Origin of the sequence: Geobacter sp. OR-1, from assembly GCF_000813145.1 — a bacterium.
GTDB lineage: Bacteria > Desulfobacterota > Desulfuromonadia > Geobacterales > DSM-12255 > Geoanaerobacter.
This window is the reverse complement of the sequence record NZ_BAZF01000004.1, coordinates 57,672-288,357: the sequence shown is the minus strand read 5'-3', so window position 1 is coordinate 288,357 and position 230,686 is coordinate 57,672. Positions and strand designations below refer to the sequence as shown.

Below are 230,686 nucleotides of genomic sequence, written 5' to 3'. Positions count from 1 at the left end.
TACCCATGCAACGCTGTCAAGCTTTGTCCAGCCACGGTCCGAAGCCGAAATCTACGGTCTCAGGGTCGGCTGGTCCTTCAAATGACAAAGGGGGCAGCCGATACGCACCCCCTTTCCGTCTCCGTGACCGGTCCGGTCATCCCCCCTGCAGTATCTTTTCAGCGCGTTGCTTGTCGCTGGGGGACAGATCGGGCGGCACGCGAGTTTCTCCCAGTTTCTCGAAGATTATGAAGCGGGCGCACTGCTCGAATTTCCCTCGGCAGTAGCTGTTCTGAACCATCGAAGCCGTGTTGGGGCTGTTTTTAAGGTTTTCCACGAAATAGCTGCATTTGTTGTAGTTTACGCATTCTGCCATATCGGTTACCTCCGTTCTTCAGACTTCACCTTTTGTTTATTATCTCCAGGGCTTTTTCCGCCTGGTTCGGGAATAGGTCCGGCGGCACGTTCCCCCTCCCCAGCGCTTTTACGATGATCATCCGGGCGCAGTTGTTGAATTCCCCCTTGCAATAGAGGTTCTTGAAGATCTCCGCTGTGGACGGCATATCGGCCATCTTGTCGTTAAAGAAGATACAGGTCTTGATCAGTTCGCACTCGGACATAAGCACCTCCATTGTCATGTTTGTTAGATGGTTATCGGAATATTTCCGTACAACTTGAAGTAAAATCGACGCGGCATTGCCGTGTGCTGCATTGCGCGGCTTTCCCTGTCTGATATACTTCCGCCATCAGGACGCGACTACAGGAGAATCTCATGTCTTTCAAGGATGCCCTCGATCCTGCCTGGATCGAAGCGCGTTACCAACAGTGGCGCAATAGCCCGGAATCGCTTTCGTCCGACTGGCGGGCGTTTTTCGAGGGGTTTGACCTGGCGGACCGGAAGACCGGCCCTCCCGGCCCGATTCCGGGGAAGATCTCCTGCGCCGACTGTTCCCTCAAACAGGCCGGAGTCCTGGCGCTCATCTACAGCTATCGGGAGATCGGCCACCTGATGGCATGCACCGACCCGCTGGCCGCGGCCTGCCCCGCCACGCACCCGCTGCTGGAGCTCTCACGCTTCGGCCTCGACGCCGCCGACCTTGAGACCGAATTCGCCCCCGGCCCGTTTGCCGATACCCCTGCTCCGCTGGTCGATATCCTGGCTGCCCTTCGCGAGACATACTGCCGGTCCATCGGCGTCGAATTCATGCATATCCGGGAACCAGAGGAACGGCAATGGCTGATCGACCGGATGGAGCCGGCCCGGAACCGGAGCGAATTCAGCCGTGAAGAGCGGATCTCGGTATTGAAGACCCTTGCCGGCGCTTCCCTGTTCGAGTCGTTCCTGCACCGCCGGTTCCCCGGCCAGAAGCGGTTCTCGCTCGAAGGGGGTGAGTCGCTGATCGTGCTGCTCGATGCGGCTGTGACGGCTGCGGCAGATTCCGGAGCCGGCGAGATCGTGCTCGGCATGCCGCACCGCGGCCGGCTCAACGTCCTTGCCCATATCCTGGGGAAACCGCTCGCCAACATCTTCAGTGAATTCAGTGACAACCGGGATCTGGCCTTTGTCGGCGAGGGGGATGTCAAGTATCACAAGGGGTTCTCCAACGACCGGCAGTTGCCTGACGGCCGCACGATACACCTCAGCCTGGCGTTCAATCCGTCGCACCTGGAGGCGGTTGACCCGGTGGTGGAGGGAAAGGTCAGGGCGCTGCAGGACCCATTGGGGCACGACGCCAGGCAGAGCGTGATTCCGCTGCTGATCCATGGCGATGCCGCATTTGCCGGACAGGGGATCGTTGCCGAGACCCTCAATATGTCCCAGTTGGAAGGATACGCCACCGGCGGAACCGTCCATGTCGTGCTGAACAACCAGATCGGGTTCACCACCCTTCCCAGGGATGCCCGTTCCACCTGGTACGCGACCGATGTCGCCCGGATGCTCGCTGTTCCGGTGTTCCATGTGCACGGCGACGACCCGGAATCGGTTGCCCGGGTGGGGCGGCTGGCGCTGGAGTACCGGCAGCGGTTCAACCGCGACGTGGTGGTGGAGATCATCTGTTACCGGCTGCACGGCCATAACGAGGGTGATGAGCCGGCCTTTACCCAGCCGCTGATGTACGAGCTGATCAGGCAGCGCCCCCGGGCGTACGAGATATTTGCCGGACAGCTGACCGGCGAAGGGGTGGAGTTCGACGGGGTGGAGGCGATCGAACAGGAGTATTCCGACCGCCTGGAGAGCGCCCTGGCCGAAGAGCCGGACCCGTCGCTGGATCTGGGCTTTGCTGCCGATTGGCAGGGGATCAGCCGTGAATACGGGCCGGTCTCCGTAGGGACCGGGGTGGCAGCAGATACGCTGGTCGAGTTGTCGAACCGGATGACCACCCTGCCGTCCGGGTTTAATCCCCACCCCAAGGTGGCAGCGATCTACCGGCAGCGCAGCGAGGCGGTCCGGAATGGTCAAGGGATCGACTGGGGGAATGCCGAGGCGCTGGCCTTTGCGTCGCTGCTGGCCGAAGGGGTCTGCGTCAGGTTGTCGGGCCAGGACTCGCGGCGGGGGACATTCAATCACCGCCATTCAGTGCTCCATGACATCGCTACCGGCACGACGCATACGCCGCTGGCAGGTATCGGAGCCGGTAACGCCCGGTTTGCCGCTTACGACAGCCTGTTGTCCGAGTCCGGCGTTCTCGGCTTCGAATATGGCTATTCGGTCGCAACGCCGGGATCGCTGGTGATCTGGGAGGCCCAGTTCGGCGATTTTGCCAACGGTGCCCAGGTAATCATCGATCAGTTCATTGCCTCCGGCGAGAGCAAGTGGGACCGCTCCTCAGGCCTGGTGCTGCTTCTCCCGCACGGCTATGAGGGGAACGGCGCCGAACATTCGAGTGCCAGGATCGAGCGGTTTCTGCAGCTCTGCGCCGAAGAGAACCTGTTCGTCTGCTATCCGTCTACGCCGGCCCAGTTCTTCCATCTGCTGCGGCGCCAGGTCAAACTGCCGTTCCGCAAGCCTCTGGTCGCATTTACGCCGAAAAGCATGCTCAGGCACCCGGTAGCCGCTTCCCGCCTCGACGAGCTGTCTTCCGGCGGTTTCCGCGAATTCCTTCCGGACCCGGATACGCCCGATCAGGTCAGTACCGTGATCCTCTGCAGCGGCAAGATCTATTTCGAGCTGCAGGAGCGGCGGCAGGAGGCAGTGAGGGGTGATGTCGCCCTGGTCCGGGTGGAGCAGTTTTACCCGTTCCGGGCCGGGGTGTTGCTGGATGCCGTGGCGCCGCTCCTCTCAGTGCACGATTGGCGCTGGGTGCAGGAGGAGCCGGCCAATATGGGGGGATGGTCTTATATCCGGCCGCTGCTGGAGGCAGCGCTCGGCAGGGAGTTGCGCTACATCGGCCGGCCGCCGTCCGCAGCCCCGGCCACCGGATCGCACCGGATGCACGGAGTCGAGCAGGCCAGGCTCCTTGAAGACGCCTTTAAGAAAGGGTAAGAGATGGAGATCAAGGTACCGGAAGTCGGAGAATCGGTTCACGACGCGCTGGTGGCACGCTGGCTGAAGGAAGACGGCGCTGCAGTGGCAAAGGATGAAGCGGTCTGCGAGATCGAGACCGACAAGATAACCCTGGAGCTGAATGCCGACATTGCGGGGATTCTGACCATCATAGCACCTGCGGGTGAGACGGTGAAGATCGGCACGGTCATCGGCCGCATTGCCGCTGCACCGGTTGCCGCAGGGCCGGCAGGGGCTGAGCCGGCCAAGCCGCCCGTCTCCCCTTCGGCCAGAAAGCTGGCGGCGGAAAAAAGTGTCGATCTCGCCGCAATCCCCGGCTCCGGGCGCGGCGGTCGGGTAACTGCCGAGGATGTGGTCAAGGCCGGCAGCCAACCGGTTGAAACGCCGCTGCCTCAGGCCGTTCGCTCCGAGGAGCCTATCCCCTATGCCGCGCATCTCGAACCGCCAACTTTAAACCGCGAACCAGCACCCGATAACCGTGAACCTCGCACCCGCCGGGTAGTGATGACGCCCATCAGACGCAGGATCGCCGAGAGGTTGATGACTACCCGCCGGGAGACCGCCATGCTGACGACGTTCAACGAGGCGGACCTCTCCCGGATCATCGAACTGCGGAAAAAGCACAACGAGCATTTTCTCCAGAGGCACGGGGTGAAACTCGGCTTCATGTCGTTCTTTGTCAAGGCCTGTTGCGAGGCGCTGCAAGCGTTTCCGGCCGTCAACGCCTTTATCGACGGGAACGACATTGTCTATCACGATTACTGCAATATCGGGATTGCCATCGGTGCGGAAAAAGGGCTGGTGGTGCCGGTGCTCCGGGATGCCGAACGGCTGCATTTCTTTGAAATCGAGCAGCAGATCGAGGCGTTCGCGGTCAAGATCAGGGAAAACCGGCTGGCCATTGCCGACCTGGAAGGCGGAACCTTCTCGATCTCCAACGGCGGGGTCTATGGTTCGCTCCTGTCCACGCCGATCCTGAACCCACCGCAGAGCGGGGTGCTCGGGATGCATGCGGTGCAGGACCGGCCGGTGGCCAGGGACGGGCAGGTGGTGATTCGCCCCATGATGTACCTAGCGCTTTCCTACGATCATCGGATTGTGGATGGCCGCGAGGCGGTCGGGTTCCTCAAGCGGGTCAAGGAGTGCGTCGAAGAGCCGGAAGAGCTGTTTCTGGAGGGGTAGTTTTTGCTTGAATAAAGGGATATGCTATGTAAAATATGATTATCATATTTTATGGAGATTGCCATGCGAGCATCAATCAGTTCAACCGAGGCAGTCAGAAATTTTTCGGAGCTGCTGAACAACATTAAATACCGTGGAGATCGGTATACCGTGATTCGTGGCGGAAAACCGGCCGCATCCCTGGTTCCTGTAGAACCGGCCGGCATTTGCGCGACCCTGGCCGACCTGCGTAAGATTGTGCAAAACCTGCCCCGTCTTGACAGCAGTGATACAGCTTTTGAGGCCGATGTCCTGGCAGCGGCAAGTTCGCAGCCTTCAATGCCCACGGCTCTGTCATGGGAGTGATCCTTGACTCCAGCGAGATCATCGCGCTTGAGAGAAGCCGAGGGTTAGTCGAGAGTCTGGTGGCTGGCCGCGAAGATGAACCGTTCGGTATCAGCGTGGTAACCGTGGCCGAACTTCTCCATGGCGTCGAGCGGGCCGATACGGAAACCCGGAGGATCAGGCGTCAGGCCTTTGTGGAAAAGATAATAGAGATGATTCCCGTGATCCCTTTTGATATCGGCGTTGCCCGCATCTACGCCAGAATATGGGCGTCTCTGATGCAGCGAGGTTTTACGGTAGGAGCTCATGATCTCATCATTGCATCGACGGCTATTTCCCTGGATTACACGGTGATTACCGCTAACCGGCGTGATTTTGAGAAGATTGAGGGATTACGACTGGAAGTGCGAGAGGGATAATTTATCCACCAACGCTCAGAACCACACGGTTAATTGGGGACACTCCCTGTATTACCCCAGTGAATCCGCGGCGGCCTAGCGAAAAATCGAGGAGTGTCCCTAGTTTTTCATGGGTAGATCTCCGGTTCACGCGCGCGCCTGAACCGGTCAATAACTAGTTAGACCGTCAGAAAAATAAATGCCGTGAACCCAAGAGTGCTATTCATAGGATTGTTCTTGCTTGTTTCATGCAGCCCAATCAGAGGTTGCGTTGAATCATCTTTTGTACTTACATCAGACTCCAGATTGCCGAGGTGGTTTACCCTGCCAACAGGTTACACGAGAAATGATGTGAAGGTTAATTTGTCATACTATTCATCTCCGCTCCCGGTCGATAACACAGTTATTGAGTTGCTGAGCAAAGATGGCAAACAATTGTTCACAATAACTGGACAGCATTTTTGGCATCCAGAAACTGATAAGAAACGAAACAAATACGGCGGTTTTGATCCTGGGAGTGAACCGCATTTTGTCATTATCCGCGCCAAAGGGATTACTGAGGTCATCGAACATAAAGGCGGACCGACATTTAATGTTACCGATGATCCGAAATTGATGAAACAAGCAATTGAGATTGGCCGAAAATAAAGGTCTAACAAGGAAGATACACTTGACCAAAAAGCCGTCAGGTGATCTCCCACCCCGTTACAATCTAAACGCATATCTGAGGAGATAAAACGGCATGAACTCAGACATAACATACGATCTCATTGTCATCGGAGCCGGGCCTGGCGGGTATGTGGCGGCGATTCGCGCCAGCCAGTTGGGGATGACGGTCTGCGTGGTGGAAAAGAGCGAAACCTTGGGCGGCGTCTGCCTTAACGAGGGGTGCATCCCGAGCAAGGCGCTGCTTGATTCTTCGGAGCATTTCGCCTTTGCCCGCGACCGGTTTGCGGCGCACGGGATCGTCATCGACCCGCCCCGGCTCGATCTGGCACGGATGCAGGCTCGCAAGGACGATGTCGTCAGGAAGCTCACCGACGGCGTTGCCTTCCTGTTCAAGAAGAACAATGTCGAGCGGCTGCAGGGGACTGCCAGTATCGGCGATGTTGACGGTGAGCTGCGCACGGTCCATCTGTCCGGACCGGCAGGCGCGGCAACGGTCAAGGGACGCAGGCTGCTGCTGGCGACCGGTAGCCGTGCGGCCGAGATTCCGGGAATCCCCTTTGACAATGAATTTGTAGTGGATGCCCGCGGGGCGCTCATTTTTGACAAGGTGCCCGAGCATCTGGTCGTGATCGGAGCCGGTTACATCGGGCTTGAGCTGGGATCGGTCTGGCGCCGGCTCGGCAGCCAGGTTACAGTGGTGGAGACCCTTGCCAAACCGCTCCCGGCAACCGACGGCCAGGTGGCCGATACCCTGGTGCGCTCCCTGAAAAAGCAGGGAATGAAGTTTCATCTGGAAACAAGGGTGACTGTGGTCGAAAAGCGGGACGGAAAGCTGTTCCTAACCCTGGAAGGTCCGGCCGGATCGATGGCCGTCGAGTGCGACCGGGTTCTGGTGGCTGCCGGACGTGTCCCGAACAGCGACATTCCTGGTGCCGGCGAGGCCGGTGTCAAGGTCGATACCCATGGCCGGATCGTGGTGGATGAGGAGTACCAGACCTCTGTGCCCGGCATCTACGCCATCGGCGACCTGATTAGCGGGCCGATGCTGGCGCACAAGGCTTCGGAAGAGGGTGTGGTCTGCGTCGAGCGGATGCACGGCGAAAAATCGGTGGTCGATTACGACTATCTGCCGGGGATTGTCTATACCTGGCCCGAGGCTGCAGGGGTGGGAAAGACCGAAGAACAGCTGAAGGGTGAAGGGAGCCCGTACACGGCCGGCAGGTTCAGTTTCATGGCCAACGGCCGGGCGAAGTGCATGGACGAGACCGACGGTTTCGTTAAGGTGCTGGCCCATCAGCAGACCGGACGGGTGCTCGGGGTTCATATCATCGGCCCCCGGGCATCGGACATGATTGCAGAAGCGGTAACCGCCATGACTTACGGCGCCACGGCCGAGGATATCGCCATGACGTTCCATGCCCATCCGACCCTCTCCGAGGCGTTGAAAGAGGCTGCCCTTGATGCCTGCAAACGGGCGATCCATTCCTGATTTGTAAGGTGAATGTTTGTTCATTTTGATGGCTCTAACTTTTGAATACAGACGGGAAAGGAAGATGAAATGACCGCAGACAAATTCAAGATTGCCCCGGACAAGCTCCGCTGGGAATGTGACGAGAGTGGGTTCGATTTCGAGACCACAGAAGAACTGCCGGAGCTGGAAGGTACGATCGGCCAGGAGCGGGCCTTGAAGAGCCTGGAGTTCGGGTTCGGGATCACGGAATGCGGCTACAACCTGTTCCTGGCTGGTGAGGCCGGCACCGGCCGGTCGTCCACGATCCGCAACATGCTCAAGAAGCTGGCCAAGGAGCAGCCGACCCCGACCGACTGGTGCTATGTCTACAACTTCAAGGATGCCGATCTGCCGCTCTCCCTTGCCCTGCCCGCGGGTAAAGGGGTGGAACTCGAAAAGGACATGAAAGAGCTGCTGGAGGGGGTCAAGTCGGATATCCCGAAGGCGCTTGACAGCAAGGACTATGAGAACCACAAGGCAGCAGTTATTGATGAGTACCAGGGGAAGAACGGCGAGCTGTTCGCTGCTCTGGAAAAGGAGGCGGAGGAAAGGGGATTTTCGCTGCAGCGAACGGTTTCCGGCCTGGTGATGGTGCCGCAGAAGGACGATCGGAATTACACCCAGGAGGAATACGAGGCGCTGGGGGATGAAGAGCGGCAGAAGCTTGAGGATACCGGCAAAGAGCTGACCGAGAAACTGAACGACCTGCTCCGGATGATCCGCGAAAACGAAAAGGAGACCAAGGAGACTCTGGGGAAGCTTGACCGCGAGCTGGGGCTTTCTGCCGTGGGGCGCCATATCGAACCGCTGAAGGAGAAATATGGCGACCTGGAAAAGGTCGTGAAATACCTGGACTCGGTCCAGGAGGATATCCTGAACAACCTGGAAGATTTCAAGCCCCAGCAGCAGCCGCCGCAGATCCCGGGCATCAGGATGCCGCGGCAGGAGCCGTCGTTCGAGCGTTACGGGGTGAACGTGTTTGTGGACAACCGGGAAACCACCGGGGCGCCGGTGGTGTTCGAGCAAAACCCCACCTACAACAACCTGTTCGGCCGGATTGAAAACGTCATTCAGATGGGCGGGGTTGCTACCACCAATTTCACCCTGATCAAGCCGGGGGCTTTGCACAAGGCCAACGGCGGGTATCTGATCATCGATGCCCGTGAGGTGCTGATCAATCCCTTTGCCTGGGATGCCCTCAAAAGGTGCGTGAGAAGCGGCGAGATCAAGATCGAGGATGCGCTCGAGCAGTACCGCTTCATGACCTTTGTCTCGCTGAAGCCCGAGCCGATCCCGCTCCGGGCCAAGATCGTCATGATCGGATCACCCTGGATCTACTACCTGCTGTTTCATCTTGAGCCCGATTACCGTAAGTTTTTCAAGGTCAAGGCCGACTTTGACAGCCGTGTGGGCCGGACCCCTGAAATCATGCGGGATTACGCCCTGTTCGTCGCCACGCACTGCAAGAACGAAAAGCTTGTACCTTTTGACCGGAGCGGCGTGGCCGGGCTGCTGGAGCATTCAGCGCGCATCGTCGAAGATCAGGGGAAGCTCTCGTCCCAGTTCATGGAGATTGCGGACCTGATCCGCGAAGCCAGCTATTGGGCCAACAAGGAAGGGCGGGGGACCGTAACCCGGGAGATCGTCAAGAAGACGATCTTCGAGAAGATCTACCGCAGCAACAGGGTTGAAGAGCGGCTCCAGGAGCTGTTCGAGGATGGAACCATCCTCTGCGACACCGAGGGGAGCGAGGTCGGGCAGATAAACGGCCTCTCGGTGATGACCATTGCCGACTACATGTTCGGCAGGCCTTCCCGCGTCACGGCCAGGGTTTACCTGGGGCGCGGCGGTATGGTCAACATCGAGCGCGAGGTCAAACTCTCCGGGCCGATTCACGACAAGGGGGTGCTGATACTCACCGGCTATCTCGGCGGGAAATTCGCCTTCGACAAGCCGCTCTCGTTCTCGGCATCGATCTGCTTCGAGCAGAATTACGAGGGTGTTGAAGGGGACAGCGCCTCCTCCACCGAGCTTTACGCCTTGCTGTCATCGCTATCCGGGGTGCCGATCAAGCAGGGGATCGCCGTGACCGGCAGCGTGAACCAGCTCGGCAAGATCCAGCCGATCGGCGGGGTGAATTACAAGATCGAGGGATTCTATGCCGTTTGCAAGGCCAAGGGGTTGACCGGCGAGCAGGGGGTGATAATTCCGAAGAGCAATGAAAAGCACTTGATGCTGAACGACGAAGTAACTGCAGCGGTGCGCGAGGGCAGGTTCCACATCTGGAGCGTTGAGACCATCGATCAGGGGATCGAGATCCTGACCGGTGTCCCGGGCGGTGTGCAACAGCCGGACCTGAGCTTCCCTGAAGGGAGCATCAATTTCCTCGCCAACAAACGGTTGCAAGAGATGCTGGAACAGATGAAAAAGTTCACCGCTCCCACAGAAGGTCAGAAAGGGGCGAAGAAGGTAAAGGGGAAAACCGACGACTAGGCGCTCGCCCTATGGCCCGGCGCTTTCTCCGGCCAACGTTATTTCGGGATTTTCAAGCCGATCTTGCTGAGAGTTTCCCGCAGTTTTTGCGGCTCGACCGGTTTGACCAGATATGCCGACGATTGCGAGGACATCATGGATTCCATCACGTCGTTCGGTGAGTTCAGGGCCGTCAGCATGACGATTTTAGTCCTCTCGCCGACCGGGATGTTTCGGTCCTTTTCCCTCTTCCGCAAGGCCTTGCCGGTTTCGTGACCGTTCAGCTCAGGCATCACTATGTCCAGGAACACCAGATCAAACCGGTTTCCGTCATCGAGCGACTTTTCAAATTTGGCAACGGCTTCATTCCCGTCTTTTGCCATCTCGCATTCGACGCCGGTGAGCAGGAGTGATAACGTCTCGCGTGCCAATTCTTCGTCATCCACGATAAGGCATTTATGCAGGTCCATGTAGAGCTCCTTTCCTGAGAAAAATACCATCAAAGCCGAAAAAATCAAATCTGCGCATGCTGAACGCAGTATGCGTATTGACCGGCAAGAAGTGAAAATGCTAATTACATGCATCAAATCTATTGGGAGGGACTGAGAGTGTTATTGAAAAAGTTCAGGAGTATGGTCGTAGTGTCAGGAGCTGTGGTTGCACTTACCGCAGCAGTTGCATTCGCTTCGGGGGCGCTGGTGATGTCTGCCGATGAGGCACTGACCGGGTTGATGGATGGGAATAAACGGTATGTGGCGAATCAGATGTCCGGTCAGAAGCTGTGCGATCTTCCTACCCGAGAAGCGCTGGCGAAAGGTCAAAAACCGTATGCGATTATTCTTTCCTGCTCAGATTCGCGGGTTCCGCCCGAAATCATTTTCGACAAGGGACTCGGCGAGATTTTTGTAGTGCGTGTGGCCGGGAATATCCCCGATCCGGTCATACTCGGCAGTATCGAATATGCCGCCGAGCACCTCGGTTCGCCGCTGATCATGGTACTCGGGCACGAGCGCTGCGGAGCAGTAACCGCCGCAGTTGACGCCAAGGGAAAACCGGAAGGTAACATCGGTGCCATCATCCGCACGATCACTCCGGCGGTCAAGCAGGCCAGGAAGGAAGCCGCCGGCAAATCCAAGCCCGAGCTGGTGGAGGTCGCCATCGACGACAACGTCAAGCTAGTTGCCGCGGCATTGACCAGGCAGTCCAAGGTAATCAAGCATCTCGTTGCCGAAGGGAAGGTCAAGATCGTCAGTGCCAAATACGACCTTGATGACGGCACGGTAACGCTGCTGAAATAGATTTCGATAGTTTATTCCCCCAAGGCCCGTCTGTACGGGCGGGCCTTGTTCTCCATTTATCCACACACAAGTTCTTACACCTTTCATGAAATCTCTTGACAACCAGAAGTGTCCGCGCTAATTGTTGAATGAACATTCATTCAGGAGAGGAATACTTTGATGTCCGGATCAGAAAAGCGGGACGATATCGTCCGTGCCGCCCTTGAAATTATCGCCGAGCACGGTTTTCATGGCGCTCCTATGGCCATGATCGCCGAGCGCGCCGGAGTGGCAGCCGGAACCATCTACCGCTATTTCGAAAACAAGGATGTCCTGATCAGCGAACTTTATGGCGAGCTGGAAAAGAAAATGTATCCATTCATTCTTGACGGGTATTCGAGCGAGGCACCGTTCCGGGCTCGTTTCATCCACCTCGCCTCGGCGCTGCTCCGTTATTTTATCGGGTTCCCCCTGCATTTCCGCTATCTGGAGCAGTACCACAATTCGCCCTATGGTGTGGCCTTTCGCCGGGATAAACTCATGGGGAAGGCGGGCGGGTGCGACGTTTTCCGGGAGATGTTCGAGCAGGGGACCAAGCAGCAGGTACTCAAGGATTTTCCACTGGTCATCCTCTTCGGCTTGTCCTTCGGGCCTTTGGTGGCCCTGGCGCGGGACCATATTCTCGGTTTTGTCCAGCTGGATGAAGAGATGATCGGCCGAATCACGGAAGCGTGCTGGGATGCGGTCAAGCGATAGATGTGTACTCCGGTGGCAAAGCCGGTATAGTGAATGAACATTCATTCTAATAACGAGTAGAGGTGTATATGCAAACCAAATCCAGGTCATCAATGTTGGTCATCGCAGGATTTCTTGTCTGTGGTCTTACCGTGTCCGGGTGCGGCAAGAAAACTGCTGCGAACAAACCGCCGGCAGGACCGCCGGAGGTTGGCGTGATAACTGTCCAGACCCAGAAGGCGGCTATTACCACGGAACTCCCTGGCCGCACCTCTGCATCTCTGGTTGCCGAAGTCAGGCCCCAGGTGAGCGGGATCATTCAGAAGCGGGTTTTCACCGAAGGAAGCGATGTCAAGGCTGGCCAACTACTCTACCAGATCGACCCTGCTACCTATCAGGCTGCTTTTGCCAGCGCCAGGGCGGCCGAGGCGAGGGCCGAGGCGAATCTGATTCCGTCCCGGCTCAAGGAAGAGCGGTACCGGGATCTGGTCAAGATCAAGGCGGTGAGCCAGCAGGACTATGAAAATGCCTATGCCGCCTTCAAGCAGGCCGAGGCCGAGGTCGCGGCAGCCAAAGCGGCGGTGGATACTGCGCGGATCAATCTGGCGTATACCAAGGTGACAGCCCCCATCTCGGGCCGGATCGGCCGCTCTACCGTGACCGACGGGGCACTGGTGACTGCCAACCAGGCAGCGGCTCTTGCCACCATCCAGCAACTCGGCTCGATGTATGTGGACATCACCCAATCCAGCTCCGACCTGCTTCGTCTGCAGCAGACCCTGTCCAGCGGGCTGTTGAAGAAGGGGGGCGCTGCCCAGACACGGGTGAAGCTGCTGCTGGAAAACGGCACGCCGTATCCGCTGGAGGGAACCATGAAGTTTTCCGACGTTACCGTTGACCAGAGTACCGGCTCGGTGACGCTACGATCGATCTTCCCCAACCCCAAACAGATATTGCTGCCGGGGCTGTTCGTCCGGGCCGTAGTCCAGGAGGGGATCAACGAACAGGCAATCCTGGTGCCGCAGCGTGGCGTGACCCGCAACCCGGCAGGCAACGCAATGGTGATGGTTGTCGGCGCTGAAGAGAAGGTGGAGCCGAGGGTAATAAAGGTTGAGCGTACCGTCGGCGACAGCTGGCTGGTAAGTGATGGCTTGAAGCCTGGAGACCGGGTCATTCTCGAAGGTATCCAGAAGGCACGCCCCGGAACGCAGGTCAAGGCAGTGCCGTTCGGCAGCAAGCCGGCCGAAGGCGTTCCCGCTGCGGCAGGACAGCCTGCCGCTGCACCGGCAGCAAAAAAATAGTCCGACTTGTCTGACTTGTCCGACAGGTCGGACTACGATCAAGGAGCTTTTCCATGCCCCGTTTTTTCATAAATCGTCCTATCTTCGCCTGGGTCATCGCCATCATGGTCATGCTGGCCGGTCTGCTGGCGATCAAGAAACTGCCGGTATCACAGTATCCGCCGATCGCGCCGCCGCAGATTGCCATCAATGCCATGTATCCGGGAGCTTCGGCCCAGACCGTACAGGATACGGTTACCCAGGTTATCGAGCAGAAGCTGAACGGCATCGACAACCTGATCTATATGGCCTCTACCAGTGACTCGGCCGGGGCGGTATCCATTACCCTGACCTTCAAAGCCGGCACCGATCCCAATATTGCCCAGGTGCAGGTGCAGAACAAGCTGCAACTGGCCGTGCCGCTTCTCCCCCAGATTGTCCAGCGCTCGGGAATTCAGGTGGTCAAGTCTACCAGGAACTTCCTGCTGATCGTCGGCCTGGTATCGGAAGACGGTTCCCTGGACCGCAACGCATTGACCGATTACATGGTTTCCAACCTCCAGGACATCGTCAGCCGCCTGGAAGGGGTCGGCGAACTGATGATTTTCGGCACCCAGAACGCCATGCGGATCTGGCTGAACCCCGCTAAGCTTAACAACTACCGCATGACCACCAACGATGTGATCTCGGCGCTGCAGGCCCAGAACGTCCAGGTGTCGGCCGGTCAGTTCGGAGGCTCCCCTGCCCCCCAGGGACAGCAGCTCAATGCAACCATCAATGCCCGGGCTTTGCTCCAGACGCCGGAACAGTTCGATGCCATTGTCCTGCGCACCAATATCGACGGCTCAACGGTGAAACTCAGGGATGTGGCCGAAAGCAAGATCGGCACCGAGAATTACGAGATCCAGTCGTATTACAACGGCAAACCGTTGGGGGGGATGGCGATTCGCCTGGCAGCAGGGGCCAATGCCCTGGAGACCGGCAATCGGGTCAAGGCCAAGATGGAGGAGTTGTCGAAATATTTTCCTCCGGGCATGAAGGTGGTCTATCCCTATGACACCACGCCGTTCGTCAAGATCTCCATCGAAGAGGTGGTCCAGACCCTGATCGAAGCGGTCTTCCTCGTCTTTATCATCATGTTCCTCTTCCTGCAGAACATCCGCGCCACCCTGATCCCCACCATCGCGGTGCCGGTGGTTCTCCTCGGCACTATGGGGGTACTGGCAGCCAGCGGCTTCTCAATCAATACCCTGACCATGTTTGCCCTGGTCATTGTTATCGGCTTGCTGGTGGACGATGCCATCGTTGTTGTGGAGAACGTCGAACGTATCATGTCCGAGGAAGGGCTGCCGCCCAAGGAAGCCACCATCAAGTCCATGGGGCAGATCACCAGCGCCCTGTGGGGCATTGCCACCGTCCTGACGGCGGTCTTTCTCCCCATGGCCTTCTTTCCCGGTTCCACCGGCGTCATCTACCGCCAGTTTTCCATCACCATCATCTCCGCCATGATCCTCTCGGTAATGGTGGCCATGATCCTGACCCCGGCACTTTGCGCCACCATCCTCAAGCCGGTGCCCAAGGGGCATGAGGCGTGTGAAAGCGGCTGGTTCTGCCCGTTCTTCCGCTGGTTCAATAAGGTGTTTGACTTCTGCCGGAGAAATTACGAAGGGATCGTCGGCCGCTCCTTTGGCAAGCCGGTGCGCTATCTGGTTGTGTACGGCGGCATTGTTGGTGTTATGGCCTTTTTCTTCCTGCATCTTCCCACCTCGTTCCTGCCGGACGAGGATCAGGGCTTCATCATCTGCCAGGTCCAGTTGCCGGCCGGCGCCACCCAGGAACGTACCATCAAGGTCATACGGCAACTGGAACAGCACTTCCTCGAGAACGAGAAAAAAGCGGTGGAAGGGGTCATTACCGTGGCCGGGTTCAGCTTTGCCGGTCGTGGTCAGAACATGGGGCTGGCCTTTGTAAGGCTCAAACACTGGGACCTTCGTAAAAGTAAGGATATGAAGGCTCCGGCCATTGCCGGCCGGGCCATGGGTGCATTTTCCAAGTTCAGGGACGGCCTTGCCTTCGCCTTTTCACCGCCGGCGGTACTCGAACTTGGTGTGGCGAACGGCTTTGACCTCCAGCTTCAGGATCGTGGCGGGCTGGGGCATGATAAACTGATGGAGGCGCGTAACCAACTTCTGGGCATGGCCATGAAAAACCCCAAGCTGATCGCGGTACGCCCCAACGGCCAGGATGATTCGCCCCAGTTCAAGCTCGACATCGATGATGTGCGGGCCGGTAGCCTGGGGGTATCCCAGGCTGACATAAACAATGTCCTGTCCACGGCCTGGGGGAGTACCTACGTCAACGACTTCATCCAGAACGGCCGGGTCAAGAAGGTCTATCTCCAGTCCGACGCCAAATACCGGATGCTGCCGGAGGACATCAACCACTGGTATGTCAGCAATAAACAGGGTGAGATGGTGCCGTTTTCCGCCTTTGCCACCGCCCGCTGGCAGTACGGTTCCCCCCGGCTGGAGCGTTACAACGGCATTCCGGCCGTAGAGGTGCTGGGACAGGCTGCACCCGGGATAAGTACCGGCGAAGCGATGGCCGAGATGGAAAAGATGGTGGCTCAGTTGCCGCCGGGGATCGGCTTTGAGTGGACCGGTCTTTCCTACGAGGAAAAGAACGCCGGCGCCCAGGCACCGGCACTCTACGCCATTTCGCTCCTGGTGGTGTTCCTCTCCGTGGCAGCGCTCTACGAGAGCTGGACCATCCCGTTTGTTAACCTGCTGATGCTGCCGCTGGGGTTGGTGGGGGCGGTGACGGCGGTAAAGCTGCGGGTATTTCCCAATGACATTTATTTACAGATCGGCCTCTTGACCACTGTGGGGCTTTCCACCAAGAACGCCATTCTGATCATCCAGTTCATCAAGGATCAGCTGCATCAGGGGCATGAGCTGGTTGATGCCACCCTGGCTGCGGTGAGGATCAGGCTGCGGCCGGTCATTATGACATCTCTTGCCTTCTTCTTCGGCACCCTGCCGCTGGCGTTGACCAAGGGGGCCGGCGCCTCGGCACAGAACGCCATCGGCACCGCCGTTACCGGCGGGCTGCTTTCGGCCACCTTCATCGACCTGATCTTCATACCGTTCTTCTTTGTGTTGGTGTCGCGAATGTTCGGCCGGAAAAAATATAAACAACATGCTGAAGAACACGCTGTTGTAAACGCCACGGAGGGGCAATGATATGAACCGAGCAATTTTACCTCTCTTTGCCCTGGCGATCGCTCTTGGCGGCTGCGCATCCATGGCCCCGAAATACGAGCAGCCGGCTCCACCGGTGCCCGGCGCCTGGCCCGAGGGGGCGGCGTATAAAGCAGTGACCGCCGCACCGGCTCAGAAACCGCTGGCCGAGATCCCCTGGAAAGAGTTTTACAGTGACGCCAAGCTGAACAAGGTGATTGCCCTGGCCCTGGATAACAACCGGGATCTCAAGGTCGCCACCCTGAACATCGAACGGTTCCGCGCCCTGTACCAGATCCGGCGCGCCGACCTTTTGCCGCAGGTTGACGCCAATGCCGGTGTCAGTGTCCAGCGTGTGCCCGCCGACCTTTCCTCCAACGGCAACGCCAAGACCTCAGAGCAATATAGTGTCGGCCTCGGCGTTGCCTCGTACGAACTCGATCTGTTCGGCCGGGTGCGGAGCCTCAAGGACCAGGCATTGGAGCAGTTCCTCGCCACCGAGCAGGCCCAGCGGAGCGTCCAGATCAGTCTGGTCTCGCAGGTGGCGACCGGCTGGCTCGCCCTGGCAGCGGACCGGGAGCGGCTGCAACTGGCCAAAGAGACCCTGACGAACCAGCAGGAATCGTTCAAGCTGACCAAAAACCGCTTCGACGTCGGCGTCGCCTCTGCTCTTGATCTCAATCAGGCCCAGACCAGCGTCGATACTGCGCGGGTCGACATCTTCCGCTTCACGGCCCTGGTGGCCCAGGACGAGAACGCCCTGAATCTTGTGGTAGGTTCCAGGGTGCCGGCTGACCTGCTTCCCCAGGCCCTTTCCGAATCATTGACATCACTCAGGGACGTTGCACCCGGCCTAGCGTCGGATGTGCTCCTCAAGCGCCCCGACATCCTGCAGGCAGAAGGGGAGCTGAAAGGGGCCAACGCCAACATCGGCGCAGCCAGGGCCGCCTTCTTTCCCCGCATTACCCTGGTTTCGAGTATCGGTTTCGGCAGCGACGAGCTGGCCGGCCTGTTCAAGGGCGATTCCTTTACCTGGAGTTTTGCCCCGCGGCTTTCGGTACCGATCTTCGACGCCGGCGCCAACAAGGCTAACCTAACAGTGGCGGAGGTGGACCGCGATATTGCCGTGGCCCGGTACGAAAAAGCGATCCAGACCGCCTTCAGCGAGGTGGCCGATGCCCTGGCCCAACGGGGGACCATTGACGAACAGCTGGCCGCCCAACAGTCGCTCACCGATGCCACGGCCGAAAGCCACAAACTCTCCCTGGCCCGCTACGAAAAAGGGGTGGATAGCTACCTGCAGGTTCTGGATGCCCAGCGCACCCTCTACGCTGCCCAGCAGAACCTGATCGGGGTCCGGCTGACCCGGCTGGCCAATCTGGTGACCCTCTACAGGGTGCTCGGCGGGGGGACAAGGTAAAAGGACGTCCACTGCTGGTATATGTTGACAGGAAAGGCCCGCCGGAATACTCCGGCGGGCCTTTCCTGTTCCGTCCCCGATGCTGCCATCCGGTTTGTCAGTTCTGTCAAGCGTCCGCGGAATTCTGCCGGATAACCTCAAGGAAGGCGGCGCCGTAGCGTCCGAGCTTCTGGATGCCTACGCCGCTTACCCGCAGCATGGCATCGCTGTCAGCTGGGCGTTCTGCTGCCATTGCCGCCAGGGTGGCGTCGCTGAAGATGACATACGGCGGCACCCCCTGACTGTCGGCCAACCGCTTGCGCAGCGCCCGCAGGGCCTGAAAAAGATCCTCATCGTATTCGCCGACTGCCGGGGACCCTGCTTTGCGGCGTGGCTCCTTCTTGACCGGAGCAATCTTCACCCTCGGTTTTGCGAGAATGAGCTGTTCCTCGCCCCGCAGCAACGGCAGGGCCGCCTGGGTCAGCTTCAGCACCGAAAAGTTGGCCAGATCCTGCTCCAGATACCCCCGGTGGATCAACTGGCGGATGATGCTTCCCCAGGTCTCGGTGGCCAGGTGGCTGCCGATGCCGTAGGTGGAGAGCCGGTCGTGTCCCAGCTGCCGGATCCTCTCGGTTTTCGCCCCCCGCAATACCTCGATGACGTGGCCTGTGCCGAAACGCTGGCCGACGCGGTAGACGCAGGACAAGGCCTTGCGGGCCTCTTCGGTAGCGTCGAAGCTGTCGGGCGGGTCCAGGCAGAGATCGCAGTTGGCGCATGGTTCTTCCAGACGCTGGCCGAAATAGCCGAGCAATGCCTCCCGGCGGCAGCTCCCGGCCTCGGCAAAGCCGATCATGGCGCTCAGTTTGTGCAGCTCGATCCGTACCTGTTCCGGGTTGGTCCCGGATTCGATCAGGGAGCGGCTGATCGCGATGTCTCCATATCCGAAGAGGAGCAGCGCCTCGGCTGCCAGGCCGTCGCGACCGGCCCGTCCCGTTTCCTGGTAGTAACTTTCGATGTTTTTGGGCAGGTCGTAATGGACGACGAAGCGGACGTTGGGCTTATCGATCCCCATGCCGAAGGCGACAGTGGCAACCACCACGCGGATGTCGTCGCGCAGGAACGCCTCCTGCACCCGGCTCCGCTCCCGATCCGCCAGCCCGGCGTGATAGGCTGCCGCCTCCACCCCAATCTCCCTGAGTTTGGCTGCCACCTCTTCCACCCGCTTGCGGGAAAGGGCGTAGACGATCCCTGCCTCTTTGGGCCTCGTACCCAGGAACTCCTGCAGCTGCTGAAACGGTTTGCGCTTTTCAACCACGGTGTATCGGATGTTGGGACGGTCGAAGCCGGTGATGTACAGCTGGGCATCACGAAGTCCCAACCGCTCCATGATATCGTTGCGGGTCTGCAGGTCGGCAGTGGCGGTAAGGGCTATCAGAGGTATTCCAGGGAATAAGCCCCGCAGACGACCCAGTGCCACGTACTCGGGGCGGAAGTCATGGCCCCACTGCGAGACGCAGTGGGCCTCGTCGATGGCAAAGAGGGCAATAGGTATCTCCCGCAGCCGCTCCAGGAAGCTTTCTGACATGAGCCGTTCCGGAGCCACATACAGAAGGTCCAGCTCTCCGGCGTGGAGACGGGCCAGGACCTGCCGCGCCTCCGCTTCACCCATAGAGGAGTTGTAGGCGGCTGCGGCAACGCCGTTCTCCTTGAGCGAGTCCACCTGATCCTTCATCAGCGAGATGAGTGGCGAGACAACAATAGCGACTCCGGGCCGGTGCAGGGCCGGAATCTGAAAGCAGAGCGATTTGCCGCCTCCGGTGGGCATGAGGACAAAGGAGTCGCCGCCGTTTATGACCCGGGTAACGATCTCCTCCTGAAAAGGACGGAAGTCGTGGTAGCCGAAGACGGTCTGCAGGGTGTGGCGCGGATGCCCCTGCACGGATCGTTCTGAGGTTGTTGCGTTTGTAGTCTGGGGCATGGGCGCATCCTAGCAGAAAGATGGCTGCAGCGCCACCAGCTAGATGCTCAATGGCGGTTATGAATGCACACGAGAGCGGCGGCGGATATAGTTGAACCAGGCCCAGGTAAGGACGGTTGCCAGAAGATTAAATCCTTTGTTGTCCAGCAGGGGGGCTATATGCCGGTCAAAGCCGTCGAGAACCGGTGTCGGTCCGTTGCCGGGCGCAATCCCTTTTTTGAAGTTCCTGCGGACATCCAGAAAAAATGCCAGTTGCCAGGCATTGCCGCGCACGTAACTGCCGGTGCGTTCCCAGAAACTGCGCCGCTCTTTCCTTGGGAGTGCCACGATCAGTCTCTTGACCCGGTCAAGGATCGGAAAGAGCTGCAATTCGCCTGTGGCGGACTGGTCCCGGTAAAGATCTGCTATTGCCCGGAACGGTTCGTCCCATTTCTGGCCCGCGCAGTTCATCAGGATCGCGTTAATTGTCTGCCTACGCTGCAGCCCTTCGGCTTCGAACCGCCGTGCCGAGGTGAGCAGCTCTGCCGGGATGAGCAGCAGCCGCCCCTGGGCGCGAACCTTATCGGCAAGCCTGGTTTCCGCGAGCATCGGGGGGAATGTATCAAATGGTCCCAAATGATCGAAGCTGCTCCTGGTGATCAGCAACCCCTGATCGCCATGACTGCATTCCGGACGCAGCAGTCTCGCCTTCGATTCGTAGAAGTAATAGCCGAGTGATTGTGGCGCGGCTATGTCGCCAAACCGGAGGGCAAATTTGGCGGCAACCGTCGTATCGCCGTATTCCGCAAGGATGTCGGCCCCTTTTCGGAGCGCGCTGCTCTCTGCAAACCGGGAGTCGGCATGAAGGAACAGGAGGTGCTTTCCCCTGCTTGCCGCAACTGCGGCATTCATCTGCGCGCCCCGTCCGCTTGCGCCGGTGACCAGTTGCATCCGGATGCCGCAGCGGGCTGCGAGCGATTCTGCCCGTCTGCAGGTGTCGTCAGTCGATCCGCCGTCGCTGATCACCACCTCTAAGCTGATGCCGGTCTGGGTGGCCAGGCTTGCGAACAGATCCGCTATCGCGATCTCCTCATTAAGCGTGGGAATAATAACGGATAATTCGGGCTGTAGGGCGTTCATGAGCAGGTTCCCGGAGATATTTCTAAACTTTTTCCCGGCCGGGCCGATATGAAAAAACTGGCTGTCAGCAGCAATTCCGGCCCAGCGCTTATGGAGGAAAGCAACATGTCCATCCCCACGGTTCTCCTCGTTGACGACGTCAAGCTGCTCCTCGAACTGGAAAAAAATTTTCTGAAACATTCAGCGGTCCGGTTACTGACCGCTTCAAACGGCGAAGAAGCATTGGATGTTGCCAGGAGAGAACATCCCAACCTTATTTACATGGACCTGAACATGCCGAAGATGGATGGCAAAAGCTGCTGTGCCGCCATCAAGGCGGATCCGGAACTTTGCTCCATACCGGTTATCATGGTTACTACCGCAGGGAGCCAGATCGACGAAATTCGCTGTCGCGAAGCCGGTTGCGACGATTATCTGACCAAGCCGATCGACCGACGCCTTTTTCTTGAGAAAGGACGCCGTTTCGTCCCTGCCATTGACCGTCGCGAGCCGCGGGTTTCCTGCATGGCCGAGGTTGCCCTGGTAAACGGAGAGGTCATCGGCAGCGCCAACTGTGCGGACATAAGCGTCGGAGGGCTGTACATTACTGCTGACAAAAAGCCTCAAACAGATGAAGATCTGAAAATATCCTTTACCCTGCCTGGCAGCAACGTCAAGATAAAGGCCAAAGGGCGCGTGGCCTGGGACAACAGTGGGAACCCGCGCAGCAAACCCCGGCTTCCGGCCGGATTCGGCGTCGAGTTCACCGAAATCGAAACCGAAGTATTGAAAGAGATCCGCAATTTTATCGAAAGTCAACGCGCTAAGGGTGGTTGACCGGTTTTACCCCTGATATTCACCTTGTTGTCGTAAAATGTGCTTCCCCTCCCCATGTCCGTCAGGCGCTGGGATGTCAGAGCGTTGACGGTTCTGTTCCCCGGGGCATGTTCGATCCACCATGCCCCTTCTGTTACGGCTATACCGCAGGGAACATTTTCGCTCACTCCCAATATGAAATCAACCTCGCCGCGGGAATTCCACACCGTAACGACGCTATCCGCATCAAGGGCCCGGTCGGCTGCATCCTGAGGATTGATGGTTATTCTCATCCCTGCCAGTTTGTTGCGAAGGTCGGGCCGTTCGTAAAACGAGGAGTTAAGAGCGTAAAAGGCCGGAGCGGTCATCAGCCAGAACGGGTATGGATCTGTTGATGCGTGAGGAGGGATGAATCGTGGCAGTGGCTGGTCAAGCCTCGGGTTAAGCAGCTCGATTTTCCCGGATGGCGTTAAAAACCGTTGTCCCGGGTCTGCGGGGAGTTTGAGCCGAACCGCATTGCCGCTGTTGATGTCTGTTGCGTTGATCCCCATTCTCCAAGGCGAATCCCCGGCGACGAGGGTGTCGATCAATTCGTCGGCGGTCTGACTGAAGAACGGTTGCTCAAACCCGAGCTCTTTTGCGAGCAGGGAAAAGACCTCCCAGTTGGACTTGCTTGCTCCGACCGGGGGGATAGCGGGCGCTGCCCGCTGGATGCAATAACTGCCATAAGATCTGTAGATATCGCTCTGTTCCATGGAAGAGGTCGCGGGGAGCACCAGATCGGCATGCAGCGCGGTGTCGGTCATGAACCGTTCATGGACCACGGTGAACAGATCTTCGCGGCAAAGCCCCTTGATTACCTCGTTTTGATCCGGGGCAACTGCTGCCGGGTTGGAGTGATAGACGTACAGCGACATTACCGGCGGGTCCGACAGGCTGTTCAACGCCTCACCCAGCCGGTTCATGTTGATGATCCGGGTCGGGCTGGTCATGAACTCTTCCCTGGTGACCTCTTTCATGGCAAAGGCTCCGGAGGTGGAAGTGCCGCAGAAACATCCCCCACCGGGCTTTGCGTATCCCCCGGTAAGTGCCGGCAGGCTCACGATGGCCCTTACTGTCATGGCGCCGTTGCCGTAACGGGAAAGTCCGCTGCCAAGCCTGATAAACGGGGATGCGGCCGCACCGTATTCAGCTGCCAGTTCTTCTATCTCCAGCTCTGGCAGGCCGGTGATCTTACTGACCGCCTCGGGGGAGTAATCGGGCAGGATCCGGGCCGCCAGTTCCGGAAAACCGTGGACGTTGTCCCGGATAAAATCGTGATCGACCAGATTGTCCCTGACAAGGATGTGCATTATTCCGAGTGCCAGAGCCCCGTCGCTGCCGGGCCGGACCAGTAGGCTCCTGTCGGCTGCCGCCGCAGTCCTGGTCCGGTAGGTATCGATCATGACGACTTTGGCCCCGCGCCGCCTGGCTTCCGCCACCCGGTGCAGGAAATGGACGCTGGTGGCAGCCGCATCTATCCCCCACAGGATGACCAGATCGCTTGCGATTACGCTGTCGGGGTCAGTGGCCGGGGTATCCCCCATGACCGCCTGCCATCCGGCATCTTTGGCCGGGGAGCAGATGGTCCGTTCCAGTCTGCTCGCCCCGAGGCGGTGGAAAAAACGGGTGCCCGCTGTTCCTCTGGACCAAGCCCATGGTGCCGGCATACGAGTAGGGTAGAATCGCTTCCGCACCATAGGCGGCAATGATCGTTCGCCACTGATCGCAAATCCTGGCAATCGCCTCATCCCAGGAAACAGGGTGAAATGTCCCGCTCCCTTTGGGGCCGGATCGAGCCAGAGGAACGGTTAACCGGTCCGGAGAATGCACCGTTTTTTCGTAGTTGGCCATTTTTACGCACAGGGTCCCCTTGCTGTACGGGTGGTCAGGGTCGCCTGAAACCGATACGACCCGGCCGTTTTCGACTGTGGCAAGGATGCCGCAGGTGTCGGGACAGTCGTAGGGGCAAACGGATTTCACCAGTGTTCGGGACATGGCGATTTCTCCTCTGTTCGTGCAATGGTTTGCGACCGATAGGCCGGTCGCATCGGCACTGTTAGTCTGATAAATTACATGCATCAACTGCCGTGTCAATATATTGCAATTTCCCGCTTGGGACACCGTGAGAAAGCGTCATGTTCTCAGCGTGTATATCAAAAATATACACGAAAAGCTAAATTAAAACAGTATGTTGAGGAAAGGAGCGGTTATTGCATTAAGTGCGATTAATATGAGTTGGTTTTAATCGTGCGACTCTCTTTGGTGCCCTATGAACAATGCTAGCAAATTCCGGGAAAAATACCCTGCTGTCTTTGGCGTTGTCAACATCATCGCGGCATTGTGCCTGACCCTGTTGCTCCCTTTCAATGCCCGGGCGGAAACTCCCCCGGATATTGCTGCCGGCAAGTATCACTCGGCAGCGTTAAAAAGTGACGGTACAGTATGGAGTTGGGGGGATAATGTCAATGGGCAGCTGGGGGACGGGACATACCTTGACAAGAGTGCCCCGGTTCATGTCAGCCAACTGTCTGGAGTTACCGGCATTGTTTCCGGCGGCTTCCATACGGTTGCCATAAAATCAAACGGGACCGTATGGGCATCGGGGGAATAACGGCAGTGGCAGACTCGGTAATGGCTCCACCACCCAGAGGAATACCCCTGTACAGGTAGTAGGTTTCACCGGAGCTATCTCGGCCGGCGCCGGTTACGCGCATACAGTGGCGCTCAAGAATGACGGCACGGTCTGGGCATGGGGGCGAAACCTTGAAGGTGAACTTGGGACCGGATCATTTACGGAGATGAACACAACCGCGGTGAAAGTGAACGGTCTTAGCGGTGTCGTTGCCATCGCTTCCGGTGACATGCATTGTCTTGCCCTGAAATCCGATGGCACGGTATGGGCATGGGGAGCAAACGGTTACGGCCAGCTGGGGAATGGCGGTTCCGTGAACAGCAGCTGCCCGGTGCAGGTCAGCGGGCTCACACAGATAGTGGCAATAACTGCCGGCAGTTATCATTCGGCGGCTCTCAGAAGCGACGGAACGGTTTTGACTTGGGGTTACAATGCCAACGGTCAGCTGGGTGACGGGACAACTGAAAGCAGAAATACCCCGGTGGTTGTCACCGGAATCGGCGCTGCAACCAGGATATCAGCAGGTTCCAATCATATGTTGGCCATTATGGCGGACGGCACGGTCCGGTCCTGGGGATGGAACACCTATGGCCAGCTCGGGGACGGCAGCACCCAGGACCGGCGAACCCCGGCGCAGGTATATGGTCTTTCAGGGGTGAGAACTATTGCCGCTGGATACGGTCATTCCCTGGCAGTGAAAAGCAGCGGTCAGGTGGTTGCCTGGGGCAATAACGGTTACGGGAGGCTGGGCGACGGCACGTCCGGCCAGCAGACCTATCCGGCGCAGGTCATCGGATTCGGCACTCCGGCGGCGCTGTCGGTCGGCCATTACCATTCAGCAGTGGTGACCGGTGACGGTTCTGTCTGGACCTGGGGGCGGAACTCGGAAGGTCAGCTGGGCGACGGCACGACTCTGATGAAAAGTGTTCCGGCGCCGCTTGCCGGGTTGTCCGGATTCAGCTCGGTCGCTTCCGGCGGGTATCATACCGTGGCCTTGAAAGGGGACGGCACTATTGTCTCCTGGGGAAACAACAGCAATGGTCAGGTCGGAGACGGCACCCTGATTTCACGGCTTTCTCCGGTCCTGGTCACCGGATTGTCCGGAGTTATAGCGGTCGCGGCCGGCAGCTACCACTCGGTTGCCCTGAAAAGTGACGGTACGGTCTGGACCTGGGGTGGGAACTATTATGGCCAGCTTGGCAACGGGGACACGTTTGACCGGAGTTCCCCGGTCCAGGTGCTCGGCCTGGAGGGAGTGATCGCCATCGCTGCCGGCAGTTCCCACACGGTTGCGCTCAAGAGCGACGGCACGGTCTGGACGTGGGGATACAACAGCTCCGGCCAGCTCGGAGACGGGACCAATATTTCCAGATATGCGCCGGTCCAGGTTTACGGCCTTGCGGGAGTAATCGCGATCGCCGCGGGGTGTTACCACACGTTGGCAATACAGGGCGGGGGAGTCCTCAATGCCTGGGGAGACAATACCTACGGCCAGCTTGGCGATGGGACGCAGACGGCACGGTATTCCCCTGTGGTCGTTAGTGGGGTCCCCAGTCTGTCGGCAGTTAGCGGCGGGGGATATCATACCGTCGCCTTGAGCGCGGACGGGACGTTATGGCTGTGGGGTGAAAATGCGGAAGGCCAGCTCGGGAACGGCACTACGAACGGCAGTTTGCTGCCGTTGCAGTTGAGCTCTCCTGGCGGCGTGGCAACAATATCGGCCGGGTATTTCAATACTGCCGCCGTATTGGGGAACGGTACGGTCTGGGGGTGGGGTGACAATCTCTACGGACAGGTCGGGGACGGCAACGGCAGCATGCTCCCGCACAACTCCTTGATAAGCCTGGACAATGTCGCGCCAGTTACTACTGCGACCCCTGGTGGCGGCTCGTTCCAGGAGAGCGTTTCGGTTGCGCTAAACTGCAGCGATGCCGGAACCGGGTGCGGCGCAATCTATTATACCCTGGACGGCACCACCCCGACCTTCCCGGTCTCCGGCAGCACTGAGACCTACAGCAGTGCGCTTAATCTCAGCATCAGCGGAACCATTTCGTTCCTCGCGATAGACCTGGCCGGCAATATCAGTGCTGTGCAGAGCCAGGCTTACGCGGTCCTGCACTACTTCCCGCTTACAATCCAGTTTGGCGGGACAGGCGGGGGAGCGGTAACCGTCCTGCCGGCGCCGCCCGGTATCGGTTGCTCGACAAACTGCAGCCAGTCCTTTGTCGAGGGGACGATGGTCTCGGTTACTCCTGTCCCGGATCAAAACTCTGCTTTCAGTTCATGGACCGGCTGCGATTCTCTTTCCGGAGAAACCTGCCAGGTCACGGTGAACTCCGCGAGATTCGTAACAGCGGACTTTGTGGTGGCGCCAACGGCAACGATATCCGCTACCCCAAACAACCCGGTTAATCTGGCCTCCGCCGAATTCGCGTTTTATTCCAACGATCAGTCAGCAACCTTTGAGTGCCGTCTCGATAATGCCGAATGGGCAGTCTGCGCCACTCCCAAGAGCTACAGCGCTCTTGCGGAAGGAGTGCACACTTTTTCGGTCAGGGGAGTAAACGCGGCCGGAATCAGAACCGCTAACCCTCCGGTCTGGAGCTGGACCGTGGATACCACCCCTCCTGAGACCTCCTTCAGCAGCACTCCGGCAGCCCAGTCCAATGCGACCGGCGGCACTTTTGCCTTTGCCTCCACCGAGACCGGCGCAACATTCGAGTGCAAACTGGACAGCGGCAACTGGAGCGGTTGCAGCACCCCACACTCCTACAGCAGTCTGGCGGGCGGCAATCATAGTTTCAGCGTGCGGTCAAGGGACCTAGCCGGAAATACGGACCCGACACCCGCAGCCTATTCCTGGACCATCGACATTGTAGCGCCGGTTACCTACATTACCGCCAAACCCAGCGGTGTGACAAAACTGAGTTCGGGCAGCGTCAGCTTTACTGCGAACGAAGCGGGTTCGACCTATCAGTGCAAACTGGACTCGGCCCAGTACTCAGCATGCTCGTCACCGTACAGCTTCAGCGGTCTTGCGGATGGATCGCACGTATTCATGGTACGTGCAATCGATCCGGCCGGGAATGTCGATAACAGCCTGCTCGGCTGTTCATGGGTAATCGACACCACTGCGCCGAATACCACCATAGTCACTCAGCCTTCCAACCCCTCCAACAAGGTGTCGGGAGGAATCGGGTTTTCCTCCAGCGAGACCGGTTCCACCTATGAATGCTCACTGAATAATGCCGAGTTTGCAACCTGCACCTCCCCTTATTATTTCAGCGGGTTGAGCAACGGCGCCCATCAGTTTCTGGTCAGGGCAAAGGACCCGGCCGGTAATGTTGACCAGAGCCCGGCCACCGTAAACTGGGTCATTGACACGGTTTGGCCCGACACCAGTATTGTCTCCGGACCGCCTCAGGTCAGCGCGGTCAATTCCGGAAGCTTCGCCTTCTCCGCCACCGAGTCCGGGGTCAGTTACGAATGCAGCGTCGACAGCTCATCTTTTGTTGCCTGCAGCAATCCGTACAGCTTCAGCGGCCTGGCCAACGGTCCCCATGTCCTGCAGGTCAGGGCCAAAGACGCAGCAACCAATCTCGATCTTACTCCCGCCAGTTACAGCTGGACAATCGATGTCCCGCCCTTGCCGTGCAACGCCATGGTCGGCAGCAGCTGCTATCCGGATATCTCGAGCGCCTACGCTGCGATCCAGGCGCCGGGAAGCGGGATAATTATGGTCAAAGGGGTTGTTATTACGGAAAACACCCTTGCCGGGAAAGAGCTCGCCGTTACCTTGCAGGGCGGATACGACGACACCTTCTCCTCCCGGCTGGAGGGGAACCTCACGGCGATTACCGGCAGTTTGACCGTAAGCCTCGGCAGCGTGGCGATCGACTCCCTGGTAATTCGCTGATACTCCCCCATCTTTGCCGTTCTGACCCGGAAAGTTATTTCCCGGGACATAACGGCTTTTTACTTGCCGCTCAAACTCCTTCCTGATATAAAATCTCCGCAGATTCATAGATAGTTTCCATCCGGAAACTCCGGATGAGAAACTATTGGTTTACGGATCGGAAAGGAGGGATTTTTCGTCCAGGCAAGGAAATCAAGGGATTGCGCGGAGGCGTACTACTGTACGTCGCACAAGCGATCCTGCAGATTGACACCGCCAGGGCGAAAATGAACCCTTTCCGGACGGAAACTAGATAAACCCGATCACGAGGCAACAATGGAACTTGATCGCGAACTGGCCGCGCAGCTCAAAAGGGTTCTCACGTCACTGGAACAGCTTTTGCCGAACCCGGTCGATAAAATAGACTGGAAGGCCACCTATGCCGCCAACTGGCACCGGCACTCGTTTGCCGGGTTCCTGGAGCCGCTGGAGGAGATCGAAGGGATAACGCTGGATGATCTTCTCGGGATCGACAGCCAGAAGCGGGCGGTGGAAGAGAATACCAGGCAGTTCCTGGCCGGGTATCCGGCCAACAATACCCTGCTCTGGGGCACCAGGGGCACCGGTAAATCATCGCTGGTCAGGGCGATCCTGAACCGTTACGCCGTTGAAGGGCTAAGGGTAGTGCAGGTTGACAAGGACGATCTGGTCCACCTGCCGGATATTGTCGCCGCGATCAAGGACCAGCCGTACAAATTCATCATCTTTTCAGACGACCTCTCGTTCGAGACCGGCGAATCCAGCTACAAGATGCTCAAAAGCGCCCTGGACGGTTCGGTCTACGCTCCTCCACCCAATGTCCTCATCTATGTCACCTCCAACCGCCGGCACCTGCTGCCGGAATACGAGAGCGACAATCGTGGTTCCATGATGGTGAACAATGAAGTTCATCACGGCGAGGCGGTCGAGGAGAAGATATCGCTTTCCGGCCGTTTCGGACTCTGGGTCGGGTTTCATCCGTTCAGCCAGGCCCAGTATCTTGAGGTGGTGCGGCAATGGGTGGAAAAACTGTGCGCCAGGCATCGGGTGGAACTCCCCTGGAGCGACGAACCGCGTCTGGCTGCCATAGAGTGGTCGCACAAGAAGGGGGACGCAAGCGGGAGGATCGCATACCAGTTTGCCAGCGATTGGGTCGGCAGAAAGCTGTTGGGAAAGAGGTAGTCTACTACTGGAGAATAGATTATGTCCGCAGACAAGCTCTTTCAGAAGGCATTTGACAAGCACCGTCAGATGCAGTTTAGAGAAGCCGCTGATCTTTACCGAAAGTTCCTTAAGCATAATCCCAATCATCTTGATGCCAACTATCTGCTCGGGACACTGTACGCCCAGTCCGATAACCTTTCGGAAGCGGAACGATTCCTTAGCCGTGCCGAGGCAATTAACCCGGCATCAGCACTGGTGAAAGTTAATCTCGGTAATCTGTACAAGGCTCAGGGGAAATATGACAAAGCAGTCGAATGCTTTACCCGCGCAATACAGTTAAAACCAGATCTTCCCCAGGCCTACTTTGGCCTCGGTTCTGCCCTCGAACTCCGCGGAGATAACGAACAACAGACCAATGACTGTTATTTTAAGGCGCTTTCCCTCGACCCGAGCATTCCGGAGGTCCACCAAGCCGTTGGGCGGCGTTATTTCAAGGCAAGGAAACCTGAGGCATTGGATCACTTTGAAACTGCAAAACGTCTTAACTCGGAACTGCCGGAGATTGATAGGGATCTCGGTTTGGCCTACCTGCGGTACGAGAGAAGTCCGGAAGCTGCAGAATGTCTTAAAATTGCGGTGACCAAATGTCCTGATGATGCCACAGCCAGATTTTTTTTGGCGGTGGCACAGGGGGAAGAACCGGATCCGGAGCTTAAGAAAAAGTATTACCAGGAGGAGTTTGACCGTTTTGCCCCGACTTTTGACGGGCTGTTAGTCGATAAACTCGGTTACCGGGGGCCGTCGCAACTTGTCGATCTAACCAAGGAACACTGCGGCAATGAAATAAAGTTCAATAATGCGATCGATCTCGGCTGCGGAACGGGGTTGAGCGGTGTCGCTTTCAGGGATCATGCGAGAACCCTCAGCGGCATAGATATCTCGGAAAAAATGCTGGAAGCTGCGGCTGGAAAAAATTGCTACGACCGGTTGTTGCGGGGGAATATCCTCGAAGTGCTTATAACTTGCGAGGAAAAGTTTGATCTGTTCATTGCGGCTGACGTTTTTATCTATATTGGCGACCTTGCGCCTTTATTCCAGGAGGTAAAAGCACGGGCAGACAGAAACGCAATGCTTGTATTTACCACTGAAAGTTGTGATGGTGAGGGTTTTGTCCTGAAAGCATCCGGCAGATACGCTCATAGCCCTGCCTATATCCATTCCGTAGCTGATCATTATGGGTTTAAGGTTATGGGTGAAAAAGAGGTGCAACTTCGGACTGAAGGTGCCGATTGGATCATGGGTAATTGCTATCTATTAACGCTCAGATAGTAAATTTTAAATCGTTGAGGAGGTTAAGTATGAAAGCAGTGCTGATGGACGGTTTCGGCGGAGTTGAGGTGATGAAGATCGGCGAGGTCGAGAGGCCGGTTCCGGGCGAGGGACAGGTGCTGGTAAAGGTTCATGCCACATCGATCAACAGACCGGACCTGGTGCAGCGGGTCGGCAACTATCCCCCTCCTCCGGGCGATTCCGAGATCCTCGGGCTTGAGGTCAGCGGAACGATCGAGGAACTTGGCTCCGGAGTGACCGGCTGGCAGAAGGGTGAGCGGGTCATGACCCTGGTCGGCGGCGGCGCCTATGCCGAGTATGCCGTTGCCTATGCAAGCCACCTGATGCGGATACCCGAATCGATGAGCTTCGAGGAAGCTGCCTGCGTCTGCGAATCGTACATCACGGCTTTTCTCAACCTGTTCATGGTCGGCGGGCTCAAAGACCGGAACACCGTCATCATCCATGGCGGCGGCGGCGGGGTGAACACTGCCGGGGTCCAGCTCTGCAAGGCGCTCGTGCCCGAGACCCGGATCATCGTCACCGCAAGCCCGGCAAAGATGGCGCGGGTCAAGGAGATCGGCGCCGACCTCGTTATCGATTTCACCACCACCCCGGACTTTACCGACGCGGTCAAAGAGTTCACCAGCAAGAAGGGGGTGGACGTCATCCTCGACCATGTCGGCGCCAAGTACCTGGCACCGAACATGAATTCGCTCGGCTATGCGGGGCGGCTGGTGATCATCGGCGTGATCAGCGGCATCAAGGCCGAGCTGAACCTGGCGCTGATGATGGTCAAGCGCCAGCAGATCATCGGCAGCGTGCTCCGGTCCCGGCCGGTCAAGGACAAGGGGGATATCGTGGCCGAATTCACCAGGACTGCGCTCCCCAAATTCGCCGACCGGACCATTGTTCCGATCATCGAGAGGGTATTCCCGCTCGACCAGGTGGTGGAGGCGCACCGGATGATGGAAGAAGACAAGCATTTCGGCAAGATTGTTCTCAAAATAGCCGATTAAGGAGTTGTGAACTGATGATAACCCATATTGTGTTGTTCAAACTGAAGGAGCCGACTGCCTCGAATATTGCGGCTGCACGGGAGAAGCTGGAGAGCATGGCCGGCAAGATACCGATGCTCAGGCATCTTGAGGTCGGGGTGGATTTAGTGCGGACGGAGCGTTCCTACGACGTGGCTCTGTACACGAAATTCGATTCCTTGGCAGATATGCAGGCGTACCAGGTTTACCCGTATCATGGTGAGGATGTGGCGCCGTACATGAGGTCGATCAGTTCGGCGGTTGCGTCGGCGGATTACGAGTCCTGACGGCTATGCCTCGATAAGGGCGAGATTAATTATAATCCGCCCTTATCCAACCCTTCCCGCCTTGATCGCCAATGGCCATTTGACGGTGCGACGGACATGGGGGTCGCCCCAGGCCGTTTCGAGCTCCCCGGCGATCAGTTCAAGCGGATCGGCGCCGTTGGCGGCAATGTACCGCCGCACTGCTGACCATGTCCCGAGGTATCCGACCAGCCTCTTGAGGGTCCAGTGCTCTTTCATCGTCAGACTGGGCGGCTGCAATTCCTCGAAAGGGAAATCGAGATCCGCATAGCCGCTGTCGACGTACTTTCGCTCCGGAGGCCAGAACGGACCGACTATTTCACTGTGCAGCCTTCTGATCTGTCGGTCTACCCCCGGAGACACCTCAAGCAGCCCGTAACTTACCGCCGCCACCATCCCCCCAGGTTTGGAAACCCGGCGGACCTCGGCATAGAACTCGTCCAGCCTGAACCAGTGCAGGGCCTGGGCCGCAACGACCAGGTCAATGCAGCCATCGGCCAACGGTGCCTGTTCTGACAGTGCTGCCACATAGGAAATCTTCGGGTTGTTGGGCGCCTGCCAAAGCTGCTGGAAACTGAGGTCAGTCGCCACCACCCGGTCGAACCATCCCGCCAGCCCTGCCGAGAATTGGCCGCTGCCGCAGCCGCAGTCCCAGGCAAGCGAACGTCCCGGGGAGCGCGAGGCGAGGAAGCCGATCAGCGCCGGGGGGTAGACAGGCCTGAACTCATGGTATGCTGCGGCCTGCTCGGAAAAATGATCTATAGTATGAATTGGGGTCATTAATTAGTCGCTGTGAGGTAAGGGGCTCCGGATAAGTCGCGGAGCCCCGGGATGTCACCTGTTGTAGGTTGCGGGTGAGTGGCAGGTCATCTTGCAGCTCCCTCCGGAGGCGGAAAATGTCATGTTCAGCAAGATCTCTACGCCGTTCTTGTTCTTGCTCGCATTGCTGAGCAGCTTCTGCTGCGGTGCGGCGTGGACATTGTGGCAGGCCTTGCAGGTAAGCGCCGCCCCCTTGACGTGAAGCGCGTGCAGGTTGGTCTTGCCGTCGCGAAACCCGGTTGCCGAACCGGTCTCGTCATCGGTAAAGGCCTTCGGTTCGTGGCAGGAAAGGCAGAGCGAGTATCCGTCTTCACTGAAAGCTGCTTCAGAAGCTGCCGGGTAATTCCCTTTCAGAAACCTTGCCCGCGATCCGCCATGGGGGTCGTGGCAGCTGACGCAGTCGTTATCGCTGACCGGCGCATGCACCGACTTCCCCTTTGCCATTTCGGCATCGTGACAATCATAGCAGATGGAGGCTCCTTGCTTCTTTACCCCGTAAAGTCCCTTCTGAAGCTGGTGATTGCCGCCTTCAGACTTGTGACAGGCCTTGCAGTCCTTTTCCGCTACCGGCGGATGCGGCACTTTCTTTGTCAACTTGCTGGGGTGGCAGGCGTAACACGGTTTCTCATTTGCTGATGCCGCAGCCGCGGGAAATTGGTTGCAGATCATCATGAATGCGGAACATAGTGAAATTTTAAGTAATTTGAAAAATATGTTCATTCCGGGAACCTTTCCGTTTATTATGAAGATCAATTATATAGCATCGACCGACTATTTCTACTCCCTGATGCTATTTTTCGGATATCGGCATAATGCCGACCTAGTATCAAAATCACGATTTCCGGGGGATGTGCAATGGTGAATGATGAAAAAGAGATGCCGGTAGAAGGGGAAGAGGATTTTGCTACGCTGCTGGCAGCCAGCGACAGTTCTTTTGCCCGGTTCACACCAGGGCAGAAGATCGAAGCGAAAGTCATCAAGATTACTGCTGAATGGGTGTTTATCGATACCGGCGCCAAGGGTGAAGGGGTGCTGGACAGGAAAGAGTTCCTGAACGAAGACGGAACGCTGACCGTTACGGAAGGAGCCAAGGTTTCCGCCTGGTTTGTGGCCAGCCGCCATGGCGAGATGCGCTTCACTACGCGCATGGACGGTTCCGCCGGCGGGAGCAGTCAGCTTGAGGATGCCTTCAATGGGGGGATCCCGGTCCAAGGATTGGTTGAAAAAGAGGTCAAGGGTGGCTACGAGGTGAAGGTTGGCGGAAGCCGGGCTTTCTGTCCCTTTTCCCAGACCGGGCTGAGACGCGATGAAGGTGCTGAACAGTTTATCGGCAAGCATTTCCAGTTCCGGATCACGGAATACCGCGAGAATGGGCGGAGCATTGTCGTCTCCCGACGCGTCCTGCTGGACGAGGAGCGCCAGGCAAAGCGTGCGGCTGCCTGGGAAACGGTCACGGAAGGTGAGATAGTGTCCGGCACAGTTGCATCGCTCAGGGAGTTCGGGGCGTTTGTCGATATCGGCGGGATCGAAGGGTTGATCCCGATGTCCGAGCTCGGCTGGAAGCGGGTGAAAGACGCCTCCGAAGTGCTTTCAGTGGGCCAGCAGGTCAAGGTGCTGGTCAAGAGGGTCGACCGCGAAGGGGGGAAGATCTCGCTCAGTCTGCGTGATACCCTTGCCGATCCTTGGGAGAGCCTGGCAGGGAATTTTCCTGAAGGGTCATATGTCAGCGGCACGGTCTCCAGACTGGCGAATTTCGGGGCATTCGTGACCCTGGCCGATGGAATTGACGGCCTGATTCCGATATCCAGGCTGGGGGGCGGCAAGCGGATCAACCATCCGCGCGAGGTGCTGAAGGAAGGGGAGCGGATCGAAGTCAAGGTGGAGAGCCTCGATACGGCTGCCCGTAAGATCTCCCTTTCGCTCGGCGCTGCCAGTCGCGCGGTCGAAGAAGAGGAGAGCGAGCTGGCGGCATTCCGGCAGCAGGCTGCGGAGGGTTCGACCAAGTCTCTCGGCTCTCTGGGCGAACTGCTCAAGTCAAAGATGAAAAAATGAACCGTTTTGGCTTCATCCGGATGATTGCGCTAACCGTTGCGGTCATCTGCGCCTGCAGCGCCATTGATCAGGCGCTTGCGGGGAGGGTGGTGAAACTCAGGATAAACACCTCCCATGGGCTGTCGAATGCCAGGGGCGCGGTGGAAGACGCGGGACTGAGCCTGAAGGACGAGGTTGTGGTAACACCCTCCTCGCTGGAAGATGGCCGTCCGTTCCTGCCACCGGATAAGTTCATCAGTGATGCGCTCAGCAACGGCGCATCACTGATGTCATCCAGCTTCGCCGGCTGGGACAGCCGGTTTGATTCCGCTCTTTATCAGAATATGGTCGCGAATTCGCTCTGTCACGTATATGCCTATGAGCCGAAACAGCCGCAGTCCCCGAATGCCCCTCCTCCGGCAACGTTTGCCACGGTGAACAAGGTTGGCGGAAAGACCGGCGGGGGGATCGAATTCGGTTTGCCGACTACCTACATGAACGGCAAGGGGAAGAGCACCTATCCTTCAGGGGTCACGGCGCAACTTGCCGGGCTTATGGCAGCCATCAAATACCGTCATCCCGACTGGAACTGGTTTGATGTGAAGGCTGCCCTCCGTTCAACTGCAGCCAATTACGCCACCGGTTATGACCCGGCGCGATACGGGTATGGCCTGATCGACTATTATGCCGCAAATGCGCTTCAGGATGCTGCGGCCCTGCCTCTTTTCGCCCCAGCCGCTGTCATCGCCCGGGTTCAGGGTCTAAGTGCCGATTTTGCGGTCAACTCCTTCAGACAGTCGCGACGGTCGGCTGATGCGGTTTTCAAGTTCAACTCCCGTCCAGTAACTAGCGGTAAAGAGCTCACTTTCTCAGAGATAACCGCCCTTGGTGGCGAACTGCTGTTTTCAGGGGAAATCCCGCTCCGGACGAATCGCTACCGTTATCGCGCGCCAGGGGAGGAGTTCGTATTCTTCGTCTGGTTCACGAGAGATGTGCGTGGGTTCTATTCCAGGATCGAGCCTTGTTCCATCATCGGGCCGGTTTCTCTCAAGCAGGGCGCTGCCCGGTCCGGTGCCGCGACTGCTGCCGGAGTGCCCTGACCGCCACCAATCAGGGCATCAGGTGGAGTTCCTGCCGCTGTGATAGGCAATGACGCGCTCAAGGAAATTCCGCCGCAGTTCCGGGTCAGCCATCCGTTCCTCTTCTTCCAGCGGCAGCAGGGGGAGCGCCTTGGTCACAGCGGCGGCAAAAAGCCCTCTTCCAGACATTGCCGGTTCCCCTGAAGCAGTGACCGGTACCCCGAAGACACCGCAGCTGGGGGAGCGCGCCTTCAGGATAAAGCCGCAGATATTGCAGGTGCGGAGTTCCCCGACCTTTCTCGTGCAGTATTCGGCCATCTTTAGCGTCAACTCCTCTCCGGAGCTTATGACCACCAGCCGCGGAGCGGCCGGATCACCTTCCAGGCGCATCGGCTCACGGGGGACCGGCAGGCCGCATTCCACTTCCGGACAGACCGCTACCAGGTCGAACAGTTCGCCGATAGTCCCGGTGATGTACCGGTCGTGCTTGTGTCCGCCGTCGTACCGCGTCCGTTCGCCCAGAAGACAGGCGCTGACGCCGATCCTGATTCTATCTGCCATTCATTGAGCTCCTTTGTTTGACAACTTCTCGCCACTGCTTTATAACTGGAACGTTATCCGATTCTATCCATGCGTCAAGGAGATTCATATGAACCGCGTTCTTTCGGCAGTTGTACTTGCTCTGATCCTAGCGCCGGCTGCATCCTTCGGTTTCGGCAACATGGCTGAGCCCCAGTGGAACCCCGCCAACCCGTCGGCTTCTGCGCCACAGCAACAAAGCGCACCGCAGCCGGTTAAGCCCAGCCCGGATATTACCGGCAGGGTGGTGCAGACCATCAACAGCGGCGGCTACAGTTACGTGCTGATGAAGCAGAAGGATGGCAAGAAGATCTGGGTCGCGGCCCCGGAACTGAAGGTGAATGTGGGTGAACAGCTCACTTTCGAGGGGGGGATGGAGATGGTCAATTTCCAGAGCTCCACTTTGAAGCGGACCTTTGACAAGGTGATATTCTCCAACGGCCTGGCCAAGGGTAAGGAAGGCAAGGGGAAGGACGCGAAAAAGGAATCTCGTTCGCCGGGGAGCATGGGAGCCGCGGTGGCGGTCACAGACGAGAAGGTGAAGGTGAAGAAGGCCACCGGAAAGAACGCCTACACAATTACCGAGGTCTTCAAGAAAAAGGACAAGCTGAAGAACAAGCAGGTGGTGATCAACGCCAAGGTGGTGAAGGTGTCGTCGGGCATCATGAACAAGAACTGGATCCACCTGCAGGACGGCACCGGAAGCCATATGACCGCCGACAATGACCTTGTCGTCACTTCCGATGCCATACCGATCGTGGGCGACCTGGTTACGGTCAAAGGGAAACTGGAAACCAACAAGGACTTCGGTGGCGGCTACAAGTACAACGTCATCATCGAGAAGGCGAACATAACCATCCAGTAAAAGTTTTCTATATTGGCGTAGCAAGAAGAGCCCCTGGCCTGAGCCTGGGGCTCTTTTTCGTTTCATCAGCAGATTGATCGTGTACGGGAATTACCTGATTTGACATAGGTCCATCAGAATGTAACCTTATGTAGGAATTTGGATGCAAATCCTTACAGCCGGAGGCCGAACCATGATGAGTAATTTGAAGATCTCGACCCGTTTAATCCTCAGCTTCAGTGTTCTTCTGCTCTTTCTGGCAGTGGTCGGCGGCACCGGGTATTGGGGGCTGCAGAAGTCAGAATTTTACATAAACGACATTGCCGGGACTGACGCCAAGCTGGTTGAGTATGCCCAGCGCACCCGCGCCAACATGAACATCTTCCGGCGCTACGAAAAAGACCTGTTCCTGAACGTCGGCGACACGGCAAAAGTAGAAGAATACAAAAAGAAGTACGATGATAACAAGGTCCGTTTTAGTGAGCGGATGGACGCCATGGCCAAGCTGGTTGACAACTCCAAGGACAAGGAGACCATCGCCGCCATCAGGAAACTGACCGAAGAGTATAATGCCGGCTTTGACAAGGTGTATGAGCAGGTCAAGGGAGGGACGATCACGACTCCCCAAGATGGCAACAAGGCGATGGGGCCGTACAAGGAGGCAGCAGACAAGGCCCAGGAGATGATAATCGATTTCGCCAAGGGGCAGGACACACGGATGGCGGCGATGATCAAGGAGGCCGGAGCCGGAAGCAACAGAATCCAGGTACTCATGCTGGGCATGGTGCTGGTTGCCTTTGTCCTGGCCATCGTCATGGCGCTCATTATCATCCGCTCCATAAAGAAACCGTTAACTGCCGTGCATGACATGGTTCTGGACATTTCCCAGGGAGACGGCGACCTTACCAAGCGGCTTGAGTACCGCTCGCAGGACGAACTCGGCGATATCTGCACCGCCTTCAATTCGTTCATGGATAAGCTCCACGGTATCATCTCCAGCGTGGCAGCTAACTCGAACCAGGTAGCCTCCGCAGCTACGCAGCTAATGGCTAGCGCGGAGCAGATCGCCACCGGCGCGGAAGAGGTGGCGGCCCAGACCGTCACCGTGGCCACTGCCGGTGAAGAGATGTCGGCCACCTCAGGCGACATCGCCCAGAACTGCCAGATGGCGGCCGAGGGGAGCAACCAGGCCAGCCGGGCCGCAAGCAGCGGCTCGGAAGTGGTCAACAATACCGTCCAGGTAATGAACCGGATCGCCAGCCGGGTCCAGGAGACCGCCAAGACCGTCGAGAGCCTGGGGGCGAGAAGCGACCAGATCGGCGCCATTGTCGCCACCATCCAGGACATCGCCGACCAGACCAACCTGCTGGCCCTGAACGCGGCCATCGAGGCGGCTCGGGCCGGCGAGCAGGGGCGAGGCTTTGCCGTGGTCGCCGACGAGGTCAGGGCCCTGGCCGAGCGGACCACCAAGGCGACCCGCGAGATCAGCGAGATGATCAAGGCGATCCAGAACGAGACCAAAGGAGCGGTGGCAGCCATGGAGGCCGGGGTGCAGGAGGTCGAGCAGGGGACCAGCGAGGCGGCCAGGAGCGGCCAGGCCCTGCAGGAGATCCTGGAGCAGATCAACGCCGTCACCATGCAGGTAAACCAGGTGGCCACGGCCGCGGAAGAGCAGACCGCCACCACCGGCGAGATCAGCAACAACATCCACCAGATCACCGAGGTGGTTCAGGATACGGCCAAGGGAGCCCAGGAGTCGGCCACTGCCGCCAACCAGCTGGCCAGGACCGCCGAGGAGCTGCAGCGGATCGTCGGGCAGTTTCGGCTGTGACCGGCTGGCTGGACTTGGGTGCATGAGGAGATTAAACCCCCTGATTACAGGGGGTTTTTTTATGGTGCCGAATGCTTAGGGGCACGAAAATTGCTTTAATTACAACGGGTTAAATTTTGTTTACTGCAGATTCGTGAAAGAGCGCTTTTATGGGGCATCTCAGGGTGATACGCATGTTACGATTACAGCCGGTTCAGTTATTTGCCTGCCTGATTACGGTCTTATTTCTATGGCCGGCTCTCCCGGCGGTGGCAATCGAGTGTTACGAGTGCCATGGCGGGAAGGCCCCGCCGGATTACCGGCCGGTTGATGCTGCTTACCGGAATATCAGCACCGGTGGCTTTCAGGGAAATCACCGAACCCATATGGATCCGGTCGTCATTCCCGGGGCATGTTCCCGTTGTCATCCGGACACGGCCGAATACGGCCCAGGTCATGCCAATAGACTGATAGAGATCAAGCCGAACATCAATAACTCGCCTGTGACCGCAGTCTATAGAAACGGCAGCAGTGCCTTCCCCCAACGAGCCGTTCCCAGGCTGGGCAGCTGCAGTAATGTGAACTGCCATTTCGAGCGGGAGACCAAAGCCTGGGGCTCTGCTCCCCTGGTCCAGCCCGAAGGGTGCGCTGAGTGCCACGGAGCACCACCGAGCGGTGGAGATAGCGGCGCAGCCGGGAGCCATACCAGCCACGATCTCTATTATCCCGGGACCGGCGGTTGCGGGAAGTGTCATACCGATCACCGCAACGAGGTTTCCCCTTTCCGCCATGCAACCAGTGTTGGCAGGGATCTGGTTCTGGCCATCCAGAACCCGCTTACCTCGGTTCGCAGCCTCTATTCCGGCAATCTGGGCGATTATCTGCCCAAGAGCGGCAGCAACCAGTTCGGCAGTTGCAGCAATATTTATTGCCACAGCAAAGGAGACAGTTCAGGCAATTACCAGCCTAATGTCGTTCCGGTATGGGGAACTCCGCTTCCCGGCGACTGCTCCGGCTGTCACGGCAATGGCCATGGCACCGGTGCCGAAATCACCAGCGGCTCGCATACCATTCATGTCGGGAAAGACTTTTACGGCCAGTATGTCTATCAATGCTCTGTTTGCCACAACTACACAGCATCAGGCAGCACGGGGATCGCCAATCGTGCCAACCATCTCAACCGGCAGGTTGACGTTAATCTGGCACCCGCCTTCGGCGGAACATACAGTGCTGACGGCCATAGCCCTGGAGCAACGGTCGGCAGTTGCCAGAACGTTTACTGCCACTCCAATGTCCAGCCCGATGGCGGGATTGGCGGGCCGACTGCCTACAATACGCCGGAATGGGGTGATGCCGATTCCATACAGTGCGGTGACTGCCATGCCGGTGATGGCGGCCATGGCCACGGCGGAGCCAAGATTGCCACAGGCAGCCATGCGAAACATCTAACCTATGGCTTTACTGCTACCAGTAACACCGTTAGGTGCATGATCTGCCACAAATACACGGACCAACCTTTTGTCCCGACCTGTTTCGGCAACCCATACGGCAACACTGTCTGCCACTGGGGCACCGGAGCAAAGCACGCCAACGGCAAGATCGATGTCCGACTGGACCCGGTCTTCGGCAACATGAGCGCCTATCAGGGAGGACCGGAACCGGGCAACGGCTACGCCAACTGCACCAATACCTACTGCCACAGCAATGGCACATCAGTTGCCAGCGGTGCCGTCACGGCAAGCGCCACTACCAACTGGGGGAGCGGTACGATCGGCTGTTCGGCCTGCCATGCCTATCCGCCCAACTATCCGAACGGAACGCCCAAGGCCAACAGCCACGCGCATCATTCCGTCTGCAATCTCTGCCACAACAGCACATCATCTGACGGTGTCACGATCACAAATACGGCAACGCATGTCAACAAGGCCTATGACCTGGTCCCAGGGCCAGGGGTATCTTTCAGTTACACCTATGCGGCAACCGGTGGGATGTGCGGCAGCATCAGCTGCCATGGCGGCGCCGGCGCCACCTGGGGGGCAACCGTGCAGTGCGGTGGTTGCCATGAAGTCCCTCCGGCTACGCCAGCCCACCTGAAACATTTTTCCGGTTCCCTGGAGCAGGCGGCCTATGGCGATGTGCGGATCGCCCAGGACTTCTCGGCCAATGCTGCCGGCTACATAATCAACTGCGGCAACTGTCACCCGCTTGACCGCGCCAAACATGGTAACGGTTCCGTAGATGTGGAGCTGCACAACCCGCTTGCTCCGCCAGATTCGCTCAAGGCCAGGAATCCGGCATCAGCCGCGTATCTGAACGGCACCTCCATTCACACCGACAGCAAGGGATTCCGTTATACTAACGGCACCTGCAGCAGCGTCTATTGCCACAGTTATAACGAATGGACCACTCCGGGGGGAGTGGCAAACTTCACCAATTATTCGACCTATCTGCCGCCGAATCTGGTCGTGACCAGAAATTACCGGTCTGTTACCTGGAACGGATCGGCTCTCACCTGCTCAGGCTGCCATGCCAATCCACCGCGCACAAGATATCCGGATAACGATCTTGGGGCAGGTGACAGTCACTCCTGGATCAATGCCGGTGGCGACTACAATGCTCCGTATGTGAACGGGGTGGAAGAGCGGCATAACGCAAATATGGGGTATGGCCCAATGCCGTGCCGGACCTGTCATTATGAGACTCTCCGGGTTGCCAATGCCTGGACCCTCTATACCAGCAACAGTCAATATATGTGGAATGCCGGCGATGTCCCGATCAACAACTTCTCAAAGCATGTCAATGGCAGCGGGAGTGTTGATTTCGACCGCGACAACCCGGTAGTTTACGACACCTACTGGTCAGGTACCGTCACCATGAGCCTAAACACTGCCCAGTACGACGCCTCGAGTAAGACCTGTTCGAATGTTGCCTGCCATCAGGACCAGACAAAGATCAAATGGGGCGTGCCTTATGACAGCTGGACCAATCAATGCTATGTCTGCCACAGTTATTGACGCTGAATTAACCGTCTGATTATTCTTGGCCCGGAAATGAAAATCCCCCGAATGACTGCTTCGGGGGATTTTTCGTGGGGCTGGGAAATTGTCTTCTGCGTCCTGCCGTCCTGTTACCGTATCGGCCACCCCTTTTCGTAGTTTTCAGGATAAAATTTCTCTTTTGTTCGGTTGAAGTAACCGAACTGGACCCGCGGATGCTCCTTCTTGATGGTCTCCAGCATCCGGTACATCCCGATCCCTTTCCCTTTTACCCCCATCCGCTTGTTGTAGAAATCCGGGTCAATGGAGAGGTTGCGCATCTGGATCATATCAACCTTGGTCCGGCCGATGAAAGCCAGGAGTTTCTCGACTTCGGCCGGGTGATCCGAGACCCCCGGAGATACCAGGTAGTTGATCATGGTGAAGCGACCGGCATCCTTGGCGACCCGCAGCGATTCCTCCACAGCAGTGAAGCTGTAGCCGGCCGGGCGGTAATAGGCGTTGTACAGCTCCTCGCGCACCGAATTCAGGGAGAACCGGAATGAATCCATTCCGGCATCGCACAGCATCCTGATCCGGTCCGGGAATGAACCGTTGGAGTTGAAGTTTATCGTACCGCGATTGGTGGCGCTCTTCATCCGCCGGGTAGCTTCTGCTATCGTATCGGCCTGCATGATTGGATCGCCTTCGCACCCCTGGCCGTAGGAGACGATCGGCTCAGCCGCCTCGTTCAGGTGCGGCAGCATCAGTTCACAGATCTCTTCAGGCGTGGGGACGAACGGAATCCGTTCGTGGTTGGAGGGGCAGCAGTCGGACGGCTGGAGGCTGATACACCCCAGGCAGCGGGAGTTGCAGGCCGGTGAGGTGGGTATCGGGGCCTCCCATCTTCTGTAGAACAGGTTCTTGGCGGCAAAACAGTGATAATCCACGGCGCAGCGGGCAAGCTGCGTCAGCAGTCGATTCCCCGGGAACTCTCGTACCCGCTTTTTTACCAGCGGGTCGAGTTGCCGGTCGTCGTAATTGCGCGGCAGCCAGTTTTCATTGGTGTCCACGCGGCTTGCCGCAACCACGAACCGTTCGTTCTCTTCGTCCCATCCGACCGCTGTGTAAGACCAGAGCGGGAGATGGACCTTCTTTTTACTGTAGTCGCACGCGGGCAGCAGTGTCCTGACAAAGCCGGGCGCCATGAAGGCGGATACCGCCTGGATGCGGATATCACGCTTCCCTTCGCGGACCGTCTCCATTGTAACGTATTTTTTCTGTTTGTTGTCCCAGGCAATGGGCGGGGTGTTCGGGATGGTAAACAACCTGCTGTCTTCAGGCAGGGGAATCAATTCCACATCTTCGGGGAGGACCGCTGAGTCCCCGTTCATCCCTGCCATGCATAAATATGGATGGTCGTAGATGTTTCCCCTGGAATCGGCGTAAAGCAGTTTTGGCAGCCGTGACGTTTTCATTCGGCTAATATGCAGTATGAACGGCTGATGGTCAAGAGCGTAAAAAAAGCCCCGGAGGTCCGGGGCTTTGATTGCGGCTCAGTTGATTGATGAACGTTTCAGGCTTTTTCGATTTTCACGCTAGCGAGATTGTTGTTACGCTTGAGCAGTGAAGCGGCGTTCAGGTCACGGAAGTGGAAAGGTGCAAACAGCAATCCTGGCTGGAGTTTTCCGCTGACCTTGGCCGGACCGGTTACTGCAGCGGTTGGGGAGCTGACCTTGACCGAGGCGCCATCGGTGACGCCAAGTTTCTGCGCATCCTCTTCGGAGATCTCGAAATACCCCTGGGATGAAACCGAGAGGTTGTTCTCGGAACGGGTGGACATCGTGCCGTTGTGGAAGCCGATTGCGCCAACGGAAAGGAGGAGAGGCAGCTGGCTGTCAGCTGCGCTGCTTGCGCCGATGACGATCCCGTTAAAGTTGAATGTTGCCGGTGTGGCATCCAGTTGTTTGACAAGACCGGCACAGCGGCCGTCCACAACCTGGCAACTTCCGGTGTAAAACGCAACTTCGGTTTTGATCTCTGCAGTTACTTCAGAGATCTTTCTGGCGTGCGGTTCAGCAGTGAGCCTGTTGTAGAGCTCCGCAATGATGTCCCAATCCTCGCGCGCTTCGCCCGGAGGGGATACGGCGCGGGTCAGGCACTGGACGCGGTTGTCCGGAGTCGTGAATGTCCCGTTCTTTTCTGCAGCCGCTGCTCCTGGGAAAACGACGTGCGCCATCTCGGTCAGTTCGCTGGAAGCGATATCCTGCACAATCAGCAGTTCGAGTTTAGCGAGTGCTGCCTTGATCCTGCCGCTCTCCGGGAATGATGCCAGCGGGTCGGCGCCGAGTATATACAGCCCCTTGATTGAACCCTGCTCAATGGCGTCCATGATCTGCCAGAGGTCTTTGCCCGGCTTGTCGCTCTGCCTGTATCCCGGGAGGAAGTTGGGGGAAACCCCCATGTCCAGCATCCCCTGGATATTGTTCTTCTGCTCGATCGCGATGACGCCGCCGTTTTCTGCTGCAGGAGCACCGAGCAGCAGGGCCAGATCGACAATGGCATTGACCGCATCAGTGGCAGAGCTGCTACGGATTACGTCGGCGCCGAAAAGGATCATGACATTCTTTTTCCCTTTCAGGTAGGCGGCGGCTTCTTTGAGATCCGCCTCGGAGACTCCGGCGGTTGCGGCAAGCGCGGCCAACTGCTGACCAGCCAGGGAAGACTTAAGGGTGTCGATCCCTGACGTCCTGGCAGTGACGAATTCGGTGTTTTCCCAGTTGTTATCGATGACTGCTTTCAGAAGCCCGGCTATCAGAGCGGTCTCAGCGCCCGGCTTGTACTTGAGGTGGGTGTTGGCAAACTTCTTCATCTTGACGTCGCGGCTATGCGCAAGTAATACCCTGGCGTCGTTCTTGGTGGCGGCCTTGATGGCGCGGTACTCTACGCCGGTCGATTCGGCGTTGAGGTCGCTGCCGATGATGATGATGGCATCCGCATGGTCGATTTTGTCGATGGTCGGGCCTGCGCCTGCGCCGCCCAGGCGCTTCCAGAGGAGTTCCTTGGTCTGGGCAAAGCCGAAGCGGGCTTCGGAATCGATGTTGTTCGTCCCGATCCCTCTTCTGAGCAACTTTTGGAACAGGAAGCTCTCTTCGTTGGTGACGCGCGGCGAACCGATCCCGGCAAAGGCATCGCCGCCGATCGCGTTGATCTTCTGGACTGCAAAGGCCATAGCCTTGTTCCAGTCGGATTTCTCCCCATTTACCAGCGGGAGTGTGAGGCGATCGGGAGAGTTGAGATAGGCATAACCGAACCTGCCGTTGATGCAGAGGTTACCGCTGTTGTAGGTGGAATCGTCGCTGGTGACCCGTTCGACGCGGTTGTTGCGCGAATGGTATTCGATCTGGCAACCGGTGGAGCAGAACCCGCAGACGCTTTTTGTGACACTGAACGTCCATGGCCGGCCACGGAACTTGAACGGTTTGGAGATGAGGGTGCCGGTTGGGCAGGCGCCGACGCAGTTGCCGCAGAACTCGCAGTTGAGCGGTTTAGCGTCGATCGTGTCGATGATCGTGTTGTCGCCGTGGTTGACGACATGAATGGCATCGCAACCGACGATTTCGTGATCGACCTTGACGCATTTTTCACACAGGATGCAGCGGTTGGGATCGCTCTCGATCAGCGGCCAGTCGTAGCGGATCTGGTGCCGTTCCAGGTTGGCGGTATACCCGGGTCTGTTCGCTTCCAGTCCATAGGTGCAGTTCTGCAGGTCGCACTCACCGGCTGCATCGCAGACCGGGCAGTCCAACGGGTGGTTCACCAGCATCAGCTCCATGACCTTGCGGCGGATTTCAGTCAGCTTCTCTGACTGGGTGGTAACCTTGATCCCCTCCTTGACCGGGGTGTTGCAGGCGGTCATGGTGCGGTCAACCCCTTCAATCTCGACAGCGCATATCCGGCAGGCACCGGTCGGAGAGACTTTTTCCAGCCAGCAGAGGGTTGGGATGGTTATCCCGATCTGACGAGCGGCCTCCAGGATGGTGGAACCTTTCGCTACGGTTACGTCCCTGCCGTCGATTGTCAATGTGACCATATGCATTAACTCCCTGAAAGAGAAAAATATTTGTTAGACGGCGATCATTGCCATTCTATAGCAGCGCAGGCATCTTTCCGCTTCTTTGACCGCCTGAGTATCCTTGAAGCCGAGTTCCACTTCGCAGTAGTTATCCTTGCTGGCGCGTTCCTTGCCGTGGACTTCGGCCTGGTGGGCCCGGCTGCTGGAATCGAGCCACGGTACCTGCTCGTTCTTGTCGTAGACCGGCAGGTAGTTCAGAATATCTTCCATCAGGTCGTCATCCGAAAGGTATGCCTTGCCTTCTTCGAGCCACCGCTGGATTACCCTGGCGGCGCGATGGGCGTTGCCGATGCAGGCCACGACGGTCAGCGGGCCGATCTCGGCGTCGCCGCCGGCAAAGACGCCGTCCATGTCAGTAATGAGGAGACGGGAGAGTGCGTTACCCATGCCATCAAGCAGGGCCTTGCCGTCAGCCCCTTTCAGCGGGACATTCTTGGTGACGACCGTGTTCCACTTGGTGATGTCGATCCCGAGATCGGGCGGTATGAACGACAGATCCGGGTCCTGGCCGATAGCCGGGATAACGGTGTCGCATTCGACGATGAATTCGCTGCCGGCGACCGGTTCCGGGCGACGGCGGCCGGATGCATCCGGCTCGCCCATGGCCATACGAACGCATTCGACGCCGGTTACCTGATCGTTGGCATCGACGATGATCTTGGTGGGGAGTACCTGGAACTCGAACCGTACCCCTTCCTCATCGGCGCCGTCAACTTCCCAGACATCGGCCGGCATCTCCTTTCGGGAGCGGCGGTAGAGGAGGGTGGACTCTTCGGCCCCTTCACGGAGCGCGACCCTGACGCAGTCGATGGCAGTGTTACCGCCGCCGACCACGCAGACCTTTTTCCCCATTCCGGTCGGCTGCTTCATGTAGGCCTCGCGGAGGAAATCAATTCCGCCCCTGAGGAACCCTTTGTAACCCTTGTCTTCCCCTTCGACCCCCATCGGCTTGGAACGGTGCGCCCCCGGAGCGATGAACACGGCATCGTGCTTCTGCTTCAGTTCGGTGAGTGAAATATCCTTGCCGACCCTGACCCCGTACTTGATCTCGGAACCCATGGAGCAGATGATGTCGATATCGCGCTGCAGCAGATGACGCGGCATCCGGTAAGGTGGGATGCCGACCGCGATCATGCCGCCCGCGAACCCTTCGGGAAGCGCCTCGTAAATGGTGCTGGTGTAACCTTCCAGGGCGAGATAATAGGCTGCTGCCACGCCGGCAGGTCCGGCGCCGATGATCCCGACGGTCTTGGACTTTTTCGGCTTGGCGACCATGGGGGGCTTGGCCTGATGCTGCCATTCGTAATCGGACGCGGTTCTTTTCAGAACCATAATGCTGATCGGTTCATCCACCTGCTTGCGGCGGCAGGCGGTCTCGCACGGATGCGGGCAGACCCGGCCGCAGACGGATGGGAGCGGCATGTTGTCGCGGATTATCTCCAGGGATTCATCGTAGCGATACTCTTTTATCGCTTCAATGTAGGCCGGAATATCGATATGGGCCGGGCACTTGTCCTGGCAGGGGGCGGTATAGCGATGGATGAGACGGTGCTTGGCCTGCGGGGTCTTCGTGCCGTTGATATAGGCGAGGAAGTCGTCGCGGAAATGCTTGACCGCGTCGAACACCGGCACCGTCGAGGTCGGGCAGAGGGTGCATTTGCAGTTCTTGAGCAGCTCGGCGAGATCTTCCATGACTGCCAGGTCAGACTCCTTGCCTTTGCCGTCAATAATGGCCGCAAGTGCGTCCATCATTACCTTGGTCCCTTTTTTGCCGGGGGTGCATTTGCCGCAGACATACATGGTCTGAAGCCTGCGCATGTACTCGGCGACCATTGCCGGGACGTCCACACCGCGGTCGTAAAGGATTATTCCATCCCAGCCCATGAAGGCGCCAAGGGACTTTTCTCCGTCAAAGGTCGTAGGTAAGCGGAATGTCGCCTCTTTTGCCTCGCCCCCTGCGCGGTTATCAACTATGTTTCTCCCCCAACTGGAAAAGACCACCTGTGCCACGTGCGCCTCCAAATAACCGTGCGGCAGTGCCCGGAAATGTAGTAACTATTTGCTTTTGTTTGGGAAATTGCCTTGTTGCATTTGTATACAGTATGCAACTATTAGCACAACAGGCTGTGTCTAATCAAGTTAAAAATATATTTACCATTGGTTTTGGTTCATTTGATTGCGATGCGGAGAGATCGTTTTCATCCTCTCCTCTTCGACCACGGCCCGCTTTATTCCCGTTGACAATTAAGGTATTTGAATTATCTATTATCCAAGGAAATAGTTGTTTTTATCGCTTGCTCATTTCTTCTGAAATACTCTGACCGGAGTGCCTGGATCGGAAAAGGGTTAAGACCAAATGACTGCTAAATCCGGAGAAAGATATATCCCATCCCGGCCGGCATTGAGGATCGTATGCATATATGCGGTTGTCGCCGGTCTTTGGATCCTTTTGTCGGACCGGTTGCTCACGCTTATGGTAAAGGACCAGGAGCTGATAACCCTGATTGCCACTATCAAGGGGTGGCTCTTCGTCATTGTTACGGCAACTCTCCTGTATGGGCTGATCTCGCGCCTGGCGGTTCGGATCGGGGTGGTTCGCGAGCTGAAGACGATCCTGGACACAACCCGCGACGGGTTTTATGTTACCGATATGTCAGGGCGGTTTATCGAGGTCAATAACGCGTACTGCTCGTTGTCCGGTTACAGCCGCGAAGAGCTTCTGGCCATGAGAATTGCCGATGTCGAGGCAAGCGAGTCCGATGCGGAGGTTTCCGGGCATCTCCGGAAAATAATTTCCCTGGGGTATGACTGTTTCGAGACGAGTCATCGCAGATGCGACGGATCGCTGCTGGATATTGAGGCCAGTGTCACATACAATTCGGACCGGGGCGGGGTGTTTTACAGCTTCATCCGTGACATCTCCGGGCGCAAACAGGCAGAGGCCGAATTACGCGAGAAAGATGAACAGCTGCAGATGTCGAACTTCTCCATTGACCGGATGCTCGATCCGATCTACTGGGTCGACAAGACGGGGCGGATCCGCAGGGTAAACAATGCCGCCTGCCTGATGCTTGGGTATTCGGCGGCAGAGTTTATGGAAATGTCGGTCAAGGATATCGATCCAACGTTTCCCGCTGAAAAATGGCCGGCTCATTGGCAGGAACTTGCCGAGGAGGGGAGCCTCAGACTTGAGACCATTCATTGGGCCAAGGACGGGAGGCTCATCGACGTGGAGGTGGTGGCCAATTTTCTGAATTTCCAGGGGAGTGAATACAACTGCGCCGTTGTCAGGGACGTGAGCGAGCATAAGCGAGCTCTCAGGGAACTGGCGGCCAGCGAAAGCAAGTTCCGGTCTCTCTTTAAGAATATGCTGGAAGGGGTGGCGCTGCACAGGGTTGTAAAGGACGCAGAAGGGACTATCATCAATTACCGGATAGTGGAGGTGAACCCGTCCTACGAAACGATCCTGGGATTATCGAAAGAGTCTGTGGTCGGAAGGCTGGCAACGGATGTTTATGGCACCGGCGAGCCTCCTTATCTGACCGAGTACAGCAATGCCCTCGCAACAGGCGCACAATTGAATTTCGAGACGTATTTCGCTCCGTTGGAGCGGTATTTCTCCATCTCGGTCATAAAGTGGGAAGATGACGGGTTTGCCACCATCTTCTCCGACGTGACGCTTAAGAAAAAGGCCGAGGAGGATCGGCGCTTGCTGGAAGAGAGGATGCAGCATGCCCAGAAACTGGAGAGTCTGGGGATTCTTGCCGGTGGGATTGCCCATGATTTCAACAACATCCTTACCGCGGTCGTGGGGAACGCGGATATCGCCCTGATGCAGGTAAGCCCGGAGTCGCCCGTGGTCGAAAACCTGCGCCGTATCGAAAAGGCGGCGGCCCGCGCCACTGATCTGGCGCGCCAGATGCTCGCTTATTCGGGCAAAGGGAAATTCGTAATCGAGGCGCTTGACATGAACAGGATGGTCGAGGAGATGGGGCATATACTTGAGGTGTCGATCTCCAAGAAGGCGCTGCTCAAGTTCAACCTGACTCGTCCCCTTCCGCTTGTCGAAGCCGACGCTACCCAGCTTCGGCAGGTGCTCATGAATCTGGTGATAAATGCTTCCGAGGCGATCGGAGAGAGGAGCGGGGTGATTGCCATCAACACCGGCAGCATGGAGTGTGACAGTTCTTACCTTAGAGGTGTCTGGCTGGAGAACAACCTGGCCGAAGGGACATATGTTTATGTTGAAGTTTCGGATAATGGCTGCGGCATGGACAGGGAGACCGCAAAGAAGATATTCGATCCGTTCTTTACCACCAAGTTCACCGGCCGGGGGCTCGGCATGGCTGCCGTTCTCGGGATAATCAGGGGGCACCGGGGGGCGATCAAGGTCAGCAGCGAGCCCGGGAAGGGGAGTACGTTCCGGATCCTTCTGCCTGCCAGCAGCATGCCGGAAGAGCCGGTGAGCGATACGCAGGAGGAAAGGGATGGCTGGCAAGGAAGCGGCCTGGTGCTTTTTGTTGATGATGAAGAGACGGTATGTGCAATCGGCGGTGAAATGCTGCGGATGCTCGGGTTTGATGTTGTGATCGCCCTCGACGGCAGAGAGGCCATTGAGATATTCAAGGGCCATCCGGATATTTCGCTGGTAATCATAGATCTTACCATGCCGCATCTTGACGGTGAACAGACCTTTACCGAACTGAGGAAGATCAGGCCCGACTTGAAGGTAATCATGAGCAGCGGTTACAATGAACAGGAAGTAACGCAACGGTTTATGGGGAAGGGGCTGGCCGGATTCGTTCAAAAACCTTACCGGCTTTCAGACCTGGAGTCGGTGGTGAAAAGGGTGTACCTAGCGCAGGAAGCGACTGACTGAGAAAAATATGAGCCGGGAGGCAGGGCTAAATGCAGAATGCCGAATTTCTTGAATCATTTGCATCTTTATTTACGATCAATATGGGAGTTACGCCAGGGGAGAAGATTGTCGTCTTCAGTGACCTGATCCGTGATGATGAATCGATCGAACCGCAGGAGGCCGATCGCCGCAGAAGGCTGTATCAGGTTGCAGAGGCGGCCGCGGCCTTTGCTGCCGATCGATACGGGAATGCATTTTTCGTCGGGTTCCCCGCTACTGCCGGCTCCGGCGTGGAACCGCCGCCAACGCTCTGGCATGCAGTTATGGGTGAACGGATCATGACCCGCCTGGAGAAGGAGGGGTTGCTGGAAAAGCTGATCGCAAAGACCGCCGGGAATGCCGAGCTTGATGCGGCGCGGGAGATTGTCCTTGCCGGATGCGAGGCGGTGGCCGACGTTGTGGTGGCCCTATCCAATAACTCAACGAGTCACACCAGGTTCCGCGCCTTGGCAAACGCTGCCGGTTGCCGCTTTGCAAGTTTGCCCCATTTCGATCCGGATATGTTCTTCGGCGCAATGCTGGCCGATTGGGACGTCCTGAAGGCGCGCACCGACCGGCTGGCTGCTGCGCTTGCAGGGGCAGCGGAGATAAGGCTTGCCACTCCGAACGGCACGCGTATGACCTTTGGCTGTATCGGCAGGACGGCTGCCGGCGATGATGGCATCCTCACGGCGCCGGGGAGCTTTGGCAACCTGCCGGCCGGAGAGGTCTATCTTGCCCCTGTGGAAGGGACCAGCAGCGGGGAGATGGTGCTGGAATACACCCCGTCCCGAAAGCTGGACTCTCCGGTGCGGCTGTTGGTCCGGGATGGCGTTGCCGTGAGCGTGGAGGGGGACGATCCCTTTACTGCGGAGTTGCGGGAGGCGTTTGCCGCCAACCCGCTGGTCCGAAACATTGCCGAGCTCGGCATCGGCACCAATGATCGGGCAACCAGGCCGGACAATATCCTTGAAGCCGAAAAGATCCTTGGCACCGTTCATATTGCGCTCGGAGACAATTCCGGATTCGGCGGCAAGGTCCAGGTGCCTTTCCACGAAGATTACGTCTTTTTCCAGCCGACCCTGGTTGCCGTATTTCCCGATGGCAGGGAAGTCGCGTTGCTTCGGGACGGGGAACTGATAATATGATGAATATGCGCTAAAGATGGCCGTCCAGGGGTCGATATTTTAATTATAAGGCTTCTGGACTGTATCCCTTTGATCATTTCAAACCGGAGCCGGGCAAACAGGGGGGTGAGCGGGATATGGGAGAGGAAAATCTGCAGGGGCGCGGCTTAAGGTTTCACCTGAGCGAGGATCACAATCGGCTTCAGGCTGAATATCTTCCTGAAGGACCGACAATCCCGATCGACTTTGCCTGGTTGAAGCATGCCCTCGACGCCCAGCGCGCCGAAACCGGCTTTTTCATCTTCGAACACGCTTCCGGGGATCTCAAGAAACGTTACAATGCCGCAACCGGACCGTTTGTCCTGGATATAGGCGAGAGAAGAGACGGTGATTTCTCTGTTTCGCTTTCTCCTGACCGGATGTTCGCTACTCTGAAGCTTTCTCCTGCTTACGGCGGCACGCCGGTTCCCATCGAAACAATCCTTGATACCTTGACTGCCATGCATATCGTCAGTGGCGTTAAACTGGACCGGATCGAAACGGCAATTTCTTCTGGCCGGGAAACGGACAATCTTGTCATTGCCGAGGGCCGCCCCCCGGTCAACGGCGAAAACGCCCAGTTGCTGAGTCTGATTCCCGAGGCGGGTGAAAGGGGTTCAGAAGAATCAGACGACGAGACGGTTGATTACCGCAACATCAGCGAGATCATCAGCGTCAAGGCAGGCACTCCGGTGATGCGCCGGATCCCACTGACTTGCGGGGTTCCGGGCGAGGATGTCACCGGAGAGCCGCTTATCGCTGAAGACGGGCTTGATCTGGTCTTTGCAACCGATCTTTCCGGGGTTAACTCCGACCCGGCCGACCCTGACCTTCTGATCGCCGCAATCGGGGGCATGCCGGTGCTTGTCAAAGACGGCGTAATGATTGAACCGGTAATCAAGGTCAAGAATGTCGATCTTTCCACCGGAAACCTTCGTTTTGACGGATCGGTGGAGGTTGCGGGCGATGTCAAGGAGGGGATGGAATTAAATGTTGCCGGTGATGTCGTCGTCAAGGGTGTGGTGGAGGCCGCAACCATCAAATGCGAGGGGAATGTCACAGTCCAGGGCGGGGTGATCGGGCATGGTTTTGAGGTGACGAGCTCCGAACATCCGGCAGAACATGCAATAATTAGGGCTCATGGGAATGTCTCGGCCCTGTTTGTCGAAAATGCGATTGTGGAGTCCAGCGCAGATATCGAGATCAAGGAATTGGCCATGAAGAGCGAACTCATCGCATCCGGCCAGATCTCACTCGGCGAAAAAGGGTCGAACAAGGGACACCTGATCGGCGGGAGCTGCCGGGCGGGGAAAAAGGTGCAGGCGATTGTTGCCGGGTCGCGGGCAAGTGTTGCGACCCGGATCGAGGCCGGAATCGAGCCGCTGGTAAGCGAACGGCTCAGCGAGGTGCAGCACCTGATAGACGCCAAGGAAAAAGAGCTGGAAGAGACGGAAAAAGACCTGGGTTACTGCCGGGAGCATCCGGAGCGGTTCAATGCCGAACGGAGCCGGCAACTGGAGCAGGACTACCAGGAGTTGCAGTCAGGCCTGGCGGAACTGTTCGGCCAGAAAAAGCGTCTGCAGAAAAAGCTTACCCCTGATCCGGATGCGAGCATCGATGTGGAACGAAATATATTCTATGGCGTGACCGTCAAGATTGGCGACCGGCAATTGATCGTCGAGGATGACCAGTTTGGTGGTTCTTTCCGGATTGTGGACGAGGAGCTGGTGTTCATCTCTGCCACATGACAAAAGGCTTTGCCCCATTCCATCCTTAGCTGTTCAGATAACCACAGTGCTTTATTTCGGGCGTCTTGCCTTGGCCCGGTACCCTCCTTAGCCTCAGCTGCCAGATTGCTTTTCGTAAACCGGAGTCCGGAAATATTTGACCTGTTTGGCTGTTGAGGCAACTGCATCCGGTTGACACGGGCCGTGTGGTGTGGAAATATCTCATCGGGGGATGCATGAGGATTATTGGTCTCACAGGTGGTATTGCGTCGGGAAAGAGCAGCGTGGCCGGGCTGCTTGAAGCCCTGGGCGCGCCGGTCGTAGATGCGGACCAGTTGTCACGGGAAGCCGTAAAACCCGGCACTGCCGCTTATGCCGCCATTCTGGATCTGTTCGGCCCCGATCTGATCTCTGCCGACGGTTCGCTTGATCGGGAACGGCTCGGGAACATCGTTTTCAGCGATCCCGAGGCGCGGAAGCGTCTTGAGTCAATCGTGCATCCGGCCATAAAGCTGCTTGCGGAAGAACGCCTGGCAGAGCTTCGCCACGGGGAGGGCAAGGTGGCCTTCTATATGGCCCCTCTGTTGATTGAGGCCGGCGCTGTTGATCGGGTGGATGAGGTCTGGGTAGTATATCTGGACGCAGAGACCCAGTTGAAAAGGCTGATGCAGAGAGACCGGCTCTCCAGGGAAGATGCGTTGCGCCGTATCGAGAGTCAGATGCCGATGGTGGTGAAAAAGAGTTACGCTAAAGTGGTTATCGACAATAGCGGCCCATGGGAAGAAACCGCGCAACAGGTAAGGTCGGTCTGGGAACGGGAGATCGTTAAACCGGAGGGGCGCGGATAGGACTGGTTTCCGGTGTCGTTTCCATACGCCGAAAACCAATCCTCTGTTTTATTCTATTTGTGGTATCCGAGTTTGGTCGAGATCTCTTCTCCGGCTTTTCTGACCAACGGGATAAGCTCTTTTTCGATCCTCTCGTCAGTGAAACGCATGGAGGGACCCGAGATGCTGACCGCGCCGATGATGCGGCGGGTATAGTCACGGATCGGGGCGCCCACACAGCGGACTCCGATATCGAGCTCTTCGTTGTCAACCGCATACCCCTGGTCGGCAACCATGGCAAGATGCTTTTTGAACTCTTCCCGGTCTATGATGGTGTTCGGGGTGTATCGCTTGAGCTCTTTACCGGGGATGTAGTTGTCGAGCTCCTCGTCGGTCATGTAGGCCAGCTGAACCTTGCCCGCGGCGGTGCAGTAAGCCGGCAGGCGCGAACCGACCCGGGGAACCACCCTTACGGTAAGGTCGGTCTCGACGGTATCCAGGTAGACTATGTGGAAATCCTTGAGAATGGCGACATAGGTGGTTTCGTTACATTCCTTTACCAACGCCTCAAGCACGGGCCTGGATTGACGGAGCAGCCCCATCTGTTTGATAAAGGTCTGGCCGAGTTCCAAGGTCTTGAGTCCGAGACGGTAGTTCTCGGTGACCCTGTTCTGCTCGATGTAATTTCTGGATTCGAGGGTGGCCAGCAAACGGAAAACATTGTTCTTGTGGAGCTTGAGCCGCTTGCTGAGTTCGGTCACTCCCAGCTCGTCAATGTCGTCGTGAAACTGCTCAAGAAGGTCGAGCGCATGGTCGACGGCCTGGATAATATATTCGGATTTTTCTTTCTTAGCCATATTTTCACCTGTGGACGGATTCAAAAACCTTTAATTTATAAGCGGATGGTTCCCGGATGTCAAGACAAATTCGGGTGGATTGTTGGTCCCGGATTGTTTTATTAAGTGCCGGGTTAGCCTGATCGGCTGCAAAATTATAACACGACTGTTGTACGGAACCCCTCATTTTATTGATAGTAAATCTTACTTGAAAATGTAGAATAATGTTTTATAATTGTCAAGAGCAAATGCCTTTCTTTTTTTGCACACGACTGCCGAGTTATATAAGTTGCTCAGACTGACTGGAGTTATGGATGCTTAATCTGCCAAAAAAAATTCTTGTTGCGATCGATGGGACGCCAATCTCGGACAAGGCTGCTGAAGAGGCGGTGAGAATGGCTGCCTCGAATCAAGGCCCTTACAGGAGCAGCATAATTGCGCTGCTGGTCTTGCCGAATGCGCCGCGAAACACCTTTACCGACTTTGTCCCTGCGCCCCCGGTAACTCAGACGGATCAGTGGGAGGATCTCCGCAACCGCATATTCTATGTAATCCAGAAAAATGCCGGAGAGGCTGGGGTTCCTCTGGATATCCGGGTTGCTTACGGAGAGCCGGCTGATGAAATGCTCGCCATTGCCGATCATGAGAAGGTCGATGTAATTGTGATCGGAAGTTCCGGCAAGGGGTTCATCAAGCGGAAGGTGTTGGGGAGCGTCTCCAACCGGGTGGTGCAGAACGCAAAGTGCTCGGTATATGTCGTACGGGGATGAAATGCCGTTGCGCCGGTATTCCTGGCGCGAAACCGGGCGCGAAGATCAAGGGGCGAATTTTTCCGTTTCGCTGCGTAGATAGAGGAGGATTTCCCGCAGGCTCGCGATGATTATCGCTTCGTCCTGGGGGAATTCGTGGGGAGAGAGCTCCAGGGTCAGGGTATAGTCGTACTCGGTGTTGCGGAGGTGGTTCAGGAATCGGGTCAGAGGGAGTACGCCGTGCCCCGGGATGAGATGTTCCCTGCCATGGCCGTAATCGGAAAAGTGAATGTTCTTTATCCGGCCGGTATTGTAACACTGGTAGAAATCGTTGATGAAATTGGTCTTGCCCGACCCCATGTGCGTACAGTCGAAGGTAAGGTCCAGGTTCCGCTCCTGAAGGAACTCAATCATCGCCCCGGTATTTGACAGGATGTACGGATTGATCTTGAACCGGCCGACCCACGGCATATTTTCGATAGTAACCGTGACCCCCGTGCTCCCCACCTCCTGCTGGTAGTCCCTGATCCGGTACATCCATTTCCAGAACCCCGCTTCAAACCCCATCCACGAGGCCGGATGGAAATTAACCAGCGGCACTCCGCAGTCCGCGGCGATCTCGACGCACAATCTGATGGCGTTCACCGGACCGCCCCAGCCGTCCAGCGGCATGAACGGCGCATGGATGGAGTGGATCGGCAGAATGGCCGCCAGATCGGAGACCACCTTCCGGCAGTTTACCTTTTGGAAATCCTGATTGATAATCAACTCCACGCCGTCAAAACCGATTTCTGCAGCAATTTCAAAAATCCGTCTGAGGGGAACGTAAACAGGGTTCCGGAGGAGATGGATATAAGCATTTACCAATATTCTCCCGGCTGGCGAATAATCATGCCTCGACGTTCTGGTATACGATCCGCTGGAGATTGAAAAGGGCATCAAGCCCCTGTTTCAGGCAGATCTCGTCTTCGTGGGGAATCTCCTCCCTTTCGAGGAAAAAGCCGTCCCGTTCGCTTCCCTTGCCTGCTGCTTCAGCAGCCAGTTTGATCCTGAAGAAGTCGTGATATGCCTGCAAAAGCTTGGCGGCAAGGTCGACGCCGAGTACGCCGGCCTGCTGGAGTTTCCTGATCCGGTCCGGAGTGGCGGTTTCCATGAGATTGTTCTGGATTGCCAGCATCCGTACGGTAACCACCATCGGCATCAGCGCAAACTGCATCAGGTTGAATTCGCCTCGATGGCTGCCGCTCTTCTCCACTTTCAGCTTGCCGAAGAAGTTAAAGCCGACCGGCAGGATGGCTGCGCTCCGCAAAGCCGACAGCAGTGTCAGCGGGTCGTTGTTGAGCGATTGCCGGGCAAGCGAGCGTAGCGCCACTGCCAGTTCATTGTTCCCGAAAACAGGCCGGAGATCGCAGAGAGCAACCGTCTCGCTGGCCGGGTCCGGGGTGCCGGCCTGGGAGGCGATGCGGCTCTTCCACAGGTCCAGATCGCCGCGCCATTCCGGGTCATCAACTCTCATGAAACCGGCATAGAGATCCAACTGGTTCAGAACTGCCGAGAGTTCCGCGGCAAACCTGGTGAACCAGGTTTCACCCGCCGGATCGGTATTGCCATAGATCATCAGCAGATCGCACGGAGAGGTAAAGGTCGCTTCTTCCCGGCCATAATTCCCCAGGCCGCAGATGGCATATGGAGCCGGACTCGCTCCGATGGCTGCTGTTATGGAACCGGCGGCCCAGCGGATGATCGTATCGCGGCTGCGGCAACAGAATTCGTGCATGGAAAGCACCGATGACCGGCGATTGAAATAAGATCGCGCCTGATCGAGAAAAAAGATGTAGCCCTGTTTCAGGGCGGAGATGCCAACGCTGCTTTCCAGGCCGGACAGGGTTTCGTTGAGCTTCAGGGCGGCCTGCTCTTCCCAGTCCCGCTCATCCAGGAGGTTTTGGGAAATCCCGTTAATCAGGGAACGGTGCTGGTCCGGCATCAGGTAGGCGGCCTGTTCCGCAACGATCCGGTCGAGTTCGGCTACCAGTTCCTGCATTATCTTGCTGTTGACTATATCCCCATCCCTGCTGCCAAGAATCAATGCCATGCGATTACTCCGTAGCCCTTAAGCGGCGCAAACTGCCGAGTCCATCAATTATTCCTCCAGGTGCCCGTGCACCTCTCTGGCCAGGAACTGACGCATCGCCTCCGGGGGCGGGGGGGTGAGAACGGAAACGATGATAATAATAAGGATTACGATCGGCGCACCGCAAAATGCCGAAGAGGTCAGCGGGAAGATGGTGGCGACCAGAGGGATAAATCGGCCGAAAACCGGCTCGGCAAAAGTGATGACCATGCCGGTCAGCATTCCGGCTACAACCCCGTAGCCGTTGGCCCTTCCCCACCAGATACCGAGCAGGAATGCGGGGAAGATGGTGTTCCCGGCAAGTGCGAAAGCGGTTGCCGTTATCTCGGCAATCATTCCCGGCGGTTTCATGGCGCAAAAAACCGCAATCGCAGCCAGGACCAGCGTAGCGCCCTTGGCAACCGCCATTTTGGTGCTTTCGGAGGCACGGGGATTGAGAATCCGGTAAAATATGTCGTGGGAAAAGGATGACGCCCCGGTGATCAATAGGCCGGCGCTGGTAAAGAACGCGGCGCAGGTGGCCCCAGCGGCAAGGATTCCGACAATCCAGGCAGGGACCTGTCCCATGACTGCGGATTTAATGACGATTATATCGGCCATGTCCCGTGCGGCCCCTGATGGCAGAGGCATTCCGGCGCTTGCTTCCATCAGCCGCGCGAATACCGCGTAGGCAGGAGCGGACCAGTAGATCAGCGCAATGAAAAAGAGCCCCCAGGCCACGCTCCAGCGGGCATCGCGGACGTTGGGGACTATGTAGAACCGGGACAGCACGTGCGGCAGCCCGGCAGTGCCGACCATGAGCGTGAAGCAGAGAGAGACCCACTCAAACGGAGTACCATTGGCAAACGGAGAACTGAAATTAATCTGGAATTCGCGGGCCAGATCCTGTATCGCCACCCCGTAGCCGAACTGGGGGAGCAGCCAGAAATACCCCAGGCTGTGGGCCAGGTACATGAGCGGCACGATAAAAGAAACGATCAGGACAAAGTATTGGAGCTGCTGGTTGCGGGCCACTCCAAGCATACCGGCTACAATTACGTAGGAGACAAGCGCCGCGGCCCCGAGCAGCAGTCCGCGGGAGTAATCAAGCCCGAAAAGCCAGGCGAATATCATCCCGATACCCTTGAACTGGGCGATGGTGTAGATCAGGGAAATGCCGATCGAGACCACCGCGGATACGATCCGGGCGGTTGAGGAGCCGTATCGCTCTCCCACGAAATCCGGGGCGGTGTATTTACCGAATCTGCGGATCTGGCCGGCCATCAGCACCAGCAGCAGCACATAGCCGCCGGTCCAGCCGATGACATACGCCAGGGCAAAGTATCCTTTCAGGTAGATCAGGCCGGCCATTCCGAGGAAACTGGCCGCGCTCATCCAGTTACTGGCTATTGCCGCGCCGCCGCCGATCCTGCCGATGTAGCGCCCGGCAAAAAGGTAGTCAGACCCTTCGCGGGACTTGTTTATCAGGCCGACCACGATGAATGAGGTAAGCACACCGGCAACGATGATGATGGGCCAGAGGTTGGCGCTGCCGCTATTCATAGGTCCGGTTCCTCTTTCTGTTGTGGCGTTCCGTAACCCGGTCGGTATAGAGATTGAAAATCACGCAGAGTAAAACGAACCAGAGCGGGAGAAACTGGCCGGTAAACCAGAAATGGAAGGGAAAGGATAAAAAGGTGAGGCGGGTCAGAACCCCTTCTCCGGTGGGTGTTTCCGCGAGCAGATTAAGAAGCGCCTGAAACCCGAAGTTCAGGAGCCCCCAGCCGATCAGGATGGCGACGATAACGGCCACTTCATCGACCATTGAACCGACCTTGGGTTTAAAGGGGTTCACGTCGTACATCTCTTCGTGATGTTGCATAATGCCTCCTCGATCAGCGGCGGAAAAGCATGTCTCATAATTTCAATTCCTTAATGATATCAGCAAAACACTGGTTGTCCAAATTTACCAGTCTTTCATCACTTCTCTCAGCACAGCGGTTGCGTAGGAACCTTTCGGCAGTGTGAAACCGACGATCAGGTCTGAGCACTCTTCAGAGACCGTGCTTCCGGCAAGAGGAACCCTGAGCGGCCGCCGTGCTCCGTCAAGCCTTTGCGGCCAGCCGTTGGCAGGACCTTCGGGAGTCAACCCCTCGGAGGCGAGGATCTGCTCTTCCCTGGCTCTCACAGCGCCGGCCGGCCAGGTCATGCTTGCCCCGAAGAGCGGGCCGCTGGGGGAGATTTCAAAGTCTGCGGCGCGCGGCGCTTCCAGCACGGCATCCTCCACCAGAAAACAGGCCCCGTTGACGTGCTTCCAGGCCAGATCCCCCGGTTCCAGCAGGTCCAGCCGGCCGATCCGCTGCCAGACGATCCGGTCGAACAGCGCCGATTGCCAGGCCGAAAGGTACAGGGATTTCAGTCTGGGATTTACGGCGTGCAGCGCTTTGTCCGGTTTGTCCGGACGGTCGGCCAGTCTCTGCAGGATATCACGTTCGGTCCGGCAACTCCCCGGGAAGAGCCGAAGGCTTTCCTCCAGAGCGCCTTGCCGGTATGCCTCGATGGCCGCTTGCCACCGCTCATCCGTGACCGCTGCAGTATCCCCGATGATCGCATCGATGGCTCCCTGGTGATCGCCGCACAACAGGGCACGTCCGATCAGGTGTGAGTTCCCCTGGATTCCGTATCGCTGCGGGCCGAAGATATTGGGCACGCCCCGTTCGCCGAGGATTTTCAGGACCGATTCCGCACGTTCGGCCGCTCCAGCGGCAACTCCCCTGATAACCAGCTGGAACCGGTTAGCGGCCAGATGCCCGAGTTTCAGCTTGTTTTTGTGTCTGGCTGCCGCAAGAACGCGGATCCCGGGTATATCAAGGTTCCTCGCCTGCTCGGTGGGGACGCGGGGGAGGGAAAGGGTCTGCCGGGTAATCCCTTTCGCATCTTTCATCCCGGCGTAACCGATGTCCCGTTCCTGGATCTTCAGAACCCGGCCGATCCTGCGGATTGCCTCCAGGGTCGTAATTCCCCGTTTCTCGATCTCAAGGTAGAGATGTTCCCCTTCTCCGCACGGCTGGTATAACGGGATCTCCTCAACCATGAAGTCTTCGGCGCTCTCCTTCAGAATGCCGCCGATGCCCGGTATTTCCGGGGTCAGATACGGCCTGGCGGATTTATCAGTTGTCACGGCGTCCCTTTCAGATCTTGCGATAATGGATGAAGTAGATATGTTTCCCCTCGGCCATGAATTTCTTCATGTACTTGGACAGATGGTACCCCGCCAGCTCATGCCGGTACAGATCAGGATGGAGCATGTTCTCGAACCCGGCGATCCCCGGCATCATCCCGGCAACGTCGATGCCGTAGTCTTCAAAGTCCGTGGCAAAGAACAGCGCCCCGTCCTGAGCAAGATAATCGCGGATGAACTCTACGAACCAGCGGTTCACCAGCCGTCTCTTACGGTGGCGTTTCTTCGGCCATGGGTCCGGGCAATTGATGTAGACCGCCGAGAGCGAGTTCTTCGGGATATGGCTGCTTATGAACTCCCGCGCCTCCACCCGCGATACCCGCACGTTGGTCACGCCGTGGCGCTCCAGCCGGCGGCAGGTGCTGTCGCACCCCTTGTTGTAGTAATCTATGGCGATGATGTTCGTGTCCGGGCAGTCAACTGCCGTGTTGGCGATGAAATCGCCTACTCCGCACCCTATCTCCAGTGCCAGCGGCCGGTCGGCGCCGAACGCCGCGCTCCACCCTTCCGGTTCCGGCAGGTTTTCCGGAGATATGAAATAGGGCGAACTGATTTTGATCATTGTCTGCATGAAGAAAGATGCTCCTCCTGTTGTGATTGCGGCAACATAACACAGAGCGGGCCGTAACTGAAGGGGGCAATCGCAGCTTAGTCGGTTCTGGACGTCCGATGCCGTTTAGGGTAAGCTAATCACATGAGAATATCCGTCAGAATAACAGGTTGGCTGATTGCGATAGCGATCGCCATGGGCTCTACGCCGGCATTTGCCGCCGGCCGCGTACCGGAAAAGCTCGTCTACCAGCTCTCATGGGTCGGCATCCCGGTGGGGATCGCAACCCAGGAGATCATGGACGAAGGGGATATCAGGCGGATCGTCTCGACTGCCAGATCCAATGATTGGCTGTCAGCTTTTTTCCCGGTGCATGACCGGACCGACAGTTTTACTACCAGGGAGGAGCCTTTTCCCGGCAAGCCGTACTATTTCCGGATGCAGATCCGGGAAGGGCGCCGGGCGCGCGACCGGGAGATCTCCTTTGACCAGGCCGCCCGGAAAGCGGTTTATGTCGATCGGATGGGGACCGAGCGGGTCGAAGTCCCGATAGTGGAGAATACCTATGATATCTACTCCAGCTTCCTCCATGCCCGGTTTCTCGATCTCCGGGTCGGCAAGCCGGTCTACCTGCATGTGCTGGACGGCAAGGAACTGCAGCGGATCGAGATCCGGGTCCTGCGCAAGGAACGGGTCAGTACGCCGGTGGGCGAATTCGATACCATTGCCATTGAGCCGATGGTGAAGGCCGAAGGGGTATTCGAAGGGAAGAAGGGGGCGATAATCTGGCTTACCGACGACAGCCGCCGGATTCCGGTCAAGGCTCAGACCAGGGTAAAAGTCGGAAGTGTCACGGCGCTGCTGATCGGCGGGAATTATTAATCGGACGCTCTCGCTTGCCATCCCCCACCGCCTGTGGTACGGTGGTCGAGAAATTGCCAAATCTAAGGAAAATAAATGAAATTCAGTGATTTGAATCTGCCGGAACAGGTAATGAAGGGGATCGAGGATGCCGGTTTTGTCGACTGCACCCAGATCCAGGCCGAGACCCTGCCGATTGCCCTGAGCGGCAAGGATGTGGCAGGCCAGGCCCAGACCGGCACCGGCAAGACGGCAGCATTTCTCGTGACGCTCTTTACCCGGCTCCTGAGCCAGGAAAAAAAGGGTGAACAGCGCCATCCGCGGGCGCTGGTGCTGGCGCCGACGCGGGAACTGGTGGTGCAGATAGAGCAGGATGCGCAAGTGCTTGGAAAGCACTGTGGCCTCTCGATCCAGGCCATTTACGGCGGCGTGGATTACATGCTGCAGCGAAACGCCCTGCGCGAAGGGGCGGATGTCGTGATCGGCACTCCGGGACGGCTGATCGATTACCTGAAGCAGAAGGTTTACTCGCTGAGCCAGATCGAAGCGCTGGTGATCGACGAGGCGGACCGGATGTTCGACATGGGGTTTATCGCCGACCTCAGGTTTATACTCCGACGCCTGCCGCCGTTCGACAGGCGGCAGAACCTGATGTTCTCGGCCACCCTGAACCAGCGGGTCATGGAACTTGCCTATGAATTCATGAACATGCCGCAAAAGGTCCAGGTAACCCCGGAGCAGATGACCGCCGAAAAGGTGCAGCAGGTCCTCTATCACGTGGGGCGGAAGGAGAAGTTCCCGCTGTTGCTCGGGCTCTTGCGGCGCGAGGGGATGGACCGGACCATGATTTTCATCAACACCAAGCGGGAGGCGGAGTTTCTTTACGAGCGGTTGACGGCCAACGATCTCCCCTGCCGGATGATCTCCGGTGATGTCGATCAGAAGAAGCGGCTGCGGATTCTGGAGCAGTTCAAGGACGGCAAGCTGCCGATCCTGATCGCTACGGATGTTGCCTCCCGGGGGTTGCACATCGAGGGGGTATCGCATGTCATCAACTACGATCTGCCGCAGGATGCCGAGGATTACGTCCATCGCATAGGCCGGACCGCCAGGGCCGGTGCCGAGGGGAAGGCAATCTCCTTTGCCGACGAGGACGGAGCCTTTCACCTTGAGGCGATCCACGAGTATATCAAGGAGAAGATTACGGTCGAATGGGCCGAGGATGACCTCTTTGTCCACGATTACCGGAGAAGCAAGCCGAAGCTCAAGCACCACGAGGCGAAGATCCACGGCAAGAACCATCAGCACCCGCACGCCCGTCCGGGCGAGGCTACAGGGGCGGCTGAGCCGGCGAAGAAGATACGGCGACGGCCAAGGAAGAAAAAAACGGCCGGTGATGCCCAGCCGGTAGAAAGCGCTTCCAATTGAGGCGCTGGACAAATAGCTGGAAGTTGCTATTCTTAATAAATAAATTTATGCGGAGGTGCTTAATGAAAAAAGGAATTATCGCCGTTGTTGTTGCCCTGAGTTTGGCCTTTGCCGTTGCTGCATTTGCCGACAAAGATCTGCCGGTTTACAAGAAGGGTGATAAGGTCTTTGTCTGCGGCTGCGGCGCTGGGTGCGACTGCCTGACCATGTCGCGCAAGGAAGGGAAATGCAGCTGCAACAAGCCGTTGGCCACAACCGTTGTCGACAAGGTCGAAGCCGGGAAAATATTCGTCAAGGTGAACGGGAAGGAACTTACTTTCCCGGTCAAGGCAAAATATGCCTGCGCCTGCGGCGAAGGGTGCACTTGCGGCACGGTCAGCCAGAAACCTGGCAAATGCAGCTGCGGCACCGAGATGAAAAAGGTCGAATAATCCCGAAACCGGTTATGATCAGATGTCAGGCGTAAACGTACAAAAGGCCTTCTCTTCGGGGAAGGCCTTTTGCTTTTCCGTATTGCGCTGTAAATTTACCCCAGCATCCCTTTCATCCGGGAAAAAAAGTCATCGGCCATTTTTTCGGCCTCACCTTCGTTCAATGCCTGTGCCCCGGCTGCCTGCTGCAGGTTGACCAGCTGTTCCGGGATCTCCTCAAGGAAACGGGACGGCTGGCGTTCCTGCATCTTGCCGTATTGCTTGCGCTGCAGGCAGCGGGTAATGGTCAGGTGTCGCCGGGCGCGGGTAATCCCGACATACATCAACCGCCGCTCCTCGTCGATGGAGAAATCCTCGTAGATCGACTTCTTGTGCGGCAGGATCTCCTCTTCCAATCCCACCAGCCAGACCAGCGGGAACTCCAGCCCCTTGCTGGAGTGGAGCGACATCAGGGTCACCGCGTCCCGGCCGTGTTCCTTCTTGTCCTTGCCGGAAAAGCGGTCCTCGTCCATCAGTGTTACCTTTTCCAGGAAGAGCGACAGGGTGGCGTTTGCCGAGCCGTTTTCAAACCCGGCCAGCGAATTGATCACCTGCTCGATGTTTTCCACCTTTCGCCGGGCTGTGGCCGGTTCGTCGATGGTGCGGTACAGTTCCTCCTCCAGCCCGATCCGCCGGAACAGCCGGTCGGCCTTGTCCGCCAGGTGGCCGGGCCTGGAAAAGCCTTCCATCTCTTCTTGCAGCAGGTCGTGGAACCCCTTGACCTTGGCCCGGAGCGCTTCGGTTACGCCATCGATTTCATCAACCCTGGTGAGCGCCTCAAAGAGCGGTATTCCACGCTCCATTGACCACTGGTTGATCTTAAGCACCGTGCCCTCGCCGATGCCGCGCTTCGGGAAGTTGACAATCCGGAGCAGCGACTGCTCGTCCTCAGGGTTGGCAATGGCCCTGAGCCAGGCCAGGGAATCCTTTACCTCTTTTCGCTCGTAGAACTGCATTCCGCCGATCAGTATGTACGGTATGCCCGCGAAACGAAGTTGCTCCTCGAACGGCCGGCTCTGGGCGTTGGTGCGGTACAGGATGGCGCAGTCGCCGTAGTTGAGGTTGTCGCGGAAACAGGCGGTCTCGATCCGCTCGACCACGGTCGTGGCCTCCTCTTCGTCGTCCGCGGCCACGATCAGGTCGATGGGGCGCCCCGGACCGCTCTCGGTCCACAACGCCTTGACCTTGCGCTTGCTGTTGTTGCGGATGACATGATTCGCCGCATCGAGGATGGTGCCGGTGGAGCGGTAGTTCTGTTCCAGCATCACCACCCGGCAGCCTGGGTAGTCGCGCTCGAAATTGAGGATTTTCTCCACGTCGGCGCCGCGCCAGCCGTAGATCGACTGGTCGTCGTCGCCGACGACGCAGATGTTCCTGCCGGTTGCGGCGAGCATCGAGATCAGGAGATACTGGGAGGGGTTGGTGTCCTGATACTCGTCCACCAGGATGTAGCGGAACTGGTTCTGCCAGCAGCTCAGCACGTCAGGAAAGTCGCGGAGCAGCGTGACGGTCAGCATGATCAGGTCGTCGAAATCGATGGCGTTGCAGCTCTTGAGCAGCGCCTGGTAGCGTGGGTAGACCGCCGCTGCCATCAGATCGAGCTCGTCACCGTGCTGCGGTCGGTATTCTTCCGGGGTGAGCAGGGCATTCTTGGCGCCGGAGATCTTCCAGAGGATCGAGTCCGGGTCGATTTTCTTCTGACTGTCGTTCTCCTCTCGGAGCGCCTGGCGGATCAGCCCCAGCTGGTCCGAGGTGGAGTAGATCGAGAAGTTCTTCTTGTAACCGAGCTTGCGGATATCCTGGCGCAGGATCTTGACTCCGAGCGAATGGAAGGTGGAGACCGTCATCCCTTTGCCGCGGCTTCCCACCAGCTCTTTAAGCCGTTCCTGCATCTCTTTGGCCGCCTTGTTGGTAAAGGTGACCGCCAGGATGTTTTCCGGCAACACCCCCTTGTTCTCGATCAGGTGGGCGATCCGGCAGGTAATGACCTTGGTCTTACCGGAACCGGCGCCGGCCAGGACCAGGAGCGGTCCTTCGGTATGGGTGGCAGCAATGCGCTGCTGGGGGTTGAGTGCTTTCAGGTCGAGCATGCAGTATTCCTATTATGACGAAAAGAGACCCGGCAGGGAGCGAACAGCTGCCGGGTCTCGATATTGAGCAGCGATTGTAGTCTGGAAGTCTTCAGGATACAAGTCGGTTTTTCGTAGGGGCATACGACGCTAATTAAATTTATTGTGAGCATGTTCATTTTATTATTGCGTAATCTATCCGTCATTGCTATTGTGAGCGCGTTCATAATCAAGAAGGGGAAATTATGCGAATCAGCGAACAGGCCAAACAGGCAACCCGACTCCGCATACTGGACAAGGCGGCGGAGCTCTTCTGCGCCAAGGGGTTCGACGACAGCACCACGCGGGAGATTGCCCTTGCCGCCGGGGTGGCCGCCGGCACCATGTTCAACTATTTCCCGAGCAAGGAGACCATGGCCATGACCATGGTGACCGAGGCGCTTCGCCAGGGGCTCGACGAGTTCCGGCGCCGCCGCACCAACGAGGAGGATCTGACCGAGGAGCTCTTTCTATTCATCGCTTCCGGCCTGCGGCGGCTGCAGCCGCTGAGGCCCTTTCTCGGCCCGGTCCTGGAGCGCTCTTTGAGTCCGTTTCCGCGCAAGGCGGTCTGCCAGGAGGGTGAAGCGGCCCGGCTGAGTCACTTGGCGTCAGTCCAGGAGATCATCGGCCGGCACGGTTTTACCGAGGCCCCGGATTACGCGGCCATGACCATTTACTGGTCCCTCTACCTGGGGATTCTCGCCTTCTGGACCAATGATACATCCCCCAATCAGGAGGAGAGCCAGGCTTTGATCGACTATTCCCTGCGGGTCTTTGTACAGGTTATCTCCGGTACCGGGGAGGAGAGGGGAGCTGCTTATGCGTGCTGACCAAGTAACGGAAACAGACCCGGCCCGGCTGGAGATGCTGCGTCGCGCCCTGCCGAAAGAGCGCGCCATTGATCCGACCGGCCGGCAACTGGCCCAGCTGGTCACCAGGATCGCCGACCAGCGGGTGCCGGTCAACTCCTTTACCAGGCTCTGGAACCTGGGGTCGCTCCAGGCTAGGGTGACTGCCGGCTATCTGGCCTATTGGCTGCGGAGCCGCTTTACGGATGCCGATGAACGGCAGCGGCTCAAGAGCGAGGCCCACCTGAACGCAGCCGTGAAGCTCTTCGGGACCATGGGGTATCTGCGGGGAGCGGTGATGAAGCTGGGGCAGATGCTGGCCAATCTTCCGGAGGTGGTGCCCGAGGAGTTTGGCGAGGTGCTCGCCGCGCTCCATTTCGAGGCGCCGCCAATGCATTTTGCCATGGTGCGGGAGCTCTTTCTCGACGAGTTCGGCCGGGAGCCGGAAGAGCTCTTCGCCTCCTTCGACCGCAAGGCCTTTGCCGCCGCGTCGCTCGGGCAGGTACACCGGGCCAGACTGAAGAGCGGCGAGGAGGTTGCGGTCAAGATCCAGTACCCGGGCATTGCCAGGACCATCCGGGCCGATCTGCGTTCCTTGAGGCTCCTGCTCCAGCCGCTCTGCCTGACCAGCAACTGGCAGAACACCCTGGACAAACTGGACGACATCGAGCAGATGCTCCTCCAGGAGACCGATTACGAGCAGGAGGCTTGCTTCAGCCGCCAGGTGCGGGAGCTCTTCGCGCCGGACGATGGGATCGTGGTGCCGCGGGTCCACAACGCATACTCCACTAAGCGGGTGCTTACCACCGACTTTCTCCCCGGCTGTCACATGGAGCGTTTTCTCGCCAACAACCCGAGCCAGGATGAGCGGGACCACTACACAACGCTGCTCACGATCGCCACCATGCGGGCCTATTACCGGCTCCACTGGTTCATGGCCGATCCCCATCCGGGGAACTTCATCTTCATGCCGGACGGCCGATTAGGGCTGATCGATTTCGGCTGCACCCGGGCCATGACCGACGACGAATGGAGCCGGATCCAGGAGTTGGAGGGAGCCCATCACAAGGGGGACACGGAGCGCTTCAACCAGGTCATCGCCCGGGCGTCCCTTTACGAATCTGTCGAGGCGATGGGAGCGGAGCAGCTTGCGGCGGTCCGGCGCAATGTCTTATGGAACATGGAGCCGTGGCTCAAGGAAGGGCTCTTCGATTTCGGCGACCGGGAGTTCTTCATGCGGGGGATCGACAGCATCATGGATCTGACCCGTAAGGGGTACACCCGGGGGTGCCCTCTGTATCTCTGGTCCACCCGTTTTGTCCTGGGAGGACGGGCGATCTGCTACCGGATGCAAGGGCGCTGCGCATTCCGGGAAATCTTCCGGCGGGAGCATGCGGCCGCCATTGCCGCGGCGCCAAACATGGAGGCACCATGAAAGTACTACTCATCCAGCCACCCAGCTGCGACCCGATGACCGACCAGATCTTCCTATTCGAGCCGCTCGCCCTGGAATACCTGGGGGCCGGCCTGAAGGAGGACGGCCATGAGGTCGAGCTTCTCGATGCCAGGCTGGAGCCGGACGTAGAGTCTGCCTGCCGCCGGCTCCAACCCGACCTGGTTGGGCTGACCGGCTTCACCAGCCATGTCAACATCGTCAAGGGGATCGCTGCCCGTCTCAAGGCGCTCTATCCGGAATTGCACGTGGTGGTTGGCGGACACCACGCCACGGTCTGCCCCGAAGATTTCAACGACAGTAGCATCGATTTCGTGGTCATCGGCGAAGGGGTCTTTACCCTGCGGGAGCTGGTCAGGGCGCTGGAATCCGAGGGGGGGATCAGGGCGATCAAGGGGCTGGCCATACCATGTGCCGACGGGATGCTCTTCACGGAACCCCGACCCTACACCGACCTGAACCTCCTCCCCATGCCCGACCGGTCGCTTACAGCTCGCCATCGGCAGAGCTACTTCAGCGAATGGTTCAGCCCGCTTGCCTCGGTTCGCACCTCGCTCGGGTGCACTGCCCGCTGCAACTTCTGCGCGCTCTGGGGGATCACCGGCGGCAAGTACCTGCGCCGCGATCCGGAAGCGGTGGTTGAGGAGTTTAAGACCGTTGCCGAGCCGAATGTCTTCTTCTGCGACGACGAATCGATGTGTGACGTGAAAAGGATGGATCGGCTGGCCGACCTTATCGCAGCCGCCGGGATCAGGAAGAACTACTTCCTCTACGGCCGGGTGGACACCATCGTCAACCATCCGGAGCTGTTCGCCAAATGGGCCAAGATCGGTCTGGCCCAGGTGTTCGTCGGTATGGAGGACTTTTCCGACAAAAGGCTCTCGGCCATGAACAAGGGGGTGACCGTTGCCCAGCAGGAGCAGGCGGTGCGGACCCTCGATGCACTTGGTATCATGATGTACGCCTCTTACATGATCGATCCTGCCTACAGCCGCGAGGATTTCCGCGCCATGCTGGCCCACGTGCGGCGGATGAAACACAAGTACGCCACCTTCACCGTCATGACGCCGCTGCCCGGCACCGAGCTGCACGCCAAAAGGGAAAGCGAACTCCTCTCCCGCAAGCCGGAGCTGTACGACATGCTCCACGCGCTGTTCCCCACCACCCTGCCGCTGGAGGAGTTCTATAGCGAGATGATCACGCTCTGGACCAAGGCGGTACCCTTCTACAGGATCATGCCGACCCTCGCCCGCTTCGGGCCGCACGGCATGCTGAGCCGCATCCGGATGTTCGGCCGGTTCGTGGACAAGGCCCGTAAGCTGCATCTGGATTATTGAAGCGGACAAATATTGCTATGGGTGCGGGATCTGTCGTGCCGCTTGCGGGGCAGCGGCCATCCGGCTGGAGGACCGAGCTAACTCCCCGGTGGCTGCGAATCTCTGGTAAGGGTGCCGGAGAATCATTCAGTGCAAAGAGATCTTTTTTGCCATCAGCACGCCGTTGCGCATGGCACCACTTCCACCTTCACATTATTGGCAATGCCGGTCAGGGGATTTTATCTGCTGTTGATATGCTTCGGTGGGCATGGTAAAGCTGGCTCCTTGTTCTCTTTTGAGCCGCAGGTATTCCATTTTAATTTTTGCGCAATGCTGTGAGGAATCCTCCAAGGCGAGCTCGAAGATGATGCGCAAATTAGGCTCCTTGATGCAGTCAACCATTACGGAATATTTTTCCAGACAGTCAATCTCTTCCTGGAGTGAGATTTCCAGTGCCTGCTTATCACTCAACCCCTCTTGGGCTGCATCGAGCAATACTTGATATGCCTGTTCCTCCTGTTTCGGATTGCTATTCACCAGATCAAGCAGTTCGAGCTCGTCACCCGGATACCGCACAACAAACGACTTAAGGTGTTCGGCCTCTTCCTGTGCCAGTTGATCGAACAATATTTTGAGTTTGTCGTCACTGGCGATATGGGACATCCTGGAGTAAAAGTCATAACTTCTTTTTTCGGTGAGAATTGCGTAGCGAAATGCCTCTTCAATAAGATGGTTCATGTCCTTAAACCCTCCCTCGGTTTGAAATGAATTTCAATAAATGATTCCTGGACGTAAGGTTGCCAAGAATAGGACTTAAATGGTCTTTTATTGATAAGCACAAACACTGCCAACTTGACATTTGTTTTTGCTGTGCAAAATCGGATTGTTGCGACCGGTATCCTGTTTTATGGCTGCAATGATATGCATGAGTAATCTGAGAAAAATTTGTGGGATGACTTGATTGGCGGGGGAACAAAAGATCTGTTGCCGAGGCAACAAGAGTGGCATTTTGTGATGTGTGACAAGATAGTGAAACAGGGGCAACCAGGAGAAAAAACGGTTGTCCGGTCCGGGTCAGTGTGCCTGTGTCGGATATGGCACAATTGCCGGTAATTATGGTATAAAACAATTAGAGGTGTAATGACGGGTTGGGCGTGCCGAATACTGTTAACTCGCAACGTCCCAACTAAAGGAGGCATCGTATGAAGACCGAATTCAAGTACAATCGCCTCGACAAGAATGACGTCGCGGTGTTACTCGTTGACCACCAATCCGGACTGGTAAACCTGGTCCAGGATTTTTCGCCGGACGATTTCAAGAATAACGTTCTCGCCCTGGCTGACGCGGCCAAGTATTTCAAATTACCCACGATTCTTACCACCAGCTTTGAGGATGGCCCGAATGGTCCGCTTGTTCCGGAACTGAAGGCGTTGTTTCCAGACGCCCCTTATATAGCGCGTCCCGGTAATATTAACGCCTGGGATAACGAGGATTTCGTGAAAGCCGTCAAGGCAACAGGTAAAAAGCAGCTTTTGATCGCAGGCATTGTGACGGAAGTCTGCGTTGCGTTCCCCGCCTTGTCGGCGCGGGAGGAAGGGTACGAGGTATTTATCGTCACAGACGCATCAGGCACGTTCAACAAGACGACGCGGGATGCTGCCTGGGCGCGGATGACAGATGCGGGGTGTCAGCTCATGACCTGGTTTGCGGTTGCCTGCGAGTTGCATCGTGACTGGCGTAACGACATCGAAGGTCTGGGAACCTTGCTCTCAAACCATCTCCCGTCGTATCGGTGCCTCATCACCAGTTACATGGGGGGGAAGACGGCAGCTCAGAAATAATTGTCGGAAACTGTCGGGTTCGGACGGGCAAGATTGCAACTTCAGCTCAAAGGGCAGTCTTGCCCGGCTGAGCATTACCTCTTCGCACATTATGGCAAAACTACTCGCCTTGACTGGCGGTTCGGTATTTATCCATGACCGGCCACTCCCTCCTGGAAGCACCTGATGTTTGCCTTGAATAACAGCTCAAATCCTGATATTGACAGCAATCGGCCTGATGGATACCATGTACGCCGGAATTGGGGTACCCGGCCACTGAATATCGTATTGAAGGAGCAGGAATGGACCTTTTCGCCGCGCCGCAGCGGGTCGACGAACTTCGCCGCCTGATCGAGCACCATAACCGGCTGTACTACCAGGACGACCGGCCGGAGATTACCGATGCGGAGTACGATGCCCTGTTTCGCGAACTGCTGGCCCTGGAGGAGCAGTCCCCCGAGCTGGTAATCTCTGATTCGCCCACGCAGCGGGTCGGCGGCGTTGCGCTGCAGAAGTTCAGCCAGGTGATGCACCGGCTCCCCATGCTCTCTCTGGAAAATGCCATGGTCGAGGAGGATATCGTTGACTTCGACCAGCGGATCAAGCGGTTTCTCGGCCTGGTGGCCGACCCGGTGATCGAATATGTCTGCGAGCCGAAAATGGATGGGCTCGCCGTGGAACTGGTCTATGAAAACGGGGTGCTGACCGGCGGCTCGACCCGCGGCGATGGTGTTACCGGTGAGGATGTGTCCGCCAACCTCAGGACGGTTCGGGGAATCCCTTTGAAGCTGAATGCAACCGACCCGCCGGAGCTGCTGGAGGTGCGGGGGGAGGTGTTCCTGCCGCTAGAACCGTTTCGCAGGCTAAATGCCGAGCGGGAGGAGGCGGGCGAGCAGCCGTTCGCAAACCCGCGCAACGCGGCGGCCGGCTCGATCCGCCAGCTCGACCCACGGATTGCCGCCAAAAGGCCGCTGGCCTTTTTCTGCTACGCCCCTGGAGAGGTGAGCGGCCATGGTTTCCTGTCGCAGAGCCAGTTTCTGAAGGCAGTGCAGCACTGGGGGGTTCCGGTGAACCCGTTGGCTCGGAAGGTCCATGGCGTGGCCGAGGTCGTGGCCTATTACCGGGAGATGATGCGGGACCGCGAGACCCTTCCGTACGAGATCGACGGGGTGGTGGTCAAGGTCGACTCGTTTGCCATGCAGGCCGAACTGGGGGAGAAGAGCCGTTCCCCCCGCTGGGCGATCGCGTGGAAGTTTCCGCCCCGCCAGGCCGAGACCGTGGTCGAGGCGATCATCCCGTCGGTCGGCCGCACTGGCGTCATAACCCCGGTGGCGCAGCTGAGGCCGGTGGAGGTCTCCGGGGTGATGGTCTCCAGGGCGACGCTTCATAACTGGGAAGAGCTGGGAAAAAAGGATATCCGGGTCGGGGATACGGTCGTGGTCGAGCGGGCCGGGGATGTGATCCCGGCCGTGGTCCGGGTGGTAATTGAAAAGAGGACCGGCGCCGAGCAGTCGCTAGCGGTTCCAGAGAGCTGCCCGGAGTGCGGCTCCAGGGTGGTGAAGATCCCGGACGAGGTGGCGGTTCGCTGTCTCGGGCTCTCCTGCCCGGCCCAGATCAGGGAATCGATCATCCATTTTGCCTCGCGCCGCGCCATGGATATCGAGGGTCTGGGGGACAGGTACATCGAACAGCTCCTTAGCCTCGGCCTGCTGCATTCGGTGGCCGACATCTACCGGCTCACCAGGGAGGATTTCGACCGGTTCGAGCGGATGGGGGACAAGCTGGCAGCCAACCTTTTGGCCGCAATCGACCGGAGCCGGCGCTGCGACCTCGGCCGGTTCATCTTTGCCCTGGGGATTCGCCATGTCGGCGAGCATACCGCCAGCCTTCTGGCTCAGGCATTCGGCAGCATCGATCATCTTGCCGCTGCCTCGGAAGAGGAGTTGTTGGCGATCCGTGAGATCGGGCCGCAGGTGGCGCGCTCCATCACCGGTTTTTTCAGTGAACCGGCCAACCGGGAGGTGCTGGCTGCGCTGTCTGCCGCAGGCGTTACCCCGGCGGCGCGGGAAAAGAAGGTCGGCGGTCGTTTCACCGGGCTGACCTTTGTCTTTACCGGGTCGCTGTCCCGTTTCACCAGGGACGAGGCCAAGCGGATGGTGGAAGGGGAGGGTGGCCATGCGGCCGGGTCGGTCTCGAAAAAGACCAGCTATGTAGTCGCCGGGGAAGAGGCGGGGAGCAAGCTGGACAAGGCGCGGGAACTGGGGGTCCGGGTGCTGACCGAGGAAGAGTTTTTAACAATGGTTGAAGGAGAGGAACAATGATGGTACGAAGGGCGGTGGTCGTCAGCGGAAGGGTGCAGGGGGTGGCGTTTCGCAACCATACGCAGAGAACGGCGCTGGAGCTGGGGGTCAGGGGGTGGGTCCGGAATCTCCCCAACGGCGATGTTGAAGGGTGTTTTGAGGGTGAGGACGCTGCGGTGCGGCAGCTGGTTGACTGGTGCCGTAGAGGCCCGGCATCTGCAAGGGTGGACCGGCTGACCGAGCGGGAGGAACGCCACACCGGCGAGTTCGGCAGTTTCGAGATCCGGTATTGACGCAGGATTGCGGCAGGGAAATATGGGTACAAAGTTGACAACCGGCGCGGACATGCAAGAATTGCAGCTCAGAGGAGTTCGGCATTAAATGGACAAGCGGTTTCTAAACCCAGCAGAGACTGTTGCGGCAATAGTTGCAGCTGGCAGGCGGGTTCTCTCCCAGTCTCCGGGCAGGACCTTCGTGCTCAGCCTCCTGGCCGGTTTTTATATCGCATTCGGGGCCCAGCTGGCGACCGTGGTGACCCAGGACGCGACCATGCATGTCGGCCAGGGGATTTCCCGGTTTCTCGGTGGGAGCGTCTTTTCTCTCGGGCTGATGCTGGTCGTGGTCTGCGGCGCCGAACTGTTCACCGGCAACAGCCTGCTCACCAACGCCGCGCTGCATGGCGAAATTCCCTGGCTGAAGCTGGTAGAGAACTGGCTGATCGTCATTGTCGGCAACCTGCTCGGTTCGCTCTTCTTCGCCTGGTTGATGTTCGAGACCCGGCTGTGGGAAGGGAGCCCGGTTGCCGAACACGCGATCCGGATCGCTGCCGCCAAATGCCGTCTTCCGTTCATGGCGGCCCTGGTGCGGGGGATCCTCTGCAACTGGCTGGTCTGTCTCGCCGTTATGATGGCTACGGCGGCCCGAGACATCCCCGGCAAGCTGCTGGCTTGCTATGTGCCGATCATGGCATTCGTGACCAGCGGGTTCGAGCATTCCATCGCCAACATGTATTTCATCCCCACCGGGCTTTTCCTGGCCGGGGCAACCGGTAAGCTCGAAGCCGGGCTTACCTGGTCGGGGTTCTTTATCGACAATCTGGTCCCCGTGACACTGGGCAACATCCTCGGCGGGGTTGTGTTTGTGGCGTTTGCCTATTGGTTTATTCATCGCAGCTCTTTTGAGAAGGGGAATATAACATCCTGATTTGATTGCGGAGGGACAATGAGATACGGCATGGTCTGTTTTGCAGCGTTACTGGTTCTGATGGCGTCGGCGGCATCCTCGCTCGCCGCCACGGCCACCATCGGTTCCATAAAGTTCACACAAGGAGGGTCCCGCATCGAGATCCAGGGGGACCAGCCGTTGACCTACCTGTACCGCAAGATGACCGGAGGAAGCGGGATCATGCTGGATATCGCTCCGGGAAAGACCAGGGGGATCGTCGGCGAGATCCCTGGGGCCGGTCCTGTGACCGGCATCTGGGTCAAGGAGCTGCAGGTTGACGGGATTCCGGTCACCCGTCTGGTAATCGGGATGGAAAAAGAGGTGGCCGTGACGGTCAACCGGGATACCGAAGATTCCAGCCGTCTGTTGGTCATTTTCCCGTCGCTCGCCGCTCCGGGCTCTACGGTACCGGGTGATCCAGCTTTGACCGAACTGCTGGAATCACAGAAGAAACCAGTGGTAGAGAAGGCTCTGCCAAGGGAGACCAAGCCAGCTTCTGAAGTGATGGAACAACCGCCCCAAGCCACTGTTGCTGCCGAGGTCCAACCCAAGATCGAGCCCAAAAAGGCGCCGGTTCAGGTTGCTACGCCCGCGCCGCAACCGGCTAGGCCGTTGCCATTACTGTCCGCGGATTCCCCGGTAATCGGCCGGCAGCTGCAATCCGTTGTTATTGCCAGCGATGCTGTGGAAATAGTTGCCGGAGGGACTATCTCGCAGTACGACGCTTTCAAGCTCTCCGGTCCGGAGCGGCTGGTGGTCGATATCCCCGGAGCAGGGACGTTGCTGACGAGCCGGGAGCTCAAAGTCGGAAAATTCGGGGTGTCGCGGCTGAGGATCGGAGTTTATGCCGACAAGGTCAGGCTGGTGTTCGATGCGGCGAACCCCAAGGCCGGGTTGCCTCTGCATATCATCCAGAAAACGGCGCAGGGACTAAGGATCACCTTTGCGGCTGTCGGCGGGAAACGTTAGCATCCGTTCCTGTTGGGGTTGAAACAAAAAAAGGCACCACGGTATCCCCGGGTGCCTTTTTCTTTTGCACAGGTCTGTTCTATTTTCGGCCCGAGTAGGCGGGAGAATGGGCGGTTCCGAAGAGCGCGCCGCACCCTTTCAGGAAGCTGTCCAGGAAGATGCTGATCGCGATCCGTAACCGCATGGAATTGAACCGGCCATGATCTACCGGGGCCTTTCTCGCCTGCCACACGCTCCCTTTTACCCTGTTTTCCATCGTTCTCTCCTTGCGGCAATTCGTTCTGAACCAGCCGCGGCAAATCTTATATGCATAACTCCTGAGCAACATCCATACCGACATCCCGGCGAGGATCTCCCAAAGATTAATTGTAATAATATCAAATTGTTATTGTGGGTGGGGTTCCCGGTGGCCATGCTGCCTGTTTGCACCGGTGCAAAATCATCGAGACAAACTTTGCATTTTTACGAAATGCTGTTCTTTATGGCAGTGAGAGCAGATCGGCCAGGATGGCACTGTAATTCTCCGGTGCGGCCGAACGAAGCAGGGCGAGGAATCCCTGCGGTAGCGGGGCATGAATCGTGATGGCGTCACCTGATTCGGGATTGGTAAACGAGGTCCTGAAGGCATGGAGCATGAAACCGGGATATGCCGGCAGCGCCTGGCCGCCGTAACGCTTGTCCCCCAGCACCGGATGGCCGATATGGCGCAGATGCTGCCGGATCTGGTGCATCCGCCCGGTTTCCGGGCGCAGGGCTACCAGTGACATTTTGCTGCCGCTGAACAGGGTGTCGTAGCGGGTCAGCGACTCTTTCCCTTCAACCGGTTCGCTGATCTCGCCGCTAGCACTGATCTTCCCCGCTGCCAGCGCCAGGTACAGCTTGTCCAAGCCGCCGGACATGACAAGCTTGCCGAAGATCCCGGCTCCTGTGGCGGATTTGGCGAGGATCACGCCACCTGAAGTACCGCGGTCGAGCCGGTTGACCGGCCGGAGCTTGAAGGTCGGTTCTGCCGCATGGGGGTGAGCGGCCCGTTCGCGGGCATGCAGGTAGGCGGCTGCCAGGTCGGTCAGGGTGTCGCCGGCCTCGGCGGCGGCGTGCATGGACAGTCCGGCCGGTTTATTGATGGCCACGATCAGGTTGTCCTCGAACAGGATTTCAACCGCTGATGAGCCGACCCGGGAATTCAGCAAGGCTTGAATGCGGCCGCTTTCTTTCAGGGCGACACTGTCCCCGATTGCCAGGGGGCGCATCTCGGTTGCCGCTTCCCCGTTGACCGTGAGATGTCCCTTTTTCAGCAACTGGTTTAAGTATCCCCCGGTTGCCGCGGGCATCCGCAGTCTCAGCCAGCCGCCAACCGGTCGGCAATGGTCTTCTTCAGCTATCAGGTACTCCAGCATGGTTCGTAACCTTATCTCTCGTAATTTTAGTGAACTCCGGACTGGCTATTTCATCCAGCGAGCCAGATTGGCGGCAAGCTTGGCGTTATACTCCTCCAGGTACTGGTTCTGGAAGATGGCATCGTCGGCAAAAACCACGAACCTGCCGGCACCGTAACTGCCGCTGACGATCACCGCAAACGACTGCTCGGCATCGCCGCTGGAGAGTTTACGGTCGCCGTTCAGGTCGATCCAGGCCTTGTCGCCGGTTTTTGCCAGTGCCACGGTCCCTGCCCCCTCGTTCAACAGTGCCCAGCCGCCGAAAATGGCAAACTGTTCCAGGTCCGATGTCAGGGAGTCTGGTTCGAACCGGGTAACCTTGAAGTTGATGTCATCAGCCTTGATCAGGTTCTCCTGCTCGTGGAGGACGCTGCCGGAGACCACTACCCCGAGCATGTCAAGCAGCGGTACGAGCGGTGGACCGATATGGAGCATGATGGCAAGCTTCCCCCCGCGGTTGAGAAATGCGGCGACGCTATCCAACTCCGCCTGGGTAAACTGTTTGAAGGCGCCGGATATGACCAGCGCCCCGGTTCCGGCCAGGGTATCGGCGTCCAGCGCTCCGTCATGCGCCTTGACTGCGAATCCCTGGTCTGTGAAGACTCCGGCAAGACCGGATAGTTGCAGGGGGCCTTCTTTGCCGATCTGAAAGCGCTGGTTGTGACCATGGTCGAACAGGGCAACCGGCCGGTCTGCAGCCATGACCGGTACGGTCAGCATGAGTAAAAGGGTTATAGCGGTCACTGCATTCATTAAATGCGTCATTCATGGCTCCTTGCTATCGATAAGACCAATAGGATAATTTTTGTCTTTTATAGCAGCAATTCATGCAAACTGCAATCGATTTAGTTATTCGCATAATTAAGAAAGGTTGGCCCTGATGCCTCTCAACTGGCCGCTTTCCTGTTGCATTGCCCGGTGGTTTGTTATAGAAACTGAAGAAATCCGGTGCGAGTGATGATGAAATCTGCCGGCACGGAGTACTGCATGAGCGACCCGGTCCGTTGTCATTACGATGCGTTCCCGTACCCTCAGATAGGCGTTATTGCCTCGATTCGCCGGTGCGACACTTACAGCCTCAACCTGACCAGCCTGTGGGCCAGATTCAACGGTGAACTGCTTCCGCCCGATTCGCAACGGATTCTTCTCGCCGGTTGCGGCACCTTTTCTCCCTATCCCTTCAGCATTGCAAACCCAGAGTCCCAAATTACCGCACTGGACCTCTCAGAAGTTTCACTCAAGAAGGCCCGGTTGCGCCTGCTGCTCCATGGCTGCCGGAATGTGGCCACTGTTGCCGGAGATCTGCTCTCGCCCCGGATTGCTGCCGGGCAGTATCATTTTATCGATGCCTTCGGCGTCATTCACCATCTGGATAATCCGGCAGCCGGTCTTGCCGCCCTTGCCGATCGTCTCGCGGATGGGGGAATTCTCCGCCTCATGGTGTACAGCAAGGGGGCGCGCGGCGACATCGAAGCGATCCGGCGGGCATTGAGGCTGCTCGGGATAAAGGATGTGAGCACCGCCCGACGGCTGCTGGCACGGGCGCCGGCCGGTTCCAGGGCCGGCAGTTGCTTCTGCTCGCTCAGCGAGGCACGGACCGAGAACGGCTTTGCCGATGCCTTTTTGCACCCGTCAGCCAGGACATACCGGATTGATGAGTTGTTGGCAATGGCGGAAAAGGCAGGGCTGACGCCGCTTCTTTTTGCCCATCCCGGTGCGGTGAAAGATGTCGGTGCAGAGACCGAGAGGTTGCGGCAGGAAGAACGCAGCGGCGGGGTCTATTACAATTATGTCGTCTATCTTGGAAAACGCCCGCGTGGCACGGCTCCCCCGGAAAAGGAGAGCCTGCTTTTCCTTAACCCGGTCTTACGGCGTGGGATGGGGATGTTCGGCTTGCGAACGCTAAGGATCGACCCGAGGCTCGGGTGCGAAAACCCGCCGATAGCCAATGCTGCCCGGCGTTTCCTGAGAAGGTTCCGCGATCCGGTTGCCGTGGAATCACTCTCCGGAAACGATGTCGACAGGGCCATGACTTATTTCGATCCCTTGTTTATTGTCACCTTCCGCAGCAAGAAGAATGAATCTCACCGTGAACCGGATGTAATATAAGCCTTTGCTTGTGTCAGTTCAGGAGATCCGTTGTACCGTTCTGCCGCCTGTATGATGCTCAACCGTTCTGCTGGGGGGAGATCGGGGCTGACTCCGGTGATAAGTGTGCTGAAAACAGCGGCGATACGCTTGTCGGTTCTGTAGGATAGGTAGGTCCCCATCTCGCGTACCAGCGCGGCATAGGATCTCCCGTCAGCTGCAAGCCCGAAAAAGGCCACCGAGGATTTGAGCGGCGCAAAGTAGCGGATCCTGTATCGTTCAAGCAGCCCCTTGTTGCGGGGCGTATCTTTCAACATCACCATTGCGGACGGTTCCCAGTAAACCGGGACATAGCCGTCTCTGCTGAACATGTCAACCTCATCCTCACGGGCAACAATTGCATAGTTGATATCCCATTTACTACGGGTTTCAGGGTTATGAATGAAGCTGTACAGGACCTTGAAGATGGAATGTTCGTTGAAATGGAATATTTTCCGTTCCGGAAAGGCAAAGAAGGACAGATAGCCACCGTAACGGTCAGTGTTGTACATGTTTCCGGTCAGATTCACTTCCTTGATGAAACGGAGGGAGCCAACCGGGAAATTGTTTTCATTCAGGCGGATTCCAAAGGCGTAATCGTTCGCATCCTGGGAAAAACTTGCGGGCCTGTAAATCGGGGCAAACTTTACATAGGCGACCCCTGCCAGGCTTGCTACAGCCAGCGCCAGGGAAGCTCGCCACACGATTCTGTCCTTTCCTGCCGCAGTCAACTGTTGCGAGTAACGTGCGCAACTGCTGGCGACAATCGGCAGGGCGACCAGATTGAACGCCTCGATGCAGCGGCTGTAGCGTAGCGCAAGAATGGTAAAGGGGATGATAATGAAAAGATGCGTCAGGTCGAGTTTTCTGCGTGCCGTGATCAGCATGGCGATGGTCAGTGCGAAGAGCGCCCAGAACGCGTAAAACTCACTGCTAAACGTTGGGGGCATGAACTCGGCAGCGGTATTTACGTCTGATCCGCTCTTGAATACTGCCGGAATAATTTTGTAAGTAAGCACTCCGTAAGGATTCACCAGGGATACCGCCAGGGTCGCCAATGACCATCCCCAGAGCGATTTCAAACGTCCCGCCGGTAGTGCCGATAGTTCGAACCATGTCGCCACTCTTCCCGCAAAGTAAAATTTAACCGTTTCTCCGACGGTAAATGCCGCGAGCAACAGACATCCGTAGAGAGCGCCGTGTAATGTGTCCCAAAGGGCTATGATCAGCGGCAGGGGATATAGCCTGCGCCGGTAGTTATCGTCTGCCCTGAAGGTGTAGAGGATGTAACTGACGACAGCGATCCCCAGGAAAGAGAATAGTTGCGGACGTTCGACAAACCGGAGCAGTCCGGCATAGACCACTCCAAGGCAAAGCAGAGACGAGGTCAGAATTCCGGTTCCCTGAAAACGGGCGGTTCTGAACAAAACCCAGACGAGCGCAAGTGTCATCAGCAGCTTGAAGATGAGAAGCCCCGTGATTTCACCTGCGCGGTAGAAAAGGAACATGATTATCTGTGCAAGCCACTCATGGTTGTAGAAGTGCGTGCCTGCAGCTGTATATGAAAAGAGCTCTTGGTTGGCGATTCTGGAGGTCTCAACCATGATCCGGCCGTTGGCAACGTGCCAGAAGGTGTCGAAATCACGCAACGGGAAGACCACCAGCAATGCTATGGCAAGAAAAATCAATCCTGCCATGAAGAGCTCAATGACGCGTTTCACTTTGCGGCCGCCTGGCGTTCCATGGCATCGTCCATAACCTTGTATGCGCAGAACTCGCCGCACATGGTGCAGGCGCCGTGATCCGCAACCCCTGATTCGGCGCGGAGCTGGCGTGCCCGGTCCGGGTCGAGCGCCATGTTGAACTGCCCCTCCCAGTCGAGCTTTTTCCGGCATTGTGCCATCCGGATATCCTTTGCCATCGCCCCCTTGACCCCTTTGGCGATATCAGCGGCATGGGCCGCAATGCGGGAGGCGATCACCCCGTCGCGCACATCCTGTACCGACGGCAGTTTTAGATGCTCGCTCGGCGTGACATAGCAGAGGAAATCAGCCCCGGCCGCAGCGGCAATGGCGCCGCCGATGGCGCAGGTGATATGGTCGTAACCGGGCGCGATGTCGGTCACCAGGGGCCCGAGAACGTAAAACGGCGCGCCGTGGCAGAGGCGCTTCTGCAGGGTGATGTTCGCTTCGATCTGGTTCAACGGCACATGGCCCGGACCTTCGATCATCACCTGCACCCCGGCCTCCCGGGCCCTCTGGGTCAGTTCCCCCAGGATGATCAGCTCGTGGATCTGAGCACGGTCCGTGGCGTCGGCAAGACAGCCGGGCCTGAAGCCGTCACCGAGCGAAAGGGTCATGTCGTATTCCCGGACGATCTCCAGCAGTCGGTCGAAATGCTCGAACAGCGGGTTTTCCTTGTTGTTGTACGCCATCCACTCCACGGTGAACGCCCCGCCGCGCGAGACGACATCCATGATCCGCCCCTCGTTCTTCATCCTCTCGACCGTGCTCCGGGTGACGCCGCAGTGGACGGTGATGAAATCGACCCCGTCCTCGGCATGCTTGATGATGCCGGCAAAGATGTCGTCAACCGTCATGTCGACGATTGCCTTCTTCTTGGTCCTGACCGCGTCAAGGGCAGCCTGGTAGAGCGGAACCGTCCCGATGCAGGCCCGGGTCTCGGCAATGATGGCCCGCCTGATCTCATCCACAGGCCCGCCGGTGGAGAGGTCCATGATGGCGTCGGCGCCGTACTTAACGGCAACCCGTGCCTTTTCCAGCTCTTTACTGATATCCAGGTCATCGGCAGATGTACCGATGTTGGCATTGACCTTGGTCCGCAACCCCGTGCCGACCGCCAGGGGGCTCCCGGCGTTCCGTTTGACGTTGTGGCAGATAATGATGTTGCCGTCGATAATGCCGCTTTTTATGAATTCGGGGGGCACCCCTTCGGCCAGGGCGACCTCTTTCATCTTGTCGGTAATGATGCCGCTCCGGGCAAAATCCAGTTGTGTCTTCTGCATGTATTTACTCCTTTGATTATAACCGCTGTCCGATGCCTGCCTAAGGGTTGTACTCCGGCCCCCGGCTCTTGGCACTCTCGCCCCAAATCTCCTTTGCGGCCAGGAAATGGTTCACCGGGCCATGCCCTTTCCCCAGCGGCTGGGACAGGCGAATGGCGTTAGTTATGAACTCCTTGGCACGGCCGACCGCTACCTGCAGCGGTTCACCCTGCGCAAGAAATGAGGCGATTGCCGACGCCATGGTGCAGCCGGTTCCGTGGGTGTTCTTCGTCAAGACACGCTGCGCCGGATAACGGATGAAAGCGCTGCCGTCGAATAGTATGTCCACCGAGTTGCCGTCGCCGAGATGCCCCCCCTTGATCAGGACATTCCTGCTCCCGAGGCGGTGAATGGCTCGGGCGGCCTGCTGCATCCCGTCTTCATCGACTATGGTGATACCGCTCAAACGCTCGGCTTCGGGGATGTTGGGGGTGATCAGGTAGGCCAGGGGGAGCAGGCTGTGTTTCAGGCAGTTGACCGCTTCCCGGTCGATGAGGGATGTCCCGCCTTTGGCCAGCATCACCGGGTCGAGAACCAGCAAAGGGCGGCGGTTCGATTCCAGGGCCGTGGCCACGGCATCGATAATCCGGGACGAGAAGAGCATCCCTGTTTTGATGACATCAACAGGGATGTCCGAAAGAACAACGGCAAGCTGTTCGGTCACGAATTCCGGCTCTACGCCCTGAATCGCGCTGACCCCCCTGGTATTCTGCGCCGTCAGTGCCGTGATCACCGATGAACCGTACGAGCCGAGCAGGGTAATGGTCTTCAGGTCCGCCTGAATCCCGGCTCCTCCGCCAGAGTCGCTCCCGGCCACGGTCATGACCGAACCCCTGGGAAAAGGGTCTTTGCGGTTGAACAGCAGCGATAGTTCGCTGGCGGCGACAAAGGGGTCGCGGCTCTCCAGGACTGCCGATATGACCGCCAGGGAATCGGCGCCGCTGTCAATGACCTTGTGTGCGTTGTTTCTGGTTATGCCGCCGATGGCAACAATCGGGATCTGGATATGGGGCCGGACCTCCGCTAGTCCGGTCGGGCCGGGAAGGTGCTCGATCTCCTTGCTCCTGGTGGGGAACATGGCGCCGAAGCCGATGTAGTCGGCACCTGCCTGCTGGGCTGCTAACGCCTCGTCCAGGTTGTGGGCAGATATACCGAGCAGCCGGTAGGGGCCGAGCAGTTGCCTGGCTTCGGCCGGATCGCCATCGCTCTGTCCGAGATGCAGGCCGTCGGCATCGAGTTCCAGGGCCAGAGGAAGGTCGTCGTTGACGATAAAGGGAATATCGTTATCAGCTGCCAGCCGGCGCAGTTCTCCGCCCAACAATGACTTTTCGGCGCGATCAGACCCTTTGTGGCGGAACTGGAGTGCTGCGACACCACCGGGTATGGCCCTGCGCACCCGCTCGACAATGTTCGGCCCTTCGTCGGTTACCAGGTAGAGTCCTTCGATACGGCTGCTTGCGCCGCTCCGGTCAACCACCAGACGGAGATGATCGTTTTTTCTTCGGTCCATGACTTTTTCCACGGTGTGGATTCTCAGGTTTCCGGCAATAGCGGCGAGGGGGCACGGGGCGGGTAATGGAGGATTGTCGTGACACCGCTTCCCTACGCCGGTATTACCCGGATCAGGTCTTAAGGGTCTGAGACCGTCAGTCTCATCTCAGTTCTTGCGAACTCCCCCAGCAGGCATTTCCAGATTCAATGGCCGCGCAAAATCGCATCCGGCGTCCTGGCGCTGCCATCAAATTCGGAAACATCAAACTAAAATATCCTGATCGTATAGTCAATTAGATAATTGATGGCATTGAGTTATTGCAATCGAGATGACAGAGTACCCATATCCGTTAGAAATTGTCAGATAAGTCAATAGGGTATAGGTATTTCACCTTTACACCGGATGACGTCCATGTTAGAAAATGTTGTTAGTCCAATCTGAAACCCCTATACCAAGAGCCGCCGTATGGACAGTCGCCCCACAATAGCCGAGATCAACCTTAGCGCGTTGCGATACAATTTTGCCCAGGCCAGAAAGGCCGCCGGTTCAGAGGTCGGGATCCTTGCCGTAGTCAAGGCCGACGCCTATGGCCACGGTTTCATGGATGTCGCCACATTGCTCGACCGGGAAGGGGTGACCGCTTTCGGTGTCGCCTTCCTGGCCGAAGGGATCCAGCTCCGCAAGAGCGGCATCGACCGGCCGGTACTTATCCTGGGCGGGGTTTATCCGGGGCAGGAGAGGAAATGCGTCGGGTATAACCTTTCGACTGCGGTCTTTAGCATCGACCAGGCGGCCGCACTGGATGCCGTTGCCGGGCGGCTCTACCGTAAGGCCAAGATCCATGTCAAGATCGATACCGGCATGGGGCGGCTCGGCATAACACCGGCCGAGGCCCCCGGGTTTTTTCGAGCAGGTGCGCGGCATGCGCAACATCGAGCTGGAAGGCTTGATTTCCCATTTCTCCTCGGCCGACGAGCTCGACGATGACGGCAACCGTTACAGCGCCAGGCAGGCGGAGCTGTTTGAGCGGGCCATAGCCGATTGCCGGACAGCTGGGTTCGATCCGCAGTATGTGCATATCGCCAACAGTGCGGCCCTGTTTACCCGGAGCTTCCCTTTGTGCAATCTCGCCCGTCCCGGTATTGTGCTTTACGGTGCGCTCCCTTCCCCGGATTTTGCCGGGCGGCTGGACCTGAAACCGGTCATGCGCCTGGTGAGCCGGGTCGCAATGCTGAAGCAGGTCGAGCAGGGAACCAGCATCAGCTATGCCCGCAGGTACACGGCGGACCAGACTCGGCTGATTGCCAGCGTGCCGGTAGGTTATGCCGATGGCTATCCCAGGGCGCTTACCAACCGTGGCGAGGTGATCGTCAGGGGGTGTCGTGCGCCGGTGGTCGGCACTGTCTGCATGGACTGGATCATGGTTGATGTTACCGATATCCCCGCTGTTTCTGTTGGGGATGAGGTGACGCTGCTTGGTTGCGACCGGGGTGGGAACTGCATCGGCGCGGAAGAGCTGGCGGAAAAGGCCGGGACGATACCCTATGAAATTTTCTGCGGCATCAGCAAGCGGGTGCCCAGGGTTTACATAGAGGTAGATTGACAAGATGACACATTCTGCTTTTACCGATATTTCATCGATGTGCCGCAATTTTGCCCGGGTTCGGAAAGGGGTGCAGGCATGCGCCTGACCTCATCGTTGCCCATGTTTCAGCTGCTGCTCCTTTCTGTGGGGTTGCTCCTTTGCATTATCGTAGCCATGCCGCTGTTCGTGGGAAAGATCGAATTCACGGGTGACGATTATCTGCTTCTCAACGACAGCGCCAGAGGGTTGTGGGACATCTGGACAAGGCCTTCAGGCATTGATTTTGTGCCGGTAACCATAACTTCGCTTGTCCTTGATACCTGGTTTTGGGGTCAGAACCCCAAGATGTTCCACCTTACCAACCTGATCATCTATTTTTTCATAGGGGTGACAGCGTATCGTTTCGTTCAGAAGGTGGTTTCGCCTCCTGAAAAAGATCTTGAGGCAACAAGGCTTGTCAATCTGGTGACCGGCGTTGCCGTGTTTATGATGCTATTACATCCTATGAACATGGAGAGCCTTGCTTCGGTTGCCCAGCGCCGGGAACTGCTCTATGTGCTGTTCGGGCTTCTAGCTCTTTGTTGTTATGCCGATGCCGTCAGGATCGGACGGCATCCCGGGTATGCATGGCTTTTCGTGCTCCTTGCCCAACTTTCCAAAGAGACCGCGATTGTAATCCCCGCACTTTTCCTAGCTATAGAAGTCGTAGCAGGTAACCGGGCAGACCGCAGCAAAAAGAGATGGCCGGTTTTCGCAGTCGGGCTGCTCATAACCCTTGCCATTTTCATCTTTCAGGTCAAGGCTGTTGAGCATACCGGACTCATTGTCGTAGACGCTCCCTCTAACGTTGTTACCCGATTGGGAGGGGTTGTCCGTACAACGAATTTCATTCTGCTCAAGTTTCTGGCACCAGCCGGACTTACCTACGACTACGACCTCCCGCGCCCTGCGGCACTCCCTCCCGCTGGCGAGTGGCTGTTACCGATCGTTGTGCTGGCCGGGATCATCTGGGTTGCGTTACGGCGACACTGGAGAAGCCTGGCCCTTTTGTCCATGCCGGTTGTTGCCATTGCTCCGTACCTCAATATCCTGCATTTCGGGCAAAATATCCCCGGGCAGATGATTTTTTTTGACCATTACATGTTGATGCCTACCATGCTTGCTTCTGCCACCTTTGTCGCGCTGATCTTCCTGCTGTCTCAGGCTGTGCTGAAGGCGGCACTCTGTGCAATGATCGCTGTTGTCCTTGTATATCTGTTCATAGATTATTATCAGGTGCGGTTTTGGCAAAACAGGGAAACGCTTTACTCGCATCTGGTAGAGCAGTCTCCCCGGATGCCCAAAGGGTACTTTTTCCTGGGGAGGTATTATCTTGAACAGAACCGGTATCGCGAGGCCCGGCGCGTGTTCACTGACCTACTTTCTACCAAAGGATGGAATCCGACCTTTGCGGAGGTTTACCAGCATTTGGGCGATGCCTGCGCGTTTTCTGGCGATTACCCGAACGCCGAGATCAATTATCGGCGTTACCTCAACATAAAGAAGGACGATATCAAATCTCTTCAGAACCTCTCAACGCTTCTGATTGAAACCGGTAGGTGCGACGAGGCCAGGTTGGTCTTGGAACGGTTGCTGAGAGCCTATCCGGGTGATTACATCGGCACGTATAACATGAAGCGCCTGACCGGAGACGCCGGGTGCAAAAAGAGATGATTCTTCTTAACAACTCCCGCGGAGTCAAGTATGAACTGTGAAGGTAAAAAACTTATAAGCATAGTAACGCCGTGCTACAACGAAGAGGATAACGTCGCCGAACTCTACCGGCAGGTGCAGGAGGTGCTTGCCTCGTTGCCGGAGTACCGTTTTGAGCACATCTTCATCGACAATGCCTCGAAGGACCGGACCGTTGCGATCCTGAAGGAGATTGCCGCAACGGACCGGAACGTCAAGATAATTGTCAACAGCAGGAATTTCGGTCATCTCCGTTCCCCTGTCCATGGTATCCTTCAGGCGAGCGGCGATGCCGTGATTCTGCTGGTAGCGGACCTCCAGGATCCGCCGCCCATGATCAGGGCGTTTGTCCGCAAATGGGAAGAGGGGTTCAAGGTCGTGCTCGGGGTCAAGACCAACAGCGAAGAGACCCCGGCCATGTTCATGATCCGGAAGATGTACTACAACCTGATCGGCAGGCTTTCCGACATCGAACTGACCAAAAACAATACCGGCTTCGGTCTTTACGACCGTTGCATTGTCGAATCGCTTCGCCGGATCGACGACCCTTATCCCTATTTCCGCGGCATGGTCTCCGAGATCGGATTCGAAAAGGCCACCATTGAATACCTTCAGCCGGTGCGGAAGCGGGGGATCACGAAAAATAACTTCTACACCCTGTACGATACCGCCATGCTCGGCATCACCAACCATTCGCGGGTGCCGCTCCGGATGGCCACCATGATCGGTTTTGCCATGTCGGCCCTGAGCCTGCTCGTTTCCATCGGGTATCTGGCGGCCAAAATGATATTCTGGGAACGGTTCAGCGCCGGGATGGCGCCGGTTGTCATCGGGCTGTTCTTCTTTTCTTCGGTGCAACTCTTTTTCATCGGCATCCTCGGTGAATATATCGGCCTGATCTATACGCAGGTGCAAAAACGGCCGCTGGTGATTGAACAGGAACGGGTGAATTTTGACGTAAAGCAAGGTTGAAAGGGCGTGATTTTCATTAGCGGGAACGCGATCAAACTGACAAACATGGTGAAGGCGGCCGGTTGAGCCGCCAAACTGGGCCCGGCGGGTCTTGAGGAAGCCATGAGCAAGTTGCACCCTGCGACAGATTCCGCCCTGCTGGTCGGGCCCGAAACTGCCGACGATGCCGGGGTCTATCGTCTCTCCGCCGACCTTGCGCTGGTGGAGACCGTTGACATCATAACCCCGTTGGTGGACGATCCTTACACCTTTGGCCGGATTGCGGCAGCCAATGCCCTTTCGGACGTGTACGCCATGGGTGGGAAGCCGGTGACCGCCCTGAACCTGGCCTTTTTTCCTGCCTGCAGCATGCCCGCGGAGCTTCTGTCCTATATTCTGGCCGGTGGCCAGTCGATGCTCGCCGAGGCCGGTGTCTGTCTGACCGGAGGGCATACCGTCGAAGACGACGAGCTGAAATATGGACTGAGCGTTACCGGCACCATTCACCCTGACAGGATCGTCAGGAATTCAACAGCAAAAGTCGGGGATTCCCTTTATCTGACCAAACCGATCGGTTTCGGTATTATAAGTACCGCTATCAAGGCTGATATGGCGGATAAGGGGGTTATCGATGAAGCGGTACGCTGGATGACAACCCTCAATGACCGTGCGTCGCAGCTGATGATCGAGTGCGGTGCGAATGCGTGCACAGATGTCACCGGCTTCGGGCTGATCGGCCATGCTTGCGAGATGGCGCGGGGGGCAGGGGTGAGCATCCGGTTGAACATAGATGACATCCCGGTCGTCAATGGTGTTCAGGAACTGATAAGAGATGGCCTGATTCCTGCGGGGTGCTATCGGAACCGGGACTATTTCGGGAGTTCGGTGACGATCGATTCGCGCTTCACGGTGCATGACGCGCCTGTTATCCCGCTTTTCGATCCGCAGACGTCCGGAGGATTGTTGATAGCCGTCGCTTCCGAGTCCTGCGCAAGGTTCGAGCGTGAGGCCAGCCGTAGAGGTGTAGCTGCCGTATGTATTGGAGAAGTAGTCAGCAGCGACAAGGATTCAGTAATTTTGCGTTAAGATCAAATGACTGCATAGGATCACAACCTTGCTTGAGAGATCAAAATCTATTCACGTTGCCATAATCATTCTCGTCTCCCTGTTGGTCTGCTGCAACTCCCTATTCAATGGATTTGTCTGGGACGACCGGATTTACCTCCTCGGGAATAGGGCGCTTGCGGAACTGAATATCAAGTCGATCCTTTTCACCAAGGTATCCGGCATAGAATATTTTCCGGTTCGCGATCTTTCGCTTGCCCTTGACTACCGAATCTGGGGTGAAAACCCCTTTGGTTTTCACCTGACCTCGGTGGTGATTTTTGCTCTCTGCGGCATTGCGGTCTACCTGCTTGCACACTCTCTGCACCGGCTCGAATCCTCGGCGGCAACAGGGTCTGAAAATCACAGCAGTCTGGCACCATTGGCGGTAGCGCTTTTTTTCGCCGTTCACCCTATCCATGCCGAAACTTTCAACTGGATCACCTGCAGGGGCGCATTGCTCTCCGGTCTTTTCTCTTTTTCCGCCTGCCACCTGTTTCTCCGTTACCTGGACGACTCCGGAGGACGGCGCTATCTCGTTTTCTCTCTGGCCTGCTATGCTGCCGCCCTGCTCTCCAAGGCATACTGTCTCACCCTGCCGCTGATCCTGCCGCTTTTCGTCCTGATCCGATCGGGCTGGAAACCTGACCGGCGGCTGCTTTCGGTACTGCCGTTCCTGATGCTTGCCGTGCTTGCCTTTTTCGGCTTCTCGGCAGTCGGCACGAGCAGCAGGGTCATAACCGAGACATCCGCAGCTGCGGCAACAGTCGGCAACAAGGTTGCACTGGCGGTTCAGATACCGTATTTCTATATCGCAAAATTCATTCTGCCGCTTGACCTGTGCGCTGAATACCAGTCGTCATTCGCCACCGGCATGACCGATATCGGAAGCATTGCCGCGGTTGCCGGGATCTTGCTCCTTCTGGCAGGTCTGGTGGTTGCGTGGCAGCGTCGGGCGACTCTGCCGGTAATTGCCCTGGTGTGGTTTCTGGTCACCATGCTGCCGCTACTCAATATTTTCTCAACCCATCCGGTTGTTGCCGATCGTTACGCCTATCTGCCCTCATTCGCTTTTTGTCTGGTTGCCGGGCGGCTTGCCGCTCGTAGCAGGGGAGCATGTGTAGCGGCTGTTCTCATCCTGACGGTCTGGAGCGGTCTGACCATTGCCCAGAACAGGACCTGGCTATCGGACAAGACTCTCTGGGAGCAGGCAATCAGGGTGAAACCAAGCGCCTATGCCTATGTCAATCTTGGAGATTATCACTTCTGGCGTGGCGAATATGTTCAGGCATTTGCGGCATTCAACAAGGCGAAGGAGTTAGCGCCTGGCAATACCAAAATCCATCTCTATAAAGGGTATCTCCTGTATCAGCAGAAAGATTTCAGTGGCGCAATAACGGAATTTGAAAAGCTCCTCGCTGCAAACGACTCGATCATGGCGCGGTATTTTCTTGGCATGGCCCAAGAGGGCAATGGCAACAGGGAGGCTGCAGTCAAGGCATTTCGCGATGTGCTTGTCTCCGGAGATATGGATCCACAAGGATATTATCGCCGCTCTGCCAGAGAGAATCTGCAGAAGCTCGGAGTTGCAGGGATGGGACGATGAACTCTCTCCTTGCCGTAGACTTGGGCACCACCACCATTGTCGCCTCCCTGCTTGACGAGGCTACCGGAGAGCGGCTGGCATCAGGAATGGCGCTCAACCCCCAGCGGCAGTTCGGGTCCGATGTCGTCACCAGGATTTCAACAGCTGTTGCGTCGGAAGCCGACCGGCATGAAATGTCCCGTCTCGTCATTGAAACTCTCCGGTCATTGGCGCTTCGCCTGCTCTCCGAATCCGGCCGCAGGCTTGAATCGCTGACAATGGCGGCTATAGCCGGGAATCCGGCCATGGAGCATCTTTTACTTGATCTGCCGTTGGAGTCTCTTGCCAGGGTTCCGTTCCGGCCACTTTTCCATGAGGGAAAATCACTGTTGACAGGAGATCCCGGATTTGGCATTGACGTTCCGTTATATCTCTTTCCTCTCCCCGGAGGTTTTGTCGGCGGAGACCTTGTCGCTTTTCTCTACGGCCAACTCGAAGATTTATCACCCCTTGCGTCCATCTCCCGTCTCTTCCTCGATATCGGCACAAATGCCGAAATTGCCCTTGTTGCGAGGGATAAAATCTTTGCTACATCTGCTGCTGCCGGCCCTGCCCTTGAGGGCGGGAGTCTTGCCTGCGGGATGCCGGCATTGTCCGGAGCTGTCTCTTTGGTCACGATCAGTGGCGAAAAGGTGGCATTGAAGACCGTTGGCGATGCGCCACCAAAAGGTGTTTGCGGTACCGGCGCCCTGTCTGCCGTTGTATCGCTGCTGGCTGCCGGCATCATAACCGGAGAAGGCAGGTTGCTGTCTCCGCAGGAGATCCCATCCAATCTCGCCAACCGGGTTGTCGAAAAAGATGGTGAACCGGCTTTCCAGCTCTACAGGGGGGCAGGGTGCGACCTGTTCCTGTCCCAGAGCGACATCCGGGGAATCCAGTTGGCAAAGGGGGCGATCAGGGGGGGAGTGGAGCTCTTGCTCGACCGTGCCGGCATTGCCTGGAACGAACTCGCTACGGTAACGGTTTCCGGTTCCTTCGGTTTTTCAATCGCTTCTGAATGCCTGGAGGGGCTGGGGATTATTGCTCCGGAAGCTGTCTGCCGGGTCAGGACCGTCCCGGACGGTGCACTTGCCGGAGTAGAGCGGTTCCTGCGCAGGGGGAGCCCTGCCGGCAATATTGACGCAATGGCAGCGGGGATAAAAATGCTGCCGCTTTCAGGTTCACCGCTGTTTGAAAAGATGTTTTTCCAGCATATGAATTTTCCGATTCCAGAGGGGACTGAACCATGACGCAGGCTAGCGAAAGATTTTTTTCAGTGACAAGCCGGCGTCAGCACCTGTTTATTATTGCCGTCGTTTCTCTGGCCACCTTTTTCAGTGTGGTCAATAACGGCTTTGTCTGGGATGATGCCGGTTATTTGTTGTCGCGCAGCGCATTGCGTAATTTCGATCTGGTCACAATATTCACATCAGCAGCCAACAGCATCGAATACCTTCCGGTCCGCGATCTTACCAGCGCCATTGATTTTCTGGTCTGGGGCGAATCCCCGTGGGGGCACCACCTTACCAGTCTCGTGATACATGTTATTTCCGGCCTCCTGGCATACCTGCTTGCCGAAGAGGTAGTGGCCGTTGGGGATGGCGAAACATTTCACTGGCAACAGGCTTTTGTCCCGCTGGCAACGGGATTGCTGGTTGCCCTGCACCCTTTACAGGCGCAGGCAGTGAGCTGGGTGGGGTGTCGTAACGTCATTCTGGCCGGTATGTTCTCCTTTCTTGCGACTCTCTTGTATCTGAAATTCCTCTCTTCCGGCAGCAGAAAGCTTTATCTCTGGGGCGTGGTCATATTTGTATGCGCCATGCTTTCCAAGGCCACCGCCATAATCCTGGTGCTACTGCTGACTCTGGCGTCGCTCTACCGCCCTGCCGGCAAAAAGATAACAGAGCACTTGTTGTACCTTGCCCCATTCTGGGTTTTGACGGCAGTGTTCTATTTCGTGCATACGGGCGTTGCCTTCAACAACAGGGTTTTAAGCCAGTCCACACCGGAAACGCTCTTGTCAAGGGTTGCGGTTTCGGTTCAGATACCATGGTTTTATATCGCCAAATTCATTTTCCCCGCAAATCTTTCCCCAGAATACGACATTGCCTTTCCTCAGCGGTTCTCTTCTCCAATCGTAATTGCAGCTGTAGCCGGGCTGCTTGCACTGACAACAGTAGTCGTCGTGTACCGTAGAAAGGAGCCATTGCTCTTTTTCGGAATGGCGTGGTTCTTTCTCTCGCTTATCCCGGTACTGAAAATTTTTGTCGCCTCAACAATCGTTGCCGACCGTTACTGCTACATCCCGATCTTCGGCCTCTCTCTGGCCTTGTCTTCGGTTGTCGGCAAGCTTGCCGGAGAAAGGGGGAGAGCGGCTGTTTCCGCCGGTCTGTTGCTTTTGGTCTCGCTGTTCGCCGTTCTCTCTTTCAGGGAGAGTCTTGTCTGGAGTTCCGATGAGACTCTTTTCCGGAGGGGGATAGAGGCCTCCCCGACCAACGGCAAACATTACTCGAATCTCGGATTATACTATTTCCGCCGGAAGATGTACGATAAGGCCTTTCCCTTGCTTGACAAGGCGCGGATGACCACATATTCACGGGATTACTACAGTTACTGCAAGGCCGAACTCCATATCGAGCGCAAGGAGTATCCTGAGGCGATAGCCGCACTTGAAAAGGCGCTCTGGAGAAATGACAAGTTCGACCTCGCCTTAATGAAGCTCGGGGAGACTTACGAGGCAGTCGGAGATTTCGAATCGGCCTTTGCGCAGTATTCTAAGCTGCTGACCCTTGACTGGTTTGTCCCTTGGGAAGTGAGGGAGCGGGCTGAGAAACTCCGTAACCGGCTGGCTGGTAAAATCAACGGTGAGCTTGACCTGATGAGGGGAGAGGTTGCTGCGGCACCTGAAAATTTGCGGTTGCGGGGCGAACTGGCACTCAAACTCGATCGTCTCATGTTATACGAGGAGGCGTTGAAGGAGTATAAAGCCCTTGAGTCCCACGGGATGAAAGGCTGGGAGCTGCACTACAACATCGGCAATGTGCTGATGAAACTGAAGCGTTTCGGTGAAGCTGCCCGGTCATTCCAGGCATGCATTGCATATAATCGGAACAACAAGGATGCATATAACAACTTAGGGATTGCTTTTAAGGAGCTGAAAGATTATCAACGCGCCAGAGATGCCTTCGAGCAGGTTTTGTCCCTGGACCCGCACTTCGCGATGGCGCAATTCAATTTGGCGAACGTTTATTATCTCATGGGTAGGCATGAAGACGCGAAGCGGCTTGCCACGAAGCTGTTCTCCGAATCTCCGGAGATGAAGGCAAAGGTCGGATCATTCCTCGTTCAGTGACCTAAAGGGTTGGACGGTAATTGGACGGCGATGAAAAAAATCTTTGCAACCGAAATACTATGCTGGTATTTGTGACCAGGATATCGATTGATTCAACCCTGGATACTAACAACAAGGAGCGCTGAACCAATGGCAAAAATTACTAGAGCACTCATCAGTCTGTCGGACAAGGCAGGTATCGTTGAATTCGCTCAGGAACTCTCCAAATACGGCGTGGAGATTCTGTCCACAGGCGGTACCGCGAAACTGCTTCGCGATGCGGGTCTGGCGGTCAAGGATGTCTCCGAATTCACCGGCTTCCCCGAGATGCTTGACGGCCGGGTCAAGACGCTGCATCCCAAGGTTCACGGCGGACTGCTGGGGATGCGCAGCAATCCGGAGCATGTTGCTACCATGAAGCAGCACGGCATCGAGCCGATCGACATGGTGGTGGTGAACCTCTACCCATTCGAGGCCACGGTTGCCAAGCCCGGCTGCGCTCTCGAAGACGCCATTGAGAATATCGACATCGGCGGACCCACCATGCTCCGGTCTGCGGCTAAGAACAATGCCGATGTGACGGTGATTGTCGATCCGGCCGATTACGCCAAGGTCCTGGATGAGATGAAGGCCGGCAACGGCACGGTGTCAAAGGAGACCAATTTCCGGCTGGCGGTGAAGGTCTATCAGCACACCGCCGCCTACGACGGGGCAATTTCCAACTGGCTCGGCAGCCGCACCGGCGACACGGTTGAGAAGTATCCCGAAACCCTTACCTTCCAGTATCGCAAGGCCCAGGGGATGCGTTATGGTGAAAACCCTCACCAGTCGGCGGCCTTCTATGTCGAGAACAAGGTCAGTGAGGCGTCCATCTCCACTGCCCGCCAGCTTCAGGGGAAAGAGCTGTCCTACAACAATATCGGCGATACCGACGCGGCCCTGGAGTGCGTCAAGCAGTTCACGGAAGGGCCGGCCTGCGTCATCGTCAAGCATGCCAATCCCTGCGGAGTTGCCATAGGCGACACCCTTCTAGATGCCTACGACCGGGCGTACAAGACCGATCCGGAATCGGCCTTCGGCGGGATCATCGCCTTCAACCGGGAGCTGAACGGTGAAACCGCACAGGCGATCTGTGACCGCCAGTTCGTCGAGGTGATCATTGCACCGAGGGTTTCGGCCGAGGCGAGTGCAATAGTGGCATCGAAGAAAAACGTCCGGCTCCTCGAATGCGGGGAATGGTCGCCGGTTTCCGCTGCCCGGCTCGATTTCAAGCGGGTCAATGGCGGAATTCTGGTGCAGGACACCGATCTGGAGCTCCATGGAGATCTGAAGGTTGCCACCACCCGTCAGCCTACGGAAAAGGAGATGATCGATCTCCTTTTCACCTGGCGGGTCTGCAAGTTTGTCAAGTCCAACGCCATTGTTTACGGCAGATCCGGAATGACCATCGGCGTCGGCGCCGGCCAGATGAGCCGGGTGAACTCCGCCCGGATAGCTGCCATCAAAGCCGAGCATGCCGGGTTGGAAGTCAAGGGGGCAGTCATGGCTTCCGATGCGTTCTTCCCGTTCCGTGACGGGATCGACAATGCGGCCGCGGCCGGGATAACCGCGGTCATCCAGCCCGGGGGGAGCATGCGCGATGAAGAGGTAATCGCTGCCGCCAACGAGCACGGCATGGCGATGGTGTTTACCGGGATGCGTCATTTTCGGCATTAAAACTCTGGCAGCCGGTCACGCTCGGATAGCTAAAATGCACATATATAGTCTCCTTCGCCCTATTAGGATGAGTAGCTGCGTGTGGGCTATGCTTTGGCTATTGGATATAGCATAGTACATTTGCGAGCTCTGCAGCTTATAAAGACCTTGAAAAATACCTTGGCAAAATTTGATTGGGCAGCGTGAACCGCACTGTGCAAACAGAAAACCCTATGAACGGTTGTTTCCCAATGTGGAAGATCTATCTCACACTGTTTGTGCTGGTAGCAGTCTGTTTCTCTGTTTACAGCCAGACTCTTAACATGGGGTTTGTGTGGGACGATACCGATATGATTGTCGGGAATCGCTATGTTGTTGAGAAAGTCGATATATCAAAGATATTTACGACAGAGCTTTGGGCCGGCACCAGCTCTTTCAACGAAACGTCGAGTTACTATCGTCCCCTGGCAGTCATGCTTTTAAAAGCGGACTACGTTCTTTCAGGGAAAAGCCCAGCCGGGTATCATCTTACAAACCTGCTACTGCATTGTTTGGTGACAACTGCTGTATTTCTGTTAACGTTCAACCTCCTGGCGGGAATTAAACCTGCATTTATTGCCGGAATATTGTTTGCGGTTCACCCTGTTCATGCGGAAGCAGTCTCCTGGATTGGCGCTCGTACCGACTTGTTGCCGGCCCTGTTCCTTTTCTGGAGTTTGTATTTTCACACGCTGTATCGCAAAAGGGGATCGATATATTGGGTGTTGCTGGTATTCATTACAGGAGCAGGAGCACTTCTTTCAAAAGAGATGGCGATTACCCTGCCTGCGTTGATATTTATTGTTGACTGGTATCTCGGGGTTGCTCTCAAATTACGCTTGAAGATGTTCTTTGTGTATTTAGCCGGGTTGGTTGCTCCTTATATGATTGTCAGGTCAATGATCATCGGCTCGCTTGATCTCTCCGGACAGCCTTTTTTGTGGAGAATTTACTCAGCTATCTATTTTTATGCAAAGTATCTGGTGAACCTGTTTTTCCCGTTCGATCTCAAAGTCGTTTACGACCTGTCGGGCCAAAATCGGTTCTTCTCCTCTTCGGTATTGTTGTCACTGTTACTGCTTGTGTCTGTTCTCTGCATGGTTTTCAACTCCAGAAACAGGGGAAAAGGGGTATCATTCGGCATATTGTTCATTCTAATCTCACTTCTCCCCGTTTCCGGGCTTCCGATGATCATTAAGCCGTTCCCGGTTGCGGACAGATACCTGTACATACCATCTTACGGTTTTTCATTCTTGGCTGCGGTTGCATACATCTGGGTATCCCGGCACCCGGGTTTGGAAGCCGCTGGTCATATGCGTCTGGTAAGCGCTTTCAAGAGACCAATCTATTTCGTAGATATGGTTGTGGTTGCAATCGTCGTCTGCTTTGCGGCATTGTCTGTTGCTAGAGCAAAAAACTGGTCTGATGATCAAACATTTTATTATAAAGTCATGCGTGATGTCCCGGGTAATTCCCTCGGTTATCTCAACCTGTCGAAAATTTTATATGAAAAGAAAAATTTCGCGCAATCTGAAACACTTTTGTTGAACGCACTCAACAACACCCGCAGAAATGATGAAGAAATGATCAGGAATAACCTTGGGAAAACATACGAAGCGATGGGAAATTACAGCGCTGCCTTGATTGAATATCGTAAAGCGATTGATGTATCGCCGAGTTATCAGTTAGCAATAAACAATCTCGGCAAACTGTACCGGAATCTGGGGGAGTTCGAAAAGTCAGAAGCGGAATTTGTAAAACTCGCTGCATTGATGCCAGGCAGTGCAATCCCTTATCAGGAACTTGGCCAGCTTTATCTTAAGCAGAACCGTCTGGGGGCAGCGTACGATCAGTTTGCGCAGGCTTTGCGTATAGATCCTCGCTCTGCTCCAGCGCAAAATAACATCGGTCTCCTGTATGTTCGTAAGGGAGATTTTGAATCAGCTATAAAGCACTTTCGGGAATCAGTGAGACTCCGTCCGGAAGAGCCTGTTTATAGAAACAACCTTCAAGCTGCAATGAACGAATCAAAAAAATGAACTCAAGACGGTTCCACAAATCTAATAAATTGATGGGGGCGCAATGAACGTTTTGGTTATAGGTAGCGGCGGGCGGGAGCATGCCCTGGTCTGGAAGATCACCCAGTCGCCGCTGGTGAAAAAGGTATACTGTGCTCCAGGTAATCCCGGCATCGGCCAGATTGCCGAAAATGTGCCGATAAAGGTGGACGACCTCCCCGGCCTGCTGGCATTTGCCCAGAAAGAGGATATCGGGCTCACGGTCGTGGGGCCGGAACTCCCCCTGTCCCTGGGGATCGTCGATCTTTTTGAAGAGTATGGCCTGAGGATATTCGGTGCGCGCCGCAACGCCGCGCTCATTGAGGCCAGCAAGGCGTTTTCCAAGGATATCATGAAAAAATACCGAGTGCCGACAGCCTTTTATGAGGTGTTCAGCGAGGTGGAGCCGGCAATTGCCTACATCGAAAAGCATGGCGCCCCGATAGTGGTCAAGGCGGACGGTCTTGCTGCCGGCAAAGGTGTTATCGTCGCACAGACCAAGGATGAGGCGATCGCTGCCGTCAGGGAGATGTTGTCCGGAAATGCCTTTGGTGATGCCGGTTCCAGGGTGGTGATCGAAGAGTTTCTCAGGGGGGAGGAAGCGTCTTTCCTGGCGATCACCGATGGCAAGAACATCATCCCTTTGGCCAGTGCGCAGGACCACAAGGCGGTCTTCGATGGCGACAAGGGGCCGAACACCGGAGGCATGGGCGCGTATTCCCCGGCGCCGGTGGTAACCCCCGCCATACATGAAAAAGCGATGACGGAGGTCATGCGCCGCACCATAGACGGAATGGCTGCCGAGGGCCGGCCATATCGCGGCGTACTTTATGCCGGGCTGATGATCGACGGCGATTCCGTAAAAACACTGGAGTTCAATGCCAGGTTCGGAGACCCTGAATGCCAGCCCCTGCTGATGAGGATGAAATCTGATATTGTCCCGCTTATGCTGGCAGTTGCCGATGGGGATATCTCCGGGATGTCGCTCGAATGGCACGACCAGGCAGCGGTGTGCGTGGTGATGGCGGCAAAAGGGTATCCGGGCGATTATCCCAAGGGAGATATAATCAGCGGCCTTGATCTTGCTGCAACGATGCCGCACCTGATGGTCTTTCATGCCGGCACCGCAGCTGCCGGAACCTCGTTCGCCACCAACGGCGGCAGGGTTCTGGGCGTTACTGCTGTAGGTGATACGGTGAAAGACGCCATAGACCGCGCCTATGCCGGTGTTTCGGCCATTAGCTGGGATGGCGTTCATTTTCGCAGGGATATCGGCAGCAAGGCAATTGATAGAGCAGGGTAATGATCAACAACAAGAAACTTGTCGTCGTACTGCCGGCATACAATGCGTCAAAGACGCTCAAAAATACATATAACGAGATTCCGTTCGAATTTGTTGATGAAGTTGTGCTTGTTGACGATGCCAGCGGTGACGATACTGCCGAGGTTGCCAGAAGCCTGGGGATCAAAACCATAGTGCATGACCGGAACAAGGGGTATGGCGGCAATCAGAAAACCTGTTACCGTGCCGCCTTGGACCTTGGGGCGGATATTGTCGTAATGCTCCACCCCGACTATCAATACACACCGCGGCTGGTGACGGCAATGGCTTCGATGATCGCTTTCGGCGAGTTTGATGCGGTCCTTGGCTCAAGGATTCTCGGAATTGGTGCACTGCAAGGCGGAATGCCGCGCTATAAATATATTGCGAACCGGCTGCTTACCTTTCTGGAAAATGTTCTGCTCGGGCATAAGCTTTCAGAATATCATACCGGTTACAGAGCATTTTCACGTGAGCTGTTGGAGCAACTGCCGCTGGACCTGAACTCTGATAATTTCCTCTTTGATAATCAGGTGATCGCCCAGATAATCTGGTACGGGTTCAGGGTTGGTGAAGTAAGTTGCCCTACAAAGTATTTTCCGGAAGCGTCGTCAATCAATTTTCGGAATAGCGTTGTTTACGGTGTTGGTGTCATGGTGACTGCGCTACAATTCAGGCTGTCCAGAATGGGCCTCATGCATGCCCGTATTTTCCCCGGAGGAAATGCACAATGAAAAACCCCCAGGTTTTGGTAATAATGGGTAGCGACTCTGACCTGCCGGTAATGGAAGAGACTGCCAAGGTTCTGGACGAATTCGGGGTAACGTTTGAAATGAGAGTCTCCTCTGCCCATCGTTCTCCGCAGAGAACGGCAGAACTGGCGTCCAGCGCAGCCGCGCGCGGCGTAAAGGTCATAATTGCCGCTGCCGGAATGGCAGCACATCTTGCCGGTGTGATAGCTGCAGAGACGACCTTGCCGGTGATCGGAGTCCCTATTGGCGGCAGTCCGTTAAATGGTGTGGATGCCCTTTATGCCATGGTGCAGATGCCGGGGGGGATTCCGGTGGCTACCATGGCTATCGGGAAATCTGGCGCAAAAAATGCCGGCATATTGGCGGTGCAGATGCTTGCCATCTGCAATCCAGAGTTGTCGGAACGCCTGGTTGCTTATAAATTCAGGCTCTCGGAAGAGGTTGCGGCAAAGGATACTGCGCTGCAGGAACAACTCGTGTTGAAAAACCGCAGCTAGCGTTACATCTTTCCAAGTTGTTTTCCCTTGACAACATCAGGTCGCTGTATTAGTTTCCCTTCAAAATTCTCATCTCAGGGAAAAGGGGGAAGATTCAATGAAGACCTTAGTTGCTTTGTTCGCAGTAGTTGCTTTTGCCGGGACCGCCTTTGGCGCAGACGTTATTGAAATGAAGAAAGGTGTTAAATTCAATCACAAGGCTCACCAGGCCTCTGTCGGCGACTGCAAGAAGTGCCACGAAAAAGGACCGGGCAAGATAGCCGGCTTTGGCAAGGAAATCGCCCATGGCAAGGGGTGCAAAGGTTGCCATGCCGACTTGAAGAAAGGCCCCACAAGCTGCAAGGATTGCCACAAGTAATCTGACTTTGACAGGTTCTGAATAAAGGGATAACGACTAGTTCGTTGTCCCTTTTATTTTATGAGTATGGCCAGGCTGATGTCCGGAAAATTGATTGTATTTGTTGGAATGATTCCTGTATAATCAACCGCTGGTTGGCGGTATGAACACAAATGGCGACTAAGGAGTAAATCTTGACAACGAATAACAAAGGCTTCATCCAGGGGCTCTGGGACTTCTTCTGTTCTCTAAAGCTGGCTATTTCCCTTCTCATCGGTTTGGCTGTAACATCGATAATCGGCACCGTCATTCCACAGGTTCCGAACATACCCGAAGAATATATCAGTTCTTTGAGCCAGACAAAGCTCCAGATTTACGACAAGATCGGGTTCTTTGATATGTACCACTCCTGGTGGTATATCCTGCTTCTATATCTTTTCACCGTAAACTTGGTGGCGTGCTCCATGAAGAGGCTCCCAAGGGTATGGAAAATAGTCACAGAACCAAACCTGGTGCTGGATGAGGGATTGGAGAAATCACTCTCTCTCACTCGGGACCTGAAGCTGAAGGGGGGGCTTGCTGCCCTGAAGGACGGGTTCACCGGATTTCTTGCCAAGGAGTTTGCCGCACCGGTCGTAACTGAGAAAGATGGCGAGGTTCATCTGTATGCCCAGAAAAACCCCTGGTGCCGCCTTGGGGTTTATGTCGTTCACCTCAGCATCGTTATCATCTTCATCGGGGCAATTATCGGTTCACTGTTCGGTTACAAGGGCTGGGTTCAGATAACGGAAGGTACGAGTGAATCAAAGGTCCTCGGCCGCAACAACAAACCGATTGACCTTGGTTTTGCAGTAAAATTGGAAAAGTTTTCCGTTGCGTTTTATGAGACCGGAGCCCCTAAGGAGTTTAAGAGCATCCTCACTGTTGTCGAGAATGGTAAACCTGTTCCCGGGTATGTCAACATCCCTATAGTGGTAAACGATCCCCTTTCCTACAAGGGCATCACCTTCTACCAGTCAAGTTACGGCCCTGCAGGAGAGGGTGGGACATTCTACTTTACCGTCAGGGAGAAGAAGGGCGGCGCACCGATAAAGATCACCGCTCGCCAGGGGGAGTCGGTCCAGCTCCCCGGCGGGCGGACCATGCATGTTACGGAATCTACTCAGGACGTTCGGCAATTTATCCCGCAGATGTCGGGCCCTGCTGCTCGTATCGAGGTCCATTCACCTGGGAAGCAGCCGGACAGTTTCATCGTGTTCCGCAACTTCCCGAAATTGGATGAGGAACGGGGCGGAGACCTGGTATTTTCCTATGATGGATCCGATGAAAAATTCTATACCGGTCTCCAGGTTGCCAAAGATCCCGGCGTATGGATAGTCTGGTTTGGCTGTACGCTCATGGTTGTCGGGATAATAATGGCCTTTTTCATGTCGCATAAACGGATTTGGGTCAGAATTTCGTCCAGCGGCCGCGTGGTGGTTGCCGGTAGTGCCAGCAAGAATCAGCCCGCTTTTCAAGGTGCTTTTGATGAGTTGACAGGAAAGATGGAAAAACTGTAATGCTATAGATCTGTAAAACCAGGCAGCCTGTAGCCACTTAACAATATCAACGATTTACGATTACCGGAGGATACAATCGATGTCCAGTTCTATGCTGTTCAATGTCACAACAATAGTTTACATGGTATCCATGATCGTCTTTTTTGCTTTTCTCGCCACTAAAAACAAGCAGATAGGATTGGTCGGCAGCTGGGCGGCCTATGCCGGCTGGATTATTCAAACAATAGCCATAATTCTACGCTGGAAAGAGTCTTACGACATGGGCGTTGGCCATGCCCCGCTCTCCAATTTATATGAATCGGTTGTTTTTTTCTCGTGGACCATCATCCTCATCTACGGGATCATCGAGTTGAAGTACAAATACCGGGTTGTCGGCGCGTTTGTTGTGCCATTTGCCCTTCTTGGCATGGCCTGGGCGCAACTCGGTCTCCATAGCGGGATAGAGCCGCTGGTCCCGGCATTGCAGAGTAACTGGCTCCTTTATCATGTCATCACCTGCTTTCTTGGTTACGCGGCGTTTGCCGTTGCCTGTGGCATTTCAATCATGTATCTGATCAAGGAACGCCAGGAAAAGGCCGATGGCGACTCCCCTGCCGGAGGTATCTTTTCCATGTTTCCTGCCATCAGGATTCTTGATGACCTCAATTACAAGGCGATCATGATCGGGTTTCCTCTCCTGACCTTGGGAATAGTTACCGGTGCGGCATGGGCAAACTATGCCTGGGGTACCTATTGGAGCTGGGACCCAAAAGAGACCTGGTCACTTATTGTCTGGTTCGTCTATGCGGCGTTCCTCCATGCACGAATCACTCGCGGCTGGGTGGGGAGGAGAGCGGCGATTCTTTCTATCGTAGGTTTCGCGGCCACCATTTTCTGCTATCTTGGGGTGAACCTGTTCCTTTCGGGGTTACACAGTTATGGGAAATAATGATATTGCTCATGTTTTCAGGCGCGGTGATTACACCGCGCCTTTTTTTCTGGCATTAGGGATTCTTCATTTCGCATGATATACTCGATATCGATCCTCGACAACGGATCCAATTGGAGAGACCTGTTATGAAATGGCGCAGGGAAGGTTTCTTGGCTGTACTGATGCTTCTGCTGTTACCCGGGAATCTTCTTGCTGCAATGCAGCTCATCTACCCGATGGATAAAAGTTGGGTGTACCGCTCTGATTATCTTATCATTAAGACCAACGATTCTGCCATCTCAGGAATAAAGCTGACTGTCAACGGTTCCGATTCCGACATCATGCAGATTTCATCTTCAGATTACCGCAAACTCTTTCAGGATATTCTTATTGTTCAACCGGTTTGGGATAATGGGAAAAACACCCTTCTTGTGGAAGGTTACATAGCTGACAACAAGGTGCAGTCCATTGCCACGGAAATCTTCTATAATCCACTGGGTGATCGGTCTTTGGTCCCTAAGGACTTTCGTGAAACATCTCTGCACACCACTGAGAATGAGAAGGTCTGTGCCGCCTGCCATGCAATGACATCATCAAACAGCAAAAACACGGCGCAAAATCCGGCCAACAGCCCTTGCGCGACTTGCCATCAGAGACTGGTCAAGGTCAAGTATCCCCATGAGCCTGTAGCTAATTACTCCTGTGCGTATTGCCATGTAAAAACCGATAATCCGCGTCACGGGACCAGCAGGCGTGATTCGGCGCTTTGCTTCGAGTGCCATTCGGACAAGGCGGAAGAGATCAAGAAAAACAGTTTCCCTCACGGTCCGGTGACCGCCGGCTATTGCGAAATATGCCATGACCCCCATGGCAGTGAATTTACAGGATTTATGCGTCGGCCAATCAATGAGGTCTGCCTATCCTGCCATGAAAAGATCGGGAAGGAGCCCCATGTGCTCAGAAACACGTCGCAAAAAGGGCACCCCCTCTCGGGGAAAAAAGACATCTCTCCTAAGCGGAAAGGCAAGGAACTTTCCTGCGTATCGTGTCACGATCCGCACGGAGGGGTGGTGAGATATTTTCTCCAGAGCCGCAAGGAAGAGCGGATGGCGCTTTGTCAGTTCTGTCACAACAAGTGATTTGCCGGAGTTTTAACCTTAAAGGAGGAGTCTAAGATGCGTTTGATCGGAATAATCTGTTTGTACATTGCCTGTTTTGCCGGGAATATTGTGCTGGGGGGGTGTGCTGCTCCCACCCAGACTGGCCCGGTGAAAGTTGAACGATATTTTTGGCCGCCGCTCCCGGATACTCCTAGGATCGAATTCATCGGTGCCTATACAGGAGCCGCTTCACTGAAAGAAAAGGAAACCGGTCTCTTTGCCACTTTATTGGGTGATGAAGAGGCCCCCCCTTTACTTTCCGCTCCCATAAACGTTACAGCGGACGGCATGGGCAAGGTTTTTTTGGTTGATAACAAGTCGTCGGCAGTTGTTACTTTCGACCTCAAAGCCCGCACTGCCGGTGTCTTTGGCACTGGAGATACCCAGAAAATGTTTTCCAGGGGGTCTGGGATCGGAATAGACGCCGATGGTAATGTATATACCGGGGATGCCTTACGAAAGAAGATATTTGTGCTGGACAAGACCGGGAAGATGACGGCAGTCTATGACGTTTCTTCATACATAGATACGATTGGCGGGCTGGCAATAGACAAGACAAGAAAACGCATTGTGGTGCCTGACATTAAAGGGCATAAAATTGTTCTGCTGGGGCTTGACGGCTCATACATCGCATCGGTTGGCAAACGAGGTCCCGGTGATGCTGATTTCAACTATCCCACCGGTGTTGCCATTGATAAGGAAGGCAATATTATAGTCGCGGATTCAATGAATGCTCGGGTGCAGAGACTGACCCCGGATCTTAAATTCATCAACAAGTTCGGCAAGCGTGGTGATGGAACCGGGGAAATGGCAGTGATCAAGGGCGTTGCGGTTGATTCAGAAGGTCACATTTATGTTACCGACGGTAAAATGAATAAAGTGATGATATTTAATGATCGCGGAGAAATCCTGCTGCAGTTCGGAGGCACTTATAATGCCCTCCCCGGTTTGCCTATCGGGCCGGGTGGGTTCTCGGTGCCCATGGGGATATATATTGACCAGAACGACACAATATATGTGGCAGACCAGCATAATGGACGGTTTCACGTCTATCAGTATATGAACGAAAAGTATACCCGGGAAAATCCATATTAACCGGGCATTATTCGGTTAAATAGCTGGTGATATGCCGGTGGTAATCGTTAATTCACTTTAAATAGCTCTAACGCTGGGAGTGCTGCGAATGTAAAGCGTAATAATGACAGTATGTTATGTCTGGTAAGGGTTTTGGCATGAGGTGTGCTATAAACTAGACAAATAGCTGGCGATTCGTCTGGGTCTGTTATGGACATTTTACTCGCCGAAAATGGAAGTTTTTTACAGCTGCGCTTGACGCAGAAAAAAAAGAAAGGAAGGAATGAACATGAAAAAGCAACTCGCATTACTCGCAGCAGCAGCACTGGTAGCATCCGCAACTGGGGCAATCGCAGGTATCGTTGGTACGCCGCACGATCTGTCCGGTACTTACGGGAATACTGAGCTTGGTGGAGATCAGATCTGCGTTTTCTGCCACACTCCTCACAACCCGGTATCCGCAGTTCCCCTCTGGAACAGGCATAACCCGTCAGCAGCTGACTTCTCACTCTACAAGACCAGCGCAACCCTGACTGCTGCAACCAAGGCCTCTGCATTCAACAGCGGCAGCGTTTCCCTCTTCTGCATGAGCTGCCATGACGGCCAGACCGCCCTCGGCGACATCAAGAACCCGGGCGTTGATTCAGCCAACGTTGCTATCGTAATGGATACATCGACAGTAATCAGAAGCACATATGGCGATAACCTCACAAGGGATCTCACCAATTCTCACCCGGTAGGGTTCAACTACGCCAGCGCTGCTTCCCAGGACGCTACTCTTGCTACCAAGGCTACAGTTGAGTCCAAGCTTAAGACTGCCAACGTAGGCGGCGTTATATTCTTCAACGACAACAACAACACCACCGGTGACATGATGGAATGCGCCAGCTGCCACAAGGTTCATGACAACGAGTACACCAAGTTCCTCCGTATCTCCAATTCGGGCAGCAACCTCTGCCTTGCTTGCCACGTTAAGTAATTCAAGTACCTGTCGTAACCTGAGGGGAGTGGGAAACCACTCCCCTCTTTTTTGTTCAAAAAGTTGACTCCCCCTCTCTAGTTCTTACAAGCTAAATATTTCAAAAGATGCTAATAGCAAGCGGCAAGCTGACTATCGTTAAGTTTTGACAACAAGGATAGTTGGGCGAGCAGATTATCTGTGTTGACATTCATTGTTCTTGCTGCTAATAGCTTTAGCCGCGTTATGGCAGGAAGCAGTCAAATCGCTTTGCCGAATCACTGGTGAGGGGCAGATTTTATTCTCAACCCAAGATTTACGGAATTGTTGGAAAAACTCTAATGCAAATTCAGATGGTTGGAGCTGGTGGGAAGAGTCGGAAAATTGACATGAAACGGTATGGCTGTTGCAAGCTTAATTAAAGTAGTTGTTGGACCTAGCTCCATTGACCATGGTAAAGTCAGGTATCTGCATATAAATATGACGAGTATGAGAGTTTCGGGCATAGCGCTTTTGCGTATCATTATCTGCTACGGGTTCCTCGCCATGGCATCTGAGGCGACGGCAAGGATTTCCGGCGAGCTCATGGTGGGATACGATTCTTACGACTCGCAAGCTGATGATGTCAAGTCTTCTACCAGCTCGTTTTACCACAAGTATTCGTTGATTTACGACAAGCGTGGCAGTTTGGGGAAGTACGGTACTTACGGTTTCGGACTCGGCTATGAATGGGCTGCTATTAATCTTTCGGGTAGTGAAATCGCCAGGATTTCGGGTAATGACGTCAACCGCGGAAATAATTCCAGCATTACAGCCGGTCATCTGATCTATAGTGTGGAATATCAGTACAAAAGCAGATCCCTGCCCCTGAACCTTTCTTTCTTCAGTCGTGACATAAACCGGATGGATTTTGCGGGGTCAGCCGATCCTCTGGCGTTTGAGAACGGCAATGCCCTTGTTCCAACAGGGGTTACTAATGAAATATTTAATACTGGCACGAATATTGCCACGGGGCTGACCTTTGCTTTTGGTGAGACCAGCAGCAATTCACTTGCATCCCGATTCCCTAACTTGGTTCAATTGCCTGGGATATTGGTGGATTACCGTGAAGATTATAGAAGCAATCTGAATAGCGCGAGCCCGGAACATAACAGCAGGCGCTTTTTAAAGGCAGCCATGGTCAAGGACTCTCTCTGGTTGATATACAGGAAGGATGAACAGAAAGATTATCTAAGCAGATCAGGAGGAGGGGGCGGGGGTACAGACTTCGAAGAGCAAACTTTTCGTATCGGCACGGTCAATTCCAATGATGAGAGGATTTGGCTTGACCTGACAAACTGGATCAAATTTTCTGCTGACGGGGTCATGTTAAAGCGGTTCGAGCCTCAGAGTTCGGCTCGCTCGTATTCCGAATACGACATAAATTTATTTGCTGTCGCCCAACGCCCGAATTGGCAGACACGTATATTCAATACCTATTCGCGGAAAATAACTCAGGCGCTTCAGGTCGACGAAGAGTTGAAAGTTCCTGTTTATGTGAACGGTACTTGGGGGGCTGATACGAATTGGCAGGTCAGGTTTGAACAGAGAGACAATCGGAGCAGCAACCCGCAGGGGCAGTTGAAGGATATTTCGTCTCTTGCATCGGTTCGTCTGGAAACCTTTCGGCGATCTGCGTTCACACTTACCCCAATGTTAACTGTGGAAAGGGTAGATTCACTTAACGGCAACAAAATTGCGCTTGAGGGGCGGGTAGACACGGCCAGCACGCGGAGATTTTCCGACAAACTCGATATTCACGCATCGTACGATGCCAAGTATATGAACGAAGAAACGGCCTGGTCGAATGAAAAACAGACCACTCAGACAGTGACAGGAACGGTATTTTACAGGGTTAGCAACCGGCTGGTTGCGAGCGCCGACCAACAATTGACCTTCAACCTGGGAAACACCGGAACTACGGTTGGTTCCATTGTTACAACTGAAAAATCTACCAGTGCCGGTTCTTCTATTGCGGCACGTGCTTCGGGGTATTCCGGAGATTATCTCAAGTCGGTCACAACCGGCAAGGTAGCGTGGACCCAATCTGCTCGCCTGAGGGCCAATGCCCAGGTTTCCATCGACCTTCTTGATCAAAAGGGGTACGATTTAGACACGATTATGAATTTCAGCGGTGGTCTTGATTATTCCCTGCCCCAGTTTAACATGTCTGCTAATACGCGTTACAGTAAACGAACAGTTGGCAGCTCCATGTCTGATGAAATTGCGGTAACAGGTTTTGCGAGCTACGCACCCACACCGAATACCGTGAATTCAGTGCATGGGACGTTTTCCCGGGCCAATGACTATGGCACAATCAAGAGCTACACTGAAATTAGGCAGAATTTTACTTATTCTAAGCCGAGCTCGGTTTTCCAGGGCAAGCTTTTTGAATTGAAAGAGCAGACTTTGTTGTTAAAGAGCAATGATACTGTTGTATATGGCAGTTTGTACAACGAACTCCGCCAGTTTTCTCTACAGGGTAAATATTTTCTTACGCGCAATCTTTATGCTGCCGCTCTTGCCAGGTATTCACTCCTCAGTCCGGGCAATGTTTCCGAATGGATGGGCGGAGCTTCGCTCGGAGTTCAGTACAGGCTTTTGCAGGGGAATATTGAATACTATCAGGGCAAGCGAACCGGCAACGACAATCGTTTGGAGCGGCGCTTTTCTGCAAACCTGAAAAAGCAGTTCTAGCAGGTTCGTTGTGCTGGTTGAAGGCCGGGTGATCCCCGGGTTTTTTTATGCCCGATCGCGGAGAATTTGGGTGTACCCTTCATGGACTATAATTATCCCGGTTAAGCCCGGTGGCGACGTGCGAGCCATCGAGTCTCTCAGGGAAATGGATTACCCTCGCAACCTTGTCGAGATAATTGTCAGTGAGGGGTGTCGCCCCAGCAGCCAGAGAAATCGAGCTGTGGCTGCTGCTGCCGGTGAACTCCTTTACTTCCTTGATGATGATTCCCAGGTTAAGCCCGACTTTTTGCAGAAGGCCGCATCGCATTACGTGGATCCTCATGTGGCTGTCGTTGGCGGACCCTCTTTGACTCCACGGAGTGATACCGTTCTACAACAGGCCTTTGGGGCAGCGCTCAGTTCTTTGATCGGGGGGGGAAGTGTAAGAAACAGATACCGGCTGGCAGGGTCGACCCGGTCTACGGCTGAGAACGAGCTGATTCTGTGCAACCTGAGTTTTCGCCGGGAGATTTACCTCGCCTGCGGCGGACTGGATGAACGTCTTTACCCCAATGAAGAGAACGAACTGATGGACCGGATTCTGCACAATGGCTGGGAGTTGATCCACGATCCGGATCTTGCTGTAATGAGAAGCCAGCGGAGAAGATACCAGGACTTTGTCCGGCAACTCTTTACCTACGGTCGCGGCAGGGGCGAGCAGACGCATGTCAGCCGGAAGATCAACTTGGCAAGCCTTGTGCCGTCGCTATTTCTTCTCTATCTGATGATGGCCCCGTTTCTGGATAACCCTGTTTACACCCTCCCCCTTTTATGCTATGCAGGAGCTGTTGCCATTACCGCCTTGTGGGAGGCGTTGCAACGGCAGATGGCACTGCTGTTTCCGCTGTTGCTGATATCGATCCCTACGCTTCACCTGGCATACGGCGCCGGCATGTTGGTTGGGCTTGCCCGGCCACGTTTCCGCGATAGCGGCAAATCGCCGGCAGAGGTGCAATTGCGCCGCGTTGAGCTCTGAACATGAATTTTACTCCAGCCGTTTATTAGGATAACGGACATTTTATGGATTTGAGCATAGTTGTCCCGATCTATAACGAAGTAGAAAACCTCCCGCTTCTGCATGAACGGGTTGTCAAAGCCCTTGAAGGGCATGGGCTTGCCTGGGAACTTATTCTGGTGGATGACGGTTCTACGGATGGGTCCTGGGAATTGATGAAGCAGATAGCTAGCAGCGACCAGTCCTGCAAGGTCATCAGGTTCCGGCGCAACTTCGGGCAGACTCCGGCGATGGCCGCAGGGTTTGATGTGGCAGCCGGGCGCGTGGTAGTTCCGATGGATGGCGACCTGCAGAACGATCCTGCTGATATCCCGTTGCTGCTCGAAAAGATCGATGAAGGATATGACGTGGTGTCCGGATGGCGGAAGGATCGCCAGGATACTTTCATCAGCCGTCGCCTGCCGTCAGTAATTGCCAACGGGATGATATCCCGGATGACCGGCGTCCATCTCCATGACTATGGTTGTACTTTGAAGGCGTATCGCCGGGAGGTGCTCGACGGGATAAATCTTTACGGAGAGATGCACCGGTTTGTGCCGGCGCTGGCATCACAGATCGGCGCCCGGGTAGCGGAAATCCCGGTCCGCCATCATCCCCGAATGCACGGAGCCAGTAAATACGGGATTTCCCGGACCATGAGGGTCGTCCTGGATCTCATGACAGTGATGTTTCTGCTCAGTTATTCAACCAAGCCGATCCAGCTTTTCGGCAAATGGGGGATCTATTCGTTTGCAGCCGGTTCCGTGACCGGCTTCATAACCATCTACATGAAGATTTTCGAGCATACGAGCATGAATCGGAATCCGCTGCTGATTATGACCGCCTTTCTGCTCTTCATGGGAGTACAGTTTATTGCCCTGGGACTGTTGGGTGAACTCAATGCCCGGACCTATTATGAGGCGCAGGGAAAACCGATTTATGCCGTAAGAGAGCGAATCAACCTAAATGACTGATTCGCCCGGCCGTTTGAAAGTAGCCGTGATTGCTCCCTGCCCGTTCTATATCGACCGGGGGACCCCTCTGCGGATCCGGCGGCTGGCAACGGCCATGTCCACTGAGTTCGATATTCGGGTCATATCGTTCTTCCAAGGCGAAACAGCGGATTTCCCCTTCCGGATTCACAGAACAGGCCCACTTCCCCTGACCATCAAGCGCACCGGCGCCAACATGGCAAAGTTGCTGTATGATATTCTGCTGCTCGGGACTGTATTGAGAGTGGTCAGGGAAGAGCGGATCAGGGTAATAGACGGGCATCTGCACGAAGGGGCTTTCATCGGGATAATCGTCAGGCTCTTTACGGGTGCGAGAGTGATCTACAACGCCCATGGCACCTTTGTCCCGGAGTTGATCGCCACTGGGGCCATTCCGGAAACATCACCACTGATCAAACCTCTGACTAAATTCGAGCGCTGGATCGAACGGAGGGTGGACCGGATCGTGGCGCAATCAAGTCTCCGGCGTGACGAGTTTATCGCCGCCGGCCAGGACCCTGATAAGATTGTCCTGGTGGAGGATGTGCCGGAACTCGATTCTTTCCATCTGCCGGATGAGCAGATTGACCGGGAACTGGAGCGGCGCCTGCGCCCCAATAACGAAAAACTCCTAATCTATTCCGGGGGGATGGAAGAGTACCAGGGGGTTGATTTTCTGCTGGAGGCATTCCGTCTTATTTCCGCCAGACGCGACGATGTGCGTCTGGTGCTGTTCGGCAGGCCATTACCCCCATACCGGGCCATTGCCGCGGAGATGGGCATAGCGCAGAGGATATGGTTTATCGATGATGAGCCGTTCGAACGGCTGCCCCAGTATCTGAAAATCTGCGACATCGGATTTTGCCTGAGGCTATATGGCGACAATGTCCCCGGCAAGCTGCCGGTTTACCTTGCCAGCGGGATTGCCATAGTCGGCACGGATATAAAGGGGGTCAACACCGTGGTGACTAATAATCGGAACGGCCTGCTTGTCCCTCCGGGAGATGTTGGCGCGCTTGTTGCGACCATTGACAGGCTTGTCGATTCTCCGGCGGAAACCAAGCGCCTCGGAGAGTCGGGCCGGGCGGAGGCGGTCAGGCGCTACGATCCGGCAGTTGCATATGCCGAGCTGGCAAAGGTATACAGGGATCTGCTCCAATGAACAATAACTCAATAATCGTACCCGGTTCTCTGATCTTAATCACCGGCGGTGCCGGTTTTATCGGTTCCCATACCTGCGACGCCCTGCTTGAACGTGGCTATCGCGTGCGGATCATGGATTTGCTCGATCCTCAGGTCCATGGGCCGGGAAGAAAACTCCCCGCCTGGATCGACCGCCGGGTCGAGTTCATGCGCGGCGATGTTCGCAATCGCGATGACCTGTCCCGGGCCATTGCCGGAGTGGATGCGATCTATCATTTTGCGGCCCAGACCGGGGTTGGCCAGTCGATGTACGAGATTCACGGGTACTGCGATGTCAATGTCGGCGGTACGGCAATGCTTCTGGATGTCCTGGCCAACAGCGACCACCGGGTCGCTAAAATAGTTCTCTCCTCTTCACGGGCGGTATATGGCGAAGGCGCCTATTCATGCCCTGCCTGCGGGCCGGTGTTCCCCCCCCTGAGGGGCAGGGAGGCGCTTGAAAAGTCGGAATGGCGGATATTTTGCCCCTCCTGCGGTGCGCCGCTTGAATCGCTCCCTACTGCCGAGGGGAAGCCGCTGGCGCCCATTTCAGTCTATGCGGAAACCAAAAGGGTGCAGGAAGAGCTGCTCAGGATCTTTTCCGCCACCTACGGCATCCCCGGCGTCGTGCTCAGATATTTCAATGTTTACGGGACCCGTCAGGCGCTCGGGAACCCGTATACCGGCATTGGGGCCATTTTTGTCACGCGCCGGCTCTCCGGCAGTCCGATATCGATCTACGAAGATGGTCTGCAGGGGCGTGACTTCGTCAATGTGCGCGATGTCGTCCGGGCCAACCTGCTGGCGCTGACTCACGAAACTTCCGGTAGCGAAACCTTCAATGTCGGAAGCGGGGAGCGGCTGACGGTCCTTGACCTGGCCCGCCACGTCTGCCGGGAACTTGGAGCAACGGAGGAGTTTCTCTATCAGGGGCAGTTTCGGGTGGGTGATATCCGGGACTGTTTTGCCGACCTGGGGAAGAGCCGCTCTGGATTGGGTTATGAACCGGCGGTGCCATTTGCTGCCGGCGTGGCCGAGCTGGTGTCATGGGCTCGTGGAGAGCAGCGGGACGACCGGCTGGAAGAGGCGGAATCAGCTCTCAGGCTGCATAATCTCATGTAGATTTTTGGTGACCGGAGGGGGCATGACTACCCAGAGGGACCGCTTCTCAAGCGATCTCACGATGGTTTTTTTAATAGCAGCTGTTGGCGTTGCCCTTTACTGCAGAACCCTTGGTGTTCCGTGGCTCTTCGATGACCCGCAGAACATTATGGACAATCCTGTTGTGCATGATATCTCTAAGGCGTTCAAAAGTCTGCTCGCTGTCAGGGGTTTTGCTTACCTGACCTTTGCCGTCAATTACCGATTCGGCGGCCTTGATGTCACCGGCTATCATCTGGTTAACATCGGTATTCACCTTTGCGCTTCCTGGTTTGTCTGGCTGCTCGCGAAACGGGTTTTTGCCGAGCCCGATTACCGGCCGCGGGCCGTTCTTCCTGCCGTTCCCGATGCCGTCCTGCTGTCGGCGGCGGCATCTTTTCTTTTCCTGGTGCATCCCATCCAGACGCAGTCCGTCAACTATATCGTTCAGAGGATGACAACCCTTTCCGCGCTTCTTGCCCTTGTTGCCATCTATGCTTACTGCCGTGCCCGCGAGTCTGTTGCCGCCGGTTCCGGTTTGAGCACTCCAGCCCATGTCATCTGGTATCTCGTGTCGCTTCTCACCATGGCTCTTGCCTGCATGACCAAACAGAATGCAGTCCTGATCCCGGCGGAAATTCTTCTGTTCGACTGGCTGATCCTGAACCGGGGCGCCTTGCCGTCGCATTATGGCAGACGTTTGGCCTATCTTGTGCCGTTTCTGCTGGTTTCCGCGTTGTTCATCTATCTGCATGTGGGCAAAGACGAACTGGTACTCAAGGAGGCGGGTCGAGCCGATTACTGGGTGCGGGCGGAAGCTGCCTCTGCCGGCAAGAAGCCGGCGCCCGGCCAGCCGGCGCTAAACGTGGCCGACCTCTCCAAGCCAAGGCGGGCCGATGCCCCGCCGGAGAATCTGCAGGCGCTTTATCTCGCCACTGAAATGACCGTTCTATGGAAGTACATACGGTTACTCGTTTTGCCGTACAATCAGGTTTTCGACTATGGCTATCCGCTGGTTTCCAAGGTGGTTACCTTGCCGAACCTGGCGGCCGCTGCCGGGCACCTGTTGTTTGCGGGCCTGGCCTTGGTGCTGGCTCGGCGGAGACCGCTGTTGTCTTTCGGCATATTGTGGTTTTATATTTCGCTGTCGGTCGAGTCTTCGATAATTCCCCTCGATGCGATGGTGGAACACCGGCTTTACCTGCCGATGTTCGGTTTTGCCGTGGCGGCAGTAGACCTTGGCGGCAGGTTCAGCAACAAAAGGATCGCCCTGGCAACACTCGGGCTCGTGATTGCCGGTTATGCCGGCGCTGCAATGCAGCGCAATCTTCTCTGGTCGAACCCGATCGCCTTTGCTCTGGACGGCAGGGACAAGGCGCCCCACAATCAGCGCAATCATATTACCCTTGCCAACGCCTATGCCGATGCCGGGAGATGGGCCGACGCCGAAGCTGCCCTGCGCAAGGCGATCCCCGTGCGTCCGTACCACAACGTCCCGTATGACAACCTGGGTGTGGCGCTGATCAAACAGGGGAAATTCAGCGAAGCCAGAACCTGGTTCAGTCTCGCGACCATATTAAATCCCGAGTATCCGAATGCCATATATAATTACGGCTATGCCTCGCTGCGTCTCGGGGACACCCCTGCGGCCGTCCGTTCACTACAGCGGTTGAGAGAATTACGGTCGCCTTTGGCCATGCAGCTTGGTGCGCAGTTCATGAACAACTGATGGCCATGAATGTGCGTTGCCTGCCTGCTCTTTGCGGTTGATTTCACGTCACTCCGCATGTTAAAGTGAGTCCGCTTGGCGCCAAAGCGATTTGCCGGGTGGGTGAAATTGGTTTTATTTTTGCATAATACTGAGAAATCGGATCGATCATCGTCGTAACTGCACAGGAGGAAAAAATGTACTTCAGGGTAATGCTCAGTGTCTTCAGTATGCTATTGTATGCGGGAATCGTTAATGCCGCTCCCTTCGCATACATAGCAAACAATGCCGATAACACGGTATCGGTTCTGGATACTGCCTCCAATCAAGTCACTGCGGTACTGCCTGTGGGTCAGAGCCCCTCTGGAGTGGCTGTCAACAGGATGGGAAGCCGGGTTTACGTCTCCAATCAGGGCGATAATACGATATCGGTAATCGATACCCTGGACAACTCAGTTACCTCAATCCCCTTGGCTATCCAGCCCGGTGCTTTGGCGGTCAATACCGCGGGAACACGGCTCTTCGTCGCCAACCCGGTAGACAATTCCGTATCGATATTTAATGCTGTTGATAAGTCCCTGCTCACCACCGTGGCGATACCTCAATCAGGAGGAATAAATTGCCAGCCGCAGGGGATTGCCATTGGCCCCGGGGCCAGTTACAAAGCCTATGTCACCTGCTCGGGTACTACGGAAATTGCGGTGATCAACGCCAGCGATCCCAGTAGCTACAGTTTGTCTACAAGGGTAAGCGTTCCTTACGACGGTCCCCGGGGGATCGCCATATCAGCGGACGGCAAGAAGGTCTTCGTTGCCAGTATCATGAATTCCACACTAACAGTTTTTGATACTCAGAATCTCTCCACTGCCAACTCGTTAAGCGTCACAGTCGGACTCACCCCATGGGGCGTTGCCATAGACCCTACCGTTGCCGATTCGGCCAATACGACCAGGCTGTATGTCACCGACATGACCAATAGTCAGGTTTCAACAGTTGACGCATCAGGCAGCGGCGTCGGTACCATGACAGTAGTTGCCCCTGCCATCAACGTGGGGACCATGCCGTCTGGGATTGCTTTCACTGCCGACGGCCTCAAGGCGATCACTGCCAATTACAATCAAAACCAGCTTGGCACCGCATCCATCATTCTCAAGGCAAATAACACCGTAACCACGGTTGACGGCAATTCCGCTGCCGGAAGGATCGGTGCCGGTCCCTACTCGTTCGGTAATTTCGCCGGCCCGGCTTTCGTGGCCATCAATACTGGCGTAGACAATTACTTCTGCGGCTCTGTAACCACCTCTGAGCTTATAACCCCGAGTTCGAACGTCAACATCAACAACGGGAATCCGGTTTATCAGGTTGCCAAAGGTCAGAACGTCACGTTCAACGTCAATGCGCTCGCCAACTGCGCCATTTCCACGGTGACTGTGGACGGCAGCACCGTCACCGCTCCGTATACCTTTATCGCCCCAACAGCAGATCATAACATCTATGCAACTTTTACCCGCTCGGCATACATCATTGAGGTGACCAAGTCGGGTACTGGTACCGGTACGGTTGTCAGTACCATTTACAGTGGCGGTTCCTATGTCTCTGGCGGGGGGATAAACTGCGGGACCTCCTGCTCCGCTTCCAACAGCACGGGCGCCAGAATTCGTCTGACTCCTACCGCGACTTCCGGCAGCACCTTTGATGGCTGGCTCGGAGCGTGCAGCACTGCCGGCCCGGTTTGCGATTTGACCTTGGATCAGGCCACTGCCGGGCAAAAAGGGGCGGAAAACGGCACCTTTGCTGTCGGAGCCAAATTCCGCACGAACGGGAGCGGCCCGGTTAGAACCAACCGCGGTGGTACCATTCAGTACAAGCAGACACTGTCGGATGCATATACGGCGATTTCCGGGGCAACAGCTGCCAACCCGATCGACCTTGACACCTCCAAGGAATACTTCCCCGGCACTAACTGTACGTTTGGATCAAACACCGCTATTACAGTCGTCGGCGGCTGGACCGAGTACACCACAGGTGGGGTCGGGACTGTACCGGCTGGAAGCGCATCAATCATCAATCCAGCATTGTGCACAACAAACATCGGGACTGTTATTGTTGCGAACGGCAGCGTGACGATCGGCTCCTACAACAACAACGGTGCCATCGTTATCAAGTAACACTGAATTACACTGAGATACAATAGAAACGGCGGTCACGTTATGGTGGCCGCCGTTTTTGCATCCGGAGATTTAATATGACAGGAAGTTTCATTTGGCAATGGCGTACGGCTTGCGGTAGGATAGCACCATGAACTATTTCAGTATTTTCAGGGCCTTTATGGCCGAACTTCTTTCCCGCCGCCAGCTGATTATGGAGATGACCCGCCGCGACTTCAGCGCCAAGTACCTGGGGTCTTATCTCGGCATGCTCTGGGCGTTTGTGCACCCCACGGTCTATATCGCCATTCTCTGTTTCGTTTTCGGATATGTCTTCAAGAGCCAGCCGGTCAGCGGCGTGCCCTACATCATCTGGCTCTCTGCCGGTATCATCCCCTGGTTCTTTTTTTCCGACGCCCTCACCTCTGCCACCGGCTCGATCCTGGAGAACTCCTTTCTGGTGAAGAAGGTTGCTTTCAGCATCGGGATCCTCCCCTTGGTGAAACTCTTCTCGACCCTTGTGATCCATATATTTTTCCTGGCGCTGATCCTTGTGTTGTGCATTTTTTACTCTTCACCATTCACCATTCACCTGTTACAGCTCCCTTACTACCTATTTGCCACGCTCGTCCTGCTCACCGGCCTGTCCTGGCTCTTTTCTAGCCTGATCATCTTCCTGCGCGATGTGGGACAACTGGTGTCCATGGCGCTTCAGTTCCTGTTCTGGGGCACCCCGATCTTCTGGTCGGTCAAGCTGCTGCCACAGAAATACCAGCCGATCATCAAGCTCAATCCGGTGGTCTATATCGTCGAGGGGTATCGGGACTCCCTGATCAACCGGGTCTGGTTCTGGGAGCACTGGCTGCAGACCGTCTACTTCTGGGGAATTTCCATGCTGATCTTCCTTCTCGGCGCCGTGGTCTTCCGCCGCCTCCGCCCGCACTTCGCCGATGTATTATAAAGGCGGTGAATGGTGAAATGTGAATGGTGAAAAAAGCCAAGAGGCGAGGCGGTGAATGGTGAAATAAACGTCAGAGGCGGAAAGTTTGGCGATGAGGGCGCATAAATAACTTGATGTCTGGAAAGAAGCGGTTTCGCTTGTGACGCTCGTTTATCGAATTACGGAAAGTTTTCCAAAATCTGAATTATATGGGATAACTTCGCAAATGCGACGAGCAGCGGTTTCAATACCGAGTAATATTGCGGAAGGTGCTGCTCGTTTCTCCGCAAAAGAGTTTCTTCAGTTCTTGAATATTGCTGGCGGTTCCTTGAGCGAACTGGATACCCAGGTAGAAATTGCCCGACAATTAGCATTCATTGGCAGTGATGATTTGGTTGTCGTTGGAAACCAGATACAGACGGTTCCAGGCTGTTGGCCGGCATGGTTGCCAATGTTAGGAGAAAATTACCACAGTGAAGGTGCTAAATGAAGTAATAGATTCTATTGCTTTCACTATTCACTATTCACCCTTCACAATTCACAGGTTGTGATTTTGGCCTCTGAATTGCATTATTTAAATTTGTTCAGAAAGTAATTAACCAAAGCATAAGATTTTTTGTTGCAGTTCTTTAATATTTGATTTATTGTTGCTCTGCAAACAGGCCTAAACGCTCGGTGGCTTTACAACACTGCAGATTTAGGTACACTCAAGGTGCCCGGTTTAATGGCGAAAGTCATTACGCTAAAACGAGAAGCAGGCAGTTAAATAACAGGGATAACGATCATAGATTTCAGACAGGAAAGTAAAGGGTTAAGATGTTTATTCACTTTCGCCCTTCACTCTTCACGGATTAAAAAAAACAAGGAGGCATTTACAATGCGGAAAATGATGAAGGCTATAGCAGCAGTACTTGCAGTGTCGGCTCTGACGGCCGGGTCGGCGTTTGCGGCGGAGAAATTAGCAGTAAAGGCTACAGATGGGACGACAACAGTCTTTTCGGTAAGCGAGACAGGCAAAACCATTGTTAGTGGAACTCAAGTCAGCACAGGTTCGAATGCGGTAGGAGCTGAAATCACTCCGACATTGGTTGCTGGTCAGAATAGTGATTTCCTTTATGGTCTCAAACTTGCTCCTATCATAAATACTAACGGGTTTACCGGTCCGCTTTTGTACTCGTTGTCTATACCGGGGAGTACTGACGGGATAATCCGGATGAAATTTGACAACACCAATGCTGGTACAGGTGCACAGGCCGGCATTGAGATGAACAATAATGCAGGTCAGGCGCTTATCACCTTTTATGGAAGTAATTACTCTTCAACAAGCCTTCGTAATGCCATCTATTACAAGAACGCAGTTGGCGGCATGAAGTTCCTCGGCTTTACCGGTTCAACGATTGGGTTTGGTATTGGAACAGCAGCGGCTGACGCTAATGCATTAACTATTGATGCATTAAAAAGAATCAATCTTGGTAATGTTCCTGGACCATACGCTGATAACGCTGCTGCGACTGCAGCATTATTGCCAGTTGGTACACTATACAGAACAAGCACTGGCGCTGTGATGGTTGTATATTGATAACAGTCATTTGATTAGTTACTCAAAAAGCGGCCACCTTCGGGTGGGCCGCTTTTTTGTTTATGGTTCAGGAAATGATTTTCTAACTCACTATTATTATGGTATAAATATAAATTATATGTCTTACGATATAGCCATAAAGGCAGAAAATCTATCCAAGGTTTACAAACTCTACAATTCACCCGTAGATCGCCTGAAGGAATCTTTGCACCCTCTTCGAAAGCAGTATCATTATGATTTTTATGCCCTTAATGATGTGAGCTTTGAGATCAAAAAAGGCGAGACAGTCGGTATCATCGGGAAAAACGGCGCCGGCAAATCGACACTTTTAAAGATCCTCACCGGTGTACTTACCCCCACCAGCGGTAAAGTCAGGGTTATCGGCAGGGTGTCGGCCCTGTTGGAGCTGGGGGCAGGGTTCAACCCGGAATTGAGTGGCATTGAGAACATCTATTTCAACGGTATGTTGATGGGATACACTCGAGAGGAGATGGAGGAGCGCTTGGATGATATCCTCTCCTTTGCCGATATCGGGGGATTTGTTCAGCAACCGGTGAAGACTTACAGCAGCGGGATGTTTGTAAGGCTGGCGTTTGCTGTGTCTATAAATGTAGCTCCAGACATCCTTATCGTGGACGAGGCGCTATCCGTCGGTGACATGTTTTTCCAGGCAAAGTGCATGACAAAGATGAAACAATTGGTAGACTCCGGGATTTCTTTGTTCTTTGTCAGTCATAGTTCATCATCAATAAAGAGCTTGTGCAGCAAAGCTATTCTGCTTGAGCATGGTAGTGTGAAGGCAGCCGGAGATTCAAGTAAAGTTGTTGAAAAATACTTTGCCATGGTGGTTCAGAGCGAACAGATAATTAAGAGCACTGGAAGTGAACTCCCCATAGGAGGTTTTGGAGCAGACAGTGTATTTAATCAGACTGCAAACTTCATCAAAAGAAGTGCTTTTCAGAGGATTCAAAACGGAAAAGCAACCTTTGCAAATGTCCTGTTGCTTGACTGTGATGGCCAAGAAGTGAATGTCGCTGAATACAATCAAATGGTAACTTTGAGGATGGCTATTGTAATACTTGAAGACATACACGAATTGTCATACGCCTATCATATACGGGACAAAAACGGTGTTGACATAGTTTATTCCAGCGCCGGTATTGAAAATAGTCGTCTGTCGTTTCCGAAGAAAGGTGAACGGTATGTTATCGATTGGCAATTTGAATTATCACTGATGGAAAATGAATACACAATTTCTTGCGTATTATCGATACCTGTCTATGATGAACTCGGAAAGGTTGAAATCTGTGACTTTATTCCAATTGCCACTCAATTCGCTGTTGCTCCCCGTAGGCCAATGAAACTTTATGGTCTAGTTCACTGGCCCAACGAAGTAATGGTTACAAAACTCTAGGGACTACATCCATGACACCAATAAATGTCCTTGTTTTTCCATGTGGATCAGAAATCGGGCTAGAAATATACAACTCGCTGAAGTATTCGATTCACGTGTCATTGTATGGAGCCTCGAGCGTTGCTTCAAATCACGGGAAGTATGTTTATGACAATTACTGCGATGGCCTCCCCTACGTCGATTCCCCCGAATTCATAGACAGTATCAATGCCTTGATAGCTGAAAATAACATTGATTATGTATTCCCCGCGCATGATAGTGTCCTGCTTAAGCTATCTGACGAAAGGGAAAAGCTCCACGCAGGGCTTATCACTTCTTCTCGCGAAACTTGTGCCGTCTGCCGCTCAAAAAAGGCCACCTATGAGAAGTTCAAAGGAATTGTGCCTGTACCGAAAATTTCTACGCTGCACTCTGTTGATATTGAATTCCCTGTATTTATGAAACCAGACATAGGCCAGGGTTCAAAAGGAACGCACCTTGCTTCATCGAGATGTGAGGCGGAATTCTATTTTTGGAAAGACCCCTCCCTGCTCATGCTGGAGTATCTGCCGGGAAAGGAATATACCGTTGATTGCTTCAGCGACAGGAATCGGAAGCTACGTTTTGCTGGCGCAAGAGAACGGGTACGGATAATGAACGGTATCAGTGTCGACACAAGGCCGGTTGTCAACGACACATTCACGAGACTTGCCTGCGTCATAAACGAAAATCTCTGCCTCCGAGGGGCCTGGTTTTTCCAAGTTAAAGAGAGCAGTCACGGCGAATTCACTCTGATGGAGATTGCTCCGCGGATCGCCGGTTCTATGGGGCTTTACCGGTCTTTGGGTGTGAATTTTGCCTTGCTCAGTATATATGACGCTCAAGGGTTAGATGTGGAAATCGTTACAAACAATCATGCCATTGAAATGGACAGGGCATTGACCAATCGGTATCAGACTAATCTGAAGTATGAGCATGTATATATTGACCTTGATGATTGTATAATTAAGTGTGAAAGGGTCAATCCGCTGGTTATTGCTTTTCTTTATCAATGTATGGCTGACTCGATTAAGCTGCATTTGATCACAAGGCATAACGGCGAACTCAAAGACACGCTTGCACGTTACCGGATAGCTTCTTTGTTTGACACAATCACACACCTCTGCAAGGACGATTTGAAGTCCAGATATATCAAGGAGAGTAACGCCATCTTTATTGATGACTCTTTCTCAGAACGGCTCGAAATCAAGCAGGCTCTGAGGATTCCTGTCTTTGCACCTGATGCTTTGGAATGCTTGATGAATTGGTAGAAATTTATATGAAAAAGGATGGAAGGGGATAGGTCCAATGAATGTCTGGCATGTGTACGCACGGTATTATAATTTTGGGGATTATGCTCTTGGCGTAGGGGTGCGTAACCTTTTTTTGAAATATTATAACTCAGAAATACTCTTTAAATTGAAAGATGTTCACTCCCTTGTCTTTGATGAAAACACTGTCGATCAATTAAACAGCTCCGCTGACATGCTTCTTGTTGGAGGAGGAGGACTGATACACGGGTTTGCCGGGGATAAATGGATGTTGAAAATTCCGGACAGATTGATTCCCAAGATCAGGGTGCCCCTCATAATCTACGGTGTCGGGTACAATCAATTTCGGGGGGAGGGTGATATTCATCCTCGGATCGTGGAAAATATAAGACGTTTACAGGAACATTGTCTCTCCTTTTCCGTCCGCAACGACGGTTCCCGTGAAGAGTTGCTGAAGCTTGGTGTGGATCTTCCTGAAGTGCCGGATCCAGGTTTTTTTGTTGATGGCGACTACGCCCGTCCCCCAATAGAAGGGGACTTTGTGATCATTCAACTTGCTAACGACATGAAGCACGCCAGAGGTTTTGACGACGAGTCTCTCCTCTCCCATCTTTCTGATATCTGCAGGTATCTTTTGGGAAAGGGTTATAAGATAGTCCTTTGTCCTCATGTAAGAACTGATGACATTCTAGGACGCCAACTGATTGCGAATATGGGAAACCCCGAAGGCCTCACTTCTTGGGAGTGGTTTGACATTATTCGTGACGAATGCACTCTCAAAGGATTATCATATTACAAGCATGCAAAAATGGTGATCGGCATGCGCGGGCACGCGCAGATATGCCCGGCCGGGATGCTTACCCCGGTAATTACACTGGGAAATCACCGAAAACACCTTGATTTAATAAAGAAGCAGAATTTGCCTGATCATTATGTCGAGGTGGGTGATCCCCAATTGTCAGACAAAGTTATCATGATGTTTAACGATATCCTGGCAAATTATCAATCGATCAAGGACAGTTATGGAAATTCGCTTGCACATTTGCTAGAGACGTCATCCCTTTTTATCCGCAACCTTGCAGAAATCTCGGGAAAGAACAACCTCCCATGACCAATAACAGTTCACCGAATCCCTTCCCCACGCCGCTTTACGTAACCAGACCCCTTCTGCCGGACCTTGCCCTGATACAAGCAAAACTGCAAGAGATCTGGGACTCTAAATGGCTTACTAACAATGGGCCACAGCACGATTTGCTGGAGAAGGAACTTACCGGAACTCTTAAAGTCCCCTATCTTTCCTTGTTCAATAACGGGACAATAGCTCTCATCGTCGCATGCCAGAGTCTTAGGTTATCGGGTGAAGTTATTACGACTCCATTTACCTTTCCTGCTACTCCTCATGTATTGACCTGGAACAACGTTAAACCGATTTTTTGTGACATTGATCCGGCAACAATGAATATTGATGCCAACAGGATTGAATCACTTATCACTCCTCAGACAACGGGAATTCTGGCGGTGCATGTATTCGGCACCCCGTGCGACACTGCCAAAATACAGGAGGTGGCAGACCGCTATGGCCTTCGTGTTGTCTATGACGCAGCACATGCATTCGGTGTTGAAATTGATGACAAAGGGATTGGCACTTTTGGTGACATTTCCATGTTTAGCTTCCATGCGACCAAGTTATTTCATACTGCAGAAGGGGGAGCCCTGACATTTAACAGTAAAGAGCTTAAATCTCGTGTTGACCTGTTGAAAAACTTTGGCATCAAGAACGAAGAGGAAGTAGTGATGCCTGGAATAAATGGCAAAATGAATGAGTTGCAGGCTGCAGTTGGTCTTATAGTCTTGCAATATATAGAGGAGGAAAGGCAGAAGAGAAGAGTTCTTTCCGATAAATATAAGGAGTGTTTGAAAAATGTAGAAGGCATTACCTGTTTGGAAAATGAAAAACCAGGTATTAAAAACAGTTATCAATATTTTGTTATCAGAATAAATGAGAAAGTTTTCGGACGATCACGAGATTACGTTTATGATGAATTTAAGAAATACAATATATTTGCTCGTAAATACTTTTACCCGCTCTGTAGTGATTACACCTGTTATAGATATTTACCGTCGTCAGAGGCAGGTAACTTACAAGTTGCAAATAAAGTCTCTAGCGAAGTATTGTCATTACCATTTTTTGGAGGCCTTTCAGGAGATGATGTCGAAAGGATCTGTCGGATTTTGATGTATATTCAAAAATCTGATTAATTCCTGTTGCCGCAAAAATATCTAAAATATAATGTAAATTCTAAGCAGTGACATCAGGACAGTTATTTTAAGACAACGTCTTGTTGCTTCCTAATTACTTGTAAGTAACAAGCAAGATGAATTTGTTAGAAACTTAATATGCGCTTGTTTCTGATTATTTTCATTGCTTAAAGTTGCTTTAAGTTTAATGTGATTATCTAAAATAGCTTAATGCTCTGGTAAAATTTAATAATGGACATTTTACGCTTCATCGTAACCTGATCTTAATCCATTCGTGAAGTTTTCAAGAATAAACAAAATTGTCGATTATTGTCTCTGCCCCAAAGAAATATATTGCGCCAATGTATTTTTAATATTTTAGGATATTAGTGAGGAAAAGAACAGTTTTGTTTTAAAGTGTAAAAATCATTCGTTGGGATGAGGATGTGCCACTTATGGGGTTTAATAACTATGTAAGCCTGTCAGCAATAATATACAGTATAGCTGAAGCAAACTCGACCATGATTTCTTTGTATTGGGTTTTAGATATCTTGGCATATGGATTATTTGTTTGGTTTGCACTAAAAAACAATCGTAACGGTAGCTATACATCAACTATGGTTATCGTATGTATTTCGGTCGTAGTAGTAGTATTCAGGTGGCCGTATTTGATGCGTGGTCAGCAAAATCCAGATGAAGCGCAAGAAATCGCCTCTGCAATTACACTGTTAACCGATCCGATTTACTGGAAATCTGTAGCAAATCCGACGCGGGGGCCTTTTGTAACCCTCCCCTTGTTATTCCCCTATGTTTTAGGGTTTAAAATTGATTTTGGATCAGCAAAGGCTATGGTAATTATCCTTTTAACAGCAAGCATGAGCCTTACCTACCTGTTCCTTAAGGACCTAACTACTGAACGTTATGCCCGAATATCCATGATACCGATGATAACGTTTGTATGTTTCATGAACCATGAAGATTTTGAGGCATATAACGGTGAATATCCATTGGTATTTATGACGGCATTGGCTTGTTATTTTATAGGGAGGGCATCTCGATCTTCGTTACAACGACAGTTCTACTACCTTTTTGGGGCTAGTTTTGTACTAGGTTGCATGCCATATGCAAAATTGCAATCAGTGCCAGTAGTTGCAACTGTTATACTAGGTATTTTGTTAATGGTTATCTGCATCCCCTGCAATAACCGCAATAAAATGTTTATAATTGCATGCTGCGGATTAGGGGTAAGCCGTTTTTTCTATTTTGCATCTTATATACCTATATAAATTTAATCTGATAACTGATTTTTATGTGAGATATGTGAAGGCAGCCTTTGATTATGTAGGTTCTGGCGGTAAGCTTGCTCCCTTTCTAAAGGGGTTGCGCTTGGTAAACGAAGTAACCGGCTGGTTCTTCAATATTATGTATTCCATTATTGTAATAACTATTGGGTGCGTAGTTCTAATGCTATGTAAAATTAGTTTGCTGAAACATGCCGCTGTCAAAATCAAACATTCACCTGACGAACTGAGCGAAAGCAGTAACATATTATTACAACCTCACTGGGCTATCCTGTTTTCAGTACTTCTTTTATTTGGAAGTAGTGCGGCAGTATTCACGCCAGGTAAGGGGTATGTCCACTATTTTATTTTTCTGATTATTCCATTATGCTCTGCAGTGAGTATTTGCCTTTATCAATACTATCATATAAACGGCAGTATTATTAATATGAAACATTATGCCATCTTTATGCTAATTCTGGCGGCTAGCCAAATATCTCACAATCATAAGTATTTTTTTGGACAAGAACTTGTTAATAAGTTCAAGCAAGAATATACAGCATTCAACAATGATGAGGTTGTGTCTGTAATAAGCTCATATACTTCCCCGGGAGATAAAATGTCAATATGGGGTTGGTCCTTTTCCTATTATGTGAAATCAAATCTAGTAATGGCTACACGGACCCCGATGGATGTTTTTAATAGTGGACATTTCAAAAGCCTGCAGAGTTATTTTTCCGCCAGTTATGCTCGGGAATTGGAGCAATCAAAACCTAAAATTATACTAGACACGGTTACTCCCGGACAATTTCCTTTTATAGACAGGGCGAAAAAAAGAGGTATGCACAACTTTCCAGAAATATCAAGAATTGTGGCTCGTGATTACTTTATGGTTCAAACAATTAAAGGGATAAATGTTTACGTACTGAAAGACAAGACTCAAAATAACCATAAAATAACGCTTGGGATTTGATTTTGTGGATTTAAATAATTTAAATTACATAGTTATTGGAGCCGGATTTTTCGGCGCTGTAATAGCTGAACGTATTGCTAGTAAACTGCGTGAAAGAGTCTTGGTTGTCGACCGAAAATCTCACATCGGTGGAAACAGTTGGTCTATTGCCGATCCGGCTACTGGCATAGAGTGTCATTGCTACGGTTCTCACATCTTTCATACTTCTGACCCGCAAGTGTGGAATTACATAAACAGTTTTACTGAATTCAACAGTTACCGACATCGCGTTTTGACAAATTACAGGGGTAGAATCTATCAGATGCCTGTGAATCTTGCCACCATCTGTGACTTCTACGGCCGAACAATGACTCCATTTGAAGCAGCAATGCTTTTGTCCGATGAGGCTAAAAGCTCAGGGATTATTGATGCCAAAAACCTCGAAGAAAAGGCAATTTATCAGATTGGTCGTCCGCTGTATGATGCTTTTATTAGGGATTACACTCTCAAACAGTGGAAGACGGACCCCAAACAACTGCCGGCTGACATTATTACACGTCTGCCCGTAAGATATTCTTATAAAAGTGACTACTTTGATGACCCTTGGCAAGGAATCCCTCTTAACGGATATCACCACCTTTTTGAACGGATTCTTGATCATCCTGATGTCGAAGTAATGCTGGGTCTTGACTTCTTCGAGATACGAGAACAGATACCTCCTGAATGTACGGTCATTTATACTGGTCCAATAGATCGTTTTTTCGGCTATAAGTATGGACGTCTAGGATGGAGAACTTTGGATTTTGAAAAAGAAGTGTGTAATGTTAGGGATTATCAAGGGACAGCGGTCATGAACTATGCTGATGATACGGTTCCTTTTACCCGGGTTCACGAATTTAGGCATTTTCATGATGAGCGCCCTTACCCAGAGGATCGAACTGTTATTTCCCGCGAGTACTCTCGCACTTGCAATTTGAATGATGAGCCTTATTACCCGGTTAACGCAATTCAGGACAGAGAAATTCTTGCTCTCTACCGTGCTGATGCTGATATGGCAACAAATGTTATTTTTGGCGGGAGACTGGGAAGTTACCGCTATCTTGATATGGATAAATCCATAGCCTCAGCGCTCGAAATTTTTAACACCAGAATAAGGAAAGAGTCGTGATAATGAAAAATTGTGAGTTAGCTCTTGTTATGCCGGTTTATAATGAGGAGGCATGTATTTGTCAGGTAGTTGATGCTTGGAATGATGAGTTGACTAGGCTTGGCATTAATTTTCAAATGATTGTACTCAACGATGGTTCCACGGATGAAACAGCAAATAAACTAGAGTATTACTCTAATAATCCACGCATTGATTTTATTAATAAGGCAAATAGCGGGCATGGCCCGACAATTCTTGAAGGTTATAGCATTGCAGTGCAGCACGCTGAATGGATCTTTCAGGTTGACAGTGATAACGAAATGAGCCATTCAAATTTTAATAGTCTATGGCAACAGAGAGAAGGATACGTAGCATTATTTGGCTGCCGCATAGGGCGTCAGCAGAATATTGGCAGAAAGTATATCAGTTCTGTATCACGAATGACAGTAAAGCTTCTTTTTGGGCAAGGAGTTGTAGATGTTAATACTCCTTATCGGTTGATTCGCAGCTCTATCCTAACTGAAATCATAAAACAAATTCCTCTGAACACCTTTGCTCCTAATATCCTAATATCTGGAGTGATAGCAGCATCAGGACATAAATTTATTAACTTGCCAGTACCCCATGAAGGAAGGAAAACAGGGGTAATTTCAATAGTAAAGTGGCGATTATGGAAAGCTGCAATTCTGTCACTTTTTCAGACAATTAGTTTTAGAGTAAAGCAACCAAAGCAAAGAGTGGCATCGTGTTGTATTTGAAACTAATTTATAATAAAATAAATTTGCATGTACTTCCCAGTTCTCATTGTCTTGATTTCTGGCGTCTCATAAACCCATAGCCGGTTTCTTAAATGAAATCGGTTTTTTTTAGTGAGCCCGGTAGGGCGCGTGGAGCCAGCCACATCGAATCAGCCATGGTTTATGTATTTTAGATAGCCATTTGCACGCATAAATTTACAATAAATAGTTATTTTAACATTACGATAACTGCCATCTTGGAATGCATCATAATAATTGGTGAAATGTGGATTTAATTACCTTGAAGGAAATGAATGAACTTAAGATATAAAAAGCGTATTGACTATCTGCTTGGTGGGGCACTGATTGCGTTATTTAAGTTGCCGACCATGTTCCTGGGGGCAATATTACGTCGAGATCATGCGCCAGTCCTTCATAAAGATGTTTGTTTCATAAAGATGCAAGGGGGAGGGAGCCTGGTGATTGCATTTCCTGCGCTGCTAGGTTTGCGACGCAGGTATCCTGAGTGTAGATTCCGTTTGGTGTGCACTAGCTCAGTGCGCCCCTTCGCTGCCTGTTTGGGGATTTTTGATGAAATATTAACTGTTGATGATCGTTCTCCTTTCCATTTATTTACCTCTGGTGTCTCAACTTTGGTTAAAAATTTCAAGGTAGATACAGTCATAGATCTTGAGGTTTACAGTCGCCTAACGACCGTTTTCGGCCTTCTTACCTGCGCCCGGAACCGGATAGGGTTTTACCTGGAAAACACTTTTTGGCGGCAGCATATTTGTTCACATCTGATTTTTTTCAACAGATATTCAGGCTCTTTTTATTTCTATGAAGCGATTGCCCATCTGCTTGACGCACCCATTGCTGAATGGGCTGAGTGCGGTGATTTGATAAGAAGAAATTTGCCCAATTCTGAAGCGGAAGAAAAAAAACGGGTATCGCATTGCGATTGGCCATGCCTGTTCAGAGTTGGGGCGTGAGCGGATGCTGAAAAAGGAACAATGGGGAATTGCACTCAATAACTACTTTAATCGGACCGGAAACATTGAGATAATATTCTTGGGGAGCGAATCTGATTTTGAGACAGCAGAAGATATTATTCAGTATTGCAGAACATTATCGGACAGACCAACCTATATTAATCACTGTGGTAAATTAACTTTTAATCAATCTATTGCATTTTTGGCAACAAGCGATGAGTTTATAGGGATAGATTCCGGTCTGCTCCATTTCGCTCGAATTCTTGGGGTCCAGTGTACCTCTTTCTGGGGGCCCACCGATCCTGCAACGAGATTGAAACCGTTTCCAGGGTTGATCGAGAGCATATATTACAGGAAAGTCCCGTGTTCTCCTTGCGTTCATGTATCAGAAGTCCCCCCTTGCAACGGGGAGAACATCTGTATTTCTTGCTTGTATGACAACCCAAATACATGTTTTAGTAGCTTAGAAGTAACTGCTGTCATTAATGGTAACAAGGAGTCCTACCTTAAGTTAGGTAAATCAAGATGAAGTGTTCACATAAAGATTTATATAAATTCCTGATATTCATATCCGTGCTAATTGGCATTGTCGCGACAACTGAATTAAAGTTGTTGAAAGCAGTAGGGGATAATTTGTGTCAAACTGCGGATCCATTTTCTGAAGCCAATTCAATTCGGGGTTCAGAGTATTTATTTGAAAAAGGGTTTTTCCGCACCTACGGGCTTGCTGATATTGCATATGGAAACAAGTTCCCTGATAACGGCGTAAAGAAAAACCCTGACAGACCTTCTATATATACCCATTATCCACCAGGGCCGGAATGGTTAGGGTATCTCAATTTCAAACTTCTAGGGCATGGCAGCATCCATAAACTAAGGTATACGCCAATGCTTCTATCGCTGCTAGCGCTCGCAATCTTCGGATATTTCATGTTTCTCACCGAAGGATTGTACGTATCTGTCGTAATGACTACCCTTGTCTGTTTGGTGCCGACATACTGGAATATGGTGCTAGGTCTGCATGCTCAGGGCAATGCACTTTCACTCCTATTGATCATGTTTGCGCTGCTGGCGTATGCCGTGAAATTCGGCAAATATGACAGGGGATATAGATACTTGTTTCTTAGTCTTGGATTCCTGCAAGGGTGGCTATCGTTTGATTACTTTTTTCTTGTGGCACTTTTACCAGTTCCTTTTTTGCTTCTATACAGGAATGTACCTCTTATTTGTCTTATCAAAAAAAACTCAGTTAGTTCTACGGTTTTTGCTCCTGGGCTTGGTTTTATGATTGCCCATGCAGCGCATTTTCTGCAAAATATTCTCTATTTCGGTGGGATTAGCGGTGCTTTTGCCGACATGTTTAAGGCAGCTCACAAAAGGAGCATTGGAGAAACATTGGACTCTGGAATGGCCTTTTCTCGCATAAAGGTCATAGCTCATTACTTTGTTGATCTGCCTTACCGCAGAGCATTTTTTGGATATTATCTCCTCGGTGTGTTGCTGGTTTTTTTTCTTTGCATCATTACCGTTGTTATGATTAATAAAATGTATTTTAAACAGAGTGTAATTAAGTTAGAAAACGAAGTTATCGCAGTAGCTGCAAGTTTTATAATCTCAAACGCATGGATAATCGCTATGATTCAACATGCAGGTGTTCATCAACATTATGTACCTAGACATTACTACCTCTTTTATCTGATAGTAATATTTGCTTGCTGCCTAACTATTAAGCAAATGCTTAATATAATTCAACAAACGCTGTCGCAACGTCATCAATAATGTCATTGGGACAATTGAACATATATCAGTAGTATTGATTAAAAGAGACATGCTATGAAAGTAAGTGTTTGTGTTACTACATATAATAATGATAAATATATAGCTCAAGCTGTAGAAAGTATCTTGGATCAGAAAACAACCTTTGATTTTGAAATAATTATTGGAGAAGATGATTCCAGCGACAATACCAGGGAAATAGTAAAACAATATCAGTCAAAATACCCTGGTATAATTCGTGTCTTATTGAATGACAGGTCTAATGTCATATATATTGATGGAAAGCCTACTGGCATATGGAATCTAATTAATGTAATAAGTCAAGCACAAGGGGAGTATATTTCATTACTTGATGGAGACGACTATTGGCTGGGAAGTGATAAGCTGCAAAAGCAGGTTGATTTCCTGGACGAACACAAGGAATGTTCGATATGCTTTAATAATGCCATAGAGTATAGAGAAGAAGAGGATGTTTCACGGGTTTTCTTGCCGGATGACTTTCCTCAAATAACATCATTGGAGAAATTGCTGGAGTACAACTATATCGCAACATGTACTGTTATGTACCGCAGATCCGCAATGCCAAAATTGCCTCCGTGGTTTACTCAACTAAGAATGTCAGATTGGCCTCTGCATATTTTGACAGCCCAGAATGGCAATATTGGTTATATAAATGAAGTCATGGGGTGCTATCGCATGCATAGTCAAGGAAGCTGGTATGCAATTACTCTATTGAATAAATATCTCTATATTTTAAAAGCATATGAAATTCTTCAGCAGCATTTTTGTGAAAACATCAGCTATTCTAAAAAAATAAAGAAGATACGGAGCAAGTACTATTTATTGATCGCTGAAGAATATAAAAAAACAAGAAGTTATTTTAAAGTCTTTAAATACAGAGTATTAGGGTGTATCAATTATTATTTTTGAACCCGCCCACTCTTTAGCTTTGTAAATGCGATGCGATGGTCGCTGTGCTAGTTTTGCTATCACTTTAACATGGGTAATTAATTTAGTTAGTTAAACAAAATAATTTATTGCGGAAACTTTTTCTGTATTAGTCCTTGATTTCAGGGCATTTGTAGCAGAATTTAAAGCAAATATTGAGTCTATTGCAAGCCCTCGCCTTATACGAACCATCTCGCCGACATAGGAGGAGAGAATGATTAAACTTTCAGCCATCACACCTAAAGATTTAGGTGGAGGCATTAACCTTATCGATCTTGGTGCAAGCGGCGAAGTGCCTAACTACTGGAAACCACTTGCACATCTGACCAACCTGATAGGCTTCGACCCTAATGAAGAAGAATGCTCAAAATTAGAAAATAAGGACAGCGGATTTTTATCTCAAAAATTTCTGCCTTACGCAATGGCTGGAGAGAATAGAGATTTCACACTTTATAAAACCAACAGTATTTATTGTTGGTCCCTCCTTCAGCCAAACCTTCCTTGGTTGAGGAGATTCGATTACTCAGATCTCTTTGAAGTAAAAGGAACTGAAGTGATTTCTGCAGTTAAACTTGAGGATGTGGAGGAACTTAAAAATTTCAACGGGATAGATGCAATTAAATTGGACACCCAAGGTTTAGAGCTGCCGATACTTAAAGCATCAGAGAAAATAATACGGGAATGTATTATTATTGAAACAGAAACTGGTTTCACTGAAAACTATATAGGTGAAACAACATTTGATCAAATTGCAAATTATATGCGTTCTATGGGGTTTGGCCTTTTCGATATTAATCCCAATCACAGGGTATCAAGGAAGAATAGTCTTTCAGGAACTACAAGTAATGAAGAAATGTTGTGGTGCGAAGCAGTTTGGCTGCGCGATTATTGCAGGACGGAATTATATGAATTGACAGAGATTACAAGAGAAAAAGCGTTAAAGGCGCTCTGCATATATGCTAATCATGGTTGTTATTCTTTCGGGGTAGAAGCAGCTAGACGGTTTACTGAATTAGGGGTTTTGTCTACTGAGGAATATACTGAGTTAACCAGTAGTGAGTTGCCATGGATCTTACATAGAAATAACGACACGGGCACCGCTATAAAGAGCGGTATGCTCACGTCAATGATAAACTTAATCCCCCGACGTTATTTCAGTACAATTTTTGCTCATTTAAAGGATCTCCAAGATACTCAACACCCGCTATCTTTCTTGGCTCGGAAAATGGGTTAACGAGTTGAAGTTGTTGTAATTGAAGTTGATTTTAAGGGCTGAGAAGTCGGAAACAAACGATCTCATGGCAGGGTAATATCTGCTGAGGGACAAAACAGAATAAGGCAACAAAATTGCGATCAGTTATTGTAAATACTTTTGACATTTCAGGCGGGGCAGCAAGGGCTGCCAACAGGTTGCACTGCGCCTTGAAGGGCAATTCTGTCGAGAGCACCATGGTTGTGATGAGTAAGAGTTCTCCTGATCCTTCTGTACATGAGACTGGCGGCTATACAGTAGATGATAAATTTGACCAGAATTACTTCATTCGAAAGCTTATTCAGCGTTTTTATATTGATGCATCAAGAACTAATCTCAGTAATACACTTTTTTCGTTTTCCTATCCAGGCATAGATATAACTTCAACCTCATTTATCCAGTCTGCAGATATAATTAATCTCCATTGGGTCGGATGGTTCCAAACCCCTGCAACTATCCATAAATTATTCAACCTAGGGAAGCCTGTTGTCTGGACTCTGCATGACATGAATCCATTAACGGGTGGATGTCATTACTCAGCCGGTTGTGACTGTTATATCAGAGAATGTCAGGACTGCCCTCAACTTTCCAGTGACCCACATTCCCTCCCAAATGCCATATTAAAGGACAAACTTGAACTTTTCGAAGGTTACCCTCTGACAATAGTTACGCCGAGTCATTGGCTTGCTAATTGTGCACGTAAGAGCTCACTTTTCAAGAGCTGTCGTATTGAGGTGATCCCAAACTGCATAGAGACCGACATCTTTGCAGCGACATCAAAGGATGAGGCGAAGACAGCTTTAGGTATTGATCCACAAAATATTGTCCTGATGTTTGGCGCCGATACCAGTAACGAGAAACGCAAAGGCTTTGCTGAACTTGAAGCTGCAATCGCAATGATGAGGGATTCTCCTCCTATTGAAGATATGATAAGTCACAATAGGATTACTATTCTTACACTTGGCCCGTTGACAGCAGATATCTCAAAACTTGGTTTGCACAACAAGGCGATGGGAACTGTGAACGACGATGCCCTCATTGCTCGAGCGTATTCGGCCGCGGATATCTTTGTTCTGCCTTCTCTTGAGGACAACCTTCCGAACATGATGCTAGAATCAATGGCATGCGGCACGCCGGTGCTGGCTTTTGATACCGGCGGCATTCACGATGTAGTGGTAGACGGGATGAATGGTAGGCTAGTTCCGACTGGAGATGTTGTCGCTATGGCGCATGGGTTGATTGAGCTTGTAATGGATCGAAGTTTGCGAGAGCGTTTGGGCGCTGCATCCACAGCCTTAGTTCATGGAGAGTATAGTCCCAAAATTCAGGCCGGTCGTTACATCGCTTTATTTGAAGATCTGCTCAACACCTCTGCACGTGCGCCTCGGACAATGAATAATACAGGAAGTTTCGGTAAAGAGTTCGATCAGGTTAAAATGGAATGTGGACCTGTGTTTGATACGATTCGGCACAAGGTTATGTTTCATGCGTTTCTAAGAGCGATGCCTGAGATTTACCAGAGCGTTATCGAAAAAAGAGATAGTACGAAAGAGGAAATGATTCATAAACTGGTGGGAGAAGTTGACTCGTTACGAAACTCGTTCTCATGGCGATTAACCGCTCCGCTGAGAAAACTCCAGGACCTGTTTAGAAAGGCGTAGGATAATAACCGATGATGTCACGTTGTGTAGTCGCCACCAGCATCGCCCCACGCAATATTGAACTCCAACAGTCTTCAATTTCCAACTGGCAGTCATTGGGTTTCGAGGTAATTTCGATAAATTCTGCTTCAGAAATCGAGGTGGTTCAATCGAGTTTTTCCACGGTCAAATTTGTTACTGCCGACAGAACTGCCGAAGCTGCGACCGGCAAGCCGTATATCTATTTCGACGATGTTTGCATGGCGCTTGCTGAAACAGGAGCAGATATCTGTGGAATAATCAATTCCGACATTCAACTGGTTCAGTGTACGGATTTTAAGGATGTTGTTACGAGGGAAGCGAAAGGTGGGTTTCTCTTTGGATCACGTATAGATGTTGGTGAGCAGAAAGATACTGATGGGGAAATCTATTTTGTTGGTTTTGATTTCTTTTTCCTTGACCGATCTGTACTTTCTTGTTATCCGCCATCTGAATTCTGTCTTGGTGCACCATGGTGGGATTACTGGGCGCCTGTTGTCCCTTTGGTAAAGGGGATTCCTTGTAAAGAGCTGATTTCGCCTGTTGCATTTCATCTGAAACATGAAACCAAGTGGGCACCTGACCTGTTTTACCGCTTTGGCCACATTATTGCCGAAGAGCTCAAAGCCTTATCAGATTCGGTACCCTTGGCCCAAGCGCTGAATGGCGAGATTTTAGAAGGAGATGTAAACAGGGATTTCAATATCTTCAGTTTTGTTGTGCTGCAGTTTATTCTCAATGGTGCAGAGCCGATTATTTTTGATCGTTCACAAAATGACAGTAAACTGGTTCATATAGGTACTCAGCAGTTTGGATCGATGCGGCGACAATTGATCGAGCAAAGTAGAGTTTGCTGGTGTCTTTCTCGAGAAAATGAGCGATTGAGAGTGGCCTTAGAGGCGGTGAACTTTGAAGTTGAACGAGATAAGAAACATTTTAATGATTTCCAATCCTCCCTCTCCTGGCGCATTACCGCCCCTCTGCGGAAAATCCTGGATGCGTTGAGGCGGTGAAGGGAATCGTCTCATTTGATCGCAAACTTCCAAGGCTCCAAGACATTTCCAGGCAACAACCTTAGCTCATTCTCGCATAGGTATCGTTTGAGCAAAACATTATATCTAGTAGTTCAAGTTCCCCGAGATGACGTGGATTGTGCAATTTGAATGTATAACTTGCAAATTGTGCGGTCTGGTTGTATGCTCTCAACATGATACAACGAACCATAGAACCGGTATTGATGCGCTTGGCAAGCCAGTATCCGGTCGTTACCGTTACCGGCCCACGCCAGAGCGGCAAGACAACCCTGTGCCGTGCCGTTTTCCCTGAGAAACCTTATGTCAACTTAGAGGCACCCGATGTCAGGCGGTTCGCCCTGGAAGACCCCCGCGGGTTTCTCGGTTCGTACCCTGATGGGGCCATCCTGGACGAAATACAGCGCACTCCGGACCTCCTTTCGTATATACAACCGTTGGTGGATGAGCGGCATACCCCTGGACAGTATATTCTTACCGGCAGTCAGCAGTTTGAGGTAATGGACAGTGTCAGCCAGTCTCTTGCCGGTCGGACGGCACTACTGAAACTTCTCCCCTTCAGCTTAGAGGAACTCCCCCCTGAAAGACTTCCGGCAACAATTGACCAGATTATTCTGACCGGCTTCTATCCTCGGATCCATGATCAGGGGTTGAACCCGTCTGAAGCTTTGGCAAACTATTTTGAAACGTATGTTGAGCGCGACATCAGAAGAATAATTGCGGTTCGTGACCTTTCTCAATTCGAAAAATTTGTCAGGATGTGCGCAGGACGGGTCGGCCAGTTGTTGAACCTTCAGGGGCTTGCTGCTGATGTCGGCATTTCCCATACTACTGCGCGGTCCTGGCTTTCGCTTCTTGAGGCGAGCTATCTGGTTTTTGTTCTGCAGCCGTGGTTTGTCAATACCGGCAAGCGGCTTGTTAAAACCCCCAAGCTGTACTTCTATGACGTCGGGCTGGCAGCCTGGCTGTTGGGGATTGAAACGGAGAGTCAGGCCAGTCGCGATCCGCTGCGGGGCAACCTGTTTGAAAACATGGTGGTGATGGAGGTGCTGAAGCACCGCTTCAATCGGGGACTGCGCAGCAACCTGTATTTCTACCGTGACAGCAAGGGGAATGAGGTTGATCTCCTGCTCGAATTCGGAGCCAATGTCTTCCCTTTGGAGATTAAGTCTGGTGCAACAGTAGCCCCTGACTTCTTCAAAGGGTTGAAAAATTTTTCGTCATTGGGCAGGAGCCAGCCCTGGAAGAGTGGTCTGATATATGGAGGCAGTGAACCGCAACAGCGAAGTGATGTCATGGTCTCCCCGGCCCTGGAGATGCACGGACTGCTGGACAGGATCGGCACTGAGTAAGATCATGCCGATTAAAGCGGAATTGCTCACTGGTTTCTTGCGCAGAGGTTTTGCTTTGCTGTTTGCCGGGTTTGTATTAAAAATGTTTGTTGTTTGATCTGAGCTGCAGCGCAGAAGAGGTATCATGTCCGAACGGCTTTCCATTGGCCTCCTTGACGAACTGGAGGCCGAGTCGATCCAGATAATCCGCGAAGTTGCCGCCGAAGGGGAGCGGCCGGTGATGATGTACTCCATCGGCAAGGACTCTTCAGTGATGCTGCACATAGCCCGCAAGGCGTTTTATCCCGCCCCGATACCGTTTCCCCTGCTGCATGTGGATACCGAGTTCAAGTTCCCCGAGATGATCGCATTTCGCGACCGGATGGCGCGGGAGATCGGTTTCGATCTCCGTGTCTATTCCAACCTTCAGGCAGTGGACGAAGGTGCCAACCCCCGGGAGATGGGAACGGTCCGCTGCTGCGGGTTGCTGAAGACCCGGGCGCTGCTCGATTCGCTGAAGCTCGGCGGTTACGACCTGGTCATCGGCGGCGCCCGGCGCGAGGAGGAACGGTCGCGCGCCAAGGAGCGGGTGTTTTCCTTCCGGGACAGCCATGGCCAGTGGGACCCGCGCCGCCAGCGGCCGGAGTTCTGGCAGCTCTACAACACGCGGCTGCATCCGGGGGAGAGCATGCGGGTCTTTCCGCTCTCCAACTGGACCGAGCTCGATGTCTGGCGTTACATCGCCCGCGAGGGGATCGAGGTGGTGCCGCTCTATTTTGCCGCCGAACGGGAGGTGGTGGAGCGGAACGACCAGTTGATCCCGGTGGGTGAGGGGACGCCGCTGCTGCCGGGCGAACGTTCCGAACGCCGGCTCTGCCGGTTCCGCACCCTGGGTTGCTACCCGTGCACCGGCGCTGTGGCCTCTTCGGCGGCCACCCTGGAGGAGATCATTGCCGAGCTGGAACAGGCGCGGCTTTCCGAACGGACCACCAGGGTAATTGATCATGATCAGGATGGGTCGATGGAGCGCAAGAAGCGGGAAGGGTACTTCTAATGGCGGAGCCTATAAATCCGATGGATTTATCGGTGAGAAGTCACTATAAAGTCCATCTGCTGCGTTACGCTCAATCTTCGTCATTGCGACGTAGCCTACGGCTACGACTCATTCCTCAGCTTTCGCAAGCCTTGCATATGGAGCTTTTTGCTGTGCCATGGTTGCGGGGAGACTCGCATGAGTGAACCCGATATCCTGCATTTCCTGACCGCCGGCAGCGTGGACGACGGCAAATCGACGCTCATCGGCCGGCTGCTGTACGATGCCGACGCCCTGTATGACGACCATGTTGCTGCCTTGCGCCGCACTGCCGCCACCGGCAATGCGGAAATGGATTTCTCCCTGATCACCGACGGGCTGCGGGCCGAACGGGAGCAGGGGATCACCATCGATGTTGCCTACCGGTATTTTTCCACGAGCCGTCGCCGGTTCATCATTGCCGATGCGCCGGGCCATGAGCAGTATACCCGCAACATGGCCACTGCCGCGTCCCACGCCGATCTGGCGCTGCTGCTGATCGATGCGGAACAGGGGGTATCGACCCAGTCCAAGCGGCATGCCTTCATCTGTGCCCTGCTCGGCATCCCCCGCTTTGTGGTGGCGATCAACAAGATGGACCTGGTGGGGTACAGCGAGGAGCGGTTCCGGGAGATCGAGACCGAGTACCGGGATTTTGCGGTGCGTCTGGGGCTGGCCAATCTGCAGTTTATCCCGGTCTGTGCGGTCAGCGGCGAGAATGTGGTCAGGCGCGGCACTAACATGGCATGGTATGACGGTGCGCCGCTTCTGTCATTTCTGGAAGAGGTATATGTCGCCGGTGACCGGAACCTGGTGGATTTCCGCCTGGCAGTGCAAAGGGTCATCCATCTCCCCGGTACCTTCCGCGGGTTCGGCGGGCGGGTCTCTTCAGGAGTGCTCCGCTGCGGCGACGAGGTCATGGTGCTGCCGTCCGGATTCCGGTCGCGAGTGGCATCCATTGCTGTTGGGATGAAACAGGCTAATACCGCTGCCGCAGGGGAGTCGATCACCGTTTCCCTGGCTGACGATATCGACGTGGGGAGGGGTGACCTCCTCGTTCACCCCGGAAATGTGCCGCGGGAACGGCGGGAGCTGGAAGCTATGCTGGTCTGGACTGGCGACGAGCCGCTGGTTCCCGGCGGTATTTATCAGCTGAAGCATGCCACCAGATGGTTGAAGGCCAGATGCGATACCATCAGCTACCGCGTGGACCCCAACACCTTGAGCCGCGAGACCGTGACTGCGCTCTCATTGAACGATATCGGCCGGGCGCGGTTCACCCTGTTCACCCCGGTGCTGGCCGACGAGTATCGCCGGAGCAGGGAGCTCGGCTCGTTCATCGTGGTCTCCATATCCGGCAACGACACCCTGGGTGCGGCCACGATTGTGGACCGGACCGACTATGACGCGGAGCTGAAGACCGAGCGGGCGGTCCCGGACCGCTCCAATATAGTCTGGCATCAGGGTCAGGTAACCAAGACCGATCGGTCCGCGGTGATGGGGCACCGTCCCGCTACCCTCTGGATGACCGGCCTGAGCGGCGCCGGCAAGTCAACGGTGGCTTTTGCCCTGGAGAGGAGCCTGATCGATTCGGGCCACCCCTGCTTCGTGCTTGACGGTGACAATGTCCGGCACGGCCTGAACCGCGATCTCGGGTTTTCGCCAAAGGATCGGGCCGAAAACATCAGGCGGGTCGCCGAGGTTGCCAGGCTGATGAACGAGGCCGGCCTGATCGTCATCACCTCTTTTATTTCGCCGTTCCGCGATGACCGGGAGATGGCAAGGCAGATCATCGGCAGCGACCGGTTTATCGAGGTCTACCTCTCCACCAGGATCGAGGAGTGTGAGCGCCGGGATGTGAAGGGGTTCTACAAAAAAGCGCGTGCCGGTGAGCTGCAGGGGTTTACCGGTGTTTCCGCCCCCTATGAGCCGCCGGACTCTCCGGTGGTGCTACTTGATACCGAGCTGCTGTCGATCGAGGAGTCAATAACCGTCTTGCAACGGCATCTGGAGCAATATTATGAAGCTTAAGCCGATATTTGCGATTATTATCTTTGTCATGCTGGTCTGTGCCGTCCAAGGGGCTAATGCCGCCGACAAGGTACGGATCGGGCACTTCCCCAATATGACCCATGCCCAGGCGCTTGTGGGGCGCTCGCTCGGCATATTCGAGCAGCGGCTGGGTGCCAGGATCGACTGGAAGATGTTCAATGCCGGCCCTTCGGAGATGGAGGCGTTGTTGGCCGGCCAGCTGGATATCGCCTATGTCGGGCCGAATCCCGCAGTCAACGCCTACCTCCGTTCCAAGGGTAAGGCGCTCAGGATCATTGCCGGGGCGGCCAGCGGCGGGGCTTCTCTCGTGGTGCCGGCAACTTCTTCGGCAAAGAGACCACAGGATTTCAAGGGGAAGCGGATCGCCTCGCCCGAACTCGGAAACACCCAGGATGTGGCCCTGCGGCGGTGGCTGAAAAATGTCGGGTTGACGCCGGGGCGCGATCTGCAGGTGATCCCGGTCAAGAATGCCGATATCCTGATGCTGTTCCAGCAGGGTAAACTCGACGGCGCCTGGGTGCCGGAGCCGTGGGTGACCAGGCTGGTCATGGAGGGGCGGGGGAAGATCCTCCTCGACGAGCGGACGCTCTGGAAAAATGGCAAGTTTCCGACCGCAGTGGTGGTTGCAAGGAGCGACTTTCTGGAGAAAAACCGGGCCACGGTGGAACGGTTTCTCGACGCCCATCTGGAGATGACGGAATGGATCAGGAAGAATCCGGTCGATGCCAAGAAACGGCTCAACGAGCAGCTGGCTCGGCTGGCGGGCAAGTCGCTACCCGTACGGACACTTGACGATGCCTTTTCGCGGGTGTTGATCACCAGCGACCCGCTTGCCGGGCCACTCGCGGTTTCCGCCGCCTGGGCAGGCGAGCTCGGGTATCTGCCGAAAAAGATCGACATTGCCAAAGGGTTGACCGGGATTGTTGATGTGGCCCTGCTCAACAAGGTCCTGGCCCGGCGGTCGCTGCCTCTGGTAAAGGGGAGATAACGATCGGTGGCAGTAGTAGAGCTCAAGAAGGTTGCCAAGGTTTTTGCCAGTCAGGCCGGCAGGCTGACGGTGCTGGTCGATATCGATCTGGAGGTCGCTGACGGCGAGTTCCTGTGCGTGGTCGGCCCGTCCGGTTGCGGCAAATCGACCCTGCTCAACCTGATCGCCGGGTTCGAACGCCCCTCGTCCGGGGAAATAGTCGTTAACGGTCAGCCGGTGACAGGTCCCTCGCCCAGCAGGTTTGTAATCTTTCAGGAGCCGGCGCTGTTCCCCTGGCTCAATGTCTACCAGAATGTCGTTTTCGGCCTCAGGATGGCGGGTGTCGATCCTAGCGAACAGCAGGACAAAGCGCATGCGTTGCTGAAGGCGGTGCATCTCTCAAAATTCGCCCAGGCCTGGGTTACGGAGATCTCCGGAGGGATGAAGCAGCGGGTGGCAATTGCGCGGGCGCTGGCCATGGACCCGGACATTCTGTTGATGGACGAGCCGTTTGCCGCCCTGGACGCCCAGACGCGCGACATGCTGCATGAGGTGCTGGAGGAAGTCTATCAGCAGACCAGCAAGACCATCGTGTTCGTAACCCACAATGTCCGCGAAGCGGTGCGTCTCGGTTCAAGGGTTATTCTGATGTCCGGGCAGGAGGGACGGATCATCGAACAGTTCCCGGTGCATCTGCCGCGCAACCGCTATCTTGAGGATGTCGAGGTGGTGACCATCGCTTCCCGGATCAGGGACAAGTTGCGCCAGGAAGTGCTGCGGTCGAGCGGTGAGGAGGGAGAACATGCCGGCTGAACCGGAAATCGCCGGGAAAGCCGCCGGAAAATGGCGGGGGCGGGTGGCGAGGGTGCTTTTCCTGCTGGCGCTCGGGATTCTCTGGGAATCGCTTTCCCGGGCCGGGGTATGGAACGAACTGATCTTTCCGGCGCCGGGCGCGGTAATCCGGTCCCTGGCTGACGGCATCGGCGACGGATCGCTGCCGCGGGCCGTTGGCGCCAGCATGGTACGCCTCGGAATCGGGTACTCGATCTCACTGTTGATCGGGATCCCGGCCGGTATGCTTCTCGGCAGGCTCCGTCTGCTCGACGACACGGTGGGGAGCCTGGCTGTCGGGCTGCAGGCGCTTCCCAGCATCTGTTGGCTGCCGCTGGCGGTCCTCTGGTTCGGCCTGTCGGAGAGCGCCATGCAGTTCGTGATCATCATGGGTTCACTCATGGCGATCACTCTGACGGTGCGCGACGGCGTCAAGACCATCCCGACGCTTTACCTCCGCGCTGCCCCCATTCTCGGGGCCACCGGCTGGAGGTTTTACCGGTACGTGCTGTTCCCGGCATCGTTTCCTTCGGTGATGACCGGCGCCAAGCTGGGGTGGACGTTTGCCTGGCGCTCGCTCATGGCGGCTGAACTGCTGTATGTGACTACCGGTATCGGGTCAACATTGATGATGGGACGGGAGCTGCACGACATGCCGCTGGTGATCGCAGCCATGATCGCCATCATCGTCATCGGTCTGATCACCGACCGGCTGGTCTTCAGGTTGGGCGAGGACTTTGTCCACCGCCGCTGGGGAGTGGGATAACGTCTGTGAGACGTGAGAGGTTAAATACTCGGATTGCTCAAAAATAGTCAGATCGTCGCACCCGCAGGAAGCTCCGCGGAGGCGTAGCAGCGCTACGCCGCACAAAAGAGCTTGCGAGGACGGCGGCGAGATGGCTGTTGTTCAGCAATCCGCTAAGTCAGATTCCAGATCGCCATTTCCCACACATCTTTCCAGCTCTTTGCGATCTCGCCGACTACGGTCGGTTCAAAGCCGCAGTGCATCATGCACTGGCTGCAGCGCTCGTCTTTCCCCACCCCGTAACGGTTCCAGTCGGTCTTTGCCATCATCTCGCTGAAGGTCGGGTAGTGGGTGTCGGTGATGAGGTAGCAGGGCGCCTTCCACCCCTGCGTGTTCCTGGTGGGGTTGCCCCAGGGGGTGCACTGGAGTTGCTTCTCCCCTTTGAGGAACCGGAGGTACATCGGGGTTGACCAGAAGCGGAACCGTTTGCTCATCTCGTAGACCTGGGCGAACTTCTTTTCGATCTCGCGCCGCTGCAGGAACAGGTCTTCCCCGACATCCTCGTAATCGAATCCCGGGGCGGCCAGGAGCCCGTCAACACCGAGTTCGGTGAGGTAGGAAAACAGCATCTCCATCTCTACCATATCGCTGTTCTTGAAGATGGTGGTGTTGGTGCAGACGCGGAAACCGAGCCGCTTGGCCTTCTTGATCCCTTCGATGGCGATCTTGAAGGTCCCCTTGCGTTCCAGGATCCGGTCATGGGTCTCTTCCATGCCGTCCATATGCACGTTCAGAGTGAAGTTCGGATGCGGCCGCATCCGGTCCAGGGAGTTTTCCAGCAGCAGGCCGTTGGTACAGAACTGGATATGCTTGCCCCGCTTGAGCACTCCGTCGATCAGCTCGAAGACATGCGGATACAGGAACGGTTCGCCACCCGTGATGGTCACGATCGGGGCCGGGCATTCATCCACCGATTTCAGGCACTCCTCCAGGGACATCATCGCCTGGATGGTGTCGGCATATTCCCGGATCCGGCCGCACCCGGAGCAGGCGAGGTTGCAGAGGTGCGTCGGCTCAAGCATCAGCACCAGCGGGTATTTTTCAACCTTGTTGATCTTGTTGGAAACGATGTATTTGGTCAGGTCGTAATTGAGTCGCCAGGGGAAACGCATAGGGTTTTCATGGTCCTTTCATTTTGGAAAACCTTTACACCGCAAAGACGCAAAGGGGGCAAAGAAACTTGAGCAAATACTGCTGCTAATAGGAAGTGCTTTGCGTGCTTCGTTCCTTTGCGGTTCAAAAGATGTTGTTTATTTCACTCGTGCCAGGTGGGGCACAATAGTTGGTGATTTCAGGAACGCCTGACAGGTGGCGGCGATCCCGGCGCCATCAAGGCCGAGATCGCTGCGGAGCTGCGCCTGGGGGCCCTGTTCGATGAAGCGGTCAGGGATGCCGATCCGTTTTAAGCGGATATCTTTCTCCCCTTCGTCGGCAAGAAGTTCCAGCACGGCGGTGCCGAATCCCCCCATCAGGGCGTTTTCCTCGACGGTCACAATATTGCCGGTCTTCCGGGCAACCGAAAGGATCAGGTCGCGGTCGAGCGGCTTGACAAACCGGGCGTTCACGACTGTTGCCATTATCCCCTGTTCCTTGAGGAGGTTGGAAGCCTCAAGGGCGGGATATACGGTCGATCCGATGGCCAGGATGGCGACATCGTCACCTTCGGCCAACAGCTCACCCGTGCCGATCGGGATGGCGCGGAGTTCCTCGTCCAGGGCTACACCATAGCCGTTACCGCGCGGATACCTGATTGCGCTGGGACATTTTGAGTAGATGGCGGTCTTCAGCAGATGCTGGAGCTCGTTCTCGTCCTTGGGAGCCATAACGATCAGCTCCGGCAGGTGCCGGAGATAGGAGAGGTCGAAGGCGCCGTGGTGCGTCGGACCGTCGTCGCCCACCAGACCGGCCCGGTCCAGGGCGATTGTAACCGGAAGCTTCTGGAGGCAGATGTCGTGGAATATCTGGTCATAGGCACGCTGGGTAAAGGTCGAGTATATCGCTGTCACCGGTTTCAGCCCCTCTGCTGCCAGGCCGGCTGCAAAGGTCATGGCGTGCTGTTCGGCAATCCCCACGTCGAAAAACCGGTCCGGAAACTCTTTGGCAAACGGGGAGAGCCCGGTGCCGTCGGGCATGGCCGCGGTGATGGCGACGATGTCCCGGTCTTCACGGGCCAGCTTGATCATGGTCTTGCCGAAAATCCCGGTATAGGATGGTCCGCTCGGCTTGCCCCCGGAAACCGCGCCGGTGGCAATATCGAACGGCCCGACGCCGTGAAACTGGTCCGGATTTGCTTCCGCAGGCGGATACCCTTTCCCCTTGGTGGTCATTACATGCACCAGAACCGGTCCTTCGAGCGCCTTGACGTTCTGCAAAATTTCAATCAGCTGCGGCAGGTCATGTCCCTGGATCGGCCCGATATATTCGAATCCGAGGGCCTCGAACAGCATGCCCGGGGTGAGGAACCCTTTCAGGGAATTCTCCGCTCGCCGGGCAAATTTGAGGATATTGCCGCCAAAGGCCGGGATGTTTTCCAGCAGCCCTTTCATCTCTTTTTTCAGGTCACGGAAGTAGTTGCCGGTCAGTTTGCGCGAGATGAAGCTGGAAAATGAGCCGACATTTTTCGAAATCGACATCTCGTTGTCGTTCAGGACGACAATGAGGTTCTTGTTCAGGTGTCCGGTCTGGTTCAGCGCCTCGAACGCCATCCCACCGGTCAGGGAGCCGTCTCCTATCACAGCCACGACCCTGTTGCTCTGCCCTTGCAGGCCGCCTGCCACCGTCATCCCCAGCCCTGCGGATATCGAGGTAGAGGAGTGCCCGGCCCCGAACGGATCGTGCGGTGATTCGCTCCGCTTCGGAAAGCCGCTGATCCCATGGTACTGGCGCTGCGTATGGAACTGGTCCCTTCTGCCGGTGATGATCTTGTGCGTGTAGGCCTGGTGTCCGACATCCCAGATGAAATGGTCGGTCGGCGAGTCGAAACAGTAATGGAGCGCCAGAGTCAGTTCAACGGCGCCGAGGTTGGACGCCAGATGCCCGCCTGTTTTGGCGACCGTCTCCAGCAGGAACCGGCGCACCTCTCCGGAGAGCCGAACGAGTTCTTCTGATGACAGACGCTTGAGGTCCGACGGATTGTTGATGGTTTCCAGCAATGGATACATAACGTCTCCTCCTCACGTCTGTGAGAGGTTGATAGTGTTAACATAGCCGTATTTTCTGAACCAGTCTACTGCGCGGGACAGTGCCGCCCGAGCCGGGCGTTGCGGCAGCCCTAGTTCATTGCGCGACTTTGCGGAATCGAAAAACATCATCTTTTTTGCCATCTGCACCCCGGCCAGCGGGATGAGGGGCGGCCGGCCGGTGATCTTGGCAATGGCCTCGTTGATATGCGCGGCGACCAGAATCGGCGTATACGGGAGCCGGACTCTGGGCGCGGGGAGCCCCGTGATCTCTTCCAGCAGTTCGAAAATCCGGCAGAGCGTGAGGTTCTCGTTGCCGAGGATATACTTCTGGCCGATTCTCCCTTTCATTGCCGCCAGTATATGGCCGCGGGCGCAGTCTGCTACGTCGATGATGTTGAGGCCGGTTTCCAGATATGCCGGCATCCTAGCGTTCAGGAAATCGACAATGATCTTGCCGGTCGGCGTTGGCTTTATGTCCCCGGGGCCAACCGGCGTCGAAGGGTTGACGATGACCAGCGGGAGTCCGCGTTTCAGGAACGACTCGGCCTCTCTTTCGGCCAGGAATTTGCTCTTCTTGTAATCACCGACCATATCGGCAAACGTTACGGGAGTATCTTCATTGCCCGGGGTCCCGTCGCCCCGATTCCCCAGCGTCCCGACGCTGCTGGTGTAAACGACCCGGGTGAGGCGGTTTTCGAGGGCGGCCTCCAGGATGTTCCTGGTCCCGCCAACGTTGATCTCGTACATCTCGGACGGCTTCCGGGTCCAGAGACGGTAGTCGGCAGCAGCGTGATAGAGAACGTCGCAGCCGACGAGCCCTTTCCGGAGCAGCTCCTGGTCGCGCAGGTCCCCTTCGCAGATCTCCAGGTCCAGGCCGTCAAGGTTTCTCCGGTCCGATCCTGCCCTGGCCAGCACCCTGACCGTGTGGCCATCCGCCAGCAGTTCCCTGACCAGCTGGCCCCCTATGAATCCGGTTGCACCGGTTACAAAAGCTCTCATAACTTTGTGAACGTGAATGGAGAATGGAAATTGGTGAAGGGTGAATGGTGGAATAAATACCTTTTATTCACTATTCACCCTTCACAATTCACGGATTTACTCACCCTTAACCAGTCTCCTGTAGGTGCCGAGCGCGGTAAGAGGAAAACAGTTGCGGTAGATATGGTACTTGATCATGAAGAATTTGGGGAAACCGGTACCGGTATACTGATCCTCATCCCAGGTGCCATCACTCTTCTGCGTGGAGAGGAGGTACTGAATCCCTCTGGCCGTTTCGGGAGCATTGGCCTCTCCTGCCGCCATCAGCGCCAGCAGCGCCCATCCGGTCTGTGATGCGGTGCTCGGACCGATACCCGCCAGGGTCGGATCGTAGTAGGACTCGCAGGTTTCCCCCCAGCCGCCGTCATCATTCTGCTTTGATTTGATCCACCCCACTGCCTTGCGGATGTAGGGCTGGGACAGGTCTTCTCCGATTGCCGCCAGGCCGGAAAGGACCGACCAGGTGCCGTAGATGTAATTGACCCCCCAACGTCCCCACCAGGACCCGTCTTTTTCCTGCTCGCGCTTGAGGAACTCCAGGCCGCGGGCAGCGGCGGGAAAATCTCCGGAATAACCGAAAGAGCCCATCAGTTCCATCATCCTGCCGGTAAGGTCTGCGGTAGGCGGGTCGATGAGCGCCTCAAGGTCGGCAAACGGAATCTTGTTCAGGAGGTGCTTGGTGTTGTCCTTGTCGAATGCCCCCCAGCCACCGTTCTTGCTCTGCATCCCGAGGCACCATTCAATCCCCCGTTTGATGGCGCCTTCCCGGGCCTTTTCGTTCTTGACCGCGATCTCCTTGATCGCCAGCATGACGAAACCGGAGTCATCGACATCGGGATACCAGTCGTTGAGAAATTCGAATGCCCATCCTCCCGGCTTCAGGTCAGGGCTCTTGATCTTCCAGTCCCCTTCCTTGCGCACTTCGCGGTCCAGAAGCCATTGGGCCGCCTTGACCAGCGCGGGGTGGTCGTTTGGTATGCCGGCATCCACGAGCGCTTTCAAGGCGAGCGCCGTGTCCCATACCGGAGATATGCACGACTGGAGCACCAGGCTTTCGTCATCCTCGATGCAGAAGTTGTCCAGGGCCTTCAGCCCCTTTTCCACGGCAGGGTGGTCGTTGGCATAACCGAGGCAGTGCAGTGACAGCACGGAGTTAAGCATCGCCGGCTGAATGCCGCCCCAGTCGCCGGTCGGCTCCTGGTGCTCCAGCACCCACTTTTCGGCAGCTGCCATCGCCTTCCCCTTCAAGGGGCGAATCGGATTCCCCTCATAAACCTTCATCAGGTGATCGACACCGATGAAAAAATTCTTCCAGGTGAAGATTCCGTCTTCTTTGGTGAAGGTATAGTCGATGGGGCGCGGGGGCCTGACGTACAGTTCCTGGACCCGCGCACGCGGCGGGAGTTTCCGGACCGGGCGCATGGTCATGACGATGGACAGGGGGATTATAGTTGCCCGTGACCAGCTGGAGAGCTCGTACATGTTGAAATAGGCCCAGTTCGGCAGCAGCATCAGTTCGATCGGCATGGAAGGCACGCCGAGCCACGAGAATTCGCCGAAAAGCGCCAGAAATATCTTGGTGAATACCCGGGCCTTGAGTATCCCACCTTTGGAGATGATGAATTCGCGCGCCTTCAGCATGGCCGGATGCTCGGCATCGTAGCCAGCCAGTTTCAGCGCGAAGTAGGCCTCAATGGTAGTGGACAGGTCGCCGGGACCGCCGAACCAGATGGCCCAGTAGCCTTCAGCGGTTTGCTGGCGCAGAAGATAGTTGGCCATCTTCCGTTCTTTCGCCTTGTCGACGATCCCCATGAAATGGAAAAGCATCAAGTATTCAGCGGTTATGGTTGCGTTGGATTCCAGTTCCGCCCACCAGTACCCCTGGGGAAGCTGCTCCCGGAAAAAAAAGTCGCGGGTCCGTTCAATCGCCTGATCCAGCGGGCTGTTTGCTTCGTTGGGCCGTTTTTTCCATATTGACGGGGGGAGATGGTGAATCTTTGCGCCTGTTTTGGGTGCCGGCACTGTTTCCTGTTCGGCGGTCACCCCGTTGAACGAGGTGAGAGCATGGGATATGGGGTGCTTGAAGGGGGCAATCGCCATGGTTTTGCATACCTTTCAGGATATTTTCTCTCAAAAATAAAATTAAATACCACAATATTCCGAAAAATTACACCCATTTTTCTCTAAATGCAGATAAACACAACTAGCGGGGGTGTTGATTTGCATGGGTAGCTGTGGTACATCGAACATTGAAAGGATCAACATGAAGCGAGACGGTAATATTGCCGACAACAATAGGGACGTCGTTGATCTGAGGGGGGCTGTGACGCTGGCTCACCACTTCCTCAAGGGCAGGGTAAGGCCGGGGGACCGGGTTGTTGACGCGACGTGCGGCAACGGGAATGACACCCTCTTTCTCGCGGGACTTGTCGGCGCAGAAGGGCGTGTCTGGGCGTTCGACATCCAGGAGGATGCCATCAGTAATACCGCTGCCCTCCTTGCCGGGCATGGCTGCAGTTCTCGGGTGGAGCTGGCCCCGGTCGGGCATGAAAACCTTCTCGGCCTGGTGACGGAACCGCTCAGCGCCGCGGTTTTCAATCTCGGGTTTCTCCCCGGAGGTGACCGCAAATGCATTACCCGTGCGGAGACAACTGTAGCGGCGCTGGAACAGGTCGTGTCAATGCTTGTTCCTGGCGGGATAGTGACAATTGCCCTTTATCCCGGGCATGACGGCGGGGATGAGGAAGCGGACGCCGTGGAGCGATGGGCCGCCGCTCTTCCGCCGCATGATTTCAACGTCTGGCGGCACCGGCAATTGAATCGTTCCACCGCCGCTCCTTATCTCCTGCTGGTAGAGCGCAGGCCCTCATGACCTTTTTCAGTGATATCTTCCCTTATCTGCTGGTTGCGCCATCTCTGGTCTATTCCCTGATGACGCTCTGGGCCGCTGCCGGATATTTCCGACGTCAAAAGTGTGCTGCCGCTGATATGCTGCCGGTAACCATTCTCAAGCCGGTCAAGGGGATGGATTCGGAAAGCTTTGACAATTTCGCTTCATTTTGCCGGCAGAAGTATGATCGTTTCCAGATTGTCTTTGCGGTTGCCTCTGCCGACGACGAGGCCGTGCCGGTTATCCGGAGGCTTATGGCAGAGTTTCCGGAGGTAGATGTCGAACTCGTTGTGGACGGCCGGATTTATGGGCCTAATTACAAGGTCTGCAATCTCATGAATGCCTTTCCCAAGGCAAAGTACGATATTATAATTGTCTGTGACAGCGATATCCGGGTTGGGGATCGCTACTTGGCTGAAGTCTGCTCCGCGTTCGCCGATCCTGCCGTGGGGCTGGTAACGTCACTCTACCGGACCAGCGGGGTGCAGGGGTGGCCGAGTGCCGTCGAGGCGCTGGGGTTTACGGTCGAAATGGTGCCGAACGTCATGATGGCTATGAGGCTGGAGGGGCTTACCTTTGCCTTGGGCGCTTCAATGGCTGTCCGTCGCGACGTCCTGGAGCAGATCGGCGGTTTTGCAGTGCTGGTCGACTACCTTGCCGATGACTACCAGCTCGGGAACCGGGTTTTCCTGTCCGGATACCGCCTCGAACTGTCGGATTATTTCGTGGAGAGTGTCATGAAGAGGGAGACGCTGGCAACGGTCTTCTCCCGTCAGCTTCGGTGGTGCCGGACAATGCGTGTTTCCCGGCCCGGCGGGTATTTTGCTTCCGGGATCACGCAACCGGCAGTCGCCTCGGTTGCGGCACTGATATCCGGAGGATGGCCATCCGGAGTTGCCGCCGTAATCATGCTATATGCGGTCCGGTCTCTTTCCGGGCTTATTTTCAGCAGGCGATTTATTTCTGACCGGTTGCTGCCCCGATATCTCTGGCTGCTCCCCTTTCGGGATTTGCTGGCTTCGGTGACCTGGGGATTGGCATTTCTCGGCAACATGGTTGTATGGCGCGGGCATTCTTACCGGGTGTTGCCCGGTGGCCGGATGAAAGAGGTTCAGGGGGGATGAACATGCATTTTTCAACCAGGCTGGCTTTGCTGTTAATCTCTATTCTGATTTCAGGATGTATGACAAGCGGGAGAGTGGCGCCTGAGGCGCCGTTTGAGCGGGCTGCGGACGGCCGCAGGATAGGGTTTCATGAAATGCTGACCGATCTCCGCACCTCCCGGGTGGTTTTCATCGGCGAACTTCACGACAATCCGTCTCACCACCAGCTGCAACTGGAGATCATAAAATGGCTGCATCGCTCCGGGGCCAAGATTACCGTAGCCCTGGAGATGTTTCGCGCCCAAAACCAGGGCTATCTGAACATGTGGATCAACGGGGATCTCGGTGTCCTGGAATTCATGAACCAGTACCGGAACAACTGGACACTTCCCTGGGAACTTTATGACTCGATTTTCCTGTATGCCAGAAATAGCGGCATCCCGTTGCTTGCTCTCAATGCGCCGGATAACATCATGCAAAAGGTATATAGGCAGGGGTTCAAGGCTCTCACTCAGGAAGAAAAACGATTTTTGCCTCCTGATGTCTCATGCAGCGTAGACAAGCCGTACATGAACTTTATCCGCAGAAATTTCGTGTGGCACAGCAACGATGAAGCGACATTCATTCATTTTTGCGAGGCGCAGCAGCTCCGAAACAAATTTATGGCCTATACCCTGTCGGATTATCTGGACAGAAATCCGGACCGGGTAGTGGTGGTCGTAACCGGAGTGGGGCATGCCATGCGCAGGGGGATACCTGATGAGCTCGCCTCAATAAAGCCGATGCAAGTGAAAATAGTGATGCCGTTTCTGCATGAGCTTGCTGCTGAATCTCTGCAGAAAGGGGACGCGGATTATTTGACTAGAATGTGATGGTTCAGGAAGCCATCAGCTCCTTGCGTGACAAGTAACTGTAGAACTCGTCCATGACAAGGGTCTTGTTTTCGCATCTGGAGCTGATAACGTTTTTCAGATTGAGGAACGCATCGACATCTACCTGCCTGAATTCGCAACCGATTCCATCAGGGTCTTGCCGGACTACGATGCTGTTCACGTCAATGTAATTGTCGTCGTTCATTGCCTCGCCGCTCTCCGGCAGGTAGATGGTCAGTTCGACAACGGCGTCTACATCGAATTTTTCATTGGCCTTTATGTAAATCCCGTAAAGCGAAAGGTTTTCCGACAGGCCTCGAAACCACTGCCCGTTGGCATTCATGAGGACCTCGGACTGATACGGTATTCTGGTGAATCTCCTTGCCTCGCCCATTTTTCTTCCCTCGCACCCTCTGGCATTACATAGTATTTAAGGTTTGCCGAAGTTATCGTGCTGATGACCTCAAGCAGCCGGCATTAAATGATGGATTGGTTCTAGCTCCCAGTAAGCAACCTGTTCACGGCGAACAAACATTTGGCACATATTAAATTCAATTATCAGGCTATCTAGGAACAGCAATTTTAATGCCGAGCTCAATTGCGTATCGTTTCGCAATTACCGACTACCTGATAATTGCTGTAAATATAACCATATTTTATCTTCCAGGGAACAGGAGGTGATTCGCTCGACGATAAATCCAGACCTGATTCAAAAGCGAAGTGTAAAATATCCCGACATTTAGAATCTTTGGGCAAAATGCCCATGACCTAATAAACCATATGGATGCGAGCATCGCGATTTCATCTATCTGCTCATAAAAGCCGTCTCATAGGTTCTTTGCCGATATTTCGCTCTCTGGTTCAGCGGGCTGCTGTGAATTATGCAATAGATATTAGGGTGATGCAACTGTCGGATTTTCGACATTAACAAATAGCTTCTAATAGTTCCGTTTCCCCGGGAACAATCTCCTGGCTGCCGTGTGGGAAATTGAATCGACGGGTTGTGCCTGCAGGTTTTCTTGGTAGACTTGTCTCTGTTCTGATTGAAATATATTCGGGGAGGCGGCAGAGTGTCTACTAGTGCTATTACATTTGAAGAGATAATGTTCACCATCATGTCTGCTACACAGGATACTTTTAAAAGTTATCTGGGAATGGAAATCTTTGCCGGCAAGGTAGAAAAGAAAATAGAGCCTGTGGATTCCGATGTCGTCGGCATCATCGGGGTTGCCGGAGAGCGAGTCGGGTATATCATTTTTGCGACCGCCAAGGAGACGGCGCTTCTGGTTTCCAAGGAGCTGCTGATGATGGACGATCCCGACGAAGAATCTGTCCGTGACGCAATCGGGGAGCTGACCAATAATATTGCGGGAGTATTCAAGACAAAATATCATGAATATTATGGCAGTGTGGCTCTCGGTCTGCCATTGGTCGTGTCGGGCAAGATCCGCCCTCTATCCGAACCGCCGGAGACTCCGGTCGACAAACCCAGCATGAACGTCCAGTGTAAAGGTGTTACTATTCCGTTCCGGTCCATGGACGGCAGGGCAGAGTTTCGCGTTATGGTATATATGTAAAGTTTTCTGGCGATCTGAGCAGTTACGGCCACCCGGCAATTGATCCGAGGTGGCCGTCTTAGTTTTCCCCACATAAATTTTCTTGAACATGTTGCGACTATGTGCTAATAACTCCTGTTTCGAGCAGCAATCCCGCTGCACACTCCTTGCTCCGGGTTGGACCGGGGCTGAGAAAACCGAGAGGAGAAATTATGAAAAGGATGTACGAGACGATCTATATCGTCCAGCCCGAACTGGCTGATGATGAGCTCAAGGGGCTCACTGCCAAGGTTCAGGAAATTGTCACCAGCATGAACGGTGATCTGAGGAAACTTGATGACTGGGGGCTCAGAAAGCTCTCCTATCCCATCGAAAAGTTCATCCGCGGGCGCTATTTCTATCTCCGTTTTGACGGAGATGCCCCACTGATTGCCGAACTGGAGCGGAAACTGCGTCTGGACGACAAGGTCATCCGTTACCAGAGCGTCAAACTGGAGAAGGAGGCAGCTGCGCCTGTTGCGGCACAGCCTGCACCTGCTGAGGCAGAGGCCCCTGCGGCTTCCGAGGAATAACATTAAAATCCGGGAGGAACAGATAGATGAGTGAAGAGAGACCACAGAGAAGTTCAGGTCCGAGGAAAAAGCGCCCTTTTCAGCGTCGCAAAGTATGCCGCTTCTGTGCCGACAAGCAGGTTACCATCGATTACAAAGATCCAAGGACCCTGCGTTACTTTATTACTGAGCGTGGGAAGATCATCCCCCGCCGTATCTCCGGCAACTGCTCCAAGCACCAAAGGGAAATTACCGAGGCTGTCAAACGGGCACGCAATCTTGCCCTGCTGCCGTTGGCCGGCTCTCATGTAATGCCCTAGAGGTTGATGTGAACTTCCCCTCTAAGGGAGTCCTGCCGGATATCCTCAAGGGAAGCGTTGCAACCGTTGCCCTTTTTCTGGCATATGCATCATTGCCGCTTATCGGGATGCTGGGGGGATTGCTGGCCCCACTGCCGGGAGTGTATTATTCGTTACGGGTCGGGAAGATTGCCGGCGGAGCAATTGTAATTGTCTCCGCCGCTCTTCTCGGCTTGATTTCCGACGTCAGGGTTTTGATCCTTTACCTGTTGCAGTCGGCAACCGTGTCATTGTTGCTTCCCTTGTTCCTGCAAGGGAGAAGCGTGGCGAGAGCCATCGTTCTCGCCACCGGATTAAGCCTGGCGATCATTCTGGCGGTAAGCGCCGGTTACTCGATGACCATCGGGATCAATCTCGATGCCGAGGTTCAGAAGTGGCTCAGCGCCGGAATTGCCCAGACCGCTGCCCTGTACTCCAAGAGCGGCTTAAAGGAAGAAGAGCTGCGGGCTTTGCAGGATGGCTTACGGCAGGCAGGCTCGGTAATGGTGCGGGTCTATCCGGCGATGCTGGCCATAGGCCAGGCAGTCATTGTTGTCATTACAATGCTGGCGATTGCCGGATTCGCACGCAGAGGCAAACTGCAGCTTGCAATCGGCGAATTCAGGGATTTTCGCAATATCGATCATTTGATCTGGTTACTGATCATCTCCGGTTTTGCCTTGCTGATACCGGACGACACTGTCAGCCGGGTAGCCCTTAATCTCCTGCTGGTGGTCTGCTTCGCCTACTTCTTTCAGGGGCTGGCAGTGCTGGCGCATTTTTTCACCCGGTTCGCCGTTCCAGCAATCGGGCGGTTTTTCTTTTACTTTTTTCTGATTTTGCAGCCGTACCTGCTTGCCGGGGTTGCTATCCTGGGCATTTTCGACATGTGGGGGAACTTTCGCACCCCCAAACAACAAAACCTGTGACTACAGGCTAGGAGGAAGAGCGTATGAAAGTTATTCTGAAGGAAAACGTTGAAAATCTCGGTCTTATCGGCGATATCGTGAAGGTTGCTCCCGGTTACGCGCGTAACTTCCTGTTGCCGCGCGGTTTTGCCATTGAGGCCACGGTAAAGAATGCCAAGGCTCTCGATCATGCCAAGAGGCAGATGGAATACAAGAAAAACAAGGTGCTTGAGCTTGCCAAGGGTGTGGCGGCCAAGATCGAAGCGCTCACTCTCACTCTCGTGCATCAGGCCGGAGAGGAAGGCAAGCTTTTCGGTGCCGTAACCAACATGGAGCTGGCCGATAAGCTCAAGGAGCAGGGTCTCGAAATCGACCGGAAAAAGATCATTTGCGATCCGATCAAGCAGACCGGTGAGTTTAATGCTGTGGTCAAGCTTCATCCTGAAGTTGCCGCAACGCTCAAAGTGGTGGTAAATAAAGCGGAATAGCAGGTGTCCTGCTAACCCTTCAAGGCGATCGGGCTTCAAGTCCGGTCGCCTTTTTTTTAGTAATTCTCCTTGACACTTTTGATCTAAAACGCTACTCTTTCGCGGCTAACTCATTGGTTTGAATCTCGTTTTTCAGTTTCCCCAAATGAGATTTATCATCGGTTAATTTCCCGGAATGCAGGAGGGCCATAGTGACCTTTCAGGACTTGATACTGTCGCTCCAAGGCTATTGGGCCGGACAGGGATGCGTAATCCAGCAGCCTTATGATACGGAAAAGGGAGCTGGTACTTTCAACCCGGCCACTTTTCTGCGAGTCCTCGGTCCGGAACCTTGGAATGTTGCCTATGTGGAGCCTTCCCGGAGACCAACGGACGGCCGTTACGGCGAGAACCCCAACCGGCTGCAGCATTATTACCAGTTTCAGGTAATCATGAAGCCGTCGCCGCTCAACATCCTCGATCTCTATCTTGATTCTCTGCGGGCGTTCGGCATCAATCCGAACCAGCATGATATCCGCTTTGTGGAGGATGACTGGGAATCCCCGACCCTGGGGGCGTGGGGGCTCGGCTGGGAGGTCTGGCTCGATGGAATGGAAATCACCCAGTTTACCTACTTCCAGCAGGCCGGCGGCATTGACCTGAAGCCGGTTGCCGGCGAAATTACCTACGGCTGCGAGCGAATCGCCATGTATCTCCAGGGAGTGGACAACGTCTATGACCTGGAGTGGACCAAAGGGGTCAAATACGGCGACATTCACCATATCACCGAGGTGGAGTTTTCGACCTACAACTTTGAAGAGGCCAATGTGCCTCTGTTGCTGGAATCGTTTACCAACTTCGAGAAAGAGTGTATCCGGCTCGTGGAGAAGGATCTGGTCTTCCCGGCATACGATTTTGTCATGAAATGTTCCCACACCTTCAACCTGCTGGATGCCCGCGGTGCGATCTCGGTAACCGAGCGGGCATCGTACATCGGGCGGGTGCGCAATGTTGCCAAGCTCTGCGCCGAGGCTTACGTCCGTCAGCGCGAGCGGTTGGGATATCCGCTCCTGAAAGGGGGGCGTTGATCATGCCCAGAGAGCTTTTTATAGAAATAGGGACCGAAGAGATTCCGGCCGGCTTTCTTCCGAAGGCAATGGCCGATATGGATGCGCTGATCCGCAGGGAGCTGGAAAGTGCGCGGCTTGAGTTCAGCGAGGTCAGCACTCTTGCGACGCCTCGTCGTCTGGCGCTTTGCGTCAAGGGGATTCCCGCGGTGCAGCCCGATGCCGAGACTACGGCGCTGGGGCCGGCAAAGAACATCGCTTTCGGCCCTGACGGCAAGCCGAGCAAGGCTGCCGAGGGGTTTGCGCGCGGCCAGGGGGTGGATGTCGGTGCACTGCATCTGATTGTCACTGAAAAGGGCGAGTACGTTGCTGCAGTCAAAAAAGAGACCGGCCGGCCGTCTCACGAACTGATGGCGGAGATCCTGCCGCGCCTGTTGGGTGCCATATCTTTCCGGAAATCGATGCGCTGGGGAGATCTCGATGTCCGGTTTGCCCGCCCGATTCACTGGATAGTCGCCCTGTTCGACGGCATTGTGGTGCCGATGGAGTACGGCAACATCCAGAGCGGCAACATTTCGCGCGGCCACCGTTTCATGGCCAACCAGCCGTTCCCGGTCCGCGATTTCAGTCATTACCTGGAAGAGTGCGAGCGTCATTTTGTGATCCCCGATCCGGAGGCCCGCAAGGAGATCATCCGCCGTGAGACACACCGTGTGGCCAAGGCTGCCGGCGGGCATCTGCTCCCCGACGAGGGGCTGCTGGAAGAGGTGACCTATCTGGTCGAATATCCGAGCGTGGTTCACGGCACCTTTTCCCAGGATTTTCTCGCAGTGCCCAAAGAAGTCCTGGTGACCTCGATGCGGAGCCACCAGCGCTATTTTTCGATCGTTGACGATCATGGCAACCTGATGCCCGGCTTTATCACCATCAACAATACCCTGACTGAGGACCCGTCCGTGGTGGTGAAGGGGAACGAGAGGGTGCTCCGGGCAAGGCTCTCCGATGCCCGCTTCTTCTTTGAGGAAGACCGGAAGGTGAAGCTGGAGAGCCGCGTGGCAGCACTGAAGTCGGTTGTCTACCAGCAGAAGCTGGGGACGTCTTATGAAAAGATGGAGCGGTTCAGAGCCCTGGCCGAAGGCCTGGCCGACCGGTTGAACCCGGCCGTCAAGGCAAAGGTTTCCCGAGCCGCTTACCTGTGCAAGGCGGACCTGGTCTCCGGCATGGTCGGTGAATTCCCGGAAGTGCAGGGGATCATGGGGCGCGAGTATGCGCTTCACGACGGTGAGGATGCGGAAGTGGCGAGCGCCATCGCGGAGCATTACCTGCCGACCCAGGCTGGCGGAGAGCTGCCGGCAACCGATGTTGGCGCCTTTGTTTCCATTGCCGACAAGATGGACACCATCTGCGGCTGTTTCGGCGTCGGCCTGATCCCGACCGGGTCTGCAGACCCCTATGCACTGCGACGAGCAGCCCTGGGGATTATCAATATTATTCTGGACAAGGAATATCGGGAGCCTCTGAACGGCTTTATCAAGGTGGCTCTGGATCTTCTGGAGCCTAAGCTGACCCGGAAGCGGGAAGATGTGCACAGCGACGTTCTGGAATTCTTCAAGGGTCGTTTTGTGAACCTGATGGCGGACCGCTATCCCTCTGACGGTGTGGACGCCGTTGTTGCCGTAGGTTTTGACGACCTGGTTGATGCAGTTGCCCGCATCGCCGCTCTGGCCGCCTTCAAGGGGCGCGACGATTTCGAGCCGCTGGCCGTTGCCTTTAAGCGGGTCTGCAATATCGTCAAGGATGGGGTTGATGTTGCGATTGATGTCTCGCTTTTCCAGGACCCGGCGGAAACCGCCCTGAACGCGGCGTTTTCCGGGGTAAAGGCAAAGGTGGCAGCAGCGGTCGCTGAGCGGGATTATCTCTCCGCTCTGACCGAGATTGCCAGTCTGCGGCCGCCTGTCGATGCCTTTTTCGACAAGGTCATGGTAATGGCCGAAGACGAACGGATCAGGATCAACCGGCTGGCCCTGTTGACGGGGATAGCCAGATTGTTCGGCGGGATCGCCGATTTTGCCAGAATTTCCGCTTAGCCGAAAAGCCGCCCACTGGGCGGCTTTTTTGTTTACAGGCTTTATTTTTACTAAACAGTATTGATTATCATTAAAACGCTATTAATTTTTGCTAAACGGTTTTAACCGTAACTAAAAAGGGAGGTTGGGCATCATGGCAAAATTCGTTTATTTCTTCGGAAACGGCAAAGCCGACGGCAGGGCAGACATGAAAAACCTGTTGGGCGGGAAAGGGGCCAACCTGGCAGAGATGACCAGCATCGGCCTCCCCGTACCGCCGGGGTTCACCATTACCACCGAGGTCTGTACCGAATTCTACAATAACGACAAGAACTACCCTGCCGGTCTCAGGGAAGAGGTTGCGGCAAACCTGAAAGAGGTGGAGCAACTTATGGGGCGGACTTTTGGCGATGCCAAGAACCCGCTGCTGGTTTCGGTTCGTTCCGGGGCGCGCGCGTCGATGCCGGGGATGATGGATACGGTGCTCAACCTCGGGCTCAACGATACCACGGTTCAGGGGATCATCGCCCAGAGCGGCGATGAGCGTTTTGCCTATGATGCCTACCGCCGTTTTGTCCAGATGTATTCGGACGTGGTCATGGGGATGGATAAGGAGGCGCTGGAGCACCTGCTTGAGCAGAAGAAGGAAGAGAAGGGCGTGCACCTGGACACCGAGCTGACCGCAGCCGACTGGAAGGATCTTGTTGCCGCGTTCAAGGCAAAGATCAGGGAGGTTCTGGAACAGGATTTCCCCGAGGACCCGCAGGAACAGTTGTGGGGGGCAATCGGCGCAGTTTTCGGCTCCTGGATGAACCAGCGCGCTATCACCTACCGCAAGCTGAATAACATCCCTGCGGAATGGGGTACAGCCGTAAACGTCCAATCAATGGTCTTCGGCAACATGGGGGATGACTGCGCAACCGGCGTGGCGTTCACTCGCGACCCCTCAACCGGCGACAACTACTTTTATGGCGAGTACCTGGTGAATGCCCAGGGTGAGGATGTCGTGGCCGGGATCAGAACGCCGCAGCCGATCAATCTGCATCAGAAAAAGGACGGCGATTTGCCGGCAATGGAAGAGGTGCTGCCGGAATGCTATCAGCAGCTTGCCGGTATCCGCCAGATTCTGGAGAAGCACTATAAGGACATGCAGGACATCGAGTTTACCATTGAAAAAGGTAAGCTCTACATGCTGCAGACCCGGAACGGCAAGCGTACTGCCTGTGCTGCCATCAAGGTTGCCGTCGACATGGTCAAAGAGGGGCTTATTGACGAAAAGGCCGCAATATTGAGGGTTCAGCCGTCGCAGCTTGACCAGCTCCTGCACCCGTCACTGGATCCGAAGGCCGCCAAAAAGGTCATTGCCAAGGGTCTCCCCGCCTCTCCCGGCGCTGCTTCGGGTACTGCGGTGTTTACTGCGGACGAGGCAGAATTGCTTGCCCGCAACGGCCAGAAAGTCATTCTTGTCCGGGTTGAGACCAGCCCTGAGGATATTCACGGTATGCATGCCGCCCAGGGGATTCTGACTGCGAGAGGGGGGATGACCTCGCATGCGGCGGTTGTGGCCCGCGGCATGGGTAAATGTTGCGTTGCCGGGTGCGGCGACCTCAAGGTTGATTATAGCAGCCAGTCTTTCACTGCCCGTCATGGCGTAGTGATCAAGAAAGGGGATCTCATTACCTTGGACGGTTCCACCGGAGAGGTGATCCAAGGGGCGGTGGCAACAGTGCCGCCTCAGCTCACCGGAGATTTTGCCACGCTGATGAGCTGGGTTGACAAGCATCGCCGGCTCAAGGTCCGGACCAATGCGGACACCCCCAACGATTCCAGGGTTGCCAGAGAGTTCGGGGCCGAAGGGATCGGGCTTTGCCGCACGGAGCATATGTTCTTTGAAGCCGACCGGATCATGGCGGTACGGGAGATGATCCTTGCCGAAGACCTGGAAGGGCGGCAGAAGGCGCTGGCCAAGATTCTGCCGATGCAGAAAGGGGACTTTGTCGGCATCTTCAGGGAAATGAAAGGTCTGCCGGTAACCATTCGCCTGCTTGACCCGCCGCTGCACGAATTCCTTCCCAGTGAAGAGAAGGACATTGAAACGCTGGCCAATACCTTGAACGTCACCACCCAGCAGTTGAAGCACAAGGTCGAGTTCCTGCATGAATTCAACCCGATGCTCGGCCATCGCGGTTGCCGTCTCGGTCTTACCTATCCTGAGATCTACGACATGCAGGTGCAGGCAATTATGGAGGCTGCCTGCGAACTGGTCAAAAATGAAGGGTTCAGTATCGTACCCGAGATCATGATCCCGCTGATCGCAACGGTTTCCGAACTGACAGTGTTGCGGGCTAATGCCGTAGCCATCTGTGAAGAGGTGATGGCAAGCTACGGTGTGAAGCTGGAATACCTGATCGGCACCATGATCGAGCTGCCGCGCGCTGCCCTTACCGCTGATGAGATCGCAACTGAAGCGGAATTCTTCTCCTTTGGAACCAACGACCTTACGCAGACAACCTTCGGTCTTTCCCGCGACGACGCCGGCAAATTCTTGCCGTTCTATGTGGAAACCAACCTGCTCCCGGAAGACCCGTTTGTGTCTCTTGACCAGAACGGTGTCGGCAAGCTGGTGAAAATGGCCTGTGAACTGGGGCGGTCCACGCGGCCGGGAATCAAGCTCGGTATTTGTGGTGAGCACGGCGGCGATCCGGCATCGGTAATCTTCTGCCACAACGTTGGGCTGGATTACGTGTCATGTTCGCCGTTTAGGGTGCCCATTGCCCGTCTGGCAGCTGCCCATGCGGTATTGGCTTCAGCATGAAAATCCGCTTGACACCGTATTAACTCCGGTGTAAATAGTCTCTAATCTGCGGACACAGGTGCGCCCGATTTCTTGCAGTTGCTAAGGTCAGAAGGAGGCAGTAATGGCAAACGGCGTGGTTAAGTGGTTTAATGACAGCAAGGGGTTTGGTTTCATAGAACAGGAGAATGGCGAGGATGTTTTCGTGCACTTTTCCTCAATACAGGGGGATGGTTTCAAGAGCCTGGCCGAAGGTCAGAAGGTTACTTTCGACATTGTGCAGGGGGCCAAAGGGCTTCAGGCCGCCAATGTGACCAAGGCCTAGCCGGAATACTCTATGCCGTCGACAGAGGCCACGGGAAACCGTGGCCTTTTCTTATAATATGGGTAAGGAGATCGCTATGTTGGTGAGATTGGCACTTTTAGTTATGCTTGCTTTTTCCACACTGGCCGGATGCGCCGGCGAAAAGGGGAAGGAGCTGTTCGATACGGCGCAGTTCGAGGAAAAGCAGGGGAACCGGGAACATGCGGCAAAGCTTTATCAGGAGATAATTCAGAAGCATGCGGGGAGTGAACTGGCAAAGAAAGCCGAGGCACGCCTGGCTGAACTCGGAAAGGCCAGATAGCGGTTCTTAAGCCACCGACACTTCGATTCTTGCCACACCCGGTATTTCTGCCAGCAACCTGTCGCCTGAGACTATCCGTCCTACACCTGCAGGGGTGCCGCTAAGGATGACATCCCCGGGTTCCAGGGTAAAGATGGTCGAGAGGTGAGAGATGATGTTGGCGACCGGGTTGATCATCAAAGCTGTCGGCCCGTTCTGGCGGATCTCCCCGTTGACCGAGAGCCGGACCTGCAGCAGCTGTGGGTCCGGCACCAACTCGGCAGGGGCGAAATCCGACAGGGGGCAGGCAGTGTCAAACCCCTTGGCAATGTCCCACGGAAGTCCCTTTTTCTTCAGCTCGGCCTGCACATCCCGCAGGGTCAGGTCAATTGCCGCTCCGTAGCCGGCAACATGATCCAGCGCCTTATCCAGCGGGATATCCTTCCCGGTTTTGCCGATCAGAACCGCCAGTTCCCCTTCGTGATGACAATCGTTGGAGTAAGAAGGTATGACAATCCGCTCCCCTTCGGATATGACCGAACTGGCCGGTTTCATGAAGATCACCGGTGCCGTGGGGACCTCGTTGCCGAGTTCGTGGATATGATCGACATAGTTCCGGCCGATGCAGAGGATCTTGCCGACTGTGAACTCTTGACCGGATGAGATGCGAGCGGTTTTCATGGTAATTGCTCCTTTGTCCCGAGGCTGTGAACCGGCTGCCGTGCGTGCCGTATCGCCCCTAGAATGGTTGTTGTTGCCTGTTGCGGCTGGTCAGCGGCAATTATGGCGGATATCAGCGCGATGCCACTGGCTCCGGCATCCAGTACCTGCCGGATGTTGCCTTCGGTAATGCCGCCGAGTCCGAACACCGGTATATTGAGCCCAGCTGCTGCAGCAAGTTTTTCCGGGCCGAGCGGATCGCCGTAGATCGCTTTTGATCGGGTGAAAAATACCGGACCGAAGGTTATGAAGTCAGCTCCGGCAGCTTCTGCCGACCTTGCTCCTGCAAGAGAGTGGCACGAGACGCCTATCAGTTTTGCCTGGCCCAGAATCCCCCGAGCGGCCTGAACCGGAATGCTCTTTTCCCCCAGATGGACCCCGTCGGCACCAACCGTAACCGCAATATCCACCCGGTCATTGATGAACAGACGGGCCTGGAAACGGCCGGTCAACTGACGCAGAGCCTCTGCCAATTCATACAGTTCAGCAGGGGGCAGATCTTTTTCTCTGAGCTGGACCGCCCTGACCCCGCCTTGAAGGGCTGCTTCCACCGTCTCAAGCAGGTTGGCGCTCTTGGCCTGGTGGCGGTCGGTTATCAGGTAAAGATCGAAATCAACCGGCATGATGCCGTGGTCAGAGTGCCGCGTCAGAGGTGGCATATGGCGTTGCTCGATCCAGGAAAGCCCGGTCCCAATCCTTCCAGACCGCTTCATACCCCTTGCTCCGTATCATCTCCTCGACCTCGGCAGCACTCCGGTCGTCATCGATATTGAACTGACGGGTGCTCTCTTCGGGGCCGGCGTAGCCGCCGGGAGAGGTGCAGGAACCGGCGCTCATCTGGGTTATCCCGAGCGGCAGCAGGTTGTCGCGGAGGGTTGCGCTCTCGCGGGTGGACATGACCAGGCCGGCATCGGGGAGCAACAGGCGGAGGGCACAGATCAGCTGGACGAACTCCCGGTCCGAGACCGGGTGCAGAGGGGCGAATCCCCCTTCTGCGGGCCGCATCCGTGGAAACGAAACGCTCAGGTGGCTGCGCCAATAGTGCCTGGACAGGTACAGGGCATGCAACCCGGTGTAAAAACTCTCCACCCGGAAATGCCCCAGGCCGAGAAGGGCGCCAATACCTATCCGGCGCAGGCCCGCAGCGCCACCCCTTTCCGGGGCGAGCAGCCGGAACGAATAATCCCGCTTCCTGCCGAACGGGTGCATATCGGCGTACAGTGTCCGGTCATAGGTTTCCTGGTAGATTGTCAGGCCATCGACCCCGGCTTCTACCATCTGCCGGTAGCCGGATTCCTCCATCGGATAGACCTCTATGGCGATCGAGCTGAACAGGTGCCTGATCCGTTGCGCCGCTTCCGCGAGGTAGTCATTGTTCACCGCATGGGGGGCTTCGCCGGTTACCAGCAGGATGTGGCGGAAGCCGCGGTCATAGAGCACCTGCGCCTCTCTCTCGATCTCGTCGAATGCAAGAGTCTGTCTCGGCACCTTGTTGGTGGCATTGAAGCCGCAGTAGAGGCAGCCGTTGGTGCAGAGGTTGGATAGGTAAAGCGGGGCGTACATGAGGATATTGTTCCCGAACCTCTGTCTGGTGAGCCTGTGGGCCTTCCCGGCCATTGTTTCGAGGTAAGGTGCGGCGGCAGGGGACAAGAGCGCCATGAAATCGTCCACGCGGAGCCGTTCCAAACCGAGCGCCTGTTCGACATCGGCACCGGATTTGGCCTCAATGCGGGATAACACCTCGTCTGTCGGGTATTTCAGGATTTCGTCAAGAAAACTCATGTCAATATCCTTATTTGGCTTAATATGGCACAGCAAAAAGCTCCAGCTGCAAGGCTTGCGAAAACCTGAGGAATGAGTCGTAGCCGGAGGCTACGTCGCAGTGACGAAGGTTGAGCGTAACGCAGCAGATGGACTTTTGGCGAAGCCATCACCCCAGAAATCCGGTTAACGGACTCGATGCCTCGGCCTTCTGGCGCTGCTCCCCGAGACCGGCGAGAAAGGCCTCGCGGCCGGCTTCCACGCCTTTGCGGAAGGCTGCGGCCATGAGTCCGGGATTAGGAGTGACTGCTAGAGCGGTATTCACGAGGACTGCATCTGCTCCCATCTCCATTGCCTCGGCAGCATGGGAGGGGGCGCCGAGACCTGCGTCCACCACAACCGGCACAATAGCCTGCTCAATGATGATTGCAATCTGGTCCCTGGTCCTGATCCCCCGATTGGTCCCGATTGGTGCGCCCAGCGGCATGACGGTCGCCGTGCCGGCTTCCTGCAGTCGCTTGGCCAGCACCGGGTCGGCGTTGATGTAAGGGAGCACGGTAAAACCCTCTTTGACAAGGATTTCAGCGGCCTTGAGCGTTTCGATCGGGTCGGGAAGCAGGTAATAAGGGTCAGGAGTTACCTCCAATTTCACCCAGGGATCACAACCGGCAGCGCGTGACAACCGGGCAAGCCTGACCGCCTCCTCTGCGTCGCGGGCGCCGCTGGTGTTGGGCAGAAGCAGATATTTGTTCCGGTCGATATGCGACAGGATGCTGTCGTCCGGGTTGCCGATATCAACCCTCCGGAGGGCGACCGTAACAATCTCGCTGCCGGAATATTGCATTGCCTCAACCATTGCGGCATTGGACGAAAATTTCCCGGTTCCGACCAGCAGACGGGAATTGAAGGAGCGTCCGGCGATGACCAGCGCATCATTGAGGGGATTCATGTTCAGCCTCCACCGACGAAATGGACGATTTCAATCCGGTCGCCGTCATTCAGGGTCATGGTTTCGTACTGCTGTTTCGGGATAATCGCCAGGTTTAGCTCCACGGCAACATGCCCCGGCTCGATCTGCAGGCTCTGCAGGAGTTCGCTGACCGTGCTGCAACCGGTTTCCTTTACTTCCCCGTTAACACTCAGCCGCATTTTCGATCTCCAACGAAAAAAGGCCGCAAAGCGGCCGGTAATAGATATATCCCGTTGTTCCGCTTCCCTACACCGGCATTACCCGGATCAGGTTCAAAGGGTTTGAGACCTGTGGTCTCATCTCAGTTCGTCTGAACTCCCCTAGCGTGCATGGTCCTGCAGTTGTATTAGCGACTGTAACCTAGCAGGAGGAATGTACGGTGTCAATGCATTTCTCGCCGGGAATTCCGCGAGATCTAGAAATTGAAACCGGATTTCTCTTTACGGTCAAGCTGCTCAATGTAAGCCTTTTCCTTGCGGATCTCGTAGCCGCAGAGGGTCCAGAGGTGATAGCTTTCGAGCATCATGACGGTCATGCCAGCGGCAAAAACCGCCCAGAAGTTGTCGTGAAGCGCGTTGGAAAAATGATAAAACATGTAGAAGGCGGAGAGGTATCCGACATGGGCAATCCCGCCGTATTTTTCCGAGCTGCTCACCATTCTGGTCAACACGAGAATTATGGCCGAAAAGCTGTAAAGCACCAGTGCGGCGCTGATCATATTAGGGGAGGGGGGACGCCCCAGCATGTCTCTGACTTCGTCCGGAAGAGAAGGGATTACGGAAAAATCCTGTTGGGCAACGATGCTGATCGCCAAAAAAAGGGCAAGGCATAAGGGACCGTTCCCTGATTTTCGCTGTAGACGACTAATCCGGGCAAGGCTTTCCCGCCGCAGCCGGTCGAAGTCATTTGCGGCCTGAGTCCCTCTTTCATCGTTTACGGCAGGTTCATTGATCATTTTGAAGGGTTGTCTGGGTTCGGTTCGCTTTCGCTTCGGTGCACGATGATTCGGATATTTTCAGCCAATGCTGCAAGCTCAGGACCGCAGTGGGGCAGTTCCGGAGGGACCTCTCCCTTGGCGGACCGTTCCACATATTCGCCAAGCAGACGTACCGGCAGGAATACATTGCGCCAGAGCAGCGCAGCAACGCCACCTACGCTAAGGATCAGCACCAGCAGGCTGAAAACCACCATCCTCCCGCGCATTACCGGCAGATTCTTGAGGAGGATCGGCACCGACAGCCCGATGTCGAGAGTGCCGAGCACCTTCTGCTCCTGAGGGTGGACATGGCAGGGCGCATTATAGCATTCTGGTTCATTGTAAATCGGGGCGGTTATGGCGAGGACCTCGACACCGCGTTCATCCACAAACCGGCGTGCCTTCTGCATATCGCCCAAAGTTGCCTTGGGCACCGGACCGTCATGGCACTCCACGCAACCGGCAGTCTTCTTGTCCACCAGGTGGCCGACCTCATTATTATTGCCAGAAAAGATTATCGATCCTTTCTTGTTGAATATCCTGGTGTGTTCCAACCCTTTCTGTTCGCTTACATTGGTTATTATCCGGCTTACGGTCTCGCGATCCTCTTTCAGCATGGCGTAGCGGGTCGATTTGACGATAGTGTCGGCCAACCCGTTGGAATATGTGACCGCATCGTTGACCAGATCCGATTTCATAACCGAGTATAGGAGGATACAGCAGATGACGACAAAGCCGGTAATCGCGATGGTCACCGGAATGATCGCTTGAGCGGCGAGAGTTTTGAACATGGCTGAGTCCTGTTGACGCGGTTATTTTGACCCAAGTCTACATCTTGTGGCATTCTGCACAGTTGGCCGTCACAGGGAACGCCTTCTTGCCGTTATGACAGGCGCCGCACGATTTACCCTGTTCCATGTCGGACATGGTAGCCGGCTTCTTGTTTCTGTTGGTCCCGAAAATCTTTGTATGGCAATCATTGCAGCTGTTTCTAGCGGTGTGCGACTTGTGGCTGAACTGAACGTTACCCGCCCCTTTTACCACGAGGGTCACTTCCTTTGCCTTATGGCAGCGGACGCATTCCCTGACATGGAAAGCCTTGGCTCCGTCATGGCATGCACCGCAGGATTTCCCCTTTTCCATCTCGGCCATGGTCGAGTGGGAGCGCTTTTTCATGTCGAAGATCGCACTGTGGCAGGCCTTGCAGTTATTATTGATAGCGGCCTGCTTCAGGTGATAACCATGATCGAACACGACTGTTCCGGCAGATTTGGTCGTATAAGTTATATTCTTGATGGTAATAGCCTGCGCGGTTGCAGTAAGGCAACACAGGGCCAGGCAGCAGAGTATGGTTCTCGAGAGCATCGTCTCCTCCTTGACGCAAATCTGTATTTTAACCCGCAGATTATAGGAGGAGTGATTAGGTTAGTCAAATTTTATCTGAAAATCTGTTTTCACCCAGCGGTTTTCCTGAATGTGTGTTGCGAGGAGTAATTGAATGATTCGGCCGGGAAGATTGTCCCCGGAGATCAGCTCCCATTCCCGAGGTCCTTCTTTCCGGGCCGTCATAAAATCTACCGGTCTTTCTGATCCGGTCTTTTCCGATTATGACCCACGCATCGAGCCGGCGAAAAGCGGCAATGGCTTTGTGTTCTATCAGCCGGTCAAGGGTATCCTGAGCGACCACCCCAATTTTCTTATCGGCATATACTACCTGTATCAGCATGGTTCCTCCTGCTAATATGTAAACGATAAGTGGTGTTATGAAAAAAATGCGGGCCGGGACCAGTTTGCCTCAGAGGTAAACAGATCGCGGCCCGCGCCATTACATTCGCTGCCTGCAAAATGTTTGGATAATTATGAGCTCTTGTGGCATGTCGCGCAATCGGATGTTACGTTAAATGCCTTTTTGCCGTTATGGCAGGCGCCGCAGGATTTCCCCTTTTCCATTTCGGTCATGGAGACTTTCGGATTCCCTTTCCCCGGCTTGTAAACCGTGTCATGGCAATCCTGGCAGGAAAAGGACATATCCAGATGGGCCTTGTGGCTGAAAACTACGTTGCCCGCGTCCTTGACCTTGTAGGATTTGTCACGATAAGGGTGGCATTTCTGGCAATCGCTCAGGGGGAATGCCTGTTTGCCGGTGTGGCATGCCCCGCAGGATTCACCTTTTCCCATTGCCGCCATGGTTACGTGTGGATTCTTCCCGGTCTTGAACAGTGCGTTGTGACACTTTGCGCAATCCTGGTATTTTTTCAGATGTTTCTGGTGGCTGAAAACAACAGGTCCGGTCTGCTTCACATTGATACTGACCTCGCGTACCTTGTGGCAGCGGGTGCAGGACGCAAGGGCAAACGCACCGCGTCCGTTGTGACAGGCGCCGCAGGATTTCCCCTTTTCCATCCCGGCCATGTTGGCTTTTTCAGGGGCTTTTTTCCCGTTTTCGTGGCACGCCTTGCATTGTAGCGGGTCTCGACGCGGCTTCTTTTCCAGATGCTTCTTGTGGCTGAAGACCACTTTGCCCGCATTTTCGGTATTGTAGGTAATATCCTTAAGCTCTAACGCCCCTGCCGACGTTGCTCCAAAGACCAGCATGGCAAGAACGGTTGCTATCCGGCATGATTTCATCGGTCTTCTCCTGTGTACGTTCTTGGCTGTCCGGAATCCTACAGCCGGTTGCTGTTCTCAGTTGGCGGTCTCAATTCCTGATAGCCGGCGTCCCGACAAGGAGATCGACTCCTTGGCGCAGGCCGCATCAGGGAGATCGTTTTCTTCGATCAGAGAGACGGTCTCTCTCACGCCCGCTGTTGCTTCAACCGGGACTTCAACGGTCTTGAACTTGTAGAAGATCGGCAGCCTGTAAAGGATGAAGCGGTAGGTAACAATGTAGACGGAGTACAGGGTGATCGCGATGATTGCTTCCCGCCAGTGCGGAATCTCCCGTTCGGGAAGTCTCCAGTTGAAGGTGATCATGGCAGTATTCAGTCGGTTCAGGACAACGCCCAGGACCGTGAGCCAGGCGCCGAAACGGATCAGGCCAACCTTGCCGTTCTTGATGGAATAGGTGAAAATCGCCAGCGGGGCAATGACGCCGAACATGATCTCTGCCACATACCATGCGCCCCAGCCGGTGGCGATGTATTCCCACTTGTTGTCATGGGCGACGCCGATCAGCTTGATGGTCAGGTAGGTTGCCAGACCCATGGTGGCACCTTTTGCCAGGGAGATCGTCAGTTTGTCGAGATTGGTCTTGAAGCGGTCGTCAAAGCGCCACGACATGGTCTTGGCAGCAATGGTGCTGACAACTATAACCATGCAGAGTCCGCCGGGGATCGAGGAGACGAAGAAGTGCAGCCATTGGAACGATGCCGAGTACCAGAGCGGATGGACCTTGCCCGGCGCATAGGTGAAGAGAGCGCCCAAGGCCCCCTGATGGAGTGTCGAGAGGATGATGCCGGAGACCGTGAGACCGAGCGTGATCTTGCGGACTGCCTTCTTGCCGGCCGGCCACCCCATCCACTCGAAGAAGCCTTGTGAAACTTCGGCGATCTGGACCGAGAGGTAGGTGGCAACGTGCCAGGCGACGAGGAAGAGGACTGCTGCCGGGCCAAAGGCGACGATCATCGGGTAGGGGAGGCGCCAGGGTTGACCGAGGTCGAAGAGGAGGAACATGACGGCGAAGAAGTAGCCGAGCAGACCATTAAGGAGCGCCAGCCGCTCTATCGGCTCCAGATCGTGGCGACCGAAGACCTCGCAGGCGGTGCCAAGCTGGAACCCTGACGAAGAAAGTGGAACCATGGCGAACAGGCCGAATCCGAGGAACAGCCCCCAGGGGTAGTCACAGGAGCTGTGGGTTACCCAAGAGAGGCCGAATATGAAACGGCCGATCATTATCGGTATGCCGATGGCGAAAATGACGGCAAGTATCCAGTTGAACGGGTTCTTCAATGCCTGTTGCAGGTATTCTTTGGGAGTCAGCCCCAAAAGGAGCTTTTCCATGAAGGTCCATTTGCGCCCGTCAGAGTTGCGATGGAGCGCATCGACATGTTCTACGCTGTTTCCTTTTGCTTTGAGATATTGTTTCATGGCCTAGTGCCCCCCTGTCCCATTATGAGAATCATCATGATCGTCATGGCCGTCCTTGTTCTTGGTCGAAAGCAGATGGACGCCGGTGAAGAGGGCCGGCCAGATGGCCAGGACCATCGGCACCATGCCCAGGAAGTCCTTCACGTTCGATATGATCGGTTCGTTCTGCAGGGTCGTGTCAAAGCCTACCTTGTCGAACGGAACGCTGGAAAGGTAGAGCCAGCCGGTTCCGCCAACTTCCTTTTCTCCGTATATCTTGTCGTAGTAACGTGTCGGGGTCTCACGTATACGCTCATGGCCCAATTTGATGAGGTCTGCGCGTTTGCCGAACGTCAAGACTTCCTGCGGGCAGGCTTCGACGCATGCCGGAGGCCTTCCGTTCTTTAGTCTTGTGTCGTGGCAGAAGATGCATTTTTTTACTACGGGGTTGAAGGCGCTGGAGTAACTGTAGCCGGGGACGTTGAATGGGCAGGCGATCATGCAGTTACGGCATCCGACGCAGATCTTCGGATTGTAGATAACCGCTCCCTCTTTCGTCTTGGTATAGGCGTTTACGAAACACGAAGTCAGGCAGGCCGGCTCATTACAGTGATTGCACTGTATCTTGCGATAGACGGGTTCGCCTTGTCCGGTTTCATATTTGTTGACAACTGTGTATGCCCGTTCGGTCGGGCGGCGCTTTTCTTCAAAGACGGAAGTGTCATCGAACGGCACGTCCGGTTCCGGGAGCCTCTGCTCCTTGTTGCATGCTGCTTCGCAGCTTCTGCATCCTACGCAACGGGTCAGGTCAACCAGGACTCCCATTGCATCAGGGTATCCTTCAAATGATCCGGCTGCCTGGGCCTTACTGCCTGTTCCTACCGCTGCTGCAGCGCTGCACATCAAGCATCCTTTGAGGAAATCTCTCCGTTTCATATGTCCTGTTCTCCTTGTTTGAGATTTGGATTCAATCGATGCTCCGGCGTTCTAGTGGCCGCCATGCCCTTTACCTGCCGGTTTCTTGGGTGCGAATTCGCCGGCATTGAACATGGCGTCACCTTCTGGCTTGCGCTTGTGGCAGTCCTGGCAGCCTGTCGGCCCGTTCATCTTTTTGTGACATCCGAGACAACTCTGATGATATGCCCCTTTTAGCCCCGGGATGTCGTTGTGATAGCGGTTCGGGTTCAACTTCTCGTTCATAACGTCAGCAGAAAATGGGTCTTTCCTGTGGCAGTTCCGGCATGCTACATCTTTGGTCGGATTGCTGGTCTTGTGGCAGCGGACGCAGTTCGGGTCCGTTACCAGTGCTCCTGTCGTGTGGTGATGGCAGACGGCACAGTCGTAAATGGTCTTGATATGGGCGGCGTGGTCAAAATTTACTTTTTTGTACAGAGCTTCAAGGGAACCGATATCAATCTTGTCCGGAATTGCCGCAGCTTTCTGCGGCAGCGAAAGGGTTATCGTTACAGTTGCTATCGCTAGCATTATCCATGTGCAGGCAGTGCGCATAGTATTCTCCTTGGCATTAAAATGGCTGTTCTCTTTGAATCAGCTCTCCGTCGTTAGCCCATTCGTCAGGAGCTATTTGTCCTTCTGGCTGTGAATGTGCCGGTACAGAAGCGGGAACCCTACGAAAAAGGCTACGCAAATAAGGTATTCCACTCCTTTGATGTACTGATAGAAATCAACCAATGTGTAGACCGATTTTACTTCTCCGATTTGTTGGAAAAACTCTAGCATGACACGCCCCCCTTTCTTGAAAGATCTATTCCTTGACTTCGGCCTTGGTGGCTTTTGAGTTTTCAGCCGCGCCTTTCAGCATCCCCCACAGGGTCATGATTGCCGGGATCAGCTGAACGACGACGACCAACGCGCAAAATGCCAGAAAACCGAGAACAAAGATTCCGCTGCTGTAAACCCTGGTGGTCGTTACTGCAAAGGCATCACCGAACATTGCCAGCCATAGCAGCACTGTTGTTGTCGCAAGACGTGTCGTTTTCATGGTGTATCTCCTTTCTTGTTACTATGATGTTGGCTGCGGATAGTTTCGAAGGCACATTCCACGGCCTGTTTCAACTCCTGCTGGTCCGTCGGCTCCAATGGCGGCAGTGCATGGTAGAAAATCCCCTCATTCCTCAGTTTGCGGATGAGAGAGAGCGATGCATCGCTGGATACGAAAATGATGGTCAATTCCCTGTTGCACTTCTTCAGTATGGGGATAAGGTCGGCTGCGGCCACTTCGTCGAATTCATTGCCGATCAGTACCACCTGGGCCGATTTTTTCAGAATGCCGTGCAGCACGGTCGCGGCTGAATTGGTGACGGTGACGTCATACCCAGCTTCGATGAAAAGATCGGCCATCAGTTTGCGTGAATCGAGGTTGTCATCTGCGATCAGCACACCTTGCATGGTCGTTCTCCTCTCTTTAGTCGGTAATGATTCAATTTCCTGCCCCGGTTAATGCTTTTTTCCTTCTTTTGCTACTGCCGGCTCCTTTGCGCCGGATGAGAACAGCCCTTTAGCCATGCCGAAAAACATCATGATCCCCGGCAGAAACTGAAAGGCGATGATCATTGCTGCGAACCCGATGAACAGCCAGAAGAAGAGTCCGGTTTCGTCGCTCTCGGCACCGCTTGCTGCAAATGCCGAGGTGGCGCTGCAGAGGGACATTGCTAAGGTTTTTTTGATCGCGGGTTTCATGGCCTCCTCCTTTGTTATTGCAGCGTTTGTACTTTGTGTCTGATGTCACTTGTTTTGCAGTATGCGTACCAATATTAATCACGATTAATTCATTGTCTTTAACTGGCTGTTCTGTGGGCATATTTTAATTTAAGCGTTTAAATGTCACCTTCTTTCCCGGGCGCGAGTGTATCTAAATTGTATACGCCTATTCATTGCCACGGTTTTCCGGTGGGAGGGTGATCGGTTTCTAACTTGCTAAAATATAAGGGAAAAACAATTGGGTGTTTTGGGTGTATAATTAATTTGTACATAGCAGTCAAATTTATAATTGCCTGAATACATTGGATAAAAATGCTTTTACCCTTGGGCTGGACGTGTTTTTGACAAATGAAGTCTTATTTTATGTTGACACCGGGAAGAAGCGGAAATAACATAAACATTGATTAATTATTTGCTTTGAATAAACTGCTGTCCCTGGAATACGAGAATCACTACGAATCGCTGAGGTGGGGTTTCATGACTGATGTCAAAAAAGTCCTGGTAGTGGATGATGAGGCGGTAATCAGGGAAGGGATGAAACGTATACTTGATGGCGCCGGGTATGCGGTGGAGACCTTTGCTTCCGGATACTCGGCGATCGAACGGATGCAGGAGCATGAATTCGATCTGGTCATCACCGATCTAAAGATGCCGGGGATGAACGGCATAGAAGTCCTGAAGTCCATTAAGATCCTTCAGCCGGAGGTCCCGGTCATCCTGATTACCGGGTACGCGGCAATCGACAACGCCATTGAGTCCATGAAAAGCGGCGCGGCAGATTATATCCCCAAGCCGTTCACTCCTGATGAGATCCTTGCCAAAGCCAGCAAGGCGATCGAAGAACGGGTTGTGCTTATCGACGATATGTATCTGCGCAAAGAATTGCGTGATACCAGCGGGTTCGACTGTTTTATCGGCAAGAGCAAAGAGATGCAGAAGGTCTATCGACGCATAATGCAGGTTGCGCCGACCGACAGTACGGTTTTGGTGAGCGGCGAAAGCGGCACCGGCAAGGAGTTGGTAGCGCGCTCGATTCACAGCAACAGTCCGCGCCGGGAGCAGGCGTTTGTGGCAATAGACTGCACGACCTTGGCTGAAAACCTGCTCGAAAGCGAACTGTTTGGCCATGTGAAAGGGTCTTTTACCGGGGCGGTTCAGACCAAAACCGGGCTCTTTAAGGTCGCTGACGGCGGCACCCTGTTTCTGGACGAGATTTCCAATATCAGCCTCACCACGCAGGCCAAGCTGTTGCGAGTCCTGCAGGAGAGGGAAGTTACGCCGATAGGGGGGACGCAACCGATTCCGATCGATATCCGGCTGGTTGCCGCAACAAACAAGAATCTCCGGACCATGATTACCGATGGCAGCTTCCGTGAAGACCTGTTTTTCCGGCTCAATATCATCCCGATCGATCTCCCGCCGTTACGGGAGCGAAAAGGAGATGTGCCGCTTCTCATCAGCCATTTCGTAAAGCAGTTTGCCGGAGAACTTGGCAAGGAGATTCGCGGTGTTACCCCTGACGTCATATCCTTTCTCGAAGAATACCCGTTTCCCGGCAATGTCAGAGAGCTGGAAAATATTATCGAGCGTGCCGTGGTGTTGACTGCCACCCCGCTTATCGAGCGGGATGACCTGGAACTTTCACCTCAAAACGAAATGCACCATGCCGCAGTTGACGATGATCATGTCCCTCAGAACCTCGAGGAACTGAAGGAGACAAAGAGGCAGATCCGGGAAAAGGCCATTGAGCCGGTTGAGAAGGCCTTTGTGATCAACGCGCTTAAACGGAACAATTGGAATGTCACGCGTGCAGCCGAAGAAACCGGGATGTTGCGACCGAATTTTCAGGCCTTGCTGAAAAAACTGGGGGTGTCAATTAGGAATCAGATGTGATTTGGATGCGTTAGTATTGCTTGCGTTGTATGGTTCCCAGGGTTTAGTTTGCTGGCTTGATCTCCTGATCGACCGGAAGCATGATTGTGAATGTAGTTCCTTTTCCCACCTCACTCGAAACTTCTATCATCCCGCCGTGACTCTCGATAATGCCGTATGAAACCGAAAGGCCGAGACCGGTGCCCTTGTTCTCCTTGGTAGTGAAAAACGGATCAAAGATCTTCTTGAGATTTGCTTCGGGTATGCCGCATCCGGTGTCGGAGATCTCCACAAGGATATATTTGCCGTCTTCAGTGGTTCCGATCCGAAGTCCCAGTTTACCGCCATCATGCATCGACTGGCCGGCATTCAGAACCATATTGACGAATACCTGTTCGATAAGGTTCGGATCGACGGCAATATCGGGTAAGTCCGGTGCAAATTCGGTTTGAATATTGATATTGAGAAAGATGGACTGGCTCCTAACCAGTCCAAGCGTTGCCTCCATTATTGCCGGGATAGAGCACAGCTTTTTCTTGGGGGTCTTTTCCCTGGAGAAATCCAGCAATCCGCTTACGATCCGGGCACAGCGCTCGGTTTCCCTTACTATTATCGCAATATCGCTTTTCAGTGCCGGATTCAGTTTTTCATCATGCAGCACCAGAGAGGCATACATCAGGATGCCGGTCAGCGGGTTATTGATCTCGTGCGCAATCCCGGCAACCAGCTCACCGAGAGAGGCGAGTTTTTCCGATCGCACCAGCTGGTTCTGCACCTTTTTCAGCTCGTTGGTCCTGTCTTCAACGCGCAGTTCCAGAGTGTGTGCCCAGTCTTCGAGTTCACTGCGCGCCTTTCTCAGGTTCTGGGTCATCCGGTTGAATGAATCCGAGAGTACGGCAAGTTCGTAACTGGAAAAGGTTGGGACCGTGCCACCCAGTTCGCCTCGCGACATCATTCTGATCTGGTACAGGAGCTGCTTAATCGGCCGGTTGACAAAGATCATCAGAAAAAACGTGATGCTTGCCCAGAGGGCGCCTATTATCAGAACCGTCACCGCGCCGAGCTTGTAACGGTATGATGCCATCAGTTCACGCATCGGCTCCAGAGAAGTGATGACATCCAGGACTCCCAGGATCTTGAATGATTCGGGATGGAAGTGGCAGGCCGCGGTGTAGCATTTTTCGGAGTTGTAGATCGCCTTGGCCAGTCCCATGACTTCCTGACCGTTTGAATCGATAAAAAACTCTGCTTCTGTTCATCCTGGGCAGGTCCACTTGGGGGGTCTCGGTTTCGTGGCACATGTTGCAGGCTTCGGTTCTCTTGTCGAGCAGTTGTCCGATTTCGTTCTCATCGGTGGAATAGATAATTCTGCCGGTCTTGCTGATCAGCCTTATATGGATAACACCCTTCTGCTTCCCGATCTCCCGGATCATCTGGAAGACCCCGAACAGGTTGTTCTCCAACATCTGGTTATGGGTGCTGCTGATGATGGTTTCCGAAAGGCGGTCGCTGTCCGCTACCGCCTCTTCGATAATGAGCTTCTTGAGGTTGTTGAAGTTCAGCTGAGTAAATACGACCATGCAGACAAGCAGGACGATGCTTGTGGCAATGGCGATTTTTGTAATGAGGCTGAAATACACCAGCGCTCCTTGAAGAGTGATAAATTTTGATTAATGTTATACAGAATTGAATCCCGGTCAACTCCTTTCTGCGCTTGCTACGGGACAGCCGGCGTAATGGTTGTTGGAGAATCGATATGTTCGGCAGGATCAGGATTTTTCACCCCCCTGGTTTCGCATAGGTTTATATGCAGTCCTTGACTTTTCAGTCCGTGAATTGGTATGTTTCAACGATTAATGAACAAGATTCCGATTGCTGATGCGCCGGTTTTCAACGCCATCACCGTTGATGTCGAAGAATGGTTCCATGTTTGCGGCGTTGACGGGATTGAACCCCTTTCTTGCGCAAGACGGGTACGGGGTAATGTTGAAAGACTGCTTGCGGTCCTTGACGCCGGTAAGCTCAAGGCAACCTTTTTTGTCCTTGGTTCACTGGCAGCTGATGAGCCCGGTGTTGTCGCCGAAATTGCTGCCCGGGGGCATGAGATAGCATCCCATGGCTACTCCCATTCACTGGTGGGCAGCCTGGATCCGGCGGCATTCCGGGATGAACTGCGCAGGACTGCCGATATCCTCGAGCATCTCACCGGCCGCCGGCCGGAAGGTTTTCGCGCTCCCCAATGGTCGCTTTCGCATGCGAGGATGCCATGGGCATTTGATATTCTCATCGAAGAGGGGTATCGTTACGATTCCAGCTGCAACCCGTTACCGTTTGTGGGGGACAGGGCCGGGTCACGCACTCCCTGGAGAATAAGGCGCGATCGAGGGGATATATGGGAGATCCCGCCACTGGTGACTCCGTCGTTGCTGGGTAATTTGCCCACCGGCGGGGGGTGGGGATTCCGGTTCTTCCCGTTCCGGATGATCGAGAACACGGTTTGCAGCCTCAACTCGGGCGGGGCTCCGGCAGTGTTTTTTCTCCACCCCCGCGAGCTGGATCCGGCCGGGCCGAGATTGCCGATGTCCCGCTTTCGGGAGTTCGTTGTCTACGGCCCCAGAAAAGACGCCATGGAGCGGTTATCACGGCTGCTGAGCCGGTTCAGGTTCATAACCCTCGGCGAGATGGTGGCTAATTGGGGATCTGCGTAGTAATACCCGCATACAATTCGGAAAAAACCATTGAGGCGGTTGTCCGGGAGACGCTGCAGCAGGGGTTCCCGCTCCTGGTGGTGGACGACGGTTCAACCGACGGAACAGCCCAAAGGATTGCCGGTCTGCCGGTAAACCTCATCAGGCATGACCGGAATCAGGGGAAGGGGATGGCCCTTCGTACCGCGTTTGATTGGGCGCTTGCCCATGGGTTTGAATATGTTGTAACCCTGGATTCCGATGGCCAGCACGACCCGACCGCGATTCGACCAATGATCGAAATCGCCAGTGGAAACGGGCTCGACCTGCTGCTGGCGTCGCGCTACTCCCAATTCCGGGAGATGGCGGGCTTGAGGCGCCACTGGAACCGGTTCGGGGCCTGGTGCATGAGAAAACGGACCGGATTCGAGATCGACGACAGCCAGTCCGGATTCCGCGTCTACTCGGCCCGGATGTTGCGCGCAGTGACTCTCGCGAGCAAAGGTTATGAATTGGAGATGGAAGTTTTGGTCAAGGCCTGGAAGGCCGGTTTTTCGATCGGTTCCGTTCCGGTGGCGGCCAGGGTTGCCGATGGCCGGTCAACAAGCCATTTTCGCCCGGTAAGAGACACCTGGCGAATATGCATGACATTTTTAAAATACAGCATACCCCAGTGAGAACACCATGCTGCAGAGCCTGAAAAACTATACGACCGAGAAGATCGTCTCCCTCCTCCTCTCCATGGCCACCAGTTCCTCGAACGAGAACCTGGCGCGGATGACGCACCTGATGGAGATGATTCCCAAGAAAGATTACTACAAGGAGCGGATCCGCTGGATTCGGCAGCTCGTCCGGGACGGGCATCCGAGCATCGAATTCCCCCGCCGGATATTGCGGGATATTCACCCCAACCAGCGGAGCAAATGGATCACCAACCTGGCGGTTAATCACCTGCTCTCCGGCACCAACAAGCGGAAAGAATGGGCCGACCGGCATGGTTTCTATCCGCCGTCGACCGTGGTCATCAGCCTGACCATGAAGTGCAACCTCTCTTGTTACGGCTGTTATGCCGGCGACTACTCCAAGACCCTGGAACTGAGCAACGATGAGGTCGATTCGGTCCTGACCCAGATGAAGGAGATGGGGGTCTATTTTGCCGTCATTTCCGGAGGCGAACCGTTCTTCAAGAAAGATATCTTTGATCTGTTCAGGAAGCACTCGGACATGGCTTTCCTGGTCTTCACCCATGGCGGCCTGATCGACGAGGCGATGGTGGAGAAACTGATCGAAGTGGGCAATGTCATGCCCGCCTTCTCCCTGGAGGGGTATGAGGCGGAAACCGATGCCCGCCGGGGCGCCGGTCATTTCCAGAAGGTCATGCACGCCATGGATCTGCTCAAAGGGGCGGGACTTTCGTTCTGCGGCTCCTTTACCCAGACCAGCCGGAACACCGACATCATCACCGACGCGAAATACATCGACATGCTGCTGGACAAGGGGGTCTATGCCCTCTGGCTCTTCACCTATGTCCCGGTGGGGCGGGAGCCGAGCCTGGAGCTGATGGCCACCCCCGAGCAGCGGGACCTTTTGCGGACCAGGGTCGCGGAATTCCGCGACACCAAGCCGATGCTGTTCGTCGATTTCTGGAACGACGGGCCGATCATCAGCGGCTGCATCGCCGGCGGCCGCAAGTATTTTCACATCAACGCCAACGGCGATATCGAGCCGTGCGTCTTTTGTCACTTTGCCGTGGACAACATCCGCCGCACCACCATTGCCGAGGCGCTCGGCTCAAAGCTGTTCCGGGCCATCCGGGAGCGGCAGGCAGAGCACGAGAACCTGCTGCGCCCCTGCATGCTCATCGACCATCCTGATGCGGGACGGGAGCTGTTCGGTACTGCCGGAGCGTACCCGACCCATGACGGTGCCGCGAAAATCTTCACCGACCTGGCGACGCAGATGGACGAATATTCGGCCTCTTATGCCGGGATTGCCGACCCTGCATGGGAGCGGGAGTTTTCCGGAACGGAACGGCATTCCCGGAAACGCTGCCAGCGCTGACGGCATGAGGTAAGACGTTGGCGCTTTATAGCAGCATCAACCTGTTCTTTATCAACCTGTTCACAATCATGGTGCCGCGCTGGCTGACGCCGCCGTTCGCCTATCTGACCGCCATGATCTTTTACTGCTTTACCGGCGAGCAGCGCCGCGGCATCCGTGCCAACCTGCGGGTGGTGCTGGGGCGGCGGGACGTGGAATCGGTTGTTCTTTCCTCCTATTGCCACTATAGCCGCAACTGGACCGATATCATGAGGATGATCCGGCTCCGGGGCGAGCGGTTGCAGGCGATGATCGGCAGGCGGAGCGATCCGCGCCCCATGGAGGATGCCCTGGCCAAAGGCACCGGCGCCATCCTAGTTTCGCCGCATTTCGGCAACTGGGAGCTTGGCGGCCTGGGGCTTGCTGACCTCGGTTACCGGATAACGGTTCTTACTTTCCGGGAGCCGGATGAAAAGGTTACTGACCAGCGGCGACTGGTACGAGAAGAACGCGGGATCGGCGTGATCTACGTCGATCGGGACGACCCGTCGCCGCTGGCGATCGTGGAAGCGGTCAATGCCCTGCGGAGGAACGAGGTCCTGTGCCTCATCGGCGACCGGGACGGTTCGTCCAACAGCATTACGGTAGACTTTTTCGGCCTGCCGACCGATCTCCCGGCAGGCGCCGCCTATCTGGCGCTGGCGACCGGTGCGCCGATCATCCCGGTTTTCGTCCCCCTTGAAGGGGGGCGCTATGCCACGCTGATGGACGAGCCGATCTATGTGACTCCGCGGCCGGGCGACAACCGTGCGGCGGTCAGGGAGGCGATCCAGCAGCTGGCTTCAGTTTTCGAGCGGTATATCAGGAGCTACCCGGACCAGTGGTATACCTATTTCGATTATTGGCAGAACGAAACAACCTGAACGCAAAGGAAGAGCAATGTCCGAAGAACTGATCGCGCCGGTAAAACAGCTGATAATAGATGCCCTGAGAATCGAGGGAATGTCCCCCGCTGACATCGACACCGATGCCCCCTTGTTCGGAGATGGGCTGGGGCTCGACTCCATCGATGCCCTGCAACTGGTAGTGGCCATGGAGAAGGAATACGGCGTCGTGGTCCCTGATGCAGCCACCGGTACCAAGGTGTTCCAGTCGGTGCGCGCCATGGCTGCCTATATCGCGGAAAACCGTAAATGAAAGTGCTCTTCGTCTCACCCGGGTGGCCGAAGGGCCGCCTGTGGGGCGAACTCGCTTTCAAGTTCCCCTCTCTTTCCCTTGCCGCCCTTGCCGCTGTCACCCCGGCGGAATGGGCGGTCACCCTCTGGGACGAGAACATCGATCCTCAGCTCCCGGCCACCGATGCCGATCTGGTGGCGATCACCGCCATGACCCCCCAGGCGCCGCGTGCCTACCATCTGGCGGCCCGGTTCAGGGCTTCCGGCAAGACCGTGGTCATGGGCGGCTTTCACGCCAGCAACCTCCCCGAAGAAGCATTACAGCATCTGGACAGTGTGGTCGTCGGCGAAGGTGAGCTGATCTGGCCCCAGCTTTTGGCAGATTTCCAGAGCGGCAACCTGCAACGGCTCTACCGCTCCGCCGGTCTGATCGAGATGACCGCCATCCCCACCCCCCGCCGGGAGATCTTCGGCGCCAAGAAATATCTGTTCACCAACACCCTCCAGACCACCCGCGGCTGCCCGTTCGACTGCGAGTTCTGCTCCGTGACCGCTTTTTACGGCCGCAAATACCGCAAGCGGCCGGTGGCAACCGTGCTGGACGAACTGACCGGGCTGCGCAAGAAAAACTCCTTTGCCTTTTTCGTGGACGACAACCTGGTGGCGGACCGGAAATACGCCATGGAGCTTTTCAGCGGCATGAAAGGGATGGGGTTCAAGTGGCTCTCGCATGCGCCGATAGACTTTGCAGATGACCGGGAGTTCATCCGCGCCGCCGGCGAGGCCGGCTGCGTCGGTCTCTTCATCGGGTTCGAGTCGCTCAACCAGGAGGCGCTTAAGGCGATGGGGAAGGTGACCAACACCGCCGACTCCTACCTTGAGGACGCCAAGGTGTTCCGCGATTGCGGCATCGGCATCCTCGGTTCCTTTGTCCTGGGGAATGACGGCGATACCCCCGACGTTTTCGAGCGGACGCTCCGTTTCTGCGAGGAGGCGCGGCTGGAGGCCGCCATCTTCCCGATTCTGACCCCATATCCCGGCACCGAGGTGCGCCGCCGCCTTGAAGCGGAGGGGCGGATCCTCTCCAACGTCTGGGAGGACTACGACATGGAGCATGTCACCTTCCAGCCGAGGGGGATGACCGTTAGCGAGCTGCAAACCGGCTACGACCAGCTCTGCCGATCCTTCTACTCCTTCGGCTCCATGTACCGGCGGATCTGGAAGTTACACCGTTCGGTGCAGGTCTTTGGGCCGATGAATATCGGTTTCCGGGCGGCAATAAAAAGAAAAAAGGGTTAACCAGATGATCTGCTTCATGTTCCCCGGCCAACCGTTGGCAAAGGTGCCAACCCTGCCGGATGATGCCGAATTCGCCGAAATTGCCGCTATCGCCTGTGATCGGACCGGCCTCGACCTGGAGAGTTTCGCCTGGCGCGGCGAACCGGCTACCGACCAGGTGGCGCTGCAGATCTATGGTGCTGCTATGGGCCTCTACCGCAACCGGGTCTTGCGGCGAGCAGGGTTCAATCCTGCCATGGCTGCCGAGCACAGCATGGGGATCTATGCGGCCCTGGCCGCTGTCGATGCCCTGCCCGAGGGTGAAGCGCTCGAACTGACCTCACGCATCGGCCGCACCCTTGCCGGAATGGGAAAGAGCGGCAGTTATGCCCTGGGGTGCGTTACCGGGTTATCCGCAGCCCCGGTGCTGGCTTTGGCAGAAAACAACGGCGTTTATCCGGCCAATTACAACACATCGCGGCATTTCCTGCTGGCCGGGGAGCAGCACGGCATTGAAGCTGCCATGGCCGAAGCGCTGGAGGCGGGCGCGTTCAGCGTCAGCTCGTTCCCTGCCGACGCGCCATTGCATACGCCGCTTATCGAGGCTATTGCGCCGGAGCTGCACAATGTCGTCGCTGACTATCGCTTTAGCGAGCCTCAGGTGCCGCTCATGGAGCATATCGAACAGGATTTCCTTACGGCTGCCGATATCCCCGGTTTTCTGGTACGCGAACTCTGCCTGCCGGTCCGGTGGGAGGCTACCTTTCTGGCGATCCGCCGGGCGGGTGTCACCTCGTTATTAGAAGCAGGCGTCGGTGAATCCCTGAAGAAATACAACCGTTGGATTGCCATGGAGCATGGCTGAGATGCGTTACCACGAAACAGTTGTCACGGTCCGGTTCAACGAGATTGACGCCTATCAGGTCGCCTGGCACGGCCATTACGTGGCCTGGATGGAAATTGGCCGCAACGAGCTGGCGCGCCTTTTCGGAATGGCTGCCGATCAGCTGGCCGAAGCCGGGTTCCTCGGCCCGGTCGTGGCTCTGGAGCTGAAATACCTCAGACCGGCGCGGTTCAACGACCAGCTTACGGTCAAGACCACGGTCAAGCGCAACGAAACCCCCACAATCGAGTTCCGCACTGTTATCATCGGCCAGGATGGCGCCCCTTGCGCCCGGGGAGTGACAGTCCATGCCCTGACCGACATGCAGGGTGTTACCCAGTACCGCTTGCCCGCAACCGTCGCGGAACGGGTCGAAAAGATGCTCGCCTGGGCCGAGGGGGGCGAATGAAGCTGCTCCTCATCTCTGCCAACCGCGAGCGCTCGCCGTATCCGGTCTTTCCGATCGGCTTGGCCTGTCTGGTGCCGGCACTGCAGCATGCGGGGCATGAACTCCGCGGTCTGGATCTCTGCTTCAGCGAGACGCCTACTACTGCTGTAAGCGAGGCGCTAATCGATTTTGCCGCCGATGCGGCGATCATCTCCATCCGCAACATCGACAATGTTACCTGGCCCGGCGTCCGCTCGTACATTGCCGGGGTCAGAGAGGTCGTGGCTGCCTGCCGGGGGCGCGCCGTGACCATTGTCGGCGGTTCCGGGTTTTCCCTCATGCCGGTGGAACTGCTCGCCTTTCTGGCCGCCGATTACGGTGTCGCCGGGGAGGGGGAAGAGGCGCTGCCGCAACTGCTGGCCGCCATTGAGACCAATGGCGATCCAGCCGCCATCCCGGGTGTGGTGCTGCCCGGCAAGCCGGACTTTCTCCCGCCAATTCCGGTATCGGCCATTGCCACCCCGGACCGGGCACTGTTCGATGTCGCCTCGTATCACAAGCTGGGAGGGATGGCGAATCTGCAGACCAAGAGGGGCTGCCCGTTTACCTGTTCCTACTGCACCTACCCGCTGCTGGAGGGTGCGCGGGTCAGGACCAGGCCGGTGGCCGATATCATCGCGGAGATCCGGACCCTGACGGAATTGTATGGGGTTAATTACATCTATTTTGTCGACGACATCTTCAACTACCCGCCGGATTTCGCCGAAGGGCTGTGCAGGGCAATGATTGCCGCGCAGCTGAAGGTGAACTGGTCGGCCTTCATCAATCCGGATTTCCTTCCGCCGCGGCTTCTGGACGCCATGCTGGCCGCAGGGTGCGATGCCCTGGAGTTCGGCACCGACAGCGGCGCTCCCGCCATGCTGGCCTCTTTGCGCAAGTCGTTCGATGTCGGCGCCATCAGGGAGTCATCGCGCCTTTGCCGTGAGATGGGGGTGGATTTTGCCCACTACATCCTGTTCGGCGGCCCGGGAGAAACCGAGGCAACTGTTCGGGAGACCTTTACCCTGATGGACGAACTGCAGCCAACGGCAGTGATCGGCATGACCGGCATCAGGATCTTCCCGGGCACAGAACTCCATCGCCGCTCGATTGCCGAAGGGGTTGTCACTGCGACGGATCCTCTTCTGGAGCCAACCTTTTACATCTCGACCCAGGTGGCCGACTCGCTCTGCGACCTGGTGACCGCCGAGGCGTTGCAGCGCACCAACTGGGTAGTACCGGGGCTGGAGATCAATATCAGCGATGCCATGCTTGAGATGCTGCGCCATTTCCCGGTGCGCGGCCCGCTCTGGAAACTGATGAAACGGCTGGGCCGGAGCAGGATCCGACCGGTTTGATCCCTCTCGTGCTGGACTTTTTCCTTGTTTACCGCTAAAATCCCCCTACTCAATTCCTGGAGACGCTGATGAATTTTTCCGGCAAAACCGTCGTAGTAACGGGCGGCACCCGCGGGATCGGCAGGGCAGTTTCGCTTGCCTTTGCCTTTGCCGGAGCAGCAGTTTTTGCCGCCTACCTGCAGGACGATGCGGCCGCGGATCGATTGAATGAAGAGGCGATCGGCGGCAGCGGCACAATAACGACCGTCAAGGCCGATGTCAGCAGTCAGGCTGGGGCAACGCTGCTGATCGACACCGCTGCGGCAGCTACCGGCGCTATCGACGTGCTGGTGAACAATGCCGGCATCATCCGCGACGGTTACCTGGCGATGATGGCCGATAGCGATTGGGAGGCGGTGCTGCACACCAACCTCTCCCCCCTGTTCCACTGCTGCAAGTGGGGTATCCGCAAGATGATGGCCAAGCGGAGCGGGGTAATCGTGAATATCTCTTCCATTGCCGGGATCAGCGGCACTGCCGGCCAGACCAACTACAGCGCCACCAAGGGGGCGATCATCAGCTTTTCCAAGTCACTGGCCCGGGAAATCGGTCCGATGGGGATCAGGGTCAATGTGGTCGCCCCCGGAATGATCGCCACGGACATGACCGCCGGCCTCAGGCAGGAACTGGTGTCAAAGGTGGTTCAGGGATCGGCCCTGGGGCGGATCGGCCAGCCGGAAGAGGTTGCCGCAGCGGTGCTGTTTCTCGCCTCGGATCAGGCGGCATACATTACCGGACAGACACTTGTCGTCGATGGCGGCATCGTATGATGATGGCTTCCCAAAAAGTCCATCTGCGGCGTTACGCTCAATCTTCGTCACTGCGACGTAGCCTACGGCTACGACTCATTCCTCAGCTTTCGCAAGCCTTGCAGCTGGAGCTTTTTGCTTTGCCATTGGGTTTACAATATCATGGGAGTTCCTTTTATCATGCGTGAACGGGTGGTCATTACCGGTCTCGGCGTCTTCTGCGGCGCCGGTCAGGATATCCCACGGTTTCGGACCGCCATCATCGAAGGGAAAAGCGGCGTTGGGCCGGTGGACCTGTTCGATGTGGCCAGGTTTCCGTCACGAATCGCGGTGCAGGTCAAAGGGTTCGACCCTGCGGCGCGGTTCGGCAGCCGCAAAGCCGCAAAGCTTTCCAGGGCCGACCAGTTCGGGCTGATTGCAGCCGGCGAGGCCCTAAACGACAGCGGAATTTCCGAGAACTACGATCCGTACTCTGTGGGGGTGATTGTCGGCGCCGGAGCTGCCGGGATGTTCCAGTCGGAACAGTGGCTCGATGCCGCCCTGCATGACCGGGCCGCCTCGCCGAGCCTGCTGCGGGGGATATTGCCGGACAAGACCGCCACTGTAATTGCTTCGGAATTCGGGTTCGCCGGTTACCAGGGGACTATCACCACCGCCTGCTCCTCCTCTGCCACCGCCATCGGCTGGGGTGCGGATCTGGTTGCGAGCGGTAGGCTCGACGCCGTGGTCTGCGGCGGCTCAGATACCCTCTCCATGCTCACCTTTGCCGGGTTCAATTCGCTCAAGGTCGTCGATCCCGAGCCGTGCGCACCGTTCAGCCTCGGGCGCCAGGGGATCACCCTCGGCGAAGGGGCCGCATTCATAGTCCTGGAGCGGGAGAGCGCGGCGCGTCTTCGTGGAGCAAGGATATACGGTTCTGTGCTGGGGTATGCCATGGCCGGCGAGGCTCACCACATGACCGCGCCAGATCCGACTGGCCAGGTGGCAGCCCGGCTGATGCACGCTGCCATGGCTGCCGCCGGCGTTGCTAAGGAGGAGATCGGCTGGGTCAATGCCCATGGCACCGGGACCCCGCTCAACGACGTGGTCGAGTCCAATGTCATAAAGCTGGTCTTCGGCGAGCAGGCGGCAGGGGTGCCGCTGGTCTCCACCAAGCCGGTGACCGGCCATTGCTTGGGGGCGGCAGGGGCGATCGAAGCGGTGGCCACAGTGCTGGCCCTCGGGGAGCGGATGATCCCGAAGACCCTCCATTTCCGCGGGCGCGACCCGGAGTGCGACCTCGACTACTGCCATGGAGGCGCCCGTGCCACGACCGCCACAACGGCCATCTCCAACTCGTTCGCCTTTGGCGGCAACATCACTTCTCTGGTGCTGAGCCTATGATCCAGGAAACTTCGGATATTGTCATCACCGGCCTGGCAGCCATCTCTGCTGCCGGCGTCGGTGTCGAACTGCTGGTGGCAGCGGTGCGTAACAGCGAGAGCTGTCTTACCCCTGTCCCGGAGGAGATTGCCGTAAGGCCCGGGCTTAGATGGGGCAAGGCGGCACAGTTTCGCACCGCCGACTTCATGCCGCCGCTCAAGGCGCGCAAGTTCGATCGCTGCAGCCTGCTGGCCACGGTGGCAACCGGACTGGCACTTAGCCATGCCGGGGTGACAAAGGGTTCGCTGTCTCCGGAGCGGATCGGCATCACCATGGGATCGGGGTTTGGCGGCATAGCCAATTCCGAGGAGTTTCTGACCGGATACTTCCAGACCGGGGTCGATGGCCTGGCGCCGATGCTGTTTCCAAATACCGTTGCCAATGCCGCGGCCAGCAACGCCTCCATCGAGCACGGCCTGCAGGGGCCGAACGTCACCACGGTGCAGCGGTTCTGCTCCGCCGAAAGCGCCTTCCAGCTCGCCTGCCGTTTCATTGCCGAGGGGCGGGCCGACGTCATGGTGACCGGCGGAGTCGATGAGCTTACCCCGCGGATGCTGCAGGGGTTCCATGCCCTGCACCAGGACCGACACTATGCCGCTGACTATGCCGAAGGGTGCGGGCTGCTGGTGCTGGAGCGAAGAGCCCATGCCGAGGCGCGTAGGGCTGAAATCCTGGGTACGGTAACCGCGGTCCGGACGCTCGGTTTGCTGCTGGCGGGTCGCGAGTCCGAAGCGGTCGGGAAACTGCTCCCGCCTGGGCAACCGGAACTGCTCTCGTTGTCCGGAACAGCCGACCTGATGCCGTTGTTTGCCGATCTGCTGCCCCGTACGCCGCGGGTCGCACTGCCGCCGGTCACCGGCCGGTCGATTGCCATGGGGGGCTTGGCCATGGCGGCGCTGGTGGCGACCCTTGCCGATGGAGAAACCGGTCTGCATCTCGCCGCCTCTCCGGAGGGGCCGTACTTTGCCATTTCGTTTACCGGAGGAGCGCCTGTTTAACCCCGACCCTACGGCATATCTCCCCCACCGATACCCGTTTCTGTTTCTTGACCGGATCACCGCCCGCGAACCGGGTGTTGCCGCTGCCGCGATCCGCCGGGTGAGCGCCGACGACCATTGCTTCACCAGCTTCCTGATGGTGGAGGGGCTGGCCCAGCTGGCCGGGGTGGCGACGGTCCAGGAAGAAGGAGAAGGCGGCTTCCTGGCCACCATCGATCATGCCGAGTTCCTGGCCCCTTTTTGCCCCGGCGATACCCTCGCGTTTAGCGTCCGGGTCGTGAAATCGTTTGGCCGGCTGTTCATGATCGACGGGGAGGTGTCCTCTGGCGGCACGATCCTGACCCGGGCCAGCCTGACCCTCGGGGTGGGGAAACTATGACCATGAGAGGCCGGATGATGAGGCTATTGGCAGTTTTTATTATGGTGACCCTGCCGCTGGCTGCAAACGCGGCTCCGATACCACCTCTGCAGGCGCTGGAAAACCTGCGCCAGGGGTTTGCGGAGATGCGTGATTTCACCGCGGAGATCACCCAGGAGAAGCAGCTGGCAGTGATGAAGCGGAAGCTGGTTTCCTCCGGTTCGGTACGCTTTCGCAAACCAGATCTCTTTTTCATGGAGCTGAAACCCCCTTATGCGAGCCGGATGGTCCTGCGCGACCGTGCCATCGAACTGTATTTCCCGAAGGAGAAGAACCGCCAGCAGATCGCGCTCCCGGCGGAAGAAGGGCTCAGTCGCTGGCTCGATCTGCTCGCCAAGCCGCTGACCGCAGTTCCGGAAGGGGTTGAAGCCAAGGCAGACCTGACCGGAGAAACCCAAACCCTCACCCTCTCGCCCAGGAAAACCGGCCAGGTTCGCGCCATAACCCTTACCAGCGGCAGCGACGGCAGGTTGCGCAAACTGGTGATCGAAGAGCGGAACGGCAACCGGACCGCCATCACCTTTCACAGGCTGAAGGCCAATGTGGGGTTAGGGGAAAAGGACTTCAGACTGGAATGATCAATTACCGGTTTTTTTCTGACAGCCCTGCTGTCACTGACATTGTTCGCCGGCTGCGCCTCCGCGCCGGTAGCCGTATCCCCGCCCATGAACCCTGCGGCCACCATCGACACCCTGACCAGTAGCGTGACAATATCGGTAAAGGCCGGTGAAAAAGGGCTTTCCGGGCGGGGTTACATGATCATGCGCTCGCCGGACCAGTTCCGACTTGTGATCCTGTCCCCGTTCGGCACCACCGTTGCGGAGATGTTCATGAGCGGCGATCACCTGCTCTACGTCGCTTCTTCCCAGAACCTTGCCTATCAGGGGGTGCTGTCAGAGCTTCCCGATGCCCCGGCACTGCAGGGGTGGCGGCTTCTGCGCTGGACCACCGAACGGGTCGTCCCGGAAAAGGCAGGCCAGGAGCATATGAGCCGGAGGCGGGCCGATGGCGAACGCGAGACCGTCGATTTCGACGCACAGGGGCTGGTCCTGAAGAAACGTGTCGATGGCGACGAGGTGCGGTATGAGGGTTACCAGTCAGTCAACGGCGTACCGGTACCCACTACCATCGAGATCACGGACCGGATCGGCATCGCGGTGCGGATCACCCTGGATGAGCCGGAAGTCAACATGCCCCTTGATGAAAAGGCCTTTGTCCCAGCTCTGGACGGGGTGACAGTGTTGCCGCTGTCCCAGTTCCCGACCTCCTGATTATGTCACTTACCTCAGCCGTCAACGGCCTTATTCATCGCCACTTGGCCTGGCTGCACCGTATTGCCACCAACCGCCCCGGCGCCACCCTGGCGGTTTCGCTGTTGCTGCTCCTCCTTTCACTGGCATCAATCGCCACCACCCGCTTCGAATCCGATGTCTTTCAGCTCTTCCCGGCCCGTTCCGGCGCGCTGAAGCTCTTGCTCGATACCCTGCGCTGGACCGGCAGCGCCAACGAGGCGTATTTCCTGATCGAAGGTGAACCGGCCATCCTGGCTGCGGAGAGCGAACGGTTCGCCGGTCGGCTCCGGCAGCTGGCAATAGACGGCCGGCCGGCCTTTAAACGGGTTACCTATCGGCTCTATGAGGAGAAAGATGTCGTTCCCTTTGCCGCATTTGTCGGTCGGGCCGTGATCATGCCTCAGCTCTTCCTGTCGCCGGAGCAGGTGCCGGCCTATCTTGAGCGCCTGACCCCGGCTGGACAACGGGCAGCCCTGGACGGCACGGTGACGGCACTGGCCAGCCAGGCCGGGATGGGGATGGCAGAGCTAATGACCGCCGACCCGTTGAACCTGCGGGACCTGGTGCTGCCGCGGCTCAAGAAGGGTGGGCAGGCCCTCGACCTTGACCCGGCATCGCCGTATTTTCTCTCCCGCGACCAGCAGGTGCTGATCATGATCGCCGAACCGGACCGGCCGGTGCAGGACATGGCCTTTGCCCGCCGCTTGGCCTCCGCCATCGATACGGCCCGCCAGGGGGCCAAGGTCAGGATCTCCTGCGCCGGCGCCCATGTTTCCGCGGCCATTGACGAAGCGACCATGAAACGGGAGATTCTCCTCTGCATCGGTTCGTCGCTGCTGGTGGTACTGGCGCTGTTTTTTGCCACCTACCGCCGTTGGCTGCCGACTCTGTTGCTGCCGCTGATCATTGCCTGGGGAGTGGCCCTGGCCCTGGGGGTGGCAGGTGCCGTGCTGACATCGGTCCATATCATTGCCTTTGCCTTCATGGCGCTGATCATCGGCCTTGGCACCGACTACTCTATCCATCTCTACGACCGGTTCCATATGGAGCGGAGCCGAGGCCTGGACCGTGATGCCGCCCTGGAGCTGGCGTGCCTCGATACCGGTCACGGCATTTTCACCGCCGCCACCACTACCGCTCTGCCGTTTCTCTGTATGGTTATAGCCGATGTCCGCGCACTTTCCGAGCTGGGACTGCTGGTGGGGCTGGGGGTGATTGCCACCATGTATGCCACCTTTCTGTTCCTGCCGCCGCTGCTGCTCTTCATGGAGCGCCGCTCGCCCGCTGCCCGGTACGCTCCGCTTCCGGGCTTCGGTCTGGCTTCGGTCTGGCGGCTGGCTCAGCGCTTTCCCCTGCCATTTCGCGCAACAGCCGTCATTGTCGTGGTGGTTGCCGCGGTTTCAGCCACCGGAATCACCTTTGAGGGGGAGCTGAAGAACCTGCAGCCGCGTAACTCGGAGGCGTTCCTGACCCAGGAGAAGATCGAACGCCACCTGGCTATCAGTCCTAAGCAGCTGCTGGTGGCAATTGACGGCACTGACCGCGATTCGGTCCTCAAGCAGGGGGGATTGGTGGACAGCCTGGTTTCCGGTTACCTGCAGGACGGCAGACTGACCGATTATTCCAGCATCGGTATGCTGGTGAACGATGCCGATACCCAGCGCCGGATCAGCGAGGGGTTGCGGAGCGAGCTTGCCGGCCGCAACCCGGCTGCCGAGGTTCGACAGAACCTTGAACTGGCCGGCTTCAGCCTTGAACCGTTCGGGTCGTTTCTGACCGGTATGGCTGGGCTGGCCAGCGCAACCGAGCAGCCGGTGGCTGCAGGTATCGACCTGCTGACAGCATCACCACTCAGGGGGGTGGTAAACCGTCACCTGCACCGCGATGAGGCGGGATATCACTTAATATCCTATCTCCACTACCGGGGCGACGAATTCCCGGTCGACAGTTTTCTAAATGATCTGCAGAGGCAGGTGCCTGGGGCCAGAGCCACCAGCATCGACCTGGTGAGCCGGCAGCTGGCCGAACTGGTGCGCCGGAATTTCCTCTGGAGCGCCCTGCTTGGCGGCGTGGTGGTGCTGTTTCTGCTGCTGGCCCATTTCCGGGATACGCAAGGGGTATTCTTCTCTCTCTTTCCGGTGCTTGCCGGGGTTGCTGCCATGCTTGGGCTAATGGCAGCCATCGGCATGGGGATCAATTTCATGAACGCCATGGTGCTGGTGACAATACTGGGGATGGGGAATGATTACGGGATGCACATCGCCCACCGGGTCGGTTCGGCCAGATGCGGGGAGAATATGGCGGATTCGTTTGTACAGGCTGGGCGGGCGGTGCTCCTCTCCGCGCTAACCACCATTGCCGGCTTTGGCTCGCTGGCCTTCACCGATTACGGCGCCCTCTCTTCAGTCGGCTGGGCCACCAATTTCGGCATCGGTGCCACCGCCCTGTTTTCGCTGGTGGCACTCCCCGCCTTTTTCCGTCGTAGCGGAGGTGTATTATGAGCCGTCCCCGCCTGCTGCTGGTTTATCCTGCCACCCATAAACTGGGGTGGGTGAAGCGGTTCCAGCTCCCTTCTCTGGCCTTGAAACAGGTAGCGGCAGCCACTCCGGAAGAGTGGGAGATTGTCCTGGCCGACGAGGTGCATGAGGATGTGCCGTTTGACGGCAACTTCGACCTGGTAGGGATCACCGCCATGACCCACCAGGCGGTGCATGCTTACGAGATCGCCGATCGGTTCCGGCAACGGGGAGTTGCAGTAGTGCTTGGGGGTATTCACCCGACGGTGCTCCCGGACGAAGCGGGCCGGCACGCCGATAGCGTGGTGATCGGCGAGGCGGAGCCGGTCTGGGCCCAACTGCTGGCCGATTCCCTGGCAGGCAGGCTGCAACCGGTCTACCGGGCCGCCATCCCCGAGGGGGGAACTCTTTCGATCCCCTGGGGCCGGAGGGAGATCTTCGACGGGAAGCAGTACCTGACCACCCAGACCCTGCAGGCGAGCCGCGGCTGTCCCTACGACTGCCCCTTCTGCATCACCACCAACTATTTCGGCAAGAGTTTCCGCTACCGCGATCCGGATGATATCCTGGCCGAACTGCGCAGTTTCAGCGGGAAGCTGACGGTCTTTCTCGACGACAACATCCTGGGGGATGCGGCCCGGGCCAAGCCGATCCTGGCCGGGATGCGGGGGATGGGGCTGAAGTGGGGCGGCCAGGCAAACCTGCGCTTTGCCGAGGACCCTGAGGCGGTGCGGCTTCTGGCCGATTCCGGCTGCATCGGGATCTTTGTCGGTATCGAGTCGATGGCCGGCGAGTACGCCAATCATCCGAAGACCGGCAGCAGGTATTCCCAGGCCGATCTGATCAAGCGGATCCGTGACACCGGCGTGGTGGTGGAGGCGTCGATGATCTTCGGCTTCGACGACCACGACGAAGGGGTCTTCGAGCGAACGGTCCGCTTTCTGGAGGAGTGCCGGCCGAGTCTGCCGACCTTTCACATTCTCACCCCGTATCCGGGCACGGCGCTGTTTGATCAGTTCGACGTCGAAGGGCGGCTGCTGCACAAGGACTGGAGCCGTTACGACCATGGCCAGGTGGTGTTCCGCCCCAAACTGATGACCCCTGAACAGCTCTACAAGGGGTGGCAGCAGGCACGCTGGGAGGCCTACCGCTGGCCGAAGATCGCCGGCCGGGTCATGCAGGGTCCGGGCAAGCCGGTTCATCTGCTGTATAATTTACTCAGACGGGGCGGCATTAATAAACCCGATGCAATACCGGAACACGACAGATGAAAATTCTTCTCCTGCGTCCCGATCCGGGGCATGAAAAATTCGGACTCGGCCCGTTTTTCCGGGTCGAGCCGCTAGGGCTGGAATACATCGGCGCCGCCCTGCTGGCTGCAGGTTATCAGGTGACGGTGGCCGATCTCCGTTTCCGCCCCGGCGCCACTGCCTGGGTTCGCCGTACCGCGCCGCGGATTGTCGGCATTTCCTGCCTTCATGCCCTGGAGTACGACCGGATCATTGCCACTGCCGCCGAAGTGCGGCGGTTGGCACCGGATGCCTTCATCATCGTCGGCGGCCATGCTGCCGCTGCCTATCCGGCGCCGCTGGAGCATGACCTGATCGATGCCGTCTGTCTGGACGACGGCGAAGAGGTGCTGCCGGCCCTGGCCAAAGCCATTGACAAGGGGATGCCTCTGACCGAAGTCCCGGCGTTGCGGCTCAAGACCGGGAATGGCTGGGTCACCACGCAGCCTCTGCCGGAGCGGACCAGCCTCGACCTGATCCGGCTCCCGGCCCGCCACCTGGTGGAGCGGCATCGTAGCGGCTATCATTGCCTGCTGTTCAAGCCGGTCTGGCTCGTTGAGACCGCCCGCGGATGCCCGCACCGCTGCTCGTTCTGCTCGGTCTGGCAGTTCTATGGCCGCACCTGCCGGGAGCGGAGCCTGGCTGCCGTTGTAGAGGACTTTGCCGCTACTGGGGACTCGATCTTTGTTGCCGACGACCTCTTTTGGTACGATCCGGAACGGAGCCTGGAGCTGGCGCAAGCCCTGAAAAAACGCGGGGTGTACAAGCGCTGGATACTGGTGCAGACCCGCACCGACCTGATCACCAAACGGGCCGAGGTGATGGCTGCCTGGCGGCCGCTGGCCAGGGACTTCGACATTTTCCTCGGCCTGGAGGCGGCCAGCGATTCCGGGCTGGAAGGGATTGCCAAGGATTCGGAGGTTACTGACAGCGTCGAGGCGGTACGGATGGCGCGGGAACTCAGATACGGCATCAACGGCAACTTCCTGGTGAGTCATGACTGGGACGAAGAACAGTTCTCGGAACTGTGGGAATTCGTTGCCCACTACGGCTTGCAGCGGGCCGGTTTTACGGTGCTGACCCCGTTGCCTGGCACCGAGTTCTACGAGGAGATCAAGGCAAAGATACCGGACCAGCCCTGGAGCAATTTCGACATGCACCATCTGCTCTGGGAGCCGAAACTGGGGACGCAGCGGTTCTTCGAGCTTTATGCCGAGACCTGGAAACGCTCCATCCTTAACACATCCGGGGAAAAGAGCCTGCTGGACTGGGTCAGACAGGTAAAGCCGTCTCAATGGCCGTACATCGTCCGGGTGCTCTGGCAGACCCAGCGGATGATGAAACCGGAGGCGTATCTGACTGAGCATGCGCTAAGCCGCGCGCCACTTAGCGAACCTGCGGCCCGCCGGCCGAGTGTGATCGCAAGAAATGAAGGAGGTCAGCAATGATATTGAGAGTAACAACCATATTTCTCGTTTGTACCCTTTTTGTTGCCGACGGTTTTGCTGAGGATCTGAAGGAAGACCTGAAGAAGTCGGGCCAGGAGACCAAGGAGGCGCTCAAGTCCGAAGGGAAGAAGATAAAGGAGACGCTCAAGAAAGAGGGGCACGAGATCAAGGAAGGGCTGAAAAAAGCGGGCAAAGAGATCGGTCCGGAGCTGAAGAAGGCGGTAGAAGAGACCAAAGAAGGGGCGAAAAAGCTCGGCCACGAGCTGAAGGATGCGGTGAAGGGGGATAAATAAAAAGGGGAGCGGTGAGGCTCCCCGGGAAACATTGGGGTCAGAAAATATCTTTGATGAACTCTGCAAGCTCTTCGCCTTCATCCTGAGCCTGCACAATGAAGGCTTTGGTCATATTGCCGCTTCCCAGGGTGTTTCCTTCACCACCGGAACGGATATCCTTGATTTTGACCAGCGCTTTGCCGGAAGCAGCGTCCACCAGTTCGGCTTCAATAGAGATGTTGGTCTTGGTGCTCTTCGGCGCCATGAACCCCAGGAACCACTTGGCAGCGCCGACCCCGCCGTTGAACTTGGTAATTTTGCCCTGCAGGATAACCGCCTTGGTCTTGGCCGATCCGTTGCTTTCCACCTTCTTGAAGATGCCTTTTTCCTTCAGATGCTTTACCGTGCTTTCGGTCAGCGCCTTGACAATATCTTTCTCCGCTGCTTCCAGCATCTTCTTCTCTTCATCGTCGATATTGGTAATCTCGGCACCTTTGACCGAGTAATCCTTGACAATGATCGTGTCGTATTTACTGCCGAGCCGGTCGCTGGTCAGGATCTCTTCCTCGTCGAATTTGCCGGGTTTGGAGATGCCGTCTGCCGCCAGGACCGATAGCGGGGTTGTTGAAAGGGCCAGAACCAGTATCAAAAGGGTGAACGCTCTTTTCATTCGATAAACCTCCGGTGTGATGGTGAAATACCCTACATAATTACCACAGTCAGGGGATTTGGCAATATTGACAACTAATGAAAAGGCCGCTTCCATGAGGAAGCGGCCTTTGTGCCTTCAGTGCCGGTCTTGATCAGAACTTGAATCTGACTCCGGCAGTTACGTTGTGGCTTTCGTATTTCAGGTCCGTACTCTGAAACCAGTCTTCGTTGAAGGTTGCCCTGGCGGTTCCAAAGTAGCGATAGCCGAGATCCAGGGAAATTCTGCGGTTCAGGGCGACCTCCATTCCCGCGCCGACCTGGTAGGCAAAGACCGAGTCATTGTCCTTCAGGTAGAGCGTCTGCCTGGTACCGGAATTATCGATGCCGGTTGTGTCGCTCAGGTAGAGGGTGGCGACCCCGATGCCGCCGCCAAAATAAGGAGTGATCGGCGTATCGTTATGCAGATCGATGAAGCCGTTCGCCATGAACGCGAAGACTCCGAGATTGCCGTCGACACTCCGATAGCGAACGCCGGTATCGCGGTCGGTGATGTTCTTCATCTCCGAATGCTTGTAGGAAAGCTCGCCTTCCAGTCGCAGGTAACCGAAGTCGTAGCCGCCGGTGCCACCCAGGAATACGCCCGGATCGAATTCGACCCGGTCGCGGAACGAGGGGGGAGAAGCGAATACGTCGGTGTTGACATCGGTGTCCTGGGCCATGGTCACACCCAGGAACGCGGATGCATATGCGCCGGGTTTGGGCGGGGCGGCGCCGGAGATGGCCGGAACGGCCAGGGTTGCGATTGCCGCAACGACGATAATGGATTTTTTCATTGAATTCCTCCTTTGCTGAACCGTTTCTGCATGATCAAAGTAAAACTAATTGTAATTAGTATAACGCCGGATTTTGCGATTGGTTGACCGTGACGGAAAAAATCAGAAAAATCTGGTCAGACCGACGAGGATCTTGCTGGAGTTGAGCGGCTCGTTCGGTTCGGCGGTGCCGGCGTTGGAGACGTGATGGTAGCGGTATTCGCCGATCAGCGCCAGGTCTTTGCGGAAAAGGTATTGCAGCCCCACCCCACCCTGGTAGGAATAGTTGATCCTGGTTCCCTGGGTGGCAAGCCCCAGATCGTTGTATAGCGGGCCACCGCCGGCAAAGGCGTACGGGTAAAGCTTTTGTTCGCTGAGACCGGTGAATTTCCAGCTGCCGAGCAGGTACAGGCCGGTCATGATCCGGGTGCGCGGATCGACGGTCAGGTGCAGCGGTATTTCCACCAACAGTTCGTGACGCCCCTGGAACAGGCTCCCCTGTGCATGCTCGCCGGAAAGAAACCAGCCGATGCGAGCGATGGCATCGACGGTCTGCACCTGAGTAACGGTAGCGCCGAATCCGCGATGGGTGATGCCGTAGCCGCCGAGAATGCCATATTCTCCGGCAGGCTGCGCATCATCGCCCAAAGATGGCTGTGCTGCGCTAAAGAGCAGAATAATGCCGAAAAAGGCGCAGTGACGGAGCCTCACCATTTCTTTTCGCGCTCCAGTTTTATGATAGCCGGCAGGTTTTTCAGGAATGAAACGATGCTGTGGGGCGATTTCCAGAGCATGCTTGTATATCCCCAGTGGATGCGGTGGCGGCGGTAGAAGCGGCGGATAAACTCGTCGTATAGCCTCTGCAGCTGCTCTTTGGTCATGCCGTGCGGTATGAAGACCGGGTTGACGCAGTTCATCAACGGCCACTCCTCGTTGAACTCGCCATGCTCGCGTATGGTTGCATAGACCGGCGCGCCGGGGAACGGGGTAAACATGGTGACGTTGATCTCGTCCAGCGGCAGTGCCAGGGCATAGTCGATGGTACGGCGGATCGTCTCCTCTGTTTCGCCGGGCAGCCCGACCATGAACAGACCCTTGACCCGCATCCCCGTATCCTTAACCAATTGCAGTTTTTGCTGCACCTCATCCAGGCCGTAAAATTTGCGGTGCTTCTTGATCACCTCCGGATCGCCGGACTCGATGCCGAAATTCACCTGCCAGCAGCCGGAGCGTTTCAGCAGTTGCAGCAGCTCGGCATCCACATGCTCCAGACGGGCGATGCAGTTGTAGCCGACCTGCAGCCCTTGTTTCTCTTTCAGGGCACAGAACTCCGCCACCCGTTTCCGGTCGGTGGTGAACAGGTCGTCGTAGAAAAAGACATGGCGGATGCCATAGTTGCGGTGCAAGTGGGCCATGTGTTCGACGATGTATTCCGGAGAGTTGAAGCGGAAGCCGCGGTTGAAGACCGAGCGGTCGCAGTAGGAGCACTGGTAGGGGCAGCCGCGGCTGGAGATGATGCTGGTGTTGGGCGCTTTGGGGTAGCTGAAGAGCGGCAGGAAGTAGCGGCGAGGGAATTCCGGGAGCAGGTGGTAGGCCGGGAACGGGAGGGTATCGAGATCCGGGATCAGCTCCCGTTCAGAAGACAGCACCCCTTTGCCGTTGACGCGGCTTGCAACGCCCGGGATGGCAGCGATATCGCGGCCTTCGGCGGTCACCAGTTCGTAAAAGGTCTGCTCACCTTCGCCGATCACCAGGCAGTCGATGGCCGGAAAGCCGTCGAGCAGGCTTGCCCCGGCGGAACAGGCGTGGGCGCCGCCGAACACGGTCATGATCTGCGGGGCCAGCTCCTTTAGCCGGCTGGCGATATCGTACCCTTCGAGAAATGAGGAGGTGGTGCAGGAAAATCCGACCAGATCCGGGCCGTGGCGGACGATCTCCTTGACCAGTTCGCTTTGCGGCAGCGGCGTTGCGTAACAGTCGATGATCTCCGCAGCTACGCCGCGCTGCTCCAGATAGGCGGCGATACTCATGATCCCCAGGGGAGGCATGACATTGAAGATGGTGGTGATGTCCGGACCTGACCCAAGCCAGTTGCTGCCGTGGGGGTGGACAAAGAGGACCTTCACGGAAAAACCTCGTCAAAGGGGTTGTGGAAAGCCCTCATGCTAATCGGTTTTAGCGGAGAAAGCAAAAAATATTACACCGCCGTGTGCCGGATATCTTTCCCCTTGACCATGAAGATCACCATTTCGGCCACGTTGGTGGCGTGGTCGGCGATCCGCTCCACGCACTTGGCCACATGGTTGATCTTCATTGCCCTGGCAATTGTGGCCGGATCGGCCATCATGAAGGTCAGAAGTTCCCGCTGGATCTGCTCGTTCAGGTCATCGACAAACTGGTCGTCGCGGCAGACCTTGAGCGCCAGCTGGTCATCGCCGGCAACAAAGGCGTTCAGCGCCTCCTTAACCATGACGCTGGCGTGGAGCGCCATGCGGGGCAGGTCGATGTACGGCTTGAGCGGTGGCAGCTCGTTCAGCTCGATGGCACGCTTGCCGATGTTCCGGCACTGGTCTCCCATCCGCTCCAGGTCGGTCACGATCTTCAATGCCAAGGTGATGAACCGAAGGTCGCGGGCCGCAGGCTGACGCCTGGCCAGCACCTCCAGGCAGCGCTCGTCGATATCCATCTCCAAGCGGTTTATCTTGTGGTCAAAGGCGATGACCTTTTCGGCCAGGACCGAATCCCGGTCCACAAGGGCCTTCAGGGCGTCGTTGATCATGAACTCGACCTTGCCCCCCATTTCCAGGAGCTTTTCGCGGATCTCGTTAAGTTCGGTGTCGAATTGTTTACTGTAATGTTCCCGTTCCATTTGAAAACCTCGTAAAAGGTGAATTGTGAATGGTGAAAAAAATGTGAATGGTGAAAAGTTAAAGGTAAAGTATTTATTCACTATTCACCGTTTATTACCCGAATCTGCCGGTAATGTAGTCCTCGGTCTGCCGCTTCTCCGGCGTGGTGAAGATCTTCTTGGTCAGCCCGAATTCGATCAGCTCCCCCATGTAGAAAAAGGCGGTGCTGTCCGATACCCTGGCGGCCTGCTGCATGTTGTGGGTGACGATGATGACGGTGTACTGCTCTTTCAGCTCCTCGATCAACTCCTCGATCTTGAGGGTGGCGATCGGGTCGAGGGCCGAGCAGGGCTCGTCCATCAGGATCACTTCCGGCTGCACCGCTATGGTCCTGGCGATGCAGAGCCGCTGCTGCTGCCCCCCGGAGAGGTCCATGGCGCTGGTCTTCAACCGGTCCTTGACCTCATCCCAGAGAGCCACCCGCTTCAGGCACGATTCAACGATATCTTCCGCATCTGATCTTTTCAGGCTTCCTGTCAGCTTGTACCCGGCGACAACATTGTCGTGGATTGACATTGCCGGGAACGGGTTCGGTTTCTGAAAGACCATGCCGATTCTTCTTCTGACCGCGACAGGATCAACGGCGCGGTCGTAGATGTCGGTATTGTCGAGCATGATCCGGCCGGTCACCCGGGCCGAGGGGACCAGGTCGTGCATCCGGTTGAGGCTGCGGAGCACGGTGGACTTGCCGCATCCTGACGGGCCGATGATGGCGGTCACGCTGTTTTCCGGAAAGTCCAGCGAGACATCCTTGACGGCGTGATTGCTGCCGAAGTGGACGTTCAGGTTTTCAAGGGTTACTTTTGTTTGCATATATCAATGATCCTGTAGGGGCAACCCTATGTGGTTGCCCATGTATTAGGCGGCCACACAGGGCCGCCCCTACGAATACCTTTTCTGCCTGCCGAAATAGCGGGCCGCCAGGCTTAAGGAGAACATTATCACCACCAGCACCAGTGCTCCGGCCCAGGCGAGTTTGTGCCAGTCTTCATAAGGTGCTATGGCGAAATTGAAGATCTGCAGCGGTATTGCGGCCATCGGTTCGGTCAGTTTCCTGCTCCAGAACTGGTTGCCGAGCGCTGTAAACAGGAGCGGCGCCGTCTCGCCGGCGATCCGGGCAATGGCGAGGAGGATGCCGGTGATGATTCCGGTCCGGGCGCTGGCCAGCGTCACCTGAAGGGTGGTGCGCCAGAGCGGCACCCCCAGGGCCAGCGACGCCTCGCGCAGGGTTCCCGGCACCAGCTTGAGCTGCTCTTCGGTGGTCCTGAGCACAATCGGGATCATGATCAGCGCCAGGGCCACGGCGCCTGCCAGGGCGGAGAATCCCTTCATCGGCACCACCAGCAGTGTGTAGGCGACCATGCCGGTGATTATCGACGGGACGCCGGCGAGCACGTCCGCCGAGAAGCGTATGGCATCGGCAAACCGGTTGTGACCGTATTCGGTCAGGTATACAGCACCGAGAATCCCTACCGGCAGGCCGATCAGTGACGACATGGCGATCATGATCGTTGACCCGGCCAGGCCATTGGCCATGCCGCCGCCGGTCTCGCCGGTCGGCTTGGGGATCTGGGTGAAGAAGTCGAGCGATATGGAAGAAGCCCCCATCTTCAGGATATGGACGAAGATGATCCCGAGCGGGGCCAGAACAGCTAACGTAGCAGCAACCATCAGCAGTGTCATCAGGCCGTTCTTGATCAGGCGGATCGAAGGGGTCCGTTTCATGCGCTCCTCCCGGAATTGCCGCGGGTGACGCTCCAGATCAGCAGCCTGGCCATGATGTTGATGATCAGGGTCACGACCAGGAGAATCAGGCCGATCTCCATCAGCACCGAGGCGTGGAGCTTTGAGGTGGTCTCGGCAAACTCGTTGGCAATTACGCTCGGCATGGTGTAGCCGGGGGCGAGAAGCGACAGCGCTATCTGCGGGGTGTTGCCGATTACCATGGTAACGGCCATGGTCTCGCCGATGGCCCGCCCGAGGCCGAGAATCACCGCACCAAGGATGCCGGAACGTGCGTACGGCAGCAGGGCCACTCGCAGCATCTCCCACCTGGTGGCACCCAGTGCGTAGGCGGCCTCTTTCTGGGCCGTGGGTACGGCAGTAAGCACCTCTTTGGTGATCGAGGTGATGATCGGCACGATCATGATCATCAGGATGAAGATCGCGGCCAGCATGCTGACCCCGTATGGCGCCCCTTGGAACAGCGGGATGAAGCCGAAATGGTCGATCAGGAACGGCTGCACCGTCTTCTGCAGCCATGGCGCCATCACCAGCACCCCCCAGAGACCGTAGATGACACTGGGGATTGCCGCCAGCAGTTCAACCAGGGAGGAGACCGCTCCGCCGAGCTTCTTGGGGGCGATATCGGTGATAAACAGCGCGGTGCCGACGGAGAGCGGGGTTGCCATGAGTATGGCCAGGATGGAGGAGACCACCGAGCCGTACAGAAACGGGAGCGCGCCGAACTGCTCCTGGACCGGGTCCCAATCTTTGCCGATCGTGAACCCCCAACCGAACTTTCGTATCGCCGGCAGGCTCTCCTTGATCATTTCAAAGGCCATGATCAGCAGAATCAGCAGGATGCTGGCGCTGAAGCCGAGGGTCAGCCAGCGGAACAGTCGGTCTCCCCAGGCTTTATTGCCTGAGATAAAGGCTGTTTTGGCTGCTGCTGTTTCTCTGTCCATGGCGGAGGTCATAGTTTTCGTAATCTCCATCAGTTCGTAGCCTCGTTGAAACAATTATACCGGCAAAAAATACGGGGGCACTATTCATGCCCCCGCTGAGCCTTCAGTACTTGATGCCTTTAATGGTCTTATCCACCATCTTGGCAACGTTTGCCGGGAGCGGCGCATAGAGGAGCGGGCCAGCCAGTTTCTGCCCCTTGTACAGGCTCCAGTTGAGGAACTCGACCAGTTTCTGCCCCTTGACCTTGTCCTTCTGCTGCTCGTACACCAGCAGCCAGGTGAAGCCGACCACCGGGTAGGTGTCCTTGCCGGGCTGGTTGACCAGCGAGATCCGGTAGTCGGCCGGCATACGCTTCGCCGCACCGCTAGCCGCGGCGCTGATCGACTTGATGGTCGGCTCTACGAACTTTCCGTCCTTGTTCTTGAGGAAGGCGTACGGGAGCTTGTTTTCCACGGCATAGGCCAGTTCCACGTAGCCGATGGAGAACTGGGTGTTTTTCACTTGGCCCGCGACACCTTCGTTACCCTTGCCACCCAGGCCGACCGGCCATTTTACCGATGGTCCCTTGCCGACCTTCTTGGCCCATTCCTGGTTTACGCTGGTCAGGTAGTCGGTGAAGATGCTGGTGGTGCCGCTGCCATCCGAGCGGTGTACGACCACGATCGGTTTGTTCGGGATCTTCACGCCGGGGTTGTCGTTGGCGATCTTCGGATCGTTCCACTTGGTGATCCTGCCGAGGAAGATGTCGGCTACGTCTTCGGATGAGAGCTTGAGGCCGGATGGCACTCCGGGGAGGTTGTAGGTGACGACCACGGCGCCCATGACCGTCGGGATGTGAAGCAGTTTTCCCGGAGCTCCTTGCAGTTCGCTGTCGGAGAGGAACTTGTCGCTGGCGCCGAAGTCCACGGTCTGGGCCGTTATCTGCTTGATGCCACCGCCGGAGCCGATGGACTGGTAGTTGAATTTGACGCTCTTGTCGATCTTGGCGTACTCGCTGAACCACTTGGAGTAGAGCGGGTAGGGAAAGGTCGCGCCGGCGCCGTTGATCAGGGTTTCGGCAGAGGCGAGGCTTGCCAGCGACAACAGCCCGGCAGCAGCAATGGCGGCAATCTTTTTGAACATATATTGCTCCTTTTTCGTTATGATTTCGTCTCTTTTCGTTGATCATATCGTAATCGGGTTTTGTTGCAGTTGTGTTACAGCCGGGAAAAGATCCGGTGAAACATCAAAATCTCCTTGCGAGGCGAACTTTCTCACCATGACCTGCAGTAGCGATTTTTCATTGCGGAGCAAAATATATTCAAGTCCAGCCTGCCGACACCCGATGAGTTCCATTGATATATCTGTATACCGCTGTTGGTTCGCGCCGGTTTGTATTCTTGGCCACCATCGTCTCCCAGAAGTTGCATGAATATAAACCAATGTTTGGCCGGGAAGAAGCTGCGTCATAATCCTCTACCGGGATGGAACCTGACTGAAAAGGCGTTTGCGAGTTTCATTTTAAACATACCGAATAAATGGATCAGGAAAGCGATTGATGCCGGAACCCCAAATTCAGAATCTCAAAGGGAAAATTTTTGCCGGTGTTACCACAATTCTCTTTGCTGTGGCAGCAATTTCCGCCTGGAATTTTACTGCCGAATACCGGCAGACCATGGAAACGGCCCGGCGCACTACGGCTGCCTACGCCAAGGCATTGGCGGAGCATGCGGAAAGCTCACTGGCAGAGTCGGACCTGGTTTTGAAGGGGATCATTCGCGAGATTGGCAATGATGCTTCGCTTGCCGTCATGGATCAGAAGCAGCTGTTCGATATCATCACGCAATATTCCCTGGGTGCGCCGCAGATTGGCATGGTGTTTCTCGTCAACAAGGACGGCCAGTTGTTCATAAACAGCAATTATTTTCCGCCGAAACAGGTGAGTGTGGCGGATCGGGAATATTTCCGGCAGTTTCTGCAACACCCGGAGACGGAACTCTACATATCAGACCCTCTCTTCAGCAGACTGACCGCGCAATGGCGCTTCAACCTGATGCGCCCCATCCGGAATAAGGACAACGGCATCGAGTATCTGATCGCGATCGCTTTCAATACGGAGTATTTTAAGAACTTTTTCCCCCAGGAAAGCATGGGTAAAAAGGGGAAGATCCGGCTGATAAAAGAAAATGGCGCACCGATTGTGAATGAGCCTGGCGGGAAGACGGAATATGAATTCAACTTCACGGGAACGCAGCTGTTTACCCGGTATCTGCCGCAAAGCCCGGTCGGAACCTTTGCCAAGGTATCCGATATCAGCGCCGAGCCACGTATCATTTCATACCACAGGCTCAGCCGGTTTCCGGTAGTTGCGGTCGTATCACTGGACAAGGGTGAGGTGCTGTCCGCCTGGTACCGGCGTACCGTGCTCACCGTGTTCCTGCTCGCCGCGTTAAGCGCCGCCGCCATCATCCTGGTCCGGATGCTGTTCAAGCATCTGGATCATCTGCACCTCTCCCGGGAGACGATTTCCGATCAGCAGCAGCAGCTGAAGACACGGCTTAACCTCCTGGAACGTATTGCCACCGGCGCTGAACTTACCACCATACTGGACCAGATCGTTCTGATGGTGGAAGCGGAATGTCCCGGAGCGCTCTGCTCCATACTGCTGGCCGACGAGGCTGGCGAAAGGTTGTGGCATGGTTCCGCCCTAAACCTCCCAGATTCCTACAACAAGGCGGTTAACGGCATTCCCATCGCTCCCCGCATCGGCTCCTGCGGCACGGCGGCCTATACCAGAAAAAGGGTGGTAGTGGAAAAAATTGAGGGGCATCCGTTCTGGAAAAATTTCGCCCCGGCCAGCGAAGCCGGCCTGAAAGCCTGCTGGTCCGAGCCGATCATCTCTTCAGACCAGGAACTGTTGGGCACTTTTGCCATTTATCACAAGATAGAAAAGTCTCCCGATGCCGAGGATCTTTACCTGATTGAAGCTGCTGCTCACCTGGCTGCCATCGCCATTGGCCGGGTCCGTCAGGAAGAGGCGCGGCAAAAGCTGGAGGCGAAACTGCTGCACATGCAGAAGATCGAGGCAGTCGGGCAGTTGGCAGGCGGAGTGGCCCATGATTTCAACAATCTTCTGACCCCCATAATCGCCTATGCCGACATGCTGTTCCATAACCTGGAAAAGGATGAGGGGAACCAACGGAAGGCTGAAAGCATCCTTTCGGCCGGGCACAAGGCAAAGGATCTGACCCAGAAACTCCTCTCCTTCGGCCGCAAGCAGACCCTGGTCATGGCGCCCCAGGACCTGAATGAAATCATCCGATCGTTCCAGGACATCATGCGCCGGACCATCCGGGAAAATATCGCCATCTCCTTAAGCCTTGCCGAGCCCCATGCCATGGTCTCCGTTGATCGCGGCCAGATCGAGCAGGTCCTCCTGAACCTGGTGATAAACGCCCAGGACGCCATTGAAGGCAAAGGCGACATCAGGATCGAAACCGGCCATGTATTGCTGGACGATGAATACACAAGGCTTCATCCCGGTATGCACAGCGGCCGTCATATTCTCTTTGCCTTCTCCGATACCGGGTGCGGCATGTCCGATGAACTGATCAAACATGTGTTCGAACCGTTTTTCACAACAAAGTCTCTCGGCCACGGCACCGGGCTCGGTCTGGCAACGGTGTACGGCATCATCAAGCAGCATAACGGCTATATAAAGGTATCCAGCAAAGAGGGAGACGGTTCGGCATTCATAATCTACCTGCCGGAATTCACTGGTGAAGTTTCCGGCGTCACTCCGCTTCCCCCTGCATCAGCCCATCCCCCGGAATCATTGCTGTCCGGGCGCAAAACAATCCTTCTGGTGGAAGATAACGTAGTTGTGCGTAAAATGATGGGGGAGATACTGGAAAACAACGGCTTTCTGGTGCTGGAGGCAGAGTCACCCGCAGATGCCGTCAGCTTGGCTGCCATACCGGAAAACCAGATCGATCTCCTGGTGTCGGATGTAATCATGCCGGAGATGAACGGCAGGGAGCTGTATGAAATAATCAGCCGGGCCCATGTTGAACTCCCGGTTCTGTTCGTATCCGGCTACACCAGCGATATTCTCGATCAGGGCAAACCTTTGGGGAATGAAATCAATTTCCTGTCAAAACCGTTTACAGTGGAACAATTTCTTAAGCGGGTAACCACAATGCTGCAGAATCGGTCATGGGCAACTGCAAATGAAACGGTCACTGTCAATTAAAGTTCCGCTGCTCCTATTGACTGCCATCATGGGCGGTATTGTCGCGCTGTTGGTAGCCACTACCCATTTCATCGGCGAAAGCCACTGGCTTATCGCCATTGTTTGCGGGCTGGTGCTCTCTTTCATCGCTCTTATTACCATAATGCTCCATTACCAGGCGGAACTGGCAATGGCGAAGAAAAATCTGGATGATGCCCAACGGCTTGCCGAGATCGGGAGCTGGGAGCGTGACATCCGGACCGGCAAAGGATACTGGTCCGAACACCGATACCGGATGTTCGGCTTGACCCCTCGTGCAACGGCGCCTGGCCTGGACGAGTTCTACCGGCTTGTTCATCCCGATGATGTTGAAACGGTGAAATATGCCATGTTCCGGGCAATCAACGAGCTGCACCCCTATGAGGTGCATTATCGCCTGGCCAATGATTCCGAGCAGAGAATTTTCTGCAGCAGAGGCACGGTGATTGCCGATCAGGCAGGAAAACCATTGACCATTGTCGGCACAACCCAGAACGTGAGCGAAAAGTTGAAAGCGCAGCAGGCGGTTGAAGAGCTCCTGAAGCAGAAGGACCTGTTCATCCGCCGTTTGGGGCATGACCTGAAAACACCCCTGACGCCGCTCGTCGGGCTTCTTCCCCTGGCACTTGCACGGGCGGTTGATGAAAAACAGCGGCAGTGGCTGGAGACCTGCATCGCCAATGTGCAGCATATCCGTGAACTGGTTGCCAACTCCATGCAGCTGGCCAAAAGGTTCAAGCCGACCAGTTTCAAGTTGAATCTTTCCGATTTCCAACTGGCTTCCGCAGTGGATGACTTTTTCTCCTTAATGGACGAGCCGGTGCATCAGCATGAGCTGAAGGTGATAAACCGCATACCGCGGGATATAACCGTGCATTCGGACCGCTCGGAGATCCAGGAAGTCTTCTCTTTGCTGGTGCAGAATGTGATGCAGTTCGCTCCCAAAGGGTCAAGCCTGACCATTGCCGCAGAAGCGGAAGGCCCTCTGGTCTGTGTGTCCGTGCAGGACGAAGGCATGGGGCTCAACGATGAAGAGCGCCTGCAGATATTCGACGAATTTTACAAGGGCGATCCTTCGCGTCACGAACTGCGTTCATCCGGGCTTGGCCTGGCCATCTGCCGCCAGATCGTCATCAATCATGGGGGGCGTATCTGGGCTGAGAGCCCGGGTAAGGGTATGGGCGCCACTATTAAGTTTACGCTCAGTTCAGGGGGGAATAATGGAATTACACAGCTTTCCGGAAAAAGTGATGATAGTGGACGACGAGCCTTACATACGCAAAACAGTACGGGAACTTCTCGACATCCAAGGGATCGCCCTTCTATCCGCCGCAAGCGGCGATGAATGCCTGCAGTTTCTGCGGCAGGGTTTCCGGGGGGTCATCCTCATGGATGTTATGATGCCGGGTAAAAATGGCTGGGAAACCATTCGGGAGATGAAAAGCGAAGGGCTCCTTGCCGGCAACATCATTTCCATGCTGACTGCCTTGGATACCCCTGACGAACAGATGGATGGGCTCCAGGAGCTGGTAATCGACTACATCACCAAACCGTTCGAGCCATATGAATTCATTGCTTCAATACGCTCTTATCTCGATTGCTTTGAGCAGATGGGGAGTGAGGGCCAATAGATGTCACACCTCAATCTTCTCATGATAGGCTCGTCCACCGGCGGTCTCAAGGTTCTGGAAGTGCTCTTCCCCAGGCTCCCGGTCCTGAACGCCGCGGTTGTTATTGTGCAGCATATAACGCCACTGGTTGACAAATCGTTTGTAACCTCGTTGCAAAGGGTTTCGGTCATGCCGGTCAGCCTGGCACAAGAAGGGGACTCGCTCCAGCATGGCAAGGTGTTGCTGGCGCCCGGAGGGGTGCATCTTTATCTAGTCAACAACCAGAAAATCCACCTGGCGGCAGGGGAACGGGTCAATTCCGTATGCCCGTCCATCGATGTGAGCATGCTCAGTGTCACCCCCGGAAGAGGGGGCAAAATGGTTGGGGTAATACTTACCGGGATGGGGCGTGACGGTGCTGACGGCATTGTGCACATGAAAAAATGCGGCAGCGTCACCATTGCCCAAGACCAGAAAACCAGCGTTATTTACGGCATGCCGAAGGCCGCGGCGGAAACCGGAAGCATCGATTTTGTCCTGCCGATAGAGCGGATTGCGGCCAAGCTGAGGGAGATGTTCGGGTAGCGTCTCGAATACATGAATCAAGAGAAGGAGGGGATCATGGGGTTCACGAGGTTCAGGAACTGGCGGATTCAGTACAAGATCATGACGATTTCGGTCATCAGCGTCATCATGATGATGATAGGCCTGTTCGCCTATCTGCTGCCGTTGATCGAAAAACGTATCAACAGGGAAAAACAGGACGCCACCCGCCACATTGTCGAGATGGCTGTCGGTATTGTCGAGTTCTACGATGCCAAGGTCAAGGCGGGCGCACTTCCGCTTGAGCAGGCGCAGAAGGAGGCTGCCGAACAGATATCGAAGCTGCGCTATGAAAAGAAGGAGTATGTCTGGATCAACGATCTCGGCAAACCGGTGCCCAAGATGATCATGCATCCGACGATTCCGGCGCTGAACGGCAAGGTGCTTGATGACGCCAAATTCAACAAGGCCACGAAATCGATCGACGGTCTGGCCGGGGAAACCAGAAAACTGGATAACAAGAACCTCTTTGTCTCCTTCAACGAGGTGGTGGATCGCGCGGATCACGGGTTTGTGAACTACGAATGGCCCAAGCCCAAGGAGGGCGGGGGCACGACCGCTGAACTGTATACCAAGCTCTCCTATGTTCAGAAATACGCCCCCTGGGGATGGGTGCTCGGCAGCGGCATCTATATTGACGATGTCAAGCGGGATGTCAATACCGTCAAGTGGCTGCTGGTAGGTCTTAACATCTCTTTTGCCATGTTCATGCTTCTGCTTTGCTACTTCATAAGCCGGGGCATAACCCGTACCCTGGGTTATGTTGACAAGAGTCTGGAAGAGATGGCGAGCGGCGGTGGCGATCTGACCCGCAGGCTTCAGGTGGAGCGTGACGACGAAACCGGCTCCCTGGCCAATTCCTTCAACAATTTCCTCGACAACCTCAAGGAGATTGTTGTGCGCATCAACCAGAACTCGGTGGAGGTCGCCTCATCCGCCGACCGTCTCAACAGTAATTCGGAAACCATTGCCCTTGGCACGGAGAAGGCTGCCACCCAGGCGACCTCCATTGCCATTGCCTGCGAGGAGATGGCCGCCACCTCGGCGGAAATCGCCCAGAACTGCATCCGCACCGTTGAAATATCCAACCGTGCCACCGACACCGCCCGCAGCGGTTCCGAAGTGGTCAGCCATGCCGTGCAGAGCATTCAGCGGATCGCCGACAAGGTCCAGCAGAGCGCCAAGACCGTGGAATCGCTCGGCACCCGTTCGGAACAGATCGGCAATATCGTCGGCACAATCGAAGATATCGCCGATCAGACCAACCTGCTGGCGCTGAACGCAGCGATCGAGGCTGCCCGCGCCGGTGAGCAGGGTCGCGGTTTTGCCGTAGTCGCCGACGAGGTGCGTGCGCTCGCCGAACGTACCACCAAGGCGACCCGCGAGATCGGCGAGATGATCAAGACCATCCAGGTGGAAACCAGGTCAGCAGTGGGGGCCATGGAGGAGGGGGTCAAGGAGGTCGAACGGGGAACAGAGGACGCCTCCCGTTCAGGTATCGCGTTGCAGGAGATCCTTGCGCAGATAGCCGACGTGACCAGCCAGATCAACCAGATCGCAACCGCTGCCGAAGAGCAGAGCGCAACCACCAATGAGATCAGCAAGAGCATGCATGAAATAACCGACGCTGTCAGCAGCGCGTCGCACAATGCCAACGACACGGCCGGAGCCGCAGGCCAGCTTGCCGGTATGGCAGAGGAGTTGAAGCGGATCGTCGCCCAGTTCAGGATGTAATCGATTCAGTATGTGCGGATCAAGCCCCCTGTCGCCTCAATACCGGCGGCAGGGGGCTTTTGTTACATGCAGTAAGCTGATGGGATTCCGCTATGTTGCGATTTGACACTGGCTAGGTTGCAACTAATGAGCTTACCTGTTACTCTCCGCCTCATGGAATCAAGTCAGGCACTTTCTCCACCGGTTGCAGTCCCCGATCAAAACGACAAAGCTTTGCCCATCCTCTTTCAGGACGATTACCTGGTTGCGGTGAACAAGCCGTCCGGTCTGCTGGTGCACCGGAGCCCGATCGACCGGCATGAAACCCGGTTCGCACTGCAGACGGTCCGCAATCAGACCGGGCGCAGGGTCTACCCGATCCACCGGCTCGACAAGCCGACCTCCGGCGTCCTTTTGTTCGCCTTTTCCCCTGAAATCGCTCGAACTCTCGTGGAAAGTTTTACTGCCGGAGCGGTGCAGAAGTCATACCTGGCAGTGGTGCGCGGCTATGCGCCGGATGATGGGACCATCGATTATCCGCTGGTTGAGGATCAGGACAAGCATGACCATATCTATACCGGGATTGAGAAGGAAGGGCAGGCGGCAGTGACCGATTTCAGAACCCTGGCCCGGATCGAACTCCAGTCGGCGGTCGGCCGCTATGACACCTCACGCTACTCGCTGGTCGCGCTGTCGCCCCGTACCGGGCGCCGCCACCAGCTGCGGCGGCACTTCAAGCATATCTTTCACCCGATCATCGGCGACACCCGCTACGGCGAGGGGCGGCACAACCGGTTCTTCAGGGAGGAGTTCGGCATGCACCGGCTCCTGCTTCATGCCGCTGAACTGACATTTCCGCATCCGGTCACCGGCGTTCCGGTCGAGTTGACCGCACCGCTTGATCGTGAATTAATGGCGCTGCTGGCAAGGCTTGGCTGGCTGAATGCCGTGCCGCCGGGGTGGAGGTAACGGGAAGTTACGGTTTTTTCAACGTGACCCTGAAGATCGCCCCTTTTCCAGGCGGGCTGTCCACGCTGATGCTGCCGCCGTGAAGCTGCACGATATGCTTGACTATCGCCAGACCGAGGCCGGTGCCGCCCAGTTCGCGGCTGCGGGCAGTATCCACCCGGTAGAACCGCTCGAAGATCCGGGGCAGGCTCTGGAGAGGGATCCCCGGCCCGGTATCGCTGATGGAAATTGTGACGTCGGCGCCGCTGCTGGCGACGCCGATGTTCACCTCGCCCCCTGCCGGGGTGTATTTGATGCCGTTGTCGAGCAGGTTGAAAAACACCTGCTCGATCCGTCTCTGATCGGCAAGCACGGTTGTTCGCTCCGGGATCTCCCCCAATTTCAAGGCAACCCCTTTTTCATTGCTGCCCATTTCCAGGAGTTCGGCGGCATGCCGGATTGTTGTCACTAGGGCCACCGGCCCGAGTTTCAGGTTGAAATTGCCCGATTCCATCTCCGACAGGCTGAGCAGGTCGGAGATCAGGGCGGTAAGCCGTTCGGAGTGGTTCAGGATGACCGACAGGAACTGCTGCGAGCGTTCCGGGTCTTCGGCCAGCAGCCCGCCGAGCAGGGTCTCGGCATAACCCCTGATCACGGTTACCGGCGTACGTAGTTCATGGGAGACATTGGCGACAAAGTCCTTCCTGATCTTTTCCAGCCGTTTCAGCTCGGTAATATCGTGAAAGACCGCGACCACGCCGCTGACCCTGTCGCCATCGAGCAGTGGCACCCAGTGGGTGAGGACGATTTTTTCCGCCGGAATCTCGATGGTTATCTCCTGGATATGCTCGCTTTTCTTCTGCAGGCATGCCCGGAACGAGTCGTGCAGGCCGGGGTGACGCGATATTTCCATGAGCGGCCGGCCCGGGATCTCCTCCTGCACGTCAAACAGGGCGCAGAAGGCAGGGTTGGCCAGGGTCATGATCCCTTCGTTGTCAGTGACCATCACCCCTTCCCCCATGCAGCGGAGGATGGCATCGAGTCGGTTCCGCTCGGTGGCGAGGCTGTGAATCTGCTCCTGCAGCCGTTCCGCCATGTCGTTCATGACCCTGGCCAAACCTCCGAATTCGTCGTCCCGCCTTATCTGGATCCGTCGCGACAGGTTGCCCGAACCGATCTCAGCGGCAAGTTGGGATATCTGGCGCATGGGGCGGTAGACGAGCTGGGAGAGGATGGAACTCAGGGCCAGAGCGATCAGGGCGGCGATCAGGATCGCCACGGCAAGGGTGGAGTGGAGCTTGAGCTTCAGCTGGTCGACCGAGTTGAGCGGCAGCGCCAGCCTGATGGTCCCGGTTCCTGTTCCCCCGAGGTTGATCGGTGCCGCGACATAGAGCATTTCCGAGCGGAGGGTGGTCGAGTAGCGTATTGAACTCCCCCGCCCTTGCTGTAATGCCTGGATGACCTCGGGCCGGTCTTTATGATTCTCCAGATCCGCGAGTTTTTCGGGCGGGACTTCGGAATCCCCGGCAACCCTGCCGTCAGGCGCAATGATCGTAACCCTTGCCTTGCTTTGCCTGCCGATTTCGGCAGCGAGCCGTGGGGCATACCGGTTCAGCTCCCCGGACTCCCGGTTTACGGCCAGGGCAGCAATCCCTGCCTGGCTGAACAGATGCTCCGACAGGTCTACAACCAGGTGGCGTTCCAGGATCGGCACCAGGTAGGCATACAGCACGCCTCCCATTGCCGCGGTCAGCAGGATGAATGCAGCGAAGATCTTCCAGCGGATAGAGAATTTCATTCAACCTCCATCCGGTAGCCGAATCCGCGGATGGTCTTGATCAGGTCGCCGGCCGTGCCGAGTTTGCTGCGCAGGCGGGTTATGTGGGTATCTACGGTCCTGGTGTCGGCGTCACTGCTGTATCCCCAGACAGTGCTCAAGAGCTGTTCGCGGCTCTGCATCCTGCCGATCCTCTCCATCAGCGTCAGCAGCAGTTTGAATTCGGTGATGGTCAGCGTTATCTCCCGGCCGCCGGACATTACCTTGTGCGATTCGGTGTCGATTGAAACCGGTCCGGCCCGGAATACCTTTGCTTCGGGTTTTTCATTGCTGCTTCTCCTGAGGATCGCCTTGACCCTGAGAAGCAGTTCCCGGGTCGAAAACGGCTTGACCAGATAATCGTCGGCGCCGACCTCGAAGCCGACCACCTTGTCGATCTCTTCCCCTTTGGCAGTGACCATCAGGACCGGAATGGTTGCGCAGCGCTCATTTCTGCGGATTGCCCTGCAGATCTCGATGCCGCTGATTTCCGGCAACATGAGATCGAGTATGACCAGGTCCGGCTTTTCGCTGAAGACCCGATCAAGGCCGCTTCTGCCGTCAGTCGCCACAGCCGTCCGATACCCTTCCTTTTCCAGGTTGAAGGCAATCAGCCCGGCCAGGTCGCGTTCGTCTTCGATTATGAGAATTTTCATCTGTTCCGGCACCTCTGGAGAAATGGTAACAGATTATCAGCAGATTGTTACAGGCGTGTGTCCGGTTTGCTGAGAATTTGTGAAACAAGAAAAGGTTGTGAATGCCCGTAACTGTGGCATAATCCAGTAATAGCCTGCAAATGCCGCGAATCAGCGCAATCATTCCAGAGGACCCAGATGCCCCCAGATAATAGCCGGACCAAATACTTTCCCTTTGAAATCCAGGTAAACAGCGCTTCCTGGCTCACCATGGGTCTGGCGGAGGTGTCGGAAAAAATCCGCCTCGGCCAGTTGCCGCTGGTGATGTTTTTCCGGGAGCTCGCCCTGCGTGTCTCGGTAAGGCCGGGACGACAGAAGCCGCCGGTCCAGGCCGGTATGCTGAACCTCTATGCCCTGTTGACCAGGATCTACCGGATTCTGTGCGACCGTTATTTTTGCGAGCAGGAGCCGGGGGTGCTGGCGGCAGTGCTCGAACGGAGCGGCTTTCCGTTCGGATCACCCGAATTTGCAGCGCTTGCGGAACGTTTCGGCGCGGTATTCCCGCCTGGCGCCGTTCTTTCCGGCGACACCCCGGATTTCAAGGCATGGATCGGGGTTGACGAGCTAGGTCTGCGCCGGTATGAGCTGTTCCGGGAGCTGCTGCTGATCCGTCTGGCGGCCGATAACCGGGCTCTGGACAGCTTCCGGGAGATCCTGGACGACACCGAACTGGCGGCTACCAGCCGTTACCGGCAGGCCTGCGCCGGCATTGAGCGGGAACTCGAAAAATCACCGGCCGTGGCGCCGTTTGATATCTCTCTGGCGGAACTGCTGCGGCTGCCGCTCAGGGAGGCGCCTGACTCCTTGTATGATCAGCTGGAGTTCATCCGCAGAGAGTGGCGGGCCGTACTCCCGGAGGATATCCTGCTTGAGATCCAGACCGCCTTTGCGGTCGTGGAGCAGGAGAGCCGCGTTTTCGCCCCCCGTGGCGAGCCGGGCGGGATCGATGTCCTGGAGTTCGGCAAGGGGAGCGGTGTTAACGATTATTACCCGGAGCCGGAGCGGTTTTCCGCCGACACCGACTGGATGCCGAACGTGGTGCTGCTGGCCAAGATGGTCTATGTCTGGCTGGGGCAGCTCTCGCGGCAGTACGGCGAAGAGATCAGGACACTCGACCGGATACCGGACGCAGAACTTGACCGCCTGGCCCGTTGGGGAGTCACCGGGCTCTGGCTGATCGGGATCTGGGAGCGGTCGCCCGCTTCCCAGCGGATCAAGCAGCTCTGCGGCAATCCGGATGCCATCTCCTCGGCCTATTCGCTCTTCGACTACACCATTGCCCTTGATCTCGGCGGCGAGCCGGCGCTCTGGAACCTGAAGGAGCGGGCGCTGAAACGGGGGATCAGGCTTGCCAGCGACATGGTTCCGAACCACACCGGCATTTACTCCAAATGGACCATCGAGCACCCGGACTGGTTCGTGCAGCTCGATTACCCGCCGTATCCGGGCTATTCCTTCACCGGTCCTGACCTCTCCTCGTCGCCCGAGATCAGCCTGCATATCGAGGACGGCTACTGGGAAAGGCGCGATGCCGCCGTGGTCTTCAAGTATTACGACCATCGGGACGGCCGGACACGTTACATATATCACGGCAACGACGGCACCAGCACCCCCTGGAACGACACGGCCCAGCTCAATTACCTGAATCCCGAGGTGCGCGAGGCCGCTGCCGGGACCATCCTCCATGTGGCGCGGATGTTCCCGATCATCCGTTTCGACGCGGCCATGACCCTGTCCAAGAAGCATTACCAACGGCTCTGGTTCCCGCAACCGGGGCACGGCGGCGTGGCGTCGCGGTCCGAGCACGGCATGAGCAGGGAGCAGTTCGATAGCGCCATGCCCGAGGAGTTCTGGCGCCAGGTGGTGGACCGCGTGGCGGTCGAGGCGTCCGACACGCTGCTCCTGGCAGAGGCGTTCTGGCTCATGGAGGGGTACTTCGTCCGGACCTTGGGTATGCACCGGGTCTACAACAGCGCCTTCATGAACATGCTGAAGATGGAGGAGAACGCCAAGTACCGCCAGACCGTGAAGAACGTGCTCGAGTTCAATCCCCAGGTTCTGCAGCGCTTCGTGAACTTCATGAACAACCCGGACGAAAAGACGGCAGTGGAGCAGTTCGGCAAGGAGAACAAGTATTTCGGCGCCTGCGTCCTGCTGGTTACCATGCCGGGCCTGCCGATGCTGGGGCACGGCCAGGTGGAAGGGTTCCACGAGAAATACGGGATGGAATACAAGCGGGCCTACTGGGACGAGCCGGTGGATGAGCACCTGGTGCGGGAGCACGAACGGCGGATCTTCCCGCTCATGTGCCGCCGCTGGCTGTTCTCCGGCGCCGACAATTTCGTGTTCTACGATTTCTGGGTTGGCGATCAGGTCAACGAGGATGTCTTCGCCTACTCCAACCGGGCCGGCGGCCATCGGGCGATCATTGTCTATCAGAACCGGTTTGCCTCGACATCCGGGTGGCTCCGGAGTTCCACCTCTTTTGCGGTCAGGACCGGCAACGGCGAGGAGATGGCTCTCCGCCAGACCTTGCTCGGCGACTCGCTCGGGTTCAAGGGGGATGGCCGGCATTATTACATCTTCAAAGACTATGCTTCCGGTCTCGAATATATCCGCAACGGCCGTGAACTCTGCAATGAGGGGCTGTTCGTGGAGATGGAGGCGTACGAATACCACGCGTTCATGGATTTCCGGGAGATATGGGACGACGAATACGGCACCTGGGGCACTCTCTGCCACCAGCTGCAGGGGCGGCCGGTTGAGAGCATTGACGAAGAGGTGAAGCTGGTCAGGTTTGCCCCGTTGCTTGACACCCTGGAAGACATCCTCGACCGGCATGCCGGTCTGCTCTCCGGAGATTTCCGTGAGCTGGACGCAAAAAGCCTGGAAAAGATCCGGGACGCATTTGGTGACGATCTTGCCCGGTTCCTCGGCGAGCTGGCCGCTTTGGCCGGGCTGACCGGCGCTCCGGAGCCGATTGTCACGGCCGTTTCCAAAGAGCTTCTGTACCTGGAAAGCCTTAGCGGGGAAAAAACAGCGACGCATCCTGTTAACGGGTATACGGCGCGACTGCTGGCCTTTGCCTGGCTCTGCCTGCACCGCACCGGCGAGCTGGAGCAGGGGGATGAGCCGGCAGCCGTGACCACCGAACTGGTGGAGCGGTTCGGGCTGGTCCGGCCGATCCGCGATGAGCTCTATGCCGAGGGTGGCGGTGTGGATGACCCGCTGGCAACCTTGGATGTGGTGAGCATCATCCGCCTGTTCAAAGCCATGCTTCACTGGCAGGAGCTGCTGGCTCTGCCTCTGAAGGAGCAGGAGGAGTGGCTGTTAGACCTCCTCGTTGACCGGAATGTCGCACCCTTTATCGGCCGCCATAGCAGCGGGCCGCATGAATGGTTCGTGAAGGAACGGTGGGAACTTCTGGTCGCCTGGCTTGAACTGGCCACGCTCGTCAACGAGGCCGGCCTTGCCAGGAGCGGCAAGGTCTCCGCGGCAAGAGAAAAAGCGGTGCACAAGGGCGCCGCAGCGCTGGTGAAACGGGCCGAGAACGCAGGATACCGGGTAGACCTGTTTCTGAAGCCGTAGGGGCGGTTCGCGAACCGCCTCTAAATACAATGAAAATTTGAAAGAGCCTCCGTGAAATCCGACACCTCTGCAAATCCGACCAAAGATGCCCTCTGCGCCCAGTTCATGGGGCGCGAGGAACGGATGCTGGCCTTGGTCCGCCGATATTTCTCCGTTGAAGAGCTGCAGTCGATCAGACGCCGCCTGATCGGCAGCGGCTTCATCGGCGGCAAGGCGGTTGGCATGCTGCTGGCGCGCGCCATCCTCAAGGCCGACCGGGACGGCGGCTGGGAACAGATGCTGGAGCCGCATGACTCCTTTTTCGTCGGGACCTCGGTCTTTGACGCCTTTGTCGAGCACAACGGCTGGCTCGATATCATGCGCGAGCAGCGGAGTGAAGAGGGGTATCTGAGCAGCGCCTCCCGGCTGCGCGAGCTGTTCCCTGAAGGGGAGTTCCCGCCGGCGATCCGCGCTGAATTCCGCAAGATGCTGGATCATTACGGCCAGTTCCCGATCATTGCCCGTTCATCAAGCCTTATGGAAGACGGCTTCGGCAACGCCTTTGCCGGCAAGTATGACAGTTTTTTCTGCGTCAACCAGGGGCCGCTGGAACAGCGGTTGCGGCAGTTCGAGGCAGCCGTGCGGAGGATCTACCTCAGCACCGTGAGCGATGAGGCGCTGCAGTACCGCTTGCGTCGCGGCCTGGCCAGCCGGGAAGAGCGGATGGCGATCCTGGTGCAGCGGGTGTCCGGAAGGCGGCAGGGGGACTATTTTTTCCCGGCCTTTGCCGGGGTCGGCATCTCTTACAACACCTTTGTCTGGAACCCATCGATCGACCCGACCGCCGGGATGCTCCGGATGGTCGTCGGGCTCGGCACCAGGGCCGTAGACCGCGTCGAGGGGGATTATCCGCGGATCGTCTCCCTTGACCAGCCGATGCTGCTGCCGATGGGGGACCAGGAAGACTTGCGGCGGTTTACCCAGCGGGACGTCGATCTCCTGGATATTGCTGCCAACGATATCCGCACCATCTCCCTGCGGGAACTCCTTGGCCAGGAGCACCGTTTGCCGCTGGAGTTGTTCGGCAACCGGGACGTCTCAGGCCTGATCGTGACGTTTGAGCGGCTCCTCACCAGGACCGGTTTCAGCGAGACCATGCGCCGGCTGCTGGCAACCCTGGAAAATGCCTACGGCTACCCGGTGGATGTCGAATTTACCGGCAACTTCATCGATGAGCGCAACCTGGAGATCAATATCGTCCAGTGCCGCCCCCTCCAGACCCGCGGCGTGCAGTCGATGCGGGTGGAGATACCGCCCCGGCCCGATGAGGAGTCGCTGTTCCGGTCACGGGGAAGCTTCATGGGAGGGAGTATCGTGCAGCCGCTGCAGCGGGTGATCTCGGTCGATCCCGAACGGTACACCAGCCTGACCCTTTCCGACAAGTATGAGCTGGCACGGATCATCGGCCGCCTCAACCGGATGATCCCGTCGCGCGAAGAGCTGCCGACCCTGCTGATGGGGCCGGGGCGATGGGGGACCACAACCCCGTCGCTCGGTGTTCCGGTAAGGTTTGCCGAGTTCAATAGCGTGAGCGTGCTGGCTGAAGTCGCTTTTTCGGCCGGTGGCCTGATGCCCGAGCTTTCGTTCGGTTCCCATTTCTTCCAGGACCTGGTGGAGTCGGGGATCTTCTATGTTGCCCTGCACCCGGAACGCAGAGGTTGCTTCCTGAACGACAGGCTGCTGGCAGCGCTGCCGAACCGGCTGGAAGAACTGCTGCCGGACGATGCCCGGTTTGCGGGGGTGATCCGGATTGTGGATCTGCCGGAACGGTTTACCCTGCTGGCCGACATCGTCAGCCAGGAGCTGGCCTGTTACCGCGCGGAACCGCGTGAGCCGGAACCGGTCATTCCCGGACTGAACCTGGAGCAGCCCGCCGGGTTCGTCACGAGCGGCTTACCCGGTCTGGATTCGGTGCTTGGCGGGCTGCGGCTCGGGGACAATGTTGTCTGGCGCGTCGACAGGATTGAAGATTTTCACGACTATGCCCGGCCGTTTGTCTCCTCAGCCCTTGCTTCCGGCCGGCGGGTCGTTTATATCCGCTTTGCCGGCCACGAACCGCTGGTTGAAGACCCGGCAATGGTCAAGGTTCACAACCTTGACGCCCTGCGCGGATTCGAGTCGTTTACCGTCAAGCTTCATGAAATCATCGGCCAGGAGGGGCGGGAGGTCTTTTACCTCTTCGACTGCCTGTCGAGCCTGCTCGATGCCTGGGCCACCGATGCCATGATCGGCAATTTCTTTTCCGTCACCTGCCCCTACCTGTTTGAGCTGGACACTGTCGCATATTTCCCCCTGATCCGGGGGACCCATCCTTTTACGACCATTGCCCGGATCCGCTCCACCACCCAGCTGCTGCTCGATCTGCATCGGTTCGAGGGGAAGTCGATCCTGCACCCGCTCAAGGTCTGGCGGCGTTTTTCCCCGACCATGTTCCTGCCGCATCGCCACCAGGGCGACCGCTTCGAGCCGGTCAAGGCGAGCTGCGACGCTTCCAACCTGTTCATCGGGCTGCACGGCACCAGGGCGGAAAAGGCGGTGCCGCATATCGACCATTGGGAATGGCTGTTCATGAAGGCCAGGAAGCTGGCGCGCGGCAAGGGGAGCGACCGGAGCCGACAGGTGATGGTGGACAACCTGTGCCGGTTGCTGTTCGGCTCGGATAAGCGGATGCTGGCGCTGGCGCGGCGCCATGTCACCCTGGAGGATTTCCTCTGGATCAAGGAACGGATGATCGGCACCGGGTACATCGGCGGCAAGGCCGCAGGGATGGTGGTTGCCAGGGCCATCCTGGAGCGGGACCAGGAGTTCGACTGGACCGGCGTGCTGGAACCCCATGATTCGTTTTTCATCGGCTCGGACCTGTTCCACACTTATCTGGTCCATAACGGCTGGTGGAAGGTGTTCATGGAGCACAAGAGCCCGGAGGGGTACCTGGAAGGGGCGGCCAAGCTGCGCAAGCTCCTGCTGCTCGGTTCATTCCCGACTGGAATCTGCGAGGAGTTCCAGAAACTGCTGGAATATTTCGGCCAGTACCCGATCATCGTGCGGCTCAGCAGCCTGCAGGAGGACGGTTTCGGCAATGCCTTTGCCGGCAAGTACGGCAGCTTCTTCTGCGTAAACCAGGGGACGCCGGAAGAGCGTTACTGCCAGTTCGAAGAGGCAGTACGGCTGGCCTATGCCAGCACCATGAGCGAAGATGCCCTGCAGTACCGGCTGCAGCGGGGACTGGACCAACAGGAGGAGCAAATGGCGCTCCTGGTGCAGCGGGTTGCCGGGGCCTACCATGGCCGGTACTTCTTCCCGGAGATCGCCGGAGTCGGCCTGTCGTACAATACCTTTGTCTGGGACGAGTCCGTGGACCCGCACGCCGGGATGCTGCGGCTGGTGTTTGGCCTGGGAACCCGTGCCACTGCGCGGGTAGCGGGCGATTATACCCGGATCGTATCGCTGGATCATCCGGCCATGGTGCCGTTCGGCACCCCGGAGAGCTGCCAGCGGTTCAGCCAGCGCCAGATCGACCTGCTGGACATCGAGGAGAACGAGTGCCGGACCATGCCGATCGCCACCCTGCTGGCGGAAGGGGTGCCGCTGCCTGAGGTGTACCGGTCGTACGGCACCACGCTGCCGCGGCGTGGCGGGAGCGGGGTCGAAAAAGGACTGACCTTTGATCGGCTCCTTAGCGGGCAGGATTTCCCGGAAATCATGGGGCGGCTCCTGGCCACCCTGGAACGGGCCTATGATTACCCGGTGGACGTGGAGTTCACTGCGACCTCGTCCTGGAGCGGCGGGCTGCGGATCAACCTGGTCCAGTGCCGGCCGCTGCAGACCAGGGGCGTTCAGGTGCGAAGGGTCGAGATCCCTGGCGACCTGCCTGAAGATGCGGTGCTTTTCCGGTCCCATGGGCATTTCCTGGGTGGCAGCATCCATATGCCGATTCGCAGGGTCATTCATATCCCGAGCGGTGCATTCCTGGCCTTGCCGCTAAATGAGCGTTATGAGATCGCCCGGATCGTCGGCCGTCTCAACCGGTTGGCCCCGTCGCGCGAGGAGCTGCCGACGCTGTTGATGGCCCCCGGACGGCTCGGGACCACGACGCCGGAGATGGGTGTCCCGGTCCGGTTTGCCGAGATCGACCGGATGGCGGCCCTTGCCGAGCTGTCATTCTCTGCCGGGAGCCTTGCCCCGGAACTCTCGTTCGGGTCGCACTTCTTCCAGGATCTGGTCGAATCGGGGATTTTCTACGTCGCCGTGTATCCCGAGGAGAAGGGGTGCATGACCAACGAACAGCTGCTGGCAAAGCTTCCCAACCGCCTGGCCGATCTGCTCCCCGATGATGCCGGGTTTGCCGAGTACGTGCGGGTTGTCGACCTGGCAGGGGAGTTCCGGTTGATGGCAGATATTGTCAGCCAAGGTGTGATCTGCTGTAAATGAGCGGATTTGTTACTGGAGCAATTTTATGGGCGAATACCACGGAGGGGTCATGTCATCTAATTGGGAGCGATATCAGAAATATCTGTGCGATTGCCCTAAAGCCGGACTGTTGATCGATATCAGCGGGATGGGGTTTGGCGACGGTTTCTTTGCCGCAATGGAGCCTGCCGCGCAGGCCGCATTCAGCGCGATGGCAGCGCTGGAAGGCGGCGCAATAGCAAACCCCGATGAGAACAGGATGGTCGGACATTACTGGCTCAGGAACCCGGCACTGGCACCGGATAGCGGTATTAGCGCCGAGATCGAGTTCAGCGTCCGGGCGATCAAGGAATTTAGCGCTGCTATTCATAGCGGCGAAATTGCCCCGCCGGCGAGACGCGTGTTCACCAGGGTTCTGGTGATCGGGATCGGCGGTTCCGCCCTGGGGCCGCAGTTCGTTGCCGATGCCCTGGGAGGGTCATCCGACCGGTTGAAGCCTTATTTCTTCGACAATACCGATCCGGACGGGATTGACAAGGTGCTGGCCGAGATCGGTCCTGGGCTTGCAGAAACCCTGGTGGTGGTCATATCCAAGAGCGGCGGCACCAAGGAGACCAGAAACGGCATGCTGGAAGCCCAGGCAGCGTTCAAGGCCGCGGGGCTGGATTTTCCGAAACAGGCGGTTGCCGTGACCGGGGCCGGGAGCGAACTCGACAAGGCCGCTGTCGCAGGCGGCTGGCTGGCGCGCTTTCCGATGTGGGACTGGGTCGGCGGCCGCACCTCGGTTACCTCCGCGGTTGGACTGCTGCCGGCAGCCCTGCAGGGTATCGATATCGATGCGCTGCTCAAAGGTGCACAGGTCTGCGACGAGCTGACCCGGCGCGGAGAAACCCGGAACAACCCGGCGGCGCTGCTGGCGCTGATGTGGCATTATGCCACCAACGGCCGGGGCGAAAAGGATATGGTGGTGCTCCCGTACAAGGACCGGCTGCTACTCTTCTCCCGCTATCTGCAGCAGCTGATCATGGAGTCGATCGGCAAGGAGCTCGATCTTAATGGCAGTGTGGTGAATCAAGGGATCTCGGTCTACGGTAACAAGGGGTCGACCGACCAGCACGCCTATGTGCAGCAGCTTCGCGAAGGGGTGAACAACTTCTTCGTCACCTTTATCGAAGTGTTGCGGGACCGCGAAGGAAAGTCGCTGGAGGTCGAGCCCGGCGTTACCAGCGGCGATTATCTTGCCGGCTTCCTGCAGGGGACGCGCAAGGCCCTGGCAGGAAATGGGCGCGAATCGTTGACCATTACCATCGAACGGCTCGATGCTGCCGGCGTCGGCACGCTGATCGCGCTATACGAACGGGCCGTAGGCCTTTACGCCTTTATTGTGGGGATCAACGCCTACCACCAGCCCGGGGTGGAGGCCGGCAAAAAGGCGGCCACCGCAGTGCTCGCCCTGCAGGAACGGGTGATGACAGCTCTTCATTCCCAGCCCGGTGTCCACCATACCGCGCAAGAGATTGCCGAAGCTGCAGGTGAGCCAGGTGAGACCGAAACCGTTTTCCGGATACTTTTCCGTCTGGCAATGAACCCGGATCGCGGGGTGCAGATGGAGCGGGGGGCGAACATATCGCTGAGCCGTTTTAAGTGCACTTAATTTTTTCCCGCTGAGACCGAACAGATTACAAGGTGACGATAACAAACAGAAGGTGATGGTATGGCAGTGCTTTTCAATGTCGATCTGAATTTTATGCCGATTCCGGATGTGCTGCAGTGGATCGACATGAACCGCCTCTCCTGCGTGGTGAACGTCAACCTTGAAAACGACAACGACATAACTCTCTGCATGGAAAACGGCAAGATCGTGTTCGTATCGTCGCAGAAAAAGGGGTACCGGCTGGGGGAATACCTGGTGAAGAGCGGCGCCCTGAGTGAAATGAAGGTGTTTCAGGCCCTGACCGCAAGCAAGAATTCGGGTCTCTCCTTTACCCGGTTCCTGGTGGAAAACGGACTGATCTCTGCGATTGAACTGTCCGAACACCTCGGGCAGCTGGTGGAGAAGATCCTGATCGAGGTGTTCGTCAGCAAGAACGGTTCGGTTTCCGTTACCTCGCCGCTCCCGGATATCGTGGCCAACGGACCGGTCAGGCTTGAGACCGGCCGGATTATCTTCGATGCGGTGCGGATCTTCGACGAGATGAACCGGGACTCCCGGCAGCGGGATGCGGCGATCGAAACGATCAACCAGAGGTTGTACCGGGAGGAGTTCCAGCTGCCGGTGCTTCCCGGCATGCTGATGCAGCTGATCTCGCTCATGGAGGACGAGAAGACCACCTTTCAGGATATGGCGAAGTTGATCATGACCGACCAGGTCCTGATCTCGCGCATCCTCAAAATCGCCAACTCCGCTCTGTATGCCGCTTCCGGCCAGGTGGACTCGATCCATTACGCCATCGTACGGCTCGGCATGCGCGAGATCATGAATATCGTCACTGGAATTCAGATCAACTCCCTGCAGAACAAGGATATCCCCCAGGAAAAGCTGCAACAGATACTGGACGATGCCCTGAAAACCGCTTTCGTGGCCAGTGGCCTGGCCCGCCACTGCCGGCTCGATCCCGAGGAGGCCTTCCTGGGGGGATTGCTGCTGGATCTCGGCAAGACCGTGATCCTGAGCGTGGCCAAGGACTTCGAGATCGAACAGGCATTGCTGGAGGATCTGCTCAACACGCGGCATGCGGAGATCGGGTCGCTTATTGCCCGGAAATGGAACTATCCGGAGGCGATCCAGAATCTGATCAGGTATCACCATAACCGGAACTTCGGCGGCATCGTGAACTCGATGATCGCGCTGATACAGGTCGCGGACCAGGTCGTGCAGGCCGGTTCCGAAGCCGGGCTCGACCCGGAACTGCTCAGGACGATAGGTCTTGACGAAGAAACCATCCAGGAAGTCTATTCCCGATCGATAAATTCCTTCAACCAGATAAAGGCGATGTGATGGGGCCTATCTCTGCCGAACAACACCTTAACCGCGGTATAGTGAAACTGGGGCAGGGGGATAGCCTCAGCGCCCTGGTGCATTTCGAAAAGGCGGTGGATGCGGGCGGGACGCCCGAATGCCTGTCTTATCTCGGCTATTGTATCGCCAAGGAGCGGGGGCAGATCTCCAGGGGGAGAATCCTCTGCCGCGAGGCGCTGGACGAGGAGCCGGAGAACCAGATTCACTACCTGAACCTGGCGAAGATCTGTCTGCTGGGGCGGGACAAGGATGGAGCCCTGGAGTCGTTGCGTCAGGGCGCCGCGTTCGGGAATAACGAAGAATTGGCCGCCATGCTTGAGGAGGTCGGCACCCGGAAACCGCCGGTATTCTCTTTCCTGCATAGGGACCATCTGCTCAATCTGTATGCCGGGATCGTTCTCGGCCGTCTGGGATTGCGCTAACCTCTACAGCTTTTCCAACCCCTTCATCACCTTGCGGATCACCACCAGCGAGATCAGCGCTGCCGACCAGTTTATCACGACTATCCCGCCCCAGATCCCGTTCAATCCCCACCCCAGATGATTCGCGAGCAGCCAGAAGATCGGCAGCGGCGCGACGAATTGGCGGTAAACGCCAATTGCCAGCGACAGCTGGGGTTTTCTGATTCCCTGCAGGGCGAAGGAGTTTATGTAGAGCACCACATAGGCGGGAAAGGCAAAGGCGGCAAACCTAAGATAGACTGCGCCAGTCCCGGTTACTACCGGGTCTTTGGAAAAGAGGGTCATCAGTGCCCCTGCGGCTATGAATACGGCTGCGGAGCCGAGAGATACCAGCATCAGCCCGCGGCTCAAGGCGAATTTCACGGTTTCCCTGACCCGGTCGAACCGGAGCGCGCCCCTGTTCTGCGAAATCAGCGCCAGGGTGGCGACGTTCAACCCCATGACCGGCAGGAGGAGCACCTGCTCGATCCGGGTGGCGATACCGTAAGCGGCCACGGCCTCGGAGCCGTACTTGCCGACGAACCAGGTGATCACGAAAACGCCGATGGCCACGGTGAGCATGGTGAGGCTCGCCGGGAAACCGAGGAATGCCAGGTTGCGGAACGGCCCGGCAGAGGGTAACGCCAGACGCCGGGAGCGCCATGAGATCAGGCCGGTAGCGAGCACCTTGCGCAACATGTACAGGGTGCCTAATCCCTGGATGCAGACAGTGGCCCAGGCTATTCCCGAGATCCCTAGCGGTGGCAGTCCGAGGCCGCCATATATGAACCAGGGGTCATAGACCAGGTTTAACAGAAACGACGTAATCAGGAAGTTGCGGAAGCTCCTGGTATCGCCGCTAGCGCTCAGGATGCCGTTCTGGGCCTGGTTGAGAATGAAAAAGGCAGCCCCGGTGTAGATGGCGCCGATGTATGAGAGCGCGTCCTTGAGATACTCCCCTTGAGCGCCGAGCATCCCCAGGAGTGCAGGAGCGGCAGCGAGGCCGGCAATCGACAGCAGTATGCCGTGGAGGATGGCGAACGAGAGAGTTTGCGCCGCATACAATTCGGCTTCCCTTCTGTTGCCCGCTCCCAGGGCATGGCCAACGAGCGAGGTCGAGGCAGTGGATATGCCGCTACCAACGGCAATCATCAGGAAAAACAGCGGGAACGACAGGGAAATGGCCGCCTGGGCCTGGGTGGAGATCAGTCCGGCGTAAAAGGTATCCACCACATTGAACATTGTGTTGAAGAAGAACCCGACGCCGACAGGAAACGCAAGCCGAAACAACAGCTTAGGGATCGGGTCTTGCAAAAGTTCGTGCTGTTTTCCGGAAGCCTGCGCCATCTCATCCTCATACCTGCTGATAGTCAGGGTGTCAACTGCAAACCGCCCGGACCAGCCATCCACTGAAGAATTGGATTGATTATTTCTCTCATTTGTGCTTAGTAATGACCCCGTATACAGCTGCTTATGTTGCCATATGCATTGTTTGGCTTACTAAATTCTAAGGAGGAAGGCGATGAAAGGAGTACGTACACATCTCATTCTGGCGGTCATGGCTATTGTCTGCACCGTTGCCGGGGGGCGTTTGCCGCGTCCGGCGAGGGTAAACTGAAGGTCAAGATCACCAAGGCCCCCGAGCTTTACAAGGCCGACCTGCAGCCGCTTACCGTCAGCCAGTGCGGCCAGTGTCACCCCGGATATTTCAACGACATCAAGCAGGACGGCGCCAAGCATACGTTCGACTGCCAGAAGTGCCATGCAGTTTTCCACGCCTATAACCCCAAGAAGGCCAATTACGATAGCCTGATGCCCAAGTGCGCAACCTGCCACAATGAGCCGCACGGAGCGAAGATCACCGATTGCGCCAACTGCCACTCCAATCCGCACACTCCCAAGAAGATGGTTGCCAATGCCAGGCTTGCCGGCGCCTGCGGCCAGTGCCACACCGGACCCCAGGAGCAGCTCACCAAGAACCTGAGCAAGCACAGCAAGGTTGCCTGCAGCAAGTGCCACACCTCGCACGGCTATATCCCGGCATGCTCCATGTGCCACAAGCCGCACCACGCTGGCCAGGAGTTCTCGACCTGTCTGAAGTGCCACCCGGTCCATAATCCGAAACTGATCACCTATCCCAAGGATTCTCCGGC

Annotated in this window: 195 protein-coding genes, 5 pseudogenes and 2 riboswitches (2 of these 202 only partly in view); of the genes and pseudogenes, 138 read left to right on the top strand and 62 right to left on the bottom strand. The window is 55.8% G+C overall.

Translation table 11 applies throughout. From position 1 onward, the window contains the following. Positions 1 to 85 carry the 3' end of a hypothetical protein gene (locus OR1_RS06330; protein WP_052440289.1) on the top strand. 734 nt of this gene lie to the left of the window's left edge, so the window shows 85 of its 819 coding nt (coding positions 735-819); its start codon lies off the left edge, out of view; its stop codon occupies positions 83 to 85. 51 nt (positions 86 to 136) lie between these two features. Here the strand turns inward: OR1_RS06330 and OR1_RS06325 are convergent, their stop codons facing one another. Next, positions 137 to 355, bottom strand: a complete 219-nt coding sequence (locus tag OR1_RS06325) for a hypothetical protein (RefSeq protein ID WP_041970731.1) — start codon at positions 353 to 355, stop codon at positions 137 to 139. A gap of 25 nt (positions 356 to 380) precedes the next feature. After that, positions 381 to 599, bottom strand: a complete 219-nt coding sequence (locus OR1_RS06320) for a hypothetical protein (RefSeq protein WP_041970730.1) — start codon at positions 597 to 599, stop codon at positions 381 to 383. A 152-nt stretch (positions 600 to 751) separates the two neighbouring features. On the opposite strand from OR1_RS06320, the gene OR1_RS06315 reads away from it, so the two are divergent. The 7 genes from OR1_RS06315 (at position 752) to OR1_RS06285 (ending at position 10,060) form a co-directional block, all read left to right on the top strand. Then, complete coding sequence (locus OR1_RS06315) at positions 752 to 3,463, top strand: 2-oxoglutarate dehydrogenase E1 component (RefSeq protein ID WP_041970729.1); 2,712 nt, start codon at positions 752 to 754, stop codon at positions 3,461 to 3,463. 3 nt (positions 3,464 to 3,466) lie between these two features. Continuing rightward, the gene (odhB, locus tag OR1_RS06310; protein ID WP_041970726.1) at positions 3,467 to 4,666 is read left to right on the top strand and encodes a 2-oxoglutarate dehydrogenase complex dihydrolipoyllysine-residue succinyltransferase; all 1,200 of its coding nucleotides are present in this window, start codon (positions 3,467 to 3,469) and stop codon (positions 4,664 to 4,666) included. Positions 4,667 to 4,729: 63 nt separating this feature from the next. Continuing rightward, entirely contained in the window at positions 4,730 to 5,011 is a 282-nt protein-coding gene (locus tag OR1_RS06305; protein WP_041970725.1) for a type II toxin-antitoxin system Phd/YefM family antitoxin, read from the top strand. Next, entirely contained in the window at positions 5,002 to 5,409 is a 408-nt protein-coding gene (locus OR1_RS06300; RefSeq protein WP_041970724.1) for a type II toxin-antitoxin system VapC family toxin, read from the top strand. The genes OR1_RS06305 and OR1_RS06300 overlap by 10 nt, the downstream gene beginning before the upstream one ends. 330 nt (positions 5,410 to 5,739) lie before the next feature. Next, complete coding sequence (locus OR1_RS06295; RefSeq protein ID WP_041970723.1) at positions 5,740 to 6,036, top strand: hypothetical protein; 297 nt, start codon at positions 5,740 to 5,742, stop codon at positions 6,034 to 6,036. A 94-nt stretch (positions 6,037 to 6,130) separates the two neighbouring features. Continuing rightward, complete coding sequence (lpdA, locus tag OR1_RS06290) at positions 6,131 to 7,546, top strand: dihydrolipoyl dehydrogenase (RefSeq protein ID WP_041970722.1); 1,416 nt, start codon at positions 6,131 to 6,133, stop codon at positions 7,544 to 7,546. Between the two features lie 69 nt (positions 7,547 to 7,615). Beyond that, positions 7,616 to 10,060, top strand: coding sequence for a Lon protease family protein (locus OR1_RS06285; protein WP_041970721.1), 2,445 nt, complete (start codon positions 7,616 to 7,618; stop codon positions 10,058 to 10,060). Between the two features lie 38 nt (positions 10,061 to 10,098). Here the strand turns inward: OR1_RS06285 and OR1_RS06280 are convergent, their stop codons facing one another. Then, complete coding sequence (locus OR1_RS06280; RefSeq protein ID WP_041970720.1) at positions 10,099 to 10,509, bottom strand: response regulator; 411 nt, start codon at positions 10,507 to 10,509, stop codon at positions 10,099 to 10,101. Between the two features lie 138 nt (positions 10,510 to 10,647). Here OR1_RS06280 and OR1_RS06275 point away from each other — a divergent pair, with 138 nt between their 5' ends. The 5 genes from OR1_RS06275 (at position 10,648) to adeC (ending at position 17,990) form a co-directional block, all read left to right on the top strand. Further along, on the top strand, positions 10,648 to 11,337 hold the full coding sequence (locus tag OR1_RS06275) for a carbonic anhydrase (RefSeq protein WP_370543333.1): 690 nt from the start codon (positions 10,648 to 10,650) through the stop codon (positions 11,335 to 11,337). Positions 11,338 to 11,496: 159 nt separating this feature from the next. Continuing rightward, entirely contained in the window at positions 11,497 to 12,072 is a 576-nt protein-coding gene (locus tag OR1_RS06270) for a TetR/AcrR family transcriptional regulator (RefSeq protein ID WP_041970716.1), read from the top strand. 68 nt (positions 12,073 to 12,140) lie between these two features. Next, on the top strand, positions 12,141 to 13,352 hold the full coding sequence (locus tag OR1_RS06265) for an efflux RND transporter periplasmic adaptor subunit (RefSeq protein WP_041970715.1): 1,212 nt from the start codon (positions 12,141 to 12,143) through the stop codon (positions 13,350 to 13,352). Positions 13,353 to 13,405: 53 nt separating this feature from the next. Then, entirely contained in the window at positions 13,406 to 16,573 is a 3,168-nt protein-coding gene (locus OR1_RS06260) for an efflux RND transporter permease subunit (RefSeq protein ID WP_041970713.1), read from the top strand. 1 nt (position 16,574) lies between these two features. After that, on the top strand, positions 16,575 to 17,990 hold the full coding sequence (gene adeC, locus OR1_RS06255; RefSeq protein ID WP_041970711.1) for an AdeC/AdeK/OprM family multidrug efflux complex outer membrane factor: 1,416 nt from the start codon (positions 16,575 to 16,577) through the stop codon (positions 17,988 to 17,990). A gap of 106 nt (positions 17,991 to 18,096) precedes the next feature. Here the strand turns inward: adeC and recQ are convergent, their stop codons facing one another. After that, positions 18,097 to 19,947 carry a DNA helicase RecQ gene (recQ, locus tag OR1_RS06250; RefSeq protein ID WP_082002830.1) on the bottom strand — a complete coding sequence of 617 codons (1,851 nt, stop codon included), beginning with the start codon at positions 19,945 to 19,947 and terminating at the stop codon, positions 18,097 to 18,099. A gap of 57 nt (positions 19,948 to 20,004) precedes the next feature. Next, the gene (locus tag OR1_RS06245) at positions 20,005 to 21,066 is read right to left on the bottom strand and encodes a glycosyltransferase (protein WP_041970710.1); all 1,062 of its coding nucleotides are present in this window, start codon (positions 21,064 to 21,066) and stop codon (positions 20,005 to 20,007) included. Between the two features lie 48 nt (positions 21,067 to 21,114). Between OR1_RS06245 and OR1_RS06240 the strand changes: the two genes are divergently transcribed. Further along, positions 21,115 to 21,882 carry a response regulator gene (locus OR1_RS06240; protein WP_237754241.1) on the top strand — a complete coding sequence of 256 codons (768 nt, stop codon included), beginning with the start codon at positions 21,115 to 21,117 and terminating at the stop codon, positions 21,880 to 21,882. Here the strand turns inward: OR1_RS06240 and OR1_RS06235 are convergent. Continuing rightward, positions 21,861 to 23,898 (bottom strand): annotated as a pseudogene (locus tag OR1_RS06235) (molybdopterin-dependent oxidoreductase). The gene OR1_RS06240 and the pseudogene OR1_RS06235 overlap by 22 nt on opposite strands. A 274-nt stretch (positions 23,899 to 24,172) precedes the next feature. Between OR1_RS06235 and OR1_RS22545 the strand changes: the two are divergent. From OR1_RS22545 to OR1_RS06210, 7 genes and pseudogenes are all read left to right on the top strand, one after another. Beyond that, positions 24,173 to 24,514 carry a hypothetical protein gene (locus OR1_RS22545; RefSeq protein ID WP_052440288.1) on the top strand — a complete coding sequence of 114 codons (342 nt, stop codon included), beginning with the start codon at positions 24,173 to 24,175 and terminating at the stop codon, positions 24,512 to 24,514. Positions 24,515 to 24,620: 106 nt separating this feature from the next. Beyond that, positions 24,621 to 28,451: a chitobiase/beta-hexosaminidase C-terminal domain-containing protein gene (locus tag OR1_RS22540; protein WP_052440287.1), complete on the top strand. Its 3,831-nt coding sequence runs from the start codon at positions 24,621 to 24,623 to the stop codon at positions 28,449 to 28,451. 315 nt (positions 28,452 to 28,766) lie between these two features. Continuing rightward, positions 28,767 to 29,651: an ATP-binding protein gene (locus OR1_RS06225; RefSeq protein ID WP_041970709.1), complete on the top strand. Its 885-nt coding sequence runs from the start codon at positions 28,767 to 28,769 to the stop codon at positions 29,649 to 29,651. 21 nt (positions 29,652 to 29,672) lie between these two features. Further along, positions 29,673 to 29,879, top strand: a pseudogene (locus OR1_RS23225) (tetratricopeptide repeat protein); the annotation flags it as partial. Between the two features lie 9 nt (positions 29,880 to 29,888). Next, positions 29,889 to 30,962 (top strand): tetratricopeptide repeat protein, encoded by a 1,074-nt coding sequence (locus OR1_RS06220; RefSeq protein ID WP_237754240.1) that lies wholly within the window; start codon positions 29,889 to 29,891, stop codon positions 30,960 to 30,962. Positions 30,963 to 30,991: 29 nt separating this feature from the next. Further along, positions 30,992 to 31,981: an NAD(P)H-quinone oxidoreductase gene (locus OR1_RS06215; protein ID WP_041970706.1), complete on the top strand. Its 990-nt coding sequence runs from the start codon at positions 30,992 to 30,994 to the stop codon at positions 31,979 to 31,981. A 14-nt stretch (positions 31,982 to 31,995) separates the two neighbouring features. Further along, a complete protein-coding gene (locus OR1_RS06210) occupies positions 31,996 to 32,286 on the top strand; it encodes a Dabb family protein (protein WP_041970705.1) in 291 nt (96 codons plus the stop codon). A gap of 42 nt (positions 32,287 to 32,328) precedes the next feature. Here the strand turns inward: OR1_RS06210 and OR1_RS06205 are convergent, their stop codons facing one another. Both OR1_RS06205 and OR1_RS06200 read right to left on the bottom strand, forming a co-directional pair. Further along, on the bottom strand, positions 32,329 to 33,084 hold the full coding sequence (locus tag OR1_RS06205) for a class I SAM-dependent methyltransferase (protein WP_041970703.1): 756 nt from the start codon (positions 33,082 to 33,084) through the stop codon (positions 32,329 to 32,331). Positions 33,085 to 33,138: 54 nt separating this feature from the next. Continuing rightward, entirely contained in the window at positions 33,139 to 33,795 is a 657-nt protein-coding gene (locus tag OR1_RS06200; protein WP_160295216.1) for a cytochrome c3 family protein, read from the bottom strand. Positions 33,796 to 33,978: 183 nt separating this feature from the next. Here OR1_RS06200 and rpsA point away from each other — a divergent pair, with 183 nt between their 5' ends. Beyond that, positions 33,979 to 35,175 carry a 30S ribosomal protein S1 gene (gene rpsA, locus OR1_RS06195; RefSeq protein WP_041970702.1) on the top strand — a complete coding sequence of 399 codons (1,197 nt, stop codon included), beginning with the start codon at positions 33,979 to 33,981 and terminating at the stop codon, positions 35,173 to 35,175. After that, entirely contained in the window at positions 35,172 to 36,254 is a 1,083-nt protein-coding gene (locus OR1_RS06190) for a hypothetical protein (protein WP_041970701.1), read from the top strand. The genes rpsA and OR1_RS06190 overlap by 4 nt, the downstream gene beginning before the upstream one ends. An 18-nt stretch (positions 36,255 to 36,272) precedes the next feature. Here the strand turns inward: OR1_RS06190 and OR1_RS06185 are convergent, their stop codons facing one another. Further along, positions 36,273 to 36,794 (bottom strand): DUF523 domain-containing protein, encoded by a 522-nt coding sequence (locus tag OR1_RS06185; protein ID WP_041970700.1) that lies wholly within the window; start codon positions 36,792 to 36,794, stop codon positions 36,273 to 36,275. A gap of 88 nt (positions 36,795 to 36,882) precedes the next feature. On the opposite strand from OR1_RS06185, the gene OR1_RS06180 reads away from it, so the two are divergent. The 3 genes from OR1_RS06180 (at position 36,883) to OR1_RS06170 (ending at position 42,480) form a co-directional block, all read left to right on the top strand. After that, positions 36,883 to 37,677 (top strand): hypothetical protein, encoded by a 795-nt coding sequence (locus tag OR1_RS06180; RefSeq protein ID WP_041970698.1) that lies wholly within the window; start codon positions 36,883 to 36,885, stop codon positions 37,675 to 37,677. A 172-nt stretch (positions 37,678 to 37,849) separates the two neighbouring features. Next, positions 37,850 to 39,487: a methyl-accepting chemotaxis protein gene (locus OR1_RS06175; protein WP_041970697.1), complete on the top strand. Its 1,638-nt coding sequence runs from the start codon at positions 37,850 to 37,852 to the stop codon at positions 39,485 to 39,487. Positions 39,488 to 39,660: 173 nt separating this feature from the next. Next, on the top strand, positions 39,661 to 42,480 hold the full coding sequence (locus OR1_RS06170) for a CxxxxCH/CxxCH domain-containing protein (RefSeq protein ID WP_160295215.1): 2,820 nt from the start codon (positions 39,661 to 39,663) through the stop codon (positions 42,478 to 42,480). A gap of 113 nt (positions 42,481 to 42,593) precedes the next feature. Here OR1_RS06170 and OR1_RS06165 read toward each other — a convergent pair whose 3' ends face one another. The 3 genes from OR1_RS06165 to OR1_RS06155 all read right to left on the bottom strand — a co-directional run bounded on the left by OR1_RS06165 (position 42,594) and on the right by OR1_RS06155 (position 48,586). Further along, positions 42,594 to 43,919: a radical SAM protein gene (locus OR1_RS06165; RefSeq protein WP_041970694.1), complete on the bottom strand. Its 1,326-nt coding sequence runs from the start codon at positions 43,917 to 43,919 to the stop codon at positions 42,594 to 42,596. 98 nt (positions 43,920 to 44,017) lie between these two features. Beyond that, the gene (locus OR1_RS06160) at positions 44,018 to 46,534 is read right to left on the bottom strand and encodes a molybdopterin-dependent oxidoreductase (protein ID WP_041970693.1); all 2,517 of its coding nucleotides are present in this window, start codon (positions 46,532 to 46,534) and stop codon (positions 44,018 to 44,020) included. Positions 46,535 to 46,567: 33 nt separating this feature from the next. Further along, positions 46,568 to 48,586, bottom strand: coding sequence for an FAD-dependent oxidoreductase (locus OR1_RS06155; protein WP_041970692.1), 2,019 nt, complete (start codon positions 48,584 to 48,586; stop codon positions 46,568 to 46,570). Between the two features lie 346 nt (positions 48,587 to 48,932). Here OR1_RS06155 and OR1_RS06150 point away from each other — a divergent pair, with 346 nt between their 5' ends. The 4 genes from OR1_RS06150 to coaE all read left to right on the top strand — a co-directional run bounded on the left by OR1_RS06150 (position 48,933) and on the right by coaE (position 55,214). After that, complete coding sequence (locus OR1_RS06150) at positions 48,933 to 51,455, top strand: PAS domain S-box protein (RefSeq protein ID WP_052440285.1); 2,523 nt, start codon at positions 48,933 to 48,935, stop codon at positions 51,453 to 51,455. A gap of 29 nt (positions 51,456 to 51,484) precedes the next feature. Then, positions 51,485 to 52,621 carry an aminopeptidase gene (locus tag OR1_RS06145; protein ID WP_041970690.1) on the top strand — a complete coding sequence of 379 codons (1,137 nt, stop codon included), beginning with the start codon at positions 51,485 to 51,487 and terminating at the stop codon, positions 52,619 to 52,621. A 116-nt stretch (positions 52,622 to 52,737) separates the two neighbouring features. Next, complete coding sequence (locus OR1_RS06140; RefSeq protein ID WP_041970689.1) at positions 52,738 to 54,387, top strand: DUF342 domain-containing protein; 1,650 nt, start codon at positions 52,738 to 52,740, stop codon at positions 54,385 to 54,387. Positions 54,388 to 54,602: 215 nt separating this feature from the next. Beyond that, positions 54,603 to 55,214, top strand: a complete 612-nt coding sequence (gene coaE / locus OR1_RS06135) for a dephospho-CoA kinase (protein ID WP_041970688.1) — start codon at positions 54,603 to 54,605, stop codon at positions 55,212 to 55,214. Between the two features lie 53 nt (positions 55,215 to 55,267). Here the strand turns inward: coaE and OR1_RS06130 are convergent, their stop codons facing one another. Then, a complete protein-coding gene (locus OR1_RS06130) occupies positions 55,268 to 56,050 on the bottom strand; it encodes an IclR family transcriptional regulator (protein WP_041970686.1) in 783 nt (260 codons plus the stop codon). 293 nt (positions 56,051 to 56,343) lie between these two features. Between OR1_RS06130 and OR1_RS06125 the strand changes: the two genes are divergently transcribed. Beyond that, on the top strand, positions 56,344 to 56,799 hold the full coding sequence (locus OR1_RS06125) for a universal stress protein (RefSeq protein WP_041970685.1): 456 nt from the start codon (positions 56,344 to 56,346) through the stop codon (positions 56,797 to 56,799). 45 nt (positions 56,800 to 56,844) lie between these two features. Here OR1_RS06125 and OR1_RS06120 read toward each other — a convergent pair. The 6 genes and pseudogenes from OR1_RS06120 to trmB all read right to left on the bottom strand — a co-directional run bounded on the left by OR1_RS06120 (position 56,845) and on the right by trmB (position 62,700). Continuing rightward, positions 56,845 to 57,638, bottom strand: a pseudogene (locus OR1_RS06120) (sugar phosphate isomerase/epimerase family protein). Between the two features lie 29 nt (positions 57,639 to 57,667). Further along, positions 57,668 to 58,870 carry a putative nucleotidyltransferase substrate binding domain-containing protein gene (locus OR1_RS06115; protein WP_041970683.1) on the bottom strand — a complete coding sequence of 401 codons (1,203 nt, stop codon included), beginning with the start codon at positions 58,868 to 58,870 and terminating at the stop codon, positions 57,668 to 57,670. Positions 58,871 to 58,918: 48 nt separating this feature from the next. Beyond that, entirely contained in the window at positions 58,919 to 60,451 is a 1,533-nt protein-coding gene (locus OR1_RS06110) for a VC_2705 family sodium/solute symporter (RefSeq protein ID WP_041970681.1), read from the bottom strand. After that, on the bottom strand, positions 60,444 to 60,770 hold the full coding sequence (locus OR1_RS06105) for a DUF4212 domain-containing protein (protein WP_041970680.1): 327 nt from the start codon (positions 60,768 to 60,770) through the stop codon (positions 60,444 to 60,446). Before OR1_RS06105 ends, OR1_RS06110 begins: the two co-directional genes overlap by 8 nt. A gap of 84 nt (positions 60,771 to 60,854) precedes the next feature. After that, positions 60,855 to 62,069, bottom strand: coding sequence for a tRNA pseudouridine(13) synthase TruD (gene truD / locus OR1_RS06100; RefSeq protein WP_041970679.1), 1,215 nt, complete (start codon positions 62,067 to 62,069; stop codon positions 60,855 to 60,857). 10 nt (positions 62,070 to 62,079) lie between these two features. Then, complete coding sequence (gene trmB / locus OR1_RS06095; RefSeq protein ID WP_041970678.1) at positions 62,080 to 62,700, bottom strand: tRNA (guanosine(46)-N7)-methyltransferase TrmB; 621 nt, start codon at positions 62,698 to 62,700, stop codon at positions 62,080 to 62,082. A gap of 123 nt (positions 62,701 to 62,823) precedes the next feature. Here trmB and OR1_RS06090 point away from each other — a divergent pair, with 123 nt between their 5' ends. The 3 genes from OR1_RS06090 to OR1_RS06080 all read left to right on the top strand — a co-directional run bounded on the left by OR1_RS06090 (position 62,824) and on the right by OR1_RS06080 (position 65,399). Further along, positions 62,824 to 63,561: a DUF3108 domain-containing protein gene (locus OR1_RS06090; protein ID WP_041970677.1), complete on the top strand. Its 738-nt coding sequence runs from the start codon at positions 62,824 to 62,826 to the stop codon at positions 63,559 to 63,561. 75 nt (positions 63,562 to 63,636) lie between these two features. Then, on the top strand, positions 63,637 to 64,968 hold the full coding sequence (locus OR1_RS06085) for a DEAD/DEAH box helicase (RefSeq protein ID WP_041970676.1): 1,332 nt from the start codon (positions 63,637 to 63,639) through the stop codon (positions 64,966 to 64,968). 62 nt (positions 64,969 to 65,030) lie between these two features. Continuing rightward, complete coding sequence (locus OR1_RS06080; RefSeq protein WP_041970675.1) at positions 65,031 to 65,399, top strand: hypothetical protein; 369 nt, start codon at positions 65,031 to 65,033, stop codon at positions 65,397 to 65,399. Positions 65,400 to 65,494: 95 nt separating this feature from the next. Here OR1_RS06080 and OR1_RS06075 read toward each other — a convergent pair whose 3' ends face one another. Continuing rightward, a complete protein-coding gene (locus OR1_RS06075; RefSeq protein ID WP_041970673.1) occupies positions 65,495 to 67,528 on the bottom strand; it encodes an ATP-dependent helicase in 2,034 nt (677 codons plus the stop codon). A gap of 224 nt (positions 67,529 to 67,752) precedes the next feature. On the opposite strand from OR1_RS06075, the gene OR1_RS06070 reads away from it, so the two are divergent. Genes OR1_RS06070 through OR1_RS06060 form a run of 3 tightly spaced genes read left to right on the top strand, consistent with a single transcriptional unit; the run spans position 67,753 to position 71,184 of the window. After that, entirely contained in the window at positions 67,753 to 68,376 is a 624-nt protein-coding gene (locus tag OR1_RS06070) for a TetR/AcrR family transcriptional regulator (RefSeq protein WP_041970671.1), read from the top strand. Then, a complete protein-coding gene (locus tag OR1_RS06065) occupies positions 68,366 to 69,829 on the top strand; it encodes an AarF/ABC1/UbiB kinase family protein (protein ID WP_041970669.1) in 1,464 nt (487 codons plus the stop codon). The genes OR1_RS06070 and OR1_RS06065 overlap by 11 nt, the downstream gene beginning before the upstream one ends. Next, entirely contained in the window at positions 69,826 to 71,184 is a 1,359-nt protein-coding gene (locus tag OR1_RS06060) for a B12-binding domain-containing radical SAM protein (RefSeq protein WP_041970668.1), read from the top strand. The genes OR1_RS06065 and OR1_RS06060 overlap by 4 nt, the downstream gene beginning before the upstream one ends. Before the next feature lie 192 nt (positions 71,185 to 71,376). On the opposite strand, the gene OR1_RS20620 is transcribed toward OR1_RS06060, so the two are convergent. Beyond that, positions 71,377 to 71,901, bottom strand: a complete 525-nt coding sequence (locus tag OR1_RS20620; RefSeq protein ID WP_052440284.1) for a hypothetical protein — start codon at positions 71,899 to 71,901, stop codon at positions 71,377 to 71,379. A gap of 464 nt (positions 71,902 to 72,365) precedes the next feature. On the opposite strand from OR1_RS20620, the gene ycaC reads away from it, so the two are divergent. The 5 genes from ycaC to OR1_RS06030 all read left to right on the top strand — a co-directional run bounded on the left by ycaC (position 72,366) and on the right by OR1_RS06030 (position 77,476). Beyond that, entirely contained in the window at positions 72,366 to 73,004 is a 639-nt protein-coding gene (gene ycaC, locus OR1_RS06050; protein ID WP_041970666.1) for an isochorismate family cysteine hydrolase YcaC, read from the top strand. Positions 73,005 to 73,285: 281 nt separating this feature from the next. After that, a complete protein-coding gene (ligA, locus tag OR1_RS06045) occupies positions 73,286 to 75,304 on the top strand; it encodes an NAD-dependent DNA ligase LigA (RefSeq protein ID WP_041970664.1) in 2,019 nt (672 codons plus the stop codon). After that, positions 75,301 to 75,576, top strand: coding sequence for an acylphosphatase (locus tag OR1_RS06040; protein ID WP_041970663.1), 276 nt, complete (start codon positions 75,301 to 75,303; stop codon positions 75,574 to 75,576). Before ligA ends, OR1_RS06040 begins: the two co-directional genes overlap by 4 nt. A gap of 88 nt (positions 75,577 to 75,664) precedes the next feature. Then, positions 75,665 to 76,486: a formate/nitrite transporter family protein gene (locus tag OR1_RS06035; RefSeq protein WP_041970661.1), complete on the top strand. Its 822-nt coding sequence runs from the start codon at positions 75,665 to 75,667 to the stop codon at positions 76,484 to 76,486. 18 nt (positions 76,487 to 76,504) lie between these two features. Beyond that, complete coding sequence (locus OR1_RS06030) at positions 76,505 to 77,476, top strand: AMIN domain-containing protein (protein ID WP_041970659.1); 972 nt, start codon at positions 76,505 to 76,507, stop codon at positions 77,474 to 77,476. Between the two features lie 79 nt (positions 77,477 to 77,555). Here OR1_RS06030 and OR1_RS22255 read toward each other — a convergent pair whose 3' ends face one another. The 3 genes from OR1_RS22255 to OR1_RS06020 all read right to left on the bottom strand — a co-directional run bounded on the left by OR1_RS22255 (position 77,556) and on the right by OR1_RS06020 (position 79,677). Beyond that, positions 77,556 to 77,732, bottom strand: a complete 177-nt coding sequence (locus tag OR1_RS22255) for a hypothetical protein (RefSeq protein WP_160295214.1) — start codon at positions 77,730 to 77,732, stop codon at positions 77,556 to 77,558. 223 nt (positions 77,733 to 77,955) lie between these two features. Next, on the bottom strand, positions 77,956 to 78,873 hold the full coding sequence (locus tag OR1_RS06025; protein ID WP_041970657.1) for an RluA family pseudouridine synthase: 918 nt from the start codon (positions 78,871 to 78,873) through the stop codon (positions 77,956 to 77,958). Between the two features lie 45 nt (positions 78,874 to 78,918). Next, complete coding sequence (locus OR1_RS06020) at positions 78,919 to 79,677, bottom strand: DUF4350 domain-containing protein (RefSeq protein ID WP_041970656.1); 759 nt, start codon at positions 79,675 to 79,677, stop codon at positions 78,919 to 78,921. A gap of 222 nt (positions 79,678 to 79,899) precedes the next feature. On the opposite strand from OR1_RS06020, the gene OR1_RS06015 reads away from it, so the two are divergent. Continuing rightward, positions 79,900 to 81,021: a bifunctional 2-polyprenyl-6-hydroxyphenol methylase/3-demethylubiquinol 3-O-methyltransferase UbiG gene (locus OR1_RS06015; RefSeq protein ID WP_041970655.1), complete on the top strand. Its 1,122-nt coding sequence runs from the start codon at positions 79,900 to 79,902 to the stop codon at positions 81,019 to 81,021. Here the strand turns inward: OR1_RS06015 and OR1_RS06010 are convergent. The 3 genes from OR1_RS06010 to thiD are packed head-to-tail and all read right to left on the bottom strand — an operon-like array spanning position 80,997 to position 85,613. Continuing rightward, positions 80,997 to 82,760 carry a hypothetical protein gene (locus OR1_RS06010; RefSeq protein ID WP_041970653.1) on the bottom strand — a complete coding sequence of 588 codons (1,764 nt, stop codon included), beginning with the start codon at positions 82,758 to 82,760 and terminating at the stop codon, positions 80,997 to 80,999. The two genes, OR1_RS06015 and OR1_RS06010, sit on opposite strands and share 25 nt — an antisense overlap. Continuing rightward, the gene (gene thiC / locus OR1_RS06005; protein WP_041970652.1) at positions 82,757 to 84,064 is read right to left on the bottom strand and encodes a phosphomethylpyrimidine synthase ThiC; all 1,308 of its coding nucleotides are present in this window, start codon (positions 84,062 to 84,064) and stop codon (positions 82,757 to 82,759) included. The genes OR1_RS06010 and thiC overlap by 4 nt, the downstream gene beginning before the upstream one ends. A 40-nt stretch (positions 84,065 to 84,104) precedes the next feature. Beyond that, positions 84,105 to 85,613 carry a bifunctional hydroxymethylpyrimidine kinase/phosphomethylpyrimidine kinase gene (gene thiD, locus OR1_RS06000; protein WP_041970650.1) on the bottom strand — a complete coding sequence of 503 codons (1,509 nt, stop codon included), beginning with the start codon at positions 85,611 to 85,613 and terminating at the stop codon, positions 84,105 to 84,107. A 72-nt stretch (positions 85,614 to 85,685) separates the two neighbouring features. Beyond that, positions 85,686 to 85,791: riboswitch (TPP riboswitch) on the bottom strand. Positions 85,792 to 86,060: 269 nt separating this feature from the next. On the opposite strand from thiD, the pseudogene alr reads away from it, so the two are divergent. The 49 genes and pseudogenes from alr to OR1_RS05765 all read left to right on the top strand — a co-directional run bounded on the left by alr (position 86,061) and on the right by OR1_RS05765 (position 145,491). Further along, a pseudogene (alr, locus tag OR1_RS05995) lies at positions 86,061 to 87,198 on the top strand (alanine racemase). Between the two features lie 78 nt (positions 87,199 to 87,276). Next, positions 87,277 to 88,893: a M48 family metallopeptidase gene (locus OR1_RS05990; protein WP_041970649.1), complete on the top strand. Its 1,617-nt coding sequence runs from the start codon at positions 87,277 to 87,279 to the stop codon at positions 88,891 to 88,893. 30 nt (positions 88,894 to 88,923) lie between these two features. Next, complete coding sequence (locus tag OR1_RS05985; protein ID WP_041970648.1) at positions 88,924 to 89,883, top strand: glycosyltransferase family 2 protein; 960 nt, start codon at positions 88,924 to 88,926, stop codon at positions 89,881 to 89,883. 15 nt (positions 89,884 to 89,898) lie between these two features. Beyond that, complete coding sequence (selD, locus tag OR1_RS05980; RefSeq protein ID WP_162483607.1) at positions 89,899 to 90,948, top strand: selenide, water dikinase SelD; 1,050 nt, start codon at positions 89,899 to 89,901, stop codon at positions 90,946 to 90,948. Positions 90,949 to 90,976: 28 nt separating this feature from the next. Further along, on the top strand, positions 90,977 to 92,572 hold the full coding sequence (locus OR1_RS05975) for a tetratricopeptide repeat protein (protein WP_041970644.1): 1,596 nt from the start codon (positions 90,977 to 90,979) through the stop codon (positions 92,570 to 92,572). Then, a complete protein-coding gene (locus tag OR1_RS05970) occupies positions 92,569 to 93,840 on the top strand; it encodes an ASKHA domain-containing protein (protein WP_041970643.1) in 1,272 nt (423 codons plus the stop codon). The genes OR1_RS05975 and OR1_RS05970 overlap by 4 nt, the downstream gene beginning before the upstream one ends. Then, positions 93,837 to 95,942: a tetratricopeptide repeat protein gene (locus tag OR1_RS05965; protein WP_041970642.1), complete on the top strand. Its 2,106-nt coding sequence runs from the start codon at positions 93,837 to 93,839 to the stop codon at positions 95,940 to 95,942. Before OR1_RS05970 ends, OR1_RS05965 begins: the two co-directional genes overlap by 4 nt. A 129-nt stretch (positions 95,943 to 96,071) precedes the next feature. Further along, positions 96,072 to 97,637, top strand: coding sequence for a bifunctional phosphoribosylaminoimidazolecarboxamide formyltransferase/IMP cyclohydrolase (gene purH, locus OR1_RS05960; protein ID WP_041970640.1), 1,566 nt, complete (start codon positions 96,072 to 96,074; stop codon positions 97,635 to 97,637). 230 nt (positions 97,638 to 97,867) lie between these two features. Beyond that, positions 97,868 to 99,694: a tetratricopeptide repeat protein gene (locus OR1_RS05955; protein WP_041970639.1), complete on the top strand. Its 1,827-nt coding sequence runs from the start codon at positions 97,868 to 97,870 to the stop codon at positions 99,692 to 99,694. A 43-nt stretch (positions 99,695 to 99,737) separates the two neighbouring features. Then, the gene (purD, locus tag OR1_RS05950) at positions 99,738 to 101,015 is read left to right on the top strand and encodes a phosphoribosylamine--glycine ligase (RefSeq protein ID WP_041970638.1); all 1,278 of its coding nucleotides are present in this window, start codon (positions 99,738 to 99,740) and stop codon (positions 101,013 to 101,015) included. Further along, the gene (locus OR1_RS05945; RefSeq protein WP_041970636.1) at positions 101,015 to 101,767 is read left to right on the top strand and encodes a glycosyltransferase family 2 protein; all 753 of its coding nucleotides are present in this window, start codon (positions 101,015 to 101,017) and stop codon (positions 101,765 to 101,767) included. Before purD ends, OR1_RS05945 begins: the two co-directional genes overlap by 1 nt. Further along, positions 101,764 to 102,282 carry a 5-(carboxyamino)imidazole ribonucleotide mutase gene (gene purE, locus OR1_RS05940; RefSeq protein WP_041970634.1) on the top strand — a complete coding sequence of 173 codons (519 nt, stop codon included), beginning with the start codon at positions 101,764 to 101,766 and terminating at the stop codon, positions 102,280 to 102,282. The genes OR1_RS05945 and purE overlap by 4 nt, the downstream gene beginning before the upstream one ends. A gap of 97 nt (positions 102,283 to 102,379) precedes the next feature. Continuing rightward, positions 102,380 to 102,640 carry a cytochrome c3 family protein gene (locus tag OR1_RS21420; protein ID WP_082002827.1) on the top strand — a complete coding sequence of 87 codons (261 nt, stop codon included), beginning with the start codon at positions 102,380 to 102,382 and terminating at the stop codon, positions 102,638 to 102,640. 173 nt (positions 102,641 to 102,813) lie between these two features. Beyond that, complete coding sequence (locus OR1_RS05930; RefSeq protein WP_041970631.1) at positions 102,814 to 104,178, top strand: cytochrome c biogenesis protein ResB; 1,365 nt, start codon at positions 102,814 to 102,816, stop codon at positions 104,176 to 104,178. Positions 104,179 to 104,257: 79 nt separating this feature from the next. Continuing rightward, positions 104,258 to 105,106: a c-type cytochrome biogenesis protein CcsB gene (gene ccsB / locus OR1_RS05925; RefSeq protein ID WP_041970630.1), complete on the top strand. Its 849-nt coding sequence runs from the start codon at positions 104,258 to 104,260 to the stop codon at positions 105,104 to 105,106. Positions 105,107 to 105,234: 128 nt separating this feature from the next. Continuing rightward, on the top strand, positions 105,235 to 106,227 hold the full coding sequence (locus tag OR1_RS05920) for a cytochrome c3 family protein (protein ID WP_052440283.1): 993 nt from the start codon (positions 105,235 to 105,237) through the stop codon (positions 106,225 to 106,227). 36 nt (positions 106,228 to 106,263) lie between these two features. Continuing rightward, positions 106,264 to 107,343: a hypothetical protein gene (locus OR1_RS05915; protein ID WP_052440282.1), complete on the top strand. Its 1,080-nt coding sequence runs from the start codon at positions 106,264 to 106,266 to the stop codon at positions 107,341 to 107,343. Positions 107,344 to 107,611: 268 nt separating this feature from the next. Next, complete coding sequence (locus OR1_RS05910) at positions 107,612 to 108,301, top strand: cytochrome c3 family protein (protein ID WP_041970629.1); 690 nt, start codon at positions 107,612 to 107,614, stop codon at positions 108,299 to 108,301. Between the two features lie 378 nt (positions 108,302 to 108,679). Then, a complete protein-coding gene (locus OR1_RS05905) occupies positions 108,680 to 111,016 on the top strand; it encodes a hypothetical protein (RefSeq protein WP_152609825.1) in 2,337 nt (778 codons plus the stop codon). A 70-nt stretch (positions 111,017 to 111,086) separates the two neighbouring features. Continuing rightward, entirely contained in the window at positions 111,087 to 112,031 is a 945-nt protein-coding gene (locus OR1_RS05900; RefSeq protein WP_052440295.1) for a glycosyltransferase family 2 protein, read from the top strand. Positions 112,032 to 112,075: 44 nt separating this feature from the next. Next, the gene (locus tag OR1_RS05895) at positions 112,076 to 113,023 is read left to right on the top strand and encodes a glycosyltransferase family 2 protein (RefSeq protein ID WP_041970626.1); all 948 of its coding nucleotides are present in this window, start codon (positions 112,076 to 112,078) and stop codon (positions 113,021 to 113,023) included. Next, a complete protein-coding gene (locus OR1_RS05890; protein WP_041970625.1) occupies positions 113,016 to 114,203 on the top strand; it encodes a glycosyltransferase family 4 protein in 1,188 nt (395 codons plus the stop codon). The genes OR1_RS05895 and OR1_RS05890 overlap by 8 nt, the downstream gene beginning before the upstream one ends. Then, a complete protein-coding gene (locus OR1_RS05885; protein WP_041970624.1) occupies positions 114,200 to 115,345 on the top strand; it encodes an SDR family NAD(P)-dependent oxidoreductase in 1,146 nt (381 codons plus the stop codon). The genes OR1_RS05890 and OR1_RS05885 overlap by 4 nt, the downstream gene beginning before the upstream one ends. A gap of 22 nt (positions 115,346 to 115,367) precedes the next feature. Then, the gene (locus OR1_RS05880) at positions 115,368 to 117,092 is read left to right on the top strand and encodes a tetratricopeptide repeat protein (protein ID WP_041970622.1); all 1,725 of its coding nucleotides are present in this window, start codon (positions 115,368 to 115,370) and stop codon (positions 117,090 to 117,092) included. Positions 117,093 to 117,268: 176 nt separating this feature from the next. Beyond that, a complete protein-coding gene (locus OR1_RS05875) occupies positions 117,269 to 119,239 on the top strand; it encodes a beta-propeller fold lactonase family protein (protein ID WP_041970621.1) in 1,971 nt (656 codons plus the stop codon). A gap of 130 nt (positions 119,240 to 119,369) precedes the next feature. Further along, positions 119,370 to 120,179: an ABC transporter permease gene (locus tag OR1_RS05870; protein ID WP_041970620.1), complete on the top strand. Its 810-nt coding sequence runs from the start codon at positions 119,370 to 119,372 to the stop codon at positions 120,177 to 120,179. 109 nt (positions 120,180 to 120,288) lie between these two features. Beyond that, positions 120,289 to 120,648: pseudogene (locus OR1_RS21415) on the top strand (four helix bundle protein); the annotation flags it as partial. A gap of 387 nt (positions 120,649 to 121,035) precedes the next feature. Next, positions 121,036 to 121,737: a hypothetical protein gene (locus OR1_RS05865; RefSeq protein WP_041970619.1), complete on the top strand. Its 702-nt coding sequence runs from the start codon at positions 121,036 to 121,038 to the stop codon at positions 121,735 to 121,737. 118 nt (positions 121,738 to 121,855) lie between these two features. Next, on the top strand, positions 121,856 to 123,151 hold the full coding sequence (locus OR1_RS05860; protein WP_041970618.1) for an ABC transporter ATP-binding protein: 1,296 nt from the start codon (positions 121,856 to 121,858) through the stop codon (positions 123,149 to 123,151). An 11-nt stretch (positions 123,152 to 123,162) separates the two neighbouring features. After that, the gene (locus OR1_RS05855; RefSeq protein WP_041970616.1) at positions 123,163 to 124,440 is read left to right on the top strand and encodes an ATP-grasp domain-containing protein; all 1,278 of its coding nucleotides are present in this window, start codon (positions 123,163 to 123,165) and stop codon (positions 124,438 to 124,440) included. 37 nt (positions 124,441 to 124,477) lie between these two features. Further along, positions 124,478 to 125,551, top strand: coding sequence for a polysaccharide pyruvyl transferase family protein (locus OR1_RS05850; RefSeq protein WP_041970614.1), 1,074 nt, complete (start codon positions 124,478 to 124,480; stop codon positions 125,549 to 125,551). Then, positions 125,548 to 126,699: a DegT/DnrJ/EryC1/StrS aminotransferase family protein gene (locus OR1_RS05845; protein ID WP_041970613.1), complete on the top strand. Its 1,152-nt coding sequence runs from the start codon at positions 125,548 to 125,550 to the stop codon at positions 126,697 to 126,699. Before OR1_RS05850 ends, OR1_RS05845 begins: the two co-directional genes overlap by 4 nt. 434 nt (positions 126,700 to 127,133) lie before the next feature. Next, positions 127,134 to 127,964 (top strand): hypothetical protein, encoded by an 831-nt coding sequence (locus tag OR1_RS05840; RefSeq protein WP_041970612.1) that lies wholly within the window; start codon positions 127,134 to 127,136, stop codon positions 127,962 to 127,964. 34 nt (positions 127,965 to 127,998) lie between these two features. Continuing rightward, on the top strand, positions 127,999 to 128,931 hold the full coding sequence (locus OR1_RS05835; RefSeq protein WP_152609823.1) for a hypothetical protein: 933 nt from the start codon (positions 127,999 to 128,001) through the stop codon (positions 128,929 to 128,931). 4 nt (positions 128,932 to 128,935) lie between these two features. Then, positions 128,936 to 130,078: a UDP-galactopyranose mutase gene (gene glf / locus OR1_RS05830; RefSeq protein WP_152609822.1), complete on the top strand. Its 1,143-nt coding sequence runs from the start codon at positions 128,936 to 128,938 to the stop codon at positions 130,076 to 130,078. A gap of 2 nt (positions 130,079 to 130,080) precedes the next feature. Continuing rightward, the gene (locus OR1_RS05825; protein ID WP_237754242.1) at positions 130,081 to 130,815 is read left to right on the top strand and encodes a glycosyltransferase family 2 protein; all 735 of its coding nucleotides are present in this window, start codon (positions 130,081 to 130,083) and stop codon (positions 130,813 to 130,815) included. 293 nt (positions 130,816 to 131,108) lie between these two features. Beyond that, positions 131,109 to 131,786 carry a glycosyltransferase family 9 protein gene (locus OR1_RS21960; RefSeq protein WP_152609821.1) on the top strand — a complete coding sequence of 226 codons (678 nt, stop codon included), beginning with the start codon at positions 131,109 to 131,111 and terminating at the stop codon, positions 131,784 to 131,786. 4 nt (positions 131,787 to 131,790) lie between these two features. Further along, on the top strand, positions 131,791 to 132,315 hold the full coding sequence (locus tag OR1_RS23220; protein ID WP_082002825.1) for a glycosyltransferase family 9 protein: 525 nt from the start codon (positions 131,791 to 131,793) through the stop codon (positions 132,313 to 132,315). Then, positions 132,312 to 133,565, top strand: a complete 1,254-nt coding sequence (locus tag OR1_RS05815; protein ID WP_041970604.1) for a hypothetical protein — start codon at positions 132,312 to 132,314, stop codon at positions 133,563 to 133,565. Before OR1_RS23220 ends, OR1_RS05815 begins: the two co-directional genes overlap by 4 nt. Positions 133,566 to 133,619: 54 nt before the next feature. Further along, complete coding sequence (locus OR1_RS05810; protein WP_052440281.1) at positions 133,620 to 134,492, top strand: glycosyltransferase; 873 nt, start codon at positions 133,620 to 133,622, stop codon at positions 134,490 to 134,492. 232 nt (positions 134,493 to 134,724) lie between these two features. Continuing rightward, entirely contained in the window at positions 134,725 to 135,744 is a 1,020-nt protein-coding gene (locus tag OR1_RS05805) for an FkbM family methyltransferase (RefSeq protein WP_052440280.1), read from the top strand. Positions 135,745 to 135,857: 113 nt separating this feature from the next. Next, positions 135,858 to 137,423, top strand: a complete 1,566-nt coding sequence (locus OR1_RS21405; protein WP_082002824.1) for a glycosyltransferase family 4 protein — start codon at positions 135,858 to 135,860, stop codon at positions 137,421 to 137,423. An 11-nt stretch (positions 137,424 to 137,434) separates the two neighbouring features. Further along, positions 137,435 to 138,454, top strand: a complete 1,020-nt coding sequence (locus tag OR1_RS20610; RefSeq protein ID WP_052440278.1) for a hypothetical protein — start codon at positions 137,435 to 137,437, stop codon at positions 138,452 to 138,454. 194 nt (positions 138,455 to 138,648) lie between these two features. After that, positions 138,649 to 139,824 carry an ATP-binding protein gene (locus tag OR1_RS05790; protein ID WP_041970603.1) on the top strand — a complete coding sequence of 392 codons (1,176 nt, stop codon included), beginning with the start codon at positions 138,649 to 138,651 and terminating at the stop codon, positions 139,822 to 139,824. Positions 139,825 to 139,948: 124 nt separating this feature from the next. After that, positions 139,949 to 140,857, top strand: a complete 909-nt coding sequence (gene cysD / locus OR1_RS05785; protein ID WP_041970602.1) for a sulfate adenylyltransferase subunit CysD — start codon at positions 139,949 to 139,951, stop codon at positions 140,855 to 140,857. Between the two features lie 177 nt (positions 140,858 to 141,034). Further along, on the top strand, positions 141,035 to 142,906 hold the full coding sequence (gene cysC, locus OR1_RS05780; protein ID WP_041970600.1) for an adenylyl-sulfate kinase: 1,872 nt from the start codon (positions 141,035 to 141,037) through the stop codon (positions 142,904 to 142,906). Next, entirely contained in the window at positions 142,896 to 143,915 is a 1,020-nt protein-coding gene (locus OR1_RS05775) for an ABC transporter substrate-binding protein (RefSeq protein WP_041970599.1), read from the top strand. The genes cysC and OR1_RS05775 overlap by 11 nt, the downstream gene beginning before the upstream one ends. Positions 143,916 to 143,921: 6 nt before the next feature. Continuing rightward, entirely contained in the window at positions 143,922 to 144,707 is a 786-nt protein-coding gene (locus OR1_RS05770; protein WP_041970597.1) for an ABC transporter ATP-binding protein, read from the top strand. Next, positions 144,697 to 145,491: an ABC transporter permease gene (locus OR1_RS05765; protein WP_041970596.1), complete on the top strand. Its 795-nt coding sequence runs from the start codon at positions 144,697 to 144,699 to the stop codon at positions 145,489 to 145,491. Before OR1_RS05770 ends, OR1_RS05765 begins: the two co-directional genes overlap by 11 nt. A gap of 152 nt (positions 145,492 to 145,643) precedes the next feature. Here the strand turns inward: OR1_RS05765 and hpnH are convergent, their stop codons facing one another. The 4 genes from hpnH to shc form a co-directional block, all read right to left on the bottom strand. Further along, complete coding sequence (hpnH, locus tag OR1_RS05760; protein ID WP_041970595.1) at positions 145,644 to 146,642, bottom strand: adenosyl-hopene transferase HpnH; 999 nt, start codon at positions 146,640 to 146,642, stop codon at positions 145,644 to 145,646. 138 nt (positions 146,643 to 146,780) lie between these two features. After that, positions 146,781 to 148,691 (bottom strand): 1-deoxy-D-xylulose-5-phosphate synthase, encoded by a 1,911-nt coding sequence (dxs, locus tag OR1_RS05755; RefSeq protein ID WP_041970593.1) that lies wholly within the window; start codon positions 148,689 to 148,691, stop codon positions 146,781 to 146,783. Positions 148,692 to 148,703: 12 nt separating this feature from the next. Next, positions 148,704 to 149,711: a hopanoid-associated sugar epimerase gene (hpnA, locus tag OR1_RS05750; protein WP_041970592.1), complete on the bottom strand. Its 1,008-nt coding sequence runs from the start codon at positions 149,709 to 149,711 to the stop codon at positions 148,704 to 148,706. Positions 149,712 to 149,807: 96 nt separating this feature from the next. Continuing rightward, the gene (gene shc / locus OR1_RS05745; RefSeq protein ID WP_041970591.1) at positions 149,808 to 151,850 is read right to left on the bottom strand and encodes a squalene--hopene cyclase; all 2,043 of its coding nucleotides are present in this window, start codon (positions 151,848 to 151,850) and stop codon (positions 149,808 to 149,810) included. 124 nt (positions 151,851 to 151,974) lie between these two features. On the opposite strand from shc, the gene OR1_RS05740 reads away from it, so the two are divergent. The 3 genes from OR1_RS05740 to OR1_RS05730 are packed head-to-tail and all read left to right on the top strand — an operon-like array spanning position 151,975 to position 154,615. Further along, positions 151,975 to 152,622, top strand: a complete 648-nt coding sequence (locus OR1_RS05740) for a class I SAM-dependent methyltransferase (RefSeq protein ID WP_237754238.1) — start codon at positions 151,975 to 151,977, stop codon at positions 152,620 to 152,622. Next, positions 152,619 to 153,764 (top strand): bacteriohopanetetrol glucosamine biosynthesis glycosyltransferase HpnI, encoded by a 1,146-nt coding sequence (gene hpnI, locus OR1_RS05735; RefSeq protein ID WP_041970589.1) that lies wholly within the window; start codon positions 152,619 to 152,621, stop codon positions 153,762 to 153,764. The genes OR1_RS05740 and hpnI overlap by 4 nt, the downstream gene beginning before the upstream one ends. Positions 153,765 to 153,823: 59 nt before the next feature. After that, positions 153,824 to 154,615, top strand: a complete 792-nt coding sequence (locus tag OR1_RS05730; protein ID WP_041970784.1) for a ChaN family lipoprotein — start codon at positions 153,824 to 153,826, stop codon at positions 154,613 to 154,615. 4 nt (positions 154,616 to 154,619) lie between these two features. On the opposite strand, the gene OR1_RS05725 is transcribed toward OR1_RS05730, so the two are convergent. After that, complete coding sequence (locus OR1_RS05725) at positions 154,620 to 155,009, bottom strand: PilZ domain-containing protein (RefSeq protein WP_041970588.1); 390 nt, start codon at positions 155,007 to 155,009, stop codon at positions 154,620 to 154,622. A gap of 676 nt (positions 155,010 to 155,685) precedes the next feature. Between OR1_RS05725 and OR1_RS05720 the strand changes: the two genes are divergently transcribed. The 10 genes from OR1_RS05720 (at position 155,686) to OR1_RS05675 (ending at position 164,988) form a co-directional block, all read left to right on the top strand. Next, complete coding sequence (locus tag OR1_RS05720) at positions 155,686 to 156,192, top strand: chemotaxis protein CheX (protein WP_237754237.1); 507 nt, start codon at positions 155,686 to 155,688, stop codon at positions 156,190 to 156,192. A gap of 191 nt (positions 156,193 to 156,383) precedes the next feature. Further along, a complete protein-coding gene (gene rpsF, locus OR1_RS05715) occupies positions 156,384 to 156,743 on the top strand; it encodes a 30S ribosomal protein S6 (protein ID WP_041970586.1) in 360 nt (119 codons plus the stop codon). A gap of 26 nt (positions 156,744 to 156,769) precedes the next feature. After that, on the top strand, positions 156,770 to 157,042 hold the full coding sequence (rpsR, locus tag OR1_RS05710) for a 30S ribosomal protein S18 (RefSeq protein ID WP_041970585.1): 273 nt from the start codon (positions 156,770 to 156,772) through the stop codon (positions 157,040 to 157,042). A gap of 8 nt (positions 157,043 to 157,050) precedes the next feature. Beyond that, positions 157,051 to 157,989: a YybS family protein gene (locus OR1_RS05705; protein ID WP_041970584.1), complete on the top strand. Its 939-nt coding sequence runs from the start codon at positions 157,051 to 157,053 to the stop codon at positions 157,987 to 157,989. Positions 157,990 to 158,012: 23 nt separating this feature from the next. Then, on the top strand, positions 158,013 to 158,456 hold the full coding sequence (gene rplI, locus OR1_RS05700; RefSeq protein ID WP_041970583.1) for a 50S ribosomal protein L9: 444 nt from the start codon (positions 158,013 to 158,015) through the stop codon (positions 158,454 to 158,456). Between the two features lie 191 nt (positions 158,457 to 158,647). Then, positions 158,648 to 159,523, top strand: coding sequence for a glycine--tRNA ligase subunit alpha (glyQ, locus tag OR1_RS05695; protein ID WP_041970582.1), 876 nt, complete (start codon positions 158,648 to 158,650; stop codon positions 159,521 to 159,523). Between the two features lie 2 nt (positions 159,524 to 159,525). Then, positions 159,526 to 161,589 (top strand): glycine--tRNA ligase subunit beta, encoded by a 2,064-nt coding sequence (glyS, locus tag OR1_RS05690; RefSeq protein ID WP_041970581.1) that lies wholly within the window; start codon positions 159,526 to 159,528, stop codon positions 161,587 to 161,589. A 130-nt stretch (positions 161,590 to 161,719) separates the two neighbouring features. Beyond that, a complete protein-coding gene (ppdK, locus tag OR1_RS05685; RefSeq protein ID WP_152609832.1) occupies positions 161,720 to 164,383 on the top strand; it encodes a pyruvate, phosphate dikinase in 2,664 nt (887 codons plus the stop codon). A 103-nt stretch (positions 164,384 to 164,486) separates the two neighbouring features. Next, positions 164,487 to 164,687 (top strand): cold-shock protein, encoded by a 201-nt coding sequence (locus OR1_RS05680; protein WP_041970579.1) that lies wholly within the window; start codon positions 164,487 to 164,489, stop codon positions 164,685 to 164,687. Between the two features lie 76 nt (positions 164,688 to 164,763). Next, on the top strand, positions 164,764 to 164,988 hold the full coding sequence (locus tag OR1_RS05675) for a hypothetical protein (RefSeq protein WP_162483606.1): 225 nt from the start codon (positions 164,764 to 164,766) through the stop codon (positions 164,986 to 164,988). Between the two features lie 6 nt (positions 164,989 to 164,994). Here OR1_RS05675 and OR1_RS05670 read toward each other — a convergent pair whose 3' ends face one another. The 16 genes from OR1_RS05670 to OR1_RS05595 form a co-directional block, all read right to left on the bottom strand. Further along, positions 164,995 to 165,648 (bottom strand): fumarylacetoacetate hydrolase family protein, encoded by a 654-nt coding sequence (locus OR1_RS05670; protein WP_041970577.1) that lies wholly within the window; start codon positions 165,646 to 165,648, stop codon positions 164,995 to 164,997. Further along, complete coding sequence (gene thiE / locus OR1_RS05665) at positions 165,645 to 166,313, bottom strand: thiamine phosphate synthase (RefSeq protein ID WP_152609830.1); 669 nt, start codon at positions 166,311 to 166,313, stop codon at positions 165,645 to 165,647. The genes OR1_RS05670 and thiE overlap by 4 nt, the downstream gene beginning before the upstream one ends. 7 nt (positions 166,314 to 166,320) lie before the next feature. Next, complete coding sequence (gene thiH, locus OR1_RS05660; RefSeq protein WP_041970576.1) at positions 166,321 to 167,469, bottom strand: 2-iminoacetate synthase ThiH; 1,149 nt, start codon at positions 167,467 to 167,469, stop codon at positions 166,321 to 166,323. A 148-nt stretch (positions 167,470 to 167,617) separates the two neighbouring features. Continuing rightward, positions 167,618 to 168,397, bottom strand: coding sequence for a thiazole synthase (locus OR1_RS05655; RefSeq protein WP_041970575.1), 780 nt, complete (start codon positions 168,395 to 168,397; stop codon positions 167,618 to 167,620). Between the two features lie 2 nt (positions 168,398 to 168,399). Beyond that, positions 168,400 to 168,597, bottom strand: coding sequence for a sulfur carrier protein ThiS (gene thiS, locus OR1_RS05650; RefSeq protein ID WP_041970574.1), 198 nt, complete (start codon positions 168,595 to 168,597; stop codon positions 168,400 to 168,402). Between the two features lie 47 nt (positions 168,598 to 168,644). Next, positions 168,645 to 168,750: riboswitch (TPP riboswitch) on the bottom strand. 83 nt (positions 168,751 to 168,833) lie between these two features. Continuing rightward, positions 168,834 to 169,373 carry a hypothetical protein gene (locus OR1_RS05645; protein WP_041970573.1) on the bottom strand — a complete coding sequence of 180 codons (540 nt, stop codon included), beginning with the start codon at positions 169,371 to 169,373 and terminating at the stop codon, positions 168,834 to 168,836. Continuing rightward, the gene (locus tag OR1_RS05640; protein ID WP_041970572.1) at positions 169,370 to 170,185 is read right to left on the bottom strand and encodes a cytochrome c; all 816 of its coding nucleotides are present in this window, start codon (positions 170,183 to 170,185) and stop codon (positions 169,370 to 169,372) included. The genes OR1_RS05645 and OR1_RS05640 overlap by 4 nt, the downstream gene beginning before the upstream one ends. A 37-nt stretch (positions 170,186 to 170,222) precedes the next feature. Continuing rightward, positions 170,223 to 170,759 (bottom strand): cytochrome c3 family protein, encoded by a 537-nt coding sequence (locus OR1_RS05635; protein WP_052440276.1) that lies wholly within the window; start codon positions 170,757 to 170,759, stop codon positions 170,223 to 170,225. 64 nt (positions 170,760 to 170,823) lie between these two features. Then, the gene (locus OR1_RS23215; protein WP_370543330.1) at positions 170,824 to 171,120 is read right to left on the bottom strand and encodes a GSU3473 family protein; all 297 of its coding nucleotides are present in this window, start codon (positions 171,118 to 171,120) and stop codon (positions 170,824 to 170,826) included. A gap of 131 nt (positions 171,121 to 171,251) precedes the next feature. Further along, the gene (locus tag OR1_RS05625; RefSeq protein ID WP_041970571.1) at positions 171,252 to 172,022 is read right to left on the bottom strand and encodes a cytochrome c3 family protein; all 771 of its coding nucleotides are present in this window, start codon (positions 172,020 to 172,022) and stop codon (positions 171,252 to 171,254) included. Positions 172,023 to 172,079: 57 nt separating this feature from the next. Continuing rightward, a complete protein-coding gene (locus OR1_RS05620; protein WP_237754236.1) occupies positions 172,080 to 173,480 on the bottom strand; it encodes a polysulfide reductase in 1,401 nt (466 codons plus the stop codon). Between the two features lie 3 nt (positions 173,481 to 173,483). Further along, on the bottom strand, positions 173,484 to 174,395 hold the full coding sequence (locus OR1_RS05615; RefSeq protein WP_041970569.1) for a 4Fe-4S dicluster domain-containing protein: 912 nt from the start codon (positions 174,393 to 174,395) through the stop codon (positions 173,484 to 173,486). Between the two features lie 51 nt (positions 174,396 to 174,446). Further along, positions 174,447 to 174,968, bottom strand: coding sequence for a cytochrome c3 family protein (locus tag OR1_RS05610; RefSeq protein ID WP_041970568.1), 522 nt, complete (start codon positions 174,966 to 174,968; stop codon positions 174,447 to 174,449). Positions 174,969 to 175,224: 256 nt separating this feature from the next. Continuing rightward, on the bottom strand, positions 175,225 to 175,461 hold the full coding sequence (locus OR1_RS05605; RefSeq protein ID WP_041970567.1) for a hypothetical protein: 237 nt from the start codon (positions 175,459 to 175,461) through the stop codon (positions 175,225 to 175,227). Beyond that, positions 175,458 to 175,868 carry a response regulator gene (locus OR1_RS05600; protein WP_041970566.1) on the bottom strand — a complete coding sequence of 137 codons (411 nt, stop codon included), beginning with the start codon at positions 175,866 to 175,868 and terminating at the stop codon, positions 175,458 to 175,460. Before OR1_RS05600 ends, OR1_RS05605 begins: the two co-directional genes overlap by 4 nt. A 48-nt stretch (positions 175,869 to 175,916) precedes the next feature. Beyond that, positions 175,917 to 176,159: a hypothetical protein gene (locus OR1_RS05595; protein ID WP_041970565.1), complete on the bottom strand. Its 243-nt coding sequence runs from the start codon at positions 176,157 to 176,159 to the stop codon at positions 175,917 to 175,919. 498 nt (positions 176,160 to 176,657) lie between these two features. On the opposite strand from OR1_RS05595, the gene OR1_RS05590 reads away from it, so the two are divergent. Continuing rightward, positions 176,658 to 178,073: a sigma-54 dependent transcriptional regulator gene (locus OR1_RS05590; RefSeq protein ID WP_041970563.1), complete on the top strand. Its 1,416-nt coding sequence runs from the start codon at positions 176,658 to 176,660 to the stop codon at positions 178,071 to 178,073. A gap of 43 nt (positions 178,074 to 178,116) precedes the next feature. Here OR1_RS05590 and OR1_RS05585 read toward each other — a convergent pair whose 3' ends face one another. Further along, on the bottom strand, positions 178,117 to 179,265 hold the full coding sequence (locus tag OR1_RS05585; protein WP_237754235.1) for a sensor histidine kinase: 1,149 nt from the start codon (positions 179,263 to 179,265) through the stop codon (positions 178,117 to 178,119). Positions 179,266 to 179,344: 79 nt separating this feature from the next. On the opposite strand from OR1_RS05585, the gene OR1_RS22725 reads away from it, so the two are divergent. The 20 genes from OR1_RS22725 (at position 179,345) to OR1_RS05490 (ending at position 198,364) form a co-directional block, all read left to right on the top strand. Further along, positions 179,345 to 179,722 carry a hypothetical protein gene (locus OR1_RS22725; protein ID WP_237754234.1) on the top strand — a complete coding sequence of 126 codons (378 nt, stop codon included), beginning with the start codon at positions 179,345 to 179,347 and terminating at the stop codon, positions 179,720 to 179,722. Between the two features lie 171 nt (positions 179,723 to 179,893). Next, complete coding sequence (locus OR1_RS05580) at positions 179,894 to 180,760, top strand: polysaccharide deacetylase family protein (protein ID WP_237754233.1); 867 nt, start codon at positions 179,894 to 179,896, stop codon at positions 180,758 to 180,760. Beyond that, the gene (locus OR1_RS05575; RefSeq protein WP_041970561.1) at positions 180,745 to 181,416 is read left to right on the top strand and encodes a glycosyltransferase family 2 protein; all 672 of its coding nucleotides are present in this window, start codon (positions 180,745 to 180,747) and stop codon (positions 181,414 to 181,416) included. The genes OR1_RS05580 and OR1_RS05575 overlap by 16 nt, the downstream gene beginning before the upstream one ends. Positions 181,417 to 181,423: 7 nt before the next feature. Further along, positions 181,424 to 182,800, top strand: a complete 1,377-nt coding sequence (locus OR1_RS05570; RefSeq protein WP_041970560.1) for a radical SAM protein — start codon at positions 181,424 to 181,426, stop codon at positions 182,798 to 182,800. 17 nt (positions 182,801 to 182,817) lie between these two features. Further along, entirely contained in the window at positions 182,818 to 183,702 is an 885-nt protein-coding gene (locus OR1_RS05565) for a lysophospholipid acyltransferase family protein (protein WP_041970558.1), read from the top strand. 16 nt (positions 183,703 to 183,718) lie between these two features. Further along, positions 183,719 to 183,976: a phosphopantetheine-binding protein gene (locus tag OR1_RS05560; protein ID WP_041970557.1), complete on the top strand. Its 258-nt coding sequence runs from the start codon at positions 183,719 to 183,721 to the stop codon at positions 183,974 to 183,976. Next, positions 183,973 to 185,253 (top strand): B12-binding domain-containing radical SAM protein, encoded by a 1,281-nt coding sequence (locus OR1_RS05555; protein ID WP_041970556.1) that lies wholly within the window; start codon positions 183,973 to 183,975, stop codon positions 185,251 to 185,253. The genes OR1_RS05560 and OR1_RS05555 overlap by 4 nt, the downstream gene beginning before the upstream one ends. A gap of 4 nt (positions 185,254 to 185,257) precedes the next feature. Beyond that, positions 185,258 to 186,097: an ACP S-malonyltransferase gene (locus OR1_RS05550; RefSeq protein ID WP_041970554.1), complete on the top strand. Its 840-nt coding sequence runs from the start codon at positions 185,258 to 185,260 to the stop codon at positions 186,095 to 186,097. A gap of 1 nt (position 186,098) precedes the next feature. Next, entirely contained in the window at positions 186,099 to 186,524 is a 426-nt protein-coding gene (locus OR1_RS05545) for a thioesterase family protein (protein ID WP_041970552.1), read from the top strand. Then, positions 186,521 to 187,900, top strand: a complete 1,380-nt coding sequence (locus OR1_RS05540) for a lipid biosynthesis B12-binding/radical SAM protein (RefSeq protein ID WP_041970551.1) — start codon at positions 186,521 to 186,523, stop codon at positions 187,898 to 187,900. The genes OR1_RS05545 and OR1_RS05540 overlap by 4 nt, the downstream gene beginning before the upstream one ends. A 68-nt stretch (positions 187,901 to 187,968) precedes the next feature. Further along, positions 187,969 to 188,709 carry a 3-oxoacyl-ACP reductase FabG gene (gene fabG / locus OR1_RS05535; protein ID WP_041970550.1) on the top strand — a complete coding sequence of 247 codons (741 nt, stop codon included), beginning with the start codon at positions 187,969 to 187,971 and terminating at the stop codon, positions 188,707 to 188,709. Positions 188,710 to 188,868: 159 nt separating this feature from the next. Continuing rightward, on the top strand, positions 188,869 to 190,071 hold the full coding sequence (locus tag OR1_RS05530) for a beta-ketoacyl-[acyl-carrier-protein] synthase family protein (RefSeq protein ID WP_041970780.1): 1,203 nt from the start codon (positions 188,869 to 188,871) through the stop codon (positions 190,069 to 190,071). Next, positions 190,068 to 191,108 carry a beta-ketoacyl synthase N-terminal-like domain-containing protein gene (locus tag OR1_RS05525; RefSeq protein WP_041970548.1) on the top strand — a complete coding sequence of 347 codons (1,041 nt, stop codon included), beginning with the start codon at positions 190,068 to 190,070 and terminating at the stop codon, positions 191,106 to 191,108. The genes OR1_RS05530 and OR1_RS05525 overlap by 4 nt, the downstream gene beginning before the upstream one ends. Beyond that, the gene (locus OR1_RS05520) at positions 191,074 to 191,487 is read left to right on the top strand and encodes a hotdog domain-containing protein (protein ID WP_052440274.1); all 414 of its coding nucleotides are present in this window, start codon (positions 191,074 to 191,076) and stop codon (positions 191,485 to 191,487) included. Before OR1_RS05525 ends, OR1_RS05520 begins: the two co-directional genes overlap by 35 nt. Further along, on the top strand, positions 191,484 to 192,104 hold the full coding sequence (locus tag OR1_RS05515) for an outer membrane lipoprotein carrier protein LolA (RefSeq protein ID WP_237754232.1): 621 nt from the start codon (positions 191,484 to 191,486) through the stop codon (positions 192,102 to 192,104). The genes OR1_RS05520 and OR1_RS05515 overlap by 4 nt, the downstream gene beginning before the upstream one ends. Before the next feature lie 87 nt (positions 192,105 to 192,191). Further along, positions 192,192 to 192,797, top strand: a complete 606-nt coding sequence (locus tag OR1_RS05510) for an outer membrane lipoprotein LolB (RefSeq protein ID WP_052440273.1) — start codon at positions 192,192 to 192,194, stop codon at positions 192,795 to 192,797. 2 nt (positions 192,798 to 192,799) lie between these two features. Further along, on the top strand, positions 192,800 to 195,319 hold the full coding sequence (locus tag OR1_RS05505) for an MMPL family transporter (protein ID WP_152609819.1): 2,520 nt from the start codon (positions 192,800 to 192,802) through the stop codon (positions 195,317 to 195,319). Then, positions 195,316 to 196,605 carry a B12-binding domain-containing radical SAM protein gene (locus tag OR1_RS05500; protein WP_041970544.1) on the top strand — a complete coding sequence of 430 codons (1,290 nt, stop codon included), beginning with the start codon at positions 195,316 to 195,318 and terminating at the stop codon, positions 196,603 to 196,605. Before OR1_RS05505 ends, OR1_RS05500 begins: the two co-directional genes overlap by 4 nt. Continuing rightward, positions 196,602 to 198,071 (top strand): B12-binding domain-containing radical SAM protein, encoded by a 1,470-nt coding sequence (locus tag OR1_RS05495; protein ID WP_041970543.1) that lies wholly within the window; start codon positions 196,602 to 196,604, stop codon positions 198,069 to 198,071. The genes OR1_RS05500 and OR1_RS05495 overlap by 4 nt, the downstream gene beginning before the upstream one ends. Continuing rightward, positions 198,068 to 198,364, top strand: a complete 297-nt coding sequence (locus OR1_RS05490; protein WP_041970542.1) for a hypothetical protein — start codon at positions 198,068 to 198,070, stop codon at positions 198,362 to 198,364. The genes OR1_RS05495 and OR1_RS05490 overlap by 4 nt, the downstream gene beginning before the upstream one ends. A 37-nt stretch (positions 198,365 to 198,401) precedes the next feature. Here OR1_RS05490 and OR1_RS05485 read toward each other — a convergent pair whose 3' ends face one another. From OR1_RS05485 to OR1_RS21955, 10 genes are all read right to left on the bottom strand, one after another. Then, entirely contained in the window at positions 198,402 to 199,013 is a 612-nt protein-coding gene (locus OR1_RS05485; RefSeq protein WP_041970540.1) for a DUF4410 domain-containing protein, read from the bottom strand. A gap of 133 nt (positions 199,014 to 199,146) precedes the next feature. Next, positions 199,147 to 199,827 (bottom strand): outer membrane protein, encoded by a 681-nt coding sequence (locus tag OR1_RS05480; protein WP_041970538.1) that lies wholly within the window; start codon positions 199,825 to 199,827, stop codon positions 199,147 to 199,149. Between the two features lie 102 nt (positions 199,828 to 199,929). Beyond that, entirely contained in the window at positions 199,930 to 200,520 is a 591-nt protein-coding gene (locus OR1_RS05475) for an acyloxyacyl hydrolase (RefSeq protein WP_082002819.1), read from the bottom strand. Beyond that, positions 200,514 to 201,932, bottom strand: coding sequence for a B12-binding domain-containing radical SAM protein (locus OR1_RS05470; protein ID WP_041970537.1), 1,419 nt, complete (start codon positions 201,930 to 201,932; stop codon positions 200,514 to 200,516). Before OR1_RS05470 ends, OR1_RS05475 begins: the two co-directional genes overlap by 7 nt. Before the next feature lie 71 nt (positions 201,933 to 202,003). Then, complete coding sequence (phoU, locus tag OR1_RS05465) at positions 202,004 to 202,675, bottom strand: phosphate signaling complex protein PhoU (protein ID WP_041970536.1); 672 nt, start codon at positions 202,673 to 202,675, stop codon at positions 202,004 to 202,006. A gap of 94 nt (positions 202,676 to 202,769) precedes the next feature. Then, positions 202,770 to 203,528 (bottom strand): phosphate ABC transporter ATP-binding protein PstB, encoded by a 759-nt coding sequence (pstB, locus tag OR1_RS05460; protein ID WP_041970534.1) that lies wholly within the window; start codon positions 203,526 to 203,528, stop codon positions 202,770 to 202,772. A gap of 69 nt (positions 203,529 to 203,597) precedes the next feature. Beyond that, positions 203,598 to 204,440 (bottom strand): phosphate ABC transporter permease PstA, encoded by an 843-nt coding sequence (gene pstA / locus OR1_RS05455; RefSeq protein WP_041970532.1) that lies wholly within the window; start codon positions 204,438 to 204,440, stop codon positions 203,598 to 203,600. Continuing rightward, positions 204,437 to 205,402, bottom strand: a complete 966-nt coding sequence (pstC, locus tag OR1_RS05450; protein WP_041970776.1) for a phosphate ABC transporter permease subunit PstC — start codon at positions 205,400 to 205,402, stop codon at positions 204,437 to 204,439. Before pstC ends, pstA begins: the two co-directional genes overlap by 4 nt. Positions 205,403 to 205,505: 103 nt before the next feature. Further along, on the bottom strand, positions 205,506 to 206,525 hold the full coding sequence (gene pstS / locus OR1_RS05445; RefSeq protein WP_041970531.1) for a phosphate ABC transporter substrate-binding protein PstS: 1,020 nt from the start codon (positions 206,523 to 206,525) through the stop codon (positions 205,506 to 205,508). A 42-nt stretch (positions 206,526 to 206,567) separates the two neighbouring features. After that, on the bottom strand, positions 206,568 to 206,852 hold the full coding sequence (locus tag OR1_RS21955) for a hypothetical protein (RefSeq protein ID WP_152609817.1): 285 nt from the start codon (positions 206,850 to 206,852) through the stop codon (positions 206,568 to 206,570). A gap of 88 nt (positions 206,853 to 206,940) precedes the next feature. Between OR1_RS21955 and OR1_RS05440 the strand changes: the two genes are divergently transcribed. The 6 genes from OR1_RS05440 to truC all read left to right on the top strand — a co-directional run bounded on the left by OR1_RS05440 (position 206,941) and on the right by truC (position 214,547). Beyond that, entirely contained in the window at positions 206,941 to 209,634 is a 2,694-nt protein-coding gene (locus tag OR1_RS05440; RefSeq protein ID WP_041970529.1) for an ATP-binding protein, read from the top strand. Beyond that, positions 209,612 to 210,997 (top strand): PAS domain-containing sensor histidine kinase, encoded by a 1,386-nt coding sequence (locus OR1_RS21400; protein WP_082002817.1) that lies wholly within the window; start codon positions 209,612 to 209,614, stop codon positions 210,995 to 210,997. Before OR1_RS05440 ends, OR1_RS21400 begins: the two co-directional genes overlap by 23 nt. Continuing rightward, positions 210,903 to 211,283: a two-component system response regulator gene (locus tag OR1_RS05435; RefSeq protein WP_193377088.1), complete on the top strand. Its 381-nt coding sequence runs from the start codon at positions 210,903 to 210,905 to the stop codon at positions 211,281 to 211,283. The genes OR1_RS21400 and OR1_RS05435 overlap by 95 nt, the downstream gene beginning before the upstream one ends. Further along, positions 211,284 to 211,847 carry a CheB methylesterase domain-containing protein gene (locus tag OR1_RS05430; protein ID WP_041970527.1) on the top strand — a complete coding sequence of 188 codons (564 nt, stop codon included), beginning with the start codon at positions 211,284 to 211,286 and terminating at the stop codon, positions 211,845 to 211,847. A gap of 36 nt (positions 211,848 to 211,883) precedes the next feature. Continuing rightward, complete coding sequence (locus OR1_RS05425; protein ID WP_041970526.1) at positions 211,884 to 213,599, top strand: methyl-accepting chemotaxis protein; 1,716 nt, start codon at positions 211,884 to 211,886, stop codon at positions 213,597 to 213,599. 153 nt (positions 213,600 to 213,752) lie between these two features. After that, positions 213,753 to 214,547, top strand: coding sequence for a tRNA pseudouridine(65) synthase TruC (truC, locus tag OR1_RS05420; protein ID WP_193377087.1), 795 nt, complete (start codon positions 213,753 to 213,755; stop codon positions 214,545 to 214,547). Positions 214,548 to 214,554: 7 nt separating this feature from the next. On the opposite strand, the gene pnpS is transcribed toward truC, so the two are convergent. Continuing rightward, positions 214,555 to 216,324, bottom strand: coding sequence for a two-component system histidine kinase PnpS (pnpS, locus tag OR1_RS05415; RefSeq protein ID WP_041970525.1), 1,770 nt, complete (start codon positions 216,322 to 216,324; stop codon positions 214,555 to 214,557). Continuing rightward, positions 216,321 to 216,998: a response regulator gene (locus OR1_RS05410; protein WP_041970524.1), complete on the bottom strand. Its 678-nt coding sequence runs from the start codon at positions 216,996 to 216,998 to the stop codon at positions 216,321 to 216,323. The genes pnpS and OR1_RS05410 overlap by 4 nt, the downstream gene beginning before the upstream one ends. A gap of 177 nt (positions 216,999 to 217,175) precedes the next feature. Between OR1_RS05410 and OR1_RS05405 the strand changes: the two genes are divergently transcribed. The 5 genes from OR1_RS05405 to OR1_RS05385 are packed head-to-tail and all read left to right on the top strand — an operon-like array spanning position 217,176 to position 228,515. Beyond that, the gene (locus OR1_RS05405) at positions 217,176 to 220,625 is read left to right on the top strand and encodes an alpha-amylase family glycosyl hydrolase (RefSeq protein WP_041970523.1); all 3,450 of its coding nucleotides are present in this window, start codon (positions 217,176 to 217,178) and stop codon (positions 220,623 to 220,625) included. A gap of 51 nt (positions 220,626 to 220,676) precedes the next feature. Then, on the top strand, positions 220,677 to 225,095 hold the full coding sequence (locus OR1_RS21395; protein WP_082002816.1) for a PEP/pyruvate-binding domain-containing protein: 4,419 nt from the start codon (positions 220,677 to 220,679) through the stop codon (positions 225,093 to 225,095). A 49-nt stretch (positions 225,096 to 225,144) separates the two neighbouring features. Further along, positions 225,145 to 226,728, top strand: a complete 1,584-nt coding sequence (locus tag OR1_RS05395) for a glucose-6-phosphate isomerase (RefSeq protein WP_041970771.1) — start codon at positions 225,145 to 225,147, stop codon at positions 226,726 to 226,728. 60 nt (positions 226,729 to 226,788) lie between these two features. After that, positions 226,789 to 228,072 carry an HDOD domain-containing protein gene (locus OR1_RS05390; protein WP_041970522.1) on the top strand — a complete coding sequence of 428 codons (1,284 nt, stop codon included), beginning with the start codon at positions 226,789 to 226,791 and terminating at the stop codon, positions 228,070 to 228,072. Next, positions 228,072 to 228,515 (top strand): hypothetical protein, encoded by a 444-nt coding sequence (locus tag OR1_RS05385; RefSeq protein WP_041970520.1) that lies wholly within the window; start codon positions 228,072 to 228,074, stop codon positions 228,513 to 228,515. Before OR1_RS05390 ends, OR1_RS05385 begins: the two co-directional genes overlap by 1 nt. A 3-nt stretch (positions 228,516 to 228,518) precedes the next feature. Here OR1_RS05385 and OR1_RS05380 read toward each other — a convergent pair whose 3' ends face one another. Then, positions 228,519 to 229,880, bottom strand: a complete 1,362-nt coding sequence (locus OR1_RS05380; RefSeq protein WP_041970770.1) for an MATE family efflux transporter — start codon at positions 229,878 to 229,880, stop codon at positions 228,519 to 228,521. Positions 229,881 to 230,006: 126 nt separating this feature from the next. On the opposite strand from OR1_RS05380, the gene OR1_RS05375 reads away from it, so the two are divergent. Beyond that, positions 230,007 to 230,686, top strand: partial view of a cytochrome c gene (locus OR1_RS05375; protein WP_052440272.1) — the 5' portion only. 232 nt of this gene lie beyond the right edge of the window; the window shows 680 of its 912 coding nt (coding positions 1-680); its start codon is at positions 230,007 to 230,009; its stop codon lies off the right edge, out of view.

Excerpts from the sequence above, each read along its gene's own strand:
- OR1_RS05945 (WP_041970636.1), top strand. The coding sequence starts at position 101,015 with ATGATCAACAACAAGAAACTTGTCGTCGTACTGCCGGCATACAATGCG.
- OR1_RS05380 (WP_041970770.1), bottom strand. The coding sequence starts at position 229,880 with ATGGCGCAGGCTTCCGGAAAACAGCACGAACTTTTGCAAGACCCGATC.
- OR1_RS05740 (WP_237754238.1), top strand. The coding sequence starts at position 151,975 with ATGGGTAGCTGTGGTACATCGAACATTGAAAGGATCAACATGAAGCGA.
- OR1_RS05810 (WP_052440281.1), top strand. The coding sequence starts at position 133,620 with ATGAAAGTAAGTGTTTGTGTTACTACATATAATAATGATAAATATATA.
- pstA (WP_041970532.1), bottom strand. The coding sequence starts at position 204,440 with ATGAAACGGACCCCTTCGATCCGCCTGATCAAGAACGGCCTGATGACA.
- OR1_RS06130 (WP_041970686.1), bottom strand. The coding sequence starts at position 56,050 with ATGGCTAAGAAAGAAAAATCCGAATATATTATCCAGGCCGTCGACCAT.
- OR1_RS05625 (WP_041970571.1), bottom strand. The coding sequence starts at position 172,022 with ATGAAATCATGCCGGATAGCAACCGTTCTTGCCATGCTGGTCTTTGGA.
- purE (WP_041970634.1), top strand. The coding sequence starts at position 101,764 with ATGAAAAACCCCCAGGTTTTGGTAATAATGGGTAGCGACTCTGACCTG.
- hpnI (WP_041970589.1), top strand. The coding sequence starts at position 152,619 with ATGACCTTTTTCAGTGATATCTTCCCTTATCTGCTGGTTGCGCCATCT.
- OR1_RS05790 (WP_041970603.1), top strand. The coding sequence starts at position 138,649 with ATGATACAACGAACCATAGAACCGGTATTGATGCGCTTGGCAAGCCAG.
- OR1_RS06200 (WP_160295216.1), bottom strand. The coding sequence starts at position 33,795 with ATGATGATCTGCAACCAATTTCCCGCGGCTGCGGCATCAGCAAATGAG.
- OR1_RS05855 (WP_041970616.1), top strand. The coding sequence starts at position 123,163 with ATGACACCAATAAATGTCCTTGTTTTTCCATGTGGATCAGAAATCGGG.
- OR1_RS06260 (WP_041970713.1), top strand. The coding sequence starts at position 13,406 with ATGCCCCGTTTTTTCATAAATCGTCCTATCTTCGCCTGGGTCATCGCC.
- fabG (WP_041970550.1), top strand. The coding sequence starts at position 187,969 with ATGAATTTTTCCGGCAAAACCGTCGTAGTAACGGGCGGCACCCGCGGG.
- OR1_RS06245 (WP_041970710.1), bottom strand. The coding sequence starts at position 21,066 with ATGAACGCCCTACAGCCCGAATTATCCGTTATTATTCCCACGCTTAAT.
- adeC (WP_041970711.1), top strand. The coding sequence starts at position 16,575 with ATGAACCGAGCAATTTTACCTCTCTTTGCCCTGGCGATCGCTCTTGGC.
- OR1_RS05605 (WP_041970567.1), bottom strand. The coding sequence starts at position 175,461 with ATGAAAACGACACGTCTTGCGACAACAACAGTGCTGCTATGGCTGGCA.
- hpnA (WP_041970592.1), bottom strand. The coding sequence starts at position 149,711 with ATGAGAGCTTTTGTAACCGGTGCAACCGGATTCATAGGGGGCCAGCTG.
- OR1_RS05680 (WP_041970579.1), top strand. The coding sequence starts at position 164,487 with ATGGCAAACGGCGTGGTTAAGTGGTTTAATGACAGCAAGGGGTTTGGT.
- OR1_RS05970 (WP_041970643.1), top strand. The coding sequence starts at position 92,569 with ATGAACTCTCTCCTTGCCGTAGACTTGGGCACCACCACCATTGTCGCC.
- glyS (WP_041970581.1), top strand. The coding sequence starts at position 159,526 with ATGCCCAGAGAGCTTTTTATAGAAATAGGGACCGAAGAGATTCCGGCC.
- OR1_RS05580 (WP_237754233.1), top strand. The coding sequence starts at position 179,894 with ATGTTTCAACGATTAATGAACAAGATTCCGATTGCTGATGCGCCGGTT.
- coaE (WP_041970688.1), top strand. The coding sequence starts at position 54,603 with ATGAGGATTATTGGTCTCACAGGTGGTATTGCGTCGGGAAAGAGCAGC.
- OR1_RS05475 (WP_082002819.1), bottom strand. The coding sequence starts at position 200,520 with ATGGTGAGGCTCCGTCACTGCGCCTTTTTCGGCATTATTCTGCTCTTT.
- OR1_RS05905 (WP_152609825.1), top strand. The coding sequence starts at position 108,680 with ATGGCTGTTGCAAGCTTAATTAAAGTAGTTGTTGGACCTAGCTCCATT.
- OR1_RS05915 (WP_052440282.1), top strand. The coding sequence starts at position 106,264 with ATGCGTTTGATCGGAATAATCTGTTTGTACATTGCCTGTTTTGCCGGG.
- OR1_RS06215 (WP_041970706.1), top strand. The coding sequence starts at position 30,992 with ATGAAAGCAGTGCTGATGGACGGTTTCGGCGGAGTTGAGGTGATGAAG.
- OR1_RS05775 (WP_041970599.1), top strand. The coding sequence starts at position 142,896 with ATGAAGCTTAAGCCGATATTTGCGATTATTATCTTTGTCATGCTGGTC.
- OR1_RS05425 (WP_041970526.1), top strand. The coding sequence starts at position 211,884 with ATGGGGTTCACGAGGTTCAGGAACTGGCGGATTCAGTACAAGATCATG.
- OR1_RS20610 (WP_052440278.1), top strand. The coding sequence starts at position 137,435 with ATGATGTCACGTTGTGTAGTCGCCACCAGCATCGCCCCACGCAATATT.
- OR1_RS22545 (WP_052440288.1), top strand. The coding sequence starts at position 24,173 with ATGAACAATGCTAGCAAATTCCGGGAAAAATACCCTGCTGTCTTTGGC.
- OR1_RS06170 (WP_160295215.1), top strand. The coding sequence starts at position 39,661 with ATGTTACGATTACAGCCGGTTCAGTTATTTGCCTGCCTGATTACGGTC.
- odhB (WP_041970726.1), top strand. The coding sequence starts at position 3,467 with ATGGAGATCAAGGTACCGGAAGTCGGAGAATCGGTTCACGACGCGCTG.
- purD (WP_041970638.1), top strand. The coding sequence starts at position 99,738 with ATGAACGTTTTGGTTATAGGTAGCGGCGGGCGGGAGCATGCCCTGGTC.
- thiD (WP_041970650.1), bottom strand. The coding sequence starts at position 85,613 with ATGGACCGAAGAAAAAACGATCATCTCCGTCTGGTGGTTGACCGGAGC.
- OR1_RS05840 (WP_041970612.1), top strand. The coding sequence starts at position 127,134 with ATGGGGTTTAATAACTATGTAAGCCTGTCAGCAATAATATACAGTATA.
- OR1_RS06305 (WP_041970725.1), top strand. The coding sequence starts at position 4,730 with ATGCGAGCATCAATCAGTTCAACCGAGGCAGTCAGAAATTTTTCGGAG.
- OR1_RS06020 (WP_041970656.1), bottom strand. The coding sequence starts at position 79,677 with ATGACGCATTTAATGAATGCAGTGACCGCTATAACCCTTTTACTCATG.
- OR1_RS05435 (WP_193377088.1), top strand. The coding sequence starts at position 210,903 with ATGATAGTGGACGACGAGCCTTACATACGCAAAACAGTACGGGAACTT.
- OR1_RS05405 (WP_041970523.1), top strand. The coding sequence starts at position 217,176 with ATGCCCCCAGATAATAGCCGGACCAAATACTTTCCCTTTGAAATCCAG.
- pstS (WP_041970531.1), bottom strand. The coding sequence starts at position 206,525 with ATGTTCAAAAAGATTGCCGCCATTGCTGCTGCCGGGCTGTTGTCGCTG.
- purH (WP_041970640.1), top strand. The coding sequence starts at position 96,072 with ATGGCAAAAATTACTAGAGCACTCATCAGTCTGTCGGACAAGGCAGGT.
- OR1_RS05920 (WP_052440283.1), top strand. The coding sequence starts at position 105,235 with ATGAAATGGCGCAGGGAAGGTTTCTTGGCTGTACTGATGCTTCTGCTG.
- OR1_RS06040 (WP_041970663.1), top strand. The coding sequence starts at position 75,301 with ATGATGGTACGAAGGGCGGTGGTCGTCAGCGGAAGGGTGCAGGGGGTG.
- OR1_RS05570 (WP_041970560.1), top strand. The coding sequence starts at position 181,424 with ATGCTGCAGAGCCTGAAAAACTATACGACCGAGAAGATCGTCTCCCTC.
- ccsB (WP_041970630.1), top strand. The coding sequence starts at position 104,258 with ATGTCCAGTTCTATGCTGTTCAATGTCACAACAATAGTTTACATGGTA.
- OR1_RS05525 (WP_041970548.1), top strand. The coding sequence starts at position 190,068 with ATGATCCAGGAAACTTCGGATATTGTCATCACCGGCCTGGCAGCCATC.
- OR1_RS05555 (WP_041970556.1), top strand. The coding sequence starts at position 183,973 with ATGAAAGTGCTCTTCGTCTCACCCGGGTGGCCGAAGGGCCGCCTGTGG.
- OR1_RS06150 (WP_052440285.1), top strand. The coding sequence starts at position 48,933 with ATGACTGCTAAATCCGGAGAAAGATATATCCCATCCCGGCCGGCATTG.
- OR1_RS06160 (WP_041970693.1), bottom strand. The coding sequence starts at position 46,534 with ATGGTCACATTGACAATCGACGGCAGGGACGTAACCGTAGCGAAAGGT.
- OR1_RS05495 (WP_041970543.1), top strand. The coding sequence starts at position 196,602 with ATGAAAATTCTTCTCCTGCGTCCCGATCCGGGGCATGAAAAATTCGGA.
- OR1_RS05620 (WP_237754236.1), bottom strand. The coding sequence starts at position 173,480 with ATGAAACAATATCTCAAAGCAAAAGGAAACAGCGTAGAACATGTCGAT.
- OR1_RS06145 (WP_041970690.1), top strand. The coding sequence starts at position 51,485 with ATGCAGAATGCCGAATTTCTTGAATCATTTGCATCTTTATTTACGATC.
- lpdA (WP_041970722.1), top strand. The coding sequence starts at position 6,131 with ATGAACTCAGACATAACATACGATCTCATTGTCATCGGAGCCGGGCCT.
- OR1_RS06175 (WP_041970697.1), top strand. The coding sequence starts at position 37,850 with ATGATGAGTAATTTGAAGATCTCGACCCGTTTAATCCTCAGCTTCAGT.
- OR1_RS05865 (WP_041970619.1), top strand. The coding sequence starts at position 121,036 with ATGCGGAAAATGATGAAGGCTATAGCAGCAGTACTTGCAGTGTCGGCT.
- OR1_RS06030 (WP_041970659.1), top strand. The coding sequence starts at position 76,505 with ATGAGATACGGCATGGTCTGTTTTGCAGCGTTACTGGTTCTGATGGCG.
- OR1_RS05440 (WP_041970529.1), top strand. The coding sequence starts at position 206,941 with ATGCCGGAACCCCAAATTCAGAATCTCAAAGGGAAAATTTTTGCCGGT.
- OR1_RS05635 (WP_052440276.1), bottom strand. The coding sequence starts at position 170,759 with ATGCTCTCGAGAACCATACTCTGCTGCCTGGCCCTGTGTTGCCTTACT.
- OR1_RS05670 (WP_041970577.1), bottom strand. The coding sequence starts at position 165,648 with ATGAAAACCGCTCGCATCTCATCCGGTCAAGAGTTCACAGTCGGCAAG.
- OR1_RS06125 (WP_041970685.1), top strand. The coding sequence starts at position 56,344 with ATGCTTAATCTGCCAAAAAAAATTCTTGTTGCGATCGATGGGACGCCA.
- OR1_RS21420 (WP_082002827.1), top strand. The coding sequence starts at position 102,380 with ATGAAGACCTTAGTTGCTTTGTTCGCAGTAGTTGCTTTTGCCGGGACC.
- thiH (WP_041970576.1), bottom strand. The coding sequence starts at position 167,469 with ATGAGTTTTCTTGACGAAATCCTGAAATACCCGACAGACGAGGTGTTA.
- OR1_RS05395 (WP_041970771.1), top strand. The coding sequence starts at position 225,145 with ATGTCATCTAATTGGGAGCGATATCAGAAATATCTGTGCGATTGCCCT.
- OR1_RS06265 (WP_041970715.1), top strand. The coding sequence starts at position 12,141 with ATGCAAACCAAATCCAGGTCATCAATGTTGGTCATCGCAGGATTTCTT.
- OR1_RS06025 (WP_041970657.1), bottom strand. The coding sequence starts at position 78,873 with ATGCTGGAGTACCTGATAGCTGAAGAAGACCATTGCCGACCGGTTGGC.
- OR1_RS05505 (WP_152609819.1), top strand. The coding sequence starts at position 192,800 with ATGTCACTTACCTCAGCCGTCAACGGCCTTATTCATCGCCACTTGGCC.
- OR1_RS05615 (WP_041970569.1), bottom strand. The coding sequence starts at position 174,395 with ATGAAACGGAGAGATTTCCTCAAAGGATGCTTGATGTGCAGCGCTGCA.
- dxs (WP_041970593.1), bottom strand. The coding sequence starts at position 148,691 with ATGTATCCATTGCTGGAAACCATCAACAATCCGTCGGACCTCAAGCGT.
- OR1_RS06185 (WP_041970700.1), bottom strand. The coding sequence starts at position 36,794 with ATGGCAGATAGAATCAGGATCGGCGTCAGCGCCTGTCTTCTGGGCGAA.
- OR1_RS06115 (WP_041970683.1), bottom strand. The coding sequence starts at position 58,870 with ATGGCATTGATTCTTGGCAGCAGGGATGGGGATATAGTCAACAGCAAG.
- OR1_RS05595 (WP_041970565.1), bottom strand. The coding sequence starts at position 176,159 with ATGAAACCCGCGATCAAAAAAACCTTAGCAATGTCCCTCTGCAGCGCC.
- hpnH (WP_041970595.1), bottom strand. The coding sequence starts at position 146,642 with ATGCGTTTCCCCTGGCGACTCAATTACGACCTGACCAAATACATCGTT.
- pstB (WP_041970534.1), bottom strand. The coding sequence starts at position 203,528 with ATGCAAACAAAAGTAACCCTTGAAAACCTGAACGTCCACTTCGGCAGC.
- cysD (WP_041970602.1), top strand. The coding sequence starts at position 139,949 with ATGTCCGAACGGCTTTCCATTGGCCTCCTTGACGAACTGGAGGCCGAG.
- OR1_RS05530 (WP_041970780.1), top strand. The coding sequence starts at position 188,869 with ATGCGTGAACGGGTGGTCATTACCGGTCTCGGCGTCTTCTGCGGCGCC.
- OR1_RS05890 (WP_041970625.1), top strand. The coding sequence starts at position 113,016 with ATGACTGATTCGCCCGGCCGTTTGAAAGTAGCCGTGATTGCTCCCTGC.
- OR1_RS05965 (WP_041970642.1), top strand. The coding sequence starts at position 93,837 with ATGACGCAGGCTAGCGAAAGATTTTTTTCAGTGACAAGCCGGCGTCAG.
- OR1_RS05585 (WP_237754235.1), bottom strand. The coding sequence starts at position 179,265 with ATGGGACTGGCCAAGGCGATCTACAACTCCGAAAAATGCTACACCGCG.
- OR1_RS05545 (WP_041970552.1), top strand. The coding sequence starts at position 186,099 with ATGCGTTACCACGAAACAGTTGTCACGGTCCGGTTCAACGAGATTGAC.
- OR1_RS05895 (WP_041970626.1), top strand. The coding sequence starts at position 112,076 with ATGGATTTGAGCATAGTTGTCCCGATCTATAACGAAGTAGAAAACCTC.
- OR1_RS05885 (WP_041970624.1), top strand. The coding sequence starts at position 114,200 with ATGAACAATAACTCAATAATCGTACCCGGTTCTCTGATCTTAATCACC.
- phoU (WP_041970536.1), bottom strand. The coding sequence starts at position 202,675 with ATGGAACGGGAACATTACAGTAAACAATTCGACACCGAACTTAACGAG.
- OR1_RS05725 (WP_041970588.1), bottom strand. The coding sequence starts at position 155,009 with ATGGGCGAGGCAAGGAGATTCACCAGAATACCGTATCAGTCCGAGGTC.
- ligA (WP_041970664.1), top strand. The coding sequence starts at position 73,286 with ATGGACCTTTTCGCCGCGCCGCAGCGGGTCGACGAACTTCGCCGCCTG.
- OR1_RS06285 (WP_041970721.1), top strand. The coding sequence starts at position 7,616 with ATGACCGCAGACAAATTCAAGATTGCCCCGGACAAGCTCCGCTGGGAA.
- OR1_RS05490 (WP_041970542.1), top strand. The coding sequence starts at position 198,068 with ATGATATTGAGAGTAACAACCATATTTCTCGTTTGTACCCTTTTTGTT.
- OR1_RS06240 (WP_237754241.1), top strand. The coding sequence starts at position 21,115 with ATGAAAAAACTGGCTGTCAGCAGCAATTCCGGCCCAGCGCTTATGGAG.
- trmB (WP_041970678.1), bottom strand. The coding sequence starts at position 62,700 with ATGCAGACAATGATCAAAATCAGTTCGCCCTATTTCATATCTCCGGAA.
- OR1_RS05500 (WP_041970544.1), top strand. The coding sequence starts at position 195,316 with ATGAGCCGTCCCCGCCTGCTGCTGGTTTATCCTGCCACCCATAAACTG.
- OR1_RS05730 (WP_041970784.1), top strand. The coding sequence starts at position 153,824 with ATGACAAGCGGGAGAGTGGCGCCTGAGGCGCCGTTTGAGCGGGCTGCG.
- truC (WP_193377087.1), top strand. The coding sequence starts at position 213,753 with ATGGAATCAAGTCAGGCACTTTCTCCACCGGTTGCAGTCCCCGATCAA.
- OR1_RS05510 (WP_052440273.1), top strand. The coding sequence starts at position 192,192 with ATGAACCCTGCGGCCACCATCGACACCCTGACCAGTAGCGTGACAATA.
- rpsF (WP_041970586.1), top strand. The coding sequence starts at position 156,384 with ATGAAAAGGATGTACGAGACGATCTATATCGTCCAGCCCGAACTGGCT.
- OR1_RS06325 (WP_041970731.1), bottom strand. The coding sequence starts at position 355 with ATGGCAGAATGCGTAAACTACAACAAATGCAGCTATTTCGTGGAAAAC.
- OR1_RS05390 (WP_041970522.1), top strand. The coding sequence starts at position 226,789 with ATGGCAGTGCTTTTCAATGTCGATCTGAATTTTATGCCGATTCCGGAT.
- OR1_RS06060 (WP_041970668.1), top strand. The coding sequence starts at position 69,826 with ATGAAAGTACTACTCATCCAGCCACCCAGCTGCGACCCGATGACCGAC.
- thiS (WP_041970574.1), bottom strand. The coding sequence starts at position 168,597 with ATGCGGCTGAGTGTTAACGGGGAAGTAAAGGAAACCGGTTGCAGCACG.
- OR1_RS05410 (WP_041970524.1), bottom strand. The coding sequence starts at position 216,998 with ATGAAAATTCTCATAATCGAAGACGAACGCGACCTGGCCGGGCTGATT.
- OR1_RS06205 (WP_041970703.1), bottom strand. The coding sequence starts at position 33,084 with ATGACCCCAATTCATACTATAGATCATTTTTCCGAGCAGGCCGCAGCA.
- OR1_RS06110 (WP_041970681.1), bottom strand. The coding sequence starts at position 60,451 with ATGAATAGCGGCAGCGCCAACCTCTGGCCCATCATCATCGTTGCCGGT.
- OR1_RS05480 (WP_041970538.1), bottom strand. The coding sequence starts at position 199,827 with ATGAAAAAATCCATTATCGTCGTTGCGGCAATCGCAACCCTGGCCGTT.
- OR1_RS06140 (WP_041970689.1), top strand. The coding sequence starts at position 52,738 with ATGGGAGAGGAAAATCTGCAGGGGCGCGGCTTAAGGTTTCACCTGAGC.
- OR1_RS05590 (WP_041970563.1), top strand. The coding sequence starts at position 176,658 with ATGACTGATGTCAAAAAAGTCCTGGTAGTGGATGATGAGGCGGTAATC.
- OR1_RS05765 (WP_041970596.1), top strand. The coding sequence starts at position 144,697 with ATGCCGGCTGAACCGGAAATCGCCGGGAAAGCCGCCGGAAAATGGCGG.
- rplI (WP_041970583.1), top strand. The coding sequence starts at position 158,013 with ATGAAAGTTATTCTGAAGGAAAACGTTGAAAATCTCGGTCTTATCGGC.
- OR1_RS06090 (WP_041970677.1), top strand. The coding sequence starts at position 62,824 with ATGAGAATATCCGTCAGAATAACAGGTTGGCTGATTGCGATAGCGATC.
- OR1_RS05540 (WP_041970551.1), top strand. The coding sequence starts at position 186,521 with ATGAAGCTGCTCCTCATCTCTGCCAACCGCGAGCGCTCGCCGTATCCG.
- shc (WP_041970591.1), bottom strand. The coding sequence starts at position 151,850 with ATGGCGATTGCCCCCTTCAAGCACCCCATATCCCATGCTCTCACCTCG.
- OR1_RS06280 (WP_041970720.1), bottom strand. The coding sequence starts at position 10,509 with ATGGACCTGCATAAATGCCTTATCGTGGATGACGAAGAATTGGCACGC.
- OR1_RS05990 (WP_041970649.1), top strand. The coding sequence starts at position 87,277 with ATGCGCCTGACCTCATCGTTGCCCATGTTTCAGCTGCTGCTCCTTTCT.
- OR1_RS06300 (WP_041970724.1), top strand. The coding sequence starts at position 5,002 with ATGGGAGTGATCCTTGACTCCAGCGAGATCATCGCGCTTGAGAGAAGC.
- OR1_RS06075 (WP_041970673.1), bottom strand. The coding sequence starts at position 67,528 with ATGCTCGACCTGAAAGCACTCAACCCCCAGCAGCGCATTGCTGCCACC.
- OR1_RS05955 (WP_041970639.1), top strand. The coding sequence starts at position 97,868 with ATGTGGAAGATCTATCTCACACTGTTTGTGCTGGTAGCAGTCTGTTTC.
- OR1_RS05880 (WP_041970622.1), top strand. The coding sequence starts at position 115,368 with ATGACTACCCAGAGGGACCGCTTCTCAAGCGATCTCACGATGGTTTTT.
- OR1_RS06105 (WP_041970680.1), bottom strand. The coding sequence starts at position 60,770 with ATGCAACATCACGAAGAGATGTACGACGTGAACCCCTTTAAACCCAAG.
- OR1_RS06165 (WP_041970694.1), bottom strand. The coding sequence starts at position 43,919 with ATGAAAACGTCACGGCTGCCAAAACTGCTTTACGCCGATTCCAGGGGA.
- ycaC (WP_041970666.1), top strand. The coding sequence starts at position 72,366 with ATGAAGACCGAATTCAAGTACAATCGCCTCGACAAGAATGACGTCGCG.
- OR1_RS05675 (WP_162483606.1), top strand. The coding sequence starts at position 164,764 with ATGTTGGTGAGATTGGCACTTTTAGTTATGCTTGCTTTTTCCACACTG.
- OR1_RS05430 (WP_041970527.1), top strand. The coding sequence starts at position 211,284 with ATGTCACACCTCAATCTTCTCATGATAGGCTCGTCCACCGGCGGTCTC.
- OR1_RS22255 (WP_160295214.1), bottom strand. The coding sequence starts at position 77,732 with ATGGAAAACAGGGTAAAAGGGAGCGTGTGGCAGGCGAGAAAGGCCCCG.
- OR1_RS05845 (WP_041970613.1), top strand. The coding sequence starts at position 125,548 with ATGACCAATAACAGTTCACCGAATCCCTTCCCCACGCCGCTTTACGTA.
- OR1_RS06270 (WP_041970716.1), top strand. The coding sequence starts at position 11,497 with ATGTCCGGATCAGAAAAGCGGGACGATATCGTCCGTGCCGCCCTTGAA.
- OR1_RS23220 (WP_082002825.1), top strand. The coding sequence starts at position 131,791 with ATGCTGAAAAAGGAACAATGGGGAATTGCACTCAATAACTACTTTAAT.
- OR1_RS20620 (WP_052440284.1), bottom strand. The coding sequence starts at position 71,901 with ATGAACCATCTTATTGAAGAGGCATTTCGCTACGCAATTCTCACCGAA.
- OR1_RS05805 (WP_052440280.1), top strand. The coding sequence starts at position 134,725 with ATGATTAAACTTTCAGCCATCACACCTAAAGATTTAGGTGGAGGCATT.
- OR1_RS05640 (WP_041970572.1), bottom strand. The coding sequence starts at position 170,185 with ATGTTCAAAACTCTCGCCGCTCAAGCGATCATTCCGGTGACCATCGCG.
- OR1_RS05825 (WP_237754242.1), top strand. The coding sequence starts at position 130,081 with ATGAAAAATTGTGAGTTAGCTCTTGTTATGCCGGTTTATAATGAGGAG.
- recQ (WP_082002830.1), bottom strand. The coding sequence starts at position 19,947 with ATGCCCCAGACTACAAACGCAACAACCTCAGAACGATCCGTGCAGGGG.
- OR1_RS05485 (WP_041970540.1), bottom strand. The coding sequence starts at position 199,013 with ATGAAAAGAGCGTTCACCCTTTTGATACTGGTTCTGGCCCTTTCAACA.
- OR1_RS06070 (WP_041970671.1), top strand. The coding sequence starts at position 67,753 with ATGCGAATCAGCGAACAGGCCAAACAGGCAACCCGACTCCGCATACTG.
- OR1_RS06320 (WP_041970730.1), bottom strand. The coding sequence starts at position 599 with ATGTCCGAGTGCGAACTGATCAAGACCTGTATCTTCTTTAACGACAAG.
- OR1_RS05600 (WP_041970566.1), bottom strand. The coding sequence starts at position 175,868 with ATGCAAGGTGTGCTGATCGCAGATGACAACCTCGATTCACGCAAACTG.
- OR1_RS21955 (WP_152609817.1), bottom strand. The coding sequence starts at position 206,852 with ATGACGCAGCTTCTTCCCGGCCAAACATTGGTTTATATTCATGCAACT.
- OR1_RS06180 (WP_041970698.1), top strand. The coding sequence starts at position 36,883 with ATGAACCGCGTTCTTTCGGCAGTTGTACTTGCTCTGATCCTAGCGCCG.
- OR1_RS06080 (WP_041970675.1), top strand. The coding sequence starts at position 65,031 with ATGAAAAAAGGAATTATCGCCGTTGTTGTTGCCCTGAGTTTGGCCTTT.
- OR1_RS21400 (WP_082002817.1), top strand. The coding sequence starts at position 209,612 with ATGAAACGGTCACTGTCAATTAAAGTTCCGCTGCTCCTATTGACTGCC.
- OR1_RS05385 (WP_041970520.1), top strand. The coding sequence starts at position 228,072 with ATGGGGCCTATCTCTGCCGAACAACACCTTAACCGCGGTATAGTGAAA.
- OR1_RS21960 (WP_152609821.1), top strand. The coding sequence starts at position 131,109 with ATGAACTTAAGATATAAAAAGCGTATTGACTATCTGCTTGGTGGGGCA.
- OR1_RS05515 (WP_237754232.1), top strand. The coding sequence starts at position 191,484 with ATGACCATGAGAGGCCGGATGATGAGGCTATTGGCAGTTTTTATTATG.
- OR1_RS06085 (WP_041970676.1), top strand. The coding sequence starts at position 63,637 with ATGAAATTCAGTGATTTGAATCTGCCGGAACAGGTAATGAAGGGGATC.
- pnpS (WP_041970525.1), bottom strand. The coding sequence starts at position 216,324 with ATGAAATTCTCTATCCGCTGGAAGATCTTCGCTGCATTCATCCTGCTG.
- OR1_RS05875 (WP_041970621.1), top strand. The coding sequence starts at position 117,269 with ATGTACTTCAGGGTAATGCTCAGTGTCTTCAGTATGCTATTGTATGCG.
- OR1_RS05910 (WP_041970629.1), top strand. The coding sequence starts at position 107,612 with ATGAAAAAGCAACTCGCATTACTCGCAGCAGCAGCACTGGTAGCATCC.
- OR1_RS05550 (WP_041970554.1), top strand. The coding sequence starts at position 185,258 with ATGATCTGCTTCATGTTCCCCGGCCAACCGTTGGCAAAGGTGCCAACC.
- OR1_RS06015 (WP_041970655.1), top strand. The coding sequence starts at position 79,900 with ATGAGCGACCCGGTCCGTTGTCATTACGATGCGTTCCCGTACCCTCAG.
- OR1_RS05985 (WP_041970648.1), top strand. The coding sequence starts at position 88,924 with ATGAACTGTGAAGGTAAAAAACTTATAAGCATAGTAACGCCGTGCTAC.
- OR1_RS05815 (WP_041970604.1), top strand. The coding sequence starts at position 132,312 with ATGAAGTGTTCACATAAAGATTTATATAAATTCCTGATATTCATATCC.
- OR1_RS23215 (WP_370543330.1), bottom strand. The coding sequence starts at position 171,120 with ATGCTGATACAGGTAGTATATGCCGATAAGAAAATTGGGGTGGTCGCT.
- OR1_RS05645 (WP_041970573.1), bottom strand. The coding sequence starts at position 169,373 with ATGATCAATGAACCTGCCGTAAACGATGAAAGAGGGACTCAGGCCGCA.
- OR1_RS06210 (WP_041970705.1), top strand. The coding sequence starts at position 31,996 with ATGATAACCCATATTGTGTTGTTCAAACTGAAGGAGCCGACTGCCTCG.
- cysC (WP_041970600.1), top strand. The coding sequence starts at position 141,035 with ATGAGTGAACCCGATATCCTGCATTTCCTGACCGCCGGCAGCGTGGAC.
- OR1_RS06035 (WP_041970661.1), top strand. The coding sequence starts at position 75,665 with ATGGACAAGCGGTTTCTAAACCCAGCAGAGACTGTTGCGGCAATAGTT.
- OR1_RS06315 (WP_041970729.1), top strand. The coding sequence starts at position 752 with ATGTCTTTCAAGGATGCCCTCGATCCTGCCTGGATCGAAGCGCGTTAC.
- OR1_RS05610 (WP_041970568.1), bottom strand. The coding sequence starts at position 174,968 with ATGCGCACTGCCTGCACATGGATAATGCTAGCGATAGCAACTGTAACG.
- rpsA (WP_041970702.1), top strand. The coding sequence starts at position 33,979 with ATGGTGAATGATGAAAAAGAGATGCCGGTAGAAGGGGAAGAGGATTTT.
- OR1_RS05850 (WP_041970614.1), top strand. The coding sequence starts at position 124,478 with ATGAATGTCTGGCATGTGTACGCACGGTATTATAATTTTGGGGATTAT.
- OR1_RS06065 (WP_041970669.1), top strand. The coding sequence starts at position 68,366 with ATGCGTGCTGACCAAGTAACGGAAACAGACCCGGCCCGGCTGGAGATG.
- pstC (WP_041970776.1), bottom strand. The coding sequence starts at position 205,402 with ATGGACAGAGAAACAGCAGCAGCCAAAACAGCCTTTATCTCAGGCAAT.
- OR1_RS05655 (WP_041970575.1), bottom strand. The coding sequence starts at position 168,397 with ATGAATCCCCTCAATGATGCGCTGGTCATCGCCGGACGCTCCTTCAAT.
- rpsR (WP_041970585.1), top strand. The coding sequence starts at position 156,770 with ATGAGTGAAGAGAGACCACAGAGAAGTTCAGGTCCGAGGAAAAAGCGC.
- OR1_RS05560 (WP_041970557.1), top strand. The coding sequence starts at position 183,719 with ATGTCCGAAGAACTGATCGCGCCGGTAAAACAGCTGATAATAGATGCC.
- OR1_RS05870 (WP_041970620.1), top strand. The coding sequence starts at position 119,370 with ATGAACTATTTCAGTATTTTCAGGGCCTTTATGGCCGAACTTCTTTCC.
- thiC (WP_041970652.1), bottom strand. The coding sequence starts at position 84,064 with ATGCAGAAGACACAACTGGATTTTGCCCGGAGCGGCATCATTACCGAC.
- OR1_RS06225 (WP_041970709.1), top strand. The coding sequence starts at position 28,767 with ATGGAACTTGATCGCGAACTGGCCGCGCAGCTCAAAAGGGTTCTCACG.
- OR1_RS06190 (WP_041970701.1), top strand. The coding sequence starts at position 35,172 with ATGAACCGTTTTGGCTTCATCCGGATGATTGCGCTAACCGTTGCGGTC.
- OR1_RS05860 (WP_041970618.1), top strand. The coding sequence starts at position 121,856 with ATGTCTTACGATATAGCCATAAAGGCAGAAAATCTATCCAAGGTTTAC.